198 protein-coding genes and 7 pseudogenes (2 of these 205 only partly in view) are annotated in these 228,255 nt (G+C 71.9%); 100 read left to right on the top strand and 105 right to left on the bottom strand.

The window, feature by feature from the left end:
* Positions 1-354, bottom strand: partial view of a wax ester/triacylglycerol synthase family O-acyltransferase gene (locus ACBJ32_RS03520; RefSeq protein ID WP_375125380.1) — the start only. The gene continues 1,077 nt to the left of window position 1, outside the view; the window shows 354 of its 1,431 coding nt (coding positions 1-354); it begins with the start codon at positions 352-354; the stop codon falls past the left edge of the window.
* A gap of 25 nt (positions 355-379) precedes the next feature.
* The gene (locus ACBJ32_RS03515; RefSeq protein ID WP_375125379.1) at positions 380-1,429 is read right to left on the bottom strand and encodes a winged helix DNA-binding domain-containing protein; all 1,050 of its coding nucleotides are present in this window, start codon (positions 1,427-1,429) and stop codon (positions 380-382) included.
* A gap of 9 nt (positions 1,430-1,438) precedes the next feature.
* Here ACBJ32_RS03515 and ACBJ32_RS03510 point away from each other — a divergent pair, with 9 nt between their 5' ends.
* From ACBJ32_RS03510 to ACBJ32_RS03490, 5 genes are all read left to right on the top strand, one after another.
* Positions 1,439-2,617, top strand: coding sequence for a cysteine desulfurase-like protein (locus tag ACBJ32_RS03510; protein WP_375125378.1), 1,179 nt, complete (start codon positions 1,439-1,441; stop codon positions 2,615-2,617).
* Between the two features lie 144 nt (positions 2,618-2,761).
* Complete coding sequence (locus ACBJ32_RS03505; RefSeq protein WP_375125377.1) at positions 2,762-4,075, top strand: purine-cytosine permease family protein; 1,314 nt, start codon at positions 2,762-2,764, stop codon at positions 4,073-4,075.
* Between the two features lie 22 nt (positions 4,076-4,097).
* Positions 4,098-5,648 carry a hydantoinase/oxoprolinase N-terminal domain-containing protein gene (locus ACBJ32_RS03500; RefSeq protein ID WP_375125376.1) on the top strand — a complete coding sequence of 517 codons (1,551 nt, stop codon included), beginning with the start codon at positions 4,098-4,100 and terminating at the stop codon, positions 5,646-5,648.
* A gap of 3 nt (positions 5,649-5,651) precedes the next feature.
* Entirely contained in the window at positions 5,652-6,722 is a 1,071-nt protein-coding gene (locus ACBJ32_RS03495; protein ID WP_375125375.1) for a DUF917 domain-containing protein, read from the top strand.
* Positions 6,719-7,813 (top strand): DUF917 domain-containing protein, encoded by a 1,095-nt coding sequence (locus ACBJ32_RS03490; RefSeq protein ID WP_375125374.1) that lies wholly within the window; start codon positions 6,719-6,721, stop codon positions 7,811-7,813. Before ACBJ32_RS03495 ends, ACBJ32_RS03490 begins: the two co-directional genes overlap by 4 nt.
* A 53-nt stretch (positions 7,814-7,866) precedes the next feature.
* Here ACBJ32_RS03490 and ACBJ32_RS03485 read toward each other — a convergent pair whose 3' ends face one another.
* Positions 7,867-8,535, bottom strand: coding sequence for an HD domain-containing protein (locus ACBJ32_RS03485; protein WP_375125373.1), 669 nt, complete (start codon positions 8,533-8,535; stop codon positions 7,867-7,869).
* A gap of 138 nt (positions 8,536-8,673) precedes the next feature.
* Between ACBJ32_RS03485 and ACBJ32_RS03480 the strand changes: the two genes are divergently transcribed.
* The 3 genes from ACBJ32_RS03480 to ACBJ32_RS03470 all read left to right on the top strand — a co-directional run bounded on the left by ACBJ32_RS03480 (position 8,674) and on the right by ACBJ32_RS03470 (position 11,305).
* Complete coding sequence (locus ACBJ32_RS03480; protein WP_375125372.1) at positions 8,674-9,636, top strand: GlxA family transcriptional regulator; 963 nt, start codon at positions 8,674-8,676, stop codon at positions 9,634-9,636.
* Positions 9,633-10,235, top strand: coding sequence for a DJ-1/PfpI family protein (locus ACBJ32_RS03475; protein WP_375125371.1), 603 nt, complete (start codon positions 9,633-9,635; stop codon positions 10,233-10,235). The genes ACBJ32_RS03480 and ACBJ32_RS03475 overlap by 4 nt, the downstream gene beginning before the upstream one ends.
* Before the next feature lie 89 nt (positions 10,236-10,324).
* Complete coding sequence (locus tag ACBJ32_RS03470; protein ID WP_375125370.1) at positions 10,325-11,305, top strand: DUF1838 family protein; 981 nt, start codon at positions 10,325-10,327, stop codon at positions 11,303-11,305.
* 13 nt (positions 11,306-11,318) lie between these two features.
* Here ACBJ32_RS03470 and ACBJ32_RS03465 read toward each other — a convergent pair whose 3' ends face one another.
* Genes ACBJ32_RS03465 through ACBJ32_RS03450 form a run of 4 tightly spaced genes read right to left on the bottom strand, consistent with a single transcriptional unit; the run spans position 11,319 to position 15,124 of the window.
* Positions 11,319-11,918 carry an ATP/GTP-binding protein gene (locus ACBJ32_RS03465; protein WP_357878952.1) on the bottom strand — a complete coding sequence of 200 codons (600 nt, stop codon included), beginning with the start codon at positions 11,916-11,918 and terminating at the stop codon, positions 11,319-11,321.
* Entirely contained in the window at positions 11,899-12,297 is a 399-nt protein-coding gene (locus tag ACBJ32_RS03460; protein WP_357878955.1) for a DUF742 domain-containing protein, read from the bottom strand. Before ACBJ32_RS03460 ends, ACBJ32_RS03465 begins: the two co-directional genes overlap by 20 nt.
* Positions 12,294-12,725: a roadblock/LC7 domain-containing protein gene (locus ACBJ32_RS03455; RefSeq protein ID WP_253759359.1), complete on the bottom strand. Its 432-nt coding sequence runs from the start codon at positions 12,723-12,725 to the stop codon at positions 12,294-12,296. Before ACBJ32_RS03455 ends, ACBJ32_RS03460 begins: the two co-directional genes overlap by 4 nt.
* On the bottom strand, positions 12,725-15,124 hold the full coding sequence (locus ACBJ32_RS03450) for a nitrate- and nitrite sensing domain-containing protein (RefSeq protein WP_375125369.1): 2,400 nt from the start codon (positions 15,122-15,124) through the stop codon (positions 12,725-12,727). Before ACBJ32_RS03450 ends, ACBJ32_RS03455 begins: the two co-directional genes overlap by 1 nt.
* A gap of 309 nt (positions 15,125-15,433) precedes the next feature.
* Here ACBJ32_RS03450 and ACBJ32_RS03445 point away from each other — a divergent pair, with 309 nt between their 5' ends.
* Both ACBJ32_RS03445 and ACBJ32_RS03440 read left to right on the top strand, forming a co-directional pair.
* A complete protein-coding gene (locus tag ACBJ32_RS03445; protein WP_375125368.1) occupies positions 15,434-16,570 on the top strand; it encodes a DUF917 domain-containing protein in 1,137 nt (378 codons plus the stop codon).
* 31 nt (positions 16,571-16,601) lie between these two features.
* Entirely contained in the window at positions 16,602-18,263 is a 1,662-nt protein-coding gene (locus ACBJ32_RS03440) for a helix-turn-helix domain-containing protein (RefSeq protein WP_375125367.1), read from the top strand.
* On the opposite strand, the gene ACBJ32_RS03435 is transcribed toward ACBJ32_RS03440, so the two are convergent.
* The 3 genes from ACBJ32_RS03435 to ACBJ32_RS03425 are packed head-to-tail and all read right to left on the bottom strand — an operon-like array spanning position 18,244 to position 21,258.
* Positions 18,244-19,362, bottom strand: a complete 1,119-nt coding sequence (locus ACBJ32_RS03435; protein ID WP_357878967.1) for a LacI family DNA-binding transcriptional regulator — start codon at positions 19,360-19,362, stop codon at positions 18,244-18,246. The genes ACBJ32_RS03440 and ACBJ32_RS03435 overlap by 20 nt on opposite strands.
* Before the next feature lie 32 nt (positions 19,363-19,394).
* A complete protein-coding gene (locus ACBJ32_RS03430; RefSeq protein ID WP_375125366.1) occupies positions 19,395-20,252 on the bottom strand; it encodes a PfkB family carbohydrate kinase in 858 nt (285 codons plus the stop codon).
* Positions 20,253-20,256: 4 nt separating this feature from the next.
* Positions 20,257-21,258, bottom strand: coding sequence for an SIS domain-containing protein (locus ACBJ32_RS03425; protein WP_375125365.1), 1,002 nt, complete (start codon positions 21,256-21,258; stop codon positions 20,257-20,259).
* Between the two features lie 258 nt (positions 21,259-21,516).
* On the opposite strand from ACBJ32_RS03425, the gene ACBJ32_RS03420 reads away from it, so the two are divergent.
* From ACBJ32_RS03420 to ACBJ32_RS03405, 4 genes are read left to right on the top strand one after another with little or no spacing between them, the layout of a single operon-like run.
* Positions 21,517-22,830 (top strand): ABC transporter substrate-binding protein, encoded by a 1,314-nt coding sequence (locus ACBJ32_RS03420; protein ID WP_375125364.1) that lies wholly within the window; start codon positions 21,517-21,519, stop codon positions 22,828-22,830.
* A gap of 10 nt (positions 22,831-22,840) precedes the next feature.
* Positions 22,841-23,728: a carbohydrate ABC transporter permease gene (locus ACBJ32_RS03415; protein ID WP_375125363.1), complete on the top strand. Its 888-nt coding sequence runs from the start codon at positions 22,841-22,843 to the stop codon at positions 23,726-23,728.
* Positions 23,722-24,558, top strand: a complete 837-nt coding sequence (locus tag ACBJ32_RS03410; RefSeq protein WP_357878982.1) for a carbohydrate ABC transporter permease — start codon at positions 23,722-23,724, stop codon at positions 24,556-24,558. The genes ACBJ32_RS03415 and ACBJ32_RS03410 overlap by 7 nt, the downstream gene beginning before the upstream one ends.
* Complete coding sequence (locus tag ACBJ32_RS03405) at positions 24,555-25,385, top strand: sugar phosphate isomerase/epimerase family protein (RefSeq protein WP_375125362.1); 831 nt, start codon at positions 24,555-24,557, stop codon at positions 25,383-25,385. Before ACBJ32_RS03410 ends, ACBJ32_RS03405 begins: the two co-directional genes overlap by 4 nt.
* A 221-nt stretch (positions 25,386-25,606) precedes the next feature.
* On the opposite strand, the gene ACBJ32_RS03400 is transcribed toward ACBJ32_RS03405, so the two are convergent.
* The 12 genes from ACBJ32_RS03400 to ACBJ32_RS03345 form a co-directional block, all read right to left on the bottom strand.
* Positions 25,607-25,885, bottom strand: coding sequence for a LuxR C-terminal-related transcriptional regulator (locus tag ACBJ32_RS03400; protein WP_375125361.1), 279 nt, complete (start codon positions 25,883-25,885; stop codon positions 25,607-25,609).
* Between the two features lie 86 nt (positions 25,886-25,971).
* On the bottom strand, positions 25,972-26,286 hold the full coding sequence (locus tag ACBJ32_RS03395; protein ID WP_375125360.1) for a response regulator transcription factor: 315 nt from the start codon (positions 26,284-26,286) through the stop codon (positions 25,972-25,974).
* Positions 26,283-27,443, bottom strand: a complete 1,161-nt coding sequence (locus ACBJ32_RS03390; protein WP_375125359.1) for a sensor histidine kinase — start codon at positions 27,441-27,443, stop codon at positions 26,283-26,285. Before ACBJ32_RS03390 ends, ACBJ32_RS03395 begins: the two co-directional genes overlap by 4 nt.
* Positions 27,389-27,973 carry a hypothetical protein gene (locus ACBJ32_RS03385; RefSeq protein ID WP_375125358.1) on the bottom strand — a complete coding sequence of 195 codons (585 nt, stop codon included), beginning with the start codon at positions 27,971-27,973 and terminating at the stop codon, positions 27,389-27,391. Before ACBJ32_RS03385 ends, ACBJ32_RS03390 begins: the two co-directional genes overlap by 55 nt.
* Positions 27,970-29,070, bottom strand: coding sequence for a hypothetical protein (locus ACBJ32_RS03380; RefSeq protein ID WP_375125357.1), 1,101 nt, complete (start codon positions 29,068-29,070; stop codon positions 27,970-27,972). The genes ACBJ32_RS03385 and ACBJ32_RS03380 overlap by 4 nt, the downstream gene beginning before the upstream one ends.
* Positions 29,071-29,472, bottom strand: coding sequence for a hypothetical protein (locus tag ACBJ32_RS03375; RefSeq protein WP_375125356.1), 402 nt, complete (start codon positions 29,470-29,472; stop codon positions 29,071-29,073). It abuts the gene before it with no gap.
* Positions 29,469-30,962 carry a hypothetical protein gene (locus tag ACBJ32_RS03370; protein ID WP_375125355.1) on the bottom strand — a complete coding sequence of 498 codons (1,494 nt, stop codon included), beginning with the start codon at positions 30,960-30,962 and terminating at the stop codon, positions 29,469-29,471. Before ACBJ32_RS03370 ends, ACBJ32_RS03375 begins: the two co-directional genes overlap by 4 nt.
* A 223-nt stretch (positions 30,963-31,185) precedes the next feature.
* Positions 31,186-32,367 carry a molybdopterin-binding protein gene (locus tag ACBJ32_RS03365; protein ID WP_375125354.1) on the bottom strand — a complete coding sequence of 394 codons (1,182 nt, stop codon included), beginning with the start codon at positions 32,365-32,367 and terminating at the stop codon, positions 31,186-31,188.
* 401 nt (positions 32,368-32,768) lie between these two features.
* Positions 32,769-34,616, bottom strand: coding sequence for an allophanate hydrolase (gene atzF / locus ACBJ32_RS03360; protein WP_375125353.1), 1,848 nt, complete (start codon positions 34,614-34,616; stop codon positions 32,769-32,771).
* Positions 34,613-38,200 carry an urea carboxylase gene (uca, locus tag ACBJ32_RS03355; protein WP_375125352.1) on the bottom strand — a complete coding sequence of 1,196 codons (3,588 nt, stop codon included), beginning with the start codon at positions 38,198-38,200 and terminating at the stop codon, positions 34,613-34,615. Before uca ends, atzF begins: the two co-directional genes overlap by 4 nt.
* Positions 38,193-38,819: an urea amidolyase associated protein UAAP2 gene (locus ACBJ32_RS03350; RefSeq protein WP_375125351.1), complete on the bottom strand. Its 627-nt coding sequence runs from the start codon at positions 38,817-38,819 to the stop codon at positions 38,193-38,195. Before ACBJ32_RS03350 ends, uca begins: the two co-directional genes overlap by 8 nt.
* Positions 38,816-39,658 carry an urea amidolyase associated protein UAAP1 gene (locus ACBJ32_RS03345; protein WP_375125350.1) on the bottom strand — a complete coding sequence of 281 codons (843 nt, stop codon included), beginning with the start codon at positions 39,656-39,658 and terminating at the stop codon, positions 38,816-38,818. Before ACBJ32_RS03345 ends, ACBJ32_RS03350 begins: the two co-directional genes overlap by 4 nt.
* A gap of 235 nt (positions 39,659-39,893) precedes the next feature.
* Between ACBJ32_RS03345 and ACBJ32_RS03340 the strand changes: the two genes are divergently transcribed.
* Positions 39,894-41,432 carry an amino acid permease gene (locus ACBJ32_RS03340; RefSeq protein ID WP_375125349.1) on the top strand — a complete coding sequence of 513 codons (1,539 nt, stop codon included), beginning with the start codon at positions 39,894-39,896 and terminating at the stop codon, positions 41,430-41,432.
* Here ACBJ32_RS03340 and ACBJ32_RS03335 read toward each other — a convergent pair.
* Together ACBJ32_RS03335 and rox (ACBJ32_RS03330) are read right to left on the bottom strand one after the other, a co-directional pair.
* Positions 41,373-42,044 carry a TetR/AcrR family transcriptional regulator gene (locus tag ACBJ32_RS03335; RefSeq protein WP_375125348.1) on the bottom strand — a complete coding sequence of 224 codons (672 nt, stop codon included), beginning with the start codon at positions 42,042-42,044 and terminating at the stop codon, positions 41,373-41,375. The two genes, ACBJ32_RS03340 and ACBJ32_RS03335, sit on opposite strands and share 60 nt — an antisense overlap.
* Positions 42,045-42,116: 72 nt before the next feature.
* A complete protein-coding gene (rox, locus tag ACBJ32_RS03330; RefSeq protein WP_375125347.1) occupies positions 42,117-43,550 on the bottom strand; it encodes a rifampin monooxygenase in 1,434 nt (477 codons plus the stop codon).
* 290 nt (positions 43,551-43,840) lie between these two features.
* Here rox (ACBJ32_RS03330) and ACBJ32_RS03325 point away from each other — a divergent pair, with 290 nt between their 5' ends.
* The 4 genes from ACBJ32_RS03325 (at position 43,841) to ACBJ32_RS03310 (ending at position 48,857) form a co-directional block, all read left to right on the top strand.
* Complete coding sequence (locus tag ACBJ32_RS03325; protein WP_375125346.1) at positions 43,841-45,070, top strand: cytochrome P450; 1,230 nt, start codon at positions 43,841-43,843, stop codon at positions 45,068-45,070.
* A gap of 99 nt (positions 45,071-45,169) precedes the next feature.
* Positions 45,170-45,610 (top strand): cupin domain-containing protein, encoded by a 441-nt coding sequence (locus ACBJ32_RS03320; protein ID WP_375125345.1) that lies wholly within the window; start codon positions 45,170-45,172, stop codon positions 45,608-45,610.
* Complete coding sequence (locus tag ACBJ32_RS03315) at positions 45,607-45,939, top strand: cupin domain-containing protein (RefSeq protein WP_357879026.1); 333 nt, start codon at positions 45,607-45,609, stop codon at positions 45,937-45,939. The genes ACBJ32_RS03320 and ACBJ32_RS03315 overlap by 4 nt, the downstream gene beginning before the upstream one ends.
* Positions 45,940-46,085: 146 nt before the next feature.
* Positions 46,086-48,857, top strand: coding sequence for an AAA family ATPase (locus ACBJ32_RS03310; protein ID WP_375125344.1), 2,772 nt, complete (start codon positions 46,086-46,088; stop codon positions 48,855-48,857).
* A gap of 65 nt (positions 48,858-48,922) precedes the next feature.
* On the opposite strand, the gene ACBJ32_RS03305 is transcribed toward ACBJ32_RS03310, so the two are convergent.
* From ACBJ32_RS03305 to ACBJ32_RS03280, 6 genes are read right to left on the bottom strand one after another with little or no spacing between them, the layout of a single operon-like run.
* Complete coding sequence (locus ACBJ32_RS03305; RefSeq protein ID WP_375125343.1) at positions 48,923-49,162, bottom strand: hypothetical protein; 240 nt, start codon at positions 49,160-49,162, stop codon at positions 48,923-48,925.
* Between the two features lie 14 nt (positions 49,163-49,176).
* Positions 49,177-50,850, bottom strand: a complete 1,674-nt coding sequence (locus tag ACBJ32_RS03300) for a sodium:solute symporter family protein (protein WP_375125342.1) — start codon at positions 50,848-50,850, stop codon at positions 49,177-49,179.
* 24 nt (positions 50,851-50,874) lie between these two features.
* Entirely contained in the window at positions 50,875-51,930 is a 1,056-nt protein-coding gene (locus tag ACBJ32_RS03295) for a ferritin-like protein (protein ID WP_375125341.1), read from the bottom strand.
* A 30-nt stretch (positions 51,931-51,960) separates the two neighbouring features.
* Complete coding sequence (locus ACBJ32_RS03290; protein ID WP_357889157.1) at positions 51,961-52,239, bottom strand: WhiB family transcriptional regulator; 279 nt, start codon at positions 52,237-52,239, stop codon at positions 51,961-51,963.
* Positions 52,217-52,834: an alpha/beta fold hydrolase gene (locus ACBJ32_RS03285; protein ID WP_375125340.1), complete on the bottom strand. Its 618-nt coding sequence runs from the start codon at positions 52,832-52,834 to the stop codon at positions 52,217-52,219. The genes ACBJ32_RS03290 and ACBJ32_RS03285 overlap by 23 nt, the downstream gene beginning before the upstream one ends.
* A gap of 7 nt (positions 52,835-52,841) precedes the next feature.
* Entirely contained in the window at positions 52,842-53,825 is a 984-nt protein-coding gene (locus ACBJ32_RS03280) for an alpha/beta hydrolase (RefSeq protein ID WP_375125339.1), read from the bottom strand.
* Between the two features lie 475 nt (positions 53,826-54,300).
* Here ACBJ32_RS03280 and ACBJ32_RS03275 point away from each other — a divergent pair, with 475 nt between their 5' ends.
* Positions 54,301-54,960 carry a sigma-70 family RNA polymerase sigma factor gene (locus tag ACBJ32_RS03275; RefSeq protein ID WP_375125965.1) on the top strand — a complete coding sequence of 220 codons (660 nt, stop codon included), beginning with the start codon at positions 54,301-54,303 and terminating at the stop codon, positions 54,958-54,960.
* 569 nt (positions 54,961-55,529) lie between these two features.
* Here the strand turns inward: ACBJ32_RS03275 and ACBJ32_RS03270 are convergent.
* The 6 genes from ACBJ32_RS03270 to ACBJ32_RS03245 form a co-directional block, all read right to left on the bottom strand.
* A complete protein-coding gene (locus tag ACBJ32_RS03270; protein ID WP_375125338.1) occupies positions 55,530-56,246 on the bottom strand; it encodes an alpha/beta fold hydrolase in 717 nt (238 codons plus the stop codon).
* Positions 56,243-57,988 carry a ferritin-like domain-containing protein gene (locus ACBJ32_RS03265; protein WP_375125337.1) on the bottom strand — a complete coding sequence of 582 codons (1,746 nt, stop codon included), beginning with the start codon at positions 57,986-57,988 and terminating at the stop codon, positions 56,243-56,245. Before ACBJ32_RS03265 ends, ACBJ32_RS03270 begins: the two co-directional genes overlap by 4 nt.
* Positions 57,978-58,982, bottom strand: a complete 1,005-nt coding sequence (locus ACBJ32_RS03260) for a class I SAM-dependent methyltransferase (protein WP_375125336.1) — start codon at positions 58,980-58,982, stop codon at positions 57,978-57,980. The genes ACBJ32_RS03265 and ACBJ32_RS03260 overlap by 11 nt, the downstream gene beginning before the upstream one ends.
* A gap of 4 nt (positions 58,983-58,986) precedes the next feature.
* A complete protein-coding gene (locus ACBJ32_RS03255; RefSeq protein ID WP_375125335.1) occupies positions 58,987-59,745 on the bottom strand; it encodes an SDR family oxidoreductase in 759 nt (252 codons plus the stop codon).
* 105 nt (positions 59,746-59,850) lie between these two features.
* Complete coding sequence (locus ACBJ32_RS03250; RefSeq protein ID WP_375125334.1) at positions 59,851-60,687, bottom strand: universal stress protein; 837 nt, start codon at positions 60,685-60,687, stop codon at positions 59,851-59,853.
* A gap of 39 nt (positions 60,688-60,726) precedes the next feature.
* Positions 60,727-62,457, bottom strand: a complete 1,731-nt coding sequence (locus ACBJ32_RS03245; RefSeq protein WP_375125333.1) for an L-aspartate oxidase — start codon at positions 62,455-62,457, stop codon at positions 60,727-60,729.
* A 151-nt stretch (positions 62,458-62,608) separates the two neighbouring features.
* Here ACBJ32_RS03245 and ACBJ32_RS03240 point away from each other — a divergent pair, with 151 nt between their 5' ends.
* Both ACBJ32_RS03240 and ACBJ32_RS03235 read left to right on the top strand, forming a co-directional pair.
* Positions 62,609-64,264 carry an acetolactate synthase large subunit gene (locus tag ACBJ32_RS03240; RefSeq protein WP_375125332.1) on the top strand — a complete coding sequence of 552 codons (1,656 nt, stop codon included), beginning with the start codon at positions 62,609-62,611 and terminating at the stop codon, positions 64,262-64,264.
* A gap of 70 nt (positions 64,265-64,334) precedes the next feature.
* Positions 64,335-65,306 (top strand): tyrosine-type recombinase/integrase, encoded by a 972-nt coding sequence (locus tag ACBJ32_RS03235; RefSeq protein ID WP_357889189.1) that lies wholly within the window; start codon positions 64,335-64,337, stop codon positions 65,304-65,306.
* 217 nt (positions 65,307-65,523) lie between these two features.
* Here the strand turns inward: ACBJ32_RS03235 and ACBJ32_RS03230 are convergent, their stop codons facing one another.
* Positions 65,524-67,215: a SulP family inorganic anion transporter gene (locus ACBJ32_RS03230; protein ID WP_375125964.1), complete on the bottom strand. Its 1,692-nt coding sequence runs from the start codon at positions 67,213-67,215 to the stop codon at positions 65,524-65,526.
* 237 nt (positions 67,216-67,452) lie between these two features.
* On the bottom strand, positions 67,453-68,055 hold the full coding sequence (locus tag ACBJ32_RS03225) for a TetR family transcriptional regulator (protein ID WP_375125331.1): 603 nt from the start codon (positions 68,053-68,055) through the stop codon (positions 67,453-67,455).
* A gap of 67 nt (positions 68,056-68,122) precedes the next feature.
* Between ACBJ32_RS03225 and ACBJ32_RS03220 the strand changes: the two genes are divergently transcribed.
* From ACBJ32_RS03220 to ACBJ32_RS03200, 5 genes are all read left to right on the top strand, one after another.
* Complete coding sequence (locus ACBJ32_RS03220) at positions 68,123-70,105, top strand: HelD family protein (protein WP_375125330.1); 1,983 nt, start codon at positions 68,123-68,125, stop codon at positions 70,103-70,105.
* Positions 70,106-70,177: 72 nt separating this feature from the next.
* Entirely contained in the window at positions 70,178-70,651 is a 474-nt protein-coding gene (locus tag ACBJ32_RS03215; protein WP_375125329.1) for a hypothetical protein, read from the top strand.
* A gap of 86 nt (positions 70,652-70,737) precedes the next feature.
* The gene (locus ACBJ32_RS03210; protein WP_375125328.1) at positions 70,738-71,334 is read left to right on the top strand and encodes an NUDIX hydrolase; all 597 of its coding nucleotides are present in this window, start codon (positions 70,738-70,740) and stop codon (positions 71,332-71,334) included.
* A 315-nt stretch (positions 71,335-71,649) separates the two neighbouring features.
* Positions 71,650-72,261, top strand: a complete 612-nt coding sequence (locus tag ACBJ32_RS03205; RefSeq protein WP_375125963.1) for a lysophospholipid acyltransferase family protein — start codon at positions 71,650-71,652, stop codon at positions 72,259-72,261.
* Positions 72,262-72,338: 77 nt separating this feature from the next.
* Positions 72,339-73,913 (top strand): penicillin-binding transpeptidase domain-containing protein, encoded by a 1,575-nt coding sequence (locus ACBJ32_RS03200; protein ID WP_375125327.1) that lies wholly within the window; start codon positions 72,339-72,341, stop codon positions 73,911-73,913.
* Here the strand turns inward: ACBJ32_RS03200 and ACBJ32_RS03195 are convergent.
* Positions 73,910-74,770, bottom strand: a complete 861-nt coding sequence (locus ACBJ32_RS03195; protein ID WP_375125326.1) for an alpha/beta fold hydrolase — start codon at positions 74,768-74,770, stop codon at positions 73,910-73,912. The two genes, ACBJ32_RS03200 and ACBJ32_RS03195, sit on opposite strands and share 4 nt — an antisense overlap.
* Before the next feature lie 21 nt (positions 74,771-74,791).
* Positions 74,792-75,439: a PadR family transcriptional regulator gene (locus ACBJ32_RS03190; protein ID WP_375125962.1), complete on the bottom strand. Its 648-nt coding sequence runs from the start codon at positions 75,437-75,439 to the stop codon at positions 74,792-74,794.
* Between the two features lie 192 nt (positions 75,440-75,631).
* Here ACBJ32_RS03190 and ACBJ32_RS03185 point away from each other — a divergent pair, with 192 nt between their 5' ends.
* On the top strand, positions 75,632-76,102 hold the full coding sequence (locus ACBJ32_RS03185; protein WP_375125325.1) for an OsmC family protein: 471 nt from the start codon (positions 75,632-75,634) through the stop codon (positions 76,100-76,102).
* A gap of 226 nt (positions 76,103-76,328) precedes the next feature.
* Here ACBJ32_RS03185 and ACBJ32_RS03180 read toward each other — a convergent pair whose 3' ends face one another.
* A complete protein-coding gene (locus ACBJ32_RS03180) occupies positions 76,329-77,072 on the bottom strand; it encodes a TetR/AcrR family transcriptional regulator (protein ID WP_375125324.1) in 744 nt (247 codons plus the stop codon).
* A gap of 91 nt (positions 77,073-77,163) precedes the next feature.
* Between ACBJ32_RS03180 and ACBJ32_RS03175 the strand changes: the two genes are divergently transcribed.
* The 3 genes from ACBJ32_RS03175 (at position 77,164) to ACBJ32_RS03165 (ending at position 79,416) form a co-directional block, all read left to right on the top strand.
* Positions 77,164-77,910 carry a siderophore-interacting protein gene (locus ACBJ32_RS03175; protein ID WP_375125323.1) on the top strand — a complete coding sequence of 249 codons (747 nt, stop codon included), beginning with the start codon at positions 77,164-77,166 and terminating at the stop codon, positions 77,908-77,910.
* A 64-nt stretch (positions 77,911-77,974) separates the two neighbouring features.
* Positions 77,975-78,820, top strand: a complete 846-nt coding sequence (locus ACBJ32_RS03170; RefSeq protein ID WP_375125322.1) for a metalloregulator ArsR/SmtB family transcription factor — start codon at positions 77,975-77,977, stop codon at positions 78,818-78,820.
* Entirely contained in the window at positions 78,817-79,416 is a 600-nt protein-coding gene (locus ACBJ32_RS03165; protein WP_375125321.1) for a dihydrofolate reductase family protein, read from the top strand. Before ACBJ32_RS03170 ends, ACBJ32_RS03165 begins: the two co-directional genes overlap by 4 nt.
* A 3-nt stretch (positions 79,417-79,419) precedes the next feature.
* On the opposite strand, the gene ACBJ32_RS03160 is transcribed toward ACBJ32_RS03165, so the two are convergent.
* The gene (locus ACBJ32_RS03160; protein ID WP_375125320.1) at positions 79,420-80,760 is read right to left on the bottom strand and encodes an FAD-binding oxidoreductase; all 1,341 of its coding nucleotides are present in this window, start codon (positions 80,758-80,760) and stop codon (positions 79,420-79,422) included.
* A gap of 211 nt (positions 80,761-80,971) precedes the next feature.
* Here ACBJ32_RS03160 and ACBJ32_RS03155 point away from each other — a divergent pair, with 211 nt between their 5' ends.
* A complete protein-coding gene (locus ACBJ32_RS03155) occupies positions 80,972-81,892 on the top strand; it encodes an RNA polymerase sigma-70 factor (protein WP_375125319.1) in 921 nt (306 codons plus the stop codon).
* Between the two features lie 117 nt (positions 81,893-82,009).
* Here ACBJ32_RS03155 and ACBJ32_RS03150 read toward each other — a convergent pair whose 3' ends face one another.
* Positions 82,010-82,291: a DUF3040 domain-containing protein gene (locus tag ACBJ32_RS03150; protein ID WP_185105560.1), complete on the bottom strand. Its 282-nt coding sequence runs from the start codon at positions 82,289-82,291 to the stop codon at positions 82,010-82,012.
* Between the two features lie 132 nt (positions 82,292-82,423).
* Between ACBJ32_RS03150 and ACBJ32_RS03145 the strand changes: the two genes are divergently transcribed.
* From ACBJ32_RS03145 to ACBJ32_RS03125, 5 genes are all read left to right on the top strand, one after another.
* Positions 82,424-83,455: an Rv2578c family radical SAM protein gene (locus ACBJ32_RS03145; RefSeq protein WP_375125318.1), complete on the top strand. Its 1,032-nt coding sequence runs from the start codon at positions 82,424-82,426 to the stop codon at positions 83,453-83,455.
* A 397-nt stretch (positions 83,456-83,852) separates the two neighbouring features.
* Positions 83,853-85,790 carry a GTP-binding protein gene (locus ACBJ32_RS03140; protein WP_375125317.1) on the top strand — a complete coding sequence of 646 codons (1,938 nt, stop codon included), beginning with the start codon at positions 83,853-83,855 and terminating at the stop codon, positions 85,788-85,790.
* Between the two features lie 128 nt (positions 85,791-85,918).
* Positions 85,919-86,041 carry a hypothetical protein gene (locus tag ACBJ32_RS03135; RefSeq protein WP_375125316.1) on the top strand — a complete coding sequence of 41 codons (123 nt, stop codon included), beginning with the start codon at positions 85,919-85,921 and terminating at the stop codon, positions 86,039-86,041.
* Between the two features lie 84 nt (positions 86,042-86,125).
* On the top strand, positions 86,126-89,260 hold the full coding sequence (locus ACBJ32_RS03130; RefSeq protein WP_375125315.1) for a PDZ domain-containing protein: 3,135 nt from the start codon (positions 86,126-86,128) through the stop codon (positions 89,258-89,260).
* A gap of 264 nt (positions 89,261-89,524) precedes the next feature.
* Positions 89,525-90,715, top strand: coding sequence for a glycosyltransferase family 4 protein (locus tag ACBJ32_RS03125; RefSeq protein ID WP_375125314.1), 1,191 nt, complete (start codon positions 89,525-89,527; stop codon positions 90,713-90,715).
* A 42-nt stretch (positions 90,716-90,757) separates the two neighbouring features.
* Here ACBJ32_RS03125 and ACBJ32_RS03120 read toward each other — a convergent pair whose 3' ends face one another.
* The 6 genes from ACBJ32_RS03120 to ACBJ32_RS03095 form a co-directional block, all read right to left on the bottom strand.
* A complete protein-coding gene (locus ACBJ32_RS03120) occupies positions 90,758-91,678 on the bottom strand; it encodes a S1C family serine protease (RefSeq protein WP_375125313.1) in 921 nt (306 codons plus the stop codon).
* Positions 91,679-91,717: 39 nt separating this feature from the next.
* Positions 91,718-92,761 carry a class I SAM-dependent methyltransferase gene (locus ACBJ32_RS03115; protein WP_375125312.1) on the bottom strand — a complete coding sequence of 348 codons (1,044 nt, stop codon included), beginning with the start codon at positions 92,759-92,761 and terminating at the stop codon, positions 91,718-91,720.
* Positions 92,758-93,588 carry a class I SAM-dependent methyltransferase gene (locus ACBJ32_RS03110; RefSeq protein WP_375125311.1) on the bottom strand — a complete coding sequence of 277 codons (831 nt, stop codon included), beginning with the start codon at positions 93,586-93,588 and terminating at the stop codon, positions 92,758-92,760. Before ACBJ32_RS03110 ends, ACBJ32_RS03115 begins: the two co-directional genes overlap by 4 nt.
* 116 nt (positions 93,589-93,704) lie before the next feature.
* Positions 93,705-94,316, bottom strand: a complete 612-nt coding sequence (locus tag ACBJ32_RS03105; protein ID WP_375125310.1) for a hypothetical protein — start codon at positions 94,314-94,316, stop codon at positions 93,705-93,707.
* 20 nt (positions 94,317-94,336) lie between these two features.
* Positions 94,337-94,693 carry a fluoride efflux transporter CrcB gene (crcB, locus tag ACBJ32_RS03100; protein WP_357889258.1) on the bottom strand — a complete coding sequence of 119 codons (357 nt, stop codon included), beginning with the start codon at positions 94,691-94,693 and terminating at the stop codon, positions 94,337-94,339.
* On the bottom strand, positions 94,690-95,154 hold the full coding sequence (locus ACBJ32_RS03095; protein ID WP_375125309.1) for a CrcB family protein: 465 nt from the start codon (positions 95,152-95,154) through the stop codon (positions 94,690-94,692). The genes crcB and ACBJ32_RS03095 overlap by 4 nt, the downstream gene beginning before the upstream one ends.
* 72 nt (positions 95,155-95,226) lie before the next feature.
* Between ACBJ32_RS03095 and ACBJ32_RS03090 the strand changes: the two genes are divergently transcribed.
* Positions 95,227-95,940, top strand: a complete 714-nt coding sequence (locus ACBJ32_RS03090; protein WP_375125308.1) for an HNH endonuclease family protein — start codon at positions 95,227-95,229, stop codon at positions 95,938-95,940.
* Here the strand turns inward: ACBJ32_RS03090 and ACBJ32_RS03085 are convergent.
* Complete coding sequence (locus tag ACBJ32_RS03085; protein WP_357889265.1) at positions 95,937-96,776, bottom strand: GDSL-type esterase/lipase family protein; 840 nt, start codon at positions 96,774-96,776, stop codon at positions 95,937-95,939. The genes ACBJ32_RS03090 and ACBJ32_RS03085 overlap by 4 nt on opposite strands.
* A 218-nt stretch (positions 96,777-96,994) precedes the next feature.
* Between ACBJ32_RS03085 and ACBJ32_RS03080 the strand changes: the two genes are divergently transcribed.
* Positions 96,995-98,224 carry an isochorismate synthase MenF gene (locus tag ACBJ32_RS03080; protein ID WP_375125307.1) on the top strand — a complete coding sequence of 410 codons (1,230 nt, stop codon included), beginning with the start codon at positions 96,995-96,997 and terminating at the stop codon, positions 98,222-98,224.
* A gap of 11 nt (positions 98,225-98,235) precedes the next feature.
* On the opposite strand, the gene ACBJ32_RS03075 is transcribed toward ACBJ32_RS03080, so the two are convergent.
* Complete coding sequence (locus ACBJ32_RS03075; RefSeq protein WP_253742636.1) at positions 98,236-98,856, bottom strand: YigZ family protein; 621 nt, start codon at positions 98,854-98,856, stop codon at positions 98,236-98,238.
* An 80-nt stretch (positions 98,857-98,936) separates the two neighbouring features.
* Between ACBJ32_RS03075 and ACBJ32_RS03070 the strand changes: the two genes are divergently transcribed.
* The 3 genes from ACBJ32_RS03070 to ACBJ32_RS03060 all read left to right on the top strand — a co-directional run bounded on the left by ACBJ32_RS03070 (position 98,937) and on the right by ACBJ32_RS03060 (position 103,083).
* Positions 98,937-99,323, top strand: coding sequence for a hypothetical protein (locus tag ACBJ32_RS03070; protein ID WP_375125306.1), 387 nt, complete (start codon positions 98,937-98,939; stop codon positions 99,321-99,323).
* An 83-nt stretch (positions 99,324-99,406) separates the two neighbouring features.
* A complete protein-coding gene (locus ACBJ32_RS03065) occupies positions 99,407-101,458 on the top strand; it encodes a hydantoinase/oxoprolinase family protein (RefSeq protein ID WP_375125305.1) in 2,052 nt (683 codons plus the stop codon).
* Positions 101,455-103,083: a hydantoinase B/oxoprolinase family protein gene (locus ACBJ32_RS03060; RefSeq protein ID WP_375125304.1), complete on the top strand. Its 1,629-nt coding sequence runs from the start codon at positions 101,455-101,457 to the stop codon at positions 103,081-103,083. Before ACBJ32_RS03065 ends, ACBJ32_RS03060 begins: the two co-directional genes overlap by 4 nt.
* On the opposite strand, the gene ACBJ32_RS03055 is transcribed toward ACBJ32_RS03060, so the two are convergent.
* Entirely contained in the window at positions 103,073-104,371 is a 1,299-nt protein-coding gene (locus ACBJ32_RS03055) for an MFS transporter (RefSeq protein WP_375125303.1), read from the bottom strand. The genes ACBJ32_RS03060 and ACBJ32_RS03055 overlap by 11 nt on opposite strands.
* Positions 104,368-104,940 carry an ArsR/SmtB family transcription factor gene (locus tag ACBJ32_RS03050; RefSeq protein ID WP_375125302.1) on the bottom strand — a complete coding sequence of 191 codons (573 nt, stop codon included), beginning with the start codon at positions 104,938-104,940 and terminating at the stop codon, positions 104,368-104,370. The genes ACBJ32_RS03055 and ACBJ32_RS03050 overlap by 4 nt, the downstream gene beginning before the upstream one ends.
* Positions 104,941-105,107: 167 nt before the next feature.
* Between ACBJ32_RS03050 and ACBJ32_RS03045 the strand changes: the two genes are divergently transcribed.
* Positions 105,108-106,238, top strand: a complete 1,131-nt coding sequence (locus tag ACBJ32_RS03045) for an aminotransferase class I/II-fold pyridoxal phosphate-dependent enzyme (protein WP_375125301.1) — start codon at positions 105,108-105,110, stop codon at positions 106,236-106,238.
* Here the strand turns inward: ACBJ32_RS03045 and ACBJ32_RS03040 are convergent.
* From ACBJ32_RS03040 to ACBJ32_RS03000, 9 genes are all read right to left on the bottom strand, one after another.
* The gene (locus tag ACBJ32_RS03040) at positions 106,233-107,084 is read right to left on the bottom strand and encodes a metallophosphoesterase family protein (RefSeq protein WP_375125300.1); all 852 of its coding nucleotides are present in this window, start codon (positions 107,082-107,084) and stop codon (positions 106,233-106,235) included. The genes ACBJ32_RS03045 and ACBJ32_RS03040 overlap by 6 nt on opposite strands.
* Before the next feature lie 47 nt (positions 107,085-107,131).
* Positions 107,132-108,919 carry a helix-turn-helix domain-containing protein gene (locus ACBJ32_RS03035; RefSeq protein ID WP_375125299.1) on the bottom strand — a complete coding sequence of 596 codons (1,788 nt, stop codon included), beginning with the start codon at positions 108,917-108,919 and terminating at the stop codon, positions 107,132-107,134.
* 155 nt (positions 108,920-109,074) lie between these two features.
* A complete protein-coding gene (locus ACBJ32_RS03030; protein WP_375125298.1) occupies positions 109,075-110,109 on the bottom strand; it encodes a DUF917 domain-containing protein in 1,035 nt (344 codons plus the stop codon).
* Positions 110,097-111,167, bottom strand: coding sequence for a hypothetical protein (locus ACBJ32_RS03025; protein ID WP_375125297.1), 1,071 nt, complete (start codon positions 111,165-111,167; stop codon positions 110,097-110,099). The genes ACBJ32_RS03030 and ACBJ32_RS03025 overlap by 13 nt, the downstream gene beginning before the upstream one ends.
* Positions 111,164-112,471, bottom strand: a complete 1,308-nt coding sequence (locus ACBJ32_RS03020; protein WP_375125296.1) for an MFS transporter — start codon at positions 112,469-112,471, stop codon at positions 111,164-111,166. Before ACBJ32_RS03020 ends, ACBJ32_RS03025 begins: the two co-directional genes overlap by 4 nt.
* A gap of 202 nt (positions 112,472-112,673) precedes the next feature.
* Positions 112,674-113,645: an alpha/beta hydrolase gene (locus tag ACBJ32_RS03015; RefSeq protein WP_375125961.1), complete on the bottom strand. Its 972-nt coding sequence runs from the start codon at positions 113,643-113,645 to the stop codon at positions 112,674-112,676.
* Between the two features lie 98 nt (positions 113,646-113,743).
* Positions 113,744-114,499, bottom strand: coding sequence for an ATP-binding cassette domain-containing protein (locus ACBJ32_RS03010; RefSeq protein ID WP_375125295.1), 756 nt, complete (start codon positions 114,497-114,499; stop codon positions 113,744-113,746).
* Positions 114,496-115,527, bottom strand: a complete 1,032-nt coding sequence (locus tag ACBJ32_RS03005; RefSeq protein ID WP_357889306.1) for an ABC transporter permease — start codon at positions 115,525-115,527, stop codon at positions 114,496-114,498. The genes ACBJ32_RS03010 and ACBJ32_RS03005 overlap by 4 nt, the downstream gene beginning before the upstream one ends.
* The gene (locus ACBJ32_RS03000) at positions 115,524-116,507 is read right to left on the bottom strand and encodes a sugar ABC transporter substrate-binding protein (RefSeq protein WP_375125294.1); all 984 of its coding nucleotides are present in this window, start codon (positions 116,505-116,507) and stop codon (positions 115,524-115,526) included. Before ACBJ32_RS03000 ends, ACBJ32_RS03005 begins: the two co-directional genes overlap by 4 nt.
* Positions 116,508-116,631: 124 nt before the next feature.
* Between ACBJ32_RS03000 and ACBJ32_RS02995 the strand changes: the two genes are divergently transcribed.
* Both ACBJ32_RS02995 and ACBJ32_RS02990 read left to right on the top strand, forming a co-directional pair.
* On the top strand, positions 116,632-117,873 hold the full coding sequence (locus ACBJ32_RS02995; protein WP_375125293.1) for a phytase: 1,242 nt from the start codon (positions 116,632-116,634) through the stop codon (positions 117,871-117,873).
* 295 nt (positions 117,874-118,168) lie between these two features.
* Positions 118,169-118,633, top strand: coding sequence for a hypothetical protein (locus ACBJ32_RS02990; RefSeq protein ID WP_375125292.1), 465 nt, complete (start codon positions 118,169-118,171; stop codon positions 118,631-118,633).
* On the opposite strand, the gene ACBJ32_RS02985 is transcribed toward ACBJ32_RS02990, so the two are convergent.
* The gene (locus ACBJ32_RS02985; protein ID WP_375125291.1) at positions 118,582-119,013 is read right to left on the bottom strand and encodes a hypothetical protein; all 432 of its coding nucleotides are present in this window, start codon (positions 119,011-119,013) and stop codon (positions 118,582-118,584) included. The genes ACBJ32_RS02990 and ACBJ32_RS02985 overlap by 52 nt on opposite strands.
* Before the next feature lie 258 nt (positions 119,014-119,271).
* A complete protein-coding gene (locus tag ACBJ32_RS02980) occupies positions 119,272-119,757 on the bottom strand; it encodes a sigma-70 family RNA polymerase sigma factor (protein ID WP_375125290.1) in 486 nt (161 codons plus the stop codon).
* Positions 119,758-120,006: 249 nt separating this feature from the next.
* On the opposite strand from ACBJ32_RS02980, the gene ACBJ32_RS02975 reads away from it, so the two are divergent.
* The 13 genes and pseudogenes from ACBJ32_RS02975 (at position 120,007) to ACBJ32_RS02915 (ending at position 144,730) form a co-directional block, all read left to right on the top strand.
* Positions 120,007-124,416 carry a LamG-like jellyroll fold domain-containing protein gene (locus tag ACBJ32_RS02975; RefSeq protein WP_375125289.1) on the top strand — a complete coding sequence of 1,470 codons (4,410 nt, stop codon included), beginning with the start codon at positions 120,007-120,009 and terminating at the stop codon, positions 124,414-124,416.
* 175 nt (positions 124,417-124,591) lie between these two features.
* Positions 124,592-131,344, top strand: coding sequence for a polymorphic toxin-type HINT domain-containing protein (locus ACBJ32_RS02970; protein WP_375125288.1), 6,753 nt, complete (start codon positions 124,592-124,594; stop codon positions 131,342-131,344).
* 8 nt (positions 131,345-131,352) lie between these two features.
* Entirely contained in the window at positions 131,353-131,967 is a 615-nt protein-coding gene (locus tag ACBJ32_RS02965; RefSeq protein ID WP_375125287.1) for a hypothetical protein, read from the top strand.
* A 1,629-nt stretch (positions 131,968-133,596) separates the two neighbouring features.
* On the top strand, positions 133,597-135,996 hold the full coding sequence (locus ACBJ32_RS02960; RefSeq protein WP_375125286.1) for a S8 family serine peptidase: 2,400 nt from the start codon (positions 133,597-133,599) through the stop codon (positions 135,994-135,996).
* A 66-nt stretch (positions 135,997-136,062) separates the two neighbouring features.
* Positions 136,063-136,905 carry a helix-turn-helix domain-containing protein gene (locus ACBJ32_RS02955; protein ID WP_375125285.1) on the top strand — a complete coding sequence of 281 codons (843 nt, stop codon included), beginning with the start codon at positions 136,063-136,065 and terminating at the stop codon, positions 136,903-136,905.
* Between the two features lie 1,090 nt (positions 136,906-137,995).
* Complete coding sequence (locus ACBJ32_RS02950) at positions 137,996-140,221, top strand: glycosyl hydrolase family 18 protein (RefSeq protein ID WP_375125284.1); 2,226 nt, start codon at positions 137,996-137,998, stop codon at positions 140,219-140,221.
* A gap of 399 nt (positions 140,222-140,620) precedes the next feature.
* Positions 140,621-141,463 (top strand): CocE/NonD family hydrolase, encoded by an 843-nt coding sequence (locus ACBJ32_RS02945; protein ID WP_375125283.1) that lies wholly within the window; start codon positions 140,621-140,623, stop codon positions 141,461-141,463.
* Positions 141,464-141,882: 419 nt separating this feature from the next.
* Positions 141,883-142,410, top strand: a complete 528-nt coding sequence (locus tag ACBJ32_RS02940; protein WP_375125282.1) for an IS3 family transposase — start codon at positions 141,883-141,885, stop codon at positions 142,408-142,410.
* Positions 142,383-142,469 (top strand): annotated as a pseudogene (locus tag ACBJ32_RS02935) (hypothetical protein); the annotation flags it as partial. The gene ACBJ32_RS02940 and the pseudogene ACBJ32_RS02935, both read left to right, overlap by 28 nt.
* Before the next feature lie 4 nt (positions 142,470-142,473).
* The gene (locus ACBJ32_RS02930; protein WP_375125960.1) at positions 142,474-142,806 is read left to right on the top strand and encodes an integrase core domain-containing protein; all 333 of its coding nucleotides are present in this window, start codon (positions 142,474-142,476) and stop codon (positions 142,804-142,806) included.
* Positions 142,807-142,855: 49 nt separating this feature from the next.
* A complete protein-coding gene (locus tag ACBJ32_RS02925; protein WP_375125983.1) occupies positions 142,856-143,056 on the top strand; it encodes a hypothetical protein in 201 nt (66 codons plus the stop codon).
* On the top strand, positions 143,053-143,187 hold the full coding sequence (locus ACBJ32_RS02920) for a hypothetical protein (protein WP_375125281.1): 135 nt from the start codon (positions 143,053-143,055) through the stop codon (positions 143,185-143,187). The genes ACBJ32_RS02925 and ACBJ32_RS02920 overlap by 4 nt, the downstream gene beginning before the upstream one ends.
* Positions 143,188-143,404: 217 nt before the next feature.
* On the top strand, positions 143,405-144,730 hold the full coding sequence (locus tag ACBJ32_RS02915) for an MFS transporter (protein WP_375125280.1): 1,326 nt from the start codon (positions 143,405-143,407) through the stop codon (positions 144,728-144,730).
* A 243-nt stretch (positions 144,731-144,973) separates the two neighbouring features.
* Here the strand turns inward: ACBJ32_RS02915 and ACBJ32_RS02910 are convergent, their stop codons facing one another.
* Positions 144,974-145,771 (bottom strand): IS5 family transposase, encoded by a 798-nt coding sequence (locus ACBJ32_RS02910; protein ID WP_375125279.1) that lies wholly within the window; start codon positions 145,769-145,771, stop codon positions 144,974-144,976.
* Between the two features lie 478 nt (positions 145,772-146,249).
* Here ACBJ32_RS02910 and ACBJ32_RS02905 point away from each other — a divergent pair, with 478 nt between their 5' ends.
* Positions 146,250-146,702, top strand: coding sequence for a hypothetical protein (locus ACBJ32_RS02905; protein WP_375125278.1), 453 nt, complete (start codon positions 146,250-146,252; stop codon positions 146,700-146,702).
* 231 nt (positions 146,703-146,933) lie between these two features.
* On the opposite strand, the gene ACBJ32_RS02900 is transcribed toward ACBJ32_RS02905, so the two are convergent.
* Both ACBJ32_RS02900 and ACBJ32_RS02895 read right to left on the bottom strand, forming a co-directional pair.
* Entirely contained in the window at positions 146,934-147,476 is a 543-nt protein-coding gene (locus ACBJ32_RS02900) for a hypothetical protein (RefSeq protein ID WP_375125277.1), read from the bottom strand.
* A gap of 149 nt (positions 147,477-147,625) precedes the next feature.
* Positions 147,626-147,889: a hypothetical protein gene (locus tag ACBJ32_RS02895; RefSeq protein WP_375125982.1), complete on the bottom strand. Its 264-nt coding sequence runs from the start codon at positions 147,887-147,889 to the stop codon at positions 147,626-147,628.
* Positions 147,890-147,987: 98 nt separating this feature from the next.
* Between ACBJ32_RS02895 and ACBJ32_RS02890 the strand changes: the two genes are divergently transcribed.
* From ACBJ32_RS02890 to ACBJ32_RS02870, 5 genes and pseudogenes are all read left to right on the top strand, one after another.
* The gene (locus ACBJ32_RS02890; protein ID WP_375125959.1) at positions 147,988-148,275 is read left to right on the top strand and encodes an alpha/beta hydrolase fold domain-containing protein; all 288 of its coding nucleotides are present in this window, start codon (positions 147,988-147,990) and stop codon (positions 148,273-148,275) included.
* Positions 148,188-148,514, top strand: a pseudogene (locus ACBJ32_RS02885) (alpha/beta hydrolase fold domain-containing protein); the annotation flags it as partial. The gene ACBJ32_RS02890 and the pseudogene ACBJ32_RS02885, both read left to right, overlap by 88 nt.
* 46 nt (positions 148,515-148,560) lie before the next feature.
* A complete protein-coding gene (locus tag ACBJ32_RS02880) occupies positions 148,561-148,737 on the top strand; it encodes a hypothetical protein (protein ID WP_375125981.1) in 177 nt (58 codons plus the stop codon).
* Positions 148,685-148,867: pseudogene (locus tag ACBJ32_RS02875) on the top strand (twin-arginine translocation signal domain-containing protein); the annotation flags it as partial. The gene ACBJ32_RS02880 and the pseudogene ACBJ32_RS02875, both read left to right, overlap by 53 nt.
* Positions 148,868-148,957: 90 nt before the next feature.
* Complete coding sequence (locus ACBJ32_RS02870; protein WP_375125958.1) at positions 148,958-150,409, top strand: BBE domain-containing protein; 1,452 nt, start codon at positions 148,958-148,960, stop codon at positions 150,407-150,409.
* Here the strand turns inward: ACBJ32_RS02870 and ACBJ32_RS02865 are convergent, their stop codons facing one another.
* The 4 genes and pseudogenes from ACBJ32_RS02865 to ACBJ32_RS02850 all read right to left on the bottom strand — a co-directional run.
* On the bottom strand, positions 150,410-151,078 hold the full coding sequence (locus ACBJ32_RS02865; RefSeq protein ID WP_375125276.1) for a response regulator transcription factor: 669 nt from the start codon (positions 151,076-151,078) through the stop codon (positions 150,410-150,412). It abuts the gene before it with no gap.
* The gene (locus ACBJ32_RS02860) at positions 151,018-152,961 is read right to left on the bottom strand and encodes a sensor domain-containing protein (RefSeq protein WP_375125275.1); all 1,944 of its coding nucleotides are present in this window, start codon (positions 152,959-152,961) and stop codon (positions 151,018-151,020) included. The genes ACBJ32_RS02865 and ACBJ32_RS02860 overlap by 61 nt, the downstream gene beginning before the upstream one ends.
* A gap of 316 nt (positions 152,962-153,277) precedes the next feature.
* A pseudogene (locus ACBJ32_RS02855) lies at positions 153,278-153,982 on the bottom strand (alpha/beta fold hydrolase); the annotation flags it as partial.
* A gap of 128 nt (positions 153,983-154,110) precedes the next feature.
* Positions 154,111-154,275, bottom strand: a pseudogene (locus ACBJ32_RS02850) (amidohydrolase); the annotation flags it as partial.
* Between the two features lie 191 nt (positions 154,276-154,466).
* Between ACBJ32_RS02850 and ACBJ32_RS02845 the strand changes: the two are divergent.
* The 3 genes from ACBJ32_RS02845 to ACBJ32_RS02835 all read left to right on the top strand — a co-directional run bounded on the left by ACBJ32_RS02845 (position 154,467) and on the right by ACBJ32_RS02835 (position 155,794).
* Positions 154,467-154,589: a hypothetical protein gene (locus tag ACBJ32_RS02845; RefSeq protein WP_375125274.1), complete on the top strand. Its 123-nt coding sequence runs from the start codon at positions 154,467-154,469 to the stop codon at positions 154,587-154,589.
* A gap of 27 nt (positions 154,590-154,616) precedes the next feature.
* Entirely contained in the window at positions 154,617-155,072 is a 456-nt protein-coding gene (locus ACBJ32_RS02840) for a DUF6283 family protein (RefSeq protein WP_375125273.1), read from the top strand.
* Positions 155,073-155,434: 362 nt separating this feature from the next.
* Positions 155,435-155,794 carry a ricin-type beta-trefoil lectin domain protein gene (locus ACBJ32_RS02835; protein WP_375125272.1) on the top strand — a complete coding sequence of 120 codons (360 nt, stop codon included), beginning with the start codon at positions 155,435-155,437 and terminating at the stop codon, positions 155,792-155,794.
* A gap of 98 nt (positions 155,795-155,892) precedes the next feature.
* Here the strand turns inward: ACBJ32_RS02835 and ACBJ32_RS02830 are convergent, their stop codons facing one another.
* The 3 genes from ACBJ32_RS02830 to fxlM form a co-directional block, all read right to left on the bottom strand.
* The gene (locus ACBJ32_RS02830) at positions 155,893-156,297 is read right to left on the bottom strand and encodes a hypothetical protein (RefSeq protein WP_375125271.1); all 405 of its coding nucleotides are present in this window, start codon (positions 156,295-156,297) and stop codon (positions 155,893-155,895) included.
* Positions 156,294-156,995, bottom strand: a complete 702-nt coding sequence (locus tag ACBJ32_RS02825) for a hypothetical protein (protein ID WP_375125270.1) — start codon at positions 156,993-156,995, stop codon at positions 156,294-156,296. Before ACBJ32_RS02825 ends, ACBJ32_RS02830 begins: the two co-directional genes overlap by 4 nt.
* A gap of 461 nt (positions 156,996-157,456) precedes the next feature.
* Positions 157,457-158,695 (bottom strand): methyltransferase, FxLD system, encoded by a 1,239-nt coding sequence (gene fxlM / locus ACBJ32_RS02820; RefSeq protein ID WP_375125269.1) that lies wholly within the window; start codon positions 158,693-158,695, stop codon positions 157,457-157,459.
* Between the two features lie 192 nt (positions 158,696-158,887).
* Between fxlM and ACBJ32_RS02815 the strand changes: the two genes are divergently transcribed.
* Positions 158,888-159,469 carry a hypothetical protein gene (locus ACBJ32_RS02815; protein ID WP_375125268.1) on the top strand — a complete coding sequence of 194 codons (582 nt, stop codon included), beginning with the start codon at positions 158,888-158,890 and terminating at the stop codon, positions 159,467-159,469.
* Complete coding sequence (locus ACBJ32_RS02810) at positions 159,466-159,762, top strand: hypothetical protein (RefSeq protein WP_375125267.1); 297 nt, start codon at positions 159,466-159,468, stop codon at positions 159,760-159,762. The genes ACBJ32_RS02815 and ACBJ32_RS02810 overlap by 4 nt, the downstream gene beginning before the upstream one ends.
* Positions 159,763-160,028: 266 nt before the next feature.
* On the opposite strand, the gene ACBJ32_RS02805 is transcribed toward ACBJ32_RS02810, so the two are convergent.
* From ACBJ32_RS02805 to ACBJ32_RS02795, 3 genes are all read right to left on the bottom strand, one after another.
* Complete coding sequence (locus ACBJ32_RS02805; RefSeq protein WP_375125266.1) at positions 160,029-160,595, bottom strand: DUF6000 family protein; 567 nt, start codon at positions 160,593-160,595, stop codon at positions 160,029-160,031.
* A gap of 355 nt (positions 160,596-160,950) precedes the next feature.
* Positions 160,951-162,654, bottom strand: a complete 1,704-nt coding sequence (locus tag ACBJ32_RS02800) for a ThuA domain-containing protein (protein ID WP_375125265.1) — start codon at positions 162,652-162,654, stop codon at positions 160,951-160,953.
* Between the two features lie 171 nt (positions 162,655-162,825).
* Positions 162,826-165,618 (bottom strand): carbohydrate-binding protein, encoded by a 2,793-nt coding sequence (locus tag ACBJ32_RS02795; protein WP_375125264.1) that lies wholly within the window; start codon positions 165,616-165,618, stop codon positions 162,826-162,828.
* Positions 165,619-166,446: 828 nt separating this feature from the next.
* Between ACBJ32_RS02795 and ACBJ32_RS02790 the strand changes: the two genes are divergently transcribed.
* Both ACBJ32_RS02790 and ACBJ32_RS02785 read left to right on the top strand, forming a co-directional pair.
* On the top strand, positions 166,447-167,391 hold the full coding sequence (locus ACBJ32_RS02790; protein ID WP_375125263.1) for a sulfate/molybdate ABC transporter ATP-binding protein: 945 nt from the start codon (positions 166,447-166,449) through the stop codon (positions 167,389-167,391).
* A pseudogene (locus tag ACBJ32_RS02785) lies at positions 167,342-167,620 on the top strand (Rrf2 family transcriptional regulator); the annotation flags it as partial. The gene ACBJ32_RS02790 and the pseudogene ACBJ32_RS02785, both read left to right, overlap by 50 nt.
* Before the next feature lie 28 nt (positions 167,621-167,648).
* Here the strand turns inward: ACBJ32_RS02785 and ACBJ32_RS02780 are convergent.
* Positions 167,649-168,299 (bottom strand): hypothetical protein, encoded by a 651-nt coding sequence (locus ACBJ32_RS02780; RefSeq protein WP_375125980.1) that lies wholly within the window; start codon positions 168,297-168,299, stop codon positions 167,649-167,651.
* A gap of 678 nt (positions 168,300-168,977) precedes the next feature.
* Here ACBJ32_RS02780 and ACBJ32_RS02775 point away from each other — a divergent pair.
* Both ACBJ32_RS02775 and ACBJ32_RS02770 read left to right on the top strand, forming a co-directional pair.
* Positions 168,978-169,331, top strand: coding sequence for a CopD family protein (locus ACBJ32_RS02775; protein WP_375125262.1), 354 nt, complete (start codon positions 168,978-168,980; stop codon positions 169,329-169,331).
* Between the two features lie 110 nt (positions 169,332-169,441).
* Positions 169,442-170,413, top strand: a complete 972-nt coding sequence (locus tag ACBJ32_RS02770) for a cation diffusion facilitator family transporter (RefSeq protein ID WP_375125261.1) — start codon at positions 169,442-169,444, stop codon at positions 170,411-170,413.
* Between the two features lie 5 nt (positions 170,414-170,418).
* Here ACBJ32_RS02770 and ACBJ32_RS02765 read toward each other — a convergent pair whose 3' ends face one another.
* On the bottom strand, positions 170,419-171,726 hold the full coding sequence (locus ACBJ32_RS02765) for an aminotransferase class V-fold PLP-dependent enzyme (protein WP_375125260.1): 1,308 nt from the start codon (positions 171,724-171,726) through the stop codon (positions 170,419-170,421).
* Positions 171,727-171,984: 258 nt separating this feature from the next.
* Between ACBJ32_RS02765 and ACBJ32_RS02760 the strand changes: the two genes are divergently transcribed.
* The gene (locus tag ACBJ32_RS02760; RefSeq protein ID WP_375125259.1) at positions 171,985-172,557 is read left to right on the top strand and encodes an MFS transporter; all 573 of its coding nucleotides are present in this window, start codon (positions 171,985-171,987) and stop codon (positions 172,555-172,557) included.
* 132 nt (positions 172,558-172,689) lie between these two features.
* Positions 172,690-173,316 carry a copper resistance protein CopC gene (locus tag ACBJ32_RS02755; protein ID WP_375125258.1) on the top strand — a complete coding sequence of 209 codons (627 nt, stop codon included), beginning with the start codon at positions 172,690-172,692 and terminating at the stop codon, positions 173,314-173,316.
* Between the two features lie 40 nt (positions 173,317-173,356).
* Here ACBJ32_RS02755 and ACBJ32_RS02750 read toward each other — a convergent pair whose 3' ends face one another.
* Positions 173,357-173,581: a hypothetical protein gene (locus ACBJ32_RS02750; protein ID WP_375125257.1), complete on the bottom strand. Its 225-nt coding sequence runs from the start codon at positions 173,579-173,581 to the stop codon at positions 173,357-173,359.
* Positions 173,582-173,673: 92 nt separating this feature from the next.
* Entirely contained in the window at positions 173,674-174,294 is a 621-nt protein-coding gene (locus ACBJ32_RS02745) for a hypothetical protein (protein WP_375125256.1), read from the bottom strand.
* Between the two features lie 195 nt (positions 174,295-174,489).
* Between ACBJ32_RS02745 and ACBJ32_RS02740 the strand changes: the two genes are divergently transcribed.
* The gene (locus ACBJ32_RS02740) at positions 174,490-174,846 is read left to right on the top strand and encodes an ArsR/SmtB family transcription factor (protein ID WP_375125255.1); all 357 of its coding nucleotides are present in this window, start codon (positions 174,490-174,492) and stop codon (positions 174,844-174,846) included.
* A gap of 1,492 nt (positions 174,847-176,338) precedes the next feature.
* Here the strand turns inward: ACBJ32_RS02740 and ACBJ32_RS02735 are convergent.
* From ACBJ32_RS02735 to ACBJ32_RS02715, 5 genes are all read right to left on the bottom strand, one after another.
* Positions 176,339-177,181 carry a carbohydrate ABC transporter permease gene (locus tag ACBJ32_RS02735; protein ID WP_375125254.1) on the bottom strand — a complete coding sequence of 281 codons (843 nt, stop codon included), beginning with the start codon at positions 177,179-177,181 and terminating at the stop codon, positions 176,339-176,341.
* A gap of 29 nt (positions 177,182-177,210) precedes the next feature.
* Entirely contained in the window at positions 177,211-178,146 is a 936-nt protein-coding gene (locus ACBJ32_RS02730; protein WP_375125253.1) for a carbohydrate ABC transporter permease, read from the bottom strand.
* Positions 178,143-179,387: an ABC transporter substrate-binding protein gene (locus ACBJ32_RS02725; protein ID WP_375125252.1), complete on the bottom strand. Its 1,245-nt coding sequence runs from the start codon at positions 179,385-179,387 to the stop codon at positions 178,143-178,145. The genes ACBJ32_RS02730 and ACBJ32_RS02725 overlap by 4 nt, the downstream gene beginning before the upstream one ends.
* A 126-nt stretch (positions 179,388-179,513) precedes the next feature.
* The gene (locus ACBJ32_RS02720) at positions 179,514-181,664 is read right to left on the bottom strand and encodes a hypothetical protein (protein WP_375125251.1); all 2,151 of its coding nucleotides are present in this window, start codon (positions 181,662-181,664) and stop codon (positions 179,514-179,516) included.
* Positions 181,661-182,896, bottom strand: coding sequence for a glycoside hydrolase family 1 protein (locus ACBJ32_RS02715; RefSeq protein ID WP_375125250.1), 1,236 nt, complete (start codon positions 182,894-182,896; stop codon positions 181,661-181,663). The genes ACBJ32_RS02720 and ACBJ32_RS02715 overlap by 4 nt, the downstream gene beginning before the upstream one ends.
* Before the next feature lie 274 nt (positions 182,897-183,170).
* Here ACBJ32_RS02715 and ACBJ32_RS02710 point away from each other — a divergent pair, with 274 nt between their 5' ends.
* Both ACBJ32_RS02710 and ACBJ32_RS02705 read left to right on the top strand, forming a co-directional pair.
* A complete protein-coding gene (locus ACBJ32_RS02710) occupies positions 183,171-184,157 on the top strand; it encodes a LacI family DNA-binding transcriptional regulator (protein WP_375125249.1) in 987 nt (328 codons plus the stop codon).
* Between the two features lie 81 nt (positions 184,158-184,238).
* On the top strand, positions 184,239-186,662 hold the full coding sequence (locus ACBJ32_RS02705) for a glycoside hydrolase family 2 TIM barrel-domain containing protein (RefSeq protein WP_375125248.1): 2,424 nt from the start codon (positions 184,239-184,241) through the stop codon (positions 186,660-186,662).
* Between the two features lie 51 nt (positions 186,663-186,713).
* Here the strand turns inward: ACBJ32_RS02705 and ACBJ32_RS02700 are convergent, their stop codons facing one another.
* Positions 186,714-187,688 carry a DUF5937 family protein gene (locus tag ACBJ32_RS02700; protein ID WP_375125247.1) on the bottom strand — a complete coding sequence of 325 codons (975 nt, stop codon included), beginning with the start codon at positions 187,686-187,688 and terminating at the stop codon, positions 186,714-186,716.
* Positions 187,689-187,756: 68 nt separating this feature from the next.
* On the opposite strand from ACBJ32_RS02700, the gene ACBJ32_RS02695 reads away from it, so the two are divergent.
* A complete protein-coding gene (locus ACBJ32_RS02695; protein WP_375125246.1) occupies positions 187,757-188,590 on the top strand; it encodes an alpha/beta fold hydrolase in 834 nt (277 codons plus the stop codon).
* 194 nt (positions 188,591-188,784) lie between these two features.
* Here the strand turns inward: ACBJ32_RS02695 and ACBJ32_RS02690 are convergent, their stop codons facing one another.
* The 5 genes from ACBJ32_RS02690 to ACBJ32_RS02670 all read right to left on the bottom strand — a co-directional run bounded on the left by ACBJ32_RS02690 (position 188,785) and on the right by ACBJ32_RS02670 (position 194,165).
* Complete coding sequence (locus ACBJ32_RS02690; RefSeq protein ID WP_375125245.1) at positions 188,785-189,405, bottom strand: hypothetical protein; 621 nt, start codon at positions 189,403-189,405, stop codon at positions 188,785-188,787.
* A 307-nt stretch (positions 189,406-189,712) separates the two neighbouring features.
* Complete coding sequence (locus tag ACBJ32_RS02685) at positions 189,713-190,195, bottom strand: carboxymuconolactone decarboxylase family protein (RefSeq protein WP_375125244.1); 483 nt, start codon at positions 190,193-190,195, stop codon at positions 189,713-189,715.
* Positions 190,196-190,265: 70 nt separating this feature from the next.
* A complete protein-coding gene (locus ACBJ32_RS02680) occupies positions 190,266-191,708 on the bottom strand; it encodes an MFS transporter (protein ID WP_375125243.1) in 1,443 nt (480 codons plus the stop codon).
* A gap of 9 nt (positions 191,709-191,717) precedes the next feature.
* Entirely contained in the window at positions 191,718-192,869 is a 1,152-nt protein-coding gene (locus ACBJ32_RS02675; protein WP_375125242.1) for a serine hydrolase domain-containing protein, read from the bottom strand.
* A gap of 429 nt (positions 192,870-193,298) precedes the next feature.
* Positions 193,299-194,165 carry a GNAT family N-acetyltransferase gene (locus tag ACBJ32_RS02670; protein WP_375125241.1) on the bottom strand — a complete coding sequence of 289 codons (867 nt, stop codon included), beginning with the start codon at positions 194,163-194,165 and terminating at the stop codon, positions 193,299-193,301.
* A gap of 329 nt (positions 194,166-194,494) precedes the next feature.
* Here ACBJ32_RS02670 and ACBJ32_RS02665 point away from each other — a divergent pair, with 329 nt between their 5' ends.
* Positions 194,495-195,052, top strand: coding sequence for a hypothetical protein (locus tag ACBJ32_RS02665; protein WP_375125240.1), 558 nt, complete (start codon positions 194,495-194,497; stop codon positions 195,050-195,052).
* Between the two features lie 96 nt (positions 195,053-195,148).
* Here ACBJ32_RS02665 and ACBJ32_RS02660 read toward each other — a convergent pair whose 3' ends face one another.
* Positions 195,149-196,063: a helix-turn-helix domain-containing protein gene (locus ACBJ32_RS02660; RefSeq protein ID WP_375125239.1), complete on the bottom strand. Its 915-nt coding sequence runs from the start codon at positions 196,061-196,063 to the stop codon at positions 195,149-195,151.
* Positions 196,064-196,164: 101 nt separating this feature from the next.
* On the opposite strand from ACBJ32_RS02660, the gene ACBJ32_RS02655 reads away from it, so the two are divergent.
* A complete protein-coding gene (locus tag ACBJ32_RS02655; protein ID WP_375125238.1) occupies positions 196,165-196,956 on the top strand; it encodes a phytanoyl-CoA dioxygenase family protein in 792 nt (263 codons plus the stop codon).
* 81 nt (positions 196,957-197,037) lie between these two features.
* Here the strand turns inward: ACBJ32_RS02655 and ACBJ32_RS02650 are convergent, their stop codons facing one another.
* Positions 197,038-197,769, bottom strand: a complete 732-nt coding sequence (locus ACBJ32_RS02650; protein WP_375125237.1) for a hypothetical protein — start codon at positions 197,767-197,769, stop codon at positions 197,038-197,040.
* A gap of 50 nt (positions 197,770-197,819) precedes the next feature.
* Here ACBJ32_RS02650 and ACBJ32_RS02645 point away from each other — a divergent pair.
* From ACBJ32_RS02645 to ACBJ32_RS02635, 3 genes and pseudogenes are all read left to right on the top strand, one after another.
* Positions 197,820-198,170 (top strand): annotated as a pseudogene (locus tag ACBJ32_RS02645) (ester cyclase); the annotation flags it as partial.
* A gap of 266 nt (positions 198,171-198,436) precedes the next feature.
* Positions 198,437-199,372: a hypothetical protein gene (locus ACBJ32_RS02640; protein ID WP_375125236.1), complete on the top strand. Its 936-nt coding sequence runs from the start codon at positions 198,437-198,439 to the stop codon at positions 199,370-199,372.
* A gap of 3 nt (positions 199,373-199,375) precedes the next feature.
* Positions 199,376-200,212, top strand: coding sequence for a hypothetical protein (locus ACBJ32_RS02635; RefSeq protein ID WP_375125235.1), 837 nt, complete (start codon positions 199,376-199,378; stop codon positions 200,210-200,212).
* A 73-nt stretch (positions 200,213-200,285) separates the two neighbouring features.
* On the opposite strand, the gene ACBJ32_RS02630 is transcribed toward ACBJ32_RS02635, so the two are convergent.
* The gene (locus tag ACBJ32_RS02630; protein ID WP_375125234.1) at positions 200,286-201,494 is read right to left on the bottom strand and encodes an alginate lyase family protein; all 1,209 of its coding nucleotides are present in this window, start codon (positions 201,492-201,494) and stop codon (positions 200,286-200,288) included.
* Positions 201,495-202,152: 658 nt separating this feature from the next.
* Between ACBJ32_RS02630 and ACBJ32_RS02625 the strand changes: the two genes are divergently transcribed.
* Positions 202,153-203,580: a hypothetical protein gene (locus ACBJ32_RS02625; RefSeq protein ID WP_375125233.1), complete on the top strand. Its 1,428-nt coding sequence runs from the start codon at positions 202,153-202,155 to the stop codon at positions 203,578-203,580.
* A gap of 202 nt (positions 203,581-203,782) precedes the next feature.
* The gene (locus tag ACBJ32_RS02620) at positions 203,783-203,938 is read left to right on the top strand and encodes a hypothetical protein (RefSeq protein ID WP_375125232.1); all 156 of its coding nucleotides are present in this window, start codon (positions 203,783-203,785) and stop codon (positions 203,936-203,938) included.
* 154 nt (positions 203,939-204,092) lie between these two features.
* Here ACBJ32_RS02620 and rox (ACBJ32_RS02615) read toward each other — a convergent pair whose 3' ends face one another.
* Both rox (ACBJ32_RS02615) and ACBJ32_RS02610 read right to left on the bottom strand, forming a co-directional pair.
* On the bottom strand, positions 204,093-205,580 hold the full coding sequence (gene rox, locus ACBJ32_RS02615; RefSeq protein ID WP_375125231.1) for a rifampin monooxygenase: 1,488 nt from the start codon (positions 205,578-205,580) through the stop codon (positions 204,093-204,095).
* Between the two features lie 282 nt (positions 205,581-205,862).
* Positions 205,863-206,549: a TetR/AcrR family transcriptional regulator gene (locus ACBJ32_RS02610; RefSeq protein ID WP_357883463.1), complete on the bottom strand. Its 687-nt coding sequence runs from the start codon at positions 206,547-206,549 to the stop codon at positions 205,863-205,865.
* Between the two features lie 194 nt (positions 206,550-206,743).
* Here ACBJ32_RS02610 and ACBJ32_RS02605 point away from each other — a divergent pair, with 194 nt between their 5' ends.
* Positions 206,744-207,607: an NAD(P)H-binding protein gene (locus ACBJ32_RS02605; RefSeq protein ID WP_375125230.1), complete on the top strand. Its 864-nt coding sequence runs from the start codon at positions 206,744-206,746 to the stop codon at positions 207,605-207,607.
* Between the two features lie 59 nt (positions 207,608-207,666).
* Positions 207,667-208,503, top strand: a complete 837-nt coding sequence (locus ACBJ32_RS02600) for an alpha/beta fold hydrolase (protein ID WP_375125229.1) — start codon at positions 207,667-207,669, stop codon at positions 208,501-208,503.
* A gap of 31 nt (positions 208,504-208,534) precedes the next feature.
* Here the strand turns inward: ACBJ32_RS02600 and ACBJ32_RS02595 are convergent, their stop codons facing one another.
* From ACBJ32_RS02595 to ACBJ32_RS02575, 5 genes are all read right to left on the bottom strand, one after another.
* Entirely contained in the window at positions 208,535-209,305 is a 771-nt protein-coding gene (locus ACBJ32_RS02595; protein WP_375125228.1) for a GAF and ANTAR domain-containing protein, read from the bottom strand.
* A 439-nt stretch (positions 209,306-209,744) separates the two neighbouring features.
* Positions 209,745-210,233, bottom strand: coding sequence for a CAP family protein (locus tag ACBJ32_RS02590; RefSeq protein WP_375125227.1), 489 nt, complete (start codon positions 210,231-210,233; stop codon positions 209,745-209,747).
* A gap of 246 nt (positions 210,234-210,479) precedes the next feature.
* On the bottom strand, positions 210,480-211,226 hold the full coding sequence (locus tag ACBJ32_RS02585; protein ID WP_375125226.1) for a hypothetical protein: 747 nt from the start codon (positions 211,224-211,226) through the stop codon (positions 210,480-210,482).
* Positions 211,205-211,579, bottom strand: coding sequence for a hypothetical protein (locus ACBJ32_RS02580; protein ID WP_375125225.1), 375 nt, complete (start codon positions 211,577-211,579; stop codon positions 211,205-211,207). Before ACBJ32_RS02580 ends, ACBJ32_RS02585 begins: the two co-directional genes overlap by 22 nt.
* On the bottom strand, positions 211,519-211,815 hold the full coding sequence (locus ACBJ32_RS02575; protein ID WP_375125224.1) for a hypothetical protein: 297 nt from the start codon (positions 211,813-211,815) through the stop codon (positions 211,519-211,521). The genes ACBJ32_RS02580 and ACBJ32_RS02575 overlap by 61 nt, the downstream gene beginning before the upstream one ends.
* 356 nt (positions 211,816-212,171) lie before the next feature.
* Between ACBJ32_RS02575 and ACBJ32_RS02570 the strand changes: the two genes are divergently transcribed.
* The 7 genes from ACBJ32_RS02570 (at position 212,172) to ACBJ32_RS02540 (ending at position 220,593) form a co-directional block, all read left to right on the top strand.
* Positions 212,172-213,446, top strand: coding sequence for a TetR family transcriptional regulator (locus ACBJ32_RS02570; protein ID WP_375125223.1), 1,275 nt, complete (start codon positions 212,172-212,174; stop codon positions 213,444-213,446).
* Between the two features lie 153 nt (positions 213,447-213,599).
* Positions 213,600-215,420 carry a flavin-containing monooxygenase gene (locus ACBJ32_RS02565; protein WP_375125222.1) on the top strand — a complete coding sequence of 607 codons (1,821 nt, stop codon included), beginning with the start codon at positions 213,600-213,602 and terminating at the stop codon, positions 215,418-215,420.
* A 130-nt stretch (positions 215,421-215,550) separates the two neighbouring features.
* A complete protein-coding gene (locus ACBJ32_RS02560; RefSeq protein WP_375125221.1) occupies positions 215,551-217,836 on the top strand; it encodes a LuxR C-terminal-related transcriptional regulator in 2,286 nt (761 codons plus the stop codon).
* A 92-nt stretch (positions 217,837-217,928) separates the two neighbouring features.
* Positions 217,929-218,165, top strand: coding sequence for a hypothetical protein (locus ACBJ32_RS02555; protein ID WP_375125220.1), 237 nt, complete (start codon positions 217,929-217,931; stop codon positions 218,163-218,165).
* Positions 218,162-219,751 (top strand): nitrilase-related carbon-nitrogen hydrolase, encoded by a 1,590-nt coding sequence (locus ACBJ32_RS02550; RefSeq protein WP_375125219.1) that lies wholly within the window; start codon positions 218,162-218,164, stop codon positions 219,749-219,751. Before ACBJ32_RS02555 ends, ACBJ32_RS02550 begins: the two co-directional genes overlap by 4 nt.
* An 87-nt stretch (positions 219,752-219,838) precedes the next feature.
* On the top strand, positions 219,839-220,081 hold the full coding sequence (locus ACBJ32_RS02545; protein ID WP_375125218.1) for a hypothetical protein: 243 nt from the start codon (positions 219,839-219,841) through the stop codon (positions 220,079-220,081).
* Complete coding sequence (locus ACBJ32_RS02540) at positions 220,039-220,593, top strand: zinc-binding dehydrogenase (protein ID WP_375125217.1); 555 nt, start codon at positions 220,039-220,041, stop codon at positions 220,591-220,593. Before ACBJ32_RS02545 ends, ACBJ32_RS02540 begins: the two co-directional genes overlap by 43 nt.
* Before the next feature lie 16 nt (positions 220,594-220,609).
* On the opposite strand, the gene ACBJ32_RS02535 is transcribed toward ACBJ32_RS02540, so the two are convergent.
* Positions 220,610-221,497: a helix-turn-helix transcriptional regulator gene (locus ACBJ32_RS02535; RefSeq protein WP_375125216.1), complete on the bottom strand. Its 888-nt coding sequence runs from the start codon at positions 221,495-221,497 to the stop codon at positions 220,610-220,612.
* Between the two features lie 102 nt (positions 221,498-221,599).
* On the opposite strand from ACBJ32_RS02535, the gene ACBJ32_RS02530 reads away from it, so the two are divergent.
* Positions 221,600-222,991 carry an MFS transporter gene (locus ACBJ32_RS02530; protein ID WP_375125215.1) on the top strand — a complete coding sequence of 464 codons (1,392 nt, stop codon included), beginning with the start codon at positions 221,600-221,602 and terminating at the stop codon, positions 222,989-222,991.
* Positions 222,992-223,029: 38 nt separating this feature from the next.
* Here ACBJ32_RS02530 and ACBJ32_RS02525 read toward each other — a convergent pair whose 3' ends face one another.
* Both ACBJ32_RS02525 and ACBJ32_RS02520 read right to left on the bottom strand, forming a co-directional pair.
* On the bottom strand, positions 223,030-223,950 hold the full coding sequence (locus tag ACBJ32_RS02525) for a helix-turn-helix domain-containing protein (RefSeq protein WP_375125214.1): 921 nt from the start codon (positions 223,948-223,950) through the stop codon (positions 223,030-223,032).
* An 88-nt stretch (positions 223,951-224,038) separates the two neighbouring features.
* A complete protein-coding gene (locus ACBJ32_RS02520; protein WP_375125213.1) occupies positions 224,039-225,061 on the bottom strand; it encodes a zinc-dependent alcohol dehydrogenase family protein in 1,023 nt (340 codons plus the stop codon).
* Between the two features lie 294 nt (positions 225,062-225,355).
* Here ACBJ32_RS02520 and ACBJ32_RS02515 point away from each other — a divergent pair, with 294 nt between their 5' ends.
* From ACBJ32_RS02515 to ACBJ32_RS02500, 4 genes are all read left to right on the top strand, one after another.
* Entirely contained in the window at positions 225,356-226,246 is an 891-nt protein-coding gene (locus ACBJ32_RS02515) for a helix-turn-helix transcriptional regulator (protein ID WP_375125212.1), read from the top strand.
* A 284-nt stretch (positions 226,247-226,530) separates the two neighbouring features.
* The gene (locus ACBJ32_RS02510) at positions 226,531-227,568 is read left to right on the top strand and encodes a zinc-dependent alcohol dehydrogenase family protein (RefSeq protein ID WP_375125211.1); all 1,038 of its coding nucleotides are present in this window, start codon (positions 226,531-226,533) and stop codon (positions 227,566-227,568) included.
* Between the two features lie 8 nt (positions 227,569-227,576).
* Positions 227,577-227,771 (top strand): DUF2255 family protein, encoded by a 195-nt coding sequence (locus ACBJ32_RS02505; RefSeq protein WP_375125210.1) that lies wholly within the window; start codon positions 227,577-227,579, stop codon positions 227,769-227,771.
* A gap of 4 nt (positions 227,772-227,775) precedes the next feature.
* Positions 227,776-228,255: the 5' end (the start) of an aldo/keto reductase gene (locus ACBJ32_RS02500; RefSeq protein WP_375125209.1), read on the top strand. 495 nt of this gene lie beyond the right edge of the window; the window shows 480 of its 975 coding nt (coding positions 1-480); it begins with the start codon at positions 227,776-227,778; its stop codon lies off the right edge, out of view.

Raw genomic sequence — 228,255 nt, 5'->3', positions numbered from 1 at the left:
GATCAGGTAGATCTCCCACAGGGGCCGGCCTCGGTCGAGCCGCCGGGCGTGCAGGCGGGAGACCTGGTCGGCGAGCTGCCGGTCGTCGCCGGGCGGCGGCAGGCCGATCTCGCGGACGTGGTAGTCGAGGTCGAGATCGTCCTCCTGCACCCAGTAGGGGTGGTCCAGACCCAGCGGCACCGTGGCCAGCCGGCGCCGTAGCGCGGGCACGTACGGGAGCTTGCGTTCGAGCAGGGCTTGCAGGTCGGCCCGGTTCAGATCGCCGTCGAGCACGGCCAGGCCGGCGATGTTGGCGATGTTGGTTGCGGTCTCGAAATGGAGGAACTGCGCGTCCAGGGCGGTCAGCTGTGGCATCGTCACACCTCCGCCCCCGAACCAATCAGACTGCGTCCACCGCTTCAAGGGCCAAGGAGCCGGCGTCGGGCTCGGCGAAGGCGAGCAGCCGCAGGCCCTCCTCCTCCAGCAGGTCCAGGTCGGCCTTGCCGAACGGGCTGACGAGCAGCCTGGCCTTCTTGCCCGAGCGCTTGATCTGCCAGGTGCCGGCCGCGAAGCCGTCCACCAGGTAGACGGCCCGCACCCGCAGGTTCTTGGTGGTGACGAAGCCCTTGTGCTCGTCGGCCAGCACGCGGGTGCGGTCGGCGTGGCCGAGGATCAGCGTGTCGAAGTCGGGCAGGAACCGTACGGGGGCGGGCACGTCGCCGCCGGGCCGGGGCGCGCCGGGCAGGTCGAACAGCCCGCGCCCGGCGAAGTCGGTCACCCGTTCCAGGTCCATGCCGGCCATGACCTCGCGCAGCCCGCCGAGCCCCGACCAGGCCTGCACGTCGGCGGGGGTGGCGGGCCCGAACGCGGCCAGGTAGCGCTCGACCAGGGCGGGCGCGTCCGCGGGCGCCATCGGGATGCCCGGCAGGCCGAACGCCGGGTCTCGCGGGTAGCTCCAGCGATCCTGCGTCGGCTCGATGACCAGCGGGGTGAGCATGCGCGCGGCGTACCCGAGCGCCCGGTCGTACCCGCCGGGGAACTCCTCCAGCAGCCGGGGCCGCAACTCGTTGAACGTCATGGGCCCCGCCGCCAGCAGCCGTCCGGCGGCGGCCGCGACCGCGTCGAGGTCGACCCCGTCGAAGCGGCGCGCCGCCGCGCCCAGCACGGGCGCCACCAGCGGCCGGAACGCCGCGAAGTCGGCGGCCGTCACCAGGTGCAGCGTGGCCCGCCACAGGGTGGCGCGCACCAGCGTGCGCGCGTGCAGCGCCGCGTGCAGGTCGTCGCGCCCGAACCCGGCCAACCGCGTCCACACCCCGAGGTACGGCGGGCGCGGCTCCTGCGCCTGCAGCCCCACCAGCCGGTGCACCACGTCGGCCGCGTCCCCCTCGTGGCGGGAGAGAAGATGCTGGCGGGCCAGGGTGGCACGGTTGAGGTCGCGAAGGCTGAGCATCTACATATCATGCCCTTCCCCATTAAAGAGGTACGTGCCACGTACCCTGCCCTGTCCGACGGATACGCCTACCTCGACGGCGCCGCCGGCACGCAGACCCCCCGGCCCGTGATCGACGCCATCGCCACCGCCTACCGGACGGGGATCGGCAACGCCGGAGGCGCCTTCCCCGCCAGCCACCGCTCCGACGCCATCGTGGCCGCCTGCCGCGCCGCCGTGGCCGACCTGGTCGGCGGCCATCCCGACGGCGTCATCCTCGGCCCGAACATGACCACCCTCACCTACCGCCTGTCCAGGGCCCTGGCCGGCCCGGGTGACGAGGTGGTGCTGTCCCGGCTGGACCACGACGCCAACGTGCGCCCCTGGACGCAGACCGGTGCCACCGTACGCTGGGCCGAGGTGGACCCGGTCACCGGCGAGCTGCCCGTCGAGCAGTACGCCGCCCTGATCAACGAGCGGACCAGGGTCGTCGCCGTCACGGCGGCCAGCAACATCCTCGGCACCCGCCCCGACGTGCCGGCCATCGCCGAGCTGGCGCACCGGGCCGGCGCGCTCATGTACGTGGACGGCGTGCACGCCACCCCGCACGGCCCCGTGGACATGCGGGCGATGGGCGCCGACTTCTACGCCACCAGCGCCTACAAGTGGTCGGGCCCGCACATCGGCGCCGTGATCGCCGACCCCGCGCTGCTGGAGACGATCAGGCCGGACAAGCTGGCCTCCTCTCCTGACACGGTGCCGCACCGGTTCGAGACGGGCACGCTGCCGTTCGCCGACCTCGACGGGGTGACCGCCGCCGTGGACCACCTCGCCGCCATGGTGCCGGGCGCGGGTAACCGCCGCGAGCGCCTGCTCACCTCGATGGCCGCCGCGGAGGAGCACGAGCTGGCGCTGTTCGCGGTGCTCATCGAGGGTCTTGAGACGATGCCGCACGTCACCGTGTACGGCAAGCCGGCCAGGCGCACCGCCACCGCGTACTTCAACGTGGCCGGCCACGCCCCGCGCCAGGTGGCCGAGCACCTGGCCAGGCGGGGCGTGAACGTGTGGAGCGGCCACAACTACGCCTGGGAGCTGACCGGCGCGCTCGGCATCCGCGACACGGGCAGCGCGGTCCGCGCGGGCCTGGTGCACTACAACGACCGCTCGGACGTGGACCGGCTCCTGGAGGGGGTGGCGGGCCTGGCGTGACACCCGGCCGAGCTCGTCCGCCGGCGGGTGTGCATGGTGCACGGTCTGGCGGTGGCGACTGTGTGATGTCACCACTGACACCCTCCTGACCAGCGCATATGGTGGGCCGCCAAGCAACACCTCCCGCCTGCGAAGGAGCTCGGCATGGCCTCAGCCGTCGGCGTCGACGATTACGCGCTCACCCGGGTCCCCCAGAGCGCCCGCTACTCCTGGTGGTCGGTCGCCGTTCAACGGTTCGGCCAGGTCTCCGCGCTGAGCCAGTTCCTGCTCGGCGCCACGCTCGGCTTCGGGATGGGGTTCTGGGAGGCGTTCGTGGCGCTCACCCTGGGCGCCGTCATCCTCGAGGTGGTCGCCGTCTTCGTCGGCATCATCGGGATGCGGGAGGGGATGTCCACCTCCATGCTGGCCCGCTGGACGGGGTTCGGCAGGTCCGGGTCGGCGCTGATCGGGCTGGCGATCGGGATCAGCCTCGTGGGCTGGTTCGGCATCCAGTCGGCGGTCTCCGCGCAGGGGCTGGCCGCGCTGGTGGGCGTGCTGCCCGAGTGGGGCTGGTCGCTGGTGTTCGGGCTGGTGGTCACCTCGATCGTGCTGTGGGGGTTCGGCTCCATGGCGTGGACGGCGTACGTCACGGTGCCCGCGTTCCTCGTCCTGGTCGGCTGGTCGATCATCAGCGAGCTGTCCCGGCACGACGTGGGCGCGCTGATGGCCTCGGCGCCGCCGGGCCCGCAGCTCAGCCTGCTGGAGGGCACGACGCTGGTCGCGGGCGGGTTCATCGTGGGCTCGATCATCACGCCGGACATGACCCGGTTCAACCGCAGCGTCGCCGACGTGGTCAAGCAGACGGTGGTCGGCGTCACGCTCGGCGAGTACGTCATCGGCATGGCCGGCGTGCTGCTCGCGCACGCCGTCGGCACCAGCGAGATCACCACCATCGTCACCTCGTCGGTCGGCTGGGTCGGCATCCTGGTGATCGTCGCGGGCACCGTGAAGATCAACGACTGGAACCTCTACTCCTCCGGTCTGGGCCTGGTGAACTTCGTCGGCACCGTCTTCGGCAGGCGCGTGCACCGCGGCCTGGCCACCGCGCTGATCGGCGTCGTGGGCAGCGTGCTGGCCGCGGCCGGCATCCTGGGCGCCTTCACCGAGTTCCTGACGCTGCTCGGCGTGGCGTTCCCGCCGATCGCGGGGATCATGGTGGCCGAGTACTTCGTGGTCCGCCGCTGGCGCGGCGATCTGGAGGCGGCCAGGGCGAGCGGGCGGCTGCCCGAGCAGGCTCCGGCCTGGGTGCCGGCCACGCTGGTGATCTGGCTGGTCGCGGCCCTGGTGGGCAGGTTCGTGGAGATCGGGCTCGGCAGCATCAACTCGCTGGTCGTCGCGTTCGTGCTGTACGTGGTGGCGGGGAAGCTGGGCCTGGTGCGGGGCGTGGGGGCCGGCCGTACCGAGCAGGCGCGGGTCTGAGAGACAAGTAAGGGGATTTCTCGTGCGTATCGGCATCGACGTGGGCGGCACCAACACCGACGCCGTCCTCCTGGACGGGCGGCAGGTGCTCGCCGCCGTCAAGACCAGCACCACCGCGGACGTCACCTCCGGCATCGTGGCCGCCATCGCGGGGTTGCAGGAGCAGCGGCCGTTCGACCCGGCGGACGTGCGGGCGGTGATGATCGGCACGACGCACTTCATCAACGCCCTGGTCGAGGCCCGCCGGCTGGCCCCGACGGCGGCGCTGCGGCTGAGCCTGCCGGCGGGGGCCTCGCTGCCGCCGATGGTGGACTGGCCCGGGCGGCTGATCGAGGCGGTGTCCGGGCGCGGCTACCTGGTGCACGGCGGGCACGAGTTCGACGGCAGGCACATCGCCGAGCTGGACGAGGCCGAGGTGCGCAAGGCCGCCGCGGACATGGGCCAGGCCGGGGTGCGCAGCGTCGCGATCACGTCGGTGTTCTCGCCGGTCAACGCCGAGTTCGAGGCGCGTGCCGCGGAGATCGTCGCCGCCGAGCTGCCGGACGCGGCCATCTCGCTGTCCTCCGAGATCGGCCGCATCGGGCTGCTGGAGCGGGAGAACGCCACCATCATCAACGCCGCCCTGCGCGAGCTGGCCGCGCACATCGTGGACGGCCTGGCCTCCTCGGTCAGCGGGGCGGGCATCACCGCGCCGCTGTACCTGAGCCAGAACGACGGCACGCTCATGGACGTGGACTTCGCCCGCCGCTACCCGGTGGCCACGTTCGCCTCGGGGCCGACCAACTCCATGCGCGGCGCCGCCGTGCTGTCCGGGCTCGACACCTGCGCGGTGGTGGACGTGGGCGGCACCACCAGCGACGTGGGCGTGCTGCGGCACGGCTTCCCGCGCGAGGCCACGACCGACGTGACCGTGGCCGGGATCCGCACCAACTTCCGCATGCCGGACGTGCTGTCCATCGGCATCGGCGGCGGCAGCCGGGTACGCGAAGGCGCCGTGGGCCCCGACTCCGTCGGCTACGAGCTGACCTCCAGGGCGCTGGTGTTCGGCGGCGACACGCTGACCGCCACCGACATCGCCGTGGCGGCGGGCCGGGCCGAGATCGGCGACCCGTCCCTGGTCGCGCACCTGGACAGGGGCCTGGTCGAGGCGGCGCTGCGGCGCATCGCCGACGACGTGGCCGACGTGGTGGAGCGCATGCGCACCTCCGCCGAGCCGCTCCCGGTCGTGGCCGTCGGCGGCGGCTCCGTGCTGCTGCCCGACGAGCTGGCCGGCGCGGGCGAGGTGCGGCGGCCCGACCACTACGCCGTGGCCAACGCGATCGGCGCGGCCATCGCCCAGATCGGCGGCGAGGTGGACCGCGTGTACGCCGTCGAGCCCGGCCGCCGCGACGCCGTCGTGGACGCCGCCAAGCAGGAGGCCGTGGACCGGGCCGTGGCGGCCGGCGCGTCCCCCTCGACCGTGCAGATCGTGGACTTCGACGAGGTGCCGATCCCGTACCTGCCCGGCAACGCCACCCGCATCAGGGCCAAGGCCGTGGGCGAACTGCAGCTCACCGACGCGAAGGGACGCTGACACATGCGCGAGATCACACTGGCGGACCTGGACGACATCGCGACCGGCGCGGCCGTCCTCGGCACCGGCGGCGGCGGCGACCCGCACATCGGCCGCCTGCTGGCCGCCTCCGCGGTGCGCGAGTACGGCCCCGTGAAGCTGTGCCCGCTGGAGGAGCTGCCCGCCGGCGCCGCCCTCGTCCAGGTGGCGATGATGGGCGCGCCCACCGTGATGGTGGAGAAGCTGCCCTCCGTCGACCAGGTCTCCGCCGCTGCCGGCGCGCTGAGCGGCTACCTCGGCAGCGGCCTGACCCACATCGCCTGCGCCGAGGCCGGCGGCGTCAACTCGCTCATCCCGGTGGTCGCGGCGGCGCAGCTCGGGCTGCCGCTGGTGGACGCCGACGGCATGGGACGGGCCTTCCCCGAGATCCAGATGGTCCTGCCCACCCTGTACGGCGTGCGCGCCACGCCGATGGCCATCGCCGACGAGAAGGGCAACCGCGCCGTCCTCGACACCGTGGACAACCACTGGGCCGAACGCCTGGCCCGCTCCGCGACCATCGACATGGGCTGCTCCGCCATGATCAGCTCGTACGCGATGACCGGCGCCCAGGCCCGCGACTCGCTCGTGCCCGGCACCCTCAGCCTCTGCGCCGAGCTGGGCAGGCTGGTGCGCGAGTCACGCGCCGCCCACGCCGACCCGGTGGCCGCCGTGGTCGCCCGGCTGGGCGGCTCGACGCTGTTCACCGGCAAGGTGACCGACGTCGAGCGCCGCACCGTGACCGGGTTCGCCCGCGGCACCGCGACCCTGTCGGGCCTGGACGGCGACGCCGGGAGCGCGCTGACGCTGCGCTTCCAGAACGAGTACCTGGTCGCCGAGGTGGACGGCCGGGTGCGGGCGACCGTACCGGACCTGATCTGCACCCTGGACCGCGAGAGCGGCGAGGCCGTCACGACCGAGGCGCTGCGGTTCGGGCAGCGGGTGACGGTCATCGCCGCCCCCGCGGACCCGCGCTGGCACACCCCCGAGGGGCTGGCGCTGGCCGGGCCGCGGTACTTCGGCTACGACCTCGACCCAGCCGGGGCGGCCGGATGAGCTGGGAGCTGACCGAGGAGGACCTGCCGGACCTGGCCCGCGGCGCCGCCGTCCTGGGCACGGGCGGGGGCGGCGACCCGTACGTGGGGCACCTGCTGGTACGCGAGGCCATCCGCGAGCACGGCCCCGTCACCGTGCTGGACCCGGACGAGGTGGACGACGACACGCTGGTCATCCCCACCGCCCAGATGGGCGCGCCGACGGTGGTGCACGAGAAGCTGCCGCGCGGCACGGAGCCGGTCGCCGCGCTGCGCGCGCTGGAGGCGCACCTGGGCAGGAAGGCCGGCGCGACCATGCCGATCGAGTGCGGCGGCATCAACTCGATGATCCCGCTCGTCGTCGCCGCCAGGACCGGCCTGCCCGTCGTGGACGCCGACGGCATGGGGCGCGCCTTCCCCGAGCTGCAGATGGAGACGTTCGCGGTGTACGGGGTGCCGGGCTCGCCGATGGTCGTGGCCGGGGAGCGCGGCGAGACCACGATCATCGACACCGGCGCCGACAACGCGCGCATGGAGTGGCTGGCCCGCGGCGTCACGATCCGCCTCGGCGGCGTGGCGCACATCGCCGAGTACCCGATGACCGGCGCCCAGGTCAAGCGCACGGCCGTGCCGCGCACGCTGTCGCTCGCCCGCACGGTGGGCCGCACGCTCGGGCAGGCCAGGCAGAGCTCGGCCGACCCGATCGCGGCGCTGGCCGAGGCCCTGCGCGACACCCTGTACGGGCACCTGCGCGTGCTGTTCCGCGGGAAGGTCACCGACGTCGAACGGCGTACCGAGGGCGGCTTCGCCCGCGGCAGGGCGGCGGCGGTGTCCTTCGACGGGCGGCACGAGCTGGAGCTGTTGTTCCAGAACGAGCATCTGGTGGCGCTGGTGGACGGCCAGGCGCGCTGCCTCGTCCCGGACCTGGTGTGCGTGCTGGAGTCGGAGCAGGCCGAGCCGATCACCACCGAGAGCCTGCGGTACGGCCAGCGGATCACGGTCGTGGGCATCTCCACGCCCGCCCTCATGCGCACCCCCGAGGCGCTCGCGGTGTTCGGGCCCGCCGCGTTCGGCCTGCCGTACGCGTTCAGGCCCGTCGAGGAGGTCGCGTGAGAGGGGCGGAGGCGTCCTCCGGCGGGTGAGGGGTCAGGCCGCCGGAGGATCGGTCAGGCCGCCGGGGGGTCGTAGTCGTTCCAGCTCGGCGGCTGGGTCATGAGCTGCTGCCAGGTGGGCCAGCTCTGGCCGGTGTGCTGGCGCAGGAGCTCGCCGGTCAGGGTGAACGGCGGTGCCTTGTGGGGCTGGGCGAGCCCCTGGGCGACGATCGCGTCGTACAGGGCGGCCGAGGCCCGCAGGCGGGGCAGCGCCGCGTGGATGCGGTCGGCGTAGCCGGCCGGGAGGGTGTAGGGCCCGTGCGGGCCGAGGTCGAAGCCGGCGCCCGCCGAGACGAGCGCGATCTCCGGCCGCTTGCGCAGGGCGACGTCGGGGTGCAGATGCAGGGCGATGGCGTCCCAGACGACCTCGAGGCGCTCGGGCGACACTCCCAGGCCGGTGAGGAAGCTGACGGCGTGGTCGGCGCCGTCGATGTCGAAGGGCTGCTCGCTGCCGCTCAGCCCTGTGTCGCCCAGCCCCGTGTCGTGCAGCACGCAGCCGAGGAACAGCAGCTCGTCGTCGTAGTCGTGGCCGGGGCGCCGCCCCTCCTGCTCGCCGATGAAGCGGCCGTACAGGTAGCTGCGCATGCTGTGGTTGAAGATGGCCGGGTGCTCGATGTCCCGGGCGTGCCGCATCGCGGCCAGGGCGAGGTCGGTGCGGGGGAAGGGGAGGGAGTCGTAGTCCACCGGAGGTCCTCTCGGCAATCCTTCAGTTAGCTTGAAGCTTACTGGATGCTTCAGGCACCCTGAAGGTTGGAGGACATGGCGCGATCTGTGGGAAGCATGTCGTTGACGCCATCCCGGCGCGAGCGCGAACCTGGGGACGTGCACTCATCCCGCATCGCCTTCGTGATCTTCGAGGGCTTCCAGTCGCTCGACCTCGTCGGGCCGCACGAGGTGTTCCGGCAGGCGGGAGGCTACGACTGCAAGATCGTGGCCCCCCTGTCAGGGCCGGTGAACGCCGAGAGCGGCCTGCCGGTGCACGCCGGGCACGGGGTCACGGCGCTGCGGCCGACCGGCTTCGACACGCTGATCGTCGCCGGCGGCGCGGGCGTCTACACCGCCAGGCACGACCCCGGCCTGACCGGCTGGATCGCCGCCGCCGCCCGCGACGCCCGGCGGGTCGCCTCCGTCTGCAGCGGAGCGTTCCTGCTGGCCGAGGCCGGCCTGCTGGACGGCCGGCGCGTCACCACCCACTGGGCCAGGGCCGAACGGCTCGCCCGGGAGTACCCCGCCGTCACCGTCCAGCCCGACCCCATCTTCATCCGAGACGGCCGCATCTGGTCCTCCGCCGGAGTGACCGCCGGCATGGACCTCGCCCTCGCCCTGGTGGAGGAGGACCAGGGACAGCAGGTGGCCCTGAAGGTGGCCCGCCAGCTCGTGCTGTTCCTGCGCAGGCCCGGCAACCAGTCCCAGTTCAGCGTGGGCCTGTGGTCGATGCAGCCCTCCTCCGACCCGATCCGCCGGGCCGTGACGGCCGTCCACGCCGACCCCGGCGCCCGGCACGACATCGCCGGCCTGGCGGCGCACGCCGGGCTCAGCCCCCGCCACCTGCAACGCCGCTTCACCACCGAACTCGGCATCCCGCCCGCCGCCTACGTCGAACGGGTCCGGGTGGAGGCCGCGCAGCGAGCCCTGGAGAACGGCGGCGACCCCGTCGAGGCCATCGCCCGCCGCTACGGCTTCGGCACCGCCGAGACCCTGCGCCGCAGCTTCCACCGCTGCCTGGGCATCGCCCCCTCCGACTACCGCGACCGTTTCCGATCCACCACGGGAGAACACCTGTGACCACGTACGGACTGCTGCTCTTCGACGTCGCCGAAGAACTCGACTTCGCCGGCCCCTGGGAGGTCTTCACCACCTCGGCCATCCTGCGCGGCGGCGCCGACACCGCGCTGCTCGTCGCCGAGCACCCCGACCCCGTCCGCTGCGCCAAGGGCATGCACGTGCTGCCCGACCGCACCCTGGGCGACCACCCGCCGCTGGACGTCCTGCTGGTGCCCGGCGGCCGCGGCGCCCGCGAGATCGAACCGCACAACCCCGCCGTCACCGGCTGGATCGCCAAGACCGCCGCCCAGGCCGACTGGGTCATGAGCGTGTGCACCGGCGCCTTCCTGCTCCACGCCGCCGGCCCCGCCCGCGGCCGCCGCGTGGCCACGCACCGCACCTACGAGGACGCCCTGGAAGCGCGCGGGGACGTCACCGTCGTCCGCGACGCCCGCTACGTCGTCGACGGCGACCTGATCACCACCCAGGGCGTCTCCGCCGGCATCGACGGCGCGCTCTGGCTCATCGGCCGCCTGCACGGCCGCGACCACGCACGCGCCGTACGCCGCGAGATCCAGTACGAGCCCGCCCCGCCCTACCTCGCCGACGAGCCCCTCTGACCGTGCCGCCCCGCGCCACCGGCCAGGGCTGGACAACCCGTCTCACCGCATGATCACAATATGGCGCTGTTCGATATGAAAGGCCGAACGTGATCAGAAAAGGCATCGCGGGGCTGCTGGCCCCGATCGCCATACTTCTCAGCACCAGCGTCACGGGTGCCGCAGCGCAGGACGGAGCCCCCGCGCCCACCCATCCCGGCCCGGTCTACGCGACCGTCACCGACACGAGCGGGAAGCTGTCCTTACAGACGTTCGGGCGTCCGGACGGAAAGGACATGGTGTTCCGGATCTCCGGATCGGTGTACGCCAACATCGAGGGCAACAACCTGGACCCGGCGATGCGGCACGGCCAGAAGCTGTTCAACATCGAGGGCTACAACATCCGGCGGCTGTACCGGGTCCCCGACACCAACCAGCTCTACCAGCTCTCGCGGGAGATCGTCTTCTACACCGATCCGGCGGATCCGCGACGGGTCCTGCGGGAGTGGAAGAACCCGATCGACGGCAAGACGTACCCGGTCGTCCCCATCAACAACGACACGGTGAACTTCGGCCCGTTCACGATCACCTCCGCCTACGCCGGCCCGCCGCTGCAGCACCTGCACGACGAGACGGTGTGGACCAGCGACATCCCCGTCCGCACGAACTTCGCCACCACCCTCGGCGAGGGGTTCGGCCTGACCGGAGGCGTGTACGCCGCGCAGGAGATGTTCGACTTCTCCGTCGATGAGCGCGAGGTGGCGGAGCGCACCGGGCCCGGCGTGCCGGGCGGCGCGATGGAGACGAAGATCAGCTGGGCGCGGACCAGCCCGTGGGCGCCGTTCATGTGCCTGCCGGAGACCGACGTGCGCGGCCAGCTCACCTACCACGCCCGGAGCTGGTCGCTGGAGTCCTACGCCCAGATCGAGCCGTGGCTGCGGGCCGAGGTCGAGGCGGGCTACCCGCTGTACAAGTCCGCCCCCGGCGCGCCGGGGGCGAGCGAGAACTCCTGGACGTCCTTCTACAACAAGCAGCTCGGCAAGGGGGCCACCACCTGGGCAGGATGGTGCGCCGCCAACGGCCGCGCCTGAACGCCGGAACCGGTCACGGCACGGGGTGCGGTGCGGTGCGGGCCTTGGCGGCCATCAGATGGTCGATGAGCGCCAGCAGCACATCGCGCCCCTCCTTCCGGTCACGGGCGTCACACAGGACCAGGGGCACCTGCGGGTCGAGATCGAGCGCCTTGCGGATCTCCTCCCGCGTCCGGTCCCGGACACCGTGGAAGCAGTTGACGCCGACGACGAAGGGGATGCCGCGGCTCTCGAAGAAGTCGATGGAGGCGAAGCTCACCTCCAGCCGGCGGGTGTCGACCAGGACGACCGCGCCCAGCGCTCCGTTGACCAGGTCGTTCCACATGAACCAGAAGCGCTCCTGCCCCGGCGTGCCGAACAGGTAGAGCACCAGGTGGTCGTTGATGGTGATGCGGCCGAAGTCCAGCGCGACGGTGGTGGTGGACTTGCCGCTCACGCCGTCCAGGTCGTCGACGCCGACGCTGGCATGGGTCAGGTACTCCTCCGTACGCAGCGGGGCGACCTCGCTCACCGCGCCCACCATGGTCGTCTTCCCGACACCGAACCCGCCGGCGATCAGGATCTTCACCGCCAGGGGCGCATCGTCCCCGTGGTCAGAGTTTGCGTAACCCATCCCTCACCGCCTCAAGGATTGCCATGTCGGGGAAACCGCCTGCCTGCGCGAACGCCAGCGGTGGCCGGGCCCGCGCCTGACCCGACTCGATCAGATCACCGATGAGAATCTTGGTCACCGACACCGGGAGGTCCAGCGCGGCGGCGATCTCCGCCACCGCCAGCGGCCGCAGGCACAGCGCGTGGATGGAGCGGTGCTCCGGCTGCCATCTCCGCTGGCCGCGTCCCGTCTCCTCGAGCACCTCGGAGACCGCCGCCACCACGGTGATCAGCGCCAGGTCCTCCCGCTCGGCAGCGGTTCGCCCGCCGGTGATCGTGTAAGGACGGACAAGGGGCTCGTCGGCGTCGTCGTCGGCGAACCCCTCCGTCCAGTGTTTCATCCGTGTCCCCAGACATCGTGGCCCTGCGGGGTGCGCGCGTCGGTGCCCAGCTTCTTCCCGACCTGCTGGATCAGGGTGTGCATGGCCACGCTCATGAGCTCGGCGTCGACCTCCTGGGAGGCGACCACGGCCAGGTGGGTGCCCCGGCCCGCGGCGGTGATGAACAGCCACAGATCAGCCATCTCGATGATGACCTGGTGGACCTGCCCGCCGCCGAAGAGCTGCCCGGCGCCGCGGGCCAGGCTCTGCTGGCCGGTGGCGATCGCGGCCAGGCGTTCTGCGTCCGCGCGCTTGATGGTCCGCGACCGGCTGATCACCAGGCCGTCGTCGGACAGCACGATGGCGTGCCGGGTGCCCGCGACTTGATCGACCAGGCCGTCCAGCAGCCAGTCCAGGTCCGTGTCGGTGGCGGTGGTGCGCTGCGTCATCATCGATCTTCCGTCGTCGGGGAGGTGGGTTCGGGGGATCCGCCCGGCGGGGTCGGAGAGACGTCCTCGCCGGTGCGGCGCTTTCTGGACTGCCGTTGGAAGGCGCCGATCATGGCGCCGGATCGGGCGGGTTGTTCGCGTTCGGCCCAGCTCTCCTGGTCGCCGCCGTCGCCGGGGTCCGCCGGGACCTTGAGCTCCTCTGCCAGGCTGGCCTGGCGGACGCGCTGAGGGAGCGGCCGGAGGCCGGACGCCGCCGGCGAATCGGGCGCCGCCGGCGATCCGGGCAGCGGCGATCCGGGTGCAGCCGTGACGGAGGCCATCGCGCGTCCCCTGGCACGGGTCGGCAACGCCCCGTCCCGGTCCGGCGGGCGGGGAGGTTCCGTGGCCGCCCGCGGGGCGGCCGCCTCCTCGGGGGCCGCGACGGGCTCCGGCGCCGTACGCGGGCGGTCCACCACCAGCGTCTCCGGCAGGAGAACGATGACGCGGGTGCCGCCGAAGGCCGACGAGCGCAGCTCCACCTGCACGCCCAGGCTCGCGGCGAGCCGGGCCACCACGTAGAGGCCCAGGCGCACGTCGTCGGCGTGCGTCATCATGTCGAGCTGCGGCGGCGACTGCAGCAGGGCGTTGACGGCGTCGTACTGCTCGGGCTCCATGCCCAGGCCGCGGTCCTCGATCTCCACGGCGACGCCCCGGCTGACCGGTGCGGCCCGCACCTCGACAGGGGTCAGCGGCTTGGAGAAGGTGGTGGCGTTCTCCATCAGCTCCGCCAGGACGTGGATCAGCGGCCCCACGGCGCGCTCGGCGATCCAGGGCTCGCCCTCGACGTCGATGGAGATCCGGCGGTAGTCCTGGACCTCGCTCTGCGCGGCCCGCAGCACGTCGAGCAGGCGTACCGGCTTGCGCCAGCGGCGCTGCGGCTGGCCGCCGCCGAGGATCACCAGGTTCTCCTCGTAGCGGCGCAGCCGGGCGGTCAGGTGGTCCAGGTCGAACAGGCCCTCCAGCACCTCGGGATCCTCGTGCTTGCGCTCGAGCTCGTCCAGCTTCTTCAGCTGCAGGCCGATGAGGATCTGGGTACGGCGGGCGATGCGCTGGAGCATGCGCTGGAAGCCGCGGTGCTGTTCGGCCTGCCGCACCGCGGTGCGCACGGCGCTGCGACGGGCCAGGTTCAGCGCCTGCCCGAGTTCGCCGAGCTCGTCGCCGGTGGGCTCGATCATGCGCACCTCGGCGTCCGCGTCGACGTCCTCGCCGCGCTCCAGGCGGGCGACCACGTCGGGCAGCCGCTCCTGGAGCTCCTGGGCGTCGTGACGCAGGTGCAGGATGCGCCGCCGGAGCACGGAGGTCAGCCGCCAGCTCGTGAAGATCACCAGGCCCAGAGCGAGCACGCCCACGGTGGAGATGCTGACGAACACCGTGAAGATCATGTCGGCGTGGCCGTAGCCGACCCTGCCGAGATGCTCGAACCGCAGGCCGACCAGCTCGCGCAGCTGCCCGGTGACCGTCTCCGCCGAGGAGCGCCATTCGGCGCTGTCGTCGCGGAGCCTCACCTGGTCGCCGTCGGCGAGCGACAGCCGCCCCTCCACGGCGGTCATGGTGCGCCAGGCCTGGCCGTCGGTCATCTTCGCGTACCGGGTCTCCTCCCCCGTCAGAGCGGGCACCACCCGGGCGTGCATGAGGTGGTTCCTGGTGCCGGCGGCCTCGGTGACGATGTTGTACTCGCTCCTCGTCAGCCTGCCGGTCGGCCAGCCGCGCGCCAGGACGGCGTCCTCGCGGCCGACCATGTCGACGATCCAGAGCAGGTCGACCAGGGGCCGCGCCGTGGTGTTCACCTGGCCCTCGCCGGTGTTGCCGAGGGCGGCCAGCACGCGCAGGCCCGACTCGATGACGCCGCTGTAGTACTCGAACGCCTGGCGGCCGCTGGACCAGCCCGAGTCCACCGCCCGGCGCTGCTGGTCGAGGAGGCCGAGCTCGCGCCCGGTCGTGGCCAGGGCCTCGGCGAGGCCCTCCTGCGCGTCGGCCGGGTCCAGCGCGGTGAGGGGACGGAAGGCGCGCACGGCCCGGTCGGTCGCGGCCCGCTGCTCCGCGAGCCTGTCACGCGCGGCGCCACCGGGGGCGGTCTGCACCTGCGCGGTCAGCCTGCGCTCCCGGTCCAGGGCGAAGAACAGGTCGGCCGCCGGCCTGCCGACCTTCGTGGTGGCCAGGTCCATCTGGACCTTCTCCGTCCGCCACTGCCCGAACAGCTGCGACATGCCCGACGCCAGCAGCGGGGTGAACGTCACGGTCGGGACGATCACCACGACGAGCAGCACCGTACGCAGGCGCAGCCGGCGCACCCCCGCCGGCCCGCTGGTGTCGTCGGGGGTCCCCGTTGGCCGTCGCCTGTTCCTGCCCCATCCAGCCACGTGCAGGACACTCCTCGCCGATCGGTGAAACCCAGGACGTAGATCGCCGCAGAGGCGATCGGTGCCCGATCGTAGCCATACGGCAGTTGAACCGGAAAGTCCCTCTTCCTGAGCGGAATCTACCGTTACCTACCGGAGGCCGCCCCGGCGACGGCGCTCCCCAGCCAGGCATGGGTGGCCGCCGCCACGAGGGCCGGGAGGATCGGCTCCGCGATCCGGAGACCTGTCTCCAGCGGGGCCGCGCCGCGGGGTCCGCGCGGCGCTGAGGGTGCGCGACGCCGCGCCGGCCGCGTGCGGCAAGCTGAGGGCATGCTGCGCATCGAGTCGCCGGACGTGGACGCGCTGGAGCGGGGCGTGGCCGTGCTCGGCTCCGGGGGCGGCGGCGACAGCCGGACCGCGGCCACGCTGCTGCGCCGGCGGCTGGCCGAGGGCCTGGACGTCGCCGTGCGCCCGCTCGACGGCCTGCCTCCCGGCGCGCGGGTCGTGCCGGTGGGCGTGGTCGGCGCGACCGCCGTCTTCGCCGAGAAGCTGCCCGGCGGCCACGAGGTCGCCGCCGCCGTGGAAGCCATCCAGCGCTGGACGGGCGAGCGCGCCGACGCGCTGGTCTCCATCGAGATCGGCGGGCTGAACGGCGTCCTGCCGCTGGTCGCCGCCTGCGACCTCGGCCTGTGCGCGGTGGACGCCGACCTGTCGGGGCGCGGGCTGCCGCGGCTGGACCAGCTCTCCCTGGCCGCCGCCGGCCGCCCGCTCACCCCGGCCGCGCTGGCCGAGCCGAGCGGGCAGGTGCTCGTGCAGGGCACCGGCGCGCCCGCCGACCTGGAGCGCACCGCCCGCACCTTCCTGCCCGCCGCGGGCGGCTGGGCGGCGCTCGCCCTCGCCCCCGTCCCGGCGGGCGAGCTGGCCGCCTGCTGCGTGACCGGCTCCGTGTCCGGCGCGGTGCGGCTGGGGCGGCGGATCCTCGCCCTCGGCGAGTCACCCGACCCCGGACGGCTGGCCGCCGCCACCGGAGGGCGGGTGCTGTCCGTGGGGCGCGTGGTGGAGGTCACCCGGCGGCCCGGGCCCGAGGTTCACGGGCGGCCGGGGTTCGCGCGCGGCAGCGTCACGCTGACCGGGCACGCGTCGGGTGAGCTGCTGCGGGTGGAGATGGAGAACGAGTACCTGCTCGCGCTGCGTGACGGGCTGGTCGTGGCGTCCACGCCGGACGTGATCGCGGTGCTGGACCGGCGGACCGGAGTGCCGATCGCGGGGGACACGGTTCGGGTGGGTATGGAGGTCATGGTGCTGCAGGTGGCGATCTCGGCGTTCTGGACCGCTCCAGGCAGGATCGGGGTTCTCGCCCCGCGCGCCTACGGGCTGGACTCCGATCCCGTGCTGCTGGAGCGAGGCGGGGAGTCCGTCGATCCGGGCCCGGAAGGGCGCGCCCAGCCCGGCGGGGCGGGCGCGTGACCGGATCGAGGGGACTTCTGGAGGTGCGCCGATGACCAGCGTGCGCAGGCTGCTGGCGCTGCCCGAGTGGAGCGGCCAGGTGCGGGTGCTCGCCGGGGCGGCCGGGCTCGACGCGCCGGTACGCACCGTCCGGCCCGTCGCCGACCCGGCAGCCGGTCATGCCGTCGCCGCCGACGAGCTGATCATCGTCACGACCCCGCCGCAGCCCGCCGACTGGCGCGTGGACGCGCTGCTGCGCCGGGTGGTGGACGCCGGCGGCGCGGGCGTGCTCGTGCCCTGCGGCCCCGCGACGGGCACCGGGACAGCGCCAGGCTCCGGCGCGCCGGCGGGCACCGGGACCATGGTGGGCACCGGGACCACGACCGGCTCCGAAACCACGACCGGCTCCGGGGCCGCGGCGGGGTCCGGGAGCTCGTCGGGACCGGAGGTGTCGCGGGCGACGTTGCTGCTGGCCGACCGGCTCGGCCTGCCGCTGCTCGGCACCGTGGGCGGTGACCCGCTGGAGCTGGTCGTCGCCGCCCGGCTGCTGCTGGCCGAGCCGGAGATCGACCGCGCCCGGCTCGTGCTGGCCGCGCACCGCGCCTTCGACAACCGCACCTGCGCCCCCGAGGACGTGGTGCGCAGGCTGAAAGACCTGCTCGGGGTGCCGGTGGCGCTGCTCGACGACCGAGGGGAGCCGCTGGCCGGGGAGGTCGCCGAGCCCGGCGCCGTGCGCGTGGACGAGTTCGTCCCGCAGCGCGTGGCGCTGGCCGGCGGGGTGCTGCTCGCCCATCCGGCGCTGCTGCCGCACCCGGCGCGGCCGACGCTCTGGCTGGTGGCCGAGCTGCGGGGCACGGCGGCGGCGCGGGCCGAGATCGTGCCGCCCGCCCTGGCCGTGGCCGCCGCCGCGGTGCAGCGCTGGCTGCTGGCCCACCGCGTGGAGCTGGAGCGCGACGCGCGGGCCCGTACCGCGCTGCTGGGCGACCTGCTGCGGCTGGACGCCGAGCCCTCGGCCCAGCTGCGCAGGCGGGTGGCCGACGCGGGATGGCAGCTCGGCGGCTGGCACGTCGGCCTGCGCATCGGCGCGGTCCCCGCGCTCGACCTGGTGCCGTGGACGGCCGAGATCTCCCGCGTCCTGCGCGCGGAGGGCGTGGAGGCGGTGGTCGTCGAGCACGGCGAGGGCTGGACGGGCTGGACCACGTTCGCCCAGGAGCCCACGCCCGCGCGGGTCCGCGCCCTGGCGGCCAAGCTGCGCGCCGCCCACAGGAAGCTGAGCGGCTCGATCGCCGACCACATGGGGGTCGGCCGGCCGCACCCCTGGCCGGAGGGGCTGGCCGGCACGGTGGCGGAGGCCACGGACGCGGCCAGGCTCGCCGCGACCCGCCCGGAGGCCGGCTTCTTCCTCCAGGTGGACCAGCTCGGCATGGCGCAGCTCCTGCTGGAGTGGACCAGGACCGACACCTTCGAGCCCGCCGCCCGCGCGCTGCTGGCGCCCCTGCGCGACCAGCCGGGCGACCTCATCCGTACGCTGTCGGCCTACCTGGACGCGGAGTCGTCGATCGCGGAGACCGCCGCCGTGCTGGGGGTGCACCGCAACACCGTGGCGGCCCGCATCGACCGCGTGGAGCGGCTGCTGGGCGTGGACCTCGGCCACCGGGACGAGCGCCTGGCCCTCCACCTCGCCTGCCGCACGGTCACCCTGCCCGGCCGCTGACCCCTCCGTCACGGAAGACCGGCGGCGCGACCGAGGAGCGGTGGATGAGCCGGGAGCGCAGGGTGTGCATCTCGCGCGCGGGCTCGGCCCCGCCGAGGATGTCGAGCAGGACCTGGGCCGCCTTGGCGCCCAGCTCGTGCACCGGCTGCGCGATCATCGTGAGCGGCGGCTCCATCACCGCCGCCCACGCGCTGTCGTCGAACCCGATCAGCGCCACGTCGTCCGGGTACGACAGCCCCGCCTTCCGCAGCGCGCGCAGCGAGCCTGTCATGCCGTCGGTCTCGGAGCAGAACACGGCGGTGACCCGGTCGGGCAGCGCGAGCATGCGGCCGACCTCGGTGACGACGCGCTCCTCGGTCTTCGGCCCGACCATCACGAGCTGCGGGTCGAACGGGATGTGCGCGTCGTCGAGGGCGTCGAGGTAGCCGCGCAGCCGCTCGCCGTCGGTCCACAGGTTGCGCGAGGCCGCCGTCAGCAGCTCGCGCCTGGTGGCCGGCGCCTCGGCCACGGGAGGCCCCCAGACGAAGCCGATGCGCCGGTGCCCGGCGGCGATGAGCACCTCCACCGCCTCGCGGGCGGCGTCGCGGTTGTCGATGACGACGGAGTCGAGGTCGAGCGCGGAGACGGCGCGGTCGACGAGCACGACCGGGATGCCCCGGTCGATGGCGGCCTTGAGGTGCGCGACCTGGTCGCGGCCGAGCGCGGCCGAGGCCACGATGACGCCGTCGACGCGCTTGTCGATGAGCACGTTGGTGGCCGCCACCTCCTCCTGCAGGTTCTCGTACGTGCTCAGCACGATCACGTCGAACCCCCGCGCCCGCGAGGTGTCGGAGACGCCCCGCAGCAGCCCGGCGAAGAACGGGTTGCCGATGTCGGCCACGATGACGCCCAGGGTGTGGCTCACCCCGGTGGACATGCTGCGCGCGAGCGCGTTGGCGCGGTAGCCGAGCTTCTCCGCCGCCGCGAGCACGCGGGCGCGCAGCTCGGGGCTGACGTATCCGTAGCCGCCCAGCGTGCGCGCCGCCGTGGCCCTGCCCACGCCGGCCTCCGCCGCCACCTCGGAGATCGTCGGCCCCGCCTGGCCGCGGTCAGTCGGCATGGATCCCGTCCCTTGTCACTGAATCATGCTAGCTACGCGCTGGTACGGCCGTGCCCGAAGGCGCCTTCGACGAAGCACTGCGCGTGCGCCGCCTCCGCGCCCCTGTGCAGCGCCCGCTCGATCGCGGCGGGCGCCGCCGGATGGCCGGCGGCCCAGCCGTCGCGCAGCAGCGAGACGGCGAACCCGGCGAGGAAGGCGTCGCCGCAGCCCATCGTGTCCACGATGTCCTCGGCGAGCCAGGCCGGGGCCGACACGGTGACGTTCCCGTCATGGGCGAAGGCGCCGGCCACGCCGCGGGTGCCGAGCGCGAGCCCGGCCCCCCGGCGTACGGCCTCGGCGAGCAGGTCCGCCGTGGCGTCCTCGTCGAGGTGGGAGCAGGACAGCAGCACCAGGTCGGCGTGCGGGCAGACCCGGTCGAGGTAGGCCGGGTCGCGGTACTCCTCCTCGCTGGACAGGTCGAAGCTGACCAGGGGGCCGAGCCCGGCCAGCTTGGGCAGCTCCGGCTCGCTGCGCGAGTAGACGCTGGAGTGCACCAGGTCGAAGCCGCCCAGGTAGCCGAGCAGGTCCGCGTCGAGCGCCAGCGGCTCGCGTACGGTGACGCCGCCGCCGTTCCAGCCCAGGAAGACGCGCTCGCCCTCGTCCACGCGCAGGCGGGAGACGCCGCTCTCGCCCGCGCGGACGACGCAGCGGTCCATGGCCACGCCCTCGGCGGCGATCGCGCCGCGCAGGAACGCCCCGAGCCCGTCGTCGCCGAAGACCCCGAGGTAGGCGGACTCGACGCCGAGCCTGCGGGCGTAGACGGCGACGTTGACGCTGTTCCCGCCGGGGTAGTCGATGCCCCGGTCGACGAACCGGTCGACGATGTTGTCGCCGAAGCCGAGCACTCTCATCGGCTCAGTAGTCCATGACCCGGTAGTAGCGGCGCAGGTCGAGCGAGTGGTCGCGGACCCGCTCCAGGTGCTTGCTGACCCGGCTCATGACGGTGTCGAGCACGAGCGGCGCGAGCAGGCCGCGGAACTCGGGGCTGATCCCGGTGAGCGGGTAGTCGCGGGTGTCGAAGACCGTGACGTCCTTGGAGACGCGCCTGGCGAAGGCCTCGGCGCGGTCGGTCAGGGCGCGGGTCTCGTCCTCGCCCTGGAAGACGATGACGCTGGTGTCCTCCTCCAGCAGCTCCAGCGAGCCGTGGAAGAACTCGGCGCTGTGCACGCGGGTGGTGCGCAGCCACTGCATCTCCTCGAGGATGCACATGGAGTAGAGGTAGGTGAAGCCCCAGAGGTTGCCGCCGCCGATGAGGAAGTAGTAGTCGCTGTCCTTGTGGGCGTCGGCGAACGCGGCGGCCACCGGCTCGGCCTGCCTGGCCACCTCGACGAGGATCTCCGGGATCCCGGCCAGCTCGCCGGCGAGCTTGTCGTAGCCGTCGAACTCGCCGCGGCGCGCCAGCAGCCTGCCCATGAACAGCAGGAGCTGGAAGTCGAACGGCCAGGTCTTGGGCCGGGAGATCAGCGCCGTGTCCACCTTGGCGGCCACGGGCGAGTCGGGGTGGCCGGTGAAGGAGATCGTGTACGCCCCCTTGGACCTGCAGTACTCGATGGCCCGCACGCTGTCGTCGGTCGTGCCCGAGACCGAGGTGAACAGCGCCACCGTGCGCTCGCCCAGCCGGGCGTCACCGGAGGCGATCAGCTCGGCGGCGATCACGGCGCGCACGTCGAGCGCCGAGGCGCGCCGGGCGAGGTGCTCGTACGGCCACATCTGCGCGTACGTGCCGCCCGCCCCGACCAGGAGCAGGGTGTCGAACCCCTCGTCCACGAGCCGGTCGACCAGCTCCTCGATCTGAGGGCGCAGGGCCACCGCGCTCGCCACCTGGGAGACAAATTCCGGCTCGTCGAATCCGAGCATCGTCGCATCCTTTCGCAGAACCCGGCGTCCGCCTGATCGGGACCTGATACCGGTATCACGCGGGGGTCACGTTGACACAGGCCACCGCGCGGCGTCAACAGCCGTCCTCCGAGATGCCGGTCTGAGCTGCGACTACATCACCTCTCGTCAGGTCACGCCAGGTTAACGAATGAAAGATCTTGGTGAACGGGTCTGGTACCGGTATCAGACGAGCTGTATGGTCGGCCAACACCACGCACCGGTGGAGAAAGGAAGCCCATGCGCCCTCGCGCCCTGCCGACGTTCGCGGCACTCCTCGGGACACTCACGCTGGCCGCCTGCTCCGGCGGCGGAACCACCCAGGCCCCCAAGGCCGACGCCGCCGCCACGCCGGAGTTCTCCGGCACGCTGAGCATCCTCACCAAGTTCGCCGGCGACCCCACGGGCCCCTACTTCGAGAACCTCGCCGCCGCGTACACCAAGCAGCACCCGCAGGTGAAGTTCGAGCTGATCCAGGAGACCGACCAGAGCGTCAAGGACAAGCTCAAGACGCTCACCGCCTCCGACGCGCTGCCCGACATCTACTTCACCTGGACCGGAAACTGGGCCGACAACTACATCCGCGGCGGCCGGGCCGCCGACCTGACCGCGGTCATCGGCCCGGACACCCCGTGGGGCAAGACCTTCAGCCCCGGCTCGCTGGCCGCCTTCGCCCGCGACGGCAAGAACTACGGGATCCCGCTGTACGGCAACGGCAAGTTCATGGGATACAGCAAGAGCGCCTTCGCCAAGGCGGGCGTCGCCCCGCCCAAGACGTTCGAGGAGCTCATCGCCGCCTGCGGGCCGCTGCGCAAGGCCGGGTACGAGCCCATCGCCTTCGGCAACAAGGACGGCTGGCCGGCCCTGCACTACCTGCAGCAGCTCTTCGCCTACAACGTGCCGGACGCCACGCTGCAGGCCGACTTCGCCCCGGCCACCGCCAAGCTCGACGACCCCGGCTACGTCACCGCGCTCAACCAGTTCAAGACCCTGGTCGACCAGTGCACCGACACCAGGAGCGGCACCAACGGCGTGCTCTACAGCTCCGCCCAGGAGGCGTTCGCCAACGGCAAGGCCGCCATGTACTACCAGGAGATCCTGGAGTTCGACAACGCGACGTCGGCCAAGGTCAAGCCGGACGACTTCGGCATCTTCCAGCTCCCGGTACCGCGGAACGCGCCCGGAGACGGCACGGTGCTGGAGGGCTCACCGGAGGGATATCTGATCAACGCCAAGTCGCCCAGGGTCGCGCTCGCGGTGGACTTCATGAAGTTCGCCACCAGCCTGGAGAACGCCAAGACGCTGTCGGCGCCGCCGTACGGGCAGCCCAGCACCGTCGTCGGCGCGGTCACGGAGGAGACCTCCAGCAAGGCCGTCCACGAGGGCGTGCAGCTCGTCAACAAGGCGCCCAAGCTGGCGATCTGGCTCGACACCGTCACCGTCCCCGAGGTGGCCGACGCGTGGCTGGCCGGCGGCGAGGCGCTCATCAGCGGCGGCAAGACGGCGGAGCAGGTGCTCGAAAGTGTCCGCCAGGCCTCGAACGCCGCCAGGTAGGAGCTCCCGCGTGCGCGCCACCCTGCGAAGGACGCTCGGGCTCGCGTGGGTCGTCCCCGCCCTCGTGCTGGTCGGAGTGTTCGTCTACCTCCCCCTCGTGCAGAACCTGCAGTTCAGCACGCTGAAGTGGGACATCTACAGCGGCAGCCAGGAGTACGTCGGCCTCGGCAACTACGCCAAGCTGGTCGAGGACCCCGTCTTCTGGTCGTCGCTGGGCAACAACGTGCTGTACGCGGCGGTCTCCATCGTCTTCCAGGTGTTCGGGGCGCTCCTGCTGGCCGCGCTCATCGAGGGCGTGCGGAGCGAGCGGTGGCAGCGCGCGCTGCGGGCGATCTACTTCATCCCGTCGGCGATCTCCCTGACCGTCGCCGGCCTGCTGTTCTACTTCATCTACGAGCCGAACCTGGGGCCGCTCAACCACGCGCTGAAGGCCGTCGGGCTCGGCGAGCTCGCGCAGGCGTGGCTGGGGCAGGAGAGCACGGCCATGTCGTCGATCATCGCGATGAGCCAGTGGCAGGGCTTCGGCTACTCGACGCTGCTGTTCGCGGTGGCGATCCAGCGCATCCCGGCGGAGATCTACGGCGCCGCCGCCATCGACGGCGTCGGCGCGGTCGGCCGCTTCTTCCGGATCACGGTGCCGCTCGTGCGGGAGATGACCGGGCTCATGGCGATCGTCACGCTCTCGGGCGCGTTCCAGGTGTTCAACGAGGTCATGGTGATGACGGCCGGCGGCCCGGACAACTCGACGCAGGTGCTGGGCACCTGGCTGTACCGCAGCGGGTTCGTACGCAACAACTTCGGGTACGCCGCCGCGATCGCGACCGTGCTGTTCGTGATCACGCTCGGCGTGGCGGTGGCGCAGCTCTGGGTCACCCGCAGGAGAAGGGTGGAATGGTGACGCGCCTGAGCTTCCTCGGGGTGATCGCCCGCGTGTTCATGTGGGCGTTCCTGCTGGCCCTGGCCGTGGTGGTGCTCTACCCGCTGCTGTGGATGACGCTCAACGGGTTCAAGACCAACGCCGAGCTGTTCGGCGACCCGTTCGCGCTGCCGCTGGACTGGAGCTTCGGCAACTACGCCAAGGCGTGGAACCGCGGCGTCAGCGACTACCTCACCACCAGCGTGCTCGTCACGGTGACCTCGACCGTCGCCACCGTGTTCATCAGCGCGTGGGCCGCCTACGGGCTGACACGCGTGGACGTCCCGCTGAACAGGACGCTCACGGCGGTCGTGCTCGGCGGCCTGATGCTCGCCCCGACCGTGGCGCTGGTGCCGCTGGTGAAGCTGTTCCAGGCGATGGGGCTGTACAACACGTTCTGGGCGCTGCTCATCCTCTACACCGCCTTCCGCATCCCGTTCACCACGTTCCTCATCAGGGCGTACATGATCGACCTGCCGCGCGAGGTGGACGAGGCCGCCGAGATGGACGGCGCGGGCCGGTGGACGGCGTTCTGGCGGATCATCCTGCCGATGTGCAAGCCCATCCTCACCTCGACGGTGCTGCTGCACATCCTGTTCACCTGGAACGAGTACCTGTTCGCGATGATCTTCACCAGCGGCTCCGGCGTGCAGACCCTGCCCGTCGGGCTGACGAGCCTGATGAGCAAGCACGGCACCGACTACCCGGTGGTGTTCGCCGGGATGGTGATCGCCGCGCTGCCGGTGGTGCTGCTGTTCTTCCTCGGCCAGCGCTACATCGTCAAGGGCCTCGCAGATGGGATCGGCAAATGATCGAGCCTGCCCGTTTCACCGGATCGAACTTCGCCTACCAGCACCTGCCGTTCGACCGCTTCCTCGACGACATGGCCGACCTCGGCCGGGAACGGCTGGAGCTGTGGGGCATCGCGCCGCAGCTCCACGTCCCCGAGCTGAGCGACGCCGGGGCGCGGGCCGTCCGCCGCCGAGCCGGGTCGCGCGGCATGACCGTCGCCTGCCTCACGCCCGAGCAGGTGATGTACCCGGTCAACCTGGCCTCCCCGGACACCGGGCTGCGGGCACGCAGCGTGGCGATGTTCCGCCGCGCCGCCGAGCTCTGCGCCGAGCTCGGGGCGGAGCTGCTGCTGCTCACGCCGGGGCGCGGCTTCGAGGACGAGCCGGTGGCGGCCGCCTGGCGCCGCTCGGCCGACGCGATCGGCGAGATCACCGCGTACGCCGGGACGCTCGGCGTGACGTGCGTGCTGGAGGCGCTGCAGCGCGTCGAGTCGAACCTGGTCAACGACTCCCGGGCGCTGGCCAGGATGATCGGCGAGATCGGCGCGCCGAACCTGGGCGCCGTGCTGGACACCGTAGCCATGGCCGTGGCCGGCGAGAGCGTGGACGACTACTTCGACGCGCTCGGCGACCGCGTACGGCACGTGCACCTCATCGACGGCCGGCCCGCCGGACACCTGGCGTGGGGCGACGGCGAGCTGCCGCTGGCCGGCTACCTGGAGGCGCTGGACCGGCGGGGGTATCGCGGGCTCATGACGTTCGAGCTGTTCGGGGACGGCACGTACGCCATGGCGCCGCGGGCCGCCGTGGAGCGCTGCCTGGACGCGTGCCGCGGCTTCACCGGCTGAGATCGATCCCGCCACCGCGCTCGGCCGAGGACCGCAGGGACGTGAGAGCGTAGTGGCCGGTCCTGTGTTCCGGGCCGGCCACTACGCCCTCTGGAGGTGGGGCCTGCCGCACGCACACCCTCTTCGAGCACATCACGCCCCCTCTTCACGCCCCCATCTTCTGAGGACATCAGGCGCAACCGTGGAGCAGGCTTTTACCATTCGATGCCTGCGGCGGGCCGTCAGGGCGATCGTTCCGCCTCCGGCCAGTGCGGGCGCAACCGGGACCAGGCGAGCAGGACGTGCACCCGGTCGGGCAGGCCGAGCTTGGCCAGGATGCTCGACACGTGCACCTTCACCGTGTATCGGCTGATGACCAGCCGCGCCGCGATCTCGTCGTTCGACAGGCCCTGGGCGATCAGCCCGCACACCTCGCGCTCGCGCCCGGTCAGCCGCCCCGCCGCCGCCAGCAGCCGGCGGTCCTCCTCGGTGGGCAGCATGGGCTGCAACGCCTCGATCATCCGGGTCGTCGCCTCGGGCGCCAGCACCGACTGGCCGGAGGCGACGATCCGGATGCCGTCACGGATCCGCTCCCCCGGCGCGTCCTTCAGCAGGAACCCGCTGGCCCCGCCTGCAGGCCCGCGTAGACGTAGCTGTCCAGGTCGTACGTGGTCAGGATCAGCACCCGGGACGGCCCGCCCCGCGCCACGATGCGGCGGGTGGCCTCGATGCCGTCCATGCCGGGCAGCCGGATGTCCATCAGCACCACGTCCGGCTCGTGCGCGGTGGCGGCCTCGACGGCGGCCGCGCCGTCGCCCACCGCGCCCACCACGGTCAGGTCGTCGGACGCGCCGACCAGCCGGACCAGCGCCTCCCGCAGGAGCTGCTCGTCGTCGCACACCAGGACCCGGACGCCGGTCACGACCTGCTCCGCAGCGGCAGCGTGGCGCGCACCTCGAAGGCGTCGCCGTCGCGGCCCGCCCGTACGGTGCCGCCCAGCAGCTCCACCCGCTCCCGCATGCCGATCAGCCCCACGCCCGCGCCGTTCCCGATCGTCCCCGGCGCGCCGGGCACCGGATTGGTGACCTGGATCGCCAGCCGCGCGGGGGCGTAGTCGAGCACCACCCTCACCTCCACCGGCCCGGCGTGCCTGGCCGCGTTCGTCAGCGCTTCCTGGACGACGCGGTAGGCCGCCAGCTCGATGCTCGCGTCCGCCGGCCGCACCTCGCCGCGGCGTTCGAGCAGCACCCGCGGCCCGCCCGGCGGGATGGCCGCGACCAGGGCGTCGAGCTGGTCCAGCCGCGGCGGCGGGGCCAGCGGGTCGTGCCCTGGCGGCTCTCTCAGCACGCCGAGCAACCGCCGCAGCTCGGCCAGCGACTCCCTGCCGGTACGGGCGACGCGCCGCAGCGTCCGCTCCATGTCGTCCCCGGTGTCGGCCCCGGCCTCGGCGTCGACCACCATCGTGGTCACCGAGTGGTTGAGGATGTCGTGCAGCTCCCTGGCCAGCAGCGCCCGCTCCCGCTCCGCCGCCCGCCGTTCGGCCTCGGCCCGCTCGGCCTCCAGCAGCCGCGAGCGCGCCTGCAGCTCGAGGATGCGGTCACGCTGCCGCCCGTCCACCCGCCCCACCGTCCAGAACCCGACGAACAACACCGCGATGGCGCCGTACACGGCCACGACCCGCATCGGGTCGCCGATGGCCAGCAGGGTGATCGGCAGGCCGGTGAGCAGCAGCGCCAGCACCGCCACCACGCCGATCACCCGGCGGTCGCCCCGGCCCCACGCCCCCAGCCGGGACGCGGCGACCAGGGGCGCCACCAGGACCGGCAGCTTCAGCAGGGCCAGCGCCAGCTCCAGGCCGACGACCACGGACAGCGCGGTGAGCGGGAACCGCCGCGACCACATCAGCGCCAGCGACTGCGCGCCCGCCAGCGCGAGCCGCGGCGCCATCTCCTCGGCGCCCGCCTCCCCGGCCAGCCCGATCAGCCAGCCGACGAGCGGCGGCAGGACGGCCAGCAACCCGTCGCTCAGCCACTCCAGGCGGGTCCGGCGGCCCGCCGGATCGTGCGGCTCCGCCTCCACCCGTACGCCAGCAGCAGGACGACCGGGGCCCAGGGCGCCAGGGCGATCGTCCAGCTCAGCGGCAGCGGCGGGCCCGGCTGCTCGATCGCCTGGACCGGCAGCACGCCCGTCGCGGTCCCGCCAGGCCCCTCCACCGCGAACTCGAACCGCCACGTGCCCTCCTCCGGCAGCGACACGACGTCCAGCCCCCACACCTGGCGGGCACGGGGGTGCCGCGGCAGCACGATGCTGTCGCCGCGGCGCTGCAGGACGATGCCCTTCAGCCCCGCGCGGTCGCCGGACGGTGAGACGGTGGTGACCAGCCCCGTCCGCCCCTCGACGCCGCCGGTGGGCTCGAACGTGAAGTCCAGCGACTGCAGGGCGCGGATCGGCCACTCCGTGAACGATACGGTGATCGCCGACTGGTCGCTCATCCGTACCGTCTCGGTGTGAACGATCTCACCCGGCAGGGGCGGTGCCGCGGCGACGGGGGTCGCCGCGAGGAGCAGGGCCGCCAGGGCGGCGGCCGCCGCGGTCAGGGCGCGCCTCATGCGGTCACCGCCACGGCCCCGGCCGGCAGCGTGCGCGTGCCGAAGCGCCGCAGCAGGACGGCGCACTGCCAGCCCAGCAGGCCCATGCCCGCCGCGATCACGACCGCCGCCGCCAGGGTCGCCGCCAGGTTCATCTCCATGCCGATCGCGCCGTAGAACAGCGCGGTGTTGACGCCCACGAGCGCCCCGACGGCCGCCATGACCGGGAACGGGCGCGCACCCCGCCGTACGGCCACCGCCACCACCGCACCGGCCGCCAGCGCCACCAGCGGGAACGTGACCGGGAAGCCGATCAGGGCCTGCGGCAGGTTGGTCGCGTACTCGCGCATCGGCTGGCCGATCGCCTCGGCGTACCAGCGGGTCGCGGCCGGCGCGAACAGCGCGAGCCCGCCCTGCACGCCCAGGAACGCCAGCCCCGCGGCGGCGGGCCAGTGCCAGCCGCGCGTCAGCCCGGCGATCAGGCTCAGCGTGAGCGCGCCCGCCGCGCCGAGGCCGAGCACGCGCGCCGCCACCCCCGGCAGCCAGGCGAGGACCAGCTCGGAGACCATGCCGAAGGCCGACGTGGAGCCGATCGTGGCCAGGCCGATCGCCAGCGCCAGGCCCCACCGCTCCGGCCGCGTACGGCGCAGCACGGCGAACGCCATCACCATGGCGAAGATCTCCACCTGGATGGACAGCCCCAGCCCGAGGTGCGAGGGCGTCGCCCCGGCCGCGATGTCGAAGCCGTACACCTCGTGCCACCACAGGTCGGAGCCCGCGTACAGCAGGTTGCCCGACGCGCCGAGCCCGCCCACCAGGAACGGCCACGGCGCGCGGAACGTGCGGAACACGGTCACCGACGGCGTGCCCGTCGCCGGCCCCCTCGCCCACGTCGACAGCAGCACCACCGTCAGGCAGGTCAGCCCGATGATGCCGGTCCCGGCGTAGAGCAGCAGGTGGGGTGCGGTCCAGAAGTCGTCGGGGCCGACGTCGCCGTGCCACTGCCCGTCCCAGACCATGCCGGTCAGCAGCACGGCGTACCCGGACATCAGGAACCACGCACCCGTCACCTCCCGGCGGGGCACCTCACGCCGCTCTGCCATCACTTGTCTCGCCATCTACTCTCCCTCTCCGACCAGGGTCTTGATCGTGATCACCTCGGTGCCCCGGCTCCCGCGCACGCGGATCCCGAGCTCCCAGGCGCCGGACATCGTGAACAGCTCGCCGCGCGCCACGAAACGGCCCGTGCCGTCGGGCGGGGCGGCGAGCTCGGGGGTGGTGTGCCCCATGTGCGGCATCACCGCGAACACCGAGACCTCGGCGGGTCGCGGCTCGACGCGGATCCGCACGTCCCGCGGGCCGGTGCCCGGCTCCAGCGCCAGGTGGACCGCGTAGTGCGCGCCCCTGCCCGCCAGCTCCACCGCGCCGGGGCCGCCGTCACCGCCCCGGACGAGCCACAGGATCCCGGCGGCGATCAGCAGGACAGGCAGCGCGAGGTACGCGCGGCTGCGCCGGGTCATCGTGCGCTCCCCTCGGCGGCGGCCTCGATCACGTACGGGACGGTGACGATCTCGTAGTTCCTGGCGTACTGGATCCAGGCCAGGTAGCGGCCCGGCCGCGGGAAGCTGAAGGTGAAGCTCAGCCGCGGGCCGTAACGGGCGACCGACTCGTCCGGCGGCCGTTCCGCCGTCGTCGCCATGGACGCGGCCTCGTGGACGTGGCCGAGGTAGCCGCCGTCCTGGCTGCGGACGATCAGGTGCCCGGCCATGCCGAGCCACGGCTGCACCGAGGCGAGCCCCGTGTCCAGCGTGAGCGTCACCGGCCGCCCGGCCACCGGCCGCGCCGGCTCCACCACCGGCCGCTGCCCGGTGCGCGCGGGCCGGCTCCCGGACGCTTCCTCCTGGTCGCCCCGCCGCCCGGCCGTGACATCACCCGGCTCCCCGGCCTGGACATCACCCGACCGCCCGGCTGTGACATCACCCGACCGCCCAGCTGTGACATCGCCCGGCTGTTCGGCCTGGACATCGCCCGGCCGCCCGGCCGTGGACGCGGCGGAGCGCCCGACCGTGAACTCGCCGGAGACGAGCTGCCCGCCCGCACCGGCCCGCTCGAACTCGGCGTACACCAGGTGACGGCCCGCCTCCCCCGCCCGCAGCCGCACCTCGTGGACGCCCGGCGCGACCCGCGTGGGATGCACGTGCCGGAAGTACGTCCCGTCCTGGCTCGTGACCACGACGTGCGACAGCGCGCCGTGGTGCTCGGCCAGGTCGTCGGCGGGACGGCCGGTGGCGCCGTCGAACAGGGTCACCCTCAGCCGGAACTCCCCGTACGCCCCCGGCCGCTCCGGCTCCACCTCGACCAGCGGCTGCGCGTTCGGCCTGCCGAGCAGCTGCTCCCGCTCCGTCACCGCCGGCGCCCCGTCAGGCACCGGGGGCGCGAACCACGGCGACAGCCCGCCCGCGGTGAACGCCACGGCCGTCGCGACCACGAACGCGACGGTGCACGCCCCGGCCGTCCCCCGCCGCGACAGCGCCGCTCCCGCCAGGGCCCCGGTCAGGGCCACCGCGGCGCAGGCGAAGGCCGCGTACACGACCACCTCCCACAGCGGCGCCCCCGGCACCAGCAGGTCGAACGGCAGCACCGACCGCTCGCCACCGGCCCGCACCTCCAGCTCGTGCGGCCCCACCCGCTCCGCCCGCAGGACCACCGGGTACATGCCCGGCCCGCCCTCGCGCACCTCGACGGCGCCGGACGAGGAGCGGCCCGTCCCGGCGGAGCGCAGCGTCAGCTCGACCCTGCCGCCCCGCCCGGCGTCGTGCGCCACCACGTCCACCTGCAGCGGGGCGGGCACCTGCAGGCTGGCCCGGACCACCACCGTCAGCTCCATGCCGGCGATGGTCTGGGCGAAGCGCGCGTCGGCCTCGCCGCTGCGGCCGTGCGCCAGGGCGGGAGCCGTCCAGGCGAGCACGGCCGCCAGCGCGAGCAGGGCGGGGATCAGGCGTTTCAGCACGGGTCCGAGCGTAGGGACGGGCCTGTGCCCGGCACATCGCGCGCGGGCACTGACCTGCCTAGTTCCCGGGAACTACGCCGTCAGGGCCCTCGATCGAGCCACACCGTGCAGCCGCGCGGCTTCCGCCACGCCACCCGCCACGGGGCACGCCACCCGCACGCCGCGCGGCGTTCGCCAGGCCACCCGCGCGCGGCGCGGGCCGTACCCGGGTTCCGGCCGGCGCTCAGCCGCGCAGGAGGAGCAGCGGCACCGGCCGGCCGGGCTCGTGGCCGTGCGGGACCGCCGCGAGGGCGTCGGCGAGAGCCGCGCCGTTGAGGAACGCCGGGCGATCGCCGTCGAGAGCCCGCACGCCGGGGCCGTCCCAGACGACCGGGAGGATGCGGGTGCGACCGGCGGGCACCGGGAGCCGGGAGGTCAGCGGAGCCTGCGGCAGGTCGCCGAGCGCGCGGCCGGACAGCCCCGCGAGGAGCGGGCCGAGCAGGGTGTGCGCGGCGGCCAGCGCGGCGAACGGGTTGCCGGGCAGGCCGACGACGTACGGGCCGCCGCGCGGCCGGGCGAGCAGGGCGGGGTGACCCGGACGGCACGCGACCGAGTCGACGACCCAGCGGGCGTCGCGTTCGGCGAGCAGGCGGCGCAGCCCGTCGGTGACGCCGACCGACGTCGATCCGGTGACCACGACGACCTCGGCGCCGGCCGCCGACTCCACCGCCTCGGCCAGCGCGGAGACGGGGTGGTCGGGCACGTGGACGAGGCCGTCGAGGCGGCCTCCCAGTCCGGCGATGAGCGGCGGCAGCAGCGGGCCGAGCGCGTCGCGCACCCGTCCTGGCCCGGGCAGGCCGTGATGGGCCAGCTCGTCCCCGGTGACGATCGCCCGGACGGCGGGCGCGCGGTGGACCAGCAGCTCGTCGTAGCCGCAGGACGCGGCCAGGCCCAGCAGCGCCGGGCCCACCGGGGTGCCGGCGGGTGCGAGGCGCGTGCCGGCGGGCGCGTCCTCCCCGGTGTACCGGATGTGCTTGCCACGTGCCAGGCCGGGACCGGCGACCCGGCCGTCACGAGCCGCGCCCGGCTCGTCGGGGCCGGTGACCCGGCCGTCGCTGACGGCGGCCGACTCGACCGGCAGCACCGCCCAGGTGCCGGGAGGGACGACGGCCCCGGTCGAGATCTCCACGGCGTCCCCGTCCGCCAGCCGCCGGCCCGTCCACGGCCGGCCGGGACGGGCGCTGCCGACGATCGTCCACGGCCCGGCGCCCGAGACGGCGAAGCCGTCCATGGCGGAGGTGTCGAAGGCCGGTAGCGGCGTCGCCACGACGAGGTCCTGCGCGAGTGTGAGGCCCGACGCCTGGCCGAGGGCCACCCGCACGGGCGGCGCAGGCTCGGCCGCCGCGTGCGCGAGCTGTCTCGCCATCGCCCAGGCGACGTCCCGTCGGGTTTCCTGATCGGCTGCCGTGACCACGCCTCACGTTCCCATCCGCGGCTCGCCACCCGCAAGTCGGCCCACCGGCCCTGCCCCGGAACCTCGGCCAGACGGGCTTGACAGATACCCCCAGTGGTATTGATTTAGCCCTCGCACATACCCCCTGGGGTACATGAAGACTGGATCGCCCTCGCCGGCGCCCTGATCGCCGCAGCAACCCTGCGCACCCGCACCGGCGCGCCCACCGACGAGCTCACCGCCTCCCGCGGCTGACGCCTCGTCGGCCACCGCCGATCGGCGCCCCCGTGCAGGATCGTCCGAGGACCGACGCGACGGCGCCCCGGCCTCTGTTGACGGAGCCGGGGCGCCGTCGCGTCACGGACGTGACGCGCTCACGTACGAGAAAGGCTGCGGCTCGACAGCCAGGCCCGCCAGCCGCCGTACTTCGTGATGTCCTCGCCCGCCGACGCCGCCTCCTGGGTGCAGCCGAACCCCACGGCCCAGCTGCCGTCGGAGAGCTCCACCCGTCCCAGCGTCATGGGCGCGGGCAGGCTCGCCAGGAACCGCCCCAGCGCCCCCTCGGAGATCAGCCAGACCTCGCCCTCGACGGGCGCGCCGCCTTCGAAGCCGACCCTCTCCAGCCCCGGCTTCCGCGGCACGGTGTCGAGCGCGCGCAGGGCGTAGGCGGCGGAGGTCCGCGCGGGCCGGTCCCAGCGGGCGCCGAGGTCGCGCAACTCGTGTTCGAGCGGCTGGCCTGCCAGGTGGGCGCCGACCACGAAGAGCTCGACGGCCCGTACGCCGCCGTCCGCGATCGCCGCCGGCCACGGCAGCGGCCCGGCGGGTAGCGGCGGGGCGCCTCCGGCGTACTCCGCGGGGGGCTCCGGCTGGACGGCGACCAGGCGGGCCAGGTCGAGCGCGACCGCGTCGTGGAACGGGCGGGCCAGGACGGTGACGCCGAACTGGGCGATCCCCCGGTCCGGGCCCTCGTCCACCGTGCCGGCCGGCACCGCGACCGCGCACAGGTCGAACAGGTTGCAGAAGTTCGTGTACGTGCCGACGCGCGAGTTGACCGCCACCGGCTCGGCGGCGACCTCGGCCACGGTGGGATGGCAGGGCGCCGTCGGCACGAGCAGCGCGTCGAAGCCGCCGAGCAGCCCCATGCACTCCTGCCGCAGCAGCTCCAGGCGCGCGACGTCGCGGACCAGGCTCGGCGCGGAGACCTTCCCGGCCCGGCCGATGATCGCGCCGACCGTGGGATCGACGTCGTCCGGGTGGGCGTCCACGAACTCGCCGACGGCGGCGTGCCGCTCGGCGACGAGCGCGCCGTCGTAGAGCAGCCGGGCCGCGGCCAGGAACGGCTCGATCCGGATCGGCTCCACCACGGCCCCCGCCTCCCGCAGCCGCGCCACGACGCCCTCGAAGGCGTCGGCCCAGCCGGGGGCCATGGCCGGCAGCTCGTCGGGGACGGCCACGCGGGCGGTCGCGGGCGCGGCCAGGGGCACGCCGGCCGGCCAGGGCCGCGTCCCCGGGCCGCCGGCCATCGCGGCCATGGCGGCCCCCGCGGTGCCGAGGTCCCGCGCCATGATCGTGACCGCGTCGTACGAGCGGCACGCCGGCACGACCCCCGCCACGGACACCGTGCCGAGGGTCGGTTTGATCCCCACGATGCCCTGGAACGCGGCGGGGACCCGGCCTGAGCCGGCGGTGTCGGTGCCGATCGCGAGGTCGGCCAGGCCGAGCGCCACCGCGACCGCCGAGCCCGAGCTCGAACCGCCCGACACGAACGACGGCCGGCGCGCGTCACGCACCCCTCCGTACGGGCTGCGCTGCCCGACCAGGCCGGTGGCGAACTGGTCGAGGTTCGTCACCCCGACGACGGTCGCGCCGGCGGCCCGCAGCCGTGCCACCGCCTGCGCGTCGGCCGCCGCCGGGCCGGAGGCGAAGGCGGGGCAGGCCGCGGTGGTCGGGAAGCCCGCCACGTCCACGTTGTTCTTCACGGCCAGCCGGAGCCCCGCCAGCGGCCCGGTGGCCGCCGCCAGCTCGGCCACCACGTCGGCCTCGTCGCGGTGGGCGATGAACACCTCCGGCCGCCGCCCGCGCAACACCTCGCGGGCGCCCCCGCCCGGCACCTCGCGGGCATCCCCGCCCAGCACCTCACCGCCGCCTCCGCTGAGCACCTCGCGGGCATCCCCGCTCAGCGCCTGGCGGGCGTTCCCGCGCGGTCGCTCGCCGGCGCTCATGCGAGCGGCCCCAGCACGACGAGGCAGTCACCGGGAGCGACCTGGGTGCCCGCGGCGGCGCGCACCTCGGTCACGACGCCCGCGGCCGGCGCCACCAGGTACGTCTCCATCTTCATCGCCTCGAGCGCCACCAGCGTCTGCCCCTCCTCGACCACGTCGCCCACGGCGACCTCCACCTTCCACACGTTCGCCACGAACGGCGCGTCCAGCCGCGCGCCGCCCTCCGGCACGACGACCTCGGCGGGCGCGGCCGTCTCGACGGCCGCCGCCTGCTCGGCCCGGGTGAACTCGCCCGCCTCCTCCCAGGCCCGCCGCTCGGCGGCGAACGCCGCCGCCTGCCTGGCCCGGAACGCGGCGATCGACCCGGCGTTGTCCGCCAGGAAGCGCTCGTGGGCGGCCAGCGAGAACGACCCGTCGGCGGCGTCGAGGGCCGTCCGGCCGGCGGCCAGGTCGGCCCGCAGGTCGAGCAGCTCCTCCGCCGAGACCGGATACCAGCGGATCCGGTCGAAGAACCGCAGCAGCCACGGGTCCTCGCCGGGCTCCGGGTGGGTGCGCCACACCTGGGTGGTGCGGCCCACGAACTGGTAGCCGCCGGGGCCCTCCATGCCGTAGACGCACAGGTAGGCACCGCCGATGCCGACGGAGTTCTCCGCCGTCCAGGTACGGGCGGGGTTGTACTTCGTGGTGACCAGCCGGTGCCGCGGGTCGAGCGGCGTCGCCACCGGAGCGCCCAGGTACACGTCCCCCAGGCCGAGCACGAGATACTCGGCGTCGAACACCGTGCGGTAGACGTCGTCCACGCTGTCGAGCCCGTTGACGCGGCGGATGAACTCGATGTTCCACGGGCACCAGGGCGCGTCGTCGCGCACGCCGGCCATGTACCGCTCGATGGCCTCCCTCGTCGCCGGATCGTCCCAGCTCAGCGGCAACCGCACCGTACGGCTCGGCACGACCAGGTCCGCGGTGCGCGGCAGCGTGGCCTCCAGCTCGGCGAGCAGGCCGAGCAGGCGGGCCACCGGCAGCGCCTGCGGATCGACGTGCACCTGCAGGGAGCGGATGCCGGGCGTCAGGTCGAGCACGCCGGCCGGGGCGAGCTCGGCCAGCGCCGTGTGCAGCGCGTGGACGCGGGCGCGCAGCGCGAGGTCGAGCACGAGGTCGCCGTACTCCACGAGGACGCTGTCGTCTCCCTGCCGCCGGTACGTCACCGCCGGCCCGTCGTTCCCGCCGAGCCTGCGCAGCACGCCGTCGTCGAGGTCCCCGCCCGGCACGAGTACGGGCAGGTCGAGCGAGCGCGGCGGCACGGATCCGGCGGCACGCACCGGGACGAACGAGACCGTGTCGCCCGGCCTGAGCTGGCCCAGCTTCCACCGCTCGCCCGACACCACCGTGACCGGGCAGACGAAGCCGCCGAGGCTGGGGCCGTCGGGGCCGAGCAGGATCGGGGTGTCGCCGGTGAAGTCCAGGGCGCCGATCGAGTACGGCGTGTCGTGGATGTTGGAGGGGTGCAGGCCGGCCTCGCCGCCGTCGCGCCGTGCCCAGGCCGGTTTCGGGCCGGCCAGGCGGACGCCGGTGCGCGCCGAGTTGAAGTGCACGCTGTAGCGGGTGGCGTAGAGCTGGGCGATGTCGTCCCTGGTGAAGAAGTCGGGCGCGGCGTGCGGCCCCTCGGTGACGCCGAGTTCCCAGTGGTCGCCGAAGCGGGGGCGGCGCTCGGCGGGAACGGGCCCGGACGGGGCTCCGGCAGGCGTCCCGGTGCGGAGCACGTCGCCGGGGCGCAGCGCGCGTCCGCCGTGACCGCCGAAGCGGCCCAGGGTGAAGGTGGCCGCGCTGCCGAGGTACGGCGGCACGTCCAGGCCACCCGCGAAGGCGACGTAGCTGCGCAGGCCGGCGGTGGCGTCGCCGACGTGCAGGGTGGCCCCGGCCGGCACCAGCACGGGCTCCCACATCGGGACGGGAGCGCCGTCCACGGTGACCGTCGCGGGCGCACCGGTGACGCACACCAGCGTGTCGTGGCTGACCTGGAGGGTGGGGCCGCTCGCGGTGCACTCCAGGCCGGGCGCGTTCTCGTCGTTGCCGAGCGCGAGGTTGGCCAGCCGCAGCGAGCGGTCGTCCATCGCCCCGCTCGGCGGCACCCCGACCTGCCAGTAGCCGACGCGTCCTTCGGCGTCCTGGACGGTGGTCATCAGGCCGGCGCGCACGACGGTGACCCGCGGCTCGGGGTCGCCGACGCCGGCGAGGGTGCCGGTGGTGTGCGTCGCGGCCCTGAACTCCGCGATCCCGACCGCGGCGCGCAGCAGGCCGAGGTTGACCTCGATCCCGTCGGCCCGGGTCGTGGCGAGGGCCTGCCCGAGACGGTCCAGGGCCTCCTCGCGGCTTCGGCCGGTGGCGATCACCTTGGCGAGCATCGGGTCGTAGGCGGTGGACACCTCGGTGCCGGTCCCGGCCCAGCCGTCGACCCGGATGCCCTCCCCTGACGGCAGCTCCACCCGGGTCAGCACGCCGGCGCTCGGGCGGAAGCCGGCGGCCGGGTCCTCGGCGTACACGCGCGCCTCGACGGCGTGCCCGGACACCGGCACGGCGCCGGTCGCCAGGTGCGGCGCGAGGAACGAGTCGTCGCCGCCGGCCAGGCGCAGCATCCACGCGACCAGGTCGACGCCGGTCACCTGCTCGGTGACGGGGTGCTCCACCTGGAGGCGGGCGTTGACCTCCAGGAAGGAGAGCTCCTCGCGCTCGGCGTCGTAGACGAACTCCACCGTGCCGGCCGAGCGGTAGCGGATCGAGGCGGCCAGGTCGCGCGAGGTCCGGTGCAGCCGCTCGCGCACGTGGCCGGGCAGCGCCGGCGCGGGCGCCTCCTCCACGACCTTCTGGTTGCGCCGCTGCAACGAGCAGTCGCGGTCGCCGAGGGTGACGACGCCGCCCGCGCCGTCGCCGAAGAGCTGCACCTCGACGTGGCGGGCGCGCTCGACGTACCGCTCGGCGAAGACGCCGGCGGAGCCGAAGCTGCGCAGCGCGAGGCCGGTCACCCGGTCGTAGGCGGCCCGCAGCTCCCGCGGCGTGCGGCACACCGTCATGCCGATGCCGCCGCCCCCGCCGGTGGCCTTGAGCATGACGGGGTAACCGATGGCAGCCACCTCCGCCACCGCGTGGTCGGCGTCCGCCAGCAGGCCGGTGCCGGGGAAGACCGGCACCCCTGCGGCCACCGCCACCTCGCGGGCGGTGTGCTTGTCGCCGAAGGTGCGCAGGTGGGCGGGCGTCGGGCCGACGAACGCCAGCCCGGCGCCCTCGACGAGCTCGGCGAAGCCGGCGTCCTCGGCCAGGAACCCGTACCCCGGGTGGATCGCGTCCGCGCCGCTCTCCTTGGCGGCGCGCAGGACCGCCTCCGCGTCGAGATACGACTGCGCGGGCGCCGCCGGGCCCAGCAGGACCGCCTCGTCGGCGAGCCGGACGTGCGCGGCGGCCCGGTCGATCTCGGAGAACACCGCGACCGTGCGCAGGCCGAGCTCCCGGGCGGTGCGGATGATCCGGCAGGCGATCTCGCCGCGGTTGGCGATCAGCAGCGTGCCGGGTGTACGCCTCGGCTCAGGCACCGGCGTGCACCACCATCTGAGCGCGGCTGGGGTCGAAGCCGTTGCAGGGGTTGTTGATCTGGGGGCAGTTGGAGACGACGACGAGGGTGTCCTTCTCGGCGCGGAGCGCGAGGGACAGGCCGGGGGCCGAGATGCCGTCCACGATGCCGAGGGCGCCGTCGGGGTCGACGGGCACGTTCATGAACCAGTTGACGTTGGAGACCTGGTCGCGCTTGCCCATGCCGTACTTGGACAGCTCGGCGAGGAAGTTGTCGGCGCAGGCGTGCTGGGCGTAGGTGTGGTGGCCGTACCGCAGGGTGTTGGACTCGCGGGAGCAGGCGCCGCCCAGGGTGTCGTGCCGGCCGACCTCGTCGGCGACCACGGTGAGGAGCGGCTCGGACTCGTTGTCGCGCAGCACGCTGCCGGTGGTGAGGAAGATCGTCTCCTGCTCCTGCAGCGTCGCCTGGGCGCTGTAGGCGCGCCAGGTGCGGTGGGCGTCGTAGGCGAGGAAGTCGACGGCCTGGTTGCCGTCGAGGTCGACGATGGCGAGCACCTGACCGCGCCGGAGCACCCGCGACCAGGGGGCGCGGGGCGGGACGGTCTCCCGGTGCAGCTCGGCCCCGAACGCGTCGGTGTTCACAGTGCCCTGCCCTTCCGGTGGTCGGTGGTGTTCTCGAAGGCGCGCCGGCCCTCGGGCGTGGCGCTCCACTGGGGGTCCTCGGGCGCCGTCACCCGGTCCCGCCAGGCGAGGATCTCCAGCGGGGTGACGGTGTACTCGGGGCGCGGGTCGAGCGGGTGGGCCGCGTTCGCGAGGAGGACGACGAGCGGGAGCTCGGTGCGCAGGGTGAGGCTCGTGCCGGCGCCGGCCGAGCCCTGCCACTCGGGCCGCCCCTCGGCGTCGATGCGCACGCCCTGGAAGAAGGAGATCGACGGGGGCAGGTCCCGCCGTTCGAGGCCGTTCTTGGCGCCGGCGAGGGCGAGCAGCTCCCGTCCGGCGGGGCTGGGGCCCTGGGGTGAGCCGTCGCCGTAGCGCCGCTCGTTCCTGGCGCGCGTGGAGGCGCCGTATAGGGTGTCGTGCCGCCCCGAGCCGTCCGTGAGCACGGTCGCCAGGACCCGGGCCTGGTCGCTGAGCAGCAGGTACGACTCGCCGGCGTACACCTGCCACTGCACCTTGACGGTGTCGGCGACGTTGAGCCGCTCCCACGGCATGCCGGCGTGGAACAGCAGCAGCGACGCGCAGGCGTCGCCGTCGGGGTCGGTGAGCCGGATCGCGGTGCCGGCCGCGAGAACGCGGTGGGCGTAGCCGCCCGCGGGGACGCGGTCCGCCCAGACGATCTCGTCGGCGGCGACTCCGTCGGGCGGGTCCGCCCAGCGCGAGGCCGGCACGGTCGGCGCGGTGTGGACCGCGGTGCCCTCCTGGGCGCGGGCGTGGGCGCGCGCACCTGCGGTGGTGGCGGTCCCGTTCTGGAGTGTGGTCACGACGCTCCTCGTAATTTCTGTCGCTCGACAGAAATGCTGTGCGGCATCGCGAACGCTCATGGGTCAGGCCGGTAAATCCCGTGTTAAGCGAAGCTCACGCGGGCCTCGCGCCTGAAGTGATCAGGCCGCACGGTGAGTTTTGCGTTACGGCAGATGAACGCCGGCGTCATGAGGCGGAAACGACGGGCCCGTACATATCGGTCAACCGACAGAAATTCGAGCGCCCGGAGACCCGATGGACGTCACCGCCACTCCCCCGCCGCCCACCGACGAAGCCGCGCTGCGGACCTTCGGCTACCGCCAGGAGCTGCACCGCAGCATGGGCAGGTACGCCTCCTTCGCCGCGGGCTTCTCCTTCATCTCCGTGCTGACCACGGTCTTCCAGTTCTTCGCCATCGGGTACTCCTTCGGCGGCCCCGCCTTCTTCTGGACCTGGCCGATCGTGCTGGCCGGGCAGCTCCTGGTCGCGCTCTGCTTCGCCGAGCTGGCCGCCCGCTACCCGATCTCCGGCTCCATCTACCAGTGGTCCACCCGGCTGAGCACGCCGGCGTTCGGCTGGTTCGCGGGATGGATCATGATCCTCGGGCAGATCGTCGTCATCGCCGCCGCGGCGCTCGCCCTTCAGGTGGTGCTGCCCTCGATCTGGCCGGGCTTCCAGCTCGTCGGCGGCGACCCCGCGCCGACCACCGCCACGGGCGCGGCCAACGCCGCGATCCTCGGCCTGATCCTGCTCGCGCTCACCACGGCCGTGAACGTCATCGACAACCGCGTCCTGGCCCGGGTCAACAGCATCGGCGTCACCACGGAGATCATCGGCGCGGTGCTCATCATCGTGCTGCTGTTCACCCACGCCGAGAACGGTCCCGGCGTCACGTTCAGCACCGGCGGTCAGGGCGGGGCCATCGGCGCGCTGCTGGTCGGCTCGTTCACCGCCGCGTACGTGCTCATCGGGTTCGACAGCGCGGGCGAGCTGAGCGAGGAGACCCGCAACCCCCGCCGGGTCGCCCCGCGCACCATCCTGACGGCGCTCACGGCGGCCGGGCTGCTCGGCGGGCTCATCATCTTCGCCGGCCTGCTCGCCGCGCCCAGCCTGACCGACGGGCGGCTGGCCACCGAGGGCCTGTCGTACGTGCTCACCAGCAGCCTGGGCGACTGGGTGGGCAAGCTGCTGCTGGCCGACGTGGTGGTGGCGATCGCCGTGGCGACCATGGCGATCCAGACCGCGGCCACCAGGATGTTGTTCTCCATGGCCCGCGACGGGGTGGTCCCCTTCTCCGGCGCGCTGTCCAGGGTCTCGCGGCGCACCGGCATGCCGACCGGCCCCGCGCTGGTCACCGGGGCGCTGGCAGCCGCGATCCTGCTGCTCAACTTCGCCTCCCCCGAGGCGTTCCTGGCCATCGGCACCACCTGCATCGTGCTGCTCTACCTGGCGTACGCGATGGTCACGGGCCCGCTGCTGGTGCAGCGGCTGCGCGGCGCCTGGCGGGGCGGGGCGCCGGCCGGGACCGCGGAGGACGGGACGCCGCTGTTCAGCATGGGCCGCTGGGGACTGCCGGTCAACGCGCTGGCCCTCTGCTACGGGCTGGCGATGACGGTGAACCTGGCCTGGCCGAGGGCCGAGGTGTACGCCCCGATCACCGGCCACTGGTTCTTCCAGTGGTTCACCCTGATCTTCCTCGCGGCGGTCGTCGCCCTGGGCCTGCTCTACCGGCGGCTACGCCAGACCGGCGTGGCCGGCGGGCGGTTGCCGGTCGCGAACACCGGCCAGGCGTAGCGCCGCGTCGGCGGTGGCGGCCGCCAGCGTCTCGACGGCGGTGGCGGCCAGCTCGCCCGGGGTGTCCCTGCGGATCAGGATGACGCCCTCGATCAGCGCGAACAGCAGGTCGGTGCGGAGCGCCCGGTCACCGGGAGCCAGCGCCGCCCCGGCGGAGGTGGCCGCCAGCAGCTTCCCGTACACGTCCTTGAGCTCCTCACGCATCCGCCGGAACCCGGCGAACCGCTCCGTACGCACCTCGGGCAGCAGGTAGAGCGCGCCCAGGTTGTACGGCCCCGAGCACAGCAGCCCGGCGTCCCGATGGCACAACTCCCACAGCCGCTCCTCCGCCGTGGCGCCGGACAGGGCGCGCGCGGCCTCCAGGGACGGCCGCACCGTGCTCTCCAGCAGCTCGGCGAGGATGTCCTCCTTGCCGTCGAAGTAGTGGTAGATCGACGCCTGCCGGATCCCGGCCCGCTCGGCCAGCGCCCGCGTCGTGGTGGCGGTGTAGCCGTGGGTGGTGAACAGCTCGGCCGCCGCCGCCAGGATCTCCTCGCGCGGGCTCAGCCCGCTCCGCGGGCGCGCCACGGCGCGCGGCCTGCCTACTTTACGCACGGTGGAAGGGGCGGTCACCGCACGATCGTCGCACACCCGCGCCCGGCCCCGCCGCGTGCCCGCCGGCGACCGGCCGCGGCACCCGGCACGTCACCGGTGGCCGCCGGCGGCGCCGAACCACCGTGGCAGCCTGTCGAGCAGTTCCTGCTGATCGTCGCCGGCCCACGCGACGTGGCCGTCCGGCCGCAGCAGCACGGCGGGCACGTCCAGCTCCTCGGCGGCGTCGCTCACGTGGTCGACCCGATCCGCCCAGCCCGCCACCGAGAGCCGGCCGGTCCCGTCGAGCAGCAGGCCGCGGCCCCCGCGCATCAGCTCGTACAGGCGCCCCCGCTTCAGCCGCACGTCCCGCATCCGCCGGCCGAGCAGGTGGTGGCCCTCGCCGAAGTCGTAACGCACCCCGATGGCGGTGATCTTCTCGATCAGGTGCCGGTGCACCTCCTCGAAATCCATCAGCTCCGACAGCAACCGGCGCACCGCCCGGGGCCCCGGCTCGGTGGACAGCAGCGCCATCTGCGCGCGCGTGTTGTCCAGCACGTCGGCGGCCACCGGGCGCCGCTCGGCCTGGTAGCTGTCCAGCAGGCCCTCCGGCGCCCAGCCGCCGAGCTCGGCGGCCAGCTTCCAGCCGAGGTTGACCGCGTCCTGGATGCCGAGGTTGAGCCCCTGCCCGCCGACCGGCGGGTGGATGTGCGCCGCGTCCCCGGCCAGCAGCACCCGGCCGACCCGGTAACGCTCCGCCAGCCGGGTGGCGTCGCCGAAGCGGGACAGCCAGCGCGGTTCGCGCGCGCCGAAGTCGGTGCCGGCCCACACCCGTAGCTGCCTGCGGAACTCCTCAAGAGCCGGCGGGACCGCGCGGTCCTCGGCCAGCCCCTCGGCGGGCACGCCCACGCGGTACACCCCGTCCCCGAGCGGCACGGCGCCGAACACGAGCTGGGTCTTGCGGACCTCCGCGACGACGGCGGCGATCGTCTCCGGATCCTCGGTCAGCTCCATCTCGCCCAGCAGCGTCTCGGTCGTGGCGGGCTCGCCAGGGAAGGCGACGCCGAGCAGCTTGCGCACCGTGCTGCGGCCGCCGTCGCAGCCGACGAGGTAGCGCGAGCGCAGCCGCGTGCCGTCGGCCAGCTCGGCGCTCACCCCGTCCTCGTCCTGGCTCAGCCCGACCAGCGCGCAGCCGCGCCGGATGTCGGCGCCGGCCTCGGCGGCGTGCTCGGCCAGCAGGCGGTCGGTGATGGTCTGCGGGATGCCGAGGATGTAGGGGTGCGCGGTGTCCAGCCGGTCGAGCGGGGGCTTGGCGATGCCGGCGAAGTGACCGCCGATCGGGTGCCGCCGGCCGTGCGCGAGGAACCGCTCCAGCAGCCCGCGCTGGTCCATCACCTCGATGCTGCGGATGTGCAGGCCGAGCGAGCGGACGTACGGGGGCGGCTCCGCCTCCTTCTCCACCACGAGCACGCGCGCGTCGTGCAGCCGCAGCTCCGCTGCCAGCATCGAGCCGGTCGGCCCGCCGCCGGCAATGATCACGTCGAACATGGATCACCCGTCCGGTGAGGTCGCAGGTCGGCCAGGCGCTCCGCGCATCATTTCCGCAGGTCCCGGCCCAGCCGCTGATTCTGCGGCACGACCCCCGTCTTGCCGCAAGACCCCCTGTGCGCTATAGGTTGAAAGTGGCGGGGGCTTCACCTGCCTGCCTTCTCCCTCCTTCCGCACCAGCCGGCGCGCCCGGGGCAAGCCGGTGAGGGCTGAACGGCTCGCCTGTCACGCGCGGCCGGGGCTACCCGGTCAACGTCTCCAGAGCCCCGTTTCGCCGAAGGAGACGACGCGTGTCCCAGCCCTTGCCCTTCGTCATCGATCCCGCCGGTGCCGACCGCCACGCCGAGTACCGGGCCCTGCGGGCGCGTGGCCCGGCCACCCCCGTGGACGTGCTCGGCCTGCGGGCCTGGGCGGTCTCCGACCCCGCCCTGCTGAAGACCCTGCTGACCAGCCCCGACGTGTCCAAGAACGGCCGCGCTCACTATCCGGACTTCCAGCGGACGATCCGCACCTGGCCGCTCGCGTTGTGGATCGAGGTGCAGAGCATGCTCACCGCGTACGGCGCCGACCACCGCAGGTTACGGCGGATGGTCGCCCCCGCCTTCAGCGCGCGCCGCATCGCCGAGCTGAAGCCGACCGTCGAGGCCATGGTCACGGCGTTGATGGACGAGCTGGCCGCGGTGCCTGCCGGCCAGGTGGTGGATCTGCGTGAACGGCTGGCCTACCCGCTGCCCATCGCCGTGATCGGCCACCTGATGGGCGTGCCGGAGGACCAGCGGGACGACTTCCGGCAGCTCGTCGACAACGTCTTCGACAGCACGCTCACGCCCGAACAGGCCCAGGCCAACGCCGCGCGCCTGTTCGAGGTCACCGACCAGCTGATCGCCACCAAGCGCGCCGACCCCGGCGACGACATGACCTCCCTGCTCATCGCGGCGCGCGACGAGGAGTCGGGCGGCGCCGGGTTCACCGACGTCGAGCTGCGCGACACGATGATCCTGATGATCAACGCCGGGTACGAGACCACGGTCAACGTCATCGACCAGGCCGTCTTCGCGATGCTGACCTCCCCCGGCCAGCTCCGCCTCGTCCGCGACGGCCAGGCGGCCTGGGAGGACGTGGTGGAGGAGACCCTGCGGGCCGAGCCCGCCATCAAGTACCTGCCGCTGCGCTTCGCCGTGACCGACATCAAGCTGCCCGACGGGCAGGTCATCGCCGCGGGCGAGCCCATCCTGGCCGCGTACGGGGCCGCCAACCGCCACCCGGACTGGCACGGGCCGGACGCCGACACCTTCGACGTCACCCGCCAGGCGAAGGATCATCTGGCGTTCGGCTACGGCGTGCACTTCTGCCTCGGAGCTCCGCTGGCCCGCCTCGAGGTCGCCGAGGCCCTGCGCCAGCTCTTCGCGCGGTTCCCCGCCATCTCGCTCGCGGCGCCGGCCGGCGCCCTGCGGCCGATCCCCACCCTCATCAGCAACGGCCACCAGCAGCTCCCCGTGTACCTGCGCGCCGCCGGATGACCCGCCGTCCCCCGGTCCCTGTCACGCATCGGGGGCGCCGTCTTGTCTGAGCTGTGCACGGCCGGATCGAACCGGCCACTGATCCGTGAAGGAATCCTGATGAGCATCGATCACGCTCACTCCCACCACCTCGACAACCCCGACAAGAGCGGCCCGCCGCCGAAGATCGACGTGGTCGCCACCGTGCCGGGGGCGCCGCCCGCGCCGGAGGGGGCCGAGGCGATGACGCTCCTGGTCACGTTGCCGCCGAACAGCCCCGGCGCGCCGCCGCACCGGCACTCGGGGCCGGCGTACGGGTACGTGGTCAAGGGGGCGATCAATTTCGAGCTCGAAGGCGACCCCGCGCGCGTGGTGCGGGCCGGTGAGGCGTTCTGGGAGCCCGGCGGGGACGTGATCCACTACCAGGACGGCAACCATCTCGCCGACGAGGAGTCGGCGTTCGTGGTGACGATGTTCTGCGCGCCGGGGCAGCCGATGCTGATCCCGGTCAGCCCGGAGGAGCTGGAAGCCCGCCGGGACCGCCGCGCGCCCCGGTCATGACCAGGACGTCGCTGACCGCGCTCGCCCGCGACCTGGTCACCCGGGCCCGCGAGGCGGGCAGCGGCCGCAGCGCCACCACCGTCCACGGTGGGCACGATCGTTCGTTGCGGCAGACGGTCATGGCGTTGCGGCAGGGCGAGCACATCCACGAGCACGAGCATCCCGGCGAGGTCACGGTGCACGTGCTGCACGGGCGGGTACGGCTGGTCGCCGGGCCCGAGTCGTGGGACGGGCTGCCCGGCGATCTGCTGGTCATGCCCGGACGCCGCCACCGCGTGGAGGCCGTACAGGATTGCGCGTTCCTGTTCACCACCGCGCGGTGCGGGTGAGGAGGGCCACCGGCCGCCCCGTGGCGGGGTGCCGGTGGCCTTCACCCTGATCCGTAGGGCGGCGGGCACCCCGCCCGCCGCGTATCGCCGGCCGTCTCCTGCCTCCACCGGACAACGGGCATGCGGCCGGCAGGGAGCGGTGCCACATGGTGAGGCGGGATTCCTGGTCGCGGCTGCGTGGCCGTCAGGCCGAGTGCGAGACGCTGGACCGGCTCGTGACGACCGTGCAGGGCGGCCACAGCTCGGTGCTGGTGGTGCGCGGCGAGGCCGGCATCGGCAAGACGGCGCTGCTGGAGTACGCGCGCGCCGCGGCCTCGGGCTGCCGGATCGCCAGGGCGGCGGGCGTCGAGTCGGAGATGGAGCTGGCCTTCGGCGGGCTGCACCAGCTCTGCGCCCCGTTCCTGGACGACCTGCGCCGCCTGCCGCAACCGCAGCGCCAGGCGCTCGCGACGGCGTTCGGCCTGAGCGCGGGAGCCGCGCCGGACCGGTTCCTGGTCGGGCTGGCGGCGCTCAGCCTGCTCGCCGACGTGGCCGACAGGGAGCCGCTGATCTGCCTGGTCGATGACGCCCAGTGGCTCGACCGGGTCTCGGTGCAGACGCTCGCCTTCGTGGCGCGGCGCCTGCTCGCCGAGCGGATCGGGCTGGTGTTCGCGGTGCGCCGGCCCTCGCTCGAACCGGAGCTGAGAGGGCTTGCGCAGCTCCAGGTGGGGCGGTTGAGCGACAGCGACTCCCGCGCCCTGCTCGACTCCGTGACGCCCGGCCGGCTGGACGAGCGGGTGCGGGATCGGATCGTGGCCGAGGCGCAGGGCAACCCGCTGGCCCTGCTGGAGCTGCCTCGCGGGTTGACGCCCGCCGAGCTGGCGGGCGGGTTCGGCCGGCCGGACGCCCGGGCGGCGGGCGGCCAGATCGAGCAGAGCCTGCTGCGGCAGGTCCGGGCGCTGCCCGCTGAGACGCAGCGGTTGCTGCTGATCGCGGCGGCCGAGCCGGTGGGCGACGTGACCCTGCTGGGCCGCGCCGCGGAGCTGCTGGGCGTCGAGCCGGTCGCCGCGGCGCCGGCTGAGGAGGCGGGCCTGATCACCGTCGGGACCCGGGTGCGGTTCCGCCATCCCCTGGTGCGTTCGGTGGTCTACGGCTCGGCGGCCCCGCGCGAGCGGCAGGAGGTGCACCGCGCGCTGGCCGACGCGACCGATCCCCGGTCGGATCCCGACCGCCGGGCGTGGCATCTGGCCGGCGCCTCCGCCGGCCCCGACGAGGCGGTGGCCGCCGAGCTCGAACGCTCCGCCGGCCGGGCCCAGGCCCGCGGCGGGGTCGCGGCGGCGGCCGCCTTCCTGGAGCGGGCGGCCGAGCTCACCCCCGACCCCGCCCGCCGCGGCGCCAGGGCGCTGGCGGCGGCCCGGGCCAAGTACCAGGCCGGCGGGTACGACGCCGCGCGCGGCCTCCTGGACGCGGCCGAGCTCACCCCGCTCGACGAGCACCAGCTCGCCCGGGCCGGCCTGCTGCGCGGCCAGATCATGTTCGCATCCAGGAGCGCGGGCGCCGCCCTGCCGCTGCTGCTCAGGGCCGCCAGGCGGCTGCAGCCGCTGGACGCGCGGCTGGCCCAGGAGACCTACCGCGACGCGCTCGACGCGGCTCTGACCATCGACCGCCTGCCGAGCGGCGCCCGGCTGCCGGATGTCGCCCGGGCGGCGCTCGCCGCGCCGCCCGGGCCGCCGCCGGAGCGCAACCACCTGCTCCTGCACGGCCTGGCCGTGATGACCACCGAGGGGTACGCGGCCGGCGTGCCCATGGTGCGGCAGGCCCTGGACGCCTTCCAGGCCGAAGGCGTCTCGCCGGAGGAGGGCCTGGGCTGGCTCCCGCTCGCCTCCCGCATGGCGTTCAACGTCTGGGACTTCGACGGCAACACGGTGCTCTCGACGCGGCTGGTCGATCTGGCCCGCGAGAGGGGGGCGCTGTCGGTGCTGCCGTCGGCGCTCCTGCAGCTCGTGTCGAACCGGGTGCTGGCCGGTGAGCTCCGCTACGCGGACACGCTGATCGCCGAGGCGCAGGAGATCGGCGAGGCGACGGACAGCCGTTTCCTGGCCCACTACGTCGCGATGATGATCGAGCCGTGGCGGGGCAGGGAGGCCGCGACGCTGGAGGCGATCGAGGCGATCGGCCGGGACGCGGACCTCCACCAGGGGCAGGGCAAGATGCTGACCGCCGGCCAGTGGGCCGGCGCGGTGCTCTACAACGGTCACGGCCGGCACGAGGAGGCGTACGCCGCGGCCGAGCGGGGCGCCGCGAACCTCCAGGAGCTGGGCCTGGCCATCAGGTCCGCGGTGGAGCTGGTGGAGTCGGCGTCCCGTACGGGACGGCAGGCCCGCGCCGCCGAGGCCGCCAGGACGCTCGACGGGATGGCGCAGGCCAGCGGCACCGACTGGGCCCTCGGCACCTCGGCCATGGCGCGTGCCCAGGTGAGCGGCGGGCCGGCCGCCGACGCCCTGTACCGCGAGGCGATCGAGCGGCTCGGCCGCACCGGGGTCCAGGTCACCTACGCGCGCTCCCGGCTGCTCTACGGCGAATGGCTGCGCCGGGAGAACCGCCGGGCGGAGGCGCGCGAGCAGCTCGCTGCCGCGTACGAGGTCCTCGGCAGGATCGGGGTCGAGGCGTTCGCCGAACGCGCCCGGCGGGAGCTGGAGGCCACCGGCGAGACCGTGCGCAGGCGTCCCGCCGAGGCGGGTGACACGCTCACGGCCCAGGAGACCCAGATCGCCCGCCTGGCCGGTGCGGGGCTGACGAACTCCGAGATCGGCGCGCGGCTCTTCATCAGCCCGCACACCGTCGAGTGGCACCTGCGCAAGGTCTTCGCCAAGCTCGGCGTGGCCTCCCGCAGGCAGTTGCGCACCGCGCTGCTGGAGGTTCCCCGGGCCACGGCCTGAGCCCGGCCGCCCCGGAGGCGGCCGCCGGCGGGTGAACGTGGCCGGACGTCGCGTCCGCCCGAGCGTCATTCGACGAGGACGGGGCGCAGGCGTGCCGAGATCGCGAAGGCGGCGGCGAGGACCAGCATGCCGACGCCGGCCCACAGGTTGGCGTTCACGTCGCCGGTCTTGGCCCGGTCCGCGGCGGTGTCCACGACGAGCCCCATGACGGTCAGGACGGCGCCGTAGAAGCCGATGAGCCCGGCGATGACGACGCGGATGTCGAACGCGCCGGGCTTGCGGGGTGCGGGCTGGTCGTCGGTCATGTGCCGGTTCCCTTTCATCGGAAGATCACGTTGAGGGCGGTGACGAGCACCAGGGAGATGCCCGCCAGCTTGGCCGGCGCCCGGTACCAGGGCAGCCGGGTGGCGGCCGGGTCGGTGCGCCGGGCCTTGGGCGTCTCGGCGTAGACGAGCCCGGTCAGCTCGCCGGCCGGTTTCGGCGCGGTGACCAGGCTGACCAGGATGCTGACCGTGATGTCGGTGACGAACGCGACGCCCGCGGAGACGAAGGCCGCTCCCTGCCCGGGCAGCGAGATGAGGCCGGTCTCGTTGGCCAGCCACACGGCGATCGCGCCCAGCGTGCCGGACGCCAGGCCCACCCAGCCGGCGGTCGCGGTCATGCGCTTCCAGAAGATGCCGAGGATGAAGGTGGCGAACAGCGGGGCGTTGAAGAAGCCGAACAGGGTCTGCAGGTAGGTCATCAGGTTGCCGTAGCCGGCGGCGATGAACGCGGTGCCGATGGCCAGCACCGTCGCGCCGACCGTGGCCCACCGGCCGACCTTCAGGTAGTAGCCGTCGGAGCGGCCCTTGACCACGTACTGCTGCCACAGGTCGTAGCTGAAGACGGTGTTGAAGGCGGAGATGTTGGCCGCCATGCCGGCCATGAACGCGGCCAGCAGTCCGGTCAGCGCGAGGCCGAGCAGCCCCGTGGGCAGCGTGTCGCGGATGAGCAGCAGGATCGAGTCGTTGTAGGTGACCCCGGCGGCCGGGTCGCCGGCCTTGAGCCGCATCACCTCGGGCACCAGCACCCCGGCGATCATGCCGGGGATGACGACGATGAACGGGATGAACATCTTCGGGAACGAGGCGATGATCGGGGTGCTGCGCGCGGCCGTCATCGAGCTGGTGGCCATGGCCCGCTGGACCTCGACGAAGTTGGTCGTCCAGTAGCCGAAGGAGAGCACGAAACCCAGCCCGAACACGATGCCGACCACGGACAGGACCGGGTTGGCGAACCCGGCCAGCTCGGTGCCCGGCCAGGAGCTGAGCTCCTGGGCACCGCCGCCCGTGGCGTTGCGCACCCGGTCGATCAGGCCGCCGACGCCGCCGACGCGGTGCAGCCCGATGAGGGTGAGCGGCAGCAGCGCGGCGACGATGACGAAGAACTGCAGCACCTCGTTGTAGATGGCGGCCGACAGCCCGCCCAGGGTGATGTAGCTGAGCACGATCACGGCGGCGAGGATCAGGGCCACCCACAGCGGCCAGCCGAGCAACCCGTTGACCACGGTGGCCAGCAGGAACAGGTTGATCCCCGCGATCAGCACCTGGGCGAGCGCGAAGGTGATCGCGTTGACCAGGTGCGCGCCGGGGCCGAAGCGGCGGCGCATGAACTCCGGGACGCTGCGCACCTTGGAGCCGTAGTAGAAGGGCATCATCACGATGCCCAGGAACAACATGGCCGGGACGGCGCCGATCCAGTAGTAGTGCATGGTCGGCATGCCGTACTCGGCGCCGTTGGCCGACATCCCGATGACCTCGACGGCGCCCAGGTTGGCCGAGATGAAGGCCAGCCCGGTGATCCAGGCCGGCAGCGACCGCCCCGACAGCAGGAAGTCGAGGCTGCTGGAGACCCGCCGGCGCGCGGCCACCCCGACCAGCAGGACGACGGCGAAGTAGACGAAGATCAGCGCGTAGTCGACGAGTCCTGCGCCGATCCTCAAGGGGTTGTCCACGAGGGTTTCTTCCTTTCCGGACGCTTACGGGCGCGACTCCGGCGGCACGTAGTCGAAGGTGGGGCCGGCCACGGTGCCGTCCCCGTCGGGCAGCGACATCAGGGCGGCGGCCTGGCCCTTGAGCGCGAACATGGTGCCGACGGCGGTGCCGAGCAGTTTCGGGTCGCCGTCGAAGGCCTGCTCCAGCTGGTTCAGCAGGGTGCAGTAGGTGCGGTTGAACTCCTCCTGCGCCGTGCGGACGGCGCTGCCGGGGGCGTGGTCGGACAGCCGCGGGTTGGGCCGCATCGGGCGGACGGCGGACAGGTTCACCGAGATCCGCTCGCCGGTGGGGCCGGAGCGCGGGGTGTCGCCGCGCTGGTAGCGGCGCCCCAGCTTGAGCTCCTGGAGGCGGTAGTAGTGGGCGACCTCGTCCCGTTCGGGGTGGAAGATGTCCTGGTCGCCGTCCCAGACCTGGCCCCTGGCCGTGCCCTCGCCCTGCTCGACGATCTCCTCCAGCGCTCCCAGCGCCGACTCCAGGTCCTCCACCGCGAACAGGTTGCCCGCGGTGTGCCGGAAGTGGGTGCCGGCCACCTGGCGGGCGGGGTCGCCGCAGAAGACCTCCCGCTCGCCGAGCTGCTCGCACAGGTCGCGCAGCCCCTGCTCGATCGCGTCGTAGAACTGCCCGATCGTCTCGTAGCCGTCGCCTTCCGCCGGTGCGCCGGGCGGCGCCGGCTGTTCCAGGCGCAGGAACATCTCCAGCGCCGCGGGCCCGAACGGGAGCAGCGACAGCTCCAGGGAGCTGTGCGGCAGCCGCCGGGGATGGGGCGGCAGCATCCCCGGGAAGTCCAGGCGCGGCCGGCCGCCGACGGCGTTGAGCAGGTTCGCGGCCAGCGCCAGGTGCAGCATCTCCTCGGCGAAGACGCTGCCCACCACCTCCACCGCCTCGGGGTTGCGCTCCGGGTCCAGCGAGTACAGCGCGCACAGGTACGGCGGCAGCGTCGCCTGTTCCAGCTCGATCGCCCACTGCAGGTGCTCGCGGAGGTTGTCGAGGGTGTCGACCCGGGCGGGCCCGGGGGCGGCGACGCTTTCCAGGTTCTTCATCGGTGTCCTGTTCCTTGTCAATGGGATGGGTCAGGCCGTGGCCGGCCCCTGGCGGGTCCGGATCCGGCGGCGCTCCTCGGGGGTGGTGCCGCCCCACATGCCGTCCGGTTCGCCGGTGCGCAGCGCCCAGTCGAGGCAGATCGCCTGGACGGGGCAGCTCCGGCAGATGCGCCGTGCCTGCTCCTGGTCCTGTCCGGCATGGTCGTCCCAGGTGATCGGGAAGAACAGGCCGGGGTCCGCGTCCTGGCAGGCGGCGCGGGCGGTCCAGCGCAGAGGTGATCGGGGCTCATGAATCTGCTGGACGGTCATGGTCTCCGCCTCGTAATGACGGGTGGCGCTGCCAGTGCTCCTCGAGGGCGATCGCGACCCGCTGCGGTCGCTGCAGCAGCGGCCAGTGGTTGCAGTCGACGAACTTGACCACGCGGATGCTGTCCTTCATCGGCGCGTCCACCTGCCGCACCATCTCCTCGGCCAGGCCGGCCGGGACCTCGAAACCGGCGACCAGGTCGGCCGCGAAGCCTTGCGGGGTCAGCTCGGCCATGAAGCGGTCGCCCTCCACCTGGTCCTGCCAGATCCTGGCCAGCGGGTGCCACGCGTAGCGGGCGCTGATCGGGCCGTTGCCGCCCGCCCAGGTGCGTACCAGGTCGGGGCGCAGGGACGCGACCCGGGCCGTGAGGATGCAGCCCCAGTCGTGGCCGACCAGGTCGACCGGCTCCCCGACCCCCTCCAGGCGGTCGATCAGCCAGTCGGCGTACTCCTCCTTGGTGCTGCCGAAGCCGTCGGGGCGGGGGGCGCCGAAGCCTGGCAGGTCCCACGCCTCCACGTCGGTACGCTCCAGGTGCCGGCGCACGCCCGCCCAGACGCGGTGGGTGTCGGGTACGCCGTGGATGAGGATCGCGGGCACGGCGGCGTCACTTCCGCGCGCGGCCGGCGTCGTCGAGGTCGTCCCCGGCGCGCAGCGCGGCCTTGAGCACCTCGATGGCCTGGGCGGTGGCGGCGCGCGCGGCGCAGGTGTCGCGCACGGGGTTGAGCATCATGAAGTCGTGCAGCGTGCCGTTGTACCGGACGCTGGTGGTCGGCACGCCGGCGGCCGTGAGGCGGCGGGCGTAGGCCTCGCCCTCGTCGCGCAGCACGTCGTTCTCGTCGACGGCGACGAACGCGGGCGGCAGCCCCGCCAGGTCCTCCAGCGTGGCGCGCAGCGGGGAGGCGGTGATCTCGGCGCGCTGGGCGGGGTCGGTGGTGTAGGCGTCCCAGAACCAGGCCATCGCCCTGGCGGTCAGGTGGGGGCCGTCGGCGAACTCGCGGTAGCTGCCGGTGTCCTGGCCGGCGTCGGTGACCGGGTAGTACAGCGACTGGTGCACGAAACGCACGTCGCCCCGCTGCTTCGCCATGATCGTCAGCGCCGCGGTCATGTTCCCGCCGACGGAGTCGCCCGCCACGGCCAGCCTGGCCGCGTCCAGGCCCTCCCCCGCGCCCTCCTTGGTGATCCACTGGGCGGTCGCGTACGCCTGCTCGATCGCCACCGGGTAGCGCGCCTCGGGCGAGCGGTCGTACTCCACGAACACCACCGCCGCGCCCGTCCCGACGGCCAGCTCCCGCACCAGCCGGTCATGGGTGCCCGCGTTGCCCAGCACCCAGCCGCCACCGTGCACGTAGAGCACGGCAGGCAGCACGCCCGCGGCGCCGGGGGGCCTGACGATCCGGACCCGCACGTCACCGACCCCGGCCGGCACGATGATCCACTTCTCGTCCACGTCCGGCATGGCCACCGGGCCGGACTGCACGCCGTCCAGCAGCCTGCGGGCGCCTTCCGTGCCGAGCTCGTACACGAACGGGGGCTTGGCCGCCGCCTCCGCGAACTCCTGCGCCGCCGGCTCCAGAACGTAGTCGCTCATGATCTTCCTCTCGCTGGGGACCGGCCCCTCGGCCGGTCCTCGCCACCTTGGACCGGACGGCGGCCACGGTTCGTGACACCGGGCCGGGGGAAGGAAACGGCCAGGCGGCAGCCCTGGGACTGCTCCGGCGGCACGGTCTTGCCGATTCCCGCCTCAGCGCCCAGGATGAGCACCGAGCTCGTGGCCGCCCCGCACCGCCGCCACGGGCCGGCCCGGGCTCCCGCACCAGGCCCGCCGCGCGAGACCGGGGCCCCAGGGGTTCCTCCCCTGGCCCGGCAGGCGTCCTGACCAGGCGATTCCTCGGTCACCAGCCGGTGGCCCCGCGCTCCCCCCGGGCCCCCTGGGGGCCCCGGGGTACCCGGGCCAGGGTGCCGACCACGGGGTTCCCAGGGCGCGATGGAGGGGTCCGGACAGCGACCGTGATCGCAGTGGCATCCGCCGGATGCCTGCTGTGAACGGAGTTGAGACCGTGACCATGAACCTGTTGGAGTCGTGCAGAGACCACGGCGAGCAGATCGGCGACCGGCCGGTCGGCGGGTGGGACGGAGCCGCCGCCACGTTCGTCAGCGCCGCACCCCGGCTCTACGCGATCGGTCTGCGCGTCCTGCAGGACGTGGGCGAGGCCGAGGACGTGGTGCAGGAGACGTGGCTGCGCTGGTCCCGCGCCAACCGCTCGATCGTCGTCAGCCCGGCCGCGTTCCTCGCGCTGACCACCACGAGGCTGGCCATCAACGTCACCCAGTCCGCCCGCAAGCGCCGTGAGACCTCCGCCGGGCCCTGGCTTCCCGAGACGCCGGACCACTCGGTCAGCCCCGAGACGGCGGCCGAGCGGCACGAGGCGGTCGACAGCGCGATCAGGCTGCTGCTGGAGAGGCTGACGCCCGCCGAGCGAGCGGTCTACCTCCTGCGGATCGCCTTCGACTACCCCTACCGCCAGATCGGCGAGATCCTCCACCTGACCGAGGACCACACGCGGCAGCTCCTGCGGCGCGCCCGCCAGCACCTCGACACCGGGCGCAGCCACCCGGTGAGCGCCACCGCGCATCAGCGCCTCGTACGGACGTTCCTCACCGCCTCGCAGACCGGCGGCCTCGCCGACCTGGAAGGGCTGCTCGCCGCCGACGTCGCCCGCTAGCGACGTCGGCGCCTGGCGGCCGCCCGCCTCGTGGCGGCGGCCGGCGACACGCACGCGGCCCCGATCGGCCGCGACCACGGCTGCCACGCCCGCCCAGGGCCTCGCGAGCGGCAGCGGCAGGACCACGGCACGTCCCAGAGCCGCGACGGGGAGACGACAGGCTCCAGGACGACCAGCAGAGACGCCCCCACAGCAGCGCGGCCCAGACCGGCGCATGCACCCCCCACAGCAGCGCCACCTGGCCCAGTCCAGCGCATACACCCCCCACAGCAGCGCCACCCAGCCCGGCCCAGCGCATGCACCCCTACAGCAGCGCGGCCCAGGGCCACTGACGACGCCGCGACCGCGTGCCCGGCGCCGGGAGCCGCCTGGGCCCGGAGACGCCGAAGTGGCCGTACCCCCACTGGCAGGACCGATGACGGCGCGGTCATGGAAACCCTCTGCCGCCGGTCCGAGGAAGTACGGCCACCCACCCACCAGGCCAGCGCTTGCGATCCGGGACAGCGCTGCCCGCGCACAGCGGTACGCGGCCCGCGGCTCTGTCCCGCCGCGGGCCGCGTACCGCCGGATCAGCCGCCCGCGTGGCGGACGGCTTCCAGGATGGTCTCCGTCACGGCGCCGGGCTGGGAGGCGGCGAGCGCGTGGGAGGCGCCGGGGATCTCCCGGGTGCCGCGCGAGCCGGCACGCTCGGCCATGAAGCGCAGCGCCTCCGCCGGGATGTTGAGGTCGCGCTCGCCGTGCACGAACCAGGACGGGATGGTGCGCCAGGCGGGCTCCTCCGCCGGCTCGTCCCGCAGCGCCCGCTCGGTCACCGGCCGCTGGGTCGCGGCCATCAGCGCGGCCTCGCCGGCGTCCAGGTCAGCGCAGAACTGGTGGTGGAACTTGCCGGGGTCGATGCGGAACTCGTTGCCCCCGGACGCGAGCGGGTAGGCGACCAGCGCGTCGCCCAGGGTGCTGCCCTCGAACTTCGCCGACAGCAGGAAGGCACTCTCGCCCTGCTCGGGGGCGAAGGCGGCGACGTAGACCAGGGCCCGCACGGCGGCGTCACCGGCCGCCGCCCGGCTGATCACCATGCCGCCGTAGGAGTGGCCGGCCAGGACGACGGGCCGCCCGAGGCCGGCGATCACGTCGCGCACGTACGCGGCGTCGCCCTCGACGTCGCGCAGCGGGTTGGCCACCGCGACCGCCTCCAGCCCATGGCCGTGCAGGCGCTCGATGACCCGGTTCCAGGATGCCGATTCCGCGAAGGCGCCGTGCACCAGCACGACGACGGGCTGCTCGGTCATGAGGTCGTTCCTTCTCTCGTGGTGGGGTTGGTGATCGGGGAGGGCTCCTCACGGAAGCCGATCTCCCGGTGGGTGCCGTCGCACAGCGGCTTGTTGCCGGAATGGCCGCAGCGGCACAGCGTCATCCGGTTGCGGGTCTCCAGCGGACGTCCGTCCGACCGCATGACCGGCACCTTGCCGGTGACCCAGAGCGCGCCGGCCAGCCCGTCCTCCTCCTCCAGGACCGAGACGGCCTGCGGGAGGTCGGGCTCGATCGTCTCGCCGCCGCGTTCGAGCGCGTAGCTGTAGGAGCCCGACGGGCAGTGGTCGATGCGGCCCATGACGTTCGAGCGCACGTCGCTGTCGCCGGTGTCGGCCAGCATGGCGGCGATCGGCCTGGTGCGGCCGATGCAGAAGGCGGCGTGGATGCACAGCTCGCCCACCCGTTGCGCCGAGATGCCGACCCCGTCGTGCACGTGCTGCAACTCCTGGTACGGGCGCATGACCGGGCTCTCCGTGCCGTCGAACCCGATCAAAGCGTGCGTCCCGTCGCAGAACGGCTTGGCGCCCGAGTGGCCGCACCGGCACAGCGCGTAGGTCTCCTCGGTCTCCAGCGGCTCGCCGGTCTGCCAGGTGAGCGCGTCGTTCCCGGAGGAGACGATCTTCCGCTTGCGCCGCAGCGGGACGCCGCCGTACACGATGTACGGGCCGTCGCGCAGGACGACGATGCGCCGCTCGTCGCCGACGCTCCACCGGCGGCGTTCCGGCGCCACGTAACCGAAGGTGGGGCCGGCGCCCGCCTCCATCAGCGCCAGGGCCTGGGCCTTGAGCGCGTACATGGTGCCGGTGGCGACCGCGAGCAGCCTCGGGTTGCCGTTGAACGCCCGCTCCAGCAGGTGCAGGACGGCGCAGTAGGTGTGGTCGAACTCCTCCTGGGCCCTGCGGGTCGCGCTGCCGGGCTCGGCCGGCCGCGGGTTGGGCGGCATCGGGCGCACGCCGGCCGGATCGACCAGGATCGGCTCGCCGGTGGGGCCGGTCTCCGGGGTGTCGCCGCGCTGGTAGCGCCGGCCGGACCTCAGCTCCTGGAACCGGTAGTAGTGGGCGACCTCATCCCGTTCCGGGTGGAAGACGTCCTTGTCGCCGTCCCAGACCTCGCCGTGGGAGTTGCCCTCGCCCTGCTCGACGATCTCCTCCAGCGCCGCGAGCGCCGACTTCAGGTCGTGGACCGAGACGAGCCGGCCGGCGGTGTGCCGGAAGTGGCCGGCGTGCACCTGGCGGGCCGGGTCGCCGGAGAAGACCTCCCGCTCGCCGAGCCGGTCGCACAGGTGGCGCAGCCCCTGCTCGATCGCGGCGTAGAACTGGCCGATCGTCTCGTAGTCGTCGCCCTCCGGCGCGGCGCCCGGCGGTGCGGGCCGTTCGAGGCGCAGGAACATCTCCAGCGCTTCCGCGCCGAAGGGGACCAGCGACAGCTCCAGGGCCCTGTCGCCGTGAGGCAGTCGCCGCGGATGGGGCGGGAGCATCCGCGGCGAGTCCAGGAGCGGCCGGCCGCCGACGGCGTTCAGCAGGTTCGCGGCCAGCGCCAGGTGCAGCATCTCCTCGACGAAGACGCTGCCCACGATGTCGGCGGCCTCCGGGTTGCGGTCCCGGTCCAGCGAGTACAGCGCGCACAGGTACGGCGGCAGCGTCGCGTGCTCCAGCTCGATCGCCCACTGCAGGTGCTCGCGCAGGCTGTCGAGCGTGTCGATGCGCGCCTCACGCGACATGGTCGTCCGGCCGCGCGCCGTCCTCCAGCACCTCGACCGCGTCGAGCAGGCCCCGCAGGCCGATCTCCTCGCGTTCGGCGTCCGTCGGGTCGAACAGCCACTCGGTGACCGGCAGGCCGGCGGCCTCCTCCGGGCGGCTGGCCTCGACCAGGGCCACCTCCGCCTCGACCTCGACCTCCAGCTCGTGCAGGAAGTCGTCCTCGCCGGTGTTCATCGTTCCTCCATACGGGGCTCGGGTGGATGTCCGGCTGACCGCGTGGATCAGTCGCACGCTGATCTCGCCGGACGCGAACAGGTGGGTGAAGCGCTCACCCTGGTGGGCCGCCAGCGCGTAGGCCGGGTCGGCCCGGTGCCGGGTCGCGACGACCGCCGCCACCTGCTCGGCCCGTCGCGACCACGACAGCGGCGCCCGGCCGGGCCGGCCTGCCTGCTCGACGAGCTCGAACCCGGCGCCGGCGAGCAGCGTGCGCAGCTCGGGCTGGGTCGGGAAGTGGTTGCCGTCCGGAGCGGGCAGCGTGCGCCGGCCCCGGGCGACGACCACCAGCAGCCCCAGCGAGGCGCCGGGCCTCAGCACCCGGTGGATCTCCCTGAGCACCGCGGCCTTGTCCCGCACGGTGCACAACATTCCCAGGCACCAGGCGGCGTCGGCCGATCCCGTACGCAGCGGGATCCGCCGGCCGTCCCCCGCGATGACCGGCAGCCCGAACAGCCGGGCGGCGGCACGGCCCGCGGCCGGCATCGGTTCCAGCAGGATCGGCCGGACCCCGAACCGTTCGGCGGCCCAGGCCGCCGGCCCGCCCGCGCCGGCGCCCACGTCCAGCAGCGTCATGCCCGGGGACAGCTCGCACGCCTCGGCCAGCCAGGCCAGCGCGGCCGGGCTCGCGCTGCCGCGGCAGGTGGCCGGGATGGCGTGCCGCCGTCCGAGTTGCTCGACGGCCTCGGCGGTCCACCCGGCGACCTCGTCGAACTCGGCCACCATCGCCGGTGCGGTCACGGACCTACTTGCCCGTGCCGGAGCGGTCGAGCCAGTCGCGGTAGGTGATCGTGCCCAGCACGGCGCTGTCGTCGAGCGGGACCAGCGACCGCTCGCTCACCTCGCTGCCGAAGTAGCGCGCGTGCGGGTCGGTGACGACCTCGCGGGGGTCGCCCCAGGCGGCCAGCGCCTTGCGGAAGAACTCGTCCATCCGGTACTGCTGGGGCCCGGCGATCTCGACCCTGCCGTTCAGCGGCGTGCCGACCGCGGTCCTGCCGACCGCCTGGGCCACGTCGTCGCCCGCGATCGGCTGGAAGAGCACCGGCGCGATGTGCACCTTGCCGTCCACGGTGGCCTCGTCGGCGATGCCGCGGGCGAACTCGAAGAACTGGGTCGAGTGCACCAGCGAGAACGGGACCCCCGACTTCTCGATCAGCTGCTCCTGGGCGATCTTCGCCGCGAAGTAGCCGTTCTCGGGCATCCGCTCCGTGCCCACGATCGACACCGCGACGTGGTGGCCCACGCCCGCCGCCTTCTCGGCCGCCAGCAGGTTGCCCGTGGAGGTCTCGAAGAACTTCAGCACCGCGGCCCGCTCGAACGACGGCGAGTTCGACACGTCGACGACCACCTGCGCGCCTGCCAGCGCCTCGGCCAGGCCCTCCCCGGTCAGGGTGTTCACGCCGGTGTTCGGCGAGGCCGCGACCGCCTCGTGACCGTGCTCGCCCAGCTTCGCCACCAGCTTCGACCCGATCAGGCCGGTCCCGCCGATCACCACGATCTTCATGCGTATTCCCCTCTGTCCGCCGGGTCACCTCGTTGCCACCCGGTCGCCAGCTAAGACCGGACAGCCCCGCGCGCTCGTGACGGCTGCCGGGAAATTTCTCGGGGCCTATTCGCCTCCACCGGCCGGCGCGCCGACCCGGATGATCGCCACCGGGCAGCCGGCGTGGTGCAGGACGTTCTGGCTGACCGAGCCGTGCAGCAGTGCGCTGAGCTCGTGGCGGTGGTGCGAGCCGACCACGAGCAGGGACGCCTGCTCGGCGGCGTGCGTCAGCGCCTTGCCCGGGCGCCCGGCCAGGGTCTCCTGGTCGATCGTGACCGTGGGGAAACGCTCCCGCCACCGGGCCAGGTCCTCCTCCGGCAGGGGCGGGCGGTTCCGGTCCGCCGGTCCTCGCGTGCCGGCGTGCACCAGCATCAGGGGGTCGGCGGTCCTGGCGGCGTGCGCGCAGGCGAAGGCGAGCAGGTCCTCGCTCTCGCCGGGGCCGGCGATGCCCACCACCACGGGCCCGTCCGGCCGGGCGGAGCCGCGTACGACGACGAGGGGGCAGGCGGCCTCGGCCGCGAGCCGGGCGCCCACCGAGCCCAGCAGCAGGCCGCCGACCTCGCCGAGCCCGCGGCTGCCCACGACGAGCAGCTCCGCCTGCCGCGAGTGGTGCAGCAGCGCGGCCACCGGCTCGCCCTCCGGCAGCGCGGTCGTCACCTCGGCCTCGGGCGCGACCTCCCGGGCGCGGGCCCGCGCCGTTTCCAGGACGCGTTCGGCGGCGTGCTGGAGGCCGCCTTCCGGCGGCGCTCCCGGGGCGGGCCCCAGGGGCACGTTGAGCAGGGGCCAGATGAAGGCGTGCACGATCTGCAGCGGCCGCCGCCGGCGTGCGGCCTCGGCGGCGGCCCACTCCACGGCCCGCAGGCCGTCCTCGGAGTCGTCCACGCCTACGGTCACAGGGGTCATCGCGGTCGTTCCTTTCCCAGTTGCGTTGTCGGTCACCGGCTACTCGACGAGCTTCCCGGCGGTCGAGACCTCGCGCATCAGCGCCGCGATCTCGGCGGGAACCGGCGGGATCGCCTCGCGTTCCACCGCTCCCGGGCCGGACCACACGAGGTTGACCCGCAGCGCGGGGTCGAGCCTCGGGTGGTCGGAGCGGTTGTGGCAGCCGCGGGTCTCGCGCCGCTCCAGCGCGGTCTCGATCGTGGCGCGCGCGGCGAGCGCCGCCGACTTCAGGTCGAAGGCGTGCGCCAGGTCCTGGAAGCCGGCCAGGTCCGGGTGCACGCCCACGTCGGCGATGCGCGCCTCCACGGCGGCCAGCTCGTCCAGGCCCTTCAGCAGGCCGCTCTCGTCGCGTACGACGCCGGCGTGCTCGGTCATGATGTCGCGCAGGGCGCGTTGCAGCGCCCGCACGTTCTCGGGGCCGTCGGCGGCCAGGAGCTCGTCCACCTCCGCCCGTGCCGCCCCGACCGCCTCGGCCGAGCGGCGCTGGGCCTCCAGGCCCGCGGAGTGCTCGGCCGCCGCCTGCCCGGCGATGCGGCCGTAGACCAGCAGCTCGATGAGCGAGTTGCCGCCGAGCCGGTTGGCGCCGTGCAGGCCGCTGGCCGCCTCCCCGATCGCGTACAGGCCGTCGACCCCGGTGCCGTGGTCCTCGGGCCGCACCCAGACGCCGCCCATCGAATAGTGCGCGGTCGGCGCGATCTCGATCGGCTGCCTGGTGATGTCGAGCATCTGCAGCTCCAGCAGCGTCTGGTAGACGCGGGGCAACCGCGTCATGATCGTCTCGCGTGGCAGGTGCGACACGTCCAGCCAGACGCCGCCGGCCGGGGTGCCGCGCCCCTCCTTGATCTCGGTGTACGCGGCCAGCGCGACGCGATCCCGCGTGGACAGCTCCATCCGCTCCGGGTCGTACCGCGCCATGAAGCGCTCTCCGAGCCCGTTGCGCAGGTGCCCGCCCTCGCCCCTGGCCGCTTCCGAGACGAGCGTGCCGGCCGCGCTCTCGGGCGCGATGAGGCCCGACGGGTGGAACTGCACCAGCTCGGCGTCCCTGATGCGGCAGCCGGCCAGGACCGCCAGGCGGAAGGAGTCGCCGGTGTTCTCGTCGCGCCGCGAGGAGGTGCGCCGCCAGATCCGGGTGTGCCCGCCGGTGGCGAGGATCACCGCGTCGGCGTGGATGACGTACCGGCTGCCGTCGGTCAGGTCGAACCCGTACGCGCCGAAGACCGCGCCGTCGCGGACCAGCAGGCGCGTGACGTACACGGTGTCGAGGACGGGGATCTCGAGCTGGGCCGCCCGGTTGATCAGGGTGCGCTGGATCTCCAGCCCGGTGTAGTCGCCGGCGTAGGCGGTGCGCCGGTAGCTGTGGGCGCCGAAGAAGCGCAGGGAGATCCGCCCGTCCGCCTCCCGCGCGAACGGCATCCCGTACCGCTCCAGGTCCTCGATCCCGCGCGCCGCCCCCTCGGTGACGATGCGCACGGTCTCCGGATGGGCGAGCAGGTAGCTCTCCTTGAGGGTGTCCGCCGCGTGCTGCTGCCAGCTGTCCTCGGGATCCATCGTGGCCAGCGCCGCGTTGATGCCGCCCGCCGCGAGCGTCGTGTGCGCGTCCGCCTTCGGCCGCTTGCCCACGGCCAGCACGCCGACCCCGCGCTCGGCGAGCTCGATCGCGGCCCGCAGTCCCGCCCCTCCCGTGCCGATCACCAGGACTGGCGTGGCGATCCGGTTCTCCAGCGCATGCATCTCGTGTTCCTTCTGACCCGCGTCGGCGATAGCACTTCGGGAAGCAAGACCGGATGGCGGCGCGATTCGTGACGGCTTCGCCGTCCTGGAATGAATGTCACCCCTTCCGTGCTCCACCGAGTGCAGTCGTTCATGGAAGAAGGCGTTTCGCATGGCAGCGCAGGCCGACGCGGCCCGGCTCATCGTGCAGGCTCTGGAGGCGGAGGGCGTCGAGTACGTCTTCGGCATCCCGGGCGAGGAGAACATCCACTTCGTCGACGCGCTCAAGGACTCCTCGATCCGTTACGTGCTCGTCCGCCACGAGCAGGGCGCGGCGTTCATGGCGGAGATCTACGGCAGGCTGACCGGCAAGGCGGGCGTGGCGTCGGCCACGCTCGGGCCAGGGGCGATCAACCTGCAGCTCGGCGTGGCCGACGCCACCACCAACAGCACGCCGGTGGTGGCGATCACGGCGCAGGTCGGGCTCGACCGCATCTACAAGGAGTCGCACCAGGTGGTGGACCTGGTGTCGCTGTTCCGTCCGATCACCAAGTGGTCGGAGCTGGCCCCCTCGGCGCGGGCGCTGCCCGAGCTGATCCGCAAGGCGTTCAAGACCGCCCAGACCGAACGGCCGGGCGCCGTCTACCTGGCCATCCCCGAGGACGTCGAGTCCGCGCCCGTCCCCGGCGACCTGCGCCCGCTGCCGGTGAACGTCGTCCGCCCCCAGGACCCCTCCCCCGCCCAGATCGCCCGCGCCGCCGACATCCTGGCCACCGCGCGCAGGCCGATCGTGCTGGCCGGTCACGGCGCGACCCGGGCGGGGGCGGCGCAGGCGCTCGTCCGGTTCTCCGAGCGGCTGGGACTGCCGGTGGCGACCACGTTCAACGGCAAGGGGGTCTTCCCCGACGACCACCGGCACGCGCTGGGCGCGGTGGGTTTCATGCGGCACGACTACGTGAACTTCGGCTTCGACGAGGCCGACGTGCTGATCAGCGTCGGGTACGAGCTGCAGGAGTTCGACCCGGTCAAGATCAACCCGGAGCGGGACAAGAAGATCGTCCACATTCACCGGTTCCCCGCCGAGGTGGACGACCACTACCCGGTGGCGGTCGGCGTGCACGGGGACATCTCGCGGTCGCTGCACGTGCTGGCGGACTCCGTGCACCGGCGGTTCGAGATCAACGGCACCGGCGAGAAGATCCGCCGCATGCTGCGGGAGGAGCTGGAGCAGGGCCGGGCCGAGGACGGGTTCCCGCTGTCGCCGCGGCGGGTGGTGGCCGACATCCGCGCGGCCATGGGGCGCGAGGACATCGTGCTGGCCGACACGGGCGCGGTGAAGATGTGGATGGCCCGCATGTATCCGACCTACGAGCCGAACACGATGCTGGTCTCCAACGGGCTGTCGTCGATGGGGTTCTCCGTGCCGGGCGCGCTGGCGGCCAAGCTCGCGTATCCGCGGCGGCGGGTGCTGGCCGCCACGGGCGACGGGGCGTTCCTGATGAACTCGCAGGAGCTGGAGACGGCCGTGCGGGAACGCATCCCGTTCGTGGTGCTGGTGTGGGTGGACGGCGCGTACGGGCTGATCGAGTGGAAGATGGACCTGGAGCTGGGACGAAACTCCAACGTGGCGTTCGGCAACCCCGACTTCGTCAAGTACGCGGAGAGCTTCGGGGCGCGCGGCTACCGGATCGGCAGCGCGCAGGAGTTGCTGCCGACGCTGCGCAAGGCGCTGGCCGAGGACGTGGTGTCGGTGATCGCGGTGCCGGTGGACTACTCCGCGAACCTGGAGCTGACCGACAAGCTGGGCGAGCTGACCGGGCCCTTCTGAGCGGCCCCCGACGCGACCTGTCCGAGCGGCGGCCTGGGCGGGCTCGCCCGGTCCTTCTAAGATCGTGGGGGTGAGCCTGCCTGCCGTGTCCATGCCGGGAGCGCTGCCGGTCGAGCCGGCGCGCGACCCGTACCACGTCTATCTCGACTCCCTGACCAGCCCCGAGTCGCGGCGCACGATGCGCGGCTGCCTCGATCGGCTGGCCCGGCTGCTGACCGGTGACGACAGCGCGACGGGGGCGGGGCAGCCGTGGCACCTGCTGCGGTACGAGCACACCGTGCGGATCCGTACGATGCTCACCGACCAGGGCTGGTCGGCGGCGTACGTGAACAAGCACCTGGTGGCGCTGCGCCGGGTGCTGAAGGAGGCGTGGCGGCTGGGCCAGACCAGCGCCGAGGACCTCGCCCGCGCCTCCGACCTGGCCCCGGTGCGGCAGAGCCGCCTGCCCGCGGGGCATCACGTGCCGCCCGAGGTGGTGGGTGCGGCGCTGTCGGCGTGCGACGACTCGCCCGCCGGGGTGCGCGACGCGGCGCTGATCGCCGTTCTGTACTCGACCGGCTGCCGCCGTGCCGAGCTCGGCGGGCTGACGCTGGCCGACTACGATCCGGGGTCGCGGTCGCTGCGGGTGCGCGGCAAGCGTGACAAGGAGCGGCTGGTCTACCTGACGACGGACGCGATCGGGCTGGTGGAGCGGTGGCTGGCGGTGCGCGGCGGCGTGCCGGGGGCGCTGTTCAGCCCGATCAGCAAGGCGGGGCGGCTGCGTACGCGTGACGGGCGGCCGGTGGGGCTGACCGGGCAGGGCATCGCCGACATCCTGACCCGGCGCTTCGGGGAGGCTGGGGCGGCGCGGCGCACGGCGCACGACTTCCGCCGTACGTTCATCGGCGAGCTGCTGGACGCCGGGGTGGACCTGGCGACGGCGCAGGCCCTCGTGGGGCACGCCTCGCCGGCCACCACGGCCCGCTACGACCGCCGCCCGGAGCGCACCCGCCGGGAGGCCGTCGACCGCCTCCGCCTCCCGGCCGCCCGTCCTCTCGCCTGACCGTCCGGCCCGGCGACACCGCCTCACCAGGCGCCCCTCGCCTGACCGTCCGGTCCGGTGCCATCGCCTGACCAGGCGTCCTTCGCCTGGCGGCCCGACCTCCGAGGCCGTCGCGTCGGCGGTGCCTCGGCGAGGGGCGGTGGGAGGGGGCCGTGCGGTGGGTGGTGCCGCTCCGGCGCGGGCGGGTGGCCGGGCCGGAGCGGTTCGCCTGCGGGGGTCAGCCCGCCAGGCGGGGCACGATGCCGGAGCTGTGCAGGCGCTCGCGGGCGGCCTCGATGGCCTCGTCGGTCGTGGCGAACACCTGACCGGCCTGGTCCAGCCGGGCGATCACCCCGAGCGCCTCCAGCGGCTGGTGGTGCCCGTCGGGGATGCCCGACACGTACACCATGATTCCTCGCCCTTCGAGCCGTTCGATGGTGTCGGCGAGCACCTTGGCCCCGCTGGCGTCGATGGTGGTGACCAGGCGCATGCGCAGCACCACCACGGACACGCCGGTCACCTCTGACAGATCCATCAGGAGCCGGTGGGCGGCGGCGAAGAACAGCGGCCCGTCCAGCCGGTAGGTGACGATGTGCTCGGCGAGCAGGGCGTGCTCGTCCTCGGTGTGCTGCGGCTGCAGGTCGTGGCGGAGCGGCTCCCGGTAGAAGCGCACGTTCCGCGCGATCGCCCGCAGCGCCAGCGCCCCCGCGACGACCAGGCCGAGGATGACGGCCACAACGGTGTCGAGCGTCAGCGTGGCGACGGCGGTCAGCACGAGCACCGCCGCGTCGCTCCTGGTCGAGCGCCACATGGCGCGTACGGAGTCGCGCTCGACCATGCGGATGGAGGTCGCCAGCAGCACCCCGGCCAGGGCCGCGAGCGGGATCTTGGACACCAGCCCGGCGGCGGTGTAGACGATGGCGCCCAGGATCAGCGCGTGGGACAGCGCCGCGAGCCGGGAGGTCGCCCCGGAGCGGACGTTGACGGCGGTCCTGACGATGGCACCGGTGCCGGGCATGCCGCCGAACATCGGGGTGACGAGGTTGGCGATGCCCTGGCCGAACAGCTCCCTGTCGGGGTCGTGCCGGTGCCGTCCGGTCATGTTGTCGGCCACGGTGGCCGACAGCAGCGATTCCAGCGAGGCCAGCGCGGCCACCGCGATGGCGGGGGCGATGAGGGACGGCAGCGCGTCGAGGTCGAGGAAGGCCAGCGACGGTGCGGGCAGCCCCTGCGGCAGGTGGCCGATCCTGGCCAGCGGCAGCTCGGCCAGCTCCGCGACGACGGTGGCGACGACCACGGCCAGCAGCGAGAACGGCACGTTCGGCCGCAGGCTCGCGCCCACCAGCAGCGCCGCCGCCACGATGAAGGTGACCGACATGGCCCACCAGTGCGGCCTGGCGAGGAAGTCGATGACGGCGTGCCAGGCCACGACCGCGACCTTGTCGCTGTCGTGCGGGGGGACGCCGAGCGCGTGCGGGATCTGCTGCATTCCGATCACGCCGGCCATGCCGACGGTGAAGCCGGCGACGACGGGCGCGGGGACCAGGGACATGTAACGTCCGGCCCGCGCCAGGGCGAGCATGACGAGCAGCGTTCCGGCCAGCAGCCCGACGGTGAGCACGCCGGTGGCGCCGTGCTCGCTCATGATGGGCATGAGCACGACGGTCATCGCGCCGCTGGTGCCCGACACCTGCAGCGCCGAGCCGCCGAACAGCGCGGCCAGCGATCCGGCGACCACCGCGGTGGCCAGGCCGGCGGCGGCGCCGAGGCCGGAGGAGACGCCGAATCCGAGTGCCAGCGGCAGCGCGACGATCGCCACCGTCAGGCCGGCCAGGAGGTTGTTGCGGGGCTGGTGGCGCATGGCGGCCAGCGCGGCCCGTTCGGGCAGCACCGACCGGATGTGTCCCCAGCCCGCGGCGATCACGCCCATCACGTTGTGTCACCGATCGAGTCGGTACGGTGACCGTGCATACACATGAAAGGTCCGTTCACCACCACTCCTTCTAGGTAAAGACAACCCCGACTTGTCCCAAATTGCATAAATTTGCAATTCGTTAAGAGGTTGTCAGGATAACAACTTCACCCCCTCCCACCTGCTTAAACTCCCTTGATCATGCGATATTCGCCACGCGTGAAATCGGGCCAATGTTTGGAAAGCGCGATGGAATCAGGCGGGCAGCATGGCGAAACCCTGCTCCGCCGCGCGCACAGCCTCCGCCTCGACCTCGGCGATCGGCCGCCCGCCCGCCAGCAGTTGCCAGTTGCGCCGGGCCAGCACCCGCTGCGTGGCCACCACCTGCCCGGCCAGCAGCCGTGCCGTGAGCTCGTCGGCCGTCTCCGCGAGCGCCTCGGCCAGGGCCTCCTCGTCCCGCGCCATGTGCTGGTGCAGCCGCGCCAGCAGGCTGGGCGCGCCGGAGAACACCATGCGGTGGTAGGCCACCACCTCGGGTTCGTCGTTGAGCCCGGTGACCGGGTCGTGCCGGGCCAGGCCGTCGAGGAAGTGGCGGCGCAGCGCCCGCACCGGCCGCTCCCCCGCGGCCCGCTCCCGCACCACCCGGGCCGACTCGCCGAGGTGGTCGGCGATCCGGTGCAGGACGAGGTCCTCCTTGGTCGCGAAGTACTTGAACAGTGTCGGCTTGGACACCCCGGCCGCCGCCGCGACCTCCGCGACGGACACCTCGTCGAAGCCGCGCTCCAGGAAGAGCGTGATGGCCGCGGTGGAGATGGCCTCGTGCACGCGCCGCCGTTGCAGCTCCCGCAGTCCCGTCATGAGCACACTCTAGCAAAGTGTTAACCTGGTTAAGTTCTTAACCGAGTTAACACTTCTGGGAGGTGTGATGGCCACGCTCGACGACGAGCGGGAGTACGTCGAACGCTGCAGGGCCGGCCTGCGCAGGATGCTGGAGGGCGCGCGGGACAACGTCATCGTCGGTGAGACCGTGGCCGGCGACCGCTACAGCGCCGAACGCCTGGGCCGGCACCTCAAGAGCCTGGCCAAGGAGCTGAGCGAGGAGCCCGAGGGCCCGCCGTTCTTCGGGCGGCTGGACTTCGGCCCGGGCTCCGCCGAGCACGCGGGACGGGCGTACCACATCGGCCGCCGGCACATCAGCGGCGAGCACGGCGGCCCGCCCGTGGTGATCGACTGGCGCGCGCCGGTCTCGCGGGCCTTCTACCGGGCCGGCGCCCGCGACCCGCAGGGCGTCGACGTGCGCCGCCGTTTCGGCTGGTCGGGCACCACCCTCACCGGCTTCGAGGACGAGCGGCTCTCGCGCGGCGAGGAGGGCGAGAGCAGGATCCTCGCCGCCGAGATCGAGCGCCCCCGCGTCGGCCCCATGCGCGACATCGTCGCCACCATCCAGCCCGAGCAGGACGACCTCGTCCGCGCCGAGCTGGACACCTCGATCTGCGTGCAGGGCGCCCCCGGCACCGGCAAGACGGCGGTCGGCCTGCACCGGGCCGCGTACCTGCTCTACGCCCACCGCCAGCGCCTCCAGCGCGCCGGCGTGCTCGTGCTCGGCCCCAACCGGGCCTTCCTGGACTACATCTCGGCGGTGCTGCCGGCGCTCGGCGAGGTGGACGTCGAGCAGACGACGCTGGAGCGGCTGCTGGCCACCGTCCCCGTCACGGCGGCGGACGACGAGGCGACAGCCGTGATCAAGCACGACGCCCGCATGGCGCAGGTGCTGCGCGCGGCCCTGTACGGGCGGATCGCCAAGCCGGTCGAGCCGGTCGCGGTGCCCGACGGCTCCTACCGGTGGCGGGTGCGGGAGGACGAGCTGCGCCGCGTCGTGGACGACACCCGGCGCGAGTCCCTCCCCTACGGCACCGGCCGCGAACGCGTCAGGGCACGGGTGGTCGAGTCCGTCCGCCGCCAGGCGGAGGCTCGAGGGCAGACGGCCAGCGCGGCCTGGCTGCGCAAGATCGGCCGCGGCGTCACCCCGTGGCTCGACCAGGTCTGGCCGGCCGTCAAGCCGGAGGAGGTCCTGTACGAGCTGCTGCGCGGCCCCGCGCCGGACGGCCGCGACCCGGCGCGCGGCCTGCTGACGGACGCCGAGAGGGCGGCCCTGACCTGGAGCAAGCCGCCGCGCAGCGCCAAGAGCGCGAAGTGGTCGGCGGCCGACCTGGTGCTGCTGGACGAGCTCGGCTCGCTGATCGAGCGCCCGCGCGGCTACGGGCACGTGATCGTGGACGAGGCCCAGGACCTGTCGCCGATGGAGTGCCGCGCGGTGGCCAGGCGCAGCGAGCACGGCTCGCTGACCGTGCTCGGCGACCTGGCGCAGGGCACCACGCCGTGGGCGGCCACGTCCTGGCCGGAGCGCCTGGAGCTGCTCGGCAAGCCCGGCGGCGAGGTCATCGCGCTCACCACCGGGTTCCGCGTCCCTGCGGCCGTGGTGGAGCTGGCCAACACGCTGCTGGCGGCGCTGGAGGTGGAGGTGCCCGCGACGCGCTCGTACCGCTCCGACGGGCGGCTGCGGGTGACGGAGGTGCCCGTGCTCGAGAAGGGGGTGGTCGAGGCGGCGCGCGAGGCGTTCGGGTTCGAGGGCTCGATCGGGGTGATCACGGCGGACGCCGGCGTGGAGGCGATCACCGCCGCGCTGTGGAACGAGGGCCTCGACGTGAGCGGCCGGCTCAGCGTCGTGCCGGCCTCGATGTGCAAGGGCCTGGAGTACGACCACGTCGTCGTGGCCGAGCCGGCGGCCATCGCCGAGGCAGAGCGGCGCGGGCTCAACCGCCTGTACGTCGCCCTGACCCGCGCCGTCTCCCGTCTCGACGTCGTGCACGCGCGGCCCCTTCCGCCGCAGCTCGCCCGCCCATCCTGAGATGGGCACCTGCCTCGACAAGGGCCTCTCGTCCGTTGTGTGATGTGTGCACCCTCCGAGAGGAGCCCGCGCGTGTCCTCCTCACCCGACTCCCTCGACCCGTCCGACGGGAGCAAGCCGACCCCCGCAGGCGGCACGCCCGACCGGAACGACCCGGCCGCCACAGACAGCGCATCCGACCGGAGCGACCCGCTCACCGCGAGCGGCGCGCCCGACCGGAGCAACCGGCCCGGCGCCGGCGACGCGGCCCGACGCGGCGACGCCGCCGAGCCCGAGGACGCGGATGACCGGCCGCATCGGACCACGACGCCGACGTCGCGGGTGCCGAGGGCGCCGCGGGTGCTGGATCAGGTCCCGTCGGTCATCGGGTTCGTCTGCGGCGCGGTGGCCGTGCTCTACCTGCCGGTCCTGTTCGGCCTGGCGGGGGTCGTGCTGGGCGTCGTGGGGCATGCCCGCGGCGAGCCCCTGGGCCGGTGGGCCGCCATCGCCGCGGGCACGGGGATGTTGCTCGGCACGCTGCTCAGCATCCTGCTCACCCCGAGCTGAGCCCTCAGGCGGTGGCCGGCACTGGGCCGGGGCGGCCGCGCGGGGAGGTACGGCTGCCGCGCACCACGGCGTGAGATCCTGGAACGATGCTGACGCCGATCGACACGCTGCGCGAGCAGGTCACCGCCCGGCTGGCCGCCTTCGAGCGCAGGCAGGTCCCGCCGGCCGATGGGGTGCGCAGGGCCGGCGTCACCGTGTGCGTGCTGGAGGATGCCGACGGCAGCCCGTACGTGGTCGTGATCAGGCGGGCCGCGCGCGGCCGCAACCCGGGGCAGTGGGCGCTGCCCGGCGGGCGTGCCGACGACGGGGAGCGGCCGGAGGAGGCGGCGCTGCGCGAGCTGGCCGAGGAGACCGGCGTCACGGGGGTCGAGGTGGCCGGGCTGCTCGACGACTTCGTCACCGACTCGGGGTTCGTGATCACGCCGGTGGTGGCGTTCGGCGGCCGTCAGGAGCCGGTGCCGGACCCGCGGGAGGTGGCCTCGGTGCACGCGGTGCCGCTGGAGCGTTTCCTGGCGCCGGGGGTGCCGCGCTGGCGGGGCGAGCTGCTGCAGATGCCGCTGGGGCCGTCCATCGTGATCCACGCGCCGACGGGGGCCATCCTGTGGCAGTTCGCCGAGGTGGCGCTGCGGGGGCGGGAGCAGCGGGTCTTCGACGTGGCGCAGCCGCACTGGACCAGGACATGAGCCGGTAAAGCCGGGCCCATGAGGTAGGCGCGATTACCTTCAGGGGCGGACGGTGTGCTTAACTCAAGATTGCCGATGTGGTTAGTGTCCCCCGGGCCGCAAATTACCGCCTTCACGGAATACCGTTCGGCTGGAGCCGTGTTGTGCACCTCGCCGAGGAGGCGACCGCCACATCGGCCTAACAGCTTTTCCCAGGCGCCCCGCCGCACCGGCGGGGCGCCTGCTCTATGGTGGGGTGGCCGCTGGCCCGATGATCAGGAGAGCTCGTTGCTGTACGAAGTGGTCAAGTTCGCCGCCGCGCCGCTGACGAACGCGATGTGCAGGCCGCACATCTCGGGCGCGGCCCACGTTCCGAGGAGCGGGCCCGCGATCCTGGCCGTCAACCACCTGTCGGTGCTCGACTCGTTCCTGCTCCCGGCGCTGCTGCCCAGGCACGTGACGTTCACCGCCAAGAACGAGTACTTCGACGGCAACCCCGTCTCCGGGTTCTTCATGCGGCTGGGCGGGAGCCTGCCGATCGACCGGGAGAGCGCGCACGCCGCGCAGGCCATGCTCGACGACGCCGCCGCGCTGCTGGAGCGGGGCGAGCTGTTCGGCATCCACCCCGAGGGCACCCGCTCCCCCGACGGCCGCCTCTACCGCGGCAAGATCGGGGTGGCCTGGCTGGCGCTCAAGACCGGCGCCCCGGTGCTGCCGGTGGCGCTGAGCGGCACCGACAAGGTCCTGCCTTACGGGGCGAAGGTGCCCAGGCCGGCACGGATCGGCATCTCCATCGGGGCGCCGATGCGGTTCGAGGGCGACCACGCCAACGCGCGTGACCGGCGGCGGGTGACCGACGAAATCATGGCGGCGATCCAGAAGCTGTCCGGCCAGGAGTACGTGCCGACGTACGCGGCCAGTTACAAGGCTTCGAATGGAATGCCCTGATTCGGACGCTAGGCTCGGACACCTGTCGTCGAGAAGCAGGGGGCTGATCAGTGGCGCGGGGTCGTACGATCGCGATCGTGTCCGGAGCCACCGTGCTCGTGGCGGGGGCCGCGGCCGGTGGCGCGTACTACGTGCTGCACACGAGGGGCACCCCGGCCGAGACCGCGCAGCGTTTCGCCGTGGCGTGGCAGGCCGGTGACAAGACCGCGATGGCGGCCGAGCTGGCCACGCCGAAGCAGCTCACCGCCTACGACCAGCAGCGCACCGCGCTCGCCGTCGAGTCGGCCGCCGTCAAACTGGGCCAGGTCGCCGAGGGCGACGACCGCGCCAGCGTCCCGTACACCGCCACGCTCAACCTGAAGAACATCGGCGCGTGGACCTACCAGGGCAAGATCGACCTGGTGGTGGCCGACCGCACCTGGAAGGTGGACTGGAAGCCCGCGACGCTGCACCCGTCGATGACCGAGGGGGCCGCGTTCTCGCTCAAGACCAAGTGGCCGCAGCGCGCCGAGATCACCGACGCCGACGGCGAGCGCATCGACACCGGCACGGTCGGCGGGTCGGTGCAGCAGCTCGTCGGCTACCTCGACAAGGCCACCAAGAAGGACGTCGCCAAGCTGGGCTCGTCCTACAAGGTCGGGCAGGCCGTCGGCCGCGGCGGGTTGCAGGAGACCTTCCAGGAGCAGCTCGCCGGCACCCCCGCGACCGAGATCAAGCTCGGTGACGAGACGCTGGAGACCATCGAGGGCGCCGAGGGCGAGCCCGTCCAGACCTCGCTCGACCCGCAGACGCAGGCCGCCGCGGTGGCCGCGGTCAAGGACATGAAGAAGCCCACCTCCCTGGTCGCGATCAAGCCTTCCAGCGGCGAGATCCTGGCCGTGGTCAACAACGTGGGCGGGTTCAACCGGGCGCTCGACGGCCGCTACCCGCCCGGCTCGACGTTCAAGGCCGTCACCGCGATCGGGCTGCTGGAGGCCGGGGTTTCGCCGCAGGACACGGTGACCTGCCCGAAGAACGTCAACGTCGGCGGGCTGCCGATCCGCAACTCCGACGAGGAGTCGTTCGGGTCCATCTCGTTCCTCGACTCCTTCGCCCACTCGTGCAACACGACGTTCGCGCCGCTGGCGAAGTCGAAGCTGGGCGCGGACAAGCTGCTGGACGTGGCCGAGGAGGTGGGCTTCAACCAGCCGCTGAACATCGGGGTGCCGGCCACGAAGGCCAGCTTCCCCAGGGCCGAGTCCGACGCCGAGCTGGCCGCCGAGTCGTTCGGCCAGGCCAGGATCACGGCCAGCCCGCTGTCGATGGCCTCGGTGGCCGCGGCCATCGCCGACGGCACGTGGCGCCCGCCGACGCTGGTGCCGTCGATCAAGCAGAAGGCCGAGGAGCGGGAGCTGCCCGACGGGGTGAAGTCCGCGCTGCACACGATGATGGCGGCCGTGGTGACCAAGGGCACCGCCAAGTCGGCGGGGCTGCCGTCGGGCACCCACGGCAAGACCGGCACGGCCGAGTACGGCACGGGCGAGAAGCTGAACTCCCACGCCTGGTTCATGGGCTTCAAGGGGGACGTCGCGTTCGCCGTGGTCGTCGAGGGCGGAGGCGGCGGCGGCGCGGTGGCCGCCCCCGTCGCGGCCACGTTCCTCAAGAACCTCTAGCCCTTCAGGAAACGGCGGATCTCCTCGGCCACCCGCTCGGGGCGCCCGCGCTGGGCGGCGTTCTGCGTGGCGCCGTGGTCGAGGCCCTCCATGACCACGCGCCGGGCCCGCGGCATGGCGCGCTCCAGCTCGACGAGCGCGGTCCTGAGGTAGTCCCGGCTCCTGGTGCCGCCGAGCAGCAGCGTCTCCACCTCGACCGACCGGTACGCCGCGAAGTCCCCGGAGGCCTCGACCACGAGCTGGATGTCCTGGCGCTGGGTCGGGGCCAGCTCCCTGAACGTCGGCTCCTGCCCCGCCGCCCCGTCCTGGCTCTTCAGCATCAGGCCCGTCACCCACTCCTGCACGCGGCGGGGCAGCGCGTTGAACAGCGGCGGGCCGAGCCGGGCGGCCCGCATGCCGGTGACGAGCGCCGCGGGGATCCTGCCCTCGGCGATCTCGCGGTCGAAGCGCTCCAGGCTGCCGCGCACGTCAGCGGCGTCGAGGCCCAGCGGGGGCTCGAAGAGCACGGCCTTGCGCAGGGCCGCCGGCCGGGTGAGCGCGGTGTGCAGGGTGATGACCGCGCCCGAGCTGACGCCGACGGCGTACCGGGCGCCGGTGGCCCGCAGCACCGCGTCGAGGTCTTCGACCTCGCGCGCGAGCCCGTAATCCGCGCCTGCGGGGCCGCTGCCGCCCCGGCCCCGGCGGTCGGGCAGGTAGCAGGTGAAGTCGCCGGCCAAGGCGCCGGCCAGCTCGATCTGGCTGTGCCAGGTCTGCATGGCGCCGTGCACGATCACCAAGCCGGGCCCCTGCCCGGCCTCGCGGTAGCTGATCGTGGTGCCGTCGGCGGACGTCACGGTGCCGGTGGTGGTCGTGGTCATGATGGCTCCCCTTCTGGCCGGTCAGCCGGCCGGGCGGCCCCTGTTCGCGAGGTCCGCCACGTCGGGCGACATCTCGCCCGTGCGGTGATGTGCCTGCCATTCCGCCAGGCCGGGGAACGTGCCCCCGTCCAGCTCCGCCAGCAGCGATCGCACCCAGCCGGCCTGGGCCCGCCGCATCGCCAGCGCGTACTCCGACTCGACGAGGAACAGCCGGGGCAGCGCGGCCCGCTCCTCCTCCAGCGCCGCCCGGCCGGCCTCGATCTGCTCCTCCAGCAGCTCCAGCCGCCGTCGCAGCAGCGGCGCGACCTCGTCGGGACCGAGGCCGGCCATGACCGACAGGCCCGCCTCGAACGCCGACGGCTCCCGGCGCGGCTCGCACAGCAGCTCCCTGGTCCAGTCGTCGGCCTCCCGGCGGCCCGCGCCGGTGATGCGGTAGACGGTGCGCTCGGGGCGGGCGCCCTGGCGGCCGCTCTCCACCGCCTCCAGCAGGCCGTGTTTCTCCAGGTTGCGCACGACGGTGTAGAGGGACCCCCATTTGATCGGCATGTCCTGGTCCTTGCCGCGGGAGCGCAGGACGGAGGCCATCTCGTACGGGTGCATCGGGCGCTGGACGACGACGGTGAGCACGGCCAGCGCCAGCAGGTTGCTCACGGGACGCCGTCGGGCCATCGCCACCCACCGCCTTCTCCACGCTTACTCGTAGGCGAGTATACGCAGACGAGTATTCGCCCACAAGCGCCATTCCGAGTCCCTGCGGGTGGTCGCGACAGCCACTTCCGGGCGGGTTCGATAGCGTTCGAACGGAAGGACCGGCGGGGCCCACCCCGCCGGTGGAGCCACGGACAGCGAGGACGGCCACCGATGAGCCGCGAGCACCACTACCAGACCGTCGTGACCTGGACCGGGAACAAGGGCACCGGCACCAGCGGCTACCGCGACTTCGGGCGCGAGCACGAGCTGTCCGCCGAGGGCCCGCCGGTCATCGGCGGCAGCTCCGATCCCGCCTTCCGCGGCGACCCGGCGCGCTGGAACCCCGAGCAGCTCCTGGTCGGCTCCCTGGCGCAGTGTCACATGCTGTGGTACCTGCACAAGTGCGCCGTGGCCGGCGTGGTCGTCACCGAGTACACCGACACCGCGACCGGCACGATGGCCGAGACGGCGGACGGCGGTCACTTCACCGAGGTGGTGCTGCACCCGTCGGTCACCGTGGCCGCGCAGGAGATGGCCGAGACCGCCCTGGCCCTGCACGCCGACGCCCACAAGTCGTGCTTCATCGCCGGCTCGGTCAACTTCCCGGTCCGCCACGAGCCGACCGTCCGCGTGGCCGGCTGACCACAAGCCCCACCGCATGGCCGGCTGACCTCAAGACGCTCCGCACGGTCGGCTGACCTCAAGACGCTCCGCACGGTCGGCTGACCTCAAGACGCTCCGCACGGTCGGCTGACCTCAAGAACCGCCGCGCGTCGGGTGATCTCAAGACCCGCCGCGCACCCAAACTCGGCCTCGGCACTCGCCGCGGGGCCGGCTGGTCACGACACCCGCCGCCCGGCCGCCGGCCTCATGACCGGCCGGGCGCGGCCTTGGCCGCGGTCTCGGTCTCGTAGTCAAGGCCGAGCTTGGGCGCGATCTCGCGTAGACACTCCTCGAACACCGGCTCCATGTCCGAGTAGACGAAGTCGAGCTGGTTCAGCACCTCCATGCAGAGCAGGCCGTACAGCCTGATCCAGCACGACATGAACACGTGGATCGCCTCCACGGGCAGCCCCACGCCGGTGGAGTCCGCGTACGCCCGCAACTGCTCCCTGATGGAGGCGGGCAGCTCCTCGGGAGCGGGCACCGGGAAGCGCCGGCTCTTCCACAGCTCGGCGATCTCCTCCAGGAAGACCTGCTCGAAGTCGCGCCCGGCCAGCTCGCGCGGCGAGTCCGGGCGCCGCTCGGCCGTGATCGGGCTGGCGAACACCCAGCCGAACTCCGCCCGGTGCGACACGGCCCAGCGCCGCATCGCCCGGCAGGCCGCCAGCAGCCGCGCGCCGTGCTCCCCCGGCGGGCAGGCGTCGCGGGCCGTCTCCATGGCCTCCGTCAGCTCGCGGAAGAAGTCGGCCGTCACCGCCCCGACCAGCTCGTCATGCCCGGCGAAGTAGTGGTAGAGCGCCGGGCCGCTCATGCCCATCTCCCTGGCCACGGCGTTGATCGTGACGGCCTGGGACCCCTGCTCGATCAGCAGCCTGCGCGCCGCCGCGCGGATCTCCGCCAGCGTCGCCTGCCGTACCCGTTCGCGCCTGCTGACGCCCTGTGCGGCCATCCGCTCACCCCTCCTTGGCTCCGTTGACATCCTAGGGCATCTATGTTTCCTTAATGGCTCTAAGCAAATTTACCCTTCATAAGGAGACGTCATGGCGCCCAATCCCCTGGCGAGCGCCTTCGCCAAGTACGTCATGGAGGCCCGGGTCACCGAGACCGGCCTGGTCACGCCCACCATGCGGCGCATCCGCCTGGCGACGCGGACGCCCATCGCGTACCCGTACCGGCCGGGTCAGCACATCCGCGTCCAGATCAACGACCCGCTGTCCGTCTACGGGATCCTGCGTCCGGCGGAGACGCTGCGGACGTACACGATCTGGGAGCTCGACCCGGACCGGCGGGCGCTGGAGCTGCGCGCGCACCTGTACGGCGGCGACGGCATCGGGCTGCGCTGGGCGCAGGAGGCGGCGCCGGGGGACACGGTGACGTTCTGGTGGCCGCAGGGCGATTTCTTCACCCGTGACGACGCGCCGTTCCACCTGCTCGCCGGGGACGAGACGGCGAGCGTGGCGTTCGGCCCGATGTTGCGCGCGCTCGGGGAGGGCGCGCGGGTGCACGGGGTGCTGGAGAGCGAGTCCGCCGAGCACGACCCGCCCATGCCGGGCCCGCACGAGCTGCGCCGCGTGCACCGCCGGGGCGCGCCGGCCGCGTCCTCGAAGACGCTGCTCGCCGCGGTGGCCGGCCTGGAGCTGCCCGGCAACACCGGCGCCGCCTACCTGGCGGGAGAGGCGCGCACGTGCCAGATGATCCGCGACTATCTCGTCCGCGAGCGCAACTGGCCCCGCAAGGCCATCAAGGTCAAGCCGTTCTGGACGCCGGGCAAGCGCGGCCTGCACTGAACCCGTGAAACCGACCGAACTTATTCCTTGACACGAATATTCTCTATGAAGAATACTTCTTCCCATGGAGGCACTCCTCACCGCACTGGCCGACCCGGCCCGCTGGCGGCTCGTGAGCCTGCTGGCCGAGCGGCCCCGCCCGGTCGGCGTGCTCGCCCAGCTCGCCGGGGCGCGCCAGCCGCAGACGACCAAGCACCTGCAGGCCCTGGAGCGCGCCGGTCTCGTCATCTCCCAGCGCACCGGCCAGCGCCGCATCTACGCGCTCAGGTCCGCCGCCCTGCGTGACCTGGCGGCGGAGCTCAACCGGCTCGCCGACCTCGCCGAGCAGCCTGGCGGCCCGCGCGAGGCGTTCGACCGCCACGGGCTCAGCCTCGACGCCGCACGGCTGGAGGCGCGGGAGCCGGGGTGGGCCGACGGCCGGTCGTTCAGGTTCCAGCGGTCGCTGGCGGCAGACCCGGGGCTGGCCTGGCGCCATCTGACCGAGACCTCGCTGCTCGCCCGCTGGTGGACGCCCGACGGCCTGCGCGTCTCCGAGCTCGTGTTCGAGGCGAGGCCGGGCGGGCGGATCGTCCACGAGTACCGCGACGCCGAGGACGCCGACGGCTCCGACGTGGTCGCCGGGCGCGCGGAAGGAGTCGTCGACGACGTACGCCCCCGCGAGCGCCTGTCCTACCGGCTCTCCCCGCAGCTTCCCGGCGGCGGGCTCGCCTTCACCGCCCACGTCGACTACGTCCTGCGGCCCACCGGCGCCGGCACCGACCTCGACGTCGGCTTCCGGGTCACCGGCAGCACCGTCGGCTCCGCCGACTTCATCGCAGGCATCGAGCTCGGCTTCGGCCAGAGCCTCGACAAGCTCGTGGCCACCCTCGCCACGGCCTCCACCCCCACCGACATGAGGAGCACGACATGACGCAGCAGACCGGCCGCAGGGTCGTCACCAACATGAGCCTCTCCCTGGACGGCCACTACGCCCGGCCGGACGACCCGCTGGACATGGGCTGGGTGATGCCGTACGCGGTCACCGACGTCGCCCGCGACCACCTGGCCAGCCTCTGGGAGCCCGCGACGACGGCGCTGCTCGGGCGGGTGAACGCCGAGGGGTTCCTCGGTTTCTGGCCCACCGTGATCGGCATGGAGGGCGCCGACCCGCGTGACGAGGGGTTCGCGAAGTGGCTCGTGGACGCCGACAAGGTGGTGCTCTCCTCCACCCTCCGCGAGGCGCCCTGGGAGCGCACGACGATCGCCGACAGGCCGGCGGCCGACGTGGTCGAGGACCTCAAGGCGGCCGAGGGCGGCGACATCCTCGTGCTCTCCAGCGCGAGCGTCATCAAGGCGCTGCTGGCCGCCGACAAGGTCGACCGGCTGGCGATCACGATCTTCCCGGTCTTCCTCGGCGGCGGGCCGCGGCTGTTCGACGACGGCCTGCCCGCGGGCCGGTGGGCGCTGGCCAGGCAGTCCGCGGGCGAGCACGGCACGCTGTCCCTCGTCTACGACCGGGTCCGCTGAGCCCTACCGAGGCCGGACGTTGTGGTTGCGCGCGAACAGGTTGCCGGGGTCGTACCGGCGCTTGACCGCCGCGAGCCGCCGGTAGGTCTGCGGGGGGTAGATCGCGGCGACGTCCTCCTCGGTGGCGGAGGCGAGGAAGTTCGCGTACGCGCCCTCGACGTGGGGCGCCAGCCTGTCCCAGATCGCGTCCAGGGCCGGCCGGGCGGCTTCGAGGGCCGGCGCCGGCCCCACGGCGGTGGTCACGACCATCAGCTCCGCCCTGCGGTGCGCGTAGGCGGTGGCGTCGCCGGGAACCCGGGACACCGCGCCGCCCACACTGCGGACGGAGATGAGCGGCGCTCCCTGCGCCGCCCTGGCCTCCGCCAGGACGGCCAGGACCGCGGGCACCGACTCCTCGCCGGCGAACGCGCTCCGGGTCGCGAACCGGATGCCCGGCGGCGGGGTCACCCCCTCCACGAGCGTGTCGGCGTACGGGATCGGCGCGACGTCGTCGTCGATCACCGTGCCGAGGCGGCGGATCGGGTCGATGGCTCGGGCGGCGAGCTCCGGGTCGTCGCCGTCGAAGGTGACGAGGATCTCGACCGGCCCCTCCGGACCGCCGGCGAAGGGGTTGGCGACGTTCGCGATGGAGGTGAGCTCCTCGGGCGCGGTGCGCAGGTGGTCCGCCCAGCCCTGGAGCACGGTGGCCGCCTCCTGCGGCGGGAAGGTGATCCTGCCGTGGAAGACGTCCGTCGTCGGATGCGCCGCGAACTCGAAGGCGGTCACGATCCCGAAGTTGCCGCCGCCGCCGCGAATCGCCCAGAACAGCTCCGGGTCCTCCCCGGCGCTCGCCCGCACGACCTCGCCGCCGGCCGTGACCAGCTCCGCGGCGACCAGATTGTCCAGGGCCAGGCCGTGCTTGCGCACCTTCCAGCCGATGCCGCCGCTCAACGTCAGCCCGCCGACGCCCACGCTCCCCGTGTCACCCGAGGAGATCGCCAGGCCGTGCGGGGCGAGGGCGGTCGCGACCTCGCCCCAGGTGGCGCCGCCGCCGATCCTGACGAGGTGACGCTCCTTGTCGACGACCTCCACGTTCGCGAGCCTGCCGAGGTCGATCACGACGCCGCCGTCGTTGGTGCCGAACCCGGCGAAGCCGTGGCCGCCGCCCCGTACGGACAGCACCAGCCGCGCGGCGGCGGCGAACCTGACCGCCGCCCGCACGTCGGCGACGCTCTCGGGCCGCAGCACGTAGGCCGGGCTGCCCGAGGCCACGACCGAACGGGCGGCCGAGTCGTAGTCCGCTCCACCCGGCTCGATGACGGTGCCGCCGAAGTCGCGGCGGAGGATCTCAAGCGCTGAACTCATCACGTTCCCCATCTCGACGTGCCCGGCCGGTGCCGGACGACCACGAGATGCCGGCGAGCCCGCCCTTGTGACAGCGCGGAGCACGTGACGTGGGCCACATACAGACGGATCGCCGCTCGGGCACCATGGGCGAGCCGCCGGCGCGCTGTCACAAAACGGCGCGACCCGGCATCTGGTGGACGTGACAGTCGACAATGAACAGGAGCCGTCCATGGCCGACACGCCGGAGCCCGCCCCCGGAGATCACGCGGGGGGCACGGGCCACCCGGACCCCGCCACCGAGGCGTTCGTCACCCACCGCAACCTGCTGTTCACCGTCGCCTACGAGATGCTCGGCTCGGCAGCCGACGCCGAGGACGTGCTGCAGGAGACCTGGCTGCGGTGGACGGGCGTCGAGCTCGGCGAGGTGCGGGACCAGCGGGCGTACCTGGTGCGGATCACCACCCGGCAGGCCCTGGGCCGGCTGCGGGCGCTCGGCCGGCGCAAGGAGTCCTACGTGGGCCCCTGGCTGCCGGAGCCGCTGCTGACCTCCCCGGACGTGGCCGAGGACGTCGAGCTGGCGGAGAGCGTGTCGATGGCGATGCTGCTGGTGCTGGAGACGCTCACGCCGACCGAGCGGGCGGTGTTCGTGCTGCGCGAGGTGTTCGGCCTGGACTACAGCGAGATCGCCGAGGCCGTGGACAAGAGCCAGGCCGCCGTCCGGCAGATCGCCCACCGGGCGCGGGCCCACGTCGCGGCGCGCCGGCCGCGCGAGGCGGTCTCCCCCGCCGAGTCGCGCGACGCGCTGGCGGCGTTCCAGCGGGCGGTCCAGACGGGCGACCTGCAGAGCCTGCTCGACATCCTCGCGCCGGACGTCGTCCTGCTGACCGACGGCGGCGGGGTCAAGCAGGCCGCCCTGGCGCCCATCGTGGGGGCCGGCAACGTGGCGGCCGTGCTGGGCAGGATCGGCGGCTCGGCGCCGCTGCTGCCGGCGCAGGTCAACGGCTGCCCGGCGCTGATCGTCCGGCTCGACGGCGAGATCGACACCGTCATGGCGGTGCACCTCGACGGGGGGCTCATCACCGGGCTGTACGCCGTGCGCAATCCCGAGAAGCTGTCGCACATGGAACGGGAGACCACCCTGCGCCGCTGATCCCGGTGCCCGCCGCGCCCCACGCGCGCAGCCGTCCGGCCGGCCTCGCGGACGACATGAAGCAACCCTGCGCACAGCCGGAAGCAGTGGCGCAGGGTCGGGAGTGCGTACGAGGTGTCAGAAGGCCACGGCCAGGGCCATCGCGGCGGCGGCCTCGTGGCGGAGGAGCATGATCAGGAGCGTGGCGACCAAGGTGGCGATGAGAAGCCAGCTGATCAGGATGATGACCGTCGTGCGGCGCGGCCGGCGCCGGGGCACGCGCTCCCCGCTCGACTTCGCCTCGCTGCGACGAACCCGTTCGTTGAACGACTCGAGCCGGGCGACGAGTCGCGGGTCGTCATCGACGAGGTGCTGCTCGATCTGGGCCAGCATCCGCTCCTCGTCCTGCGACCAGGCCATAGGCACCTCCCGCACGCAAGCTCTACGGCATCTTCCTGCCCAACCATGAAGATCATTAGCCCCCGCCTGACCACTAAATTGCCACCTCTTTTCGCTTTGCGATCAAGCTCGAACGACTGTTCTAATCATGCCATGCGCTGGGACAACCTCCGCCTGACCGCGCCAGGGCGGGCCGATCCGACCGAGCCGCTCTTCGCCCGCGGCGCGGTCACCCGCACGTTCGACACGCCCGAGTTCAAGGGGATGACCTTCTACGAGATCCGGGCCAGATCCATCATCAACCGGGTCCCCGGCGCCAGCCGAGTCCCGTTCGACTTCACGATCAACCCCTACCGGGGCTGCGGCCACCGCTGCGTTTACTGTTTCGCCAGAAAAACACACGAATATCTGGACCTGGATGCCGGCGCGGACTTCGACTCCAAGATCGTCGTCAAGGTCAACGCCGCCGAGCTGGCCCGCAAGGAGCTCGCCTCGCCCCGCTGGGGCGGCCACCACGTGGCCATGGGCACGAACGTCGACTGCTACCAGCGCGCGGAGGGCCGCTACAAGCTGATGCGCGGCATCCTGGCCGCGCTGCGCGACGCCGCCAACCCGTTCTCCGTCCTCACCAAGGGCACCCTGATCCTGCGCGACCTCGACCTGCTCACCGAGGCCGCCGACGTGACGGACGTCGGCGCCAACGTCTCGGTGGGTTTCGTGGACGAGGAGCTGTGGCGCGCCGTCGAGCCCGGCACGCCCAACCCGCGCCGCCGCCTGGAGACGTGCGCGACCCTCAACGACAACGGCATCGCCTGCGGCGTCCTGATGGCGCCCATCCTCCCCTACCTCACCGACTCCCCCGAGCAGCTCGACCGCACGGTCAAGCAGATCGCCGAATCGCGCGCCACCCACATCTCCCCCATCGTGCTGCATCTGCGGCCGGGAGCCCGGGAGTGGTGGCTGAGGTGGCTGTCGCGCGAGCACCCGCGCCTGGTGCCGCGCTACCTGGAGCTGTACGGGCGGGGGGCGTACGCGCCGAAGTCGTACCAGCAGCGGGTGACCGCCCTGGTCAAGGAGCTCGCCGAACGCCACGGAGTCGGCCGCGCCACCCCGGCCATGGCCCGCCGCATCCCACCCCGCCGCCCGTCACCACCGCCCCGGCCCGAGCAACTCCGCCTCCTCTGACGCGCTGAGGTGTTCCGTCCGGGGTGCTGTTGCGCGGCGGGTGACTCGCCGTCCTGGTGCGCTCCGGGCTGGAGCGGCGCGTGGCTCCAGCAGGAGCCGGCCGGCGCACGGGCCCGACGTCGCGAACGCCACCGCGCCTGGCAGCGGGCGCACCGCCCACCAGGCGGGCGCGGCGCCACGCCGCCGGCACCCGAGGAGGTCGGCACCAGGTGAGGCCGACGCCAGGCGGGCGCGTGCGGTCCGCGGCACCCTGCTGAGCGGAAATTCGCTGGCGGGGCCGCGACGGCGGTGGCAGGATGGCCGGGCATTCGCCGGACCACGATCAAGGAGCTTGGGATGCGGCGCCGCCCCGGAATCTCCCAGCACAGCATCGGCACGAGAGTTTCCCGAGGGCTCCTTGATCAAGCACGTCCTGAACATCGGCATCCTCGCGCACGTAGACGCGGGAAAGACCAGCCTCACTGAGCGGCTCCTGTTCGAGACCGGCGTCATCGACCGGCTCGGCAGCGTGGACGAGGGCAGCACCCAGACCGACAGCGGCGAGATCGAACGCCGCCGCGGCATCACCATCCGGGCCGCCGTGGCCTCCTTCGTCCTGGGCGACCTGCGGGTCAACCTGGTGGACACACCCGGCCACGCCGACTTCGTGGCCGAGGTCGAGCGCGCGCTCGGCGTGCTGGACGGTGCCGTGCTGGTGCTGTCGGCCGTCGAAGGGGTGCAGCCGCACACCCGGGTCCTGATGAGGACCCTGCGCAAGTTGCGCCTGCCCACCCTGCTGTTCGTCAACAAGATCGATCGAGCGGGGGCACGGGAGCAAGGGCTGCTCGCCGACATCCGGCGCCGGCTCTCCGCCTCGTGCGTCCCGCTCAACACCGTCGACGGCATCGGCACCCCGGCCGCCGTCACCCGGCCCGTCGCCGGGCCGTACGAGGCCGCCGAGGTGCTGGCCGAGCGGGACGACGAGCTGCTGGAGCTGCTCGTCGACGGCAAGACACCCGATCAGGGGACGGTACGCGCGACGCTGGCGCGGCAGTGCGGCGACGGTGTGGCGTATCCGGTGCTGTTCGGCTCGGCGATCACCGGCCGGGGGCTGCCCGAGCTGCTCGACGGCATCTCCGAGTTCTTCCCCGCCGTGCCGCGGGTCGCGGAGGAGGGCACGGCGACGGGCACGGTGTTCGCGATCGAGCGGGCCGCCTCCGGGGAGAAGGTGGCCTACGTGCGGATTCGGTCCGGGGTCCTGCGGGTGCGGGAACCGCTGATCTTCTATCGCGGGCAGGGACGGAGCGGCGATGACGGTCTCCGCCCGACCGGCAGCGCCGGCACGCGCACGCACAGCGGCGGGCAGGTGGATGCCGGCCATGGGTACGAGGCCCGGCTGACCGCGCTGGCCGTCACCGGCGCTCCCGGCGAGAGCCAGGCCGTGGCCGGTGACATCGTCAGGGTGTGGGGCGTGCCGGAGATCCGGGTCGGCGATCATCTCGGCGCGCCGGGGCCGGCGGGCCAGGCGCACTTCACCCCGCCCAGCCTCGAGACCGTGGTCCGCCCCCGCGTCCCCGGCCAGGAGCCCCGCCTGCACGCCGCGCTCCTCGCGCTGGCCGAGCAGGACCCGCTGATCGGCACCCGTACGCTGGCCGGCGGCCACACCTCGGTCCTGCTCTACGGCGAGGTGCAGAAGGAGGTCATCGGCGAGACCCTGGCCAGGGACTTCGGCGTGGAGGCCGACTTCGAGCCGAGCCGTCCGGTGTACTTCGAACGCCCGGCGGGCACCGGCGAGGCGGTCGAGGAGATCCAGCGCCAGGGCCGCAACGACTTCATGGCCACCGTCGGGCTGCGCGTCGAGCCCGCCCCCAGGGGATCCGGGGTCCGTTACCGGCTGGAGGTCGATCTCGGGTCGTTGCCGCCGGCCTTCCACCGGGCGATCGAGGAGAGCGTGCGCCTGGCCCTGCGCGAGGGGCCGCACGGCTGGCCGGTGACCGACGTTCTGGTGACGCTGACCAGGACCGGTTACTCCTCGCCCGTCACCGTGGCGGCCGACTTCCGCGGGCGTGCGCAGGTCGTGCTGGCGCGGGCGCTGCGCCGGGCGGGCACGGTCGTGTACGAGCCGTGCCACCGCTTCGAGGCGGAGGTGCCGCTGGAGGCGTTCGGCCCGGTCACGGCGCAGCTGGCCGGACTGGGCGGGGAGCTGCGCGAGGCGCGCAGGCATGGAGAGGGCTGGGTGCTGGAGGGCGAGATCCCGGCGGCGGTGGTGCACGAGGTCGAGCGGCGCCTGCCCGGGCTGTCGCACGGCGAGGGTGTGTGGTGGTCGGAGCCGGCGGGCGACCGGCGACTCAGGTAACCGGCACGAGCCGACCGCCAGGCCGGCGGCCCGGCTTGGCGGTATGTCGGGTTTCGGCGCTAGATGGGTATTAAGTGGCTTGGTGTACCAATCAGGTGCATCTCGTCCGTTACAGGGGGGAATCTCCGATGGCTGACACGAAGAAGAAACCCACGTCCAAGTCCGGCAAGTCCAAGAAGCAGGCCATCAAGAACAGCAGGCAGGCCAAGGAGACGAAGCGGGAGAGCCGGAAGACCACCGACGAAGGCTGAGGCATCGGCCGCCCGACGGTGATGTGATCGGACGGCCGCGGCCCGCCAAGTGCCCCGGCTGTCCGATCGACCAGTGGAGCTGCCATGTCGGCATACCTGCGCTTCCCCGCCGTCTTCCAGGACGTGGTGGTCTTCGCCGCCGAGGACGACCTGTGGATGGTCTCCGCCCGCGGCGGCCGGGCCTTCCGGCTGACCGCCGGGCAGGCCGAGGCCGGTTATCCACGCATCTCCCCGCGTGGCGACCAACTCGCGTTCGTCGGGCGCGAGGAGGGCCCGGAAGAGGTGTACGTGATGCCGTCCGGCGGCGGCGCGGCCCGCAGGGTGACCTTCCACGGCGCCCGCTGCACGGTGACCGGGTGGGACCCGGAGGGCCGCATCCTGTACGCCAGCGACCAGTCCCAGCCGTTCGAGGGCCGCAAGTGGCTGCACCGGGTGGCGCCCGGCGGGGTGCCGGAGCGGCTGCCGTACGGGCCGGCGAACTCGATCGCGTACGGACCGGAGAACATGATCGTGCTGGGCCGCAACACCGCCGACCCGGCGCGGTGGAAGCGTTACCGCGGCGGCACCGTCGGCGACCTGTGGGTCGACCCGAGCGGCGACGGCGAGTTCAGGCGGCTGATCAGGCTGCCCGGCAACCTGGCCTCGCCGTGCTGGAGCGGCGACCGGGTGTGCTTCATCTCCGACCACGAGGGCGTCGGCAACGTCTACTCGTGCACCCCTGACGGCCAGGACCTGCGCAAGCACACCCACCACGACGACTACTACGCGCGCAACCTGTCCGGCGACGGCCACCGGCTGGTCTACCACGCGGGCGCGGACCTCTACCTGCTGGAGCCGGGCGAGCGGCCGCACCGGCTGGAGGTGCACCTGGCCAGCTCCAGGACGCAGCGCAACCGCAGGTTCGTCGAGGCCGCCGACTACCTCGACAGCGCCACGCTCAGCCCCGACGGCAGCGCGCTGGCGATCACGGCGCGCGGCAAGGCGTACGCGATGGCGAACTGGGAGGGGCCGGTACGGCAGCACGGCTCCCCCGACGGCGTCCGCTACCGCTTCCTGACCTGGCTGAACGACGGCGTACGGCTCATCGCGGCCGCCAGCGACGACGGCGACGAGGAGAAGCTGGTCGTGCTGGAGGGCGGCGAGGGCGGCCCCGGCACGGAGGTGGCCCGGCTGGGCCGGATCAACGAGCTGGTGCCCGACCCCGCCCACGACCGGGTCGCGGTCGTCAACCACCGCCACGAGCTGCACCTGCTCGACCTGGAGTCCGGGCGCTCGGAGCTGGTGGAGGCGAACCCGCACGGGCCGCCCGAGGATCCCGCCTGGTCGCACGACGGCCTGTGGCTGGCGTACGCGAGCCCGCTCAACGCCCAGACCACCGCGATCAAGCTGCACCATCCGGAGACGGGCCGGACGGCGCAGGCCAGCGAGCCGGTACTGAAGGACTCGATGCCGGCCTTCGACCCCCTCGGCAGGTACCTGTACTTCATCGGCCAGCGCGCCTTCTCCCCCGTCTACGACCAGCTCCAGTTCGACCTGGGTTTCCCGCTGGGCACGCGCCCGTACGCGGTGGCGCTGCGCGCGGACGTGCCGGACCCGTTCGTGCCCCGGCCGCGCCCGCTGGAGGAGAAGGACGACGACGAGGACGACGGGGATGACGAGGACGACCAGCCGCTGCGCGTGGACGTGGACGGCCTGGTGCGCAGGGTCACCGCGTTCCCGCTGCCGGAGGGCCGCTACGAGCGGGTGGCGGGGCTGAAGGGCAAGGCGCTGATCCTGACCAGCCCGCTGCACGGGGACGACACGCTGCACCTGTTCGACTTCGCCAAGGGCGAGAGCGAGACGTTCGCCGACGGGGTGAGCGGGTTCGAGCTGGGACGCGACCACAGGACGCTGCTGTACCGGGCGGGCGGCCGGCTGCGCGTGGTGAAGGCGGGCGAGGTGCCGGGCGACGAGGAGGCGCCCGGGCGGCAGAGCGGCTGGGTCGACCTGTCGCGCATCAAGGTGTCGGTCTGCCCGGAGGCCGAGTGGCGGCAGATGTTCAAGGAGGCGTGGCGGCTGCAGCGGGAGAACTTCTGGACCGAGGACATGGCGGGCGTCGACTGGCCGGCCGTGTACGACCGGTACCGGCCGCTGGTGGAGCGGGTGACGACCCGGGGCGAGTTCTCCGACCTGCTGTGGGAGCTGCACGGCGAGCTGGCCACCAGCCACGCCTACGAGAGCGGCGGCGAGTACCGCCCCGGCCCGGACTACAGCCAGGGCAAGCTGGGCGTGGACTGGCGGCTGCGCGACGGCGTCTACCACATCGCCGCCGTCGTGACGGGCGACCCGTGGGACCCGCAGGCCACCTCGCCGCTCAACCGGGTGGGGCTGGACGTGCGTACGGGCGACGCCGTGCTCGCCATCAACGGCGCGCCCATCGGGGCGGCGACGGCCACCCCGAACGAGCGTCTGGTCAACCAGGCCGGCGAGGAGGTCGAGCTGACGCTGCGGCGCGAGGAGCGCGTCTTCACCGTCACCGTGCGGGCCCTGGCCGACGAGCAGCCCGCCCGCTACCGCGACTGGGTGAACCTCAACCGCGCCCAGTGCCACCAGCGCTCCGGCGGCCGGATCGGCTACCTGCACGTGCCGGACATGGGGCCCGACGGGTTCGGGGAGTTCCACCGGGGGTTCCTGGCCGAGTACGACCGGCACGCGCTCATCGTGGACGTGCGCTTCAACGGCGGCGGGCACGTGTCGTCGCTGCTGCTGCAGAAGCTGGCCAGGCGGCGGCTCGGCTACGACTACCCGCGGTGGGGCGATCCTGAGCCGTACCCGCCGGAGTCGCCGCGCGGCCCGCTGGTGGCGATCACGAACGAGTGGGCGGGCTCCGACGGCGACATCTTCAGCCACACCTTCAAGCTGCTGAAGCTGGGCCCGCTGGTCGGTCGGCGCACGTGGGGCGGCGTGATCGGCATCTGGCCGCGGCACACGCTGGCCGACGGGACGGTGACCACGCAGCCGGAGTTCTCCTTCGCCTTCGACGACGTGTTCGACGACGGGGGCTGGCAGGTGGAGAACTACGGCACCGATCCCGACATCGAGGTGGACATCACCCCGCAGGATTACGCCAGAGGCGTGGACACGCAGCTGGAGCGGGCCATCGACGTCGCGCTGGAGCTGCTGGCCGAGCAGCCGCCGCACACTCCCGATCCCCGGCACAGGCCGCGCATGCAACCTTAATGACCTTTATGGCGTCTAAAGATCATAGGTGGGGAAAGTGCATCGGGGATGAACAGAGTGCACTCCGCCGACGGAGAGATGATCGGCCGGTGGTGAGGCAACCGTTCTCACCACCGGCCACGTGTGTTGAGACTGCTTCCGCGACTAAGGGGGATCTGTCAGGTGCGCGCACTGGCACGCAAGGGCAAATCGGCGATGCGACGGCTCTATCGGGGATACAACCGGCGCAAGGCGAGCAGCGCGCCACCGCCCTCGACTCAGCGGGTGAGCATCCTGCTGCTGCACGCCCACGGGATGGGCGGAACGATCAGGACCGTGTTCAACCTGGCCAGTTACCTGGCCGAGCAGCACGACGTGGAGATCGTCAGCATCTTGAAGGAGGCGGAGGAGCCGTTCTTCCCCATCGATCCGCGCGTGAGGTTCCGCTTCCTGGACGACCGGCTCAACCCGGGCCACGACCCCGTACGCGCGATGTTGTCGAAGATGCCGAGCAAGCTCATCCCGAAGGAGGAGTCGGCCTACCACCGCTTCAACCTCTGGACCGACCTCAAGCTGGCCCGCTTCATCCGCTCGCTCGACACCGGCGTGCTGATGGCCACCCGGCCGGGGCTCAACCTCGCGATGGCCCAGTTAGCACCGCCCGGCGTGATCACGATCGGGCAGGAGCACGTGGCCCTGCGCACGCAGCCGGAGCCCGTCCAGGAGCTGATCAAGTGGCGTTACCGCCGCCTCGACGCGCTGGTCACGCTCACCAAGGCCGACCTGCGCGACTACCGCGAGACGCTGCCGAAGAAGCCGCGCAAGCTGGCGCGCATCCCCAACGCCGTGCCGCCGATGTCGGGCGACGTGTCCAAGCTCGACACCAAGGTGGCCGTGGCGGTCGGCAGGATGACCCGGATCAAGGGCTTCCACCGGCTGATCACCGCCTGGGAGACGGTCGCCGCCGCGCACCCCGACTGGAAGCTGCGCATCTTCGGGGCCGGGCCGCAGGAGGGCAATCTCCGCCAGCAGATCGCGGAGGCGGGCCTGGAGGGCAAGGTCGAGCTGCCGGGACCCACCGCCGACGTGGGCGCGGAGCTGGAGAAGGCGTCGATCTACGTGCTCAGCTCGCGGCACGAGGGCTTCCCCATGACGATCCTGGAGGCCATGGCCAAGGGGCTGGCCATCGTCAGCTTCAACAGCCCGCACGGGCCCAAGGAGATGATCACGCACGAGGTGGACGGGCTGCTGGTCAAGCCGCGGACCAACGCCAACCTCGCCGAGTCGATCATCCGGGTCATCGAGGACGAGCCGCTGCGCCGCGGCCTGGCCGCGCGGGCGCTGGAGACGGCCCGCACGTACGACGTGGACGTCATCGGGCAGCAGTGGGACGCGCTGCTGGCCGACCTGCTGGCCCGCCGCGACGCCAGGTCCCGCCCGGCCGACGCGACCGAGCTCCCGCCCCCGTGCCCCTGATCACGGGCCCACGCCCCTGCACGTGCGGGCGGGCGGGGGTCGTCACACGCCCGTGCCGGTGAGCTCCACCGGCTCGGCGATGACGTCCACGAGCGCGCCGTTGCGGTGGACGGTGATGGGCAGCGGCCGCCCGATCGCCTCGGCGAACATCAGCCGCTGCAGGCTCTGCGCGTCGGCCACCGGGTTGCGGCCGGCGCTGAGCACCAGGTCGCCGGCGCGCAGCCCGGCCCGGTGCGCGGGCGATCCGGGGACCACCTCGACCACGCGCATCGCCCCGCTCTGCCCGGTGTGCCGCCGCAGTTCCTCGGGCAGCGGCGCCGGCGAGGTCACCAGCCCGAGGAACGCCCGCCGGACCCGGCCGTCCCTGATCAGGGCCGCGATGATGGAGCGGGTCGTGCCGTTCATCGGCACGGCCAGCCCCACCCCGATCCCCGCCACCGCCGTGCTGATCCCGACCACCCGCGCCCGGGAGTCGGCCAGCGCCCCGCCGGAGTTGCCGGGGTTGAGCGCGGCGTCGGTCTGGATGACGTCCTCGATCAGCCGCATGCTGGAGCCGCTGCGCGCGGGCAGCGACCGCCCGAGCCCGGACACCACTCCGGCCGTGACCGACCCGGTCAGCCCGAGCGGGTTGCCCACGGCCACGACGAGCTGCCCGACCACGAGGCCGTCGCTGTCGCCCAGCTCGGCGGGCGGCGGCGTGGCCGCCCGCGCCCTGATCACGGCCAGGTCCGACAGCGGGTCCCGCCCGATCACCTGGAACTCGCCGGAGGACCCGTCGGCGAACGCCACGGTGCCCGACCGGGCGGAGCCGACCACGTGCGCGTTCGTCAGCAGGAACCTGTCTGCGGTGAACACCACCGCGGACCCGCTGCCCTGGCGGGTCCGCACGCTCGCCACCTTCGGCAGCAGCTCGGCCGCCACGGACGACACGACCTGGGAGTAGGCGTCGAGGGGGTCCGCCATGGAGTCCTCCAGATGATTACTTGCTTACACAGTAACTCCTCACGGCCGCGCCTCGTAGACGATGTTGAACGGGGTCTCCGCCACCCGGCGGAACCGGGTGAACCCGGCCTCGGCCGCCAGCCGCCGTACCGGCTCCTCGCCCGCCTGGGCGCCGAGGGCGTAGCCACCCTCCTGCGACAGCGCGTTGGGCACGCACAGGAATGCCGAGAACGCGTAGTAGGCGCGGCCCACCGGGTTGAGGTTCTCGCTCAGCGACCGGCCCGCCGCAGGCTCCACGATCATCCAGGTCCCGTCGTCGGTGAGCCGGCCGCGCACCTGACGTGCGGCGCCGAGCGGATCGCCCATGTCGTGCAGCGCGTCGAACGTGGTCACCAGGTCGTACGGCCCGCCGTCGAAACTCTGCGCGCTGCCCACCCGGAACTCGACCTGGTCGCCGAGCCCGAGAGCCTTCGCCCGCTCGCGGGCCTGCTCGACGGATGCCCCGTGGTAGTCCCAGCCGACGAACGCCGAGGCGGGGAAGGCCCGCGCCATGAGCGTGGTGGACGCGCCGTGCCCGCATCCGACGTCGGCGACCCGGATCCCGGCGCGCAGCCCGCCTTCCACGCCGTCGAGCGCGGGCAGCCAGGCGCTGACGAGGTTGGCGGTGTACCCGAACCGGAAGAAGCGCTCGCAGCCGGAGAACACGTCGTCGTCGTGCTCGTGCCAGCCGAGCCCCTTGCCGGTGCGGAACGCCTCGGTGATCCGCGGCTCGGCCTTCAGCGCGCCGATGGCGAGCTGGAAGCCGCCGAGCACGGGGCCGTCCGGGTCGGTGAGCGCGTACGCCTGCTCCTCGCTCAGGGAGTAGTGTCCCGTCGCGGCGTCGTACTCGACGTAGCCGCCGGCGGCCTGCCCGCGCAGCCACTCCTCGACGTAACGCGGGGCCGTGCCCGTGCGATCGGCCAGCTCCTGCGGCAGTTGCGGCTTGTCGGCGAGTGCCCGGTAGAGGCCGAGCTTGTCGCCGATCACGACTCCGCCCGCCGCCATGGTGGCGCCGACGTCGCTGACGAACTTGCCGAGGAACTCCATGAGTCGTGCTTCGTTCATTGCGATGATCTCCCCTGTCGTGATCGGTGTGTTCGGTGATGGGCGGTGCCGCGGACGGCCCACGCTCCGGCGGTCAACGGGATGGAGCCGTCCGGAGCTGCGGGCAGGCGGGCGCGGAGCGACTCCCGCAGGGCGCGCCGGCGTTCCTCGGTGAGGGACGTGACGTAACCGGGCGCCGGTCCCTGGCCGCCGAGGAACGGCCCCCAGTAGTCGTCGAACCCGGCGAACGTGGTGGCCGTCCCGATTGCCCGGACGGTCACGCCGTCCAGGCCGGCCCGCGTCCACAGGGCGCGCAGGCCGCCGGGCCGGCACAGCGGGAACCGGCGTGCCTCGTCCAGCTCGGCCGCGGCCGGGTCGAGGGCGATGGCGGCGTCCCAGAAGTGCCTGATCATTTCCATCCCGCCGGCGTAGTCCCACACGTAGGCGGCGACGGTGCCGCCCGGCGCGGCGACCCTGGCCGACTCCGCCACCGCGCGCCCCGGATCGGGGACGAAGTTGAGCGCCAGCCCGCTGACCACGGCGTCGAACCGGCCCGCCGGCAGCGGCAGCGCCCGCATGTCGCCGCCGCGGAAGCCGGCGCGGGAATCGGTGACCCGGTTCCGGGCAGCGGCCAGGAACCCCTCGGAGGTGTCCAGGCCGAGGACCTCGGCGGGCTCCGCCACCGCGAGGATCGCCGCGGTCAGCGCTCCCGTGCCGCACCCCGCGTCCAGCCAGCGCGCGCCGCCGGGCACTCCCAGCCAGCGCACGAAGGCCTCCGCGACACGGCGGCTCCACCGGCCGACGTACGCCTCGTAGGCGTCCCCGGCGGACCAGACCTCAGCGACCATCACGCCTCCCTTCCCTGGAGGCGTGACATTCCGTTCCATCGCGGGTTCCGGCGCCTGATTCCGTGACAGCGTCACGACGAACGCCGCCCTGGACGCCCGCGGCAGCAGCTGTCGCGCTAGAGGCGGGGCGGGCGCGCCGTCACGCTGCGGGCGACGGCCTGGGCGGCCTGCCAGGTCAGGTCGGCGTGGGCGGCGAGCGCCTGGGCGGTGATGACGAGCGCGCGGCCCCCGCCGAAGGGCACCAGATGGTGGGATTGACGCCAGCTCTCGCCCTCGTGCCGGTAGGCGAGGTGCACCGACTCCAGCCCGGGGTCCCGCTGCTGGGACACCATGGTCTGGCCGGGGCCGGCCAGCTCGACGAGCGGCGGGATGCGGTCGCGGGCCAGCGGGCCCTGCGGATAGATGAGGGACTCGTCCGGGCCCCACAGGTAGAACGGGGTGGAGTCGCCGGTCGGCGGGGACTCGATGGCGAAGGCGTCCGGCCAGATCACCGAGTACTGCGACGTCTCGATCCGCCAGACCTTCTCGCCGGGGCCGGGGAGCACCTCGACGACGTGCTCGACCGTGCGGGCGTCGGTCACGTCGACCGCCGCCGTGCGCGTCGCTTCGCCCGCCCCGTGAATGACGGTGACGACGCCAGGGGTGTCGGGAGAGCGCTCGAAGCCGTAGGGCCACCAGGGCACCAGGGTCACTCCGTGCCCCGCCAGCCGCGCTAACACATGGCTCACGTGTCGTCCCTCCCCGGCGATCATACTGCCTGGGCCAGCGCCGCCCCGCAGTAGGCCGCTCCCAGGCCCGCCACCACGCTGGCCACCGCGTTGGCGGCCGCGTGGAAGCGGGCGCCCTCCTCCACCAGCCGCACCGTCTCGTACCCCAGCGTCGAGTACGTCGTCAGCGCCCCGCAGAACCCCGTGCCCGCCAGCGCCCACACCGCACTCCCGGCCGGCAGCGCGGCCAGGAAGCCCAGCAGCGCCGACCCGGCGACGTTGACCGTCAGCGTCCCCCAGGGGAACACGGTGTCGTGGCGCGCCTGCACGGCCCGGTCCGCCAGGTAGCGCAGCGGCGCCCCCACCGCCGCCCCCAGCACGATGAGCAGCACCGTCACCGCGCGCCCGCCCCCGCCGCGGCGGCGGCGCGCCGGGTCAGCCACATGCCCGCCACCACCGCAGCGAGCGCCGCGAGCATCGTGGCGGCCAGGTAGGCCAGCCCCGTCACCGGCGCGCCCGCGGCGACCGCCCGCTGCACGTCCACCACGTACGTCGAGAACGTCGTGTACCCGCCCAGCACCCCCACCCCCAGGAACGGCCGCACCAGCCGGTGGGCGGTCCGCACCTCGGTGATCACCACCATGAGCACCCCGATGAGCAGGCAGCCCGACACGTTGACCAGGAACGTCGCCCACGGGAAGTCGGCGGGGCCGCTCGGCAGCGCGGTCTGCGCGCCGTACCTGGCCAGGGCGCCGAGCGCGCCGCCTGCCGCGATCGCGGCGAGCACCGGCCAGTGCAGCTCGGCCCGCTGCGCCGGCACGTGCAGATCGACGTCCGGATCGATGGGACGATCAGTCACACAACCCTCCCCGTGTCAAAACTGGCGATGCCGGGAATTTCTCTAGACAACCTGGAGCTCATGGAGGCGTGCTTGAGCACCAAGGACGCGGTCGCGGTCCTCGCTGGAGCCATCATCGTCGTTTCCCTCATCGGCAGCGCCAAGACCCCGCCTGCGACGGCGGCCAGCCCTCTGGGCAACATCAGCGGCACCCTGCCGGGTCTGGCACCCATCATCTCCGACGCCGACAGGTCCGAGGCGCGGGGGCTCATCAAGCGGCTGCGGGTGAAGGGGTTCGGCCCCAACACCGGTTACGCGCGCACCCGGTACGGGGAGAACTGGGCCGACAGCGCGACCGGGGTGCCGTACGCGCGCAACGGCTGCCGCACCCGTGACGACCTGCTGGCCCGCGACGGGCAGAACGTGAAGTTCAGGGCCGGGTCGAGCTGCGAGGTCGTGTCGATGGAGCTGACCGACCCCTACACCGGGCGGCTGATCCACTGGCGCAAGGACAACGCCGACGAGGTGCAGGTCGACCACGTGGTGCCGCTGAACTACGGGTGGCGGATGGGCGCGCCGCGGTGGCCGATGTCCAAGCGGCTGGACTTCGCCAACGACCCGCTCAACCTCCTGCCCGTGGACGGCGAGGCCAACGAGCAGAAGGACGCCTCGGGGCCGGCGAGCTGGCTGCCGCCCCGGCGGGCCGTGCGGTGCGCCTACGTCACCCGGTGGGCCCAGGTGTCGCTCAAGTACGACATCCCCGTCACCTCGGCCGACAAGAGGACCATGCTCGCGCAGTGCCGCTAGCGCGGGTCGAGCCAGGTGAAGCCGCGCGCGTAGGTGCGCTCGGCCAGCACCCGCTGCCCGGCCGTGTTGGGGTGGAAGTAGTCCCACTTGCTGACGTGGTCGAGGGTGAACGGGTAGGAGAACACCGCTCCCCCGTCGGTGCGGCAGTTGCGGCCGTACGCGGCGCAGGCCCCGGCGGCGGCGCGGTTGTAGGCGATCACGCGGGCCCGCACCCTGGCCCGGCGCTGGTCGTCGGCGCGCCGGGTCGAGGTGGGGGCGGCCAGCATGGACTGGCAGATACGGCCGGTCGCCCAGAACGTGCGGGCCAGCGCGTTGTCCTTGCCGACCTGCCACAACCGCCGCACGTCGGGGACGCTGGCGATGAGCACCCTGGCCCCCGGCACGCCGGAGCGCAGCTCGGCCAGTGCCGCGTCCAGGCGCCGCCGGTAGGTGCCGACGGGGGTCATCGACTGCTCGGTACGGGTGCAGGCGTCCTGGGCGCCTATGAGAATCGTCACGTAGTCGGCCTTGGCCGCGACGGCCTTCCTCATCTGGCCGAGCAGGTCGGCGCTGGTGGCGCCGGGGACGGCGAAGTTGAGGTTGTGCTTCTGGAGCGTTCCAGACAGCTCGGTGAGGCGGGCGTAGTGGCTGCTCACCTCTCCGCTGTCGCCGGTGGACCAGGAGCGGGCGGCGCAGGAGACGTACCAGCCGCAGGCGTTGAAGCCGGTGGAGATGGAGTCTCCGAGCGCGGCCATGACGCTGGGGACGGGCTGGGCGGAGGAGGCGGCGGCGGGGAGAGTGCCCGAAGCGGTGAGCACGACGGCGGTGGCCAGGACGGGCCCCAGGCGAGCGATCATGGGCTCCAAGTTAGGGAGCCGATCAGCGGCCCACCATGACCTCGGGGCGAGGTCTGCCAGTTCAGGACCGACTTCATATCGCAGCTTGACAGACCAGACCGGATAGGGTCCGTCCCAATACTCCTTGGCATCCGGTTTTTTCTGGGTTCTTTGCCCGTAACCGCGCATTCACGGGGGTCCGAGTCGAACGTGTTCAGTTCCCGCATAGAGTGTCTTGGGTGAGTGTCGCGCTCGGAACAACCCGCCCGCTGCCGGTTCGCACCACCCCTGTCGGCGACCCCGGTGACCTGCTGGCTTCCCTCCCCCGGACGGCCCCTTACGCGTGGATCAGGAACGGAGAGGGCCTCGTCGGCTGGGGAGAGGCCGCCCGTGTGGCCGTGCCGCCGGGGCCCGGCAGGTTCGCCTGGGCCCGCCAGTGGCTGGCCACCGTGCTCGGGGACGCGCAGGTGCACGACGACGTGCGCACCCCCGGCTCCGGCGCGGTCGCCTTCGGCAGCTTCACCTTCGACGAGGACGCCCGCGGCTCCGTCCTCGTGGTCCCGCGGGCCGTGCTCGCCCGCCGCGACGGCCACGCCTGGCTGACCACGATCGGCGACGCGCCGCTGGAGACGTTCACCCCGGTCCGCGACCCGGGCCGGATCAGCTACGGCGACGGCAGCCTGACCGCGCCCGAGTGGGAGCACGTCGTGGCGCGCGCGGCGCGGCGCATCCGCGAGGGCGAGCTGGAGAAGGTGGTGCTGGCGCGCGACCTGGTCGCCACCGCCGAGCGGCCGATCGACGTGCGGCTGCTGCTGTCCAGGCTGGCCGCGCGCTACCCCGAGTGCTACACGTTCTCGGTGGCGGGGCTGGTCGGCGCGACGCCGGAGCTGCTGATCCGGCGCACGGGGCAGGAGATCGAGTCGCTGGTGCTGGCCGGCACGACCGCGCGGGGCACCGGCCCGGCCGACGACCTGGCGCGCGGGGCGGCGCTGTTCGCCTCGGCGAAGGACCGGCACGAGCACGAGTGCGCGATCGCCTCCGTGCGCCAGACGCTGTCGCCGCTGTGCTCCTCGCTGACCACGCCGGACGAGCCTGAGCTGCTCGTGCTGCCGAACGTGCAGCACCTGGCCAGCCACGTCACCGGGCGGCTGGCCGACGGGGCGTCGGTGCTGGACGTGGTGGCGGCCATGCACCCGACGGCGGCCGTCGGCGGCACCCCGACGAAGACGGCGATCCAGGTCATCCGCGAACTGGAGGGCATGGACCGCGCCGGCTACGCCGGTCCCGTGGGCTGGATCGACGCCAACGGCGACGGCGAGTGGGGCATCGCGCTGCGTTCCGGGCTGGTGCAGGGGCGGCGGGCGCGGCTGTTCGCGGGCGGCGGGATCATGGGCGACTCCGACCCGGCGGCCGAGCTGGCCGAGGCACAGGCGAAGTTCCGCGTCATGCAGTACGCCCTGGAGGGCTGACCGCGAACGGGTCAGGCGGGCACGTGGAGGTCGTCGCCGAGCTCCACGCGGGCCCGGCCGGCCGTCAGCGTGGCCACCCAGTCGGCGAACGCGGGCACCTCGTCGTCGCCCACCGCGACGTCGAAGGTGACCTCGCCCGCGTACGTCACCTCCCGCACCGCGTGGCGGGAGGCCCGCAGGTCGTTCTCCACCCGCCCGGCCTGGTCGTGCGCGACCGCCACGCGCACCAGCTTGGCCGGGACCATGCGCACGGGCTCGGCCCGGTCGAGCGTCTCGGTGACCGCCGAGCCGTAGGCGCGCACCAGCCCGCCCGCCCCCAGCAGGGTGCCGCCGAAGTACCGCGTCACCACCGCCACCACGTCGCTGAACCCCCTGCCCACCAGCGCCTGCACCATGGGCGTGCCCGCGGTGCCGCCGGGCTCGCCGTCGTCGTCGCCCTTCTGGATGCGCTCGCCGATCACGTACGCGGTGCAGTTGTGGGTGGCCGCGGGATGCTCGCGGCGGCGCCCGGCGATGAACGCCGCGGCCTCCTCGACGGTGCGCGCCGGGGCCAGGGCGCAGATGAAGCGCGAGCGCCGCGCCTCCGTCTCGTGCTCGACGACGGTCTTCAATGTCAGGTACGAGGCAGGCACAGTCGCAAGGGTATGCCCTCGCCGCCGGAACTATGGGAGCTACGATCTCGTCATTCCATAAGGACCTATGGGAGGGTCTCATGGACACTGCGGACGACATCATGCCCTTCGTCACGGCGGCGATCGACGCCTACGGCACCGGCGTGCTGGCCAAGACCAGCGAGCTGGCCGCGGACACCGAGGTGGCCCGCGGCTCGCGCATCCTGCAACGGGTCTTCGGACGGGGAGACGCGCAGGCCCACCAGGTGATCGGCCGCGTGGCCGGCGCCAAGCCCGACGACGAGTCAGGCCGGGCCGCGTTGCGGAGCGCGATCATCGAGGAGTTCCGGGCGGACCCGCTGTTGCGGCGGGAGGTGGCCGCGATGCTCTCCCGGGTGGCGCTCACCGCCTCCGGGGACCGGCCGGTGGCGGTGGGGGGCCGCACCAGCGGCGTGATCGTCACCGGGGACGGCAACCGGATCGGCTGACCCTGCGGGATGCACTGCCGCTCGCCGCGGGATGTGCGCCCCGCACATCGGGGCGGGCGCCGCCGCCTCGTACGGTTCACCGCATGAGCTATCGCGTCGCCATGGACATCGGCGGCACCTTCACGGACGTCGTCTGCTACGACGAGCGGTCCGGTGCCGTCACGGCCTCGAAGGCGCCCACCACGCCGGGGGATCTGGCCGAGGGTGTGTTCGCCGCGCTCGGCCGGGTCGTCGACGATCCGGCGGGCATCTCGTTCTTCGTGCACGGCACCACCCAGGGGCTCAACGCGCTGCTGGAGCGCAAGGGCGCCCGCGTGCTGCTGCTGGCGAGCCGGGGTGGCCGGGACGTCTACCAGATCGCCAGGGGCAACCGGGACCGCATGTTCGACCTGCGTTACCGCAAGCCGGCGCCGCTGGTGCCGCGCCAGGACGTCATGGAGGCGGGCGGCCGGCTCGACTACCGGGGGCGGGAGCTGGCGCCGCTGGACGAGGAGTCGGTGCGGGCGGCGGCGCGGCGGGCGCGGGCCGAGGGGTTCGACGCGGTGGCGGTGTGCCTGCTGTTCTCCTACGCCAACCCGGCGCACGAGGTCAGGGCGGGCGAGATCCTGCGGGCCGAGCTGGGCGAGGACGTGCTGGTGGTGCTCTCGCACGAGGTGGCGCGGGAGTGGCGGGAGTACGAGCGCACGTCGTCGGCGGTGCTGGAGGCGTACACCGGGCCGGTGGTGCGCCGGTACCTGGCCGGGATCGAGCGGCGCTTCACCGAGCGCGGGCTGGCCGTGCCGGTGCACGTGATGCAGTCGTCGGGCGGGCTGGTCAACGCCTCGTACGCGATGCGCCGCCCGCTGCAGACGCTGCTGTCGGGGCCGGTCGGCGGGACGATGGGCGGCGTGGCCGCCTCCCGGCTCCTCGGACTCGGGCCCGGCGCCGGCGGGGCGAGCCGGGGCCATGTGATCTGCGTGGACATGGGCGGCACGTCGTTCGACGTGTCGCTGGTCGTGGACGGGCGTCCGGACGTCAACAGCGAGGCGCGCATCGAGGGGTACCCGGTGCTGATGCCGATCGTGAACCTGCACACGATCGGCGCGGGCGGCGGCTCCCTCGCCTACGCCGAGGCGGGCGCGCTGCGGGTCGGCCCGGAGTCGGCCGGCGCGGTGCCGGGGCCCGCCTGCTACGGCAGGGGCGGCACGCGGCCGACCGTCACCGACGCGAACGTGGTGCTCGGGCGGGTGGATCCGGCGTGGTTCGCCGGCGGGCTGATGACGCTGGACGTGGAGGCCGCCGGGGTCGCGGTCGCGGAGCTGGCCGGGGAGCTGAGGCTCGATCCGCTGGCACTGGCCGAGGGCATCTGCGACGTGGCCAACGCCAAGATGGCGCAGGCGATCCGCACGCTGACCGTGGAGCACGGGGTGGAGCCGCGGGAGTTCGCGCTGGTGGCGTTCGGGGGCGCGGGGGCGATGCACGCGGCGTTCATCGCGCGCGAGCTGGGGATCTCCGAGGTGGTGGTGCCGCGCTTCCCGGGGGCGTTCTCGGCGTGGGGGATGCTGGAGGCGGAGGTGCGCAGGGATCTGACGCATCCGTACTTCCGGCCGCAGGACACGCTCGACGGCTCCGACATGTCCGGAAATCTTGTGACTTTGGAGCGGGATGCGCTCGACGCGCTCGCCGGGCAGGGCGTCCCGGAGGAGCGGCGGCGGGTGGAGCACGCCGTGGACATGCGGTACGAGGGCCAGGACTACACGCTCACCATCCCGCTGCGCGACGCCGCCGAGCCGGCCGAGCCCGGCTTCCTGGCGGAGATCGCGGCCCGCTACGCCGAGGCGCACACCGCGCGGTACGGGCACGCCACGCCGGAGGCGCCGGTGGAGTTCGTCATGCTGCGCAGCACCGGGTTCGGCTCGTTCCCGCGCACCGCCGCCCCGGCCGCCGGCGTCCCGGAGCAGCACGCTCCGGACGTCCGGGATGTGATCTTCGACGGCGAGGTGCACCGCACCCCCGTGCTGCGCCGCGCCGGCCTGGACGGCGAGCTGGCCGGGCCCGCGATCGTGGTGGAGGAGACCGCGACCACGGTCATCCCGCCCGGCTGCCTGGCCACCGTGGACGACAACGGCTTCCTCATCCTGAAAGTGAACACGTGATCGACCCCGTCACCACCGAGATCATCCGCTGCGCGCTGCTGCAGGCGGCGGAGGACATGAACACCACCCTCATCCGCAGCTCCTACACCCCCGTCATCTACGAGGCCAAGGACTGCGCGGTCGCGCTGCTCGACCGCGACCACAACGTGCTCGGCCAGTCGTCCGGGCTGCCGATCTTCCTGGGCAACCTGGAGGTGTGCACCCGCGAGACCGAACGCCTGTACGGGCGGGAGGTCTGGCAGGAGGGCGACGTGTGGGTGCTCAACGACTCCTACATCGGCGGCACCCACCTCAACGACGTCACCGTCTACGGCCCGATCTTCGCCGACGGGGAGCTGGCCGGGTTCGCCGCGTCGCGGGCGCACTGGCTGGACGTCGGCTCCAAGGACCCGGGCGGCTCCATGGACTCCACCTCGATCTTCCAGGAGGGCCTGCGGCTGGGCCCGGTGAAGGTGTACGCGGGTGGCGAGCCCTGCCGCGACCTGCACGAGGTCATCTCCCGCAACGTACGGTTCCCGGCCGCCACGCTCGGCGACCTGCGGGCCCAGGTGAGCTGCGCGATGACCGGGCAGCGGCGGCTGAAGGAGATCGTCGGCCGGTGGGGGCTGCGGACGGTGCTGGCGGCCCGCGACGAGATCTTCGCCCAGACCGAGCGCATGGAGCGGGCGGCCATCGCGGCCGTCCCCGACGGGGTGTACGAGGCGTCGGGGTTCCTCGACAACGACGGCATCGACCTGGCCACGCCGCTGCCGGTGAACGTGACGGTCACGGTGTCCGGCGAGAGCATGCACGTGGACCTCACCGACTGCGCCGACCAGGCGCTCGGCCCGGTCAACTGCGGCGCGGCGCAGGCGGTGGCGGCCGTGCGGGTCGGCTACAAGCTGCTGGTCTCCGGCGACGTGCCGCTGAACGGGGGCTCGTTCCTTCCGCTGTCGGTGGAGACCAGGCCGGGCTCGATGCTGGCCGCCGAGTCGCCGGCCGCCTGCCAGTACTACTACTCGCACCTGGGGCTGCTCATCGACCTCGTGGTCAAGGCCCTGGCGCGGGCGATGCCGGACAAGGCGGCGGCGGCCTCGTACGGGGACTCGATGATCGTGCAGTTCACCGGGACGGACCCGCGCACCGGCAAGCTGTACGTCTCGCAGGAGGCCACCGTCGGCGGCTGGGGCGCCTGGGAGGGCGGCGACGGCGAGAGCTGCCTGATCAACAACGTCAACGGGTCGCTGCGGGACATGCCGATCGAAGTGCTGGAGACGCTGTTCCCGGTCCGCGTCACCCGCTACGAGGTCCGGCCGGACACCGGCGGGGCCGGGCGGTGGCGGGGCGGGAACGGGGTGGTGCGGGAGTACGAGTTCTGCGGGGACACGTCGTTGTCGCTGTGGTTCGAGCGGTCGGTCACCCCGGCGTGGGGGCTGGCGGGCGGCCTGGCGGGCGCTCCCCCGCGCGTCACGCTCAACCCGGGGACCGACGGGGAGCGGGAGATGCTCAAGGCCAACGCGCTGCCGGTGCGGGCGGGGGACGTGCTGCGGTGCGAGTCGGGCGGTGGCGGCGGCTACGGGCCGCCCGAGCTGCGCACGCCGGAGGCGACGGCGGCCGACCTGGCCCAGGGCATGATCACCCGCTGACCCCGCCCCTCGGCTGCGGGCCGAGCGCCGTCCCGGTGCCCTCCGCCGGTGCCGGGACGGCGGAGCGGCCGCGGCGCCGGTCCATCTCCCGCCATTCCGGGCGCAGGCCGGTCACGCCCGTGGCCAGGGCGTAGGCGGCGCCGCAGGCCAGCAGGACCGGCGCCAGGCCCGCCAGCGACACCGCCGCCCCGGCCAGCAGGCCACCGACGGGGATGCCGGCCCAGGCCAGCGAGGTCTGCAGCGCGCCCACCCGGCCCAGCAGCCCGCGCGGCACCCGCTCGTACGTGATCGCTCCCAGGATCGGGTTCAGGAACCCCCCGGCGAACCCGCTCACCGCGAACACGGCCACGATCCCCCACACCGGCAGGTCGGCGGCCAGGATCAGGAACCGCGGCGGCCCGGCCAGCAGGAACGCCACGAAGAACACCGGCCGCCGCCGCATCCGGTGCGCCACCGCCGCCGCGACCAGGCTCCCGCCGACCGCCGTCAGGCCCATCACGCCGCTGTTCAGCCCGAGCACGGCGGGCCCGTGGCCGGACTCCTTGGCCCACACGGGCGCGAGCACCTGGGAGAAGGCCGCGTCGAGCAGGTTCGTGACGCCTACCACGACGATCAGGGCGAGCAGCAGCGGCTGGCCGCGCAGGAACGCCGCCCCCTGCCCGAACCGCCGCCAGTACCCCTCCCGCTCCCCCTCCGGCCGCGCCGGCGCCCCCTGCCCCATGCCGCGCGGCAGCGCCCAGGCCACGATCAGCGAGCCCAGCGCGAAGCATCCGGCGCTCACCCCCAGGCTCGTCATCGGCCCGAGCGCCACGACGATCACGCCCCCGGCCGCGGGCCCCACCGTCTGGGCCAGCCGTTCGGTGACGCCCATGAGACCGGTGGCCCGCTCCAGCGGCACCCGCCCGCGCTCGGCCGCCTCCGGGATCATGATCTCCTTGGCCAGGTCGCCCGGCCCGCGGGCCGCGCCGATCACCGCGACGAGCGGGACGAGCGCGCCCAGCGGCAGCACGCCGAGCACGTGCAGCAGGACGACCGTGCCGGCCGCCGCCGCGCTGACCACGTCGGCGATCCAGGAGACGCGCCGCGGCCCCACCCGGTCGAGCATGGGCCCGACCAGCGCCTTGACCAGCACGTACGGTGCCATCTCGGCGAACGCCACCATCCCCGTGTGCACCGCGCTCCCGGTGCTCACGTACACGAACCAGGGCAGCGCGATGGCCGACACCCGCGTCCCGGTCAGCGCCACCGTGATGGCCGCCAGCACTCCTGCCAGGGAGCGCGACCTCATGCCGGGTCCGGCAGGACCTGGGTGATGAGCGAGACCCGGACCGCGTCGTCGGGAGCCTGCGCGTCGGGCTCGTCCGGGCGGTAACGGGAGATCACCTCGCCCAGGTCCGCGCGCAGCCGCCGCCCCTCCTCCGGGGTCAGGCGCAGCGCGTACGAGCTGAGGTCCAGCACGCCGCGCCACTCCCTGGACATGGTCTGCATCTCGTTGAGCGCCTGCTGGGTGCGCATGTTGTACAGGGCGGCGACGGACTGCATGTACGCCAGCACCGCCTCCGGCTCGCGCTCGGCCAGCTCCTCACCCGTCAGCCGGGTGACGCGGTGCACCGAGCGCCACCACCGCTCGCGCGCGTTGCCGCGTTCGACGTCCTCCTCGACGAACCCGGCCGCGCCGAGCCTGCGCAGGTGGTAGCTGGCCGTTCCCGAGTTCACCCCCAGGCGCTCGGCCAGCCGGGTGGCGGTGGACGGGCCGTGCTTGCGCAGCAGGTCCACGAGCTGCACGCGCACGGGGTGGGCCAGGGCCCGCAGGCCGCGCGCGTCGAGGACGACGACGCTCTTGTCGGGTTCGCTCATGATCTGGAGACTAGACTGCAAACAGTTCTTCGCAAAGAGTTGTTCGCGAAGAAGTGTTTGCGGTTAGCGTTGTCCCCGCCCGGATCGAATGAAACGTCCAGGTTGGGCATAACATCCGACGCGATCCCCCCGTACGTGCCGCCCGCCGAGCCCAGAAGGAGCCGTCCATGAGCCGACTGCCCGACTTCCGGCTGGAGGTCTACTTCTCCCGCTGGGAGTTCACCGCGCGGCACCACCTGACCGCCTCCGACGCCCAGACCATGACCATGGCCGAGCTGCTCGCCCTGGCCGACCCCGACGACGCCCGCGCCTGGGAGACGCTCTCGCTCGGCTACACCGAGACGTTCGGCGCCCAGGAGCTGCGCCAGGCCGTCGCGAGCACGTACGAGCAGGTCGGCGAGGACGCCGTGATCTGCTTCACCGGCGCGGAGGAGGCCCTCTACCTGGCCATGCAGGTCCTGCTCGGCCCCGGCGACCACGCCGTCGTGATCACCCCCAACTACCAGGCCGCCGAGACCGTGCCCCTGTCACTGTGCGAGGTCACCGGAGTGGCCCTGGACCCCGAGCGCGACTGGGCGCTCGACCTCGACGCCGTGGAGGCGGCCATCCGCCCCGCCACCCGCGTGGTGTCGATCAACTTCCCCCACAATCCCACCGGTACGCTCATCCCCGCCGCTGACCTGGCCCGCCTGGCCGCGATGTGCGAGGAGCGCGGCATCCACCTGTTCAGCGACGAGGTGTACCGCGGCCTCGAACTCGACCCCGCCCGCACGCTGCCGCAGGCCGCCGACCTGTCGCCCACCGCGCTGTCGCTGAACGTCACCTCCAAGTCGCTCGGCCTGCCCGGCCTGCGGATCGGCTGGATCGCCTGCCGCGACCGCGAGCTGCGCTCCCGGCTCGAACGCGCCAAGCACTACACCACCATCTGCAACTCAGCACCCAGCGAGGTGCTCGCCCGGATCGCGATCAAGGCCAGGGACCGGATCCTGGAACGCAACCGGGGCATCATCGCCGCGAACCTGCCCCGGTTCGAGGCGTTCTTCGCCCAGTACGGCGACCTGTTCGAGTGGCGGGCGCCCGACGGCGGCTGCGTGGCCTTCCCCCGCTACCTCGGCCCCGGCGGCGTCGAGTCGTTCTGCACCGAACTGGTCGAGCGGGCCGGCGTGCTGCTGCTGCCCGCGAGCATCTACCGCTCCGAGCTGACGGACACGCCCCGCGACCGGTTCAGGATCGGCGTGGGACGCGCCGACCCCGAGCCCGCCCTGAGCGCCTTCGCCGCCTATCTGAAGGGGCTATGAGTTCGGCAGCACGTCGCGCAGCAGGCGGCGGTTGCCCGGGCGCGGCTTCCACTCCCTCGGGTAGCCGAGCGAGACCTCCTCGAAACGCACCCCGTCGTGCCAGGTGACGCGCGGGATGTGCAGGTGACCGTAGATCATGGCGGCCGTGCGGTGGCGGCGGTGCCAGTCGCGCGTGGCCGTGGTGCCGCACCACTGCGCGAACTGCGGATAACGCAGGACGTCCGTCGGCTCGCGCACCAGCGGGTAGTGGTTGACGAACACCAGCGGCACGTCGTCGTCCAGCCCGGCCAGCCGCCGGCTGGTCAGCGCCACCCGGGCACGGCACCAGGCGTCGCGCGTCGGGTACGGGTCGGGGTGCAGGACGTACTCGTCGGTGCAGACCACGCCCGTGCTGTGGGCGTAGGTCAGGGCGCTCTCCTTGGTGTGGTGGCCCGGCGGCAGGAACGTGTAGTCGTACAGGAGAAACAGCGGCACGATCCGCACCGGCCCGCCCGCGCCCTCCCATAACGGATACTCGTCCTCCGGGGTGACGACGCCCAGCTCCCTGCACACCCCCACCAGGTGCTCGTAGCGCGCCACCCCCCGCAGCTCGGGCGGCTCGCCCGGCACGGTCCACAGCTCGTGGTTGCCCGGCACCCACACGACCCGCTCGAACCGGCTCGCCAGCAGGCTCAGCGCCCACGTGATGCCCTCCAGCCGCTCCCCCACGTCGCCCGCCACCAGCAGCCAGTCGCCTGGCGTGACGGGTTTCAGCTCCGCCACGATGGCCCTGTTCTCGGGATAGCCGATGTGCAGGTCACTGACGGCCAGCAACCTGCTCGCGCCTGACAGCTCCGCCTCCGCCAACGGGATCTCCTTCCGGAAGTGCCGATACGAGCATGCCATGCGCGTTCTCAGCGCAGCATCACGTGGCAGGCGAGCTGCAGGGCCAGGCGGGTGGCGGCGTCGTCGAGGTCGAAACCGGCGGACTTGATGCGGTCCAGCCGGGTGGTGATCGTGTTGCGGTGCACGCCCAGCCGCTCGGCCGCCTTCAGCGCGCCGCCCTCGTCCAGGACCGCTCCCAGCGTCTCCAGCAGCGTGCCGTCCCTGTCGATCGCCAGCAGCGGGCGCAGCACGACGGCCGCCGGAGCCCGCAGCGCCCCCGTCGGGAGCGCCCCGAGCAGCTCCGCCGGGCCGATCCGGTCGGCCCGTTGCACCATGCCCGCGCCCGCCACGTACGCCGCCGCCTCCGCCCCCAGCAGCGACTCCGCCAGCACGTCCAGCCCCTCCACCTGGCCGCCCACTCCCCCGGCGCACAGCCACGGCATGCTCCGCAGTGCCTGCCGGATGCGTTCGGCCAGCTCGTCCGGGCCCAGCGCGGACCAGCCCGCCCAGCCCTCGCCTCTGACGATGACCGGGACCTGGCCGAGGGTGGCGGTGATGAGCGTGTAGGCGAGCTGGGCGTCGCCCGGCTCGGTCAGCGGGCGGATCCGGTACGCCGTGAGCGGGCCCCTGACCGGCCAGCCGAGCGCGATCGCGGCGGCCCGCACGCTGTCGCCCGCCGTCGCCTCGGGCTCGTGCTCTGATCCGGATTCGGGTCTGGCTCCACGCCCGGGCCTGGGCTCGCGGCCAGGCTCGGTCGCGAGCTCAGGCCCGGGCTCGCGACCGGGCTCAGGGGCGGGCTGGGGGGCGGACTCGGAGGCGGACTCGGAGGCGGCCTCGCGGCCGGGCGCGGGCGCTGGGGCGGGCTCTGGGGCGGGCTCCGGCGCGGCGAGAACGTGTTCGGGCGCGGTGAGGACGCGTTCGGCGAGCGACGCCTGCAGGGTGAAGTCTCGGGAGGCACGCAGGCGCTCCCGCGCGGCCCACGCCGTCAGCGGCGCCACCGCCAGCCCCAGCACGGTACGGACCACAGCCGGCCAGCCAGGCGACCGCGACGACCCGGCGGCCACCAGCGTTCCCAGCACCCCGCCCTCCTCGTCGGGCACCACCACCTCGGCCGACCACCGGCCCCGCCCACCGGCGGACTCACCTCCCACCTCACCCCGCCCCGGCCCCGCGACCGGTCCGCCGGCCGCGTCACGCTGGCCCCGCTCCGCAACCGGGCCGCTCCCCGCGTCACGCTGCCCCCGCCACGCGGCCGTGTCGCCGACGGCGTCACGCCGGCCCGCGAGGGGCAGGCCGTACCGGTCGAGGAAGGCGACCGAGGTGCCCGGCAGTTCCGCGTTCAGCACGCCGAGCACCCGACGCGCCGACGCGCCCGCCTCGGCCAGCCGGGTGGCGCAGCGGGCCACGAGCTGCGTGCGGGCCGCGTCCGGGCGGGAGGCGGCGGACGCGACCCGCACCGCGACGATCAGCGGATCCTCGTCCACGAAGATCAACGTCACGCCGAGCCGCTCCGCCAGCACCTCACCCGAGCCCTCGCTCAGCCTGCCCGCGGGCGCGATCACGCACGCCGCCGCCTGCTCCCAGGCCCGGCGCATGGCCATCTCCACCGCCCAGCCCCCGCTGGCCGCCGTCCCGATCAGCACCACCGCCGTGTGCGGCGCGACCGTGGCGAACACCGACGGCTCGTCCACGATCCGCACCCCGCGCACGGGGTTCTCACCCGCGCCGTACATCCGCGCCCCGGCCAGCGGCCCCGCGTTGACCAGCTCCGCCACCGTGACCGGCGCCTCCCATCCCGGCGCCCGCACCCCGCTCATCGCGAACCCCCCGTTCGGTGGCGTCGCACCACACTCATCGCGAACCCGTCATTCGGTGGCTCCGCACCACGCTCATCGCGAACCCCCCGTCCGGCGGTCCCGCACCCGGCACTCAGGCAACCGCTCACCGCGAGCCCCCGGCCGCGGGAGGCCGCTCACAGCGCGATCCCGAACGCGCGCGGCCCGCCCAGCGCGAGGCCACGGTCCGTGTGCCACACCGGCGCGGCCTTGACCACCATGATGTCCACCTCCAGGCCGGGCTCGGCCTTGTCCACGTCCACGACCATCCCGTCCGCCGTCGAGATCATGCAGATCTGGTCCGGCACCGTCGCCACCACCGCCCCGTCCGCCAGGGCCAGCAGGATCTCGTTGTGCGCCTCCAGCCGTACCAGCCGCCGCAGCCCCTCCGACTCCCGCAGCACGATGCTCGACGGCAGCGACGGCAGCGGCAGCTCGCCCCCGTGCCCCGTGCTGCCCTCCACCGCCTGGATCCGCCCCCTGCACAACGTCCGCACCCCGTACGGCGCCGCCGCCGACCGCGGCGCCCCGGGCTCGCCCGCCCGCATGAGCAGGCTCACCGTGCCCGGCACCAGCACCCGCGCCAGATCCCCCGCCGCCATCGGATAGCACGCCGCCACCGCCCACCCCCCGACCGCCAGCACCACCGGGCGCAGCAGCTCCTCCACCCGATCGGCCGCCGTCTCCAGCAGCACCAGCTCCCCCGACCCGCCCGCCAGCGCCAGCGGTGCCGCGCTCATCCCGCCCAGCGTGTACGTGGTCTGCTCCACCAGCGGGAACACCCGCCCCGTACCGTCGCCGTCCACCAGCGGCAGCCCCAGCCCGGCCGCCGCGATCAGCGGGATCAGCGCGTTCTCGGCGGCCAGGTTCAGCGCCACCACCGCCCCGGCCCGCTCCCCCAGCCTGCGCTCCAGCGCCCGCACGGCCCGCTCCGGCTCGTCCCCGGCCGGCAACTGCTCGCCCAGCGCCGTCGTCGAGCCCACCAGGCTGACCACCACGCACAGCGTGCCCGGTGCCAGCTCACCGGCCGCCACCAGCTCGACGCCCGGCCCGACCACCGACGCGGCCCAGTCGTAGGCCAGGTTGTACGACGACTGCGCCGCACCGGTCGCGAACAGCCGCGACCCCGCCGAGAACCGGCCGAGCCCGTCGAGGTCGATCAGCCGGCCCACGGCCGCCCGCCCGCCGTCACCCGCACCCGGTAGAGGCCGTCGGGCAGGTACGACAGCGGATTCACCGTGACCTCGTCGATCCCGGCCGAGCCCGGCGCCGCTCCCGCGCTGACCACCCGGGTGAGCGCCTCGTCCCTGGCGTCCCGCAGCACCCGGTCCAGCTCCGCCCGCCCCCTGGCCTGCACGATCCGCTCCACGTGCGCCTCCGGCCGCCCGAGCGCCGCCCCGTACGCGGTCGCCACCCCATCCGGAATCTCCACCCCCGCCGCGGTCCCCACCCGATCCGGAACCTGCGCTCCAGCCGTGCTCCCCGCCCGATCCGGAGCCTGCGCCCCGCCCGAAGCCGTCCCACCGCCCGAAGCCGTTCCCCCGTCCAAGACCTCCACCCGTCCATCGCCCCGGGAGAGCGCCGCCCGTCCCCGGGCCAGGCTCGCCGCCGCCCCCCGATCACAGGTCAGCGGAAAGCGCCGGAAGTAGTGCGCCGACACCAGCCCGCCTCCCGACCTCGCGAAGTACGCGGGCACCCCCGGCAGCTCCCGCGCCACCTCGTCCGCGATCCGCCCCGCCTCGGGCCCGAGCGCCGCGTTGCGGATCGCGTCCGCCTCCCGCTCCCGCAACCCCGGATACCCGAACTCGTACGACAACGTGATCCGCGCCTGCGGCACCTCGGCCGCCACGATCGCCGCCACCTCCAGCTCGTGATCGGCCAGCATCGGCGACCCCGTGGCCGTCACGGCGAAGTCCACCAGCCCGCACGTGGCCGCGAACCGCCGCACCGCCTCGGTGTCCAGCGGAGCCAGCGGACGCCCCGTCACGCTGTGGCCGCCCCGCACGATCGTGGCGGCCCCCGACCCGACGGCGGGCCCCAGCGCCTCGGGGCACGGGCCGCCCACCCGGATCGCCGCCACCGGCGCCGTGGGCACCCCGCCCAGGTCCACCGCCACGCACGCGCGCGACGCGTTACGCGCCGCGCCACGGGCCACGGGCCAGGTCGCGGCGCCGTCGCCGACGGCCACCACCGTGGGCGCGGCCTCCCCGAGGGCGACGCCGAGGATCACTCCAGCTCGCGCCCTTCCGTCTCCGGCAACGGCACGGCCAGCAGCGCGGTCGCCACCATGAACGCGTTGATGACCAGCATCGTCGCGGTGAACCCGGTGGCGTTCGCGAGCAGCGCGCCCACCGCCGACGGCGCCACCGTGGTCGCCACGAGCTGGGCCGCCGTGGCCCACGAGTAGCCGGTGCCGCGCAGGGCGGTCGGGTAGAACTCGCCGTTCCAGGTGTTCCAGACGCCCCACGCGCCCATGCTGAAGAACGACAGCACGAAGTTGCCCGCGTACAGGCCGAAGGAGGACCCGGCGGTGGCGAACCAGAGCCCGCCGAGCGCCGCCGCCACCACGTACACCAGGAAGACCCGCTTGCGGCCGAACCGGCCGGTCAGCAGCGACGCGCTCACGTAGCCGGGGATCATCATCAGCGCGCTCAGCGCGGCGAACCCGAGCGAGGCCGACAGCGTCAGGCCGCGCTCCTGCAGCAGCGTGGGCAGCCACGTCTGCAGCCCCCAGTAACCCCAGTTGAAGACGAAGTTCAGCGCCAGCATCACCAGCGTGATGCGCGCCAGCCCGCCGCGGAACAGGTCCAGCGGGCGCCCCACCCGGTGGGCGGCCACCGTGAACGTCGCCTCGGCGTCGGGGCTGCCCAGCGTGCGCAGCACCGCCCGCGCCTCCTCCTGCCGGCCGCGCGCGGCCAGCCAGTACGGCGACTCCGGCACCCACGCCCTGATCGCGAACGCCCACAGCCCCGCCACCGCGCTGGCGACCACCACCACGTGCCAGCCGAGCCCGCCCAGCGCCGTCGACGCGCCGATCGCGGCCAGCATGCCGATCGGCCACCCGATCGACAGGTACACCGCCGCCCGGCCGCGATGCCGGGTCGGCAGCAGCTCCAGGAAGAACGGGAACGTGATCGTGTACACGCCGGCCAGCGCCAGCCCCGAGGCCACCCGCAGCGCCACCAGCACCTCCGCGTTCGGCGCGAACGCCGAGGCCAGCGCGATCACCCCGTACGCCAGCAGCGACCAGAACGCCGTCGGCCGGCGCCCGATCCTGTCGGCCACCGGCCCCCACACCAGCACCCCGGGGATCATGCCGAACGCCACCGCCGACAGCACGAGCCCGACGCCCGCCTCGTCGATGCCCAGCTTCGCGGCGAGATCGCCGGAGACGTACACGAGGGCGAGCTGTTCCCACGACTCGATGACGAACGCGACGAACAGCGCGAGCGCGATGAGCACGTGCCTGCGCGTGAACGGCATGCGGTCGAACGCCGCGCCGATCGGCAGGGTTGGTGAGTCGATGGCCGTCATGGTGCTCCTACGGAGGGGGGCGGAATCTGGCCGCACCCTACGGCGGGCGGGTGGCGCCGTGCCTGTGCGTGCCGCCCTGTCCGGCCCCCTTGACCTGTGCGGGCCGCCCGGGGGTCGGTCGCCGGGCGGCCCGCCCGGTTCGGGCAGCCGGGTAATAACGGCCCCGGGGGTCTGCCCGGCCACAGCTCCACGCCGGACGCCCTTACTTGGTGGATTCCGTGCCCAGCCACCGCCGCAGCGCGCCCGCGGCCAGCTCCATGGCCGTCCGGTTGGCGTTCGTGTCGCGCAGCAGGTCGACCATGGCGAAGTCGTGCACCATCCCGGCCAGCCGTACCGCGGTCACGTCGTTGCCCACCTCGCGCAGCCGCGCCGCGAACGCCTCGCCCTCGTCGCGCAGCACGTCCGCCTCGCCGTTCAGCACGAGCGCGGGCGGCAGGCCGCGCAGGTCCTCGTCCTTGGCGCGCAGCGGCGAGGCGTGCGGCTCGGCCCGCTGGGCGGGGTCGGTGGTGTACTGGTCCCAGAACCACTTCATGCCGTCGCGGTTGAGGTAGTAGCCGGTGGCGAACTGCTTGTACGACCCGGTGTCGAAGCTCGCGTCGGTGACCGGGTAGAACAGCGCCTGGCCGAGCAGCCGCACGTCGCCGCGCTCCTTGGCCATCATGGCCAGCACGATCGACATGTTGCCGCCGACCGAGTCGCCGCACACCGCCATCCGCGACGGCTCGAGGCCCTTCTCCGCGCCGTGCTCCATCACCCACTGGGCGGCGGCGTAGTTCTGCTCGATCTGGGTGGGGTACTTCGCCTCCGGCGCGCGGTCGTACTCGGGGAAGACCACGGCGGCGCCGCAGCGTACGGCGAGCTCGCGGACGAGGCGGTCGTGGGTGTGGGCGGAGCCGAACACCCAGCCGGCGCCGTGGATGTAGAAGATCACCGGGAGCGTGCCCGTGGCGCCCTTCGGCTTGACAATCCGCACCGGGATGACGCCGGTCGGGCCGCCCTGCACCTGGATCCACTCCTCGTCGATCTCCGGTTTGGGCACGCTCGGATCGGACTGGAGCTTCTCCAGCACCTCTCTGCCCTGCTCGGGCGGCAGCTCGTAGATGAACGGAGGCTTGGCGTTCGCGTCGGCGAACTGCTGCGCCGCCGGCTCCAGTACGACGTTCCTGCTCATCATCGTGGTCATGGCGATCCCCTGAGGCTGCTGGTCCCGAGGTGTTCGTACCTGCCCGTCCCTCCCGGCGACCACCACGACGCGTCAAGAGTCGGCCAAGCTCACTCGCGTCCCAGCTCGTGGGCCAGCTCCTCCAGCTCCGCCCCGCCCGCCATGAGCGCGGTCAGCTCCTGCGCGGTGATCTCGCCCTTGCCGTACTCGCCGATGCTCGTGCCCCGGTTGAGCAGCAGGAACCGGTCCCCCACCGGGTAGGCGTGGTGCGGGTTGTGGGTGATGAAGACGACGCCGAGCCCCCGGTCGCGGGCGCGGGCGATGTAGCGCAGCACCACGCCCGCCTGCTTGACGCCGAGCGCCGAGGTGGGCTCGTCGAGGATGAGGACGCGGGCGCCGAAGTACACGGCCCTGGCGATGGCCACCGACTGCCGCTCGCCGCCGGACAGCGTGCCGACCGGCTGGTCCACGTCGCGGATGTCGATGCCCATGGCGCGCAGCTCCTCGCGGGCCACCCGCCGGGCCTTGGTCACGTCGAACGCGAGCCCCTTGCGCGGCTCGGAGCCGAGGAAGAAGTTCCGCCAGACCGACATGAGCGGGATCATCGCCAGGTCCTGGTAGACGGTGGCGATGCCGCGGTCGAGCGCGTCGCGGGGGCTGGCGAAGCTCACCTCCTGGCCGTCCACGAGGTAGGCGCCCGTATCGTGCCGGTGCACGCCCGCGAGGATCTTGATGAGCGTGGACTTGCCCGCGCCGTTGTCGCCGAGCACGCAGGTGACCTGCCCGGCCGCCACGCCCATCGACACCTCGCGCAGCGCCAGCACCGAGCCGAACGTCTTGCCGATCCCCCTGGTCTCCAGGATCAATGCTTCACCTCCTCGGCGTACCGCCGCACCAGGCGGTTGGCCAGCGTCGCGAGCAGCAGCATGCCGCCCAGGAAGAACTTGAACCAGTCGGCGTCCCAGCCCAGGAACACGATGCCCTTGTCGGCCATCCCGAAGATGACCGCGCCGATGGCGGCCCCGATGGCGGAGCCGTACCCGCCGGTGAGCAGGCAGCCGCCGATGACGGCGGCGATGATGTAGATGAACTCCTGGCCGATGCCGATGTTGGCCTGCACGGAGGTGTACCGCAGCGCCAGGATCGAGCCGACCAGCCAGGCGGCGAACGCGGTGGTCATGAACAGCGCGATCTTCGTCCGGGCGGCGGGCACGCCCACCGCGCGGGCGGCCTGCTCGTTGCCGCCCACCGCGAAGATCCAGTTGCCGACCTTGGAGCGCATGAGCACCCACGTGGCCACCGCGGTCACCACGATCCACCACAGGATCGCCACCCGGAACGAGGTGCCGCCGATCTCGACGGTGCCGGCGAAGATCGCGTTCGCCGGCTCGAACCCCTCGGCCCGCCGCAGCCCGCTGACCTGCACCGTCCCGGTGATCGCCTTCGTCACGCCCAGGTTGACGCCCTGCAGCATCAGGAACGTGCCCAGCGTCACGATGAAGCTGGGCAGCCGGGTCCGCGTGACGACGAGCCCGTTGGCGAGCCCGACGGCCAGCGCCACGACCAGGCCCACCAGCATGGCCAGCCACACGTTGAACCCGAACCGGGTGGCCAGCGTGACGAGGATCAGCCCGCTCGTCCCCGTCAGCACCCCGGCCGACAGGTCGAACTCGCCGCCGATCATCAGCAGCGCGACCGCGACCGCCATGATGCCGAGCGTGGCCGCCGGGTCGAGCCAGTTGGCGATGCCGTCCGGCGAGCGGAACACCGGCGACTGCGCGGCGAAGAAGGTGAACACCACCACGAGCCCGACCACCGCGCCGAGCTCGGGCCGGATGAGCAGGCGGCGGGCCGGCCCGACGTGGGCGACCCGCTCGTCGGCCGTCACCGTCATCGGGTGCCCGCCTCCGCCAGCTTGGCCACCTGGGAGGCGTTGTCCTTGGTCACGAAGCCGGGCCCGGTGTTGACCGGCAGGCCGCCGCCGACGGTGTTCAGGTTCGCCTTGTAGAGGTTGAGGAACGTGATCGGCAGATAGCCCTGGAGGTACTGCTGCTGGTCCACCGCGAACAGGACCTCGCCGTCGTTGATCGCCGTCACCACGTCGGCCGACAGGTCGAACGTGGCCAGCTTCGCCTGCGAGCCCGCGTCCTTGATGGCGTCCCTGGCGGCGATCGCGATGGCCGGGTTGAGCGAGAGCACGCCGTTGACCTGCTGGTCGGACTGGAGCTTGGCGGTGACCTTGGAGGTGACGTCGGCCAGGTTGCTCACGTCCACCTGCAGCCGCTCGACCGTGCCGCCCAGCGTCTCCTCGGCGCCCTTGCAGCGCTGGTCAAGCCCGACGTTGCCGGCCTCGTGGATGACGCACAGCAGCTTGGTGACGCCGGCCGCCTTGAGCTGCTCGCCCGCCCCGCGCCCGGCCACGTCCTCGGACTGGCCGACGTGCGTGATCGCGCCGAACTCCTTGGACGACTCGGCCCCCGAGTTGATCGTCACGACGGGGATCTTCGCGGCGACGGCCTTGCCGATGGCCTCCTTCAGCGCGTCGGGGTTGGCCATCGACACCACGATGCCGTCCACCTTCTCGGAGACGGCCTGGTCGATGAGCTGCGACTGCTTGGCCGGGTCGCCGTCTCCCTGGTAGGTGACCCGCGCCCCGTACTGCTTGCCCGCGGCCTCCGCTCCGTTCTTGACCACGTCCCAGAAGGAGTCGCCCGGGGCTCCGTGGGTGATGACGGCGAAGCCGGCACCGCTTCCCTGGGGGGCCGCTGAGGACGCCGGCGGGGCGGCGCTCTGCTGCCCCCCTGCTCCGGAAGCGGAGCAGCCGGTGACGGCAAGCGCGCCCAGCAGGGCCAGCACGATCGGGGTACGTCTCACAGGACACCTCCAAGACCAACGGGCTCGCCCTGGTTCTACATCAATGTCATCTGTTTGTATAGACATGCTGACTTATGCGAGGTACGTTCACTCCGCGTTCACGGTGATCGATGATCGTGAGGAGATGCCTGTGCGTGCTTTCTTATCCACGGTCCTCCTGCTTGTCACCCCTCTCGCGCCGGCGGCCGCCGAGCCCGCCGTCGTCACGGCGGCCGCGGAGACGCCCCCGCTGTACGACGACGAGGCGGGCGGCTTCGCCAACGGAGACGACCCGGCGATCTGGGTGCACCCCACCCGCCCGGGCAGGAGCATCGTGATCACCACCGCCAAGGAGGGCGGCCTGTACGCCTACTCCCTCTCGGGCGCCCAGCTCCAGCACCTGCCGGCGCAGCCGCCGCCCGGCCCGGAGCACGAGCCCGGACGGCTGAACAACGTCGACCTCGTCCGCGGCTTCCGCCTGTCCACCGGCGCCAGGGTGGACCTCGCGGTCGCCTCGGACCGGGGCCGCGACCAGCTCCGCGTCTACGCCATCGACCCGGCCGCGGCCGCCGCGGGCCGGCCACCGCTCACCGACATCACCGACCCCGCGGTGCCGTTCGTCTTCAACGCCACCCAGGAGGAGGTGGACGAGGCGCGGACCGCGTACGGGCTGGCCGTCAGCGGCACCCGCGTCGTCGTCAGCCGCCGCCACCAGACCACGATCGGCCTGCTCCAGCTCGCCGCCGCCCCCGGCGGCAAGGTCACCTACCACCGCGTCCGCACCCTCGACCTGCCCGCCACCTTCCCCCTGCCCGACGGCACCACCTGGGTCCCCTGCGGCGAGCCCGGCGAGCTGCCCCAGGTCGAGGGCATGGTCGTGGACCGCGGCACCCTGTACGCGGCCCAGGAGGACGTCGGCATCTGGCGCCTGCGCGCCGACCTGACCGGCCGTCCCGTGCTGATGGACAAGGTCAGGGAGTACGGCCGGCAGGACACCTACGACCCGGCCACGGAGGAGTGCGTGCCGGGCCAGGACCGCGGCTTCGGCGGCTCCCACCTGTCGGCCGACGCCGAAGGCCTGACGATCTACGAGGACGGCGACGACGGCTACCTGCTGGCCTCCAGCCAGGGCGACGACACGTTCGCCGTCTACGACCGCGACGACAACGACCACGTCGCCCAGTTCCGCGTCGGGCCCGGGGCACGGGCGGACGGGGCGGAGGTCAGCGACGGGGCGATGGTCACCAGCGCTTCGCTGGGGGGTGCGTATCCCGAGGGGCTGCTGGTCGTGCACGACGGGGCCGACGCGCCGGGGGATGGTGACCGTGAGGTGACCAACTTCAAGTTCGTGGACTGGCGGAAGGTCGAGGACGCCATCGACCAGTGACTTGAGCTGCGGATTCACCCGTTGTGGGCCGCAGGAGACGACGGCTTCCCGGTTCGTGGACGGGAGCGCCCGATTTCCTGCGGCCTGCCCGCATGAGCTGCGGCTTTTCGGGCAATCCGGCGAAACCGGATGGCTCGCGTGCTAGGTGGGGAGACCGAAGGGAGACCGCGAGTCCCGGACAGGATCGTCACCTTGCATCTCACCCACGCGCACCTTGCGGGGCACCAAAGCGGCGCCGGCCTCGGCCGCCGCCCTCGCCACCTCAGGAAGGACCGCGGTGTAGAGGTCCGCGGTCATGGAGACGCTCGAATGCCTGAGCACCGCCACCGTCACCTGCGTGAACACCGCAAGGGAAGGCTCGAGCAAGCAGCGCTGCCCGACCGTCGGCAATCCTTGGGACGTCACCGGTCAGGTTCAGGTAGACGAGTCCGGTGACCGCCTGGCCCAAGACGATGAGGTCAAGCAGGTCCTCGCTGCACTCGTCGGCCCGCTGGGCCATGCACTGGCCGGCGCGTCCGGCGATCTCGATCTGGAGACCGTCCGAGTTGCAGCCGGGGCGGCCCATGCGGTGTCGCTGTCAGAGTCGATCGCGAGAAGAAGGAACGAGCTAGATTACCCCGCCACCACCGCCTTGATTAATTCGACAGGCCTTCGCCCCAGCCGTGACGGTTCCAATAGGTCTCCTTTATTTCCACCGCATAGCCGTGCTCACGCAACCATTCGAGGCCGCATTGAACGAGGCGAGGCTGGCCGGAATTGACATACATTTCCGCCAGCGCGATCAGATCCGCCCTCCACAGTAGCCAGGATAAGAACCTTCGCCTCGACCACGTCAGGCCTCTCCCGCATCTCCTGTTCGCGGCGCCGCTCTTCGAGTACGCGCTTGGTGCGCTCGCGCGCTCGTCTGGCCTCGGCCGGATTATTGATCCATTTCGCAGCCTTCGCTATGAGCAGTTTTTCCCTTCGCGCACTGTCCCGCCGCTGCGCTTCGTCCTTGCATATCAAATAAGCAGCAAAGAGGGAAACCGCAGACAGGAGGATGTGCCCGAACGTCCAACGGAATTCGTTGAGCGCAGCCGCCAGCACACCAACGACAGCGGCGACCGCCAACGGAATGGCTAACAAAGCAATACGTGACACGAGTCGTACACCTGCGCCCATTAATCGACGGCATCGCGAGCACTTCACGGGGACTACGTCGCAGCGTACGTGACAACATGGCCGATCATCCTCATGAGGGCGGGTCGCGGCTCGCCGAGCTGCAGTCTTCATCGAAGATTTTCGCCCCGACGCAGAACCCGCGATTGGCCTGGAACGCCTGGTCGTTATCCCGCTGCCCCGCACGACTGGAGCGGATGAGCCCACCTCCAGGCTCTACTCGACCCAGCTCCTCCAGCTTCACCGACTGCTCGACGCCATCAGTGGGCGTTTAGTCCTGTCTGATTCCAGATTCAGGTGCCGCGCCAGGTGGGGGTGTTCTCGCCGGTGAGGCGGCGGGTCATGAGGTCGATCATGGCGATGTGGATCATGGCTTCGGAGTGGTCGGGGCGTGCTTCGTAGTCGCGGGTCCGGCAGCTCGGCGGGCACGGGTGTGCGGTCGTTGCGCTTCTGCAGGAAGTCCTGGCACGCGTTCGTCGCGATCCGGTACAACCAGGTCCGCAGCGCGGCGTGGCCCTTGAACGACTCCCGCCTGTTCCACGCCCGCAGGAACGTCTCCTGCGTCATGTCCTGGGCGTCCTCGTAGTTGGCGAGCATCCGGTAGCAGTGCACCTGCAGCTCACGCCGGTAGCGCTCCGTGATGAGCGCGAACGGTGCCGCGTCATTCGAGCGGGCCGCCGCGATGAACGCGGCCTCGTCGCCGCCTGGCGCTCTGGTGTCGGTCATGGTCGTCAATCCTTCCGCGGGTGGCGAGGGGCTACCAGAACTGACGACGTGGCGGATGATCTCTGAGCGGTGAGGTGCTCTGGCCGCGGACCAGCCGGTGCCGGAGCCGACGGTTTCCCAGGTTTTCCCAAGCGAGGGCGGCGGTCTACCCACGGGTCGGGACGTGATCAATGCTGAGGCGAACGAAATGCCACGCGAAAGCGGTCTCGATCGTGGACCTGGGGAGCACGCATGGGGTTACGAAGGTGGATGGCTGTCCTGGCCGCGGCGTCGCTGGCCGTGGGAAGCCTGGTCGTCACGATGTGGATGCCGCCGAAGGCGGACGCCGAAGCGGTGGACGCCGCCACCGCGTGGATGGTCAAACCGTTGTTCCGATTACGGGGCACCACCGGCGGCGACCATACGCTGTTCACCACCTGGGAGACGGAATACGACAGCGCCGTGACGAAATGGGGCTACACCCCTGAGGGTCAGGTTCTGCACGTTTCCCGCGAGGCGGTGACGGGCCTGCTGCCGGTATCCGGTCTGCGCAAGGCGGGCGGCGATCGCGTTTTCACCCTTGACCTGGCCGAGCGCGATCAGGCCGTCGCGCAGGGCTACGTGGACGAAGGCGTCCGGTTCTATGCGCAGGCGGCAGGCGGGGACGGACTGCTTCCGGTCCATCAGCTGATCAAGGGCCCCTCCCACCGGTACGTCGTGGGCGAGGCGGAGAAGGCGCGCGCTGTCGCGGAAGGCTGGACCCATCAGAAGGTCGCCTTCTACGGGCGGGGTTCGTTCAGCAAGAAGTTGCTGGTCAACGGGGAGTTCACGACCGACACCTCGTCTTGGCAGGTGGCCGGTCCGGCCACGCCGTCGGTCGAGAACGGCGTGCTGAAGGTCGTCGTGGGCGACGGGACCACCGAACCGGGGCAGGCACACGTACGCCAGGGCGGGCGGGTCCTGCAGGCGAAGAAGACGTACACGCTGTCCTTCGACGCCCACGCCGCGACCGACGTGACGATCCGGGCGGTGCTCTGCGAGGAGAGCGAGACCTGCCCGGAGATCTTCGCCACGGACGTGGAGTTGTCGGATCAGCCGCAGCGTTTCACCTACACCTTCGACTCCACCGCGGACACCAGCGCAGGGGCGCTCACGTTCCAGTTCGGCGGCAAGGGCGCGCTGACGGCATTCCTGGACAACGTGTCGCTGACGGAACAGAAGTGGACCGTCTCCACCGATCCGCAGCAGACCGAGGCCGACGCGCTGGCGGCCGCCGCGGCCACGGGGCAGCTGGTGGAGGTCCTGGCCGAGCGGGGTGAGGCCCGGGACGTGTACGCCACCCCCGAGGGCACCATGTACGTCAACGACCGGCTCACCCCGATCCGGATGAAGCAGGGGGACACCTGGGTCCCCCTCTACAACGCCCTCCGGGTCACGGACGGGGCGGTCCGGCCGTACACCTCGCTGGTGGACCTCAGGCTGTCGCCCGGCGGGACGGCGCCGATGGCCACGCTCACCCGTTCCGGCCACACGATGTCGCTGACCTGGCCGAGCGCGCTGCCCACGCCGACCTTGGAGGCCGACACCGCCGTTTACGCCGGGGTGCTGGGCCCGGACGTGGACCTGCGCGTGAAGGCCACCCCGGACGGCTTCTCCCACACCCTGGTGGTGAAGAGCGCCGCCGCGGCTCAGGACCCCCGGCTGGCGAGGCTGACCCTCGCCCTGTCCGCGCCGACGCTGACGGTGAGCACGAGCGCGGACGGCACGCAGGAGGCGGTCGATCCGGACAACGGCGCGGTCATCTTCGAGGCGCCCGCACCGATCATGTGGGATTCGGCACCGGCGGCCGGGGCGGGCGCGGGACCGGTGGGTGAGGACGGCCCGGTGGACCCGCCGGCCACCCAGGCCACGGACGCCGCGCCCGGAGACGCGTCGAAGATCTCCACGATCGGGGCCGAGCTGTCGGGAGGGCAGCTCACGCTGACCCCGGATCCGGCCATGCTGACCGCGGCCGACACGACGTTCCCGGTGTACATCGACCCGATGTATCGCACGCCGATGAGTTCGGCGAACCTCATGGTGGCCAGCAGCGGGTTCGAGATCTACAAGTTCACCAAGGACCAGGGCATGGGCCGTTGCCCGATCGGGCTGCCCTCCAGCGGCAAGAGTTGCGGCTCCCCGCACAAGAAGCGGCTGTTCTACCGCATCCCGACCGGGTGGCTGGCCGGCAAGCAGGTGCTGTCGGCCGAGTTCCACGTGCGGGAGGTGTGGGCGGCCTCGGGCAGCAAGCGGCCGGTGAACATTCATCTGGCCAAGGCGTTCGGCAAGAACTCCACCTGGAACTCCACCGCCGACAACTGGTTGCGCAAGCTGGACAGCCGCAACGTGGCGAAGGGCTGGTCGGGGTGCGCCAACAAGTCCTGCCCGGCCGGGGACGTGCTGTTCAACGTGACCTCGGGGGTCAGGGAGGCGGCGCGGAAGGGCTGGCGTGACACCACGTTCGGCCTGCGCGCCGCCGATGAGGGCGACCAGCTGGCCTGGAAGCGGTTCGAGTCGCGCGCCTACCTGCGCGTGCACTACAACCGGCCGCCGCTGCAGCCGAAGATGAGCCAGCTCGAGATGGAGCCGGGCGGCCCGTGCAAGGGGCCGGGCGACCCGTCGGTGTTCAACTGGTCCACGCCGAAGCTGATCGCCAAGAACCTGCGCGACCCCGACACCTACAACCGCACCGCCGACAAGGTACGGGCGGAGTTCCTGGTGTCGTGGAAGAACGCGGCCGGCCAGAGCCGGGAATGGCGGCACCTCACGCCGCCGAAGAGCGCCAAGTCGGGTAAGACGGGCAACAGCTTCATGGCGCACGTTCCGCGCGGGCTGCTGCCGGAGAACACGGTCATCAACTGGCAGGTCCGCGCCCAGGACAGCCGCAAGGGCAAGGGGCCATGGAGCTCGAACGGGGCGGCGACCGCCTGTTACTTCGTCTTCGACACCAAGGCTCCGCCGCTGCCGGTGATCACCTCACCGGGGCCGGAGGGCTACGTCGCGGAGGATCCGCTGGATCCGGCGCAGGTGCCGCAGGACGGCATGGGCCGTTACGGCAGGTTCATCGCCGCCTTCGACCCGTCGGTGACCGAATGGGCTTTCGCGGTGAACGAGGAACCCACGCAGTTCCGCAAACGGACCGCGGGCAGCGCCACCGAGACACTGCAGCTCCTGCCCAAGGTCGTCGGCAGCAACAGCCTCTACGTACGCGTCAAGGACCAGGCGGGCAACTATTCCAAGGGGTCGGCCGTCTACCGGTTCCGGGTCGCTCCGGGCCGCGCGCCGAAGGCCCACTGGAGGCTCAACGACCCCGCGGGCGCCACCACGCTGGCGGAGGCCGGAGGCCGCTACCCGGCCCGTACCTCGGGCACGCCGCAGCTCGGCGTGGCCGGATCCCGCGGCACCGCGATGGCCGGCAACGGTACCAACGCGTTCGCCCGCACCGACGCGGCGGTGCTGGACACGACGAAGAGCTTCACGGTGACGGCGTGGGCGAAGTTGCCGGACACGCTGCCCGCGTCGTACGCCACGGTGCTGGCCCAGGACGGCGCGAATGTGTCGGGCTTCTGCCTGCGTTACGACGCGCCTTCGCGCAAGTGGGTGTTCTGGCGGACGAACGCCGACTCGACGTCGGCCTCCTCCTCCAGCGCGTGGTCGGCGCAACAGGCCAGGCCCGGCGAGTGGACGCACCTGATGGGGGTCTTCGATTCGGTCGCCAGGAAGGTACGCCTCTACGTCAACGGCCGGCCCGGCACCGAGATGGACTACACCGGCGCCTGGGCGGCCAACGGCCCGCTGACGATCGGCCGGGTCCTGTGGGGCGCCCAGCAGCTCGACCACTTCCCCGGGAAGATCGACGACGTCCGCGTCTATGACCGGGTCGTGAGCGTCGAGGAAGCGGCGGCGCTGTCGAAGGAGATGCTGACGGTCACGCACAAGTGGCACCTGAACCAGTCTCCCGCCGACAGCGGCGAGGCGGTCAGAACCCCGGTGAAGTTGTACGGCGGCGCCCGTTTCATGGCCAAGACCCCCATGAGCAACAGCTCCGTGCCCGGTTCCCTGCACCTGCCGGGCAAGGCGGGGGACTACGCCGCCATCGAGTCGGCGGTCCTGGACCCGAGAGAGAGCTTCACGCTCTCCGCCTGGGTGGAGACCAGCGGCCAGGCACAAAAGGCGATGACCGTGCTGAGCCTGCCCATGGCGAGCGGCAACGCCCTGACAGTGAAATTCGATCCCACCCGGGGCGATCCGGACATGGGAGAGATAGGCCGCTATGTCGTGGAGCTTCCGGGCGGCATCACGGTCGAACATCCCGCCTTCCACACCGGGTTCGGCGACTGGGACCACCTGGCGATCGTCTACAACGCACGGGAGAAGAGCCTGGAGTTCTGGGTGAACGGCACCCTCGAAGCGGCTCCGGAGGCGGAGGTCAAGTCCTACCGGCACGACGTCACCCTGTCCGGCCCCATCACCTCGGCGCAGCTCGGCCGCGGCGGAGCGGGGCTCAACTGGGCGGGTCACGTCGATGACCTGTGGCTGCTGCGCGGCCCCGCGGACGAAAGCCTGATCGACCTGCTGTCCCTGTGGTCGGAGATGTCGGTCGTCTCCGAAGACGCGCTCAACGACAACACCCCTGATTGACCCTGCCGCGGGATCGCCGCGCCGTCGCGGCGATCCCGCCCCCTTCCCGCTTCCGCTCTCCCCCCTTTCTCCCCCTTGGAGGTACGGCATGCGCGTCCATGCCGCACGCCGCCGTCACGCTTGCTCGTCCCGGCTGTCGCAGGCCGCTCTCGCGCTGACACTGACGCTCGGGCTGATGGTGGTACCCGCGAACGTCCTGCCGGCGACCGCCGCGTCCCTGCGGGACCGGCCCCAGCCCGTGGACCGGGAACGCATCGTGCCCGGCAAGCCCGCCGCGGTGAAGCCGCGGATCACCGAACCGAAGGCGCCCGACCCGGTGGCGGCCTGGCCGCAGCCGGGCACGGTCGAGATCGACCTCGCGGCCACCGCCGTGACGGCGCGCAAGGCCGGACCGGTGACGGCCGCGCCCGCCGGCACGCCCGCCGGCACGTCCGTCACCGGCCGGGTACGCATCCAGACCCACGACCGCGCCACCTCGCGACGCGCGGGTGTCGGCGGCCCCGTCTACACCGCGGCGCGCACGACCGGACCAGCCGGCAAGGTCACGATGAAGGTGGACTACGCCCCCTTCGCCGAAGCCTACGGAGGCGGCTTCGGCTCCCGCGCGCGCCTGGCGGCCCTGCCCGCGTGCGCCCTGACCAGCCCGGACAAGGCCGAGTGCCGGCAAGCCGTACCCCTGAAGGGCCGCAACGACACCGCGGCCAAGACGCTCAGCGCCGACGTGGAGCTCGGCGCCGAGCCGATGGTGCTGGCGGTGACGTCCGCGGCGTCGGGCGACAAGGGCGACTTCGGGGTCACCTCGCTCTCGCCGTCGGCGACCTGGCAGGTCAGCCCTCAGACGGGTGATTTCACCTGGTCCTACCCGTTCCGGGTGCCGCCGGTGCCGGGCGGGCTGGTGCCGAACCTGGCGGTCAACTACTCCTCGGCCGCCATCGACGGCCGTACCGCGAGCAGCAACAACCAGGCGTCGTGGCTCGGCGACGGCTTCGAGCTGTCGCCCGGGTTCATCGAGCGCAAGTACAAGTCCTGCAAGGACGACGGCGTGCCGAAGGACCCCACCTACCAGGTCGAGCCGATGGACCAGTGCTGGGCGTACGACAACGCCACGCTCTCCCTGGGCGGATCGGGCGGCGAGCTCATCCCGACCGGCGCCGACAGCTGGGTCCTGGCCAGGGACAACGGCACGCGCGTCCAGCGCATCCGGGGCACCGACGCCGACACCGGCAACGGCGACGACGACAACGAGTACTGGCGGGTGACCACCCCGGACGGCACCCGGTACTTCTTCGGCAAGAACCGCCTGCCGGGCTGGACCTCCGGCAAACCGCAGACCAACTCGGCCTGGGACGTGCCCGTCTTCGGCAACAACAGCGGTGAGCCGTGCCACAAGGACGCCTTCAAGGACTCCTGGTGCCGTCAGACGTGGCGGTGGAACCTCGACTACATCGAGGACACCCACGGCAACGCGGTGACCTTGCACTATGCCAAGGAGAAGAACCACTACGCCCGCAACCTGCGCGCCGCCGACGACACCTCCTACGTCCGCGGCGGCTACCTGACCGCCATCGAGTACGGCCTGCGTGAGGGCAACCTGTTCCCGGCGACACCGCCGGCGCGGGTCGAGTTCACCAACGCCGAACGCTGCCTGCTCGCCGCGGCCGAATGCGCCGACATCTCCGCCCATCCGGCCCGCTGGCCGGACGTGCCCTGGGACATGAACTGCGACGAGGGCACCGAGTGCAAGGACGGCAAGGGCACGGCGACGCCGAGCTTCTGGACCCGCAAGCGCCTGACGAAGATCACCACCAAGGTCGTCAACGCGGCGGGCAACGGCCACCGCGCGGTGGATTCGTGGGAGTTCAAGCACCTGTGGGGCATCGCCGACGTGGACCGGCAGCTCAAACTCACCGACATCGTCCACACCGGGCACGCCGGCCCCGCGCCGATCACCATGCCACCGGTCAGCTTCGTCTACCAGCAACTGGCCAACCGGGTGGACAAGCTCGGCGACGACGTCGGCCCGTTCATCAAGGAGCGGGTCGCCGCGATCCAGAACGAGACCGGCGGCAAGCTCGACGTCACCTACTCGGGGATGGACTGCTCCCCCTCCGACCTGCCCCAACCGGCGAGCAACCGGCGGCTCTGCTTCCCCACGTTCTGGCAGAACTCCAACGGCGGTGCCGACCCGAGCCTGGACTGGTTCCACAAGTACGTCGTACGGGCGTTGATCCAGACCGACCTGACCGGCGGCGGCTCGGACATGGTGACCCGCTACGACTACTCCATCGGCAGGCCCGCCTGGCACTACGCCGACGACGACGGCATCACGCCGGAGAAGTTCAAGACGTGGTCGAACTGGCGCGGCTTCGACAAGGTCCGCGTGATCGGCGGCGCGACCGGCGGGGCCAGCGGCGGCACGCCGTCCCAGACCGACTACTGGTACTTCCAGGGCATGCACGGCGACCGGGCGTCGGTCTCCGGCGGCACCAAGTCCGTCTCCGTCGAGGACGGCGAGGGCGGTACCCATTCCGACCACGAGTCGTTGCAGGGCATGACGCTGCGCACGGTCACCTACGACAAGTACCAGGGCGTGCCGGTGAGCAAGTCGGTGACCACTCCGTGGCACCACCAGACGGCCGCGAAGTCCCGCCCCTGGGGCACGATGACCGCCAACCTCACCGGCACCAGGACGAGCCGTACCTTCGGCCTGGTCGGCCTTTCGTGGCAGCAGACCCGTTCCACGGTGACCGAGTTCGACCTCACCACCGGCGCGGCGCTGACCACCGACGACGAGGGCGAGGTCGGCGTCTCCGGCGACGAGGAATGCACCACGATCGAACAGAGCGCCGACGGGGCGCGGGTGCTGCGGCTGCCGGCCCGGGTGAGCACGGTGGCCCGCCGGTGTGCCGCCACCCCCGATCTGGCCAAGGACCTGATCGCCGACGTCCGTACCTACTACGACGACAAGGCGTTCAAGGCGGCGCCCGCGCACGGCCAGGTGACCAGGACCGAGCGGGCCAACGCGGCCTCCGGAACCGCGATCACCTCCTACCAGGTGATGGCCCGGTCGAGCTACGACGAGCTGGGCCGTACCAAGGACATCACCGACGCCGCCGGGCAGGTCACCTCCACCGACTACATCGAACCGCACGGCGTCACCACCGAGGTGACCTCGACCACGCCGCGGGCCCGGGCCGCCGACCCGGACTCGGCCATGAGCACGACCCGGGTGCTCGATCCGGCCTGGGGCCTGGCGATCCGGGAGACCGCGCCCGGCGAGAAGACGACCATCGCGCAGCGGGACGCGCTGGGCCGTACCTCGAAGGTCTGGGGACCCGGCCGCACGACGAGCCAGGTCCCCGACAACGAGTACCAGTACCTGATCAGCCCCGGCGCGATCGTGGCCGTGGGCGCCAAGACTTTGACCGGCGACGGCGGCCAGCAGAACTCCTACACGCTGTTCGACGGCTGGCTACGCCCGCGGCAGTCGCAGGCCCCCGGCAAGAGCGGCGGCACCAAGGGCCGGATCATCTCCGACACCGTCTACAACGGGGCCGGGCAGGTCCACTACACCTTCGCGCCCTACTACGCCAATGGCGATCCGGAGCCCAAGCGGTTCGGCGCGGCGGTCGTGGGCGCGGTGGAGAGCCAGGAGTGGAACACCTACGACGGCCTCGGCCGGCTGGTCGAGGAACGGCTGCTGTCCGGCAACAGCGACGGCGACGTCAACGAGCTGTCCAAGACCCGCTACGAGTACGGCGGCGACTGGACCAAGGTCATCCCGCCGGCGGGCGGCACCCCGGTCACCACCTACACCGACGTGCACGGCCGTACCCGCGAGGTGCACCAGCACGGCGCCGCCGGGCCGGTCGTCACGACGTTCGCCTACAACCACCGCGGCCAGCAGGAATCGGTGACCGGCCCGGGCAACCAGGTCTGGTCCTACGCCTACGACCTGCTCGGCCGTAAGGTGCAGACCAGCGACCCCGACCGTGGCGTCGAGAAGGTCGCCTACGACAACCTCGACCGGCCCGTGCTCACCACCGACGCCCGCGGCCACAAGATCGGCATCGAGTACGACGGGCTCGACCGCACGGTCGCCAAGTACGACGCCACGAACGCGTCACCCGGCACCAAGATCGCCGAGTGGGTGTACGACACCGTCCGCAAGGGCCAGCTGACCAGTTCCACCCGCATCGTCGGAAACGACCGCTACACCACGCAGGTGGAGGCGTACGACAACCTGGACCGTCCCCAGCGCGCCAGGGTGATCCTGCCGGCCGGTGAGGGCGCCTTGGCACCCCCGGGCGGCTACGTCTTCGACACCAGTTACAACCTCGACGGCAGCGTCGCCGCGACCAGCAGCCCCGCCGTCGGCGGCCTGCCCGCGGAGAACGTCGCCTACACCTACGACGACCTCGGCCGCCTGGTCTCCACCAAGTCGCAGCTGTCGACGTACCTCATCGGCACCGACTACACCAAGACCGGCAGGGTCATCGGCCTGCGGATGCAGTCCGGCGGCGACGGCAAGCAGATCGACCAGACCTTCGACTACGAGTTCGGCACCGGCCGCCTGGCCAAGGCCACCACCTGGCACTTCGGCATGCCGGGCACGGACCGCAGCACCGAGTACAGTTATCAGCCCGCCGGGAACATCAAGCAGGTCAAGGACAGCTCCCGGGACGGCGTCGACAACCAGTGCTTCCGCTACGACGAGTTGTCCCGCCTGTCGGAGGCCTGGACCCAGAACGACGCCGCGGACTGCGCCGAGACCGGCGCGAACACCACCATCGGCGGCCCCGCCCCCTACCGGGCCACCTACACCTACGACGACACCGGCAACCGCCGCGGCGAGACCCTCTACGGCGAAGGGCCGGCGGGCGGCGCCCAGCGGTCCGAGCGCACCTACGCCTACGACCCGGCCAAGGCCCACCGCCTCACCACGGTCTCCGGAGGTGCCTCCTACGCCTACGACGCGTCGGGCAACACCACCGAACGCCGGACCCAGGACAACAACCAGACCCTGACCTGGGACGCCGAAGGCGAACTCGTCAAGGTCAACGATGACAAGAAGGGCGAGACCCGCTTCCTCCACACCGCCGACGGCGAGCGTCTCATCCGCCGCGACAAGGACGGCACCACCCTGTACCTGCCGGGCCTGGAAGTCCACCTGGCCAAGAACGCCACCAGCCCCACGGCCCGCCGCTTCATCGGCAACGCCATGCGCACCGCCACCGGCGTCACCTACGTGCTCGGCGACCACCACGGCACCGGCGAACTGGCCATCAACGCCGAGACCGGCGCGCTCAGCCAGCGCCGCCACACCCCCTTCGGCAAGCTGCGCGGCAGCCAGGGCACCTGGCCGCAGGAGCATGAGCGCGGATTCGTCGGCGGCATCACCGACACCTCCACGGACCTGACCACGCTCGGCGCGCGCAGCTACGACCCGGACACGGGCCGCTTCATCTCCGTCGACCCCATGATCAGCATGGGCGACTCCCAGCAGATGAACGGCTACAACTACGCCAACAACAACCCCGTGACCCTCGCCGACCCCACCGGCATGGAACCCTGCTGCACCGGCATCGGCTGCACCAAGTCCCTCGCGCCGCCCTGCCGGCCCGACCAATACGGCAGCGATGAGTGCGAAGGCCCATGTGACGGGGACAGCGCCAAGAAGAGCCTGAACAACGCACGCAACTCAGCGGAGAACGAGCGCCAGCAGCACCAGCAGACCGCCAAGCGGAACGCGGTGCTCGAAGCCTTGAAAGCCGCCGGCATCGGCTTCATCAAGGATTTCCTCAAGATAGAGGACATCAAGGGCTGCTTCAGCGGCAGCGTGAGCAAATGCGTCAGCCTGATTCTCGAATTCGTGCCGGCCAAGAGGATCGGCGGCCTGATCTGGAAACTCTCCACCAGGGTCCGGATGGGGATCCGGATCTACAAGAAGGTCCAAGGTGCGGTCAAGGCGGCCCGGCGGGCCATCGAACAGCTCGACGAGAAGATCGACGACATCAACAAGAAGATCGCCGCCCTGGACGGCGTGATCGCCCGCGCGGCGAAACGCGGCAAGAACCCCAAGTCCACAGGTGGTTCCTGTCGCCTGTCCAACAGCTTCACCCCGGAAACCGAGGTGTTACTCGCGGACGGCTCCCGTAAACGCATCGACCAGTTGAAGCCCGGCGACAAGGTCCTGGCCACCGACCCGCGAACCGGCCGCACCGAGGCCAAGGAGATCCTGGCCACCATCGTCGGCGAAGGCTCGAAGAACCTCGTCACCATCACCGTGGACACCGACGGCACCGCCGGGAAGGCCACCGCCGACCTCATCGCCACCGACGGCCACCCCTTCTGGGTGGAGAGCGAAAAGTCCTGGCGCGACGCCAAGGACCTGCGTCCCGGCCATCTCCTGCGCACCTCCGCCGGCACGTACGTGCAAGTCACGGCCGTCGAGTCCCGAACCGCCCAGGCCCGCGTCCACAACCTGACCGTCGCCGACATCCACACGTACTACGTGGTGGCGGGATCCATGCCGATCCTCGTGCACAACTGCGGCGAACTCGCTGATGAAGGGGCTGAGTTCCCAGGTTTGGCGCATACGCTTGACGAGCACGTCAACGTGAGCGAGGACCAAGCGAGGCAGATGGCTGAGGAAAAAGGGGTGAACGGGGTTTTCATCGACGCCCAGACGGCACAGTCTGTAGTAACTTACGCCCTCTCTGGAAATGCCCGAAGGATCCAAAACTGGCTCAGAGGTTCTGACCCGCAACTCCCCATTCATGGGGCCTTTGGGGTGAACAACTCCCTCGGCTGGGTCGCCCATGCGGATGGAAGTATTACAACGGCAAGCAACAGGTACACTGTGATACTTCAACGACAAAAGGGACATCGGGGCGGTTTCATCGTGTGGACCGCCTACCCGAGATAAGACAAGACATGCAGCGGTTCACTGAGGACGACTTCGGCATCACCTGGCTGATGACCAAATTCCATGCCGATTGGACGAACAACGCGGATTCGGCGATCGGAGCGGTTCGGCACACCCTCTGGAGAGGGCTGGACTCCCGCTATGTCATATCAGTACGCCGCGATGCAACGCTGCTTCTCGAAGGGCTTTCGTCCGAGTCCATAGAACAGCTGTGGCGGTCGGGAGTGGAGGCTGCGAACTTCTTTGGCCATCGCGTTCCATCGGGATCGCTATGGATGCAGATGCTCATCGATGAATGTGATGCCTGGCTGCAGAGAAGAAGCATCACTCCCCCCGGCTCTCTCGATCCGATCGATCAAGAGGCTGGGGCCGGTCACACCGGCGCAATCCTAACCGAATTAAGCGAGGCAGCCGGAGCCATCGGCGCCGATCTAGCTGATCGGCTGACTCGATGTGTACACCACTGCACTCCAGATCTCGCGTTCCGCGTCCTTCTACGAACTCTTGTCGTCAAAGGCGAACCGATCTCCCGGGGCCAATACGAAAGGTTCACGAGAATAGGCGAAGCCCTTCACTATGGGGAGTTCGTGGTCTCCATAACGGAACATCTGGTGGCGCCGTAAGGAGAGCCTGGCACTCGGGCAGCCCGGGGGAAACATCACCTCCCGGGCTGTCCTCTTCAGGTCAGGCGTGTCCGATCGCCGCTACTTAGCGCTTCCAGACGGACTTCCGGATGCGAACCGAGGCGTCGCCAGTGAGCTGGCGCACGCTATTGCACCTTAGCGCACGCCGATTCACAGGTAAGCATGCGTACCTACGCGTACTCTCACGTGAAAATAGGCGACACCGCTGTGAGCATTCATCGACTCTATGACGCCTGCTGGTCAGCCGGCCAGGGGCACCATCCATCACAACAGTGGACCGGTTTCGAAGCGCGTCGCCCCGTCGACTGCCCGGCGTACGGGATACCCAAGCCGTTATGTCCGCTTCTGGACTGCCTGCGGAAGTTGAGCGTTTGTGCCGTTCCCGATGGACCTCAAACCGGGCGGCCAGACGGAGGGAGGCCCTGCTTAGAGCCTGTACGGGGTTGAGATCATAAGGATCACCTGCGGTACGGTCGCGATCCTGGCAGGCCATCGAGCATGGCGCGTGGAGACCTCAACGATGAGGAATGGTCCTTGATTGAGCCTCACTTGCCATTGGGCGAGCGAAGCGCGGTCTCGGATCTATGGCGGCAGTCCAAGCCGGTGATGTGACGTCGTACCGGCAGCCCATAGCGGGACCTGCCGGTCGAGTACGGGCCATAGTCCACATCGTCATGACTCAAATCCATCGCACCGTATCAGCGACGGATCAATCCGACGTGGCCCGGAGCCTGAACCCGGGGATCAGACAGGCTCAACGCCCACCTACCACGGCCGGTTGACGTCGGGCGTGCGTACCGCGGTTGGTGGACGCGAATGTCCCACTTAGCGGTTGACGACTGGCAAGCGACTGACAGATAGCTTCATCTGTGCCGGGGGTCGGCCCCCCGTGGGCGCCAGTCCGTGAAGGAGCTCGTCGGTGTACGTACCATCCGGCTCCACCAGGGGCCAAGCCGCCTGAACAAGTCCCCGCGCATCCGCGTCAGCGCAGGCCTCCGGTCGGGCGCGACGTCCGACTTATCGCGACTTCGATCAACAGGGAGAGTGACCATGCACATCACCTGCGCGATCAAGGCGCCATCAACCGGCCTGGCCTGTGCGACGACGAACACGCTGGGTCTCGTCTCCTTCTCGGCGCCCGTGAGCGTGACTCCAGCAGCAGTAGTTGCCGAGAAAGGGAGAGGGCCATGGTGGTCATCTTTCAATACGCGACCCGGCCCACTCGGTTGCAGAACGTTAAAAGCAGCAAATGGAACTGCACCGCCGCCGACGGCTACGTTCGCGTTCACCATGCGAACTGGATGCCCAAATCCCAGGGGTCCACGAGGACGATGTGGATCATCACTTCTGAGCTGGCGAGAGAGGCTCTGTACTCGCGGACCAGGCGCGGCGACCAGGACGACGAGCAGTAGGCCGGCGGGTGTCGGCGGATGCGGTGTTCGGTGATGAGACAAGACCTTCCGTCACAAGACAGGCGCGCAGGACCTCTTCTGCTCGCCAAAGCAATCCAATATTTGTCGAAACCATCATCAATTGACGGCTCTACTTGCAGCATAAATCGGCTCCAATACCGTTCATTGGACCTGAACGCCCACAAAGGAGTGCTTCATGAGGCGATTAGCCATTGTCACGGCGGCATTCCCCCGCATGGTCGTCCTGGTGGCCGTTCTGCTCTCCTCGATCACCGTCACGGCGGGCGGCGGGTCGGCTGCGGCGGCGGGGCCGTGGGTGGAGCCTGGGCTGGCGGCGAAGCTGGATGCCGGTGCCAAGGTTCGGGTCAATGTCGTGACCAGGCAGCGCGCTGACCTGGCCGCCGCGGCCGGGGCCGGGCAGGTGTTGCAGACGTTGTCGCGCTCCCCCGTCGTCACCCTGCGGACCGATCGGGCGGGTCTTCAGCGGCTCACCGGCCAACCGGGAGTGGTGAGCGTGTCCGAGGATCGGCCGGTGCCGCCGGTCCTCGGACAGAGCGTCCCGTTGATCGGCGGCGACCGTACCAGGGCGGCGGGGCTGACCGGCGAGGGCGGCGTCGTGGCCGTGCTGGACACCGGCGTCGCCGCCGGCCACCCGTTCCTCGGCGGACGCGTCGTGGCCGAGGCGTGCTTCTCGCCCGCCGATCCCGACTACTCCGCCACCAGCCTGTGCCCGAACGGCGACGACACGCAGGAGGGACCCGCCTCGGCCGACCCCGGGAGCGGAGCGTGCACCGACGACCTGCTGGACTGCTCCCACGGCACCCACGTGGCCGGGATCATCGCCGGGGACGGTGAAGGGCTCGACGGTGACGACGGGAGCGGGGTCGCCCCTGGAGCCGGCATCGTGGCCATCCAGATCTTCAGCAGATTCGACTCCGACGACCACTGCGGCTCCGGTGCCGCGCCGTGCGTACTCAGCTTCGCCAGCGCCCAGGTCGCCGCGCTGGAGAAGGTCCTGGAGCTGAAGGAGACGCTGCCCATCGTGGCGGCCAACCTGAGCCTGGGCGACGGCATGCACACCAGCCCGTGCGACAACGATTCGCGCAAGCCCGCCATCGACGCTCTCCTGGCGGCCGGGGTCGCCACCGTCATCGCCGCGGGCAACAACGCCTACCCCGCCGCGGTCGCGGCTCCCGCCTGCATCTCCTCGGCGATCACCGTGGGCAGCACCACCGGCTCCGACACCCTGTCCTCCTTCAGCAACCGCGGCCCCCTCCTGGACCTCCTCGCTCCGGGAAGCGACATCATCTCCTCCATGCCCGGCGACGGCTGGGCGTCGATGAGCGGAACCTCCATGGCCGCCCCGCACGTCAGCGGCGCACTCGCCGTCCTGCACCAGTCCTATCCCGCGCTCGGGCCGGCGGCCCTCGAGAGCAAACTCGAAGAGACCGGGCGCAGCATCACCTACACCGGTGCCGTCACGCCCCGCGTCCAGCTCGACACCGCGGCCTTGGACGCCATCCCTCGCCCGGGGCCCGACCAGTACTTCCACTCGCGCGGCAGGCTCCTGGACAACGTCCAGATCAATGCGAACTCCGCCCTGACCGTACAGGTCGCGGGCGTGGCCGGGCTGCCCGCGCAGGGCGTGCGGGCCATCGCGCTCAACGTCAGCGCCAAGGGGGACTTCCTCAACACGGGCGCGATCGCCGTACACGCCTCTGACGAACTGGAACCGGAAGCTACGGCCGTCTCCTACGACACCACGCGCTCCGCCGCAACGATGATCATCACGAAGGCCGGCGCGGACGGGAAGGTCAAAGTCGTCAATCGCGGTACGGGCCCCGTCAGGGTGACGCTCGACGCGCACGGCCACACCCTCAGCCAGGCGGCGGCCGTCGTCGGGGGCACCTACATCCCGATCACACCCGCCCGGGTCGCCGACCGCACCGTCATCCCCGCGATGGGCAACCACCAGCTGTCCATCGCCGACATGCGCGGCCTGCCCGCGACCGGCGTCGCCCAGGTCGCCCTCACGGTCATCCTGAAGAGCCCGTCAACCGGCACGCTACGCATGTACGCCGCCGGAGACGTCTACCCCGCCGACGCCAACGCCGACTACCCGGCGGGCATCGCCACCCAGTTCTCCACGATCGTCAAGCCCGGCCTCGACGGGAAGATCAACGTGCACAACCTCGGCTTCGACAACGTCGAGATCTCCGTGGACGTCACCGGCTACTTCTCCACCGCGCAGCGAGGCTCGGTCATCAAGACCATCCGTCCCACGCCTCAGGCCAGGGCCCTGACGATCCCGGCGGGCGGCACCAAGACGCTGCGTCTCACCGGCCTGCCGGCCTCCGGCGTCACCGCGGTCGCCCTGACCGTGGCGGCCAGAGGCACGGCGGCCGGGATCGTCTCGGTGCTGCCTCAGAGCGGGCCCACGACCGCGCGCGTGGTCTCCTATCCGGCGGCGGGCAAGGACGCCATCGGTTCCACCGCCGCCACCATGCGCTCCGACGGGTCGGTGGTGCTGAAGAACGAAGGCACCGGGCAGGTGAGCGTCGACGTTGACGCCTACGCCTACTTCATGAGGGCCTGACCGGCGGACGAGTTGTCCGCGAAAAGCCTGATAAATCACCACATCACGAGAAGGGGAGGTGGGCGAATGAGCCCGGCGGCGGTGTACGGGGTGCATGCGCGCAAACTCGCGGCCGAACTACGTCTGCTCAAGGCCGCTTCCGGCTTGGGACTGGTCCAGATGGCAGCACGTACGCACTGCAGCAAGTCCTCGCTGGAGCGATACTTCAACGGCAAACTGCTACCGTCTCGCCAGACCGTCGAAGCCATCGGCAAAGCCTGCAGCGGCGACACCGCACGACTGGTCGCCTTGTGGGAACTGGCTGTGGCCAACCCGCCGGCATGGCAGCCTCCGGCCCAGCTTCCTCACGACCTGGCGGGCTTCACCGGCCGTTCTCCTGAACTCGCCCGCCTGACGGCCCTGGTGCCGAACGCCGGCGACGCCCTCGTGATCGCGGCGATCGACGGGGCCGCCGGCGTCGGGAAGAGCACGCTCGCGGTGCACTTCGCCCACCGCGTAGCCGACCGGTTCCCGGACGGCCAGCTGCACATCGACCTGCGCGGCCACGACACGAAGCACATGCCGCTGCCGCCCGCCGAGGCGCTGACGCGCTTCCTGCGAGCCCTTGCCCCAGACCTCCGGCATGTGCCCGCCGGAGTGGGCGAGCGGGCGGCCCTGTTCCGCAGCCTGACCGGCGACCGCCGCATGCTCATCCTGCTGGACAACGCCGCCACCACTGACCAAGTACGCGCACTGCTCCCCGGCAACGCCGGCTGTCTGGTCCTGGCCATCAGCCGCCATCGCCTGAACGGCCTGGACGGCCTGGTCGCCGGCGACAGCGCTCACCGCATCACCCTGAGCCCTCTCACACCCGCCGGGTCCGCCGAGGCCGGACGGATCGCCGCCCACCCCCTACCGTCCCCAGCGTGACACCACTGTCCAGGACCGATGCTTCATCGCCCTGCCGGGCGCACACAGAGGGCGGCCGGGGGCCGCATTCGCCGCGGCCTGACGGATCATCAACAGAAGCTGCCGAGGGAGCGCAGGTAGGGATTCGTGTCCACCACGCCCAGCCGGACGGGACCGCTTCAGTTGATGTCGGAAGCCACTACGCGGGGCCAGGAGGTCCGGGCGTGGTGGTCCAGCAAGCGGGTGAGCACCTGCACGAACTGGTCGCGTTCGGCCGGATTCAGCTGCCAAGCGACCCGAGAACGTCGGCGGCCTGCGACACGTGATGTCAGTGGCGGCGACACGAGAGCGTCAGTGCGTCGCGACATGAAAACGCCAGTAAGTCGGGTTCCCGTCGGCGTGCTCAGCAGCGGCTAACGGGTGTGACTTACTGGCGTTCTGATGTCGTCGGTGGTGGTCCAGCTCGGTGCCGTACCGGGATCAGGGGCGCACGAAGGTCAGCGGCGACCACGGGCCTGGAGCACGGTGAGCGCGGCGTGTGCGTGCCTGCTCGACGGCCTCGGGCCTCGGGCCTCGGGGTAGGTCTGCGTGTGCCGAGTGGATAACCATCGATAACGATGGATCTGGCCCTGGAGTTCGCCGATACGGCTCCGCTGTTGGACGATTCGGCGAGCTGCGCTTCACCCTGGCGCGCCGGCCCGAGCGCGAGCAGATCGCGATCCCGGTAGACGAGCAGCTCGTGGTGGAGCTCTACTCCCGCTAGGTCACGCCTGCGAAGCGCCTCTTGCCTGTGGAGACATCACGGGCAAGAGGCGATTTCGTGTCTGCGGGGGCATCGGGCGACCGGAGATCCCCGCTCCTGATCTGATCAGCCTGGTGAGCAAGGATTGGATGTCAAACGGACTCCATTGTGAATACCTGCCCGCTGAACAATGGCGCACGTCTTTGACGTTCGGTCTTCTCGAGAGAAGGGCAGGACACAATCTTGCTGGACCATTCCGCAAAGGCCGGGAAAGCCTGGTTAGGCTCTCTTCCCGGTGTCTTCAGAGGCCGGCGCCGCCGTCACTCACGACGGAGGGCGCCCCTGATCGCGACCGCGGTCACCACTGCGGTGGCGACGCTCGGCGTTCTCGTCCCGGCCTTGCCCGCGCTGGCCGCCGACCCCGAGCCGCCACGCGCGCTCCCGCAGAGCGCCACCGTCGGGGATCTGAAGTGGCAGCCGGCCCTCGACTACGACACCAACGGCTGTTACAACGTCCCGGCCATCGGACCCGACGGGAAGATCGCCGAGGGGCTGGACAACCACAACACCACAAGCTCCCATCTCTGCCGTGACCAAGCCGACCTGGACAACACCAACGCCTACTCCCGTCAACGGTGCAACTCCGGCTGGTGCGTCTATCTCTACGACTACTACTTCGAGAAGGACGTCGCAGTAGAGCATGTGGCCGACGCCGGCGGCCATCGCCACGACTGGGAACACATCGCGGTCTGGGTCCAGAACGACCAGGCCAAATACGTGGCCGCATCGGCCCACGGCGAATATCAGATCAAACCGGCCGACGAGGTCCGGTGGGACGGCACCCACCCCAAGATCGTGTATCACAAGGACGGCGGAAGCACTCACGCCTTCCGCTTCGCCACAGCGAACGACGAACCGCCCGAGAACCACTACGGCGATTGGCGCCGCTCTACGCTCGTCTCCTACAACGGCTTCCCGAGCGGGATTCGGGACAAGCTGTTCGCCCACAACTTCGGCGGGGCCACGATTGCGATCAAGGACTCCGAGTTCGCGGGCAATCTCGACAAGGCCATCCCCAAAGACACCACCACCATCTGTGTTCCCGCGCCTCCCGCTGGTAGTTTCTGTTACGAAGAACGCACTCCCCGGTTTCCGTTCGACTTCGGGCGAGACGAGGGTTCTCCTGGCGAGCCGGTCGAGACCATGGCCCCGACCGTGCCCGGCAACCTGCGCTCGACCAGCGTCACCGCCGGCAGCGTCGCGCTGGCCTGGGACGCCTCCACCGACAACGTCGGAGTGACCGGCTACGAGGTCTACCGGGGCACCACGCTCGTCGCCACGGTGACCGGCACTACCTACACCGACACCGGCCGGAGCGCGAACACCGCCTATACCTACACGGTCCGCGCCCGCGACGCCGCCGGCAACCGCTCCGCCGCCAGCAACACCGTCACGGTCACCACGGGCGCCGCCGGGGGCAACAGGGTACTCGGCTACTTCGCGGAGTGGGGCATCTACGGCCGCAATTACCAGATCAAGAACATCGACACCAGCGGCTCGGCGTCCAAGCTGACGCACATCAACTACGCCTTCGGCAACGTGACGAACGGCCAGTGCACGGTCGGGGACAGCTGGGCCGCCTACGAGCGTCCCTTCACGGCGGGCGAGAGCGTGGACGGCGTCGCCGACAGCACGGCCGCGGGAGCACTGCACGGCAACTTCAACCAGTTGCGCAAGCTGAAGAAGAAGTACCCGAACCTGAAGGTGCTCTGGTCCTTTGGCGGCTGGACCTGGTCCGGCGGCTTCGGCCAGGCCGCCCGGAACCCGGCCGCGTTCGCCGACTCCTGCTACAAGCTGGTGGAGGACCCGCGCTGGGCGGACGTGTTCGACGGCATCGACATCGACTGGGAATACCCGAACGCCTGCGGCTACGACACCTGCGACACCAGCGGCCCTGCCGCGTTCAAGAACGTCATGTCGGCCATGCGCTCCCGCTTCGGCTCCGGCAACCTCGTCACCGCCGCGATCACCGCCGACGGCACCAGCGGCGGCAAGATCGACGCGGCCGACTACGCGGGTGCCGCCCAGTACGTGGACTGGTACAACGTCATGACCTACGACTACTTCGGCGCCTGGGAGGCGCAGGGCCCGACGGCCCCGAACGCGCCGCTCGACTCCTACGCCGGCATTCCGATCCCCGGTTTTCACGGCGACAACGCCATCCAGAAGCTCAAGAGCAAGGGCGTGCCGGCGGGTAAGATGCTGCTCGGCATCCCCTTCTACGGCCGCGGCTGGACCGGCGTGAGCAAGGCCGAGCCGGGCGGCACGGCCACGGGCGCGGCTCCCGGCACGTACGAGCCGGGGGTTGAGGACTACAAGGTGCTCAAGGCCCGCTGCCCCGTCACCGGCACGATCGCGGGCACCGCCTACGGCCACTGCGGCACCCAGTGGTGGGGCTACGACACGCCGGCCACGATCGCCGGCAAGATGAGGTACTCCAAGGACCAGGGTCTCGCCGGCGCGTTCCTCTGGGAACTCAGCGGCGACACCGCTGACGGCGAGCTCATCACGGCCGTGAAAAAGGGCCTGGGCTGATCTCGGAGGGCCTGCTCCCGGGCTGAGGGGGCAGGCCTTCTCTGGGACCAGCCACTCAAATTTCTTGAGCGTTCGCCACACCCTTGCAGTGGGTTGGTCACCTCATGGCAGCACTCAGAGAAGGACAAATCCTCCCGACGCGCTCGACCTCTCCCGCGCCGCAGCGGACTCCTCCCAGATCAGAGCGCTCAAAGGGGGCCGCAGACCGGCCAGCGCCGAGCAGCTCGCCCTGGTCGCCGCGCAGCCCCGCTGCGCCCAGTGCGGACACACTCTCCCGCACCGCGGCGTGCCGACGCCCGCCACTGCAACCAAGCCTGTAAGGCCAAAGCCGCCCTGGCCCGGCGCGCTTCCCGCGCGGCGGCGTAGCTGACCAGCGGCAACTGCCTGCCATGAGCGGCCATGCCCAGTGAGCCTGTCGCATCCGACTCGCAAGGCGCGAGCGCCACCCACGTACGCGGGGCGATCGCCGCCCTCGAACAGCTGATCCTTGGCCTCGCCCCGGACGACCCCGGCCTGCCCGGCCTAGCCGTCCGGCTCCACAACGTGATGGGCGTCATGCTGCGGATCGGGCACGCCACCGGCCTGAGCTCTTCGGACGCTCGTGCGGACCTCCCAGATGAGCACACACCGGCCGTCCCGCACTACTGCACCAAGACTTCATGTACCCGGGCGGCGCGTTCGCGCTGGGCAACGCGCTGGGCTGGGTGCAGCTCGTGGACACCATGTTCAGTGGCAACTTCTCCGTGCCCCGGGCAGCTGCTGGCCACCTTCACGGCCGGCCGCAAGCTGCGCCGCGCCACCCTCACCCTTCCGCTGGAGCAGGCCGATCGGGCGCTCACCGGGCACCGGGTGAGCTGGTTTCAGGAGTGGATCAGCAACGGCCGCGACCAGGCGTACTGGGCGCGGACGGACCACCGCGCCAACACCGAGCGGATGCCGTCCCGGGTGCACCTGCAGGGCGGCTGGTACGACTTCCTCCTGCCCAGCATGCTGGCCGATCACGCGCGCCTGCTGGCCGCCGGGCGCGGGGTGCGGCTGCTGGTCGGGCCGTGGGGGCACGGCCGTGGCCTGTACACCCGCGAGGGCATGCAGGACGCGCTGGCTGCCCTGGACGCGGCCATGAACGGCGATGCCGCTCCCACCCGGGGGCGGTTGAGCGCCGTGCCGTGTGAGCTGGTGCCCTCCACGCCGGCGCGCCGCAGGTGGCCGTGTCCGCGCGCCCACTCCAGCAGCGCGGCATAGCCATCGGCGGTGGCCGGAACCGCCTGGGTGCCCATCAGCACGCCCATGACAGTGATCACTGCTGCGACGTGCAGGTCGTTGTGAGTGTCCACGCCGAGCACGATTTGCTCTGGCGCATGAGCGTTGGCGGTGTGGTTGTCGGCGGGGCGAGTCACGGGTCTCCTCAGTGGCTGGGCAGGTGATGGTGTCACCGGCCGGGCGAGGGAGTCAGGACTGTGATGATGCACATGGCGAGGCCCCTATGGGGACACATCCGCGCCTGGTCCGGCGGCACCGCCCGGACCAGGGCGACAGGTCATCACCAAGGCACAAGTGGCCAGTCTCAAGCTGGGTCAGACCCTGGCTTTCGGGCGGTACCTCTCCAGTCTCACAGTGCTCAAGCGTTCCGTGGTCTTGTGGGTCAAAGAGGCGATGGGCCGATGAGCGTGGCGGCCTTCATCAGCTCCCAGAAGACCGAGCACGGCATCGACCACACCGTCTCCTGCCGGGCGCTGGGCGTCTCGCAGTCCTGGTACTACAAGTGGAAGAACCGCATCGGCGAGGACGCGCCGACCGCTCGCCAGCGCCGGCGGGCCGGCCTGGACGCGGAGATCATCCGTTCGTTCGAGGCGTCCGGCGGCACCTACGGCTCGCCGCGCATCACCCGTGACCTGCACGAGGCGGGCTGGCGGGTGTCGGAGAACACGGTCGCGGCACGGATGACCGAGCTCGACCTGGTCGCCCGTGTGCGGCGCAAACCGCGCTCGCTGACCCGCCAAGGCAAGCGGCCGGCTGCCCCGGACCTGGTGCGGCGCACGTTCAACGCGGTCGCTGCGGACGTGCTGTGGTGTGGTGATGTGACGCAGATCGACACCGACGAGGGCAAGCTGTATCTGGCCACGGTGGAGGACCTGTTTCCCGCCGACTGCTCGGCTACGCCATGTCCGAGCACCATGATGCCGCGCTGACCTGCGCCTCGCTGCAGATGGCGGCGGCCACCCGGGGCGGCGACGTGGAAGGGGTGATCTTTCATTCGGACGGCGGCTCGGAATACACAGCCACCCGCTACCAGGAGCTGTGCCGGGCGCCTGGGCGTAGTCCAGTCGATGGGCCGCGTGGGCTGCGCGCTCGACAACGCAGCCGCCGAGGCGTTCAACAGCACGCTCAAGGTCGAGTACGTGCACCGCCACCGGTTCCGCACCCGGGCCGAGGCCCGCCTGAAGATCGCCACCTGGATCGCCGACTTCTACAACACCACCCGGCGGCACAGCGCCAACGACGGCCTGCCGCCCATCACATTCGAACGTCACATGATCGAGAAGAGACAAGCCTCATCGGCCCTGCTGGGGACCACTGTGGCATAGAACCGTCTCCACGCTTTCAGGGGATTGACAGTTCTCCTGCGCGCCGGTCGTGCCGGGCACCGCCGGCATGCAGGGCATGTACGGGGCGGGCTTCACCGGCCCGCAGGTGTGGACCTACCGATGGACGTACGAGCCCGACGGGTGGGCGCAGATGCTGACCGGGGCAGGCTTTCGCAACGTGAGCGCGCGGGTGGAGCCCGCCCCGAACCCACAGAACGTGGGGACGCTGATCGTGGAGGCCCAGGCGTGACAGCTGACGGTGATGGGACCGGCCCGGCGATGCCGTACTCCCGCGTCAAGATCCGCACCGGCGCCCTCACGGGAGCCTGGGTGTACCCGGGCGGGGGCGGCTACGACTCCAACGCCGAACGCGTCGACTAGAGCTGTTTCGGGCGGCCAGACACCGTCGCACGAAGCGCCCGCGCCTCGGAGGTCCCACGCTGAGACAGCCCCGCAGGGGCGTCCGGACGCCATCGTTACTGGGTGCGGCTCCTTTTGAGGGAGTGGCTGAGCAGGGAGCGCGGCGCCACCACCTCGCCGGTCGCACGCTCCGTTAAATGCCGCCGCCACTTGCGGCTGTGGCGATACCGTGCGTTCGGTGGGTGATCGCGAGACGGGGGTGTCGCCGCACATCACTGCGGCTAAGAAAAGGCGGCCGGGCGGCCTGCTCCGCATCCGGAACTTCGCCCTGCTGTGGGCTGGGGAGTCGGTCAGCGGGTTAGGCTCGGCGATCACCACGGTGGCCGTCCCGTTCTTGGCGATAACCGTCCTGCATGCCAGCACCGGCACGGTGGCACTGCTGACCGCTGCCAGCTGGCTGCCCTGGTTCCTGATCGGCCTCCCGGCCGGTACCTGGGTTGACCGCTGGCCGCGCCGCCGCATCCTCGTGTCTGCCAACCTGGTGTCCGCCGCGGTCCTGACCGCTATCCCGGTCGCCGCCTGGACTGGTGTGCTGACCGTGCCCATGCTGCTGGCCGCGGTGCTGATCGCCGGCACATCCAGCATGTTCTTTACCCTGGCATTCAACGCCTACTTGCCGCACCTACTGGCTCCGGATGACCGGATGGAGGGCAACGCCAAGCTCCAGGCCAGCGCCTCGGCCGCCGAGCTCGCCGGCCCGGGCCTCGGCGGTCTGCTCACCGAGGTGGCCGGAGCGGTCGGCGGCCTCCTCATCGACGCGGTCACCTTCATCGTCTCGGCCGTCTGCCTGCTCAGATTGCGGACCACGCCCGAGCCGAGGTCGGCGGCGGGCGGGCGGCCCGGCATGCTCCGGCAGCTCAGCGAGGGCCTGGGCTACTTCAAGTACGGCGAGTTCATGCTGCCCATGCTCATCGTGGCGGCGATGATCAACCTCGGGATGCTCGGCGTGTTCTCGCTGCGCATCGTCTTCCTGGTGCGCGCCGAAGGTATCGCGCCAGGAACTGTGGGCGGCCTGATCAGCCTCGCCAGCCTGGGCGGCCTGCTGGGCGCCGTGCTCGCGTCCCGGGCCGTCGCCCGCTTCGGCAGCGCGCGCACCTACGTGGGGGTCAATGTCGTGACCGCGCCGTTTATGCTGCTGCTGCCAGCCAGCGGCCCTGGCTGGCAGCTGGCGCTGTTCACGGTGGGATCGTTCGTGGTCATGCTCGGCGCCACGATATCGGGCACCATCACCGCTACCTTCCGCGTGAACTACATACCGGCGCACCTCCTGGGCCGGGTCACGGCGGTCTCCCGGTTCGTCATCTCCGGCACCGTGCCGCTCGGCGCAGCCACCGCCTCCGTCCTGGCGACAGCCTTCGGGATCGGCGCCGCGATGTGGGTGTTGGCCACCTTCTTCGCCGTCACCCCGCTGCTCCTGCTCGCCACCTCAATGCGTAGCATGCGTGACTTCCCGGCCCTCCCCAGCTGGCCTCCCGTATCCAGCAATGATGAACAACTTCGCTGAAGCATCAGAAAGTTGCGCCTGACCTGCGAGAATTCGAGTTCCGCGTCCGTCTCCAGCGCAGAAACAGGTGCACCCTCCTTTCGAACTCGAGACTTTCTCCGGCCGACACGACTACGAGCTCATCGCCTGATCAGCTCGGTCCCTCAGAAAGAGCCGCACCCAACAGAGGTGGCTGCCTCGAGCGATTGGAGAGCCCTGGCCCCGCTAGCAAGGCTGGCTAAGTGCCCGTGTACAAACTGATCGTCAGATTGATTGGGGCGATGTGGATCGTGCGAGTCGTCGTCCCATGAGGATGATCATTGCCCAGAGGACCATGGCTTCGTGGTGTTCGGATAAGCGCTCGTAGTCTCGTACGCACCGCCTGTGCTGAGAGAGCCACGACAGTGTGCGCTCCACCACCCATCTGCGCGGAAGGACCACGAAGCCGCTGACGTCGTCGCTGCGCTTGACGATCTGCAGGGTGAGCCGGAGGTGCTTTCGGGCCCAGGTCACGAGCTTGCCGGCGTAGGCGCTGTCGGCCCAGATCAGCGTGATGCGCTCGTACCAGTCGCGCAGATGCACCAGGGCGGGCTTGGCACCGTCGCGGTCCTGGACGCTGGCGGCGGTGACGATGACGACCAGTAGCAGGCCCAGGGTGTCCACGATGATGTGCCGCTTAGTGCCCTGCACCTTCTTGGCCGCGTCATATCCACGCGAGCCGGCGGCGACGGTCTCGGCGGCCCGCAGCGACTGCGAGTCGATAATCCCCGCGCTGGGCTCCGGCTCGCGCCCGTCGGTTATCCGGACCTGTTCGCGCAGGTCATTGTGGAGAGCATAGAGATCACCGTCCTGCCACCAGCGGGTGAAGATCGAGTGGACGGTGCGCCAGGGCGCCAGGAAGTCGGCGGGCAGATTGCGCCACTTGATCCCGTTGTCGACCACGTAGCGGATGACGTCCATGATCAGGCGGCGGCAGTACTTCTCGGGCCGTCCGCCGTTGCCGTGCAACCAGGGCGGCCAGGGCATCAACGGCCCGATTGCCTGCCATTCCGCGTCGGTCATGTCGGTGGTGTAGCGGGGTGCCCGGATCGGGTGGTCGGCTCCGCGGCCGTACCGGCAAGCGGCGCATGAGCAGGCAGATTCTTCGGTACGGAAGACAGCGATGGCATCGGTGGCGTACAACGGCGGCAGGCCTTCCGGTCGGTGATGGGGCTTCGATAACCACCGTTGCTACCGGAAGGTCGCTTTATGTCGCAGGACCTTCGCTCTATGTCACCATTTCGGCCGGTATGGGCCCTACCTGGCAAGCGGAGGGATCAGTTTGTACACGGGCACTAAGCGCCGGCCCGCCATCTGGCTCGCACCGCCGGCCGCGAGCGGCGTACCTGGATCGGCATGCTCGACGTCACCGAACTCGGCCGCAACCCGGGCCCGGTGTCGCCGGAACTTACACGCTCCGAGTGGTCTGATTGGACATACCTCCGCCATACCGCGTCTCCGTATGGTCTCACCTCGACGGGAAATCAACGGAGGGAACCATATGAAGATCATGCGTACCGCGGTCGTCGTCGGGGCCATGGGGGCCGTGGCCATGATGGGCGCGCCCGCGCATGCGTCGGCGTCGGTGACCGCGTCCGCCTCGGAGTCCGCGCCGGCGGCGTCGGTGACCACGTCGGCAGCCAAGGCCCTCGTCGCGACCTGTTCGAAGGGGTCCTACAGGCTGAAGGTGACCGTCACCTACATCGACACGACGTATGGGCACCGCTTCAGCCGTGTCCACTGGACGGCCTCCGGAGGCCCCACCACGGTCAAGGTCAGCCTCGTTCAGGATCGGGGCGGCCTTCCGGACGCCGAGTTCCTGTCGACCGTGATCACGGGCAACTCCGGCAGCAGGGCGATCTCGGCGACCCGGCCGATGGCGCATCGGGTCTTCGTGAAGCTGGCCGGCAGGAACGGTGTCACGAGCTGCGTCGGGCAGAGCGGCGTCATCTGATCCGGACCGCTCGGCGCCCGCCGTCGCGAGAGACGGCGGGCGCCGGAGGTCAGGGCGAGGGGTGGGGAGTTCGAGGTCGGCCACGATGGGGAAGTGGTCGGAGGCCTCGGTGCCGATGACGGCCACCGAGGTCGTTTGATGTCGCGAGAGGTCATGACGTAGTCGATACGCTGGTACGGCCTGCTCACGCTGTAGGTGAGGCCGTCGCCAGCACCGGCCACGTCCCAGGCGTCAAGCAGCCCCCGCCAGCCCAGAGGTCTGACAGCGTCCTCGGCCGCCGCCCTGCAAATGCCCCTCGCTCGTGGCCTGTCCGGCAAGGGCGTACCCCAACGCCACACCCCCAGCCTGCTCGAACGCCGTCCAGATAGGGTCCGCACTCGAGATTCTTGACGCCTGTCTGCTGGACTCTGAGAGCTCAGACTGACGGTCCGAGCTGATCAAGACGGCCACGATCACGGCCGGATAGCTCGTAGTTCTCGGCCATCTAGCGCCGGAACTTACAGGCAAGGGGCGGCCGATGGGCAGCCAGGCGTGGCTGGGCAGACCGCCGCGTAGCGCGTCGGCGTTGTCGGCGAGGTTGATGCCGCCGCCGGTGATGACGGCGTCCACTCCGCGCAGCGCCTGCTGTTCGCGCCGGTAGCCGTCGGTGAGGGCGATGCCGAGGTAGGCCAGGCCGGCACCGTCGGGCAGCGTGGAGTCGATGACGCGATCGCTCGCGGCGCTGATGCACCAGGCGTGGTCGAAGGCGAACGGCACGCCGTCGGCCAGCACCATGCCTTCGACTGTCTTCGCGCCGCCCGGCGCCGCCGCGGCGGCGGCCGCGTTCGAGGCCGAGGTCCGGGCGATCGCCCGGCCGTGGTGGCGGATCGTGCCGTCGCTGTCCGCGCGCTGAGCAGCGGAGCCAGTGGCCGCATCCCCGGCGGTCACAACAGGAGCAGTCCCCATCCCTCGAGCGCAGCCTGGGCTGCGTGCTGCTGCGCCGCTCCACCCAGCACGTCGCCCTCACGCCCGCCGGGCGTACCCTGCTCGACCGGGTGCCGGCCGTGCTCGACGACCTCGACGACGCGGTCAGGGCCACCCGCTCGACCGGCGGGGAGCTGGCCGAACGCATCCGGCGGCTCGGCGACCAGTTCGCCGGCCTGACCTACGCCGACGTGAAAGCGCTGCGCGCCGCCGCCGAACGGCACTACGCGCTGATGCCGCTCATGCCGGAGATGGCCGTCACCCCGGTCAACGCCGGCGGCGTGCCGGGGCTGGTGGCGAGCCCGGCCGAACCCGGTCCGGCCTGTGCCTGCTGCTGCACGGCGGGACCTACACCAGCGGATCGGCGTTCGGGTTCCGGTCTCTGGCCGGGGCGCTGGCCGACGCCGTCCGAGGGCGGGTCCTCACCCCCGACTACCGGCTGGCGCCCGAGCACCGGTTCCCGGCGGCTCTCGACGACGTCCACGCCGCCTACACCTGGCTGCTCGACCAGCGCGCCGCGCCGTGCCACGTCGTGCCACGTCGTGCCACGTCGTGCTGGCCGGCGACACCTCCGGCGCCGGGCTCGCGCTCTCCCTGCTCCTGCGGCTGAAGGAACGCGGCGAGCCGCTGCCGGCCGGGTCGGTGTTGTTCACGCCGTACGTCGACCTCAGCGCCGCGGCCCCGGCGGTTCCGGCGCCCAGCGCCACCCGTCAGGGGGCGGCCTGGGGCATCGCCCGCCACCTCGGCGGGCACCCGCCCGACGATCCCCTTCTCGATCCGCTCCACGCCGACCTGCACGGGCTGCCGCCCATGCTCGTCCAGGCGGCGGCGGGCGACGAAGGCCTCCCCGACGCGGAACGGCTGACCCCCGCACGCGCGCTCCCAGGACGTCGACGTGCGGCAGGAGATCTACCCGGTGGCGGCCCAGAGCTTCCAGCTGTACTGGTCGTTCCTTCCGGAAGCCGCCGACGCCATGACGCAGATCGGCGACTTCGTCCGGGTCGTCACCGCCTGCGCGGATGGGAGTCAGGTCCCAGGCCGGACGGGTGCCAGGGCGGTTCTCCGTCCATGATCACGCTCCTAGCGTTGCCATCGCACGGATTTCAGCTGCGAGCAGGAGGTGGTCGATCGTGAGCCAGGTGACCCGCCGCGGATTCATGGGCGGGGCGGCGGCAGCGGGCGGGACGGCGGTGCTGGGCCTCGGCACGTCGTCAAACACAAAACCGTCAGAAGCCAAGGAATTGGGGCCGGTCCGGATAGGTCCGGGTGATCCGCGTTACGCCGATCTCGCCGTGCGCCGGACGAACCTGCGGTTCAACCCCAGGCCGGAGTACTTCCACGTCGTCGGCTCGGCCGAGCAGGTGGAGCGGGCCGTGGAGGAGGCGGTCAAGGCCGGCAAGCGGGTCACCGTGCGCAGCGGCGGCCACTGCTACGAGAACTTCGTCGGCGACGGCGCGCAGGTCGTGATCGACATGTGCGAGATGTCGGAGGTGTACTTCGACGACAAGCGAGGCGCGTTCGCGATCGAGGCGGGCGCGACGCTGATGCAGGTGTACCGGACGCTCTACCTTGGCTGGGGCGTGACGATCCCCGGAGGCCAGTGCGGCAGCGTGGCGGCCGGCGGCCACATCATGGGCGGCGGCTACGGCCAGCACTCGCGCGGGCTGGGCTCGGTGGTCGACTACCTGCACGCCGTCGAGGTCGTGGTGGTGGACCGCTCGGGACGGGCCCGGACAGTGGTCGCCACGAGGGACCCGTCCGACCCCAACCACGACCTGTGGTGGGCGCACACGGGCGGCGGAGGCGGCAACTTCGGCGTCGTGACGCGCTACTGGATGCGCGACCCGAAGGCCAAGGGCAAGGACCCCCGCACGCTGCTGCCCAAGCCGCCACCGGCGCTGCTGGTCTGCGCCCCGGCCTGGTCGTGGGGCGACATGACCAGGGAGTCCTTCACGGCCCTGCTGCGCAACCACGGCGAGTGGCACGAGCGCAACAGCGCCCCCGGCACGCCGTACGCGGGCCTCTGGAGCGCGCTGATCGTGCAGAGCCGCACCCCGGGGGCGGACCCCGGCGGCATGATCCTGCCGACCATGATGGACGCCTCCGTCCCGGACGCCGGCCGCCTGCTCACCGAGTACTTCGCGGCGCTGACGCGGGGAGTCACGGCGAAGGCGGTCATCCCCGAGGCGCAACGCCTGCCCTGGTACCACGCGATCAGCACGGAAGCGCTCAGCAGCGGCCAGGAGTCGGGCAGGTTCAAGGCCAAGTCCGCCCAGCTGCGCCGGCGGTTCACCGACCGGCAGATCGGACTCGCCTACGACCGCCTCAGCGTGCCCGGCCCGGCCGGTTCGAGCGGGGTGCTGCTGCTGGCGTCGTACGGCGGGCAGGTCAACACCGTGGCCCCCGGCGCGACCGCCGTGGCCGAGCGCGACTCGATACTCAAGGCCCTCTTCCTGGGCGGATGGACGGAAGGGGACGGCGCCGAGAGCATCGCCTGGGTACGCCGCCTCTACCGGGAGATGTACGCCGACACGGGCGGCGTACCGGTCCCGAACGGCGCCAACGGCGGCGCCTACATCAACTATCCCGACATCGATCTGGCCGACCCGGCGTGGAACACCTCCGGCGTGCCCTGGTCCACGCTCTACTACGGCGGCAACTACCCGCGGTTGCAGCGGGTGAAGGCCCGCTGGGACCCGCGCGGCGTGTTCCGGCACGCCCTGTCCGTCAGGCCGGACCGCTGATCAGGGCCCTGCGGGGTCCGGCCGTGCGTGGTTGAGGAAGGCCAGCACGGCCAGAACCCGGCGGTTGCTGTCGCCGCTGTCCTCCAGGCCGAGCTTGGCGAAGATGGCGGCGATGTGCTTGCTGACCGTGCCCTCGCTGATGTACAGCTGACCAGCGATGGCGGCGTTCGAGCGGCCCTGCGCCATGAGCTGGAGCACCTCGCGCTCGCGCGGGCTCAGCGACGCGGCCGGGTGCAGGGGGGAGGTGCCGCCGAGCAGCTTGGAGATCACCTCCGGGTCCATGGCGGTGCCGCCGGAGGCGACCCGGCGCAGCGCGTCGACGAAGTGGCTCGCGTCGAACACCCGGTCCTTGAGCAGGTAACCGAGCCCTCCGGCGCCGTCGGCCAGCAGCTCGCGGGCGTAGATCTGCTCGACGTACTGCGACAGGACCAGCACGGGGAAGCCGGGGCGGCGGGTGCGGGCCTCGATGGCGGCCCGCACCCCCTCGTCGGTGTAGCCGGGCGGCAGGCGCACGTCCACGATCGCGGCGTCCGGGCGGTGCCTGGCCAGGGCGTCGAGCAGTTCCGCGCCGGTGTCAACCGCGGCCACGATCTCGATGCCGTGGGCTCTCAGGAGGTGGGTGAGTCCTTCCCGGAGGAGGTAGACGTCCTCGGCGAGGACAACGCGCATGGAATCTCCAAGGTGACTACGGTCGGTCCGCCCGGCGGGCTGGACAGGGTCAGAACTCCGTCGAATCCGTCGAGGCGGCGCCGGATGCCGTGCAGGCCGCCTCCGTGCCCGGCCTCGGCGCCGCCCCGCCCGTCGTCCGCCACGGTGACCGTCAGCAGGCCGTCCGCGTGGCGCAGCTCCACCAGGACTCCGGACGCGGCGGCGTGCTTGGCCGCGTTGGTCAGCAGCTCGGACACGGCGAAGTAGACCGCGGCCTCGATCGGCGCGGCCACCCGGCCCGGCAGCCGCACCCGGACCTCGGCCTCCAGCGGGGCGTCCATCGCCAGGGTGCGCACGGCGTCGGCGAGCCCGCGGTCGGCGAGCACCGGCGGATGGATGCCGCGGACGAGCTCCCGCAGCTCGCCGAGTGCGGCCACCGACATGTCCTTGGCGCCGGCGATCATCGCCTTGGCCGCCTCCGGGTCCTGGTCGATGAGCCCTTCCGCGGCGCCCAGCGTCATCCCGACGGCCACCCAGCGGGCCTGCGCGCCGTCGTGCAGGTCGCGTTCGATCCGGCGCAGCTCGGCGGCCTGGGCGTCGCGGATCTGGGCGCGGCTGCTGGTCAGCGCGTCGACCCGGCTCGCCAGCAGCGCCGCCCTGGCCGGGCCGAGCAGCGAGCGGCTCAGCAGGGCGTGCCGGCGCAGCGCCGCCGGTGCGAGCGCCATGCCGACGGCGGCGACAGCCAGGCCGGCCACCGGAGCGGGGACGCCCGACAACACCGGCCCGGCGGCGTGCAGCACGTCGCCGGGCGACCACGTCACGCCGGTGAGCAGGCCCAGCGCCGAGGTCCACACCCACAGCCAGCACAACCAGCCCAGCCCGCCGACGATCAGCGCGGTCGGCACGGCGAAGAGCACGGCGGCGACGGGCACCTCCAGGAACAACCACGCCAGATCCCGCCACGAAGCCTGATCGCGGATCATCCACCCGAACCGCCGCGCCCGCACGGCGGCTCCCCGCGTCCGGTAGACCGTGCCGACCGGCCCCCATCCCAGCCGGTACGACCCGTCAGGATCGGGGTCGGGCAGCGGCGGCTCGGGCAGGTACGGCTCGGCGATCCGCACGCCCGTCCACTCGCCGATCCGGGCCCGCCGCCAGGACACGAACCGGCGCGAGCCCAGCACCGTCTCGGGCCACAGCCGCACCGGCATCAGCCCGATCGTCACCGTCTGAGCCACGGCGAACACCGTCGCCACCATGGCCAGCACGACGCTCGCGCACACCCGCGCCCCGGCGGCGGCCCGCGCCCCGACGGCCCGCGCGACGCGGCCGGGCGCTTGGTGTGGCAGTGGCGCGAGCAGCACCCGGGTCCAGCGGGCGTGCAGGCGCAACAGCGAAGGCCCGAGCGCCGCGCCGAGCAGCACCGCCGCCGCCCCGGCCGGACGGTGGCACCACAAGGCCGCGAGCCCGCCGCCGGCCACCGCCGGAGCGAGCCCCGCCAGCACGCCGCCGACCAGCGGGTTGAGCGCCATCCACGCCAGGTCGCGCGCAGTCGCCGGATCGCGGGCGACCCACCGCAGCCGCGCCAGGTAGGCGGGCAGGAACGCCGAGCGGAACAGGGCGTCGCCGTCGCGGTACCAGCCGTCGGGATCCCGCACGGGCGGCGGCGGGACCGGGCGGTACGGCGCGGCGATCTCCACGCCGCCCCACCGGGCGGCCAGCCGCCGCGCCAGTGCCGGGAGGCGGCGGCCCTGCTCGACGAAGAACGCCGGGGACGGCAGCCCCGCGTGCGCGCCCACGAAGGTCATGACCAGGAGGGGCGGTCCCAGCAGCGCCAGCCCGGCCAGCGCCAGGCAGCGCAGGGGCGCGCTCGCGTACCCGGCGAATGTGCCGTCTCGCCCCACCCTGCCTCGCCCCACCCTGCCTCGCCCTACCCTGCCTCGCCCCACCCTGCCCCTCCACGAGCCGCGTCCGACCCCTTGATTCTGCGTCGCCGATACTGCGTCGCTGAATCTGGCGGGTCCGCACGATGAAAGCACGCCTGAGGGGAGTGGCGGCATGGGTGCCAGCACCCATATGCCCCGGTTCAGCCGAGGCGGGTCTCGTAGCGGTGTGCGGTGCGGGTGATGGCGCTGACGTAGCCGGACCACAGTGGCGTTCCAGCCAGTGGCCCATGCCGGGATAGACGTGCAGCTCGGCGCCGGTGATGGCGTCGGCCATGTCCGCCGAGGCGTGCCAGTGCAGCATGTCGTCGTCGCGCCCGTGCAGCAGGACCGTGGGGACCTCGACGGCGCGCAGGAGGCCGAGGCGTTCCAGGGCCGCCCACTGTCGGGGCAGGCCGCCGGGGGCGTAGCAGCGGTCGTAGGCGAGGGCGGCGCGCGAGCGTGCCCATTCCTCGTCCTCCGGGTCGCCGTCCGGGCGGGCCGCGCGGTGGGCGGCGGTGGCGCGGGCGATCTCCTGCTCGCGGGTGAGCCGGGGCTGCACGGTGAACAGTTCCGGCATGTCGCCGTGCAGGACGTGCCGGGGGGACTGGCCGGGGATCGAGTAGAACAGGGCCAGGCTGCGCACTCGTGCGGGGTGTTCGATGGCGAGCGTCTGGGCGATCATGCCGCCCGTCGAGCGGCCCGTCACGTGGGCGCGTTCAAGGCCGAGGGCCCCCAGGACGCGGACCACGTCCAGGGCCATGTCCGACAGCCCGTAACCGCCGTCGAGGTCCTGCGGGCCGCCGAACCCCTGCGACAGTCCCACGTCGCGGTTGTCCATGCGGACGACGTGGAACCCGGCCTCCGCCAGGAGCGCGCAGAAGTCGTCGTGCCAGCCGATGAGCTGCCCGCCGAAGCCCTCCACCAGCACCAGCGGCCAGCCGGACGGATCCCCGGCGCTCTCGTAGTAGATCGTGACGTCCGACCCGTGCGTGTACGGCATGCCTCACCCTTCCAGCGTGTTCCAGGTCCACCGGCCGGCCAGCAGCGTGCCCGCCACCGGCATCGCGCCGCGCGCGCCACCTCTCTGGGCAGCCGCTGCTCCGGATGCCAGGCGTCGCGGCCGTCGCGCGCCCTGCTGACGGCGGCGGCCAGCGCGATCCACGGGTCGATCGGCGCGACGGGCGCGTCGGAGCCGAGCCGCAGCGTCGCCCCGGCCTCGTGCAGGGACCGGAACGCGAACGCCCGCTCCGTGCGCCCCGGCCAGTAGCGGTCGGCCACGTCCCGGTCGTCCATGGCGTGCTCCGGCTGCACGCTCGCCACCACGCCGAGCCGCCCGAACCGCCCAGCGACGAGAGTTGGCCATGCATCAGATCGGTGGCCCTCCGGTAACGACATCACCAGGCTGCGAGCGTCATCCTCATGTGTACTGCCGGGACGGACCGGCCATCGCGACCCACCTCGACAACGAAAAGGATCTTCCCCCGATGAGCACCGACAAGCGGCCCGAAACGCCCGACCACGAGGACCCGCCGGACTGGACACGATGGCTGGCCGAGCGCGCCGTCCTCGCCGACGCCGCACTCGCAACGCAAGGCAGGTTCCCGTGACAGTCCTACACGGAGACCCCGACTCCGATGAGGACATGCGGCTCATCTGCGAAATCCTGCCCGCCCTGGCCGAGCGGGCCAGCCCCCGGCCTACCGGCAAGGCGGCAACGACTTCATCACCTACGTCTTCGCCCCGCCCGACGCCGCCGCAGCGGCGGCGGCATTCGAGACCGAGGTCCGGGCCATCGCCCGGCCGTGGTGGCGGATCGTGCCGTCGCTGTACGCGTGCTGAACACCGGAGCCGGCAACCGCTGCGCGGCCAGTGACCGCATCCCGAGCGGTCACGATAATGAGCAGCCCTCACCCCTCAAGGAGAGGCCCATGACCGACGCCGCAGCGTCGAGCGCGGCAGCGTCCGCCGATCCGGCAGGTCACCCAGCGGGCCCGCCGGCGAAAAGCCCGTGCGGCACCTGCCCCTTCCGCCGCGACGCGCCGTCCGGGATGTGGTCGCAGGAGGAGTTCCCCGTCAAGTCTGCGTGTTGAAGTTTCTTGCGCTGTCTCGCCGGCGCTGCGAGGGGGCCAGCAGTGTGGAGCTTCTCCGAATTCGACGAGTGTTCATCAAGAGCCCGCTTCACGAACGGCGGCTTTCCTTCCGTCTCGCTCATGGTCTGTCCTGGCCGTCACTGGCTGGGAAGAGCTGAAAGTGGCTAGGGAATGGCAATGCCCAGCACCTTCGATAGCTTAGAGTAGTCATCCAACTGCAAAGAGTGCATACTTGGGATCTGCGGCAGTCGCGCCGATCAAAGATCAGATCTCGGCCGTGCCTGTCGAGCAGCATCCCAGAACCGCCGACAGGGGCCCCTGTGCGTGACGTCGCAGGGAGTCTCGGGCACGAAGGAGCACTCATGTCCCCCATCAAGCTCTCCGCCCTCGCCATGGCGCTGGTGGCACCCGTCGCCGCCAGCCTGATCACCGTTGCCGGGCCGGCCGCAGCGGCAGCCACCGGTTACTGCCTGGACAGCGGCGGCGACAGCTCCGCTGGGCGAGTTCCCGCTTACCTGTTCCGCGACTGCTCCAACCCCTCACCCAACCTCAGGTGGGTCATCGAGCGCGGCCAGATCAAGAACGTTGCCACCGGTTACTGCCTGGACAGCGGCGGCGACAGCTCCGCTGGGCGAGTTCCCGCCTATCTGTTCCGCGACTGCTCCAACCCGTCGACGAACCTGAGGTGGGTCGTCGAAGGCGGCCAGATCAAGAACCGGTAGCGGCCTACTCCCGCTAACCGCCGATCGCGGCCCGGTCGCACGACACCGGGCCGCCTGAGCGTCGAGGATCAACGTGCGGGATTGACGGCGGTAGCCTTTCAGCGCCGACGGTGCAGCGGCGTGACGTGCGGTTCGGGCAGTTCCAACTGCTTGCGCAGTTCCCGGTTCTCCAGGGTGAGCTGGTGAACGGCCCGGACCAGCGCGGGGACATCCTCCTTGATCTGGGCGAGTTCCTTGTTCTTGTTCGCGATCGTCTTCTTCAGCTTCTTGATCGTCTCGCGCAGCCGCACTTCGACGTCGGGGGCGGCGCCGCGGGCTTTGACCCCCTCGTAGAACTCGTTGCGCAGGTCGCTGTGGCGCTGCGTGAGAGCGTTGCGGGGCACCTCCGCCTCCTGGGCGAGGGCGACGATCGTCAGTGCGCCAGTCGAGTTCTCAGGCGTGCCGGCCAGGATGCGGTCCATCGCGGCGCGGATGCGGTCTCGCTCGTCGAGGGCGGGGCTCACGTCGTCTCCTGCAAGATGATGCGGGTGCGGTCATGATCGTCGGCCAGCTCACGCAGCTTGGCGGCGCGGCCGCGCAGCCGGTCGCCGACCGGCTGAGGCGCATGCGCGGCCCGCTTGTCGAGAACGTCGGCGCGGTCGCGCAGCCCGGCGGCGTGCCGGTCGGTGCGGACGACATTTCCGCAGCCGGGAACGCAATGATCGAGGCTGGGGAAGTCTTTCACTCCGTCGCGGTGGCAGAGCGCCTGCGCCCGTTGGTAGTGGCAGAGCACGAACGCCTGCGGGTTGTCATAGATCATGACGTCTTCGTTGGCGATCAGTCTCCGGGCGGTGGTCTCGTTGATAGTCGTGCCTTCGAAGATCGTGGCGCGAGCGGCGGCCTTGATGACGCGCCGGGCCGCGGGGCCGGAGATGCCCTCCCCGGCCTGCATGCCATCCTTCAGCTCGGCAACGGTGTCGGCGACCGCAAGGACCGTCTCGACGTCGATAAGCTGGTGAATGCCGCCCCGGCTGCGAGAGGCGTAGCCCTCTGACACGAGCGTGCTGCGCAGATGCCCGTACTGAATGGCGAGCGCGACGAGGCCGTTCGGGCGCCGGGCGATGTGCCAGGCCAGCGATCTTCTGAACCGGCTGGTTCCGAGACCGCCGTGAGGGTCGGTCACCGCCGCCTTGCGGGACAGGCAGTTCTCGGCTGTCGGCATGTCAGCAGAATTCAGCAGAACCGGTTTTGCTGGGTTCTGCTGACGGGCTGAGACCACGTGTTCCGATCACGCAATGTCACCGTCGCGAATGCCGGAGGCTCTCATCCAGAGCGGCCGGTCGCCTCCCGCGTGTAGGGGCACATCCCCTGCAGCGAGAGCACACCCCTGCAGGTACCGCCCTCGTCACGTCGACGGGACACGTAGTGCCGCCGTTGACACTGCGGCCCAGCAGGCGCGCCGAGCAGCCGCAGCGGAATGGGGGCCGACATATCGCGTGATCGAGGGGGTGCTGGCCGCCCACGTCACCGCCAGCCGCGCCGCCGGGCACACCTGGGAACAGATCGGCCAGGCGCTGGCACTGCACGCCGACACCGCCCGCCGCTGCTTCGGCCACCCCCAGACCCCGTCACAGAGGCAGCGCCTGCAGGCAGCCCGTGACGACCGAGTCAGGGTGCGGCATTTCAGCTCCAGGTCAGGGCCAGCTTCGTGTGACGCTTGATGAAGATCTTGCCCTGCCGAGGCGGGGGAACCATGGCGTCAGCCGGGTAGAGCAGGAAGGCAGGATCCGCCCGTGTGCGCCATCCGGCATCCCACGCGAGTACGTGCCGGCGCAGGTCCTCGGCGAGCGCGGGCCCGGCTGGGCCGTGCCCATGGGCGCCGAACTCCAACCGGCGCTCGCCCTTGCTCCTCGCGTCTCCGCTGGCGTCTCGCAAGGTGAGGTAGGCGAAACTGTCCGAGGTGATGAGGACGGGGCACGACCAGCGCAGGGCAAGGTCGACCAGGTCGTTGCCGCCGCGTTCACGGTCGGCCCAGATCATGCCGAACCGGTCGTCGGTCGATGCCAGGTACAGGTGCATCGAGTCGAAGGACTCGCCGTAGCCGACCATGACACCGGTCCACAGCTCGGTCCGCTCGCCGGTCAGCGCCCGGTCGAGGGCGGCGGCGTCCAGCGCGGGGCCGGCCTCGCGCGTCAGCCGCACGGCGCCATCAGCCAGTTCGGCCTCCTGGTCCTGAAACGCACCGGCACCTTGAACGGGCACAAATCCACACACGGTGGCATCCAGCGCGGTGAGATGGTCGCCGTCCACGACGAAGGTGAAGCACCGGGTCACCGTTCCGAACCTCAGCGGTACCACAAGGCGTCCACCCGGGGCCAGCAGATCAGACCACGGCACGTCCCAGACTCCGACGGTGACCATGATGGCGTCGAAGCCTCCCTCGGGCGCATGTGCGTGCGCCACGTGCTCGGCATCGCCGAGCACGACCTGGACGTGCCCGTAGCCGGTCTCGGCCAGGAAGCGTGCCGCGCGTTCGGTCACGAACGGGTCGATGTCGACCGACACCACGACTCCTTCAGGTCCGACGAGCTCCGCGATGAGCGCCGCGTTGCAACCGCCAGAGCCGATCTCGAGGGCCTTCGCGCCTGGGCGCAGGGCGGCGCGTTCCAGCATGGCGGCCTGCAGCCAGGGCGCGCTCACCGAGCTCATCGCCCGGCCGGCGGCATTGCGTTTGGTGACGACCACGTCGTTGACCGCGTGGGCCGCCTCCGGTGACGCCTCTGGCGCGAACCGCTCGCGCGGGACGGCGGCGAAGGCGACGCGCACCGCATCGGAGGTGATCCAGCCCTGTTCGAGCAACGTGGAAACCATCGCGGTCCGCAAGTGTTCGGGCGTCTGAGCTGGTGCGATGTCGGCAGTCATCGGCCTACGGTATCCCCGCGCCTGGCAGGGCGGCACGTGAACTGGCCGGTAGCCCGAAGCGCGACTCCAGAGCTGGTGTGTCGCATGATGCCCGCGGGAACACTTGGGGAAGCGCCGTCTCTGCTCACGCACGCATGAGACGGCGCTGTACCTTTCGCCTCGGCACCCCTCAGCGCGCCGCGACCCTGTGCCGTGGCCAGCCTTGCCCAGTACGGTGATCGGGTCTCAGAACGCGCTACCAACGAGGCGGGCGCCCCCGCCGTGGGTGAGCCCAGGGCCGGCCAGCCAGCCGAGCCTGGATCTAGCTTTCTCTCCTTTCAGGAGTGGCGGCAAGCTGCTGCCCGCGAGGGAGAAGAGGCGCTGCCAGACGAGGATCGAGACGAGCGTGACGCCGACATCATCGGCCCGCACGGCGCGCGAGTTCTTGAAGACCAGAGCACGACCTGCATCTATCACCCGGGCAACCGCATGCGGTTGTGGCCGGGACGGCTGAAGCAGCTCACCGAGGACATGCTCAGGGACGGCACCTGGATTGTGTGCCATGACACCATCCCGCCCTACCCGCACGGGGCCACCGCATCGGGGGCGGCGATGTGCCGGGCATTCCTCAACCGCTACGGGGAGCGCTCCGAGGGCGTGCGTTTTCTGCGAGACGTCTTTGGCTTGGACGAGGTAGCACGGCCCGAGGACGGCTCCAACGCCGGCCAGCGCGTCCACCGGATTCACGCCCCCAGCTCATGCGGGCATCCCAGTGCTGACGAGGAGAACGAATGAAGCCCGACGCACTGGCGGAGACGATCGCCCGATCGATGATCGACGCCCAGGCCACGGCCGACGTCCCGCACGCCTTGCACGCGCACCAGTACGCCCGCAGGATCGCCTCGGACCTGCGGACCGCAGGCATGGTCGCCCGCCGCCTGGCCACGGCTACCACCCTGGCCACCGCTGACGAGCCGGCGTCTCACCGCGCATCATCCCCATCGCCCCTGCGAGGGGGCCTGGCGGTGCCGTTTGTCGGAGTAGCGCTCACCCAGGCGAGAACCGGGGCGACCGACTCGCCCACCTAAGGAGATGCCTCGCTGGAACCAAGCACAGATGGACGCCGTCTTCCCCACCGGGTGCGTGAGCAAGTTCTCACCGCGGTGGCCGCCGGCGTCCCGCTCGATACCGCGATGGAGACACTCGGCCTGCCGGACGAGGTCGCCTACGGGCGGGCCCGCCGCCCCCGACTTCCGCAACCGGCTCTACCAGGCTTATCTGGACAATCTTGGGCTCTCCGGGGTCATTGGGGAGTTGGAAAGTTCCTGCCGAGATGGATCCCGGGCGTGTCGGCTCAAGCTTCGGCGCGTGCAGCTAGGTCGGCATAATCGATGAGTTCGGCGATCCAGCTGTGGCATCGGGCAGGGGCTCGGTCGGAGAAGGAGGAACGGCTCCAAGGTCCGTCAGGTTCGAGGAACCGGGCGGCGTGGGTGGAGCCGAGAGCTGCATCGAGGTGCATCAGGCCGCCGAGGGCCCAGTCCTGGTCGTAGTGGCAATCGGGCTGCGGCAGGTAGCGGTCCAGGTATGCGGTGAGAATGTCGGCGTCCGCGGGCTCGCCGAACCTGGTGATGGCCAGGGCATATCCCTGACCGGCGTAGGTGAGTTCGCTTTCAAGGAGCAGGTCCGCGAGAACGCTTCGGAACTGGGTTCGTCCCCCGATCCCGATGAGCCAGGCGGTGGTGAGCCTTTCGCGCCAGCTGGCGAGGCCGTCTGGTTGAAGCATGTAGTCCAGGTCGGCATCGGTGACCTGGTGGGCGTCGCGGCCGAGAGCGTGGAGAAAGTCGGTCCGCTCTTCGTTGGGCAGCCTACCGGAAGACGTGCCGGGCAGCCTGTCCGTGGTAGGCCATGACGACCTGCCCATCGGGACGTGGCATTATCCGACACTGACGGCCGTCTCCCAGGACCTGGCATCAAGGCGCCATGAGTTCGCAGGGCGATATGGAGGCGACGACGGCGTCCGTGAGGGGGCACGCCACCAACCGCAAGGGCAGCCGCGGCGTCGCCGCGGCCCGAGCCCCTGCCCGTCATCGCACCTGCTCCCCAGCTACAGAGTCGCTGACCGGCGTGGCTGTATGCGGCCTTCTTGATGCACCAGGCGTCGCTGTTGCTCCGACGACCCACGAGGTCTGATCTGACGTCACGGAGCATGACCTGGCGCGGGTGGTCTCGCCCGGCTGCGCCGCGGCCGGGAGGCGCCCCGGCCGCGGCGGAGCAGGTCATGTGCCGTAGACCTCGAAGGTGAACAGGGAGTAGCCCCAGGCGGTGCCCCGGGTCGTGCCGTGGATGCGGAGGTAGCGGGTGGAGGCGTTCAGGCCGGTGTGGTCGTCCTCGCCGCCGTTGCCGCCCGTGACCGACCTGGCGGTGGTCCAGGTCGTCCCGTTCGGCGAGGTCTGGATCTGGTACGCCGACCCGTAGGCCGCCTCCCACACCAGCCGCACCCGGTTGACCGTGCGGGTCGCGCCCAGGTCCACCTGGATCCACTGCGGATCGGAGAAAGCACTGGACCAGCGGGTAGTGGCGGAGGCATCCACGGCGGCCGAGGCCGGGAAGGCGGCCGACTCCACGCTGGAGGCCGTCGCCGGCCTGTTCAGCGCCAGGTTCGTCACCGGCGGCTGGGTGCCCTGCTCCTTGATGCGGATGTTGCGGAAGGCGGCCTGGTCGGCGCCGCCGTGGTTCTGGATGCCGACGTACCCGTCCAGGTTGCGGTTCGGGTCGGTGTTGGTGAAGTCGTTGACCAGGGAGCCGTTGAGGTAGACCCGGATGCGCTGGCCCTCGACGAGGAGCTCGAAGGTGTTCCACTCCCCCGGCGGGTTGAGCGCCGCGTCGCGGGCCGCGAGGTCGGCCGACTTGAAGCCGTAGATGGAGCCGGTGGTGCGGTCGGGGGTGTCGGTGGCGTCGATCTGGATCTCGTAGCCCTGGTTGACCGCCACCCACGGGTCGCTGCCTGGGTTGGGGAAGCCGACGAACACGCCGGAGTTGCTGTCGCCGGTGAGCCGCCAATCGGCCTTCAGCGAGTACGAGGTGTACTGCTTGGCGTTGTACCAGAACAGGCCCATGCCGCCGACGGAGGTCAAGGTGGCGTCGGCGTTGCTGAAGCTGCCGGGGCCTGACTGCGACCAGCCGCTGGTGGAGCCGTTGTAGAGGGTGGTGTAGCCGGTCTCGGGACGGCAGTCGGCGTGGGCGCGCCTGGCCGCGTACCGAATGCCGCCGAGCAGTTGGGAGCGGAAGGCCGGCTCGGCGTAGGACGACTGGGTGTGGCCGAAGCCGGTGTAGAACGAGCGGCTGGCGTCGATGGTCTTGCACCAGGTGATCGGATGGTCGGCGCCCATGGAGCCGCCTGAGTAGGACGACTCGTCCAGCGTGGCCAGGACGCGGGCCGAGGAGCGCGGGTTGGTCTGGTAGTTGTACAGCTCGTCGCTACGGGTCCAGACCTGCGGCAGGTGCGCCGTGGCCGGGTGGGCCCGGTTCTGGGTCGGGGAGTTCACCTGCTGGATCGCCGGGTGGCTGGCGAAGTGGGCGCCGACGAGCTGGCCGTAGAAGGGCCAGGCGTACTCGGTGTCGGCGGCGGCGTGCACGCCCACGTAGCCCCCGCCACTGCGCACGTAGGACTCGAAGGCCGTCTCCTGGCCGGCGTTCAGCACGTCGCCGGTGGTGCTGAGGAAGACGACGGCCTCGTACTGGGCGAGGTTGGCCGTGGTGAACGCGCCGGCGTCCTCGGTGGCGGTGACGGTGAAGCTGTTGGCCGCGCCGAGTTCCCTGATGGTCTGGATGCCGGCCGGGATGGAGTCGTGCCGGAATCCGGCGGTCTTGGAGAAGACCAGGACGTCGTAGGGGGCGTCGGCGGCCACCGCCGCCGGCGCGTAGATCGTGCAGGCGGCCAGGGCGATGGCGGCGCCCAGGCCGGCGAACAGTCTGCGCATGGATCCTCCAGTTGCGGCGGTGCGGTGCCGGCGACCGGGCGTCCGTGCGGGGGCACGGGCGCCCGGTCGTCGCATGATCACCGAGGCGGGGCTGAGCGGCTCGCCGTCGGCGTCGTGCCAGGGTCCATTCGGTCGTCCGACCTTATTGTCGCCTTCTTGGCCGGACGGGGGTCAGCTTCCGTAGACCTCGAAGGTGAACAGGGAGTAGCCCCAGGCGGTGCCCCGGGCTGTGCCGTGGATGCGGAGGTAGCGGGTGGAGGCGTTCAGGCCGGTGTGGTCGTCCTCGCCGCCGTTGCCGCCCGTGACCGACCTGGCGGTGGTCCAGGTCGTCCCGTTCGGCGAGGTCTGGATCTGGTACGCCGACCCGTAGGCCGCCTCCCACACCAGCCGCACCCGGTTGACCGTGCGGGTCGCGCCCAGGTCCACCTGGATCCACTGCGGATCGGAGAAAGCACTGGACCAGCGGGTGGTGGCGGAGGCATCCACGGCGGCCGAGGCCGGGAAGGCGGCCGACTCCACGCTGGAGGCCGTCGCCGGCCTGTTCAGCGCCAGGTTCGTCTGCTGTGTCCCACTGGTGAGGGAGAAGGAGTCGACGTCGAACAGCGCTCCCGCGCCGCCGGTGAACACCAGGTAGAGGGTGTGCGTCCCGGACGGCGGCGTCACCGTGCCGGTGACGTTCGCCCAGTTCTCCCAGCCGCCGGTCGGCGCGACGGTGGCCGAGCCGATGACTGTCCCGGTCGCCGAACCGGCCCGCAGGGTCAGCGTGCCGCCGACGCCGGCCGACGCGACGCGCGCCGTGAACGACGTCACCCCGGTCAGGTTGTACGGCGTGAAGGAGATCCAGTCGCCGTTCTCCACGTTCCCGACCACGTTGCCGCCGTTGGCCGACGGCTTGGGCAGGACCGCCACTCCCTGCTGCGCGCCGAAGTGCTCGGCCTGCCGGGCGCGCGGCTGCAGCACGGTCTGCGGCGCGTGCACGGATGCGGTCGAGCCGACCGGCGTGTACTCGGCGTCCAGGACGCCGAAGATGTTGGCCGCGGCGTCGTGCTCACCGTCCTCGGTGGTCTGGATGGTGCCCGAGCAGCCGGTCGCGCTGGTGATCGGATGGCCGTGGCTGTCGTGGCCGAGGATGTAGGTCACCCGCACCCGGGAGCAGTCGATCGTCGGCGCGTTCGGATCGGTGACGCTGACCTGGAAGGGGATCGCGTCGCCGAAGGCGAACACCCGCCCGTTGGGCGGCTGGGTGAGCGTGACCGTGGGCTGGCCGACGCTGATGACGACGCTCGCGGTGGAACTTCGGCCCGTGCTGTCGGTCACCGTCAGCGTCGCCGTGAACTGGCCGTTGGAGGTGTAGGTGAACGACGGGTTGGCGGCGGTGGAGTCGGTGCTGCCGTTCGTGGTGAAGTCCCAGGCGTAGGTGATCGCGTCGCCGTCCGGGTCGCTGGTGCCCGCGGAGCTGAACTGCACGGTGAGCGGCGCGTTGCCTGACCTCGGGGTGGCGCCGGCGGCGGCGACCGGGGCCTGGCCGGTGCCGGCGTTGTACTCGATGCGGTAGACGGCCGAGTTGGCGTCGCCGCCGAACCAGCCGGTGCCGTAGTCCAGCACGTAGAGGGCGCCGTCCGGCCCGAACTCCAGGTCCATGACCTGGGTGCCCGTGAAGGCGGGGAAGGACTCGATGGTGCCCACGCCGCCGGAGGACGTCACGGTGGCCGTCTTGATCCAGCGCCGGCCGAACTCGCCGAGGAAGACCTTGCCACTCATGGACTGCGGGAACTTCACGTCCGAGGCGAGCGCGGCGTCGTAGGTGTAGACGGGGCCGCCCATCGGCGACAGGCTGCCGCAGCACAGGGCCGGCGGGTCCTGCCCGGCGCCGTACGGCAGCCAGGCCGCCCGGGAGGCGGGCAGCTGGGTGATGCCGGTGTTGCGCGGCGAGTTGTTCACCGGCCCGCCGGCGCAGTCGAACGCCGACCCCGAAGGCCCGGACGGGAAGGTGTAGTCGATGTAGGGCACGTTGAACTGCGAGCAGTACGGCCAGCCGTAGAAGCCGGGCTGGGTGATGCGCTCGAAGGAGACCGAGGCGGCCGGCCCTCGGCCGGGGCTGGCGGTGCCGGCGTCCGGCCCGTAGTCGCCGAGGTAGACGACGCCGGTCGCGCGGTCCACGCTCATCCGGAACGGGTTGCGGAAGCCCATGGCGTAGATCTCGGGCCGGGTGTTCGCGGTGCCGGGCGCGAACATGTTGCCCGCCGGGATGGTGTAGCCGCCGGTGGCGCCGGGCTTGATCCGCAGCACCTTGCCGCGCAGGTCGTTGCTGTTGCCGGAGGTGCGCTGGGCGTCGTAGGCGGGGTTGCGGTCGGCCCGCTCGTCGATGGGCGTGTAGCCGCTGGAGTCGAACGGGTTGGTGTCGTCGCCGGTCGACAGGTACAGGTTGCCGGCCGCGTCGAAGTCGATGTCGCCGCCCACGTGACAGCACATGCCGCGGCTGGTGGGGACGTCCAGGATGGTGACCGCCGAGGCGGCGTTGATGGTGTGGTCGGCGTTGACGGTGTACCGGGCCAGCCGGTTCACGCCGTTGAAGGGGGCGAACTGGGCGGCGGTGCCGGTGGCGGGCGCGTCACCCGCGGGGGTGCTCAGCGGCGGCGCGTAGTAGACGTAGACCCAGCGGTTGGAGGCGAAGTTCGGGTCGGCCTTGATGCTCTGCAGGCCCTCTTCGTCGTGCGTGTACACGGGGATGGTCAGCGCCACCTTGGTGTTGCCGAGCGGGTCGGTGTAGCGGATCGTGCCCTCGCGCGAGGTGTGCAGGACACCCCGGTTCGGCAGCACGGTGAGGCCCATCGGCTCGCCGGTCTCGGCGACGCCCTTGGCCAGCGTCACCTGGGTGTAGCCGGCCGCCTCCGCAGGGGACGGCGCGATGAGACCGAAGGCCGCCATGACCACGGCGACGCATCCGGCCAGTCTTCGTAACATGATCGGCGATCCCGCTTCCTGTCGTCGAGATGGCAGACAGGCGTGCGCCGATCACGCCAACGACGGGGGGCGCCCCGCTCATCGGCCGGACGAAGTCGGTACCCGGCGGGCGCTGGTACCGACAGCGCCCGCCGGTCTCCTCCGGCGCGATGAGCGGAGCCGGGCCGGCAGGGTGGTCGGCGTCCGCCCGGCCGGCTCCGTTCTTCCCCATCCAGAACAACCTGTGAACAAAGGTGTGGCGAACGGTGCGGGGTGGCGACGTTGCTCTCCAGCTGCACCTCCGGCCACTTATCGGAGATCCATGCGGCTCGTTGTGCCGCAAGAGTAGGTTGTTACCTGCATGTTGTCCAGATATTTCACCCGCACTTCCCCGACTTTCATCATGGTCAAGAATAAGTCCTGAACAAACACCCGAGAAGGTCTTTCCTGCGAGAGCGAAGCGGGGTACGTTCGGCGCACGAACGTCCGAAGCAAGCGCTCCCTCAAGGAGGGGCTGGGTGAAGTCCCACCGGCCGGAGAACGCGCACCAGGCCACGCTGCTGCGCCTGCCGCGCGACGGACCCTGATCGCGGGCCGAACTCGCCGACATCACCACCGACCCCGCCGGGTCGCCAACGTTCCGTACCCGAGACGCATGTCGCGCTCCAAGCTCAACACCGAACTCGACCGGCTCGTGGAGTTGGGGCCGCCGAGCCCGACGACCTGCCCGCCTCCCGGGCGGGCACCGTGTGCCGCGCGATGTGGCGGGGCCACCGCATCCCTTCCCTCGGGTCGATTGGACCTGATGCGTCCTAATGAGTTCTGGGAGCAAGCCATCCGGCAGACTCCGTGGTGGAGGCATTCGGCACGACCCGGGTGCTGGACGACGTCTCCATCGACGTGGCCTCCGGCTCGCTCACCGCGCCGCTCGGCCCCTCCGGGGGCGGCAAGTCCACCCTGCTGCGGGTCATCGCCGGGCTGGAGACCCCCGACACCGGCACGGTGGTGATATCCGGCGCTGACGCCACCCACCTGCCCCCGCAGCGACGCAACGTCGGATTCGTCTTCCAGCACTACGCCGCGTTCAAGCACATGACCGTGTTCAGGAACGTCGCCTTCGGGCTGGAGATCCGCAAGCGTCCCAAGGACGAGATCCGCAGCCGCGTCACCGACCTGCTCAGGCTGGTCCACCTGGAGAGCTTCGCCGACCGCTACCCGGCACAACTGTCGGGCGGGCAGCGCCAGCGCATGGCCCTGGCCCGCGCCCTGGCCGTCGAACCGCAGGTGCTGCTGCTGGACGAGCCCTTCGGCGCGCTGGACGCCCAGGTCCGCAAGGAGCTGCGTACCTGGCTGCGCCGCCTGCACGACGAGGTCCACGTCACCACCGTGTTCGTCACCCACGACCAGGAGGAGGCGATCGAGGTCTCCGACACCATCGTCGTCCTCGCCGACGGCCAGGTGAAGCAGGTCGGCAGCCCCGCCGACGTCTACGGCCACCCCGCCGGCCCGTTCGTCATGCGCTTTCTCGGCCCGGTCACCGAACTGGACGGCCACCTGGTCCGCCCGCACGACATCGACCTCGACATCGGCCCCGTGGACGGCGGCATCCCCGCCACCGTCACCCGCGTCGTCCGCCTCGGTGTCGAAGTCCGGGTGGAACTGCTCATCGGCGAGCAAGAGGCCTGGGCCCAGGTCACCCGAGGCACCGTCGAAGGCCTGGACCTGCGTCCCGGCCAAGCCGTCCATGTGCGGCCCAGCCCGGCCGCCCGCCCTCTCGCCGTCAGCACGCCATGACCACCACCCGCCGAGGCCGCTGGGGGCCGCCCCAGCCCGGATTGTGATGCGCATCTCCGCCCGCACCCACTACGCCCTGCGCGCCGCCGTCGCCCTCGCCGCCGCACCGCCAGGTCCCGTGCACGCCCACAGGATCGCCGCCGACCAGGACATCCCCCGCAAGTTCTGCGACAACATCCTGCTGCAGCTACACAAGGCCGGCCTGCTCCACAGCCAGCGCGGATCAGAGGGCGGCTACTGGCCATTCGCCTCCCCATTCAGGATTGGGCGCATACTGCAGGCTGCGGCGCGGACGGCGCCGGCTTCAGAAGCCCGCAGAGCGTCCTCAGCGACACTTTCCAGACGTCGTCCTGCAGGACGGCGGTTCCCGTGGCGTCGGCCAGAAGGATGTCATCTTCGTTGCCTGCCAGCGTGTAGCGCACCTCGGCCTCGACATCGGAGCGGAAGGTCACCTGGTCCACGATGGCCTTGACCCGTCGAATGCGCTCGTCCGTCGTGAAGCCCTCCACGAACAGCTCTTGGTCATGACCGTCCTGCAGGAGGTCAGCCTTCCTGCTCATCGTCGTGCTGGGGTTGAAGAACGCGGACCAGTTGCTGCGCACCTGCGCGTCCGCCTCCTGCGGGTCCGCGGGCGCGGTCGGCGACACTGATGTCGCCATCGTCTCAGCCGTGGGCACGGCGGGCGGGGCGACGGCGCTCGACGTGATCTTCGTCGGCGCCGGAGTGCGGCCTGGGCCGGTCTCGCTCGTACAGGCCGTGGCCAGCGAGAGCGGCAAGGCCACGCTCGCCTGCTTCCAGCCAGGTGCGCCCGGCATCGACATCACCGTTCCTTCTGGCGTCGCCCCCGCATTCAGGTCATGCTCGCCACAGGAGACAGCACGGCGGGAGGCGCCCTTGCTCTCGGTCAACGCTCGCACGAACCGCCGGTACGCGGGCGCCACTCTCCTGATCGGAGCCGCGGTACTGCTGGCGGCGCTGTGGTTCGGCGACGCCGTGCCGCAGACGGCTCTTCCCGGCCTGCCCGATCCCGGCCCGATCACCGGGTGGGGGCTGCCGCCGGCCCGCCTGATGCTGGTGCTGGGCGAGGTGCTCACCGTCGGGACGCTCGTGACGACCGTGATACTGGCACCGGACACGCGGCTGCTTCGCGTGGCCGGCCTGTGGGTGGTCCTGTGGAGCGCGAGCGCGCTGGCCGCCTACCTGCTGACGCTCTCGGACTTCGTCGGCGTGCCGGTGACCGGCGTCCTGGACGCCCGGTCCATCGCCTTCGGCACGACCTTCCCCCAGGGGCAGGCGCTGCTCCTGGTGCTGGCCGCGACGCTGGTGGTGGCCGTGGGCTCGCTACTCCCGGCACGGCGGTGGTGGAAGGTGCTGCTCCTGGCCGTCGCGGTGTTCGCGTTGCTGCCGCCGGTCTACGTCGGGCATGCCGCGTCCGCGAGCGCGCACGACCTCGCCGTGTCCGCGCCGGCGGTGCACGTCGTCGCGATCGCGGTGTGGGTGGGCGGCCTGCTCGGCACGGCCGCGTACCTGCGCGGACCGGAGGGTGAGCTGGTGGTGGCGCTGCCCCGGCTGAGCACCATCGCGCTGTGCTGTTTCGTCGCGGTGGCGTCTCCGGGGTGGCCAACGTCTGGGTGCGGCTGGGGGCGGTCGAGCAGCTCTGGCAGGCGCGGTACGGGCTGCTCATCCTGGTCAAGGTCGTGCTGCTCGCGGTGCTGGGGGTCTTCGGCTGGACGCATCGAGCGTGGGCGTCGCGTGCTCGGGGACAAGCGCGCGGCGTCCACCAATCCTCAGAAAGATCTGCGACACGCTTTCGACGGCCGCACAGGACGCGGATGGCCGATGAGCTGCGAGGGGCGGTGAGAACCATCCTGACCTGCATATTCATGGCATGTGCTGTTGCGCAGGAATGGCACCTGATTCGTTGTCGCGTGCGCACATGACTACATATACTCCGCTCACAGTCCGATTCGGGCGAGGAAGGGCGGATATGTCGGATCAGCACGGACATGGGCATGGACATGGGCACGGTCATGCCCGTGGAATCAGCCGGGTGTGGGGCGGGATCAAGCACCTGCTCACCCCGCACAGCCACGACAGCGCGGACAAGACCGACGCGGCCCTGGAGTCCAGCGCCCGCGGCATGCGGGTGCTGGCCATCTCCTTCGCCGCGCTCATGGTCACCGCCGTGGCCCAGGCGGTCATCGTCGCCTACTCCGGCTCCGTCGCGCTGCTGGGCGACACCCTGCACAACTTCGCCGACGCGCTGACCGCCGTCCCGCTGGCCATCGCGTTCTGGATCGGCCGCCGGGTGGCCACCCGCCGCTTCACCTACGGCTACGGCCGGGCCGAAGACCTGGCGGGCATCGTCATCGTGCTGCTCATCGCCGCCTCAGCCGGGCTCGCGGGCTACGAGGCGGTCAAACGCCTCATCGACCCCCAGAACGTCGAAGCGCTCGCCTGGGTGGCCGGCGCCGGCCTCGTCGGCTTCCTGGGCAACGAACTCGTCGCCCGCTACCGGATCAAGGTCGGCCGCGAGATCGGCTCCGCCGCCCTCGTCGCCGACGGCCTGCACGCCCGTACCGACGGCTTCACCTCCCTGGCCGTCCTGCTCGGCGCGGGCGGCGCCGCCCTCGGCTTCCCCATCGCCGACCCGATCGTGGGACTGCTCATCACCGTCGCCATCCTGTTCGTGCTGCGCGACGCCGCCCGCGAGATCTACCACCGCCTCATGGACGCCGTAGACCCCAAGCTGGTCGAGCAGGCCGAGCAGATCCTCGCCACGGTGCCCGGCGTCCGGCACGTGGGAACGGTACGGCTGCGCTGGATCGGCCACGCCCTGCGCGCCGAGGTCGACATCCAGGTCAGCCACGAGCTGACACTGATCGAGGCGCACGCCGTGGCCGTGGAGGCCGAGCACCGGCTGATCCACGACCTCCCTCGGCTGAAGGCCGCGACCGTGCACGCCGACCCCGACGGCCCGGACGGGATCGACCACCACGCACCCCTGCTCACCCACCGGTAGCGTCCTCAGGCGCGCAGCAGAGGCACCATGCGGCGCAGCGCCTCGGCGAGCCGGTCCACGTCGTCGCCCGAAGTGAACAGGGCGGGGGTGACGCGCACGCCACCCCCGCCCGCCATGCCGCCTCGGGCGACGGTGTACAGGCCATAGGTGTCCATCAGCCGCCGGGCGACGGCCGCGTTGTCGGACTCGGAGGTGCGGCCGGTGACGCGGAGGGCGGTGATCGCCCCGTACATGGCAGGCTCCTCCGGGGTCAGGATCTGCAGGCCGGGAACGTCGCGAACCTGGCCGACCCAGCGCCGGCGCAGGTACCGCAGCCGGGCCTGCTTCACCTCACCGCCCAGCGCCAGATGGAAGTCCAGGGCTCGCGGCACGGTGAGGACGGCGGCGACGTCCATGGTGCCGGAGTGGACCCGCGAACGGATGTCGTCGGCGGGGAACGTCCGGTCGGCGAAGGCGGGATCGACGTCGGCCAGGCGGTCCTGGCGGATGTAGACGAACCCGGTACCGAGCGGCGCACCCATCCACTTGTGCAGGGAGAAGACGGCGAAGTCGGCGCCGAGTCCGGGCAGGGTGAAGTCGAGATGGCCCCAGGAATGGGCGGCGTCGACGATGACGTCCACGCCGCGCTCACGCGCCATGGCAACGATCTCCCGGACGGGCGTGGCCAGGCCGGTGCGGTTGTTGACGTGCGAGAGCAGGAGCAGCCTGGCCTTGTCGTGCCGGCGCAGCGCCTGCTCGTAGACGTCCAGCACCGCCTGCCGGGTGGCGGGCTCGGGGATGACGACCCGGCCGACCCGGACGCCGCGCCGTTCGCGCAGCCAGTCCATGGCGTACTGGGCGGCCGGGTAGTCCAGGTCGGCGTACAGCACGGTGTCGCCCGGCGACAGCCGGCGGTAGCCGCCGATCAGGCACTGCAGGGCCTCGGTGCCACCTCGGGTGAGCGCGATCTCCTGCCGCGTGACGGCGAGCAGCGCGGCGATGCGGTCCCGTACCGCGTCGGCCTGGTCGCTGTAGTCGGTACGCAGGAAGTGGGAGCCACGCGCGTCGAGGTCGTCCACGGCGCGGTGATAGGCGCGCCGCACCGGCTCCGGCATGATCCCGTAGTAGCCGTTCTCCAGGTTGACGAAGTCAGGGCTGACCGGGAACTGCGCCGCCACCCGGGCCCAGAAGCGCTCGTCGCGGGCGACCTCGCCGGCGGGCACGCCGCGGGGCGCGGCCGGAGCCGCCTCCAGATCCGCGAGAACGCGATGGCCCGCCATGCCCGCAGCCGCCAGCCCGAGCCTGGTGACGATCTGGCGTCGGGACACGCTCACCACAAGGCACTCCAGAAGACGAGGCAGGCCGATCACCGACACGTGCGCGACGCACGCCCGGCAGGACAGGCCTGCCCATTACGGCCGCGTGCCGAACTCCCATCTCCCGCCGAGCGCCGCCTATGCAGGGGACAAACTACGCGCCGATGCTGCAGGCCGGACTCGCGCCCGCCTCTCCGCCATGACCGCAGCCGTTCCGCCAGCGGCCATCGTGGACGAACGAGACATCCGGCCGCGCCGCCGTGCGATGATGCTGGCATGCCCGCCACCCTTCCCGCCGCCACACCGTTGCGTGTGCTGCGTGCCGTCGTGTTCGCGGTGGTGGCGTTCGGGCTGGGCGGCTTCGCCCATGTGGTCGCGGGTGGCGTGGTTCCTCTCGACTCCGCGCTGGCGGCCTTCGCCGTCTGCCTCGCGGCCGCGTACTTCCTGGCGGGTCACGAGCGATCCCCTGCCGCGATCGCCGGGGCGCTGACGGCCACTCAGGTGGCCTTGCACCTACTGTTCGCCGTCACCGATGCCGTCGCCGAGGCGACCGGCCACGCGCAGCACGCACACCTCGGGCTCGTGCCGGACGCCGGCATGCTCCTCATGCACGGCTGGGCGATCACGCTCAGCGCGCTGTGGCTGTCACGTGGCGAGACGCTGCTGTGGTCGCTGCTGCGCCGCCTGGTCATCCGGCTGCGCATCGTCCTCGTCCTGCTCGTGGATCCGGCCGTACGCGCCGTGATCGTCCGGCCGTTCCAGCGGGCCGTGATGCTGCGTTCGGCCCTGATCGAGCACGACGTAAGCAGGCGCGGCCCGCCCGCCGCCGCCTGCGCGCACACGGCCTGACCTCACACACCGACACGCTGCGGTCGGACTTCGAGCGGATCAGCGTCGTGCGGTCACGTCCGGACGGGCGGGACCGGCCTTGCGCGCGTCAGCGCCGATCATCTGATTCGTCTCCCGTTGCAGAGGTTCACCGTGACTCATCGCTCCTTCATCGCTCGACTCGCCGCGCTGGCGGCGATCACTCTTGTCGCCGTCGAAGGCCTGGCGGCTCCGGCCATGGCCCACGCCGGGCTCAAATCCAGCGATCCCAAGGACGGCTCGACCGTCAAGGAGCCCATCTCCAGCATCGAGCTCGTCTTCACCGAGGACATCAACCCGAGGTACACCACCGTGCTCGTCACCGGCCCCGGTGACGCCAAGGTGGCCGACGGCAAGCCCGAGGTCAAGGGCGACACCGTGACGCAGGGGCTCAAGCCGGACCTGGCCGACGGCAAGTACCGGATCGCGTTCCGGGTGATCTCGGCCGACGGGCACCCCGTGGCCAAGGAGTTGCACTTCACGCTCAAGCAGCCAGCTCCCGAGCCGACGCCGACCGCGGAGGATTCCGCCGACATCACCGCTTCGCCGGAGCCGAGCTCGGCCGCGCCGGTTCCGTCGTCGGCGGCACCGGTGGCCGCGGAGCCGGCCGCCGCCGCTTCGACCGACGAGGGCGGCTCGGGCGTTCCGGTGATGCTGATCGTCGTGGGGGCACTCGTGGGCGTCGTCGGCGTGGGCGTCGTCGTGGCCGGGCGCAAGCGCGCCACCGGTCCCCAAGCCTGACTGCGCATCGTGACCGGCCCTCGCGGGCCGGTCACGTGTTTCAGGGCTGCCGGGCACGGCGCCGGGACCGGAGCCCCAGCAGGACGTCGATCACGAGAAACGCCGCCAGCGAGATGCCCATGAGCGGCAGGAAGGGGGCGATGAGGATGCCCGCGTAGAAGTGCAGGCGAATGATCAAAGGCTGTAGCGCGGTCCACTCTGCGCGCTCGGGTGAGGACTGAGGAACGTGTGCGGCGGCATGGCCGAGGTCAGCGGTCGAGGTCATCGGGCGCTTCTCCAAGCTCGCGGAGCGGCACGGGCCTGCAACGGCACGCGAGCGCTCAGCAGGGGTACAAGGTGGCCGCGCTTCCCCGGCGGTCATGGCCGGGCGCGGCGGAGCCCGGGACGGCGGCCGTGATGGCCGGGCCCGAGAGGAAGGAACCAGAGCAGGGAGAGAAGCGCCGGCGGGCCACGCCGGGAGATCACCGCCGCGCATCGGGATCGAGGGAGTGTGACGCGCTCGTCCCGGTCCGGTCGAGGGCGCACGCCCGCCTCAACCGGCCCGCCGAGCAGGACCGTCAGAACCCTCCCCCAGAGCCGCACGGCCGTGACGGCCAGATGCAGCAGGGCGGCCAGCGCCGATTCGCCGCGCTTCAGCCACCAGGCCGAGATGAGCGCCGTCATGCCGTGCACCAGGAACATGCCCACACCACTGCCGTGGTCGTGGAAGGGCGCCGCCGGCACGGCCGCACTCGCGCTGAACAGGTGATGCATGCCGTACTGGGTGACGAAGCAGGCCACCAGCAGGACGCCCAGCCCGCGCTGCCGTCCACCGATCAGGAAGGCTCCGGCCCAGGTCAGGGCGTACGCGCCGAGCAGCACCTCCTGGCGCACGGGCGTACCGCCGGCCAGCCCGTGCAGGACGGCCGACACCAGCACACACAGCGCCGCGAACGCCGCGGCGCGCATGGCGCGCATGACAGGCCGGCCGATCTGCACCGGGTCATCGTGCCACGACGTCCCGCATCCCCACTTCCTCAGAAATGACCAGCGTCTGTCGTGAACCGGGATACGCGCAGGCCGCGTATCTCTCCTGGCAGTGAACCTCCTCATCGCTCATGAAAGGTTCACGCGCATCTCCGCAAAGCGCGCTCTCCTTGCCCGACGCGGCTCGACGGGAGAGCATACGTAGTCATGTATGCACCCGACGACGACTCCCACCCCGACACCGCGCCCGAGCAACCCACCGACGAGCAGGTCAGCGCAGCGGTGGACGCGTTCCGCCTGCTCAGTGACGGCACGCGGCTGCGGCTGATGTGGCTGCTGTCCTACGGTGAGTACGACGTCGGCAGCCTGGCCGAGGCCCTTGGCGTGGCACGCCCCTCGGTCTCCCAGCACCTGGCGAAGCTCCGCCTGGGCGGGCTGGTGCAGACGCGCAGGGAGGGACGTCACGTGGTGTATCGGGCCCGCGACGCCCACGTCCGCTCCCTCATCAAGGAGATCCTTTTCCACGCCGACCATGAGGTGTCAGGTATCCCCCGCCACGGCTGAGTGATGATGTCGCCATGCCGGCCGCCGCCCCCAGCTACCGTGCCACTGCGCGCCGCGTACCGCTCGAACATCGAGTTACGTGTCCTGAACTGCAGTTGAGCGGCGTGGCGGTATTCGTTGATCATGCCAGCAACGGCGGGTTCTCGGTGGATGGATCGCAGGTCGTTGAGGTCGGTCACCGCGCGGGCGGGCTGCGTCACGGTGTCCCGGGGGACGTTGGTGCCGGGACTGGTGCGGCCGGTGCCGGTTGTAGTGGATCAGGTATTCGTGGAGCGAGAGCGTCAGGTGGCGGGCGTTGAGCATCAGGATGCGGTCCAGGGGTTCCAGCGCAGGGTGCCGATGACCCACTCTTAGATGGCGTTCATCCGCGCCGCCCGCGGCGGCGCGCATGACGATCCGCAGCCCTTCGGAGGTGAAGACCTCTCTGAAGGCGGAGGTGAGAGCGCATCCCGATCGTCAATCACGAACCGCAGCCCGGCGATACACTCCCCCAGGTCCATCACCAGGTTGCGGTGAGCCGCGCTGCAGGCCGACCCGCCAGAACCAGCATGAAGCGCTCCGATAAGCGCCGCGACCTTGACGTTCGGAGCGCGAGGTCAGCGCCGAATCCGCTGGCCGGCGCCGATGGCACCCATGCCGCAGCTTCGACTGCGTTCCGCCGGCAGGACACCTCGCCTCGGGCGTGGCAGTCCTGGCCGAGATCATCACTGCGGACTTCTCCGCCCTGATTTCCTCCACAGGCATTCCCCCGCCATGAGCTTGAAGTCAAGGGAAGTCAAGCCGCACGATTGCCCGCATCGGCCTTCACCACAAGGGCACGGAGCCGCAGGAGTCGGTACTGGAGCCGGCCGCCCACTTGGGCGTCACCGCCGAGGACTACCGCGAGGCCAAGAAGATCAGGGACAGATATCGGGAAACAGGAGTGAGATGAACCCGAGGTGATCGGTAACGGTCACCAATGCCGCAAGTGCGGGAAAGCTCAGGAGTACCCAGCCGCCGAGGCCTCCTAGTATGGCTGCACTCTCACCCCTCCCGTACCAACTGATGGAGCGCCTGGCAATCTGTAAGCCAGGGACACATACCGAACGGAACCGTCCACAACAACGGTCTGCCCGCCGAGTACAACGCATGGCTGCCCGGAAATCCCTTGCTGGGTCCAGGCCACTTCACGCCACCGTGAACAGGTACCACTCTCCGTCCGCTGGCAGAAGCCGGCAGAACGCCCTCGGCGAGGGAGACCGTAGGGAGACCGGAAGTCCAGACAGCGGCGGCTGTCAAGCGGCACAGCCCGGCACCATGCAGACAACACCCACGTCCCAAGCTGCGCAAACACCGACGCGCAGGCCGGAACCGTCACCGTCCGACATATTCCTCTACGAACTTCAAGTTCGTGGACTGGCGGAAGGTCGAGGACGCGATCGACTGAGCTGCCGAGCCCTGCGCCCTCGCGGGGGTGCAGGGCTCGACCAGTACGTTTCCTCGGCGGTTCTGCTCACTTGATGGCGCCCGCCCCGATGCCCTTCACGATGTGCCGCTGCGCCATCAGGTAGAAGATCACGACGGGCACGATCGAGATGGTGGTGGCGGCGAGCAGGATCTGCTGCTGTGGCGTCTCGGCGGAGGTGAAGGCGGTCAGGCCGCGCTGGATCGGCATGAGGGAGTTGTCCTCGAACAGGACGAGCGCCATGAGGTACTCGTTCCACGCGCCCAGCCCCTGGATGACCGCCACGGCGGCGAGGCCGGGCCGGGCCAGCGGGAGGATCACGTTCCAGAAGATGCGCAGCGGGCCGGCGCCGTCGAGCGCGGCCGCCTCCTCCAGGGCGCGGGGCTGGCCGACGAAGAAGCTGCGCATGATGAGCGTCGACATCGGGATGCCCGAGGTGATGAGGATCAGCACGTAGCCGACGGGGTTGTTCGTCAGGTTCAGCGAGATGAGCAGCTTGTACTGGGCGAGGAACATGGCGGGCGCCGGGATGATCATCACGGCGAGGATGACGAACGTGAACGCGCCCTTGCCCGCGAAGTCGAGCCGCGCGAGGGCGTATCCGGCGAGGCTGGACACCACCAGGATGCCGAGGACGGCCGACCCCGTGTAGAGCACGCTGTTGCGCAGGTAGACGCCGAGTTCGCCCTGCACCCACGCGGTCACGTAGTTGTGCCACTGCGGGTCCGCGGGCAGGAAGCTCTTGTTCGACAGCAGCTCCGTGAGGCTCTGCAAGGACCCGGACAACATCCACAGCAGGGGGAACATCGCGATCAGCGCGGCGACGCCCAGCAGTCCGTACAGGCCGGCCTTGTGGACGGGAACCCTGCGTCGTGCCGAAGCGATGGACATCTCCTCGGTCCTTCCTGTCGTCCGGCTGCTCATGCGCGGGACCTCCGCCTGGTGATCGCGAGCTGGATCACGGACAGCAGCACGAGGGCGCCGCCGAAGATGACCGACATGGCCGCGGCGCTGCCGTAACGCCAGTTGACGAACGCCTCGTTGTAGATCGCGAGGGTCGGCACCATCGTGTGGTGGCCGGGCCCGCCGTTGGTCAGCACCTGGACGGTCCCGAAGATCTGGAGCGCGGCGAGCAGCGTGAGCAGGCTGACGATCGAGGTGACCGGGGCCAGTTGCGGCCAGGTGATGTACCGGAACTTCGACCAGCGGTTCGCGCCGTCGAGCTCGGCGGCCTCGTACAGCTCCTTCGGCACGTCCTGCAGCCCGGCGAGGAAGAGCAGGAAGCCGAACCCCCAGTGGAACCAGACGAACACCGCCGCCACGGCGGGCAGCGCGACGGCCGGGTCGCCCAGCCAGTTCTGCTGCAGCGCGTCCAGCCCGGCCAGGCCGAGCAGCCGGTTGAGCACGCCGGAGCCGGGGGCCAGGATGAAGGAGAACAGCAGGCCGACGACGACGACCGACAACACGCCCGGCAGGTAGAAGACGGTGCGGAAGAACGTCCGGCCGCGGGTGACGCTGTTGACGGCCAGCGCCATGCCCAGGGCGACTCCGTTGCCGACGACGAAACCGACGACGCCGAAGAACAGGACGTTGCGCATGGACGCCCAGAAGATCGGGTCGGAGGCGACGAAGTCGTAGTTGTCCAGCCCCACCCACGGGGTGTCGGGGCTGACGCCGTCCCAGGACTGGAAGCTCAGCAGGATGGCCTGCGCAAACGGCGTGATCGTGAAGATCCCGACGAGCGCGACGGCCGGCGCCAGGAACAGCCAGCCGATCAGGTTGCGCCGGACAGCGCGCCTCCCGCGCGGCGCCCGGGAGGGGCGCCGTGCGGGAATCGCGAGGTGCTGCGTCGTCATGACGTACGGTCCTGCGCCGCCTGGATGGTGGTGAGCGCTTCGTCCACCGTCGTCTCGCCCAGCACCAGGCGCTGGGACTCCGCCCTGATCGCGGTGATCACGTCAGGCGTGAAGGTCGTCGACATGACCTGCATGGTCTTCACCCCGGCGGCGAAGCCCGCGAGCTGGTCGGGGATGTCCGCGCCGGCGAGGAGTTCCGGGTTGCTGGGCAGGATGCGGGCGGTCTTGGCGAACACCGCCTGCTGCTCGGGCTCGGTCAGCCACTTGACGAACGCGAGCGCCTCCTTGGGATGCTCGCCCCTCGGGTTGATCACCGCGCCCTTCCCGGGGATGCCCGGCGAGCGCGGGTCGTGGACGCCGCCGGGGGCCTTGGGCAGCCCGGTGGAGAAGTAGTCCTCGAATTCCGGGTTCGTCCTGAGTCCGACCGCGATGCCGGGGGCGGCGTCGAAGATGGCGCCCATCGACTTGGTGAAGAAGGACGACTCCACGTTCGGGTGGTCGTCCTGGCCGCCGGGGATGGAGTCGTCGGCGAGCACGCCGGCCTTCTTCAGGTCGGCCAGGAACTGGAAGGCGTTGCGCCAGCCGTCCTGTTTCCAGCTCGCCTTCCCGTTGAGGGTGGCTTCGATCTCGGCGTCCGTCAGCCAGTTCGAGGCGAGGCCCTGGATGATGTTCGGCGTCTGCGATGCCGCGATGGAGAACTTCGCCTTCTTCGCGGCGAGCGCGTCGATGAACTCGGTCGTCGTCGCGGGTGGCTTGTCCGCCGACATTCCGGTCAGCGCCGGGTTGATGAGGAAGCCGTACGTCTGCGTCTCCCAGTGCACCGAGTAGATGCCGGGCTTGACCCCGAGGTTGTTGCCTTCCTGGAACGTCGACATCTTGAGCACGGCGGGGCTGAAGTTCTTGCTCCAGCCGGCGTTCAGCTCGGCGGAGAGGTCCATCGCCCAGCCGGCCTTGTAGAACGGCGCCATCTGGGACGCGTCGAAGGACGAATAGACGTCGGGCATGGACCTCGACTGCGCCTTCGCCTGGAGCTTCGGCAGGTAGTCGGCCGGTCCGGGCGAGTCGATAGTGATCTTGACGCCGGTCTTCTTGGTGTACTGCTGCGCGAGCTGGGTGAGTGCGGCCTCCTGCCCGCGCGACTGGTTCATGAAGGTCAGTTCGACGCCCCCGGTGGCGGGTTCGTCGGACGACGAACAGCCGGCCAGGGCGAGCGCCCCGGCGATCGCCAATGATGCTGCCACGATGGTGGGGCGGCGACGAGCGCCACGTGCTGAAAGAGGTGTACCCATGGTCCTCACCTTTGGAAGCCTTGGATGGGAAGCGGCTTGATATGTCGGCCGATGGTTCTTCTTCCGGGTGCGCGGAAGTCATTCGGGTGTGGACAGGACATGGGGGCGGGGAAGCGTGCCCAGTCCTTCTGAAGTGATCACCCAGCCTTCGGGAGGCTCTGCCCCCTGGTTCACCGCCGTGGCGAGGTGCGCCATCGCGGCCAGCAGCCCTCCGTTCGCCGGGAGATAGATCGTGAGGAATCCCGGCATCTGCGGATTGTGTCCGTTGGGGAGGAAGACGTTCTTGGGCGATGGGAGCAGGAGGGCGTCGATCGCCCGGCCGACGTCGCCGAGGCGGGCCGCGGTCATCGCCATGACGGGGTAGTCCCAGCCCCAGCTGGACTGCAGGTCCCAGTGCTCCCAGACGGCATCGAGCGTCGCCGCCATCGTGGCCGCGTCCACGAGGTCGGTGTCCGGCAGCCACCCCAGCGCCATGAGCATGGACGGGTGATCCTTGCGGATGAGCCACGGGAACGTCGCGATCGCGGCGTACGTGCCGTCGGGCAGCAAGGCGGGCCGGCGCATGTTCCGCGCCACCCGGTCCCACTGCTCGTTCGGTTCGAGACCGAGCCGGGTTCTCCACTCGTTCGCCACGCCGAGCGCCCACGACCAGTACGCCAGCTCGAAGGTCGGATCGGCGTTCGTCGCCCGGTCGAGGAGGTAGCTCTCCTGCGCGGGGATGAGCGGGGGCGGCAGCCGGAAGGACCCGTCGCGTTCCTCGGCGAAGTCGGCCATGAAGTCGGCGGTCGCCTCGACGAGCGGGTAGTGCTCCCGCAGGAACGGCTCCTCGCGCCCCTCGCCACGCAGCAGCTCCAGCAGGTGGATCACGTGCGGCTGCTGCCACAGGAGGAAGACGCCGATGTGGCTCGGCGACTCGCGCGCGGACGGGTCGGTCTGCTTGGGCCAGCGGGCTCCGCGATACCCCTGCCGGCGGGCGGTCGCCTTCGCCGCCTCCAGGGCGCCGTGGTACCAGCGCATGCTGCGCTCGAGCAGGTGCCCCCGGCCCCACATCGGGAAATGCGCCGCGTGCCACCAGTGCATCTCGAGGTGGAACTTGCCCGACCAGGTGTTGTACGTCAGACCGGACTCCGCCGGAGGCGTGACGCCGGCGCTGTTGACGGCCATGAGGTACTGCGAGAGAACGACGCGGCGTTCGAGTTCCGCGGCGCGCGTGTCCGTGCTGCCGGCGAGGCTGATGGCGGCACCGGCGCTCCAGTGCTCGTCCCACCAGGCGCGCGCGGACGCGCTGACGGCGGAGAAGCCGTCCTGATGCGGCGGCCGGTCCTGACCAGGCGTCAGCGTCACCACGACCTCGAGAACGGTGGCTTCCGTGTGCGCGACGGCCGAGCCGGCCCCTTCACGCAGGCTGCCGGTGGTGCGGACGCCCACGCCGTAGGTCAGCGCCTCCACCGTGCGCCGTGCGGTCCAGTGGCACGCCGTGTGCCGGTCCCAGACCGTCTCCTGCGCGAGCGGGAGTTCGAAGGCGGCCAGGTCGTCCGGCTGGTCGTCGAACACCCAGGCGACGCCCCATCCGCGCGGCAGCAGGCCGGACTCGACGCGTACGGCGAAGCGGTGATCGTGCGGGTCGGCGACGGTGGTGACGCGGACACGCTCGCCGTCGAGCACGTACGCGGCCTGGATCGTTCCCGTCCACAGATCGAGCTCGGTGCGTACGCCGGTCAACGCGGCCGGGTCGTCGAGCGCCGTCCCGTCCGGGCGGACCAGCGCGAGGCGGCCGAGGTGAGCGCGGCGGGGGTTGAAGTGGTACCACGCGCCCGCGGCGAACTCCTCGGCGATGGGGTCGCCGGCCCGCTGCAGGCCCATGCGGTCGAGGTAGGGCACCGGGCCGCGGGACGTCTCGTACAGCGTGGTCGTGTCCTCCAGCCGGAGCTCCCGGTCGGTGCGCGTCTCGTACCAGCCCCAGGTCGACTGCGTGCGCAGGGGGACCTGGAAGTCGTCGGCGTCGAAGACGCGCGGGCGCTGCTCGGGCAGGCCGGACAGCCCGTCGCGAACGACGCGGTGCGGGTCGGGGACCAGCTCGTGGAAGGACGGGAACGTCTGCAGTCCGGAGATGTCGACCGTGAGCGCGATATCACCGTTGCCGACCGTGAGGGCGCCGGCGGGGTGCGCGGACGTCAGCACGGGGTTGTGCCGTCGCACGAGTTGCCGCCGGTCGATTGCTCCGGTCATCGCCAGGCCTCGTCCCGGAGCGCGTTGGCCTTGGCGACGCCGCCCAGCCAGGCGAGGCTCGGCTTGGGCCGGCGCTCGAACGTCTCCCGGTCAACGGCGACGAGGCCGAACGTCGGGTCCCAGTGCCCCCACTCGTAGTTGTCGAGCAGGCTCCAATGGATGTAGCCCCGCACGTCCACGCCGGCTCCCATCGCCTCGGCCAGCGCGTCGAGCGCGCCGGTGGTGTAGGCGACGCGCCGGGCGTCGTCGCCGGTCGCGATGCCGTTCTCGGTGACGACGATCGGGACGCCGGGCAGCACGTCGGCGGTGTGCCGGACGGCGATGCCGAGGGCGTCGGGGCGGTACGCCGTTCGCACGAGGGTGTTGTCCGGGTGGACGGGGTGCGGTTCGATGCCGTCCAGCCCCACCCACTGCGCCGAGTAGGCCTGCACCCCGACGAAGTCGTCGCCCCGCGCGGCCTCCAGGTAGAGGTCCTCCCAGACGTACTCGAGCCGCCGGCGCACCTCCTCCGCCCCGGGCCGGGTCTCGAACGCGCGGCTCGCGACCGACCATCCCACCCGGGCGTCCGTGCCCTCGCGCAGCACGTCCCGGGCCGCGTGGTGGGCCTCGACGAGACGGCGCCCGATCTCCACCGGCGGCGCCGGCTTCACCGGCCGGGGCGTGTCCGCCTCCAGCGTGGGGCTCAGCCACTCCAGGCCCGCGTCGGGGTCGAGCGTCGCCTCCGCCTCACGCACCATGATCGCGAGCATGTTGGGCTCGTTGATGGTGCAGACCCACTCGACGCCGCCGAGGATCGAGGTGGCCGCCTCGACGTAGGCGCGGAAGCGGTCCACGGCCCGCTCTCCGCGCCAGCCGCCCTCCTCGGCGAACCATCGCGGCGAGGTGAAGTGGTGGATCGTGACGAACGGGGTCACGCCCGCGGCGAGACACGCGTCGATCATGCGCCGGTAGTGCGCGAGCGCCGCGCGCGACACCCTTCCCGGGGCCGGCTCGATGCGCGCCCACTCGATGCCGAAGCGGTAGGTGTTCAGGCCCGACTCCGCGACGAGCCGGATGTCCTCGGCGTATCGGTGGTAGCTGTCGAGGGCGTCGCCGCTGCGATCCGCTCCTGGCATGCGCTCCTCCTGCGCCCAGAAGTCGCTGTTGACGTTGTTGCCCTCGACCTGGTGCGGTGCGGTCGCCGCACCCCAGAGAAAGCCGTCGGGGAAGCTGCGCATTGGTCTCTCGATCATGTTCCGGGGCGACCTGGGTCGCCTGCGGGGGGCCGGGACGGGCCCCGAGTGCGAGTTAACGTAGCCGTTACGTCGCGCGAAGGTCAAGGGAAAATGTGTACCGGTCTACGACGTCTCCGCTAGGCCAAAGGGGTACGATCTGCGTCATCCGCTAAGGTTCATAAACCGGTCTACATGTGCGACGATCTCTGCGTCGGAGGATCGGCAGGACTCGGCTGGAGAAGGGATGCCCATGGTCGCGCCTGAGCGGCGACGAAGAGTGACCATTTCTGACGTGGCGAAGCACGCCGGGGTCTCCAAGGCGGCGGTCTCCAAGGTGATCCGGAACGATTACGGGGTCAGCGACGCCATGCGGGAGCGCGTCCAGCGGGCCATCGAGGAGCTCGGCTATCGCCCCCAGGCCGCCGCGCGGGCGCTGCGCGGGCGGGCGTTCACCATCGGCGTGCTCATGCGGCACATCGGGATCCCGTTCTACGCCGAGATCATGACCGGGCTGGTGGACCAGCTCGCCGAGTCCGACTACCAGGCGATCATGATCCAGGGAGGCACCCTCGACAAGACCGAGAAACGTGCCCTGGACGCCCTGATAGACCGGCAGGTGGACGGCATCCTCATGATCGCTCCGCTGGTCGGCCGCACCCAGCTCGAGCAGGTGGCGCGCGAGTTCCCCACCGTGGTGCTGGGCCGCCACGACAGGTCGCCGGCGTACGACTTGATCGTCGACGACGACAGGGTCGGCTCCGAGCTCGTCATGGAGCACCTGATCGGGCTCGGCCACCGCCGCATCGGGCACATCACCTTCCAGCAGGAGCACGGCCGGGCGGCCGACCAGATGCCGCGCATCAGGGCCGAGACCTACGAGAGGGTGATGCGCGACCACGGGCTCGCCGGCGAGATCGCCGTCGCCGTGACCTCGTACTCGGAGGAAGGCGGCTACGACGGCGCCCGCGAGCTGCTGAGCCGCGATCCGCGCCCCACCGCGATCTTCGCCGGTTCCGACGAGGCGGCACTCGGCGTGCTGGCCGCGCTGCACGAGGCGGGCCTGTCCGTCCCGGACGACGTCTCCGTGGCCGGCTACGACAACACCAGGCTGGCCGCCCACCCCAACATCGCGCTGACCACCGTCAACCAGGACGGCGTCGTCATGGGCCGGATGGCCGGGCGGCTGCTGCTCGAACGCATCGAAGGCCGTACGTCACCGGTGCACTTCTCGGTCATTCCGAGCCTGGTCGTCCGGCGCTCCACCGCCGCTGCCCGGTGACGTCCCGCTTCCCGCTTCCGGCGTGGACGGCTCCCACCTGCCCGGCTCCACCCAGCCGGAACTCTCATTCTGAGGAGTGACGTGATCCGCACCTCGTTCAACGAAAACTGGCAGTTCCGCCCGAAGGTCAATCCGTTCGCCGAACTGGCCGGCACCGCGGTCCCGTTCGAGCCGGTGATCGTGCCGCACGACGCGATGCTCACCCGCGACCGCGAGGCCACCGCGGACGGCGCCGCGACCGCCTACTTCCCCGGCGGGTCCTACGAGTACCGCAAGACGTTCCCGGTGCCCGGGGAGCACCGGGGCAAGCGGATCATGCTGCAGTTCGAAGGCGTCTACCGGGACGCCACCGTCTTCGTCAACGGCAACTACGCCGGGCAACGCCCGTACGGGTACTCGCGGTTCCTCATCGACGCCGACCGGTTCCTGCGGTTCGGCGAGAACAACGAGGTCCGCGTGGAGTGCCGGACCCACCAGGACTCCCGCTGGTACTCCGGCGCGGGCATCTACCGCGACACCTGGCTGCTCGTCGGCGAGGTCGTCCGCATCAGCCCGGACGGCGTCCACGTCACCACCCCGGACATCGACACCGAACGCGCGGTCGTGGAGGTCGCGACCACGATCGAGAACGACTCCAACGACCTGCGCACCGTCCACCTGGTCACCGAGATCCGCGATGCCGCGGGAACCGTCGTCGCGTCCGACACCGCGCCGATCACGGTGCAACCTCACGAGCCGGCCATCGCCCGCCGGCGCCTCTACGTCCGCGACCCCTCGCTGTGGAGCCCGGACTCGCCCGCGCTGTACACGTGCGCGGTGTCCATCACGGACATCGACGCCGTGGAGGTCGCCTTCGGCATCCGTTCCCTGCGCCTGGACCCCGAGCACGGGCTGCGGATCAACGGCGAGACGGTCAAGCTGCGCGGCGCCTGCGTGCACCACGACAACGGACCGCTGGGCGCCGCGACGTTCGCCCAGGCCGAGGAACGCCGCGTGCGGCTGCTCAAGGACGCCGGATTCAACGCCATCCGCATGTCGCACCACCCCATGAGCACCGCGATGCTCGACGCCTGCGACCGCCTCGGCATGCTGGTGGTCGACGAGGCCTTCGACATGTGGACGTGGAGCAAGAGCCCCTTCGACTACAGCCTCGACTTCCCCGAATGGTGGGAACGCGACCTGGAGGCGATGGTGGCCAAGGACTTCAACCATCCCAGCGTCATCCTGTACTCCCTCGGCAACGAGATTCCCGAGACCGGCGCGGCCACCGGGGCCGTATGGGGCCGCAGGCTCGCCGAGAAGGTCCGTACGCTGGACGGCACCCGCTTCCTCACCAACGGGATCAACAACCTCCTGGCCCTGCTGCCCGACCTGCGCGCCCAGGAGGGCGACGACACGGGCGTCAACACCCTGATGGCCGACAGCGGATTCGACGTGAACGCCGTCGCCGGCTCCGACCTGGTGACCACCCGCACCGCCGAGTCCTACAGCGTGCTCGACGTGGCCGGGATGAACTACTCGGAGGTCCGCTACGCGAGCGACCGCACGCTGTTCCCGAACCGGATCATCCTCGGCACCGAGACCTTCCCGACCCGCATCGACGACAACTGGCGACTGGTCCAGCAGCACAGCCACGTCATCGGCGACTTCACCTGGACCGGCTGGGACTACCTGGGCGAGGCCGGCATCGGCCGGCCGCAGTACGTCACACCGGACACCCCCCGCCCCACGTTCGCCGCGCCGTATCCGTACCTGCTGGCCGGCTGCGGGGACATCGACATCACCGGCCACCGGCTTCCCGTCTCCTACTACCGGGAGATCGTCTTCGGCCTGCGCGACCAGCCCTACCTCGCTGTCCAGCGGCCACAACACCATGGCAAGACCGTCATCAGCAGCCGATGGGCCTGGAGCGACACCACCGCGAGCTGGACCTGGCCCGGCCACGAAGGCGCCCCGATCGTCGTCGAGGTGTACAGCGACGCGGACGAGGTCGAACTCCTCGTCAACGGCCGCTCCCTGGGACGCGGACCGGTCGGCGAGCACCACAAGTTCCGCACCGAGTTCGAGACCACCTACGAACCAGGCGAACTGGTCGCGATCGTCTACCGCGACGGCGTCGAATCCGGCCGCGACGTCCTGCGCACCGCGACCGGCCCCCTCGTGCTGCACGCCGAACCCGAACGGCCGATCATCACGGCCGACGCCGGCGACCTGGCCTACGTCGCCCTCACCCTGACCGACTCGGCCGGGACGCCGCACCCCGCGGCCGACCGGCCCGTGCGGGTGAACGTCACCGGCGACGGAACGCTGGTCGGCTTCGGCAGCGCGGACCCGGCGAACACGGAACGGTTCGACGCGACCGAGCACCGCACCTACCGGGGCCGCGCCCTCGCCGTGGTGAGGCCGGCCGCGCCCGGCACCATCCGCCTGACCGCCGTCGCCGCGGACTGCGACCCGGTCGACGTGCTGGTCACGGTCGAGAAGCCGGCCTGCCACCGAGTCTGAACCCCGGCTGACGAGACAGGCGGGATGAGCGCCGGGATGTGGCGGCCTGTGTCAGCGACCTTCCGGGGCTGAGCCGCCCAGCAGGTGGGTTGCTCGTTCCGTGCGCAGGTGCAGTGCCGTGCGGCCCCTGCGTTGCGTCAGCACCAGGCCCGCCCCGCGCAGCGCGTTCAGGTGTTGCGAGACCGCGCTAGGGGTGATGCGCAGGCGGGTGGCCAGGGCTGCGGTCGTCAGGGGTTCGGCCAGGGCGGCGAGGATCTGCGTTCTCGCGTGGCCGAGCACCGGAGCCAGGCCGGTCAGCGCCGGCGGGGGCGGCTCCCAGAGCAGGCCGACGCCCATCGCCGGGTAGCGGATCGACGCGGCGGTGACCGGGGACTTGTCCACGCCCACGTTCGGCCAGTTGAAGACGCTGGGCAGCAGGACCAGGCCGTGCCCGCCGGCGTCCACTGTGCAGACGGAGTGCGGGGTGCGCCGGCCGTGCACCACCAACTGGCCGCCGTCCCAGGCGATGTCCCGGTGCAGCTCGGCGAACAGCGCCTGTACCCCGCCGTCCACCAGGGTCAGCGCGCGCCGGCCGATGTCGGCCTCCAGCACCGCGCACATCCGGCCCCAGTGCGGCGCGATCAGCAGCTCGTGGCAGCGACGCAGCGCCTCCGCCAGGCGCGGCAGGACCGCCGCCGGCTCGGGGACCTCCTCGGCCGGCATGCCCGAGACCGCGCCGTACTCATGCCGGAAGAAGTCCCCTTCCGTGGCGAGCAGCAGGTCCAGCTCCGACGCCATGGACGGCAGCCGCTTCCCGGGCACCGGGAACAGGAACGACGGCAGCGGTCCGGCGATCAGCCCTCGCAGCAGCGGCAGCTCCCGCTCGCCCGCCAGCAACGGGCGCGCCTGGCGCACCCACGGCTGGTGGACCGCATGCCCGCCCGTGCCCAGCAGGATCCGCAGCGCCAGCACCGTCTCGCCCAGCGGTGAGACGGCGAAGCGCACCTTCGCGACCGACGCCGCGGTGAACCTGATCTCGACCGCCATCCGCCCTCATCATGTAGCTGTGGCTGAACGATAGCCGAGGAGCGCCGCTCTCCCGCAGGCTGGCGGGCATGCCATTCTTCACCGCCCACGACGGCACCAGGCTCGCCTACCACGTATCCGGCGATGGGTCGCCGGTGATCTGTCTGCCCGGCGGGCCGATGCAGGCTTCCGCCTACCTCGGCGACCTCGGAGGCCTGTCCGCGCACCGGCAGTTGATCATGCTGGACCTGCGGGGCACCGGCCGGTCCGCCGTGCCGGACGACACCGGTTCGTACCGCTGCGACCGTCTCGTCGATGACGTCGAAGCCCTGCGCGAGCACCTTGCACTCGACCGGATGGACCTGCTCGCCCATTCCGCGGGCACGAATCTGGCCACGCTGTATGCGGCCCGCCATCCGGAACACGTCAGCAAGCTCGTGCTGATCGGGCCGAGCGTCATGGCCGTCGGCATCACGGTCACCGCGGACGTCCGGCGGGAGACGGCGCTGCTGCGCAAGGACGAGCCGTGGTTCCCGGCGGCGTTCGCGGCCCTGGAGGAGATCATGGCCGGCACCGGCGACGCCTTCGAGGCCATCGCGCCGTTCTGGTACGGCCGCTGGGACGAGACGGCCCGCGCCCACAAGGCCGCCGAGGACGGGCGGAAGAACCGCGAGGCCGCAGCCACCTTCGGCTCCGGCGGCGCCTTCGACCCCGCCGCCACCCGCGCCGCCCTCACCCGCCTCACCTCGCCGGTGCTGCTGCTCACGGGCGAGGTCGACCTGAACTCCCCTCCTGCCGCGATGGCCGGGCTCGCCGAGCTGTTTCCCCACGCCGAACTCGTCGTTCAAGCCCGAGCCGGGCACTTTCCGTGGCTCGACGACGCCGACCGGTTCGTGGCCACCACCGCGGCGTTCCTGCGCTGAGCGATTCGGCCTCCCATGACGAGACCTGCACACCGTGCGCTCGTTCTCTTGAACGGACGGATTCGTGTGCCGGAAGACATCGAGTCGCATACCCCGCACTGGGAGGAACGCTGAGGGCCTTCCAGCCTGAAACGGCAGGTCAGGAGGTGGGGCAGGCCCCCGGGCGCCTGCGCGGCGCCCGGGGACGCGCCGGGTCACCCGTTCGTGGCGGGTGCGTTCTCGTAGCGGAGCTCGGGCCCGGGCTCGGGCGTGTCCGCGGGGTCGGGCGCCGGCGCCTGCACCGGCTCGTCCGCGGCCTCGGTGCCGTCGGGCAGCACCTTGACCTGGTCGGAGCCGTGCAGGTTCCAGGTGAAGTCGTCCTTGCCGTCGCCGTCGATGTTGTAGACGATCGTCCCGTCGCTGGTCCAGCCGTTCTGCGCGGTGCTGGTCATGTAGCCCGTCGTACACGTGTCGCTGCCGGAGACATAGTAATTCAGCGCCTCGGTGTAGTCGCAGTTCATGTGCCTGAAAACGGCGTCGTACCGTTCGAGCCTGGCCTGCACCACGAATTTGTCGAATCGCTTGCCGACCGAGACACCGGTATTCGTGTCCCAGGAGAATTGAATACGCGCCCTGCGGGTGTTGCCGTCCTTGTAGACGCAGGCTCGGGCGCGCACCGTGACGTCCGGCTTGTTCGGCAGGTCGAACGACTTCGTCTGCCAGCTCGCATCGCAGGTCCAGCTCGCGGCCTGAGCCGGGGACGCGACGAGCAGGCCGCCGGTGGCCGCGGTGGCGGCTAATGCGAGAGACGCCAGGCGAACGCCGAATCGTGACATGAGACTTTCCTTTCAGCACGGAATTGTTTTCCGTGAACCAGACTGCCCCGCAATTTCCTGGAATGCATGACCCAGAGAACACACTTACTTGACCGTGCGTCCACCGGAACTCCGGAATGGTTCACCGGGGTAGCCGGCCCCGGGACGCCCTTCCCCATGGACCGCCGTCGAGGATGTCGTGGTGCTTCACACCCGGATCCAGCACCGCGCCGGGCTCTGGGCCGATCACGCGGGGCCCGGACTTGCGGCCGGGCCTCCACCGTGGTCAGTCGGCCGCCTCACCCTGAGTGAGGTCTTATGGCGGGTGTCACTTCCTCCACTGCTCCGCCGGCGACACCCCCGGCAGCGGCTTGCCGATGAGGGCCAGGGGAAGGAAGAAGCAGACCTGGCCGATGGCCATGATGAGCGTGGCGAGCGCCTTGTCGTCGTACTGCTCGGACGCGCGGGCGTACAGCTCGTCGGGGACGCGCTCGCCGGACGCGTTCGGGGTCAGGACGGCCTCGACCAGCTCCAGCGCGACGCGTTCCGCGGCGGTGAAGTAGGGCGCGGTCCGCCAGGAGGCCACGGCGGTGATGCTCTCCTCGGTGGCGCCGGCCGCGCGCAGGTTGCCGGTGTGCAGGACGGTCAGGTACGTGCTGCCGGCGAGCTGCCCGGCGCGCAGTTGCACCAAGCTGATGGTGGTCCGCGGGACCGTGCCGTTCCCGGTCGCCTTGAACAGGGCGCCGCCGATGTCCTTGAGCTCGGGGACGAGGACGGAGGGGTTGGGCAGGCGCGACTCGGTGATGGTCATGATGGTGGTGTTCCTCTCTGTACGGTGTTTCGCTGCTCTGACGGATGGAGGGGTGCGAAGGTGACCGGGTTCAGCGGGTTGTTCGGAGAGTTTCCGGCATGAGCCGGCTGTCCGGGTTCGTGGAACGGGAGCGCAGGAGGAGGACGGCGGTGAGGATGGCGGCCAGGTAGAAGCCGCCCGCGCCGAGCATGCCCGCGGTGTAGCCGCTGGTGAGCGCGTCCTGCACGGGCGTGCCCGATGGCACGCTCGTGGTGGCGGCCGCGGCGATGCCGGCCAGGACGGCCAGGCCGAGGGCGCCGCCGATCTGCTGGCTGGTGTTGACCAGGCCGGAGGCGATGCCGGAGTCGCGCGCGGTGACGCCCTGCACGCCGCCGATGGTGGCGGCGACGAAGCCGATGCCCAGGCCGATGCCGCCGGCGAGCTGGGCGGGCAGCAGCACGAGCAGGGGGTTCTGGTCCGGGGTCAGCAGGCTGAACCAGCCCATCGCCACGGCGGCCACCGCCATCCCGACCGTCAGGACGGTCCGGGTGGAGGCGCGGGCCTGCAGGCGGGGGCCGATGAGGCCGGAGCCGATGCCGATGCCGATGGCGAACGGCAGGTACGCCAGCCCGGTGATCATGGGCGAGTACTGGTTGATCGTCTGCATGTAGAGGGTGAGGAAGTAGAAGGTGGCCAGCTGCCCGGCGCCCATGAGCAGCATCACCAGGTTGGCGCCGAGCCTGCCCCGGTCGGCGAGCACGCCCGGGGGCAGCATCGGGCTGCGCGCGCCGCGCTGGATGAGCACGAACGCGGCGAGCAGCACGAGGGCGGCGGCGCCGAAGGTCAGGGTGAGCGGGTCGCCGATGCCGTGCGAGCCGGCCCGGTTGATCGCGTAGACCAGCGCGCCGAGGGCGAGGGTCACGGTGGCCGCGCCGGGCAGGTCGAGGCCGCCGCGCTCGCGGGTGCCGGGCCTGAGGGCGTAGGTGCCGGCCAGGACCAGCAGCGCGATGGGGATGTTGATGAACATGATCCATCTCCAGCCCAGGTACTCCGTCAGCGCGCCGCCCAGCAGCAGGCCGGCCACCGAGCCGAGGCCGCCCATGGCGCCGTAGACGCCGAGCGCCTTGTTGCGCTGCGGTCCGGCCGGGAAGGTGTCGGCGAGCAGGGACAGCGCGGCCGGGGCGACGATCGCGGCGCCGACGCCCTGCAGGACGCGGGCGGCGATCAGCACGCTGCCGTTGCCGGCCAGGCCGCCCAGCAGGGACGCGGCCAGGAAGACGGCCAGCCCGGCGCGGAACAGCCTGCGCCGGCCGAACACGTCGCCGGCGCGTCCGCCGGCCAGCAGCAGGCCGCCGAAGGCCAGGGCGTAGGAGGTGAGCACCCAGTCCAGGTCGGCCTCGGCGATGCCGAGCCCGGTCCCGATGACGGGCAGGCCCACGGTCACGATGGTGCCGTCCATCACCATCAGCAGTTGCGCGGCGGCGATCACCAGCAGGGCCAGGCCGCTTCTTTCCGAAGGGGTGTGCGAGGTCATCCGACGTCCTCAGGAGGTGGTGGTGGCGGCGTGGTAGGTCGCGGCGGCGAGCCGGTCGTGCTCGGGGTAGGACCAGGCGAAGCCGAAGCGGCGCCGGGTGTAGCCGAACGCGATGCCGCTCATCGGGTCGGCGAAGGACTCCGAGCCCGCCGAGCCGTCGTGGCCGAACGCGTTCGCGCTGAGGAAGGGGTAGCGCAGGCCCTTGGCCTGGAAACCGACCGCGTAGTTGCCCTGGTCGCCGCGGACCAGGTCGGCGCCGAGGGAGTGCAGCTGGGCGAACTCGCCGATGGTGTCCGGCTTGAGCAGCGGGGGCCGGCCGTCGAGGCCCCAGACGGCCGCGGCGTACAGGCCGGCCAGGCCGCGCGCGCTGCCCACCCCGCCGGCCGACGCCTGGCCGTGGGCGCGCACGTCGCGGGTGTTGGCGAAGGCCACCTGGTCCAGCGGCGGGGTGCTGTTGAGCCCGTAGCCGACGCCGAGGATGCTGTGCGGTCCTGGCAGGTTCGTCCAGAACGCGGCCTCCTGCTCGGGGGTGGCCGTCCACCACTGGATCGGACGGAAGCGGCGCTCCTCGGCCTCGGGCAGGCCCAGGTACAGGTCCAGCCCGTACGGGGCCCGGACGCGCTGCTCGTAGACCTGCTGCAGCGACTGCCCGGTCACCCGCCGGATCACCTCGTTCACCAGCGCGAACGTGACGAACCCGCCGTAACCGTAGGCCGTGCCGGGACGCCAGTACGGCCGCTGCCCCGCCAGCCTGCGGGCGATCACCGCGTCGTCGGCGAGCTCGGCCGCCGACAGGCCGCCGTCGACGCCGATGACGCCGGAGCGGTGGGTGAGCACGTCCCGCAGCGTGATGGTGGTCTTGCCGGCGGCGGCGAACTCCGGCCAGTGCCGGGCCACCGGCTCGTCCAGATCGAGCACGCCGTCCTGCACGAGCAGCGCCGCCACCAGCGTCGCGGCCCCCTTGGTGGAGGAGTAGACGCCGGTCAGCGTGTCACCGCTCACCTCGTCCCCCGCCCACAGGTCCACCACCCGGCGGCCGTGCGCGTAGGCGGTGAGCTGCGCGCCCACCTGGCCGTCCTGCTCGGCCACCACCTCGGCGAACGCCTCGCGCACCGGCTCGAAGCCGTCCTCGACCGTTCCGTGGACGTCCGTGTTAGTCATCGTCAGAAACCTTTCGTAAGGGTTGGTCCCCGGCATGACGGATGGCGCGAGGAAGAGGTGACCGGTGCGCCCGCGGGCGGCCGGCTGATCATCGTGGCCGCCCGGGTCTGCCTGGACATGCGGCCCCTCAACGCCGGCCTGCACGACAGTCTCGAACGCGACCGGCCGGCCGCCCAGGGCATCACCGCCGTGCTGCGTGTCGGCATGCCGCCCGTCAGCGTGCACGAGCCGCGTGCCTGTGGGGGCGCCTTCCGCGCCCGTCATCCCGGCTGGAGGCTGCGCATCCGGCACCCGGCCTTCAGCGATCCCTTCGGCGCGTTGCGCCGCGGTGACGTGGACGTGCTGGTCGCCTGGCTACCCGTCGAGGAGCCCGGCCTCACCGTCGGCCCGGCCCGACGGCACCACCTGACGCGCCCGGTACCGGCGGTCTCAGGCGTTGCGGAACAGGTCCCGCCGCTCGGACAGCTGCTCCATGCCCGCCGACCGGTACGTGGCCACGGCGCCGACGTTGGAGCTCTCGCAGCACACGATCATGCTGGACGAGCCCAGCTCCCGGAGGGCCCGCGCCGCGGCGATCGTGACCGCCCGGCCGTAACCCCGGCCGCGGTGCGCCCGGTGCACCCCCATCGGCTCGATCAGCCCGGGCCTGCCCGCACCCGCCGACCACACGATCACCACCGCCACCGCCTCGCCCCGCCCGTCCCGAACGGCCAGGCACCGCGCGTCGGCGAACGGCGAACCCGCCGCCGCCGCGAGCCAGTGGTCGCCGGTGAACGTCGACCCGTCGAACGAGGCCCGCAGGACCCCGGCCCACTCGTCCGCGTCTTCCGGCCCGATCACCTCGACGCGAACGCCGGGATCCGGCACAGGCGCCCCGAGGTCACGCCGGAGCAGTGTCCACGGCTCGCCGCTCTCCCAGCCGTCCTCGGCCAGCAGGTCCTGGACCAGGGCATCCGTCGACGACTCGAGGTAGGCCTTGCCCGGTGGCAGTACGCCACGCTCGGGCGCCGCCGCGTCCTCGGCCACGTGCCGCGCCAGTTCCTCGTCCCGCATCGCCTGCGGCGCGAACGCCAGCCGCAGCAGATCCGGACCGTCCAGGAGCCCGATGGCCAGAACCTCTCCGGCCCGGCTCCAGGTCCGCGTGGCCTCCGCCGTCCGCTCCGCGCCGAACCGCCAGAACCACCCCACATCCCCCGGGTGCAGTTGGACGGGCGCTCCGTCGTGCTGCCACTCCCCCAGCACCCGCACCACGTCACCGAGGCGGTCGGCTCCCGGCTTGCCCATCTCGATCGTCATCCGTCGATCACATACCATCCCACGGCCCCTCCGCACCCGGATTTGCCGCCGGCAGCCGGCGATCATGATCATGTCCGCTGCCGCCCTCTGAAACCTCCGCGGTCCAGGTACGGCTTCGGCCGTGCGGCTTCAGCCCCATGCCTCCTGACCCACCGCGTTCCGGCTGGGCGCAGATATGTCACTTATTGTGGCGATCTGCCTTGACTTTATCGGTCATACAGCCACCCCATAGGCGATATAGGATCATCTACATTACAGAAAGTAATGGACGGAACAAGAAATGGGAATAAAAGGGGTGACCATATCGGCGAATCAAGGAGACGACTTCGATGGCTCCCCCCAACCCCGTGCACGGCGCGCCTCCCACCGACCAGGAGATCCTGCTCATCCACCAGGTCACCGGTACGTTCCTGCAGTCAGAGGGCCAGACTGACGACACCCTCAACGACGAGGTGCAGAACGAGAACCACTGGCCTCTGCCCACCAACAAGTCCCTGGTGTGGCAGCTCCACAAGGTCGACCTGGGCGAAGGGCGTACGACGTACCTGATCGAGAACCGAGCCAAGGGGCACTACCTGACCTTCCGCCCCGGCAACACCCCCGCGGAGATCCCCACCCTCTCGCCCGTCCTGCGGCAACGCGGCGGCGACACCGGCAGCGCCGAGCAACGCTGGGACTTCCACCCGATCCCCGGCAGCGACGCCGCCTACTGGGCCATCATGCCGCACGACTACGACACCTACGCCCTGAGCGTCTACAACAACCACCTGGCCGACGACCAGTGGATCGTCCCCACCCCCACCTGGAACGGGCCGCCGGCGCTCGCGCACGCGTGGGGCGTCGTCCTGCGCCACCGCTCCGGCTCCGAGGCCAGCAGCAAGATCTGATGACCGGCGCCTCGCTGAAGGCCACCCTCGCCTGGACCGGCCCGCCCTCGCCGAGGCCGGCCTCCGAGCGGCGGCGCACGCAGCCCGCTGCACGAGTCAGGAGCGCTCCCGCTCGCCCGTCGCCTCGGCCGGAGTGCTGAGCCGAGGAGGGGTGGCTGATCGGCTGCGCCGCCGGTACTCGGTGGGTGTCAGCCCGACCAGCGTCCGGAAGCGGCGGGCGAAATACGTCGGATCGTCCCAGCCGACGGCGGCGCCGACCCGAGCAGCCGGCAGGGACGAATGTGCCAGCAGCGTGGCGGCGCGCTCGGCCCGCAGCCGGGCCAGGAAGCCCAGCGGCGTCAGCCCGACGTGGCGCCTGAACAGCCGGCCGAGATGGGCGGGATCCAGACTGACCGCACGGGCGAGATCGTCCAGCCGCCACGGATGGGCGGGCGCTGCCTCGATCCGGGCGATGGTGGCGGACACCGCTGGGTGGACGGTGGCCTCGCGCGTCTGCCGCTCGGGTTCGCGGCCGTCGGCCAGGACGCCGAGCACGGTGATCAGCCGGCCCAGCACCCGGCCCGGCCGGCGCTGATCGGCTCCGAGGTCGCGTTCGAGCAGGTCGATCTCCGCGAGGGCCTCCTCGGCGGCGGCCGGGTCGACGCTCGTGACGGCCACGCCGTGCGTGCCGGACGCGACCGGATCGGTCCACAGCAACCGGCGCAGCATCGGGATGTCGTGCAGCGCCGCCAGCTCGCCTCGTAGCGCCTGGGCGGACAGGCAGCAGTTGGCGACGGTCAGGTCGGTGCAGTCCCGAAACCCGTGCCAGGCGCCGGGGCGGAGCACGATGACCTGCCCGCGCCGCAGCGGGTGCTCGCCCTGGCTGGTCACGTGCCGGCCGTGACCGGTTCCGATCACGGCGATCTCGAGGAAGTCGTGCGCGTGCGGCTCGATGCCGGAATTCAGGTGGTGGACACCTGCCAGGACCGGGTCCCCAGCGAACAGCGCGTGCTCGTGCAGCGTGGCAGGCATGTCGGGATCGTACGACTACTCGCCGGGATCGGCCTAGCCCCTGCCGGGGTGCCTCGACGAGGCTTGCAGTGTCTCAACCGCAAGAACCTTGGAGGTCAGTGATGACGACGACCACGACGGGGCAGCCCGGCAGCGACGTCGATGCCGGCGGACGGGTGCCGGACCAGCTCGTGGCGGCGTACCGGGAGAACGGTTTCGTCCGAGTACGGGGCGTTCTCGACCCGGACCAGGTCCAGCGCTTCCGGGCCGCCGCCGAGGCGTTCCTGCAGGCGCATCGCGCGGAGAGCCTGGAACAGCGGGGCGTCTTCAGCCAGCTGGTCAACGTCTGGCAACATGACCCGACGCTGCGGGAGCTCACCTTCGACCCGCGGCTCGGCCGGATCGCCGAGCAGCTCGCCGGGTTCCCGCTGCGGCTCTGGCACGACCAGATGCTGGTCAAGGAGCCGCACAACAACGCCGCCACCGAGTTCCACCAGGACCGCCCGTACTGGCCGCACGCGGGCGACCGGCTCCCGCTGTCGGCGTGGATCGCGCTGGTCGACGTTCCCCCGGAGCGGGGCTGCATGACGTTCCTGCCCGGCACCCAGCATCGGACCGGTCTGCGCCCGCAGGACCTCCACCACGAGGAGGACCTGTTCACGATGGACCCGTCGCTGCGCTGGATCCCCCGCGTCACCGTGCCGCTCCGCGCCGGCGACTGCACCTTCCACAGCGGCTACACCGGCCACATGGCGCTGCCCAACCGCACCGACCAGGCCCGGTTCGCGCACGTGACCATCTACATGGACGAGGCGGCCCGTTACAGCGGGACCGAGCACGTCGTGACCGACCCTCTCGGCCTCGCCGCAGGGGAGCGGCTGGACGGCGACACCTTCCCTCGCCCCTGGGCTTAGACGGCTCGGGTTGCGCCGGTCAGGAACGCCGGCGGCGGCGTCCCCCGAACGTATCGCCGGACGATATCGATCCAGCCGGCGCTAGCATCGCCTGCCATGGCGATCACCGAGGACACGATCACAGGACTGCGAGCCGCGGCTGTCGCCGGGAACCCGGACGCGGCTCGCGAGCTGGGCCGCCTGCTGTGCATGCTCAGGACCGACTCCCCGGAAGACGCCATGGACAGCGACTTCCTGGCCACGTGGCCGGAGGAGCCCTGGCTCCGCGCCGCCCTGCGCGCCCGCCCTGACGATCAGCTCGCCGCCGTCCTCCTGGCGGGGCGGCTCGTCCAGCAGATCGCCTTCTGGCAGATCGACGACGACCATGCGACGGCGCATGGCGAGGACGACGGCACGCTCGCCCGCAGACATGACGAAGCACACGCCCTGTACGCGAGCGTGCTGAGAACCGATCCCGGCAACGCCGCCGCGCGCGCCGGGGTCGCCGCCCTGAACGCCTGGGCCGACGACACCGGCGACCTGGAGAAGGAGCCGCCCTTCTCGTACTACGAGCTCGTCATGGAGGCGGGATCGGGCTCGTTCAGCCATTCCGAGCACGTGGTCGCCACAGATCCGGACGAGGTGCGCTGGGCCTGCTCCCGGCTCGTGGCCCCGATGGTGGCGCAGGCAGGGGAGCCTCCCTTCGGCGTGGACCTCGATCTGTTCACCTACTCGGACGGGCGGCTCGACAGCGTCGTTCGTCTCGCTCCGCGCCGCGGCCGGCGACACCGGGGCGACGCCGCCATCCAGGCCATCACCCGAGCGTTCGGTCAAGTTCCCGCCGTTTACCCGGCGCCGGCGTCCAGCGCCGCCCGGAGGCGGTCCTCGTCTCCCCGTCCGGCGTGGCGCAGGGCCACGACGAGATCGGGTGGATGTACCAGCAGGTCTTCACGGCTTTCCCGGACTTCTCCATGGCGGCCTGGTTCGAGCTGGGCGGCTGCGACAACCCGGCGATCACCGAGTGGACCTACACCGCCACCCACACCGGGCCCCTCCTGCTGCCCGGCGGGCGCGAGATAGCGGGCACGGGCCGCCGCATCACCGTCAGGGCCACCTGTACCGCGCACGTCGCCGAGGGGAAGATCGACTCGCACCGCGAGTACTACGACCAGCTCGAACTCTACAGCCAGCTCGGTTTCGGCCTGCTGGAACTCGACCGCATCCCGGCGCTGTGAAACGCGCCGGGAAACGCGCTGTGACCGGTGCGAGCCCTCGATCCGGGAGGCGGCCCCGCCCCCACGCCCGCCCGTCCGGGCGGCGGGGGTGACCCGTCCGCGCTGCCACGATCACCGTGCAAGCCGGCTGCAAGCGCCGCCCGGCATGATCCGCTTCGAGAAGCTCGCCGGATTCGAGCGGTCGGCGACCCGTAGATCAGGAACGGCATGACTGGCACCCCCTCGCCCACCACCGGACACCTCCGGGCACCCCGGCGGCCGGCCCCATGAGCAACAGCCTCGTCCTCGACCCCGACCTGCCCGAGGCGCACCGCCGGGCGATGGCCGCCCGCCCCGAGCTCCTGCCGCCCCCGCCCGACCGGCCGGCCTGGCGCGGGCGGACGTTCGCCGACGTGCTGACCGCCCTGGCCCTGTCGGCGCTCTGGGGGTTCCTGCCGCTGGTCCCGGCGCTGGCCCGCCGCGGGCGTCCACGGTTACCGCTCGTCGCGGCGGCGCTGCTGCAGGCGGCGCTCCTCGCGGTCTGGGCCGGCCGCGGCTTCCCGGCGTTCTTCCTCGCCGGCCTGGCCGCGCAGGGTGTCGCGGCCGTGGTGCTGCTGGCCCTCGCGGGCGAGTCGCCTGCGGCCGAATACGGCCGCCGCCACCGCGGCAGGTACGTGCACGCCTCGATGCTCGAACCGCTGGACGCCGCGCTGCTGGACCGCACGGTCGACGCGACGGAGACCGTGCTGAACTCCCCCATCGATCGGGACGGCCTGCTCGACGGCATCGCCAACCGGGTGACCCTGCCCCGGCAGGCGTGGGAGATCGCCGAGACGCTGACCGAGCTGACCCGGCTGCGGCGCGAGCAGGGCTCCGCCCGCGCCGGCCGCGTCACCGACCGCATCGGCGAGGTGCTCGCCACGCAGGAGGAGGCGCTGACCGTGGCGACGCGCGCGCTGGCCCGGCGGATCTCCGCCCTGGAGGAGTACGCGCGGCGCACCGAGGAGGCGGAGGCCGTCTACGCCGAGTGGCGCACGCTGCAGGACCTGGCCGAGGACGGCGAGGCCTACCGCGAGCTGCTGTCCAGGACGGTCCGCGACCAGCTTGCGGCCGGCGAGGTCGGCGAGCTGGCCGAGCGCGCCCGGGATCTGGAGGAGTCCCTGCGCGACAGCGTCGAACAGGCCCGGCTCGCCGGCCTCACCCTGGTCACCCGGGAGGGCTGATCCATGCCCAGAATGTCCGACCGCATGCGCGGCCTCGTGGCGCCGCTCCCCCGGTGGGTCCCGCTGCTCGGCGGCGCCGTGCTGGTCGCCGAGCTCGTCGTCGGCCTGCGCCTGGCGACGGGCGAGGAACGGCCCGCCGCGGTCGCCCCGCCGGCACGGATCTCACCCACCCCCGCCGAGCCGCCGGTCCAGATGCCCACCCCCACCGTCCCGAGGCCCAGCCCGGCCCACAGCGCGACCTCGGACGGTCCCGCCGTCGAGCGAATCGCCGAGGGGACGGTCGTGGCGCTCCCGAGGTATCCCGGCCGCGGCTCCAAGGTGATCGGCCGGGTGACCGACCCCAGGACCGGCCTGTCGTTCGCCGAGCTGGGCGCGCCCTGGCGGCGGAGCCGTCCCATCGGTGACGGCCCCGTCCAGGACGGCCGCTACAACCTGCGCCAGACGCTGCTCACCGAGACCTACGGCCCGGACGACGACCGCAAGTGGTGGGCGGACATCGACTCCCAGCACCTGTGGAGCGAGCTCGACGCGGGCGACAGCCCGTACGACGCCGCCCGGGCGATGCTCGACGACCGGCAGCGCAGCGCGTTCCCGGCGGGCACGGCGGGCGAGGACATCGCCTCGCAGCCGGTGCGCGGCGGCTGGCTGCTGGCCAGGATGATGCGGATGCCGCCGAGCCCGGACGGGCGCGAGGCGGCGCAGGAGCTGTCCGTCGCGATCGCCGTGGACACCGGCCGCCCGCGCCCGGCCGTCCTGTGGATCACGATCCCCGACACGCACCGGCACCTGTGGCCCGACGTGCACACCTTGGTGAGATCCCTCAAGGTGGTCCGGGCCTGAAGGGGCCGCGACCCTGCCGCCCTGGAAGACGCGCTGCGCGACCATGGACGACGCCGCCTCGCCGGGGCGGGTGCTAGTTCGGGTTGTTCGCGTGGGTGAGGGTCTCCCACGCGACGAACAGGTTGTTGGTGCCCGCGGGCCGCTGCCGTTCCGTGAGCGTCTGCGTGTTCGTCATCGCGACGCCCATGCGGGTGTGCAGGCCGTTGAAGCCCACCTCGGTGACCGGGCCCAGCCCGAGGGTGAGGGAGCCGCCGCACAGCCAGGACGGGACGGCGGTGCCGAGCTGGTACTTGGAGTGGAAGCCGAGCGCGTGCCGCAGCCGCTCCGCCACCTCGGGGTAGAGGTCCTGCCCCTGGATGCGGCTGATCTCGGCGATGTGCGAGATGGACGACAGCCCGTAGCCCGTGTGGGTCAGGTCGCGGCAGGTCTCCTGGCTGAGGCCGTCCACGAACGTGGTCTGGTCGTGCCAGAACCTGATGATCTCGGCAGGGGTGTCCACGCCCCCGACGGGCGGCGCGACCGGCAGCGAGCCGTCGGCGGAGAGGTAGACGTAGGCGGGCAGGCGGGCGCGGAACTTGGCCACCGCCCGGTCGTAGGCGGCGCGGTCCTCCAGGAAGACGGCGATGCCCAGGGCCGCCTCCGTCATGGTCAGCTCCCAGTTGCCGTTGCTCGACGAGCCGCCGGCGACCTCGGGCAGGTACACGTTGCGGAGCATGGTGGCGAAGCGGCCGGCGTTGGGCCAGCCGGTGTAGGTGTAGCGGATGATCTCGGCGGCCCGCGGCCAGACCGAGCCGGCCCAGCCGCTCTGCAGGGGCGCGTTGCTGTTGGTGTGGTCCTGGATCGTCGCCGACCAGGCGTCCATGATCGAGATGGCCTTCTCGGCGTACCGGCTGTCGCGGGAGATGTACCAGCGCAGCGCGAGCGTGTACGCCGCCAGGGCGTCCTCGCGCTCGTCGGTGCAGCCGTTGTTCGGGTTGGAGTAGGACCCGCACTCCACGATGGCCCGGGGGCGCGGGGTCCGGTCCAGGGAGGCGTACCGGCTGGCGTTCATCTGGTCGTAGGCGCTCTTCCACGGCTGGGCGTTCGCCTGGACCCGGGCCCGGACGAAGTCGAGCTGCGGCCGGCTGACCAGCACGCCGGGGTGGGTGAAGGTGGCAGGGGCCGTGCGGGCGGCGCGAGCGGTCGCGCCGGCGGCTCCTGCGGCCTCGGCGGTTCCGCCGGGGAGGCCCGCGACCAGCAGGGTGACCAGCGCGGAGAGGGAGAGGAAGGTACGGCTGCGCAAGGGGAGATCCCTTCGTCCACATACGTGTACGGCAGGCATGAGTCTGGATGGCTGCCGATGATGGCGAACATAGAGTCCACGCCGGGCCCGGTCAAGGCTTTCTGTTCGTAAACTTTCCTATTGACAGCCCACTTTTCGGCTGTTTTGATCGCAGTTGATTTGCGGGCGCGTGACCCGGGCGGCGCCTCAGGAGGGGGTGTTCCGGCACGGGACAGTCTCTTTCGCCCGGGCGGCTCAACCGAATCGTGACCTCAGTGTCAGGTGTTCGACTGACAAGCCCGCGTTCCCGTCGTCCATAGGCTCACAATCCAGCCGCCGGACGAGCACGGTGCGGGTGGGTTGCTGTCGTTCGACGGGCGAAGCGGGGGACATGAGGCACGGCATCCCGGCCATCGTGGCCGCCACGGCATGCGCAGGGCATGGCCGGCGCCGTTCCTGAGGACGCCTCCGCTCGGTCCCCGATCGCTGCGCGAAGGCGGGTGGCACTGGGTTCGCCGAACAGTCGCTGGTCCGTTCTGAGAGGTCGCCGATGTCCACGCCATTCCCGCCGCCTCCCGGCCGATCTCCTGGCCGGCCTCCCGGGCCGCCGCCCGGCCGGCCACCGCAGGGGCCCGGCATGCCCGGGGCGCCCGGTTGGCATCCCGGTGGCGTTCCCCCGATGGGGTCAGGAGGACCGGCGCCGGGCGGGCCGGGCGGGCCGCGGCGGACGCCCTCGCGTCACCGCGGCGGTGGCGGCTCGAAGGGGCCGCTGATCGCTCTCGTCGTCACGCTCTGCGTCGTGCTGGTCGCCGGAGCGGCGGCCGGAGGCTGGTTGCTCCTCAGCCGCGACGGCGACGGACCGCGATCGTCCACGAACGTCCCCGGTGACCGGCGTGCGGCGACCCGGTCGCCGTCGCCGGCGAGCGAGGCGGTGAAGGTGAGCCTGCGGCCGATCACCGGCGACCAGCTCTGCGCCGCCGTCCCGGACGCCCTCCGCAAGAGCCTGGTCACCGACGGCAGGTACGGCGGGAAGAACGCGTCGACCGGGGCCGCCACCGCGACGGAGAAGCGGGCGGCCTGCTCGTGGGACAACAACAAGATGGACGTCGGCGGCGGCGTCATCGGCCACCGCTCGCTGAGCATCTCGGTGGAGGCCAGGAGCACCGACCGGCAGAACGCGCTCGAGTACGCCAAGGAACGCTTCGCCGAGGAGAAGGAGCGCAACGACGAGCGGGTCAACGTCAGGGACGGCAAGCGGATCGACGGCAGCACCACCGGCTCGGCGTTCGGCCCGATCAGGGAGCTGACGTACGGCGACGCGTCGTACAACCAGACCTGGATCGGCCACAGCGGGCTCAAGGCCGGCGTGTACGTCCGGCAGGGGCCCTGGCTCATCAAGATCGAGTACGGCGGCAGCAACCGGACCGGCGGCAGCCCCGCGGGCGACGACGTGCGCGCCGGAGCCGGCAAGGTCGCCGAGCGCGTCACCGCGGAGATGGCCAAGGACGCCGCCAAGGTCAAGCTCACCGGGCCGTGCGGGATCCTCACGGCCAAGCACGTCGAGTCGGCGTTCTTCCCCCACGCCGAAGGGCCGACCGTCGGCGGCCGCGACGGCCGGATCAAGCAGACCACGTGCGGCTGGAAGGTCAGCGAGTCCGTCCCGCACGAGCCCGGCGAGCCCTTCACGGCCCGGGGCGGCGAGCTGAGGATCCACCTGGTCGACTGGGGCGGCGGGGGCCTCGGATCGGCGTTCCAGTTCGACCGCGACGCCAAGAAGTACGACCGCTACCACGCCAAGGGCGGCATCGGCGACGACGGCCTCCACATCGCCTACGAGCCCAGGCAGCAGATCGCCGGGCTCGGCCAGAAGGCATTCGCGGTGGTCTCCACCAGCACCAGGCCGGGCCGAGAGGACGATCGCCCGCTGCGGGAGGTGCTGGTGAAGGTGCTGACCGGCGACCGGACGATCGAGTTCGTCTTCAGGGGCACGACGACCGGCGGCGGCATCGTCGGCGCCCCCGGCTACCAGGAGCCGGCGTTCGAGCCCGCCGTCGCGCAGCAGGCCGTCGTGAAGCTGGCCAAGGCCTTCGTCGCCGACCTGACCTGACCGCCGCCGCACCCGGGGAAGCCGGCGCGGCCGAGGAGGAACGATCAGGACAGGCGGAAAACCAGGTGCCTGGGTCCCGCTGCACGCCCGGCACGTCGTCGTCGCGCAGGGATTCACGGCGTTCGAGGATCGGTACCGGCGGCTGCACCTGCTGCTCGACGCCTACGGCTACGAGGGTGACCGTTCGGCGTTCGGCCTGGAGGTGGCCGACCGGGCGCAGAAGAACGCCGAGTTCATCCGGCGGCACGCCGAGGGCGGCGAGGAGGTCTTCCAGACGCTCTTGCCGTTCGCCGTGAACCTCGAACAGGCAGTGGCCGAGATCGAGGAACTGCCGGGCTCCTTCTGGGTACGCGCCTGAAGGAGCCGCCAGGGGTGGACGCTGCCATGGCGGATATGGGACAGCGCCTCCGGCCGCCTGCGCCGGTCCACCCCGTGGTGCTGCCTCCAGCCTTCCGGTGGGAGGCAGCCGTTCCGAATCCTTTGCGCGGGCCTTTCCGGTTGTTCGGGCGAGATCAGCCGGCGGGCTCGCCGAACCAGCGGGAGAGGTGGCCGTCCAGGTCCTGCTGGTCGTCGCCGATCCAGGCGACGTGGCCGTCGGGGCGGAGCAGGACGCACGGGGCATCCAGTTCCGCAGTGGGATCGGCGAGGTAGTCGACCCGGTCCGACCAGCCACCGGCGGTCAGGCGTTCGGTGCGGTCCAGCAGCAGGCCGCGGCCGCGATGCAGCAGACCGTAGAGGTGGCCCTGTTTCACCTCGATGTCGGGCAGGCGGCGGCCGAGCAGGTCGGGGCCCTCGCCGAAGTCGTAGCGGATGCCGATCGCGGTGATCTTCTCGGTCAGATGGCGGTTCACCTCGTCGAGGTCCATCAGTTCGGTGATCAGCCTGCGCACGGCCTGCGGGCCCGGTTCGGCGGACAGCAGTTCCGTCTGGGCGCGGGTGTTGTCCAGCACGTCCTCGGCGACCGGATGGCGTTCGGCCTGGTAGGTGTCCAGCAGTGTTTCCGGCGCCCAGCCGCGGATCTGTGCGGCCAGTTTCCAGCCGAGGTTGAACGCGTCCTGAACGCCCAGGTTGAGGCCCTGCCCGCCGATGGGCGGGTGGATGTGTGCCGCGTCGCCGGCCAGCAGCACCCGCCCGGACCGGTAGCGTTCGGCCAGCCGGGTGGCATCCCCGAAGCGGGACAACCAGCGCGGGGAGTGCACGCCGAAATCGGTTCCGGCGATGGCGCGCAGCTGTTGTTTGAAATCCTCGAGGGTGGGCGGTTCCGCGCGGTCGCCGATTCCGGCGGCGGGGACCACGACGCTGTACATCCCTCCGCCGAAGGGCCGGAGCCAGAACGGCTGATGGGTCTCGCGGATCTCGGCCACCTTGGCGGCGATCTCCTCCTGCGGCACGCCCGCTTCCATCTCGCCCATCAGTGTCTCGGTCCGCGAGGGCTCGCCGGGGAAGGCGACGCCGAGCAGTTTGCGCACCGTGCTGCGCGCGCCGTCGCAGCCGACGAGGTAGCGCGAACGCAGCCGTTCCCCGTCGGCCAGCTCGACGGTCACGCCCCCGTCGTCCTGCTCGAGACCGGTCACCGCGCAACCGCGCCGGACCTGCGCGCCCAGCGCGATCGCGTGCTCTTCGAGCAGGTGAACGATGACCGGCTGCGGGATGCCCAGCAGGTAGGCGTACGCGGAGTCCAGGCCCTGGGGCGCGGGTTTGGGGATGGCGGCGAAGAAGCCGCCGGCCGGACGCCGTCTTCCATGCGGGACAACGCGATCCAGCAGTCCGCGCATCGCCATCAGTTCGAGACTGCGCATGTGCAGACCGACGATGCGGACGAACGACGCGGGCTCGGTGTCCTTCTCCAGAACGAGTACCCGTACATCGTGCAGACGCAGTTCGGCGGCCAGCATCGCACCGGTCGGCCCGCACCCGGCAATGATCACATCGAAGGTGAGGGGGGCGCGCTCGCCTCTGTCGTTCGACGACGGCTCGGCGGTGACCTGCGGAGAGTGCATAGGTGTTGCCTTTCGGGAGTGCCTTGTTGGCCAGGCGCTCCCGGCGACACCTACGTCGATCGCCCGACCGTGACGGCAAGGGGGAGCACCCACATCGATACAGCGTTCATGGGTCTCACCTCCTCGGGCGGTGTCACGATCAACTGCAAGCTACAAGCCCGAGCGTCATCCCGTCCAACCCTTTACCAGCCTCGCCCGCGCCCCAGCACCCGGAGGGAACCCCGACCGGCCTGTGGAACCGGCGCCCGCCGTCGCACGGCGGATGCCGTGCGCGGCGCTGGATCAGCGTCGCAGCCATTCGTCGAGCAGCGCGGCCTCGGCTTCGCTGAGATGGGGCAGTTCGGGCAGGAGGGTGCGGAAGGCCGCGACGACGGCCGCGGGGTCCCGGGTGGGGACAGCGGGCTCGTCCGCGAGGATCGCGCGGGCGATCGCGTCGAAGGCGGCGTCGGCCAGGTGCGGGTCGCTCTGCCCTGGTGGCAGCGTCAGCAGGGTGTGGACGGTTCCGATCCCCGCGGAGCGGATGAGGTTGACGGCGCGTTCCTCGCTCACCCGAAGCCGCCCGGCGGCGGCGACTCTGTGCACCCGCTCGGCAAGGATCTGCACGCCCTTGGCCTGTGCCGGGGTGTCGCGTGCGCGGGCCGGGTCGAGCAGCAGGCCGTAGACGTAGGGGTTGGCCAGGCCGAAGCTGATCTGCGTGTTCCATCCGGCGCGGAGGTCCTCCACGGGGTCGTCCGAGGGCGCGGCGGTCTGCTTGCTCGCCACGTGTTCGGCGAAGACGTGCTCCGCGGCGGCGTCCAGCAGGTCGTCCTTGTCCTGGAAGAAGCGGTAGAGGGCGGGAGGCTGCAGCCCGGCCTCGCCGGCCACGCGGCGCGTGGTCACCGCGGCCGGGCCCTGGTCGCGCAGCAGGCCGGCCGCGGTCTTCACGATGCGGTCACGGGTGACGTCTCTCCGCTGCGTGTTCGGTGCCATGGTCACGATGGTATCGCCCATACCTGACACGTGATGCTATCGCTGATATCACCAGCCTTGCCCTGTCGGCTGGAGGTAGACATGCTGGTAGAGCCGATCTCAACTCTGGACGGTGCAGGGCGCTTGCATCCAATGGCAATATCAGTGTTACCGTTATTTCCGTTCCGTTGGAAATCAACAGACTGGAGCCACCGATGCTGATCGTCACGGGAGCCACCGGCCACCTCGGGTCGCTGATCGTCAACCGCCTGCTGGAGCGGGTACCGGCCGGCAGGATCGCCGTCAGCGTGCGCGACGTGAGCAAGGCCGCCGACCTCGCCGAGCGCGGCGTCCGCGTCCGGACGGGAGACTTCACCGAACCCGACGGCCTGAAGCACGCCTTCGAAGGCGCCGAGCGCATCCTGGTCGTCTCCGCCGCCATTCGGGGCGACGGCGCGTCGGCCGCCAACAGAGCCGCCATCGACGCGGCCCGGGAGGCGGGCGCCCAACGCATCCTGTACACCAGCCACCAGGCCGCCTCTCCCCTGTCGCTCTTCCCGCCGCAGAGGGTCCACGCGGCGACCGAGGAGCATCTGGAGCGGCAAGGAATCCCCTACACCGCTCTTCGCAACGGGTTCTACGCCTCCACCCTGGGCTCCTACGTCACCGCGGCGCTGGAGACCGGCACGCTCGCCGTGCCGCAGGACGGCCCGGTGTCCTGGACCGCCCACGAGGACCTGGCAGAAGCCGCGGCCCTCGCCCTGACCGAAGACGGAGCGCTCGAAGGGGTCACGCCGCCGCTGACGGCCCCCCGTACACTGGACTTCGCCGACGTCGCCGGCATCCTCACCCGCATCACCGGCCGGACCGTCACCCGAGTCGTCATGGACGACGACGAGTGGATCTCCGCGGCAGTCGCCGGCGGGATGCCGCGGCCGGCTGCGGAGTTCTTCCTGACGATGTTCTCGGCGTCGCGCAAGGGCGAGTTCAACGCCACCAGCCCCACGCTCGAAGCCACCATCGGTCACCCCGCGAAGACCGTCCACGAGGTCCTGGAGGCCGCCTTGCGCTCCCGTTGAGCCGGCCCGCCCACCGCCGTCCCCCCGACCTTTGGCACAGATGCCACCAGGGAGTGAGTATGTCCACGCTGGTTCTCGTTCACGGTTTCTGGCACGGTTCCTGGTGCTGGAGCGAAGTCGTCCCCCACGTGGTGGCCGCCGGTCGCCCGGCCGTCGCGGTGGACCTGGCGGGGCACGGGCTGTACGCCCGCCGTCCCCGGTGGTTCACCGGACAGCCGTACGACCGCGAGGCCGTCAGCACCGAGGTCTCGCCCGTGGGTCACGTGAGTCTCGACGACGCGGCCGCGTTGCTGACGTCGCAGATCCAGCGGATCGGCGGTGGCGAGCCGGTCACGGTGGTCGCCCACAGCGCGGCCGGTCCCGTACTGACGCGGGTGGCCCAGCAGCTGCCCGAGCTGGTCGCGCACGCGGTTTACCTTTCCGCCTACATGCCGGCATCCGGCGTGCCGGCCGCGGCGTACACGCGGACGCCGGAGGCCGCCGACGACCAGGTGGCGCCGTTGTTGCGGGGCGATCCGGCCCGGACAGGCGCGCTGCGGCTGGACTTCGCCACGGACGACGCGGCCTACCGGCAGGGGCTCTACGAGGCGTTCTACGGTGACGTGGACCCGGTGCTCGCCGACGCCGCCACCGGCCTGCTGACGCCCGACGGTCCGATCGGCATCATGCTCGGCACCACCACCCTGACCCGCGACGGCTGGGGATCGGTGCGGCGCACGTACCTCACGTGCGGCAGGGACATGGCCATCAGGCCGGCCCTGCAGGCGAGGTTCATCGCCGAGGCCGACGCGGACTTCCCGGACAATCCGACCTCCGTGGTCGCGCTCGACGCCTCCCACTCGCCCTTCCTCTCGATGCCGGGCGAGGTGGCCGGCATCGTCACCCGGCTCGGCTGAGGCCTCCCCCGCGTGGCCGGGCCGCCTCCTGTCAAGCCGGTGCTCCCGGATCGGCGAAGGGCGGCGGTTCGGGTGGCCGGCCGGTGACGGCGGTGACGATGTCGGCGGCGACGTCGTGCAGTTTGCGGTTGCGGTTCTGCGAGGCCAGGCGCAGGACCTCGAAGGCGTGGGAGGCGGTGCAGCGGCGCTGGCCCATGATGATGCCCAGCGCCTGGTCGATGATCGCGCGGCTGGTCAGCGACTGGCGCAGGTCGTCGGTCAGCTCGACGTGCTGGGCGGTGGTCAGCACGGCCTGCAGCAGCACCCCGGCGTGCTCGGCGGTGGCCGCGATGGCCTGGCGGGCGGCCGGGCCGATGGCGGCGTCGGTGGTGGCGTAGACGTTCAGCGCACCCATCAGCTCCTCGCCGCCGCGCAGCGGGTGGGAGTAGATGCCGTGCACGCCGTGGGCGAGCATCTGGGCCGGGTAGTCGCCCCAGCGTTGCTCGCTGGGCATGTCGGTGACGGTGACGATCTCGCCGGTGCGCATCGCCTCCAGGCAGGGGCCGCCGTGGCCGTTGTTGTACTGGATCTCGTCGATCATCATGGCGTGCGCGCTGGTGGAGGCCACGGTCAGCACGCGACCACCGCGCCGCAGGGTGACCCCGACCAGCGAGGCGCCGGGGGTGGAACGGGCGGCCACGTCGGCCAGGCGGCCCAGCGCCTGCTCCACGTTGGCGGTCGACAGCAGCAGCGCGGTCAGCTCGCGCAGATACGGGGGCATGGGGACGGGTACGGGCTGGGCGGGTACGGGCTGGTCGGCCATGAGACGGCACACCCCCACGTGAGGGGGTTCCCTTTCTGGGCGCAGGCGTCGCTGTCGCGCCATGTCCGGCAACCGGACCGCCCTCACCGGGGGAAATCCTCAGGCGGCCAGCACGGGCGCGCACCTCGTTGCGCGACTCCACCCGCCGAAAGCGGCGGCGTCCGATCTCCGCCACGTCCGACCTGATCAACAAACACGCTGCTAAAGCACAGTTACCTCTACTCTACGCCCTGAACATGGTGAGCCGCCGACGATCGCACCCCGGACCTGTCGAGATCCCGTACGAGAGATCGTCGCCGATCTGCCGGCCGCCCGGCCAGGGGTGACGCGGTAGGCGAGCAGCCCGCACAGGGACGCCGGCGTGCGCTGCGATGAGGGCACGCCGGCGCCTTGTCCCCGGCCGGCTCACCGGCATTCGGACGGCCGGCCCTACGTTCGGTCAGGCGGGCAGCACGTTGTCGGTGAAGGCGCCTTCCATGTTGCCGCGCTCCTCGAAGACGAACACGATGTAGGTCTCGAAGTACTCACCGGGCTGCCCCGCGACGCGCGCGATGCCGACCTTGGTGCTGGCCTTCCAGACCAGCTGGGTGAAGTGGCCGGCGGCGGAGGAGAACTTGCCGGCGGCGAAGTCGTAGGCGGAGATCTCGTCATACCACTTCTTGACCGCCTTCGACCCGGGGAGGGCTTCGGCGTCGCCGCCCCAGAAGATGTTCTCCCCCGTCTGCGCGCGCAGGCCGGTGTGCCCGGCTGCGAGCTTTTCCTGCTCGGAGCGGGACAGGGCCCGCTCCAGGGCGTAGGCGTTGAGTTCGGGGTCCATGACCATGGGCGGCGCGTGGTGCTTGGCGCGGTAGGCGTTGGCCTCGGCGAGCGCCTCGGCCTGGAACTCCGGCGTGGTCGCGTTGGGCAGGGCAGGGCGAGTTCCTGTCATGAGACATCCTTCGAATTGCGCTGGGAGACGCTGGCCGGATCACGATCGCTGAACGTCGCGGCCTTCTCTCGGCGGTGGGCGACCCCGACCGGGGCCGCCTTCTGCTCATCCTCCGCCGCTGGTACGAATCCGCCAGATAGAGCCTGTGTCCAACATCGGACACCCGGCCACACGTCACGAGTGCCTTTCACCCGCTGCAGGGCGCCCCGGAGGGGCCGGCGGCAGGCAGGGGTCTGTCCGGTGCTGTCAGGCGTGGTCGTGGAGCTGGGCGCGGGCGTTCGATGCTGGTGTCGGTGTCGGCGGGGCGGACTTCGACGCCTCTGTCGGTGAGGGTGAGGAAGTGGCGGCCGGCGTTGGCGCCCTTGGCCATCCGCGCGTACACGGCCAGGTGGTGGTCGCCGTGGTCGGCGATGAGCCGGTCGAGGGCGGCGTTGCCGTCGGCGAGCTCGGGGGCGTCCGAGCCGCGCAGGGCCAGCAGGATGCCTTGCTGGGAGCCCAGCAGCAGGTCGCCGACGGCTCGGTCGGTGTCGTCGGCGGGCGGGTCGACGGTGATGACGGCTCGGGTGAGACGACGGTGGAGCCGTCGGGCGCCCGGTAGCGGGCCTGCAGGCGGTAGGTGCCGGGCTCGGGGAAGGTGAAGCCGCCGGCGCCGTAGCCGAGGTAGGCGCCGGCGTACAGAGCTGGGGTGCCGGCGTCGAGGGTGAGGCGACGGTGGCGGCCGCAGTCGCGGGCGATCGGCTGGAAGGGGCGGATCTCACCGGCCGGATCGGTGATCAGAACGGTGAGGTGGCTGCCTCCCGGCGTGAGATCGTCGATGGCCTCGGCCGCCGGGCGGCTGCCGTCCAGGGACAGCTTGATCTCGACGGTGACGGGTTCGCCGTGGGAGAAGGACTCGCTGCCCGACAGCCGCACGCGCAGCCCGGACCGGCTGGGGGCGGGCGACGGGAGGGCGGGCAGGTGGGCGGCATCGGTCATGAAGGGTTTGCCGCCCATGACGACGTCCGAGTAGAAGCCGTGGCGCATATGCCGGAGCTCGCCGGGGGGGTGAACTGCCAGGCGAACACCGACCAGAAGGCGGCTTCGCCGTCCTCTTCCGCCTCCGGGTCTCCCTGGTAGTCGTCCTGGTAGTTCATGAACGACTTGTCGCCGTAGCCGTTGCGCGGGCCCAGCGGCTGCGGGGGGATGGCCTCGTTCTTGCCGAAGGTGTGGGCCAGGTTGAGGGCGTGGCCGATCTCGTGGATGAAGGTGAACAGTTCATCGCGCGTGCCGAGTGTCTCGACGTCCTTCATGACGTCGTAGAAGGTGGCCATGCCCTGCCGCTGGAAGGCGCCGTCGCCGTCGAACATGGTGCCGTCGGCTTGCTGGGGGTACCGTCGTCGTAGGCCTGGCGATTGGCGATGAAGGTCCACAGTTTCCACTGCGGGGCGTCGCGGTGCAGGCTGAAGTGGCGGGCCATCGCGGCGTGCAGTTCGGCCACCGACCACATCTCGTCCTTGTCCGCCTCGGACAGAGCCACCTCGTTGGCGGTGCCCCCGGTGCGCAGTTCGGCTCCGGCGTCGGCGAAGGCCGCCTGGACGGTCATGACCCTCTTGTCCAGTCCGAGCGGGCGCGGATGGTCGGGGGTGGCGTACTGGCCGGCCGGCGTGGTTCCTGCGATGTAGTCGATCTCCCAGTCGATGCTCCGCAGGAACCGGGAGGTGTACGCGCAGCTCCAGAGGCGAGATCAACGGCGTCTGAACCGACACCTCGACGCGCCCGTCCAGCGGCACGTCGGGTCACTCCCGCCCCTCCGGCAACGAACGGAGCCCACCGCAATCAGCGCCTTGGCCTCATCCGGCCACCCCATGCCCAGCCGCGGCCCCACGGCGAGAAGGCGAGAGCACGTTGCTTGCACTGAGTGCAGATGCACCGTGGACGCAGAGGCCCTAATGTCTACGGGTGAGCTCCACGTCCCCCGGCATCCGGCCCGCTGTCGCAGCGGACAGGGCCGAACGCTGGCACCGCCTGCGCCAGGCCGCCCTGACCCTGTTCGAGCAGCGCGGCTTCGCCGCCGTGTCGATCGACGACATCGCGGCGGCCGCCGGAGTGTCCCGGCGTACCTTCTTCAACCACTTCGACACCAAGGCGGGAGCCCTGTTCGACCCGGCCCCCGGCGAAGCGGCCCAGGTCGCGGAGCTGCTCGCCCGGGAAGCCGGCACCGACCCGTGGGCCGCCCTGACCAGGGCGCTCAAGGCGTACCTGACCGCGGAGTTCCGGACGGTGTCCGCGCGGCGGCGCATCCTGGCCGGCCAGCCCGAGCTGAACCGCTTCCTCCTGCTGGCCAACATGCACTTCGAGGAGTCCATCCTCCGCTGGCTCGACGATCGCGGAGTCACCGGCCTGCGTGCCAGGGCGATGAGCAGCATGGCGCTGGTCTGCGTCCGGGAGAGCTTCACGGCGTGGGACTGCGAGGGTGGCCCGGCGCAGCTGTTCGAGATCCTGGACGAGATGTTCGCGCTGGCCGCGGCGGGAACGGCGGCCATCCGCACGGCACCGGCGGTGCACACGGAACCCGCCGCCGACCGGGTCACGCCGAAGGCGGGCCAGACCCGGAGCCGGATCCTGCTGACCGCCGAACGCCTGTTCGCCGAGCACGGGGTGTTCGCGATCTCCAACCGCCAGATCAGCGAGGCCGCCGGCCAGGGCAACAACGCCGCGGTCGGCTATCACTTCGGCACCAAGGCCGACCTGCTGCGGGCGATCGTCGAGCACCACACCACGCAGATGGAGCGGATCCGCGAGCGGCTGCTGCGGTCCAGGGGTGACAGCACCGATCTGCACGACTGGGTCGCCTGCGTCGTGCTGCCGTTCACCGAGCATCTGAGCAGCCTGGGCCCCCCGAGCTGGTACGCCAGGCTCGCCGCTCAGATCATGACGGAACCGCAGCTACGCGAGCTGGCGGCCGCGGGCCTGCACGACGCGCCCCGCTTCCACGCGGTCGTCGAGGGCCTGCACCGCTGCCTGCCCGCGCTCCCGCCCGAGCTGCGCCGCCGGCGCGACGACATGGCGCGCACGCTGCTCGTGCACACCTGCGCCCATCGCGAGCGCACGCTGCCGGCCGACGCGGGCGCGGCCAGAGCCGCGTGGTCGGCCACGGCCGCCGAGCTGATCGATGCCGTCGAGGGGCTTTACCTGGCCCCGGCAACCGAGCAGCAAAACAATCATTTGACTTAATTTTCCACATTCGGTTAGCTTTCCTCAGACGGGGCGATCATCGTCCGCCGCTGCAGCACGCCGCCCCGTCCGATCGGTCCTGCGCCGATGATTTCCGTGCCGCTTCCCCAGGCGCGGCGATGACTCAGCGGCTCCCTGATCGGAAGGGCATCCATGGACCACCCCTCGCCGCCGCCTGCCCACCTCACCGTCGCCGAGCTGGGCTTCGACCCGGACGCGCTCCGCGCCAGGTACCGCCACGAGCGCGACCGCCGGCTGCGGCCCGACGGCAACGCCCAGTACCGGGGCGCCCGCGGCGAGTTCGGCTACTACGCCGCCGACCCGTACACCGAACGCGCCGAGCGGGAACCGGTCCGCGACCGGGTCGAGGCGCTGGTGGTGGGCGGCGGCTTCGGCGGGCTGCTCACCGGCGCCGCACTCCGCCAGGCCGGCGTGGACGGCATCCGGATGCTGGACGAGGCCGGCGACTTCGGCGGCACCTGGTACTGGAACCGCTACCCCGGCATCCACTGCGACATCGAGTCATCGGTCTACCTGCCGCTGCTCGAAGAGGTCGGCTACGTCCCCACCATGCGGTACGCGCCCGGCGAGGAGATCCGCCGGCACGCCGTCGCGATCGCCGAACTGTACGACCTGTACCGCGACACGCTGTTCCACACCCGCGTCACGGAGCTGCGCTGGGACGACGCCGCGGACGAATGGCAGGTACGCACCGACCGCGGCGACGACTTCCGGGCCCGCTACGTCGTGATGTCCGCCGGCACCCTGGCCCAGCCGAAGCTGCCCGGCATCCCGGGCATCGAGACGTTCCGCGGGCACACCTTCCACACCAGCCGCTGGGACTACGGATACACCGGCGGCGACCAGAACGGCGGCCTGCACAAGCTCGCCGGCAAGCGGGTCGCGGTCGTGGGCACCGGCGCCACCGGGATCCAGGTCATCCCGCACCTGGGGCGCGACTCCCAGCACCTGTACGTCTTCCAGCGCACCCCCTCGTCGGTCGACGTACGCGACAACCGCCCCACCGACCCGGCCTGGGCCGCCTCCCTCAAGCCCGGCTGGCAGCGGGAACGGATGGACAACTTCCTCACCGTCGTCACCGGCGGGCGCGCCGAGCAGGACCTGATCGGCGACGGCTGGACCAGCACCGCGCGGCTGCAACGCAACCTGATGGCCGGCACCGTCGACACCGACCTGCCGCCCGAGCAGCGCGCGTACCTCGACGAGATCGCCGACTTCCAGAAGATGAACGAGATCCGCGCCCGCGTCGACGAGATCGTCACCGACCCGGCCACCGCGGAGCTGCTCAAGCCCTGGTACCGCTACATGTGCAAGCGGCCCACCTTCAGCGACCACTACCTGCAGACGTTCAACCGGCCCAACGTCACCCTGGTCGACACCGCCGACCACGGCGGCATCACCGCGATGACCGAATCGGCGGTCGTGGTCGGCGATCAGAAGTACGAGGTCGACTGCGTCATCTTCGCCACCGGCTTCGAGGCCGGCGTCTCCGGGATCGTCTCCGGCGCCCTTCCGGTGTACGGCCGCGACGGCACGCCGCTGCTCGGCACCTGGCGGCAGGGCCCGCGCACGCTGCACGGCTTCTACAGCCACGGCTTCCCGAACCTGTTCCACCTGGGCCCGCTGCAGAACGCCTCCGCGGTCAACTTCGTGCACATCCTGACGGAGCAGGCCAGCCACATCGGCGCCGTGGTCCGCGAGGCCCGCCGGCGTGGCGTCGCCGCGGTCGAGCCGAGCAAGGACGCCGAGGAGGCGTGGGTGGCCACCATCCGGGAGCTGTCGCCGGACAACAGCCGGTTCCAGGCCGAGTGCACGCCCGGCTACTACAACAACGAGGGCAAGCCCCGCCCGGCCAGCATGACGTACGGGCCCGGCCCGGTCGCCTTCCACGAGCTGCTGCGCCGCTGGCGTGCCGAGGGCGGCATGGACGAGGTCCTGGCGAGCGGCCGATGACCCGCCGGAAGGCCGAACGGCCGCAGTTCCCCCATGCTTCCCCACCGGCGCGTGGCAAGCCCGCCTGATGCCGGCAAGGGGGTGACACAATGGGCGGCATCCACCTGTTCCGGGTGCAAGCGGAGGCCAGATGGCGCTGCAGGACGAGCCGTCGGCCGCCCCGTCCGGACTCGCGCACCCGCTCGTCAACGGCAAGCTGCTGGTCCCGCCGGTCCGTCCTGGCACCGTCGGCCGGGGCAGGCTGACCGCGCTGCTCGACGACGGCTCCCAGCGCCTGGCGGTCGTGGTCGCCCCCGCGGGCTGGGGGAAGACCACCCTGCTCGCCGACTGGGCCCGGCGAGGCGATCCCGCCGTCGCGTGGCTCACCCTGGACGACTCCGACGACGAGCCGCACCGCTTCTGGACCTACCTGGTCTCCGCCCTGCGTACGGTGAACCCGGCGCTGGGCGGCGCGGCGCTGAAGGCGTTGCGCGTGACCGAGATCGACCCCCTCGAGGTGGCTGTGCCCACCCTGCTCAACGACCTCGACGCGATGACGATCGGGCGGCACGCCCTCGTGCTCGACGACTACCACGTGCTGCGCGACCGGCGGATCCACGAGGCCGTCGAGTTCTTCCTCGGCTACCTGCCGCCCTCCTTCCGCCTGGTCGTCGCCTCCCGGCTGGACCCGCCGCTGCCGCTGGCCAGGCTCAGGGCGGGCGGAGAGCTGGCCGAGATCCGCGCGGCGGGGTTGCGCTTCACCGGCGACGAGGCGGCCGGCCTGGTCAACGACGTGGCCGGCGACGCCCTCGACACCGATGGCATCGCCGCCCTGGTCCACAGGACAGAAGGCTGGGCGGCCGGGATCAAGCTGATGGCGCTCGCGCTCCGGGCGGCCCCGGCGGCCGGCGCGGGGCCGCCCGGCGGTGACGAACGGCACGTCGTCGACTACCTGACCAGCGAGGTGCTCGACGGCGTGGGCGACGGGCAGCGCGACTTCCTTCTCCGCACCTCCGTGCTGGAGCAACTGAGCGGCCCCCTCTGCGACGCCGTCCTGGAACGCGCGGGCTCCCACGTGGTGCTGGCCGAGCTGGAGCGGGCCGATCTGTTCCTCGTCCCGCTCGACTTCCAGCGGTTCTGGTACCGCTATCACCGGCTGTTCCGCGGAGCTCTCCGCCGTGAGCTGGCCACGGTGGCTCCTGACGCGGCTCCGCGGCTCCTGCGCCGGGCCGCCGAGTGGTGCGCGAAGAGCGGTGAGCAGGAGCAGGCGATCCGCTATCTGATCGCGGCCGGTGACCGGCAGGCCGCAGCGGAGCTGCTGGCCGCCTCCGACGACGACTTCCTGGCCCGCGGCGCGATCGGCGCCTTCCTGCGGCTCGGTGACGGCCTCGGCGCGGAGGTCGTACGCGCCGATCCGAGACTGGCCATCTCGCTCGCTTCGGCCGCGGGCTTCACCGGCCGTCTCCACCGCGTGGCCCCGCTGCTCGACCTCGCCGAGGCCGCCATCACCGCCGGCACCGCCCCCGCGGCCGGATGGCGGTCCGGGCACGCTGCGGTGCTGACGCTGCGCGCCGTGTACGCCCAGGACGGCTGGACGCCGGAGGAACTGCTCGCCATGGCCCGCCGCTCCGTGGAGCTGGAGGCCGATCCGGAGATCCCCGGCTGGGTGATCTCCCGGATCGCTCTCGGGAGCGTGCTGTCCGGCACGGGCCACCACGACGACGCGGCGCGGGTGCTGGCGCAGGCGGTGGGGCGCGCCGCGGCGGTCGGCCTGCCCGCGTTCACCCGGCTCCAGGCCACCGGCCTGCTCGCCATGGCCCTGACGAACCGGACCGACATCGAGCCCGTACGCGTGCTGCTGCGCGGCGCGCTGCCCGAGGTCGCGGCGATCGAGGCCGAGCTCGGGGAGGCCGCCGCGCCGGCGGTCGTCTTCCTGCGGCTGGCCGAGGGCGTCCTCGCCCATCGCGACGGGCGTCTGATCCAGGCCAGGGATCTGCTCCTGCACGCCGCGCACCTGGCCCAGATCACCGGTCATCCGACCCAGATCGTCCGGGCCCTGGTCACCCTGGCGGAGCTGGAGCTGGCGCGCGGGGACCGGCGGGCGGCGTCGGCCGCTCTCTCCGAGGCAGGCGAGGCGGCGCGGACCGGGCCGGTGTTGCCCGCGGTGGCCGCCGCCCTCGCCGAGACGCGCCGGCGTGCCGGGCGGGACCCGACGGCCGTGCCCGGACGGGCCGGCGGGCCCGTCGAGCCCCTCACCGACCGGGAGCGCTCCATCCTGCGTGCCCTGTGCGGCCCGCTCAGCCAACGGGAGATCGGCGCCGAGCTCTACCTGTCGATGAACACGGTGAAGGGCTACAGCAAGAGCCTGTACCGCAAGCTCGGCGTGACGTCCCGCGCGGAAGCCGTCCGGCACGGGCGCGACCTCGGCCTGATCTGACGCTCTCCACCCTGGGTGGACCACGGCCCTGGGTGGTGTGCGCTCCCCCCGGTGCCCGCGATGCTGCGCGGCATGCGAACAAGGAGCTCGACATGACGACGAACTACCGGGTGGAGGTCCGCGGGGTCCTCCCGAGCGGCCTCACGGACGAACTGCGCCGCCGGTTCGGAGCGGTGGTCGTCCAGTCGGACGGCGCCCGCACCGTGATGCCGGCCCTGGCCGTCGACCAGGCCGCGCTGCGGGCCGTACTCGACCTGCTGTGGGACGTGGACGGCGAGCTGCTGCTCGTCCAGGCCGTCCCGCCGCACGCGGAGCGGGGGGACCGATGAGATCGTGGCTCTGGCTGCTCGCCGGTACGGCCCTGCTGCCGTTCACCCTTCTGCAGACCACCATTCCGCTGGCTTCCTGGGTGGCGCCGGTGCTGCTGCTGCGGTTCACCCGGACCACGCGGGCCCGCTGGGCGCTGCCGGCCCTGACCGTCGCGATCGCCGCCAGCACCGCGATCAGTTTCCGCGGCGCCATGCCGGTCGGCCAGGTCGCGATCATGGCCGTCGGCGCCGGGGTGCTCGGCGTCGTGGCGTACGCGGTGGACGGGCTGCTCGGCCGGTGGCTGAGCGGGCTGCCCCGTACCCTCGTCTTCCCGATGGCCGACGTCGCGGTGGCGTACTTGTTCAGCACCGGCGACATGGGCACGATGGGGCATCCTGCGGGCACCCAGGTGGGAAACCTGCCGCTCCTGCAATCGGTGTCGGTGACCGGCCTGTGGGGGCTCGCGTTCCTGCTCGCCTGGACCGCTTCGGTGGGCAACGAGTTGTGGGAGCGCGGCTTCGACCTGCGGGCCGCCGGCCGCAGCGCCGTCGTGTGGCTCTGCGCCCTGACGGCCGTGCACCTGCTGGGCGGGGCGCGGCTGGCGTTCGACCCGCCGGCCGGCTCGACCGTCCGGCTGGCCGCGCTGGCGCCGAACCGGGCGGCCGACGAGGCCGCCGTGGCCGCCGGCATCAGGCCAGGGCCGCGCAGCGCGGCGGAGCGCGCCGAGCTGAGACGACGGTACTTCGCTCCGACGCTGGACGACATGTTCGCCCGTACGGTGACGGCCGCCAGGTCGGGAGCCAAGATCGTGGTGTGGGCCGAGGCAGCCGCCTACGACTTCGTCGAGGAAGGGGCGGCGGTGGTCGAACGGGCGCGGGCGGTCGCCAGGCAGGAAGCCGTCTATCTCCAGATCGGGGTGGTCTACCTGCTGTCAGGCGAGCGGAGTCCCAACGTCGAGATCCGCGCGATCATGATCGACCCCGGCGGCACGGTGGTCTGGAACTACCTCAAGACGTCCACACCGGTCGGCGACGGCAACGTGCCCGGTCCTGGGGTGGTGCCCACGACGGACACGCCGTACGGCCGGTTGGCGACCGTCATCTGCTTCGACGCCAACTTCATGCCGCTGGTCAGGCAGGCCGGGCAGGCCGGGGCGGACATCCTGCTCCTGCCCTCCAGCGATTGGGAGCAGGTCACGGACGCGCTCGCCCAGCAGGCGGTGCTGCGCGGCGTGGAGAACGGGATGAGCGTCATCCGGTCCACCCGGCGGGGGACGTCCCTGGCCGTCGACCACCAGGGCAGGACGATCGGGTACGAGGCGAGCTGGTTCACCGGTGACCCCCGCACCACGGACCACACGATGACGGTCACGGTGCCCGTTCAGGGGCGGTCCACCCCGTACGGCCAGTGGGTCGGTGAAGGCGTCGCCTGGCTCTGCCTCGCCGGCCTGTCGTCCATGGGCGCGGTGGCGGCCGTCCGCAGCTTGCGCCGCAGGGCCGCGCGGGGAACGGCCGGGGCCGCCGCCGGTGGCCGGCCGAAGCTCACGCCAGGCGTCCTGGAGCGGCATCCCCGGCAATTCGGTGCCTCCCACCAAAAAGAACGGTGATTCTGTTAGGGTGACGGCGCCGGCACGATCGACGCCGTCGGCGAGGGGGTCGACCGGAGCCGGGGCGGCCAGCGGGTCCGGCTGCTCATGGCCGCCGCCGGGCGGCCCACCGGCACCGCCGCCGAGTTCACCGTGGTGCCCGCCGAGCGGGCCGTGCCGCTGCCCGAGGAGGCCGGCTTCGACCTCGGCGCCGCACTCGGCGTCCCCGCGCTCACCGCACACCGTGCGCTCACCGTCGCCGACGACGGGCCACGCCGGCTGCGGCCCGGGGCGCTCGCCGCAAGGTGGTGCTCGCCGCGGGCGGGGCCGGAGCGGTCGGGCACGCGGTGATCCAGCTCGCCCGCTGGGCCGGCGCCACCGTGATCACCACGGTCAGCGGCCCGCACAAGGCCAGGCTGGCCACCGCCGCCGGAGCCCACCACGTGATCAACTACCGCGACGGCGACCCGGCCGCCGAGATCCGCGACATCGTCCCGGACGGCGTCGACATCGTCGCCGAGGTGGCGCTGGGCGCGAACCTCGCCCTGGACCTGGCCGTGCTGAGGCTGCGCGGCACGATCTCGACCTACGCCAACGACGGCGGCAAGCCGGCCGGACTCGACGTGCCGCGGGCCATGGTGCTCAACACGCGCCTGCAGTTCCTGGTCCTCTACACAGCCGGCCCGGAGGCGCGCGCCGCGGCCGTCGAGGACGTCGCCGCCGCCGTCCGCGACGGCGCCCTGCCAGTCGGCGAGGAGCACGGCCTGCCGCTGATCCGCTTCCCGCTCGACCGCACCGCCGACGCGCACCGGGCGGTGGAGGGCGGCGCGGTCGGCAAGGTCGTGGTGGACCTCGCATCGTGACGCCCGGCGTGCGGGGTCACGCGGCGGGCGACGCGTGCGGCTGGTCAGGGAGAAAACAGTGCCTGGACGGATGGTCGGCCAGATGGGCCAGCCGTTGCCGTGACTCCTGTCCCGCCGGCGTGTAGACGACCAATCGGGCCTCCGGCATGCCCACCACCGTGAGCATGGTGGTGGTCAGCCGTATCTCGCCGACCTCGTCGTAGCGGAGCACCCTGACCTGCGAGCCCGGTGCGGCGACGTCGTGCGTGCTCCACATGCGGGCGAACTCGGGGCTGCGTGCCGACAACCGGCGGACGAATCCTGTCCAGGATGGCTCGTCCAGATGACGGCCGAAGGCGGCCCGCAGCATGGCCACCAGGGGCCTGGCCTCGGCGATGGGGTCGACGAACGGGTTGCAGCAGGGCGGGCTGGTGAAGTGCTCCCAGATGGCGTTGCGCGACTCAGGGGCGGCGGTCACGAACGCGGGGAACAGCCCCTTGAACGTACTGTTCCAGGCGAGCAGGTCGAAGCGGCTGGAGTAGACCGCGGCGGCCAGCGGATCGAGCGTGTCCAGGATGAGCTGCACCTGGGGGTCGAGCGTGCCCTGTTCCTCGATGGGTGGCAGTGCGGGCACGCCGGCGAGCCGGTAGAGGTGCTCCCGCTCCGCGTGGTCGAGGCGGAGCGTACGGGCGATGGCGTCGAGCACGTGCACGCTGGGGTTGATCGGCCGGCCCTGTTCCAGCCACGTGTACCAGGTCACCCCCACCCCGGCCAGCAGGGCGACCTCTTCCCGGCGCAGACCGGGCGTGCGCCGCCGTATCCCTGGCGCAAGACCCACGTCGTCGGGGGTGATGCGCTCGCGCCGGCTGCGCAGGAACGCCGCCAGCTCGCTGCGGCGCTGCGCCCGGATGCTCTTCGACGACACCCTCCTATCCTGGCCTGACCCCGGTCCTGGTGCCAGGTGGTCCCGCTACCAGGATGAGCACGCCCTGCCGGGGCACGCCGGACCCGCGCACGCTCGGAGTCCATGACCACCTCCACCTCATCGTCCTCGGTCAGGCCGGCCAGGACCGGCGGGCTGCTCGCCGTCATCCTCCTCGGCCAGTTCATGGCGATCCTGGACGCCACCATCGTGACCATCGCGGCTCCGGCCATCCGCGCCGACCTGAACAGCTCGGGTGCCGCGCTGCAACTCGTCGTGGCCGGCTACACGATCGTGTACGCCGTGCTGCTCATCACCGGGGCACGGCTGGGACGCAAGTTCGGCCATCGGCGCCTGTTCCAGGCCGGGCTGGTGCTGTTCACCGTCGCCTCGCTCGCCTGCGGGCTGGCGGCCACCACCGCCCAGTTGATCGCGTTCCGGCTCTTCCAGGGGGCGGGAGCGGCGCTGCTGGTGCCGCAGGTGCTCAGCCTGATCCAGCTCACCCTCGACGGCGCCGCCCGCGCCCGGGCCTTCAGCGTCTACTCCACCGTGCTCTCCGGCGCGGCGGTCGCCGGACAGATCCTCGGCGGGGTCTTGACCAGCGCCGACATCGCGGGCACCGGATGGCGTCCGATCTTCCTGGTGAACGTGCCCATCGGTCTCGTACTGGTGGTGGCGGGGATGCGGCTGCTGCCCGCCGACCGTCCCGACGCCACCGCCGGGCTCGACCTTCCCGGCCTGCTGACGCTCTCGCCCGCCGTGCTGCTGGCGGTGACGCCGCTGGTGCTGGGGCACGAACTCGGCTGGCCCGTCTGGGGCTGGGCGATGCTCGCCGCCGGTGCCGTCCTCGCCGCCGCCTTCGTGGCCACCCAGCGTCGCGCTGCCGCCCCGCTGGTCCCCGGCTCCGTGCTGCGGGCTCCCGGTCTGGCGCTCGCCGCCGCCTCCATCTTCTCGATGATGGCCGGCTACGCCGGCTTCCTGTTCACCATGGCGCTGTACCTGCACGACGGCCTCGGCCTGTCCCCGCTGCAGTCGAGCCTCGCCTTCGTGCTGTCCTCCGTGGGCTTCGGCACGGCGAGCCTGAACTGGCGGCGCGTCCCCGCCCGGTTCCACCACCGCATGATTCCGGCAGGGCTGGCGCTGTCGGCCGCGGGCTACCTCGCGGTGGCCGCCATCACCGCGCACCTGGGCTCGCCCGGCCTCCTCTACCAGGCCGCCGTCATCGTGTCCGGCATCGGCATGGGGCTGGCCTTCAGCCCGGCGCTCAACGCGGCGCTGGCCCAAGTCCCGCCGGCGGACGCGGCGAACGCGAGCGGGATCATGTCGACGGTCACCCAGCTCGGCCAGGTCGCCGGCGTGGCGGGTCTGGGGGCGGTGTTCCTGTCCCTGAGCCTTCCCACCGGATCGGTGGCGGCTGCCGCGTCCGCCGCGAACATCGGTGTCGCCGCGCTGGTGCTGCTGTCCGCGGTGTTCGCCGCGTTCCTGCCTCGCCGGTGATGTGGGGCCCGAAGCTTCGGGTGCGCGTCGTGCGGGCGTCAGGTGCCGCCCGCCGATGGCGGGGCGCTGCTCGCCGGCTCCTCGCCGCCCTGGGCTTCGCCGGCGCGCTGCCGGCTCCCGAACTCCCGGGTGGCCGCCCAGCTGGACAGCAGGGCGAACCTGTCGGCGGACGGTGAACCCTCCTCGACGCTGTAGGCGTAGACGGACAGGCCCGGCTCGCCGGGCAGGTCGAAGGCGTCGAAGGTGACGTCGATCTCGCCGACCTCGGGGTGGCGGTAGACCTTACGGCCGGTGCGGTGCTCGTGCACGTCCTGCTCGGCCCAGTCCGCGCGGAACTGCGGGCTGAGCGTGGAGAGCTCTCCGACGAGTGCGGTGAGGTCCTCGTCGAGCGGGTCGCGCCCGGCTGCCAGCCGCAGCATCGCGGCGGTCATGCTCCGTGCGAGGGGCCAGTCGGCGTAGAAGTCCCGGGCGCGGGGGTCGAGGAAGATGAACCGGGCCAGGTTCGGCCTGCCGGCCTCGAAGTGCGGGGCCAACAGCGCGCGGCCCACGAGGTTGGCGGCGATGAGGTCCTGCTGGGCGTTGACCACGACGGCAGGCACGGCCAAGTTGTCCAGAACCCGTCGCACCGAGGCCCGCACCGACTGCCGGGCCCGCCGCCGGCCGTGCGCGGCCGGCGGCGGAGCGGAGCGGGCAAGGTCGAACAGGTACGCGCGTTCGACATCGTCGAGTCGCAGTGCTCGTGCGATGGCGTTGAGCACGCTCTCGGAGGCGTTGCGGATCTTGCCGCGTTCGAGCTGGATGTAGTAGTCGACACTGACGCCGGCGAGCATCGCGACCTCTTCGCGGCGCAGACCGGGCACGCGGCGTTCGCCACCGTAGTCGGGCAGTCCCGCCTCCTCGGGGGTCACGTGCGCCCGGCGGGAGATCAGGAACTCCCGCACCTCGTCTTTCCTGTTCATGCCCTTCCCCCCCTGGAAACATCAGATGACCTGGTCCGCGCGCCAGCACCGGCCGCGCCCCGCCGGTCCGGGCGGGATGCGAGGTGCGTCAGACGGTCAGCAGGACCTTGACGGCGCGGCGCTCGTCCATCGCCCTGTAGCCCTCCGCGGCGTCCTCCAGCGGGAGGGTGAGATCGAACACCTTGCCAGGGTCGATCTTGCGCTCCCAGATGAGATCGATCAGCTCAGGCAGGAAACGGCGGACCGGGGCGGGGCCGCCGTGCACGTGAATGCCGGCGAAGAACAACTCGATGCCGGGGATCGCCACGTCGTGGTTCACCCCGACGAAGCCCAGGTGCCCGCCGCCACGGGTGGCGCCGATCGCCTGCATGGTGGACTTCTGGGTGCCGACCGCCTCGATCACGCTGTGGGCGCCGAGCCCGTTCGTCATCTCCTTGATCCTGGCCACGCCCGCGTCGCCCCGCTCGGTGACGATGTCGGTCGCGCCGTACTCCAGCGCGAGCTTCTGCCGTTCGGGGTGGCGGGACATCGCGATGACGCGCTCCGCGCCGAGCTGCTTGGCGGCCAGCACCCCCATCAGGCCGACCGCCCCGTCACCCACGACCGCGACCGTCTTGCCGGGGCCGGCCTCGGCGGCGACGGCGCCGAACCAGCCGGTGCCGAGCACGTCGGACGCGGCCAGCAGCGACGGGATCAGCTCCGGGGCCGGCTGCCCCGGCGTGGCGACCAGCGTGCCGTCCGCGTAGGGGATGCGGGCCCTCTCCGACTGGGTCCCGATCGTCCGCGCCACGAAGGAGGCGTGCACGCACTTGGACTGGTAGCCGGACCGGCAGATCTCGCAGGTGTTGTCGGAGGTGACGAACGACCCGACCACGAAGTCACCGACCTTGACCTTCTTCACCTCCGCGCCGATCTCCTCGACGACGCCGACGTACTCGTGCCCCATCACCTGGTGGTCTACCGCCTCGACGCCCCGGTAGGGCCACAGGTCGGACCCGCAGATGCACGTCGCCGTCAACCGGATGATCGCGTCCGTCGGTGCGACGATCCTCGGATCGTCGCGCTCCTCCACGCGGACGTCGCCGGCGGTGTACATCACCACTCCCCGCATGAATGCTCTCCTCGCTGCTCTTGCATCGGTACTCGCGCAGGCCGGCAGCCGTTGTCCGATGGGGCCTCCTGCGCGCCCCTCCATGACCCATGGAACCCGGTGAACGCGCTGGCCGGGAGGGGCTGACAGCACCCCCCACGGGTCCCCTGCCCCGGCCGGCCACACCGCCCCCGCCCCGTCACGGAGCGTCACAGGCCGCAAGAGCCCCCTTCCCGCGGCCGGTCCGCCGACGTCGGTCCGAGGGGTACCGGCCTTACCTCCTTCACCCACCGTCACCGTGCTTACCCTGGGGGTATGGGCCAGATCGACCACCGTGCCGAGGTCCGCGAGTTTCTCAGCTCGCGGCGGGCGCGCATCACTCCGGAGCAGGCGGGGCTGCCCGCCTACGGCGGCAACCGCCGTGTCAAGGGACTGCGGCGCGAAGAGGTCGCCATGCTCGCCGGCGTCTCCATCGACTACTACGTGCGCATGGAGCGCGGGAACCTGTCCGGCGCCTCCGACAGCGTGCTGGACGCCCTGGCCCGCGCGCTGCAACTGGACGAGGCCGAGCGCGACCACCTGTTCGCCCTGGCCCGGGCCGCCGGACCGGGACCGCGCCACCGCCGCACGACGCCGACCACGGTGCGGCCGGTGATCCAGCAGGTGCTGGACGCCATCACCGACGCCCCGGCCTGGGTGCGCAACGGCCGCCACGACATCGTCGCGATGAACCGGCTGGCTCGCGCCCTGTACGCGCCCGTCCTGGCCGACCCGCGCCGTCCGGCGAACACCACGCGGTTCGTCTACCTCAACCCGGCCGCGCACGAGTTCTTCGTCGACTGGGATCGGGTCGCCAACGACGCCGCCGCCATGCTCCGGCTGGAGGCGGGCCGCAACCCGCATGACCGGGCACTGATCGAGCTGGTCGGCGAGCTGTCGACGCACAGCGAGATCTTCCGGCAGCGCTGGGCCTCGCACGACGTGCAGTTCCATCGCAGCGGCATGAAGCGGCTGCGCCATCCGGTGGCCGGCCGGCTCGACCTGAACTTCGAGTCGATGGAGCTGCCGTCCGAGCCCGGCCTGACCATGAACGTCTACACCGCCGCCCCTGGCAGCCCCACCGCCGACGCCCTGAAGATGCTCGCCAGCTGGGCGGCCACCCAGGACCTCGCCGAGGCGCAACCGACCGCCCCGGACCAGGGCTGATCCCCCAGCAACCAAGCACCTCCAGCCCCGCCACGCACGGCGCGCAGCCCGCACCGCTCGAAGCCCGCACCGCTCGAAGCCCGGCCGCGCCTGCGGCAAGGCCGCGCCGCAGGCGCCGTAAACCCTGCTGGGGAGCCCTGCCATTACCTGTAACGGCAGACCCTGCCGCATGGCCGAGCGAGCCGGTTTCATGGAGCTTGACCAGGAGAACCTCGGCGTTCCCGCAGGTCAGGGGCCGATCGCGGGTAGGCCCGACGACGAAGACGAGAAACGGAACCCATTCGATGCGAGCTACTTTCCTGTACGGCGCCGGTGACGTGCGCGTGGAGAACGTGCCCGACCCGGTGCTGCGGCAGCCCACCGACGCGATCGTGCGCATCGTGCGCTCGTGCGTCTGCGGCAGCGACCTGCACCCGTACCACAACCTGCCGGCCTCGCGGCAGGGCACCCCGATGGGCCACGAGTTCCTCGGCGTGATCGAGGACCTGGGCGCGGAGGTGTCCGGGCTCAAGCGCGGTGACCTGGTGGTGGCACCGTTCGCCTACGCCGACAACACCTGCGACCTGTGCCGGGAGGGCCTGCACACCTCCTGCCCCAACGGCGGCTTCTGGGCCGCCGGCGACGTCGGCGGGGCTCAGGCCGAGGCGATCCGCGTCCCGCAAGCCCAGGGCACGCTGGTCAGGCTGCCGGTCGGCGAGGACAGCGAACTGCTGCCGTCGCTGCTGACCCTGGCGGACGTGTACGGCACCGGCTACCACGCCGCCAAGCAGGCCCGCCTCACCCCGCGTACCACGGTCGCGGTGATCGGTGACGGCGCGGTCGGGCTGATGGCGGTGCTGTCGGCCCGCCGGCTCGGCGCCGAGCGGATCATCCTGATGGGCCGCCACGACGACCGCACGAAGCTCGGCCTCGACTTCGGCGCCACCGACGTCGTGCCCGAGCGCGGCGCCGAGGGCGTGGAGAAGGTGCGTGAGCTGACCGGCGGGCAGGGCATGCACGCGGTGCTGGAGGCCGTCGGCTACCGGGACGCCTATGACACGGCGGTCGGCATCGTCCGCCCCGGCGGGGTGATCAGCCGGGTCGGCGTGCCGCAGTACGAGGACGCCCCGATCGGGTTCGGCAGCCTGTTCGGCCCCAACATCACGCTGACCGGTGGTCCCGCCCCGGTACGCGCCTACATCGACGAGCTGCTGCCCGGCGTGCTGGACGGCACGCTCGAGCCGGGCCGGGTGTTCGACCAGACGATCGGCCTGGAGCGGGTACCCGACGGCTACCGCGCGATGAACGACCGCACCGCGCTGAAGGTCCTCATCCAACCGTAAGGAGAGCCATGACCGAGTGGACCGGCGACGAACTCGCCGCCATCGGCGACGCCGAAGAGCTCGGCCTCGCCTCCCGCCGCGCGGACGGCACCCTGCGCCGCCCGGTGACGATGTGGGTCGTCCGCGTCGGCGCCGGCATCATCGGCGGCGTCGTCAACCCCGAGTCGCGAGCGGCGACGATCGAACTCATCCCCGAGAGGTGACCCTGTGAAGCACATCAAGCTGGGCGAACTGGACGTCTCCCGCATCGGCCTGGGCTGCATGGGCATGTCCTTCGGCTACACCGGCGCCGGCAGCGACGACGCCGAGTCCATCCGCACCATCCACCGCGCGCTCGACCTGGGCGTCACGTTCCTGGACACCGCCGAGATCTACGGCCCGTACGCCAACGAGGAACTGCTCGGCAAGGCGCTCAGGGGCCGCCGCGACCAGGTGGTGCTCGCCACCAAGTTCGGCCTGGTCTCGCACGCCGGCGACGGCCCCGGGCATCTCGACAGCAGCCCGGCCAACATCCGCGCCGCCGTCGAGGGCTCGCTGCGCCGCCTGGGCACCGACCACATCGACCTGTACTACCAGCACCGGGTCGATCCAAAGGTGCCGATCGAGGACACCATCGGCGCGGTCGCCGAACTGGTGCAGCAGGGCAAGGTCCGTCACATCGGCCTGTCCGAGGCGTGGCTGGACACC

Source organism: Nonomuraea sp. GTA35, assembly GCF_041950525.1.
In the GTDB taxonomy this organism is placed as follows: domain Bacteria; phylum Actinomycetota; class Actinomycetes; order Streptosporangiales; family Streptosporangiaceae; genus Nonomuraea.
The sequence above is the reverse complement of the archived record's forward strand: the minus strand, read 5'-3'. Positions and strand labels throughout refer to the sequence as shown.

What these genes read in the sequence shown, in the direction of transcription:
- ACBJ32_RS03015 (WP_375125961.1), bottom strand. Translation starts at nt 113,645, where the DNA reads ATGATGAGCAGGAACGTCGTACTGGAGCCGGCGGCGCAGCAGTTCGCC.
- ACBJ32_RS03055 (WP_375125303.1), bottom strand. Translation starts at nt 104,371, where the DNA reads ATGAGGTCGCGCTCCCTGGCAGGAGTGCTGGCGGCCATCACGGTGGCG.
- ACBJ32_RS02980 (WP_375125290.1), bottom strand. Translation starts at nt 119,757, where the DNA reads ATGACCGACACCAGAGCGCCAGGCGGCGACGAGGCCGCGTTCATCGCG.
- ACBJ32_RS03290 (WP_357889157.1), bottom strand. Translation starts at nt 52,239, where the DNA reads ATGACCGTCCAGCAGATTCATGAGCCCCGATCACCTCTGCGCTGGACC.
- ACBJ32_RS03510 (WP_375125378.1), top strand. Translation starts at nt 1,439, where the DNA reads ATGCCCTTCCCCATTAAAGAGGTACGTGCCACGTACCCTGCCCTGTCC.
- ACBJ32_RS03505 (WP_375125377.1), top strand. Translation starts at nt 2,762, where the DNA reads ATGGCCTCAGCCGTCGGCGTCGACGATTACGCGCTCACCCGGGTCCCC.
- ACBJ32_RS02590 (WP_375125227.1), bottom strand. Translation starts at nt 210,233, where the DNA reads ATGACAGGAACTCGCCCTGCCCTGCCCAACGCGACCACGCCGGAGTTC.
- ACBJ32_RS02995 (WP_375125293.1), top strand. Translation starts at nt 116,632, where the DNA reads ATGCCTGTGCGTGCTTTCTTATCCACGGTCCTCCTGCTTGTCACCCCT.
- ACBJ32_RS03225 (WP_375125331.1), bottom strand. Translation starts at nt 68,055, where the DNA reads ATGACGGGACTGCGGGAGCTGCAACGGCGGCGCGTGCACGAGGCCATC.
- ACBJ32_RS02805 (WP_375125266.1), bottom strand. Translation starts at nt 160,595, where the DNA reads ATGGGCAGGTCGTCATGGCCTACCACGGACAGGCTGCCCGGCACGTCT.
- ACBJ32_RS02720 (WP_375125251.1), bottom strand. Translation starts at nt 181,664, where the DNA reads ATGACCGGAGCAATCGACCGGCGGCAACTCGTGCGACGGCACAACCCC.
- ACBJ32_RS02760 (WP_375125259.1), top strand. Translation starts at nt 171,985, where the DNA reads ATGCCCGCCACCCTTCCCGCCGCCACACCGTTGCGTGTGCTGCGTGCC.
- ACBJ32_RS02665 (WP_375125240.1), top strand. Translation starts at nt 194,495, where the DNA reads ATGGCTCCCCCCAACCCCGTGCACGGCGCGCCTCCCACCGACCAGGAG.
- ACBJ32_RS03210 (WP_375125328.1), top strand. Translation starts at nt 70,738, where the DNA reads ATGCTGACGCCGATCGACACGCTGCGCGAGCAGGTCACCGCCCGGCTG.
- ACBJ32_RS02735 (WP_375125254.1), bottom strand. Translation starts at nt 177,181, where the DNA reads ATGTCCATCGCTTCGGCACGACGCAGGGTTCCCGTCCACAAGGCCGGC.
- ACBJ32_RS02555 (WP_375125220.1), top strand. Translation starts at nt 217,929, where the DNA reads ATGACGACGAACTACCGGGTGGAGGTCCGCGGGGTCCTCCCGAGCGGC.
- ACBJ32_RS02740 (WP_375125255.1), top strand. Translation starts at nt 174,490, where the DNA reads ATGTATGCACCCGACGACGACTCCCACCCCGACACCGCGCCCGAGCAA.
- ACBJ32_RS03175 (WP_375125323.1), top strand. Translation starts at nt 77,164, where the DNA reads ATGGCGCCCAATCCCCTGGCGAGCGCCTTCGCCAAGTACGTCATGGAG.
- ACBJ32_RS03305 (WP_375125343.1), bottom strand. Translation starts at nt 49,162, where the DNA reads ATGACCGACGACCAGCCCGCACCCCGCAAGCCCGGCGCGTTCGACATC.
- ACBJ32_RS02605 (WP_375125230.1), top strand. Translation starts at nt 206,744, where the DNA reads ATGCTGATCGTCACGGGAGCCACCGGCCACCTCGGGTCGCTGATCGTC.
- ACBJ32_RS02960 (WP_375125286.1), top strand. Translation starts at nt 133,597, where the DNA reads ATGAGGCGATTAGCCATTGTCACGGCGGCATTCCCCCGCATGGTCGTC.
- ACBJ32_RS03400 (WP_375125361.1), bottom strand. Translation starts at nt 25,885, where the DNA reads ATGATCGAGGCGTTGCAGCCCATGCTGCCCACCGAGGAGGACCGCCGG.
- ACBJ32_RS02670 (WP_375125241.1), bottom strand. Translation starts at nt 194,165, where the DNA reads ATGACGATCGAGATGGGCAAGCCGGGAGCCGACCGCCTCGGTGACGTG.
- ACBJ32_RS02975 (WP_375125289.1), top strand. Translation starts at nt 120,007, where the DNA reads ATGGCTGTCCTGGCCGCGGCGTCGCTGGCCGTGGGAAGCCTGGTCGTC.
- ACBJ32_RS03275 (WP_375125965.1), top strand. Translation starts at nt 54,301, where the DNA reads ATGAACCTGTTGGAGTCGTGCAGAGACCACGGCGAGCAGATCGGCGAC.
- ACBJ32_RS03385 (WP_375125358.1), bottom strand. Translation starts at nt 27,973, where the DNA reads ATGAGGCGCGCCCTGACCGCGGCGGCCGCCGCCCTGGCGGCCCTGCTC.
- ACBJ32_RS02660 (WP_375125239.1), bottom strand. Translation starts at nt 196,063, where the DNA reads ATGCCTGCCACGCTGCACGAGCACGCGCTGTTCGCTGGGGACCCGGTC.
- ACBJ32_RS03185 (WP_375125325.1), top strand. Translation starts at nt 75,632, where the DNA reads ATGAGCCGCGAGCACCACTACCAGACCGTCGTGACCTGGACCGGGAAC.
- atzF (WP_375125353.1), bottom strand. Translation starts at nt 34,616, where the DNA reads ATGAGCGCCGGCGAGCGACCGCGCGGGAACGCCCGCCAGGCGCTGAGC.
- ACBJ32_RS03130 (WP_375125315.1), top strand. Translation starts at nt 86,126, where the DNA reads ATGTCGGCATACCTGCGCTTCCCCGCCGTCTTCCAGGACGTGGTGGTC.
- ACBJ32_RS02695 (WP_375125246.1), top strand. Translation starts at nt 187,757, where the DNA reads ATGCCATTCTTCACCGCCCACGACGGCACCAGGCTCGCCTACCACGTA.
- ACBJ32_RS03465 (WP_357878952.1), bottom strand. Translation starts at nt 11,918, where the DNA reads ATGGGTTACGCAAACTCTGACCACGGGGACGATGCGCCCCTGGCGGTG.
- ACBJ32_RS02845 (WP_375125274.1), top strand. Translation starts at nt 154,467, where the DNA reads ATGAGCACCGACAAGCGGCCCGAAACGCCCGACCACGAGGACCCGCCG.
- ACBJ32_RS03440 (WP_375125367.1), top strand. Translation starts at nt 16,602, where the DNA reads ATGACCAGCGTGCGCAGGCTGCTGGCGCTGCCCGAGTGGAGCGGCCAG.
- ACBJ32_RS02575 (WP_375125224.1), bottom strand. Translation starts at nt 211,815, where the DNA reads ATGACCGTCCAGGCGGCCTTCGCCGACGCCGGAGCCGAACTGCGCACC.
- ACBJ32_RS02905 (WP_375125278.1), top strand. Translation starts at nt 146,250, where the DNA reads ATGAAGATCATGCGTACCGCGGTCGTCGTCGGGGCCATGGGGGCCGTG.
- ACBJ32_RS03165 (WP_375125321.1), top strand. Translation starts at nt 78,817, where the DNA reads ATGACGCAGCAGACCGGCCGCAGGGTCGTCACCAACATGAGCCTCTCC.
- ACBJ32_RS03445 (WP_375125368.1), top strand. Translation starts at nt 15,434, where the DNA reads ATGCTGCGCATCGAGTCGCCGGACGTGGACGCGCTGGAGCGGGGCGTG.
- ACBJ32_RS02600 (WP_375125229.1), top strand. Translation starts at nt 207,667, where the DNA reads ATGTCCACGCTGGTTCTCGTTCACGGTTTCTGGCACGGTTCCTGGTGC.
- ACBJ32_RS03120 (WP_375125313.1), bottom strand. Translation starts at nt 91,678, where the DNA reads ATGGCGGACCCCCTCGACGCCTACTCCCAGGTCGTGTCGTCCGTGGCG.
- ACBJ32_RS02505 (WP_375125210.1), top strand. Translation starts at nt 227,577, where the DNA reads ATGACCGAGTGGACCGGCGACGAACTCGCCGCCATCGGCGACGCCGAA.
- ACBJ32_RS03070 (WP_375125306.1), top strand. Translation starts at nt 98,937, where the DNA reads ATGGACACTGCGGACGACATCATGCCCTTCGTCACGGCGGCGATCGAC.
- ACBJ32_RS03205 (WP_375125963.1), top strand. Translation starts at nt 71,650, where the DNA reads ATGTGCAGGCCGCACATCTCGGGCGCGGCCCACGTTCCGAGGAGCGGG.
- ACBJ32_RS03250 (WP_375125334.1), bottom strand. Translation starts at nt 60,687, where the DNA reads ATGACCCCTGTGACCGTAGGCGTGGACGACTCCGAGGACGGCCTGCGG.
- ACBJ32_RS03460 (WP_357878955.1), bottom strand. Translation starts at nt 12,297, where the DNA reads ATGAAACACTGGACGGAGGGGTTCGCCGACGACGACGCCGACGAGCCC.
- ACBJ32_RS03180 (WP_375125324.1), bottom strand. Translation starts at nt 77,072, where the DNA reads ATGGCCGCACAGGGCGTCAGCAGGCGCGAACGGGTACGGCAGGCGACG.
- ACBJ32_RS02835 (WP_375125272.1), top strand. Translation starts at nt 155,435, where the DNA reads ATGTCCCCCATCAAGCTCTCCGCCCTCGCCATGGCGCTGGTGGCACCC.
- ACBJ32_RS02655 (WP_375125238.1), top strand. Translation starts at nt 196,165, where the DNA reads ATGACGACGACCACGACGGGGCAGCCCGGCAGCGACGTCGATGCCGGC.
- ACBJ32_RS03315 (WP_357879026.1), top strand. Translation starts at nt 45,607, where the DNA reads ATGACCAGGACGTCGCTGACCGCGCTCGCCCGCGACCTGGTCACCCGG.
- ACBJ32_RS03110 (WP_375125311.1), bottom strand. Translation starts at nt 93,588, where the DNA reads ATGGTCGCTGAGGTCTGGTCCGCCGGGGACGCCTACGAGGCGTACGTC.
- ACBJ32_RS02865 (WP_375125276.1), bottom strand. Translation starts at nt 151,078, where the DNA reads ATGCGCGTTGTCCTCGCCGAGGACGTCTACCTCCTCCGGGAAGGACTC.
- ACBJ32_RS03455 (WP_253759359.1), bottom strand. Translation starts at nt 12,725, where the DNA reads ATGACGCAGCGCACCACCGCCACCGACACGGACCTGGACTGGCTGCTG.
- ACBJ32_RS03410 (WP_357878982.1), top strand. Translation starts at nt 23,722, where the DNA reads ATGGTGACGCGCCTGAGCTTCCTCGGGGTGATCGCCCGCGTGTTCATG.
- ACBJ32_RS03490 (WP_375125374.1), top strand. Translation starts at nt 6,719, where the DNA reads ATGAGCTGGGAGCTGACCGAGGAGGACCTGCCGGACCTGGCCCGCGGC.
- ACBJ32_RS02825 (WP_375125270.1), bottom strand. Translation starts at nt 156,995, where the DNA reads ATGCCGACAGCCGAGAACTGCCTGTCCCGCAAGGCGGCGGTGACCGAC.
- ACBJ32_RS02810 (WP_375125267.1), top strand. Translation starts at nt 159,466, where the DNA reads ATGAAGCCCGACGCACTGGCGGAGACGATCGCCCGATCGATGATCGAC.
- rox (WP_375125347.1), bottom strand. Translation starts at nt 43,550, where the DNA reads ATGTTCGACGTGATCATTGCCGGCGGCGGGCCGACCGGCTCGATGCTG.
- ACBJ32_RS03430 (WP_375125366.1), bottom strand. Translation starts at nt 20,252, where the DNA reads ATGAGAGTGCTCGGCTTCGGCGACAACATCGTCGACCGGTTCGTCGAC.
- ACBJ32_RS03420 (WP_375125364.1), top strand. Translation starts at nt 21,517, where the DNA reads ATGCGCCCTCGCGCCCTGCCGACGTTCGCGGCACTCCTCGGGACACTC.
- ACBJ32_RS03515 (WP_375125379.1), bottom strand. Translation starts at nt 1,429, where the DNA reads ATGCTCAGCCTTCGCGACCTCAACCGTGCCACCCTGGCCCGCCAGCAT.
- ACBJ32_RS03340 (WP_375125349.1), top strand. Translation starts at nt 39,894, where the DNA reads ATGGACGTCACCGCCACTCCCCCGCCGCCCACCGACGAAGCCGCGCTG.
- ACBJ32_RS02610 (WP_357883463.1), bottom strand. Translation starts at nt 206,549, where the DNA reads ATGGCACCGAACACGCAGCGGAGAGACGTCACCCGTGACCGCATCGTG.
- ACBJ32_RS02515 (WP_375125212.1), top strand. Translation starts at nt 225,356, where the DNA reads ATGGGCCAGATCGACCACCGTGCCGAGGTCCGCGAGTTTCTCAGCTCG.
- ACBJ32_RS02625 (WP_375125233.1), top strand. Translation starts at nt 202,153, where the DNA reads ATGGGGTCAGGAGGACCGGCGCCGGGCGGGCCGGGCGGGCCGCGGCGG.
- ACBJ32_RS03115 (WP_375125312.1), bottom strand. Translation starts at nt 92,761, where the DNA reads ATGAACGAAGCACGACTCATGGAGTTCCTCGGCAAGTTCGTCAGCGAC.
- ACBJ32_RS02680 (WP_375125243.1), bottom strand. Translation starts at nt 191,708, where the DNA reads ATGACCTCGCACACCCCTTCGGAAAGAAGCGGCCTGGCCCTGCTGGTG.
- ACBJ32_RS02585 (WP_375125226.1), bottom strand. Translation starts at nt 211,226, where the DNA reads ATGGGCGGCAAACCCTTCATGACCGATGCCGCCCACCTGCCCGCCCTC.
- ACBJ32_RS02840 (WP_375125273.1), top strand. Translation starts at nt 154,617, where the DNA reads ATGAGGACATGCGGCTCATCTGCGAAATCCTGCCCGCCCTGGCCGAGC.
- ACBJ32_RS02530 (WP_375125215.1), top strand. Translation starts at nt 221,600, where the DNA reads ATGACCACCTCCACCTCATCGTCCTCGGTCAGGCCGGCCAGGACCGGC.
- ACBJ32_RS02900 (WP_375125277.1), bottom strand. Translation starts at nt 147,476, where the DNA reads ATGGTGCTGGCCGACGGCGTGCCGTTCGCCTTCGACCACGCCTGGTGC.
- ACBJ32_RS02945 (WP_375125283.1), top strand. Translation starts at nt 140,621, where the DNA reads ATGCCCAGTGAGCCTGTCGCATCCGACTCGCAAGGCGCGAGCGCCACC.
- ACBJ32_RS02550 (WP_375125219.1), top strand. Translation starts at nt 218,162, where the DNA reads ATGAGATCGTGGCTCTGGCTGCTCGCCGGTACGGCCCTGCTGCCGTTC.
- ACBJ32_RS03320 (WP_375125345.1), top strand. Translation starts at nt 45,170, where the DNA reads ATGAGCATCGATCACGCTCACTCCCACCACCTCGACAACCCCGACAAG.
- ACBJ32_RS03280 (WP_375125339.1), bottom strand. Translation starts at nt 53,825, where the DNA reads ATGAGCGACTACGTTCTGGAGCCGGCGGCGCAGGAGTTCGCGGAGGCG.
- ACBJ32_RS03380 (WP_375125357.1), bottom strand. Translation starts at nt 29,070, where the DNA reads ATGGCGAGACAAGTGATGGCAGAGCGGCGTGAGGTGCCCCGCCGGGAG.
- ACBJ32_RS02520 (WP_375125213.1), bottom strand. Translation starts at nt 225,061, where the DNA reads ATGCGGGGAGTGGTGATGTACACCGCCGGCGACGTCCGCGTGGAGGAG.
- ACBJ32_RS03150 (WP_185105560.1), bottom strand. Translation starts at nt 82,291, where the DNA reads ATGGCCTGGTCGCAGGACGAGGAGCGGATGCTGGCCCAGATCGAGCAG.
- ACBJ32_RS03065 (WP_375125305.1), top strand. Translation starts at nt 99,407, where the DNA reads ATGAGCTATCGCGTCGCCATGGACATCGGCGGCACCTTCACGGACGTC.
- ACBJ32_RS02700 (WP_375125247.1), bottom strand. Translation starts at nt 187,688, where the DNA reads ATGGCGGTCGAGATCAGGTTCACCGCGGCGTCGGTCGCGAAGGTGCGC.
- ACBJ32_RS02640 (WP_375125236.1), top strand. Translation starts at nt 198,437, where the DNA reads ATGAGCAACAGCCTCGTCCTCGACCCCGACCTGCCCGAGGCGCACCGC.
- ACBJ32_RS03245 (WP_375125333.1), bottom strand. Translation starts at nt 62,457, where the DNA reads ATGCATGCGCTGGAGAACCGGATCGCCACGCCAGTCCTGGTGATCGGC.
- ACBJ32_RS02545 (WP_375125218.1), top strand. Translation starts at nt 219,839, where the DNA reads ATGGCCGCCGCCGGGCGGCCCACCGGCACCGCCGCCGAGTTCACCGTG.
- rox (WP_375125231.1), bottom strand. Translation starts at nt 205,580, where the DNA reads ATGCACTCTCCGCAGGTCACCGCCGAGCCGTCGTCGAACGACAGAGGC.
- ACBJ32_RS02795 (WP_375125264.1), bottom strand. Translation starts at nt 165,618, where the DNA reads ATGTTACGAAGACTGGCCGGATGCGTCGCCGTGGTCATGGCGGCCTTC.
- ACBJ32_RS02800 (WP_375125265.1), bottom strand. Translation starts at nt 162,654, where the DNA reads ATGCGCAGACTGTTCGCCGGCCTGGGCGCCGCCATCGCCCTGGCCGCC.
- ACBJ32_RS02965 (WP_375125287.1), top strand. Translation starts at nt 131,353, where the DNA reads ATGCAGCGGTTCACTGAGGACGACTTCGGCATCACCTGGCTGATGACC.
- ACBJ32_RS03310 (WP_375125344.1), top strand. Translation starts at nt 46,086, where the DNA reads ATGGTGAGGCGGGATTCCTGGTCGCGGCTGCGTGGCCGTCAGGCCGAG.
- ACBJ32_RS02955 (WP_375125285.1), top strand. Translation starts at nt 136,063, where the DNA reads ATGAGCCCGGCGGCGGTGTACGGGGTGCATGCGCGCAAACTCGCGGCC.
- ACBJ32_RS03405 (WP_375125362.1), top strand. Translation starts at nt 24,555, where the DNA reads ATGATCGAGCCTGCCCGTTTCACCGGATCGAACTTCGCCTACCAGCAC.
- ACBJ32_RS02525 (WP_375125214.1), bottom strand. Translation starts at nt 223,950, where the DNA reads ATGAACAGGAAAGACGAGGTGCGGGAGTTCCTGATCTCCCGCCGGGCG.
- ACBJ32_RS03085 (WP_357889265.1), bottom strand. Translation starts at nt 96,776, where the DNA reads ATGATCGCTCGCCTGGGGCCCGTCCTGGCCACCGCCGTCGTGCTCACC.
- ACBJ32_RS03240 (WP_375125332.1), top strand. Translation starts at nt 62,609, where the DNA reads ATGGCAGCGCAGGCCGACGCGGCCCGGCTCATCGTGCAGGCTCTGGAG.
- ACBJ32_RS03170 (WP_375125322.1), top strand. Translation starts at nt 77,975, where the DNA reads ATGGAGGCACTCCTCACCGCACTGGCCGACCCGGCCCGCTGGCGGCTC.
- ACBJ32_RS03255 (WP_375125335.1), bottom strand. Translation starts at nt 59,745, where the DNA reads ATGAAGATCGTGGTGATCGGCGGGACCGGCCTGATCGGGTCGAAGCTG.
- ACBJ32_RS03160 (WP_375125320.1), bottom strand. Translation starts at nt 80,760, where the DNA reads ATGAGTTCAGCGCTTGAGATCCTCCGCCGCGACTTCGGCGGCACCGTC.
- ACBJ32_RS02560 (WP_375125221.1), top strand. Translation starts at nt 215,551, where the DNA reads ATGGCGCTGCAGGACGAGCCGTCGGCCGCCCCGTCCGGACTCGCGCAC.
- ACBJ32_RS03190 (WP_375125962.1), bottom strand. Translation starts at nt 75,439, where the DNA reads ATGGCCCGACGGCGTCCCGTGAGCAACCTGCTGGCGCTGGCCGTGCTC.
- ACBJ32_RS03220 (WP_375125330.1), top strand. Translation starts at nt 68,123, where the DNA reads ATGGCCACGCTCGACGACGAGCGGGAGTACGTCGAACGCTGCAGGGCC.
- ACBJ32_RS02565 (WP_375125222.1), top strand. Translation starts at nt 213,600, where the DNA reads ATGGACCACCCCTCGCCGCCGCCTGCCCACCTCACCGTCGCCGAGCTG.
- ACBJ32_RS03045 (WP_375125301.1), top strand. Translation starts at nt 105,108, where the DNA reads ATGAGCCGACTGCCCGACTTCCGGCTGGAGGTCTACTTCTCCCGCTGG.
- ACBJ32_RS03495 (WP_375125375.1), top strand. Translation starts at nt 5,652, where the DNA reads ATGCGCGAGATCACACTGGCGGACCTGGACGACATCGCGACCGGCGCG.
- ACBJ32_RS03195 (WP_375125326.1), bottom strand. Translation starts at nt 74,770, where the DNA reads ATGACCACGACCACCACCGGCACCGTGACGTCCGCCGACGGCACCACG.
- ACBJ32_RS03295 (WP_375125341.1), bottom strand. Translation starts at nt 51,930, where the DNA reads ATGAAGAACCTGGAAAGCGTCGCCGCCCCCGGGCCCGCCCGGGTCGAC.
- ACBJ32_RS02990 (WP_375125292.1), top strand. Translation starts at nt 118,169, where the DNA reads ATGGAGACGCTCGAATGCCTGAGCACCGCCACCGTCACCTGCGTGAAC.
- ACBJ32_RS03155 (WP_375125319.1), top strand. Translation starts at nt 80,972, where the DNA reads ATGGCCGACACGCCGGAGCCCGCCCCCGGAGATCACGCGGGGGGCACG.
- ACBJ32_RS03020 (WP_375125296.1), bottom strand. Translation starts at nt 112,471, where the DNA reads ATGACGGCCATCGACTCACCAACCCTGCCGATCGGCGCGGCGTTCGAC.
- ACBJ32_RS03425 (WP_375125365.1), bottom strand. Translation starts at nt 21,258, where the DNA reads ATGCTCGGATTCGACGAGCCGGAATTTGTCTCCCAGGTGGCGAGCGCG.
- ACBJ32_RS02580 (WP_375125225.1), bottom strand. Translation starts at nt 211,579, where the DNA reads ATGTTCGACGGCGACGGCGCCTTCCAGCGGCAGGGCATGGCCACCTTC.
- ACBJ32_RS02510 (WP_375125211.1), top strand. Translation starts at nt 226,531, where the DNA reads ATGCGAGCTACTTTCCTGTACGGCGCCGGTGACGTGCGCGTGGAGAAC.
- ACBJ32_RS03035 (WP_375125299.1), bottom strand. Translation starts at nt 108,919, where the DNA reads ATGAGCGGGGTGCGGGCGCCGGGATGGGAGGCGCCGGTCACGGTGGCG.
- ACBJ32_RS03435 (WP_357878967.1), bottom strand. Translation starts at nt 19,362, where the DNA reads ATGCCGACTGACCGCGGCCAGGCGGGGCCGACGATCTCCGAGGTGGCG.
- ACBJ32_RS02730 (WP_375125253.1), bottom strand. Translation starts at nt 178,146, where the DNA reads ATGACGACGCAGCACCTCGCGATTCCCGCACGGCGCCCCTCCCGGGCG.
- ACBJ32_RS02910 (WP_375125279.1), bottom strand. Translation starts at nt 145,771, where the DNA reads ATGACCGACGCGGAATGGCAGGCAATCGGGCCGTTGATGCCCTGGCCG.
- ACBJ32_RS03270 (WP_375125338.1), bottom strand. Translation starts at nt 56,246, where the DNA reads ATGACCGAGCAGCCCGTCGTCGTGCTGGTGCACGGCGCCTTCGCGGAA.
- ACBJ32_RS02690 (WP_375125245.1), bottom strand. Translation starts at nt 189,405, where the DNA reads ATGTCACGATTCGGCGTTCGCCTGGCGTCTCTCGCATTAGCCGCCACC.
- ACBJ32_RS03365 (WP_375125354.1), bottom strand. Translation starts at nt 32,367, where the DNA reads ATGGCGAGACAGCTCGCGCACGCGGCGGCCGAGCCTGCGCCGCCCGTG.
- ACBJ32_RS03145 (WP_375125318.1), top strand. Translation starts at nt 82,424, where the DNA reads ATGCGCTGGGACAACCTCCGCCTGACCGCGCCAGGGCGGGCCGATCCG.
- ACBJ32_RS03050 (WP_375125302.1), bottom strand. Translation starts at nt 104,940, where the DNA reads ATGAGCGAACCCGACAAGAGCGTCGTCGTCCTCGACGCGCGCGGCCTG.
- ACBJ32_RS03230 (WP_375125964.1), bottom strand. Translation starts at nt 67,215, where the DNA reads ATGGGCGTGATCGCCGCGGGCTGGGGACACATCCGGTCGGTGCTGCCC.
- ACBJ32_RS03265 (WP_375125337.1), bottom strand. Translation starts at nt 57,988, where the DNA reads ATGTCGCGTGAGGCGCGCATCGACACGCTCGACAGCCTGCGCGAGCAC.
- ACBJ32_RS03005 (WP_357889306.1), bottom strand. Translation starts at nt 115,527, where the DNA reads ATGACGGTGACGGCCGACGAGCGGGTCGCCCACGTCGGGCCGGCCCGC.
- ACBJ32_RS03135 (WP_375125316.1), top strand. Translation starts at nt 85,919, where the DNA reads ATGGCTGACACGAAGAAGAAACCCACGTCCAAGTCCGGCAAGTCCAAG.
- ACBJ32_RS02635 (WP_375125235.1), top strand. Translation starts at nt 199,376, where the DNA reads ATGCCCAGAATGTCCGACCGCATGCGCGGCCTCGTGGCGCCGCTCCCC.
- ACBJ32_RS03375 (WP_375125356.1), bottom strand. Translation starts at nt 29,472, where the DNA reads ATGACCCGGCGCAGCCGCGCGTACCTCGCGCTGCCTGTCCTGCTGATC.
- ACBJ32_RS02675 (WP_375125242.1), bottom strand. Translation starts at nt 192,869, where the DNA reads ATGACTAACACGGACGTCCACGGAACGGTCGAGGACGGCTTCGAGCCG.
- ACBJ32_RS02940 (WP_375125282.1), top strand. Translation starts at nt 141,883, where the DNA reads ATGAGCGTGGCGGCCTTCATCAGCTCCCAGAAGACCGAGCACGGCATC.
- fxlM (WP_375125269.1), bottom strand. Translation starts at nt 158,695, where the DNA reads ATGACTGCCGACATCGCACCAGCTCAGACGCCCGAACACTTGCGGACC.
- ACBJ32_RS02715 (WP_375125250.1), bottom strand. Translation starts at nt 182,896, where the DNA reads ATGATCGAGAGACCAATGCGCAGCTTCCCCGACGGCTTTCTCTGGGGT.
- ACBJ32_RS02970 (WP_375125288.1), top strand. Translation starts at nt 124,592, where the DNA reads ATGGTGGTACCCGCGAACGTCCTGCCGGCGACCGCCGCGTCCCTGCGG.
- ACBJ32_RS02685 (WP_375125244.1), bottom strand. Translation starts at nt 190,195, where the DNA reads ATGACCATCACCGAGTCGCGCCTGCCCAACCCCTCCGTCCTCGTCCCC.
- ACBJ32_RS02750 (WP_375125257.1), bottom strand. Translation starts at nt 173,581, where the DNA reads ATGACCTCGACCGCTGACCTCGGCCATGCCGCCGCACACGTTCCTCAG.
- ACBJ32_RS02595 (WP_375125228.1), bottom strand. Translation starts at nt 209,305, where the DNA reads ATGGCCGACCAGCCCGTACCCGCCCAGCCCGTACCCGTCCCCATGCCC.